The following is a 210,597-nucleotide window of genomic DNA, read 5'->3' as shown; positions in this document are numbered from 1 at the left end:
TCGGGATGACTTGTGCCTAGGGGTGAAAGGCCAATCAAATCTGGAGATAGCTGGTTCTCCGCGAAAGCTATTTAGGTAGCGCGTCAGACGAATTCTCCCGGGGGTAGAGCACTGCATGGATGATGGGGGCCCACAGCCTTACTGAGTCTAAGCAAACTCCGAATACCGGGAAGAACTATCTGGCAGACACACGGCGGGTGCTAACGTCCGTCGTGGAGAGGGAAACAACCCTGACCAACAGCTAAGGCCCCCAATTCGTGGCTAAGTGGGAAAGCATGTGAGACTTCCAAAACAACCAGGAGGTTGGCTTAGAAGCAGCCATCCTTTAAAGATAGCGTAACAGCTCACTGGTCTAGTCAAGAGGTCTTGCGGCGAAGATGTAACGGGGCTCAAGCCACGAGCCGAAGCTTTGGGTGTGCATTTATGCACGCGGTAGCGGAGCGTTCCGTGATATAACGCCATCCGACTTCAGCTTTCCCTTGGGAAAGCCTTGGTCGGACAGGCGTTTACTGTGAAGCCGGGCCGTAAGGCATCCGGTGGAGTGATCGGAAGCGAGAATGTTGACATGAGTAGCGACAAACAGGGTGAGAGACCCTGTCGCCGAAAGTCCAAGGGTTCCTGCTTAAAGCTAATCTGAGCAGGGTAAGCCGGCCCCTAAGGCGAGGCCGAAAGGCGTAGTCGATGGGAACCAGGTTAATATTCCTGGGCCAGGAGATGGTGACGGATCGCAGGTGTAGTTCCTCCTTATCGGATTGGAGGGGCTGCTGAGCGGTTCCTGGAAATAGCCCTCCACAAGACCGTACCCTAAACCGACACAGGTGGACTGGTAGAGAATACCAAGGCGCTTGAGAGAACCACATTTAAGGAACTCGGCAAAATACCTCCGTAAGTTCGCGAGAAGGAGGCCCCGTTGGCAGGCAACTGTCGGCGGGGGGCACAAACCAGGGGGTGGCGACTGTTTACTAAAAACACAGGGCTCTGCGAAGCCGTAAGGCGACGTATAGGGTCTGACGCCTGCCCGGTGCCGGAAGGTTAAAAGGAGAGGTGCAAGCCTTGAATTGAAGCCCCGGTAAACGGCGGCCGTAACTATAACGGTCCTAAGGTAGCGAAATTCCTTGTCGGGTAAGTTCCGACCTGCACGAATGGCGTAACGACTTCCCCGCTGTCTCAAATGTGGACTCAGCGAAATTGAATTGTCTGTGAAGATGCAGACTTCCCGCGGTTAGACGGAAAGACCCCATGCACCTTTACTATAGCTTCGCACTGGCATCAGGATTGCGATGTGCAGGATAGGTGGTAGGCATCGAAGCGGGGACGCCAGTTCCCGTGGAGCCATCCTTGAGATACCACCCTTCGCACTCTTGATGTCTAACCGCGGCCCGTTATCCGGGTCCGGGACCCTGCGTGGTGGGTAGTTTGACTGGGGCGGTCGCCTCCCAAAGAGTAACGGAGGCGCGCGAAGGTTGGCTCAGAGCGGTCGGAAATCGCTCGTCGAGTGCAATGGCAGAAGCCAGCCTGACTGCAAGACTGACAAGTCGAGCAGAGACGAAAGTCGGCCATAGTGATCCGGTGGTCCCGAGTGGAAGGGCCATCGCTCAACGGATAAAAGGTACGCTGGGGATAACAGGCTGATGATGCCCAAGAGTCCATATCGACGGCATCGTTTGGCACCTCGATGTCGGCTCATCTCATCCTGGGGCTGGAGCAGGTCCCAAGGGTATGGCTGTTCGCCATTTAAAGAGGTACGTGAGCTGGGTTTAGAACGTCGTGAGACAGTTCGGTCCCTATCTGCCGTGGGTGTAGGATACTTGAGAGGAGTTGCCCCTAGTACGAGAGGACCGGGGTGAACGTTCCACTGGTGGACCAGTTATCGTGCCAACGGTAGTGCTGGGTAGCTATGAACGGACAGGATAAACGCTGAAGGCATCTAAGCGTGAAGCCCCCCTCAAAACAAGGTATCCCTTGAGAGCCGTGGAAGACCACCACGTCGATAGGCCGGAGATGTAAGCGCAGCAATGCGTTCAGTTGACCGGTACTAATCGCTCGATAGGCTTGATTTGATCCGGAAGAAGACAGACCTTCTTCCAAAAGCATCCTTGGACAATGTCTTTCCAGGTTCCCAAAAGAACCGGAAAACGCCGATCTCGCTCCTTTTCCGGTCTGGTGGCCAAAGCACGAGCAAAACACCCGATCCCATCCCGAACTCGGCCGTTAAGTGCCGTCGCGCCAATGGTACTGCGTCAAAAGACGTGGGAGAGTAGGTCACCGCCAGACCTGAAAAGAAGCGAGCATCTCTCAGAACGAGAAGCACCGCAAAACCGCGATGCAAATGGCGCGGGGTAGAGCAGCCCGGTAGCTCGTCAGGCTCATAACCTGAAGGTCGTAGGTTCAAATCCTACCCCCGCAACCAAAATTATCCCGCAATATCCGATACTTACGCGCCGCCCGTTGGGGCGGCTTTTTGCGTTGCGGATTTCAACTCAACACCAACTCAACAAAAGCAACGGTGATGGGGAGGGCGGCGGCACGCGCCGCTGATCGTCGCTGTATTCATATTCAAAGCGGCAGGGGCAGGACTAGATAAAAGAAACGCCTGATGAGCAGCCAAGCGGGCGATGGAATAGCAGCTGCTGCATAAAGGGCGAAGCTCTGTTCATCGGCCGGTCTTATGGCATACTCTCCTACATAGGCCGAAGCCCAGCCAGTATCCGCGTCGACTTGCATTTTTGCTGAGGGATCGAAGGCCACGAGGGCTTCGCTGGGTGCGGTATCACCCTCTGGTGTCATCTTGCCGAATGTCCCGTCTGCGGCGTAAAGGAGAACCGTCCCGCCCGCCTCTCCGGCTGATAGCACCGGAAAGATCATCCGCCCGCGCATGACATTCGCAAGATTGATTTCATAACGCGTTCCCAGATCGAGGCCGTGGGTAAACCCCAATAGGTGATTGAGGCGAAGGACGATCTGCGCTCCGGGTGGGAGATGAACCATGAGCACCGTTGCGTTGGCATCGCCATAGATGCCGTACTCCCGGCCTTCCCCGGGATCATAGCGATAGGCGAGGAGCTTGCGGTGCCAGAACCGCCCCAACAGCACCTTCGCACCGAAGGGTAAGGCAAGCGCGCCCTGCCTAGACCGTACTAGGTCATGTTGACAAATGGCGGAGCCAGAGGCGGATCGACGTGATGTCGATGAAGCCCAGGAAGCTTTCGGCGGTCTTGTCGTAGCGGGTGGCGACGCGACGGGCATTGTTGAGCTTGTTGAAGCACCGCTCAACGAGATTGCGCAGGCGGTAGAGCCTGCGGTCAACGGCGACCCGTAGCTTCCGGGTTTTGCGCATGGGGATGACCGGCACCACGTCGCGCACCTCCATGGTCTTGCGGATGTTGTCGGAGTCGTAGCCGCGGTCTGCGAGCAGAACGCTTGGCTCGGGCAGGTTGTCAGCCATGACCAGATCGAAGCCGAGGTAGTCCGATGTCTGCCCGGCCGTGATCTCGGTTCTCATGGGCAGGCCTGCCGCATTGACCCGCAGATGGATCTTGGTCGTGAAGCCACCTCGCGAGCGGCCGAAACCTTGGCGCGGAGTCCCCCTTTTGCGCCCGCTGCCTGATGATGAGCGCGAACCACGGTGCTGTCGATCATCTGCAGCGCATCCGGCACGATCCGGCTCTCGTTCAGCGCCTCCAGGATCTGTTCCCACAGCCCCGCCAACGTCCAGCGCCGGAACTGCCGATAGACAGACGACCATTTGCCGAACTCTTCCGGCAGGTCGCGCCAGGGCGACCCCGTTCGGGCGATCCAGAAAATCCCATCCAGAACAAGCCGATGGTTCGTGGGCTTGCGGCCGTTCGGAGAACGGACAGCCAGGATGAAGCGTTCAAAGAACGCCCACTCGTCGTTCGACATCAGGTTTCGTGCCACGCTGGTCTCCATTGCAGATACCAGCTTGAATCACGATCACCGCGCCCGGTGAATCCCTTTTGTCAACACGCCCTAGGCCGCGGCAATGGAAGAGATACAGTACCTTCGGGGTGGGGAGCCGAAAGCCGTGGTGAATTCCGGTCTTTTCCTCCTGGACGGTCGTCAGCCTTTCGACCGTTGTGATGGCCGTGCCTGGGTTGCCTCCACCTATATGTGCTGCAAGGTCCTGATTGCCGACCTGGGGGTTGAAAGCGAGGCGGGCATAGATGAGCGCCAGTGCTTTCAGAAGGATGAAGACTTGGACGGCGAGGGCCAGCCATCCCGACCAACGCCAGACGAGAAAGAGACGGGCATTGCTTTTCCTTGCCTCGACGAAGACGTTTTTGAGCGGCCCGTTGATATAGTTTTCTAATTCCGCCTCTACTGAGCCAGAATAGCTTTTGCCCTGTTCTTCAAGAGCTTTCACATTGGCGTTGAATTCGTCCAGTGCCGCTCGTCGCGCTTTTTGGATCATGCCGTCCACTGGCTCCAGCATCCAGCGTTCGGCGCAATCCTTGCGCCTCGTGCTACCACCCTTGATGAGGCTCCATGTGCTGCAGCTGATACCTGTTTTGTACTGTAGGCCAAGCGCGCCGATGTTTTTGGGGATAACAGCATTCTCACCCTCCCAAAGGACATCCCGGACAGTGTTTGCAGAAGCGGTTCCCTCGTCTTGGAGTCCCTCCAGCGCTGGTTTCAGCCTAGGTCATGTTGACAAATGGCGGAGCCAGAGGCGGATCGACGTGATGTCGATGAAGCCCAGGAAGCTTTCGGCGGTCTTGTCGTAGCGGGTGGCGACGCGACGGGCATTGTTGAGCTTGTTGAAGCACCGCTCAACGAGATTGCGCAGGCGGTAGAGCCTGCGGTCAACGGCGACCCGTAGCTTCCGGGTTTTGCGCATGGGGATGACCGGCACCACGTCGCGCACCTCCATGGTCTTGCGGATGTTGTCGGAGTCGTAGCCGCGGTCTGCGAGCAGAACGCTTGGCTCGGGCAGGTTGTCAGCCATGACCAGATCGAAGCCGAGGTAGTCCGATGTCTGCCCGGCCGTGATCTCGGTTCTCATGGGCAGGCCTGCCGCATTGACCCGCAGATGGATCTTGGTCGTGAAGCCACCTCGCGAGCGGCCGAAACCTTGGCGCGGAGTCCCCCTTTTGCGCCCGCTGCCTGATGATGAGCGCGAACCACGGTGCTGTCGATCATCTGCAGCGCATCCGGCACGATCCGGCTCTCGTTCAGCGCCTCCAGGATCTGTTCCCACAGCCCCGCCAACGTCCAGCGCCGGAACTGCCGATAGACAGACGACCATTTGCCGAACTCTTCCGGCAGGTCGCGCCAGGGCGACCCCGTTCGGGCGATCCAGAAAATCCCATCCAGAACAAGCCGATGGTTCGTGGGCTTGCGGCCGTTCGGAGAACGGACAGCCAGGATGAAGCGTTCAAAGAACGCCCACTCGTCGTTCGACATCAGGTTTCGTGCCACGCTGGTCTCCATTGCAGATACCAGCTTGAATCACGATCACCGCGCCCGGTGAATCCCTTTTGTCAACACGCCCTAGTTGAATTTTCATTGGTGGTATCCACTGCTCATCGTGTGTGGGCAGAAACGATTGCTGGCAGGCTTGGAAATGGAACCCGTTACGGCAATACGGTTGTCTATAACACCTTTCCCGTCCCGCCGCTGACCGAAAAACAGAAATCCGACCTCACCGCCTGCGCCGAGGCCATCCTTCTGGCGCGCGAGGCGCATTTCCCCGCCACCATCGCCGACCTCTACGACCCCGAAAAGATGCCCGACAACCTCCGTGCCGCCCACGACCGCAACGACGAGGTGCTGGAACGCATCTACATCGGCCGCCGCTTCCGCAACGATACCGAACGGCTGGAACACCTGTTCAGGCTCTATACCAAGATGACCACCAAGACAGGCCGACAGGCATGACAAGATTTGAATGCGACCGGACCAAGGCGCGCGCGAACGCCGAAAAACACAGGATAACCTTCACCGAAGCCGGAAGGGCGATCAAGCAAAGCCTGTCATTAACCAATCGTTCGTCACAGTCGGATAACCTGAGCGAAGAGCGATTCGTCACTGTGGCTAAGAATTCGGGCGGCAGGACAGTGGTCGTCATCTGGACACCCCGCAATGGGAACATGCGGATCATCAGCGTCCGGCACGCCCGTAAGAAGGAACAGGAGGCGTTTGATGCCTATCTCCAGAAACTCCAATAAGGGCGGCGACATCCGGGATGAGGATATCGATACGTCCGATATTCCCGAACTGTCAGACAGTTTCTTTACAGGTGGGATTCTTACGCGCCCCGGAGGCGATCTGGTGAGCAATGTTCTGAATGCCCGTCGTTCTGTTCCCATGGTCTCGGTCGGTTACGCGGCAAACGGCAGCTCGACCAGGTCGAACGAGCTTGGCATGCGCCCTATGCAAGAAAAGGCGTATGAGAAACGCGGCGAGCAATACCTTCTGATCAAGTCGCCGCCGGCTTCGGGGAAAAGCCGGGCGCTGATGTTCATCGCGCTGGACAAGCTGCACAACCAAGGATTGCGCAAAGCGATCATCGTGGTGCCGGAGAAGTCGATCGGGTCCAGTTTCGCGGATGAGCCGCTGTCGAAATTCGGCTTCTGGGCCGACTGGACCGTCACGCCCAAATGGAACCTGTGCAACGCGCCCGGTGAAGATGGCGGCAAGGTCAACTCGGTTCAGGCGTTCCTCGACAGCGACGATCGGGTGCTGGTCTGCACCCATGCAACCTTCCGCTTCGCTGTCGATCGCTTCGGGATCGAGGTCTTCGACAACTGCCTGATCGCGGTGGACGAGTTCCACCATGTTTCGGCCAACCCGGACAACAAGCTGGGCGCGCACTTGGGAGCCTTCATCGCGCGCGACAAGGTGCATATCGTCGCCATGACGGGATCCTATTTCCGGGGCGATGCCGAGGCAGTGCTGATGCCCGAGGACGAGTCGAAGTTCGAACCCGTCACCTATACCTACTACGAGCAGCTGAATGGCTATCGGTATCTGAAAAAGCTGGACATCGGTTATTATTTCTACAGCGGCTCATATGCCGATGACATCATCAAGGTGCTGGACCCGGATGAGAAGACAATCATCCACATCCCCTCGGTCAATTCGCGCGAAAGCACGAAGGACAAGATCAAGGAGGTCGAGCATATCATTGAGATGCTGGGCGAATGGCAGGGCACCGATCCCGCGACCGGGTTTCAGCTGGTGAAAACCCCCGAGGGCCGCGTGCTGCGCATCGCCGATCTGGTCGATGACGAGGCCGCGAAGCGCGACAGGGTCTCGGCTGCGCTGAAAGACCCGGCGCAGAAGATGAACCGGGATCATGTCGACATCATCATCGCGCTGGGCATGGCGAAGGAAGGATTCGACTGGATCTGGTGCGAACACGCGCTGACGGTCGGTTATCGCTCCAGCCTGACCGAGATCGTGCAGATCATCGGCCGTGCCACCCGCGATGCCGAGGGAAAGACCCGCGCGCGGTTCACCAACCTGATCGCGGAACCGGATGCCTCGGAAGAGGCCGTTCGCGAGGCCGTGAACGACACGCTGAAGGCCATCGCCGCCAGCCTGCTGATGGAACAGGTGCTGACGCCGCGCTTCAATTTCACGCCGAAGGCCAAGGCGGCGGGGCCGGTCGAGGGCTTTGACTATGGCGAGGGCGGCTATGATCCGAACAAGTGCAACATCGGTTTCAATGAGGCTCAGGGGCAGTTCCAGATCGAGATCAACGGCCTGGCGCAGCCGAAAAGCAAAGAAGCCGAACGGATCGTCAGCCAGGATCTGAACGAGGTGATCACGGCCTTCGTCCAGGACAAGACCGCCATTGAGCGCGGCATGTTCGATGAGGAGGTCGTGCCGGAGGAACTGACGCAGGTTCGGCTGGGCAAGATCATCCGGGACAAATATCCGACGCTCGATGCCGAGGATCAGGAGGCAGTGCGCCAGCACGCGATCGCGGCGCTGAACCTCACCCAGCAGGCCAAGGCGGCAATCACCGAGGGGAGTGACGAGGGAAGCGGCAGCACGGCCTTTGTCGATGGAGTTCGCCGGTTCGCGATGAGCGTGACGGAACTGGACATCGACCTGATTGATCGCATCAACCCATTCGCCGAGGCTTACGCCATCCTGTCGAAGACGATGGACGAAAACAGCCTGAAGCAGGTTGCTGCGGTGATCAACGCGCGCAAGGTGCAGCTGACGCCGGAAGAGGCGCGCGATCTGGCAAGGCGGGCATTGAAGTTCAAGCAGGAACGGGGGCGGCTGCCCGACATTACCTCTGCCGACCCGTGGGAAAAGCGCATGGCGGAAGGAGTGGCTTTCCTCGCACGGATGAAGCAAGAGCAGAAGAATGGCTAAGACATTCACAGATGAAGATGATGCCCTGCTGGCCGAACTGGGGGTTGAGCCCGAGATCAAGCGCTCCGGCGGTCGGACCGCGCGTGAGGAGCGCATCATCGCCGGGTTCGAAGAAGTGCAGCGTTTCGTGGACGAGAAGGGTCATGCGCCCCGTCACAGCGAGGATGGCGATATTTTCGAGCGGCTTTATGCCGTGCGCCTCGATCGGTTGCGAGAGCAGGCGGAATGCCGGGAGCTTTGCCTTCCCCTCGATCGACAGGGTTTGCTGCAGGGTTCACTAGACCACTTGACCGCTCCTGACGAGGATCTGGACGACGACGCTCTCCTCGCCGAACTCGGCATTGAAGCCGAGGCACCGGCGATCACCGAACTGCGCCACGTTCGTTCAAATGCCGAACGGAAGGCGGCAGACGAGGTTGCCAACCGCGAGGTCTGTGCTGATTTCGAGGTGTTCAAGCCGCTGTTCGAACAGGTCCAGCGTGAACTCGACACCGGCATGCGCGAGACGCGTCCGTTTGAATTGAAGGCCGAGATAGAGAAGGGGCGCTTCTTCATCGTTGGCGGGCAGAAAGCCTATGTGGCCGAGAAAGGTGAAGTGACCTTGACGGATCAGGGTCGCACCGATGCCCGCCTGCGGGTGATTTTCGACAACGGCACCGAAAGCAACATGCTCATGCGTTCGCTCCAACGTGCGCTTAACAAGGATGAGGCCGGGCGGCGGATCACCGACCCGGCTGCAGGCCCGCTGTTTTCCGGACAGGTCGAGGAGGACGATCAGGCGAGCGGTACGATCTATATCCTGCGCAGCAAGTCCGATCATCCGATGGTCGCGGCGAACCGGGAACTGGTCCACAAGATCGGCGTGACCAGCAACGATGTGAACCAACGCATCAAGGGAGCGCGGTTGCAGACGACCTATCTTATGGCTGATGTCGAGCTTCTGGCGACCTACAAGCTCTACAATATCTCACGGTCAAAGCTGGAAGCGCTGATCCATCGCATCTTCGGATCAGTACGCTTGGATATTCAGATTCAGGACCGCTTTGGGCGACCCGTTGTTCCGGAAGAATGGTTCATGGTACCCTTCTTCGTCATCGACGAAGCTGTCGAAAAGATCAAAGACGGGACGATCACGAATTACGTCTATGATCCCAGAAAAGCCGCTTTGGTCGAACGTTGCGCGAATTGACCTCGGATTTTGACTCAACACCAACTCAACAGGTGAAAGCCCTTTGAGTAGCTTTCCCGCGCGGTGGAATCCGATGAAAGTCGGCTAATGCTGGAAACAAAATGCGCGATAACAAAAGGTTGCAGTGTAACCGTTTGATTTGGAAAGAGTCCATAATATTCAACAATATAGCCTCATAACCTGAAGGTCACAGGTTCAAATCCTGTCCCCGCAACCAAAAAATAACGCGTTATCAAACGCTTGAGCGCCGCCCTCAGGGGCGGCGTTTGCGTTTGCACCCACCGTGGAAGCACTGTGGAAGCAAGAGGGCGCGAAGTCCCTCATATCGCTTCGAAAAGCGGTTCCGCCGATCAAACGCGGCTCCTGGTGCCCTTGCTTCCCAATATTCACAGATCAAACACCTCGCGCACCTGCTGTCTGATCTTCGCCGAGTCGATCGCGCCGTCGAGGCGGTTCTCTGAAGTCACGAGGCGTTCGCCTTTCTTGTTCTCAGGCCCGTCAGGCTCGAGATCCATGACGTCTTTGTACCATTCGAGCTTCTTCTTCCACCGGTTTGCGTATGTGGGATCAGAGAGCATACCTAGATGCTCCCAGTAGACGGTCACACCAGTTGCTGGGTCTTCAGCCGTGAAGTCGGGATAGCGCTCGACACCGTCCGCCCCGCGAAGCCCTTTTTCGTAATGATAGTCGATGCCCTCAGCATGAAGTGCGTCAGCAACGACGACCTCCGAAATCGAACGGACGAGTTCGCCTCTTGCCGTACGGTGAATGAGTCGACGCTCCAAGAAAGTCCCACTCGGATCGGCAAGCATGTCCGGGGCCGCGAAGAGATTGGTGGTAAGCGCCGTCTCCGTCCCATTGGGATTTGGGGTGCGCTTGGGAGCGCGAGTTGGGTGCGTTGGGGGGCGAGTGCCGGTTAGTGAAGCTCACAATGAGCTCAGCCGGGAGTCCCGGATGTGCTCATTGTGAGGTCTTGGTCGCTGCCGCGTAGGCCCATGGCATCAAGGCGTCTATGTCCTTGTCGAGGTGGCCGGTGGCGATGCTTGTGAAGAGATCGCGCAGGTAGGCGTAAGGCTCCACGTCGTTCAGCTTGCAGGTGCCGATCAGGCTGGCGAAGCGGGCCCAGTTGCGGCCACCCTCGTCGTGGCCGGCGAAGAGCGCATTGCGGCGGTTCATGGCCGGGCTGCGGATGGCGTTCTCGACCAGGTTGGAGTCCATGTCGACATGGCCATCGTCGAGGAACAGCCGGAAGCCGTCCTGGCGGCGCAGCATGTAGTGCAGGGCCTTGCCGAGATCCGACTTGCGCGAGGTCCGGTCGGCCTGGGCGGCGAGCCAGGCGAAGAATTTATCGACCAGGGGGCGGGACTGCTCCTGCCGGATGGTGCGGCGCAGGCCGGCATCCTTGCCGCGGATGGCGGCCTCGATCCGATAGAGCGCGGCGATGCGCGCCAGCGCCTCGTCGACAATGGGCGAGCCGGCCTTCGGTCTGGCCGCGATGAGCTTCCTGCGGCCGTGCGACCAGCAGAACGCCAGCGCAAGCGGCTTGCCGCCCTTCCGGTCGGGCTTGGCCAGATGGGTGTAGCCGCCATAGGCGTCGACCTGAATCGTCCCGTCGAACCCGTCGAGGATCTCGTCGGCGTTCTCGCCGGCGCGGCCCGGGCGATAGTGGAACACCACGCCGGGCGGGGCGGGACCGCCCCAACCGCGATCGTCACGTAGCACCGCCCAGAGATATCCGGTCTTCGTCTTGCCGCGCCCTGGGTCCAGGACCGGGGCTGTGGTCTCGTCGACATAGAGGCGGGTGCCGCCGGTCTTCAGAAGCACCGTCATGCGCTCGACCACGGGCGCGATCAGCGCGCCGGTCCGGCCCATCCAGTCGGCCAGCACCGAGCGGTCGATGGGCACCCCGTGCCGGGCCATGACCAGCGACTGCCGGTTCAAGGGCATGTGTTCAGAATGCTTGGCGACCGCGATCTGCGCGAGCAGCGCCTCGGTAGGCCAGCTGCCTTCGAGCAGATGCGCCGGGGCTTTTGCCTGCACCACACCGGCCCGGCCCTTGGGGCAGGCGTATCTGGGTCGCACCGTGACGATCACCTGATACCGCGCGGGGATGCAATCCAGCCGCTTGCTGCGGTCCTCGCCGATCCGGACCATGTCGCCACAGCCACAAGGACAGGCGATGCTGTCGGGCTCGACCACCCGCTCCACATGCGGCAGGCCTTCGGGCAGCGCCCGGGCTTTGCGCGGTTTACGCCGAGCTTTCTTCTCGGGATCGAGCGTGCTGGCGGCGATCTTCTCTTCGACCGCAGCGATGCGCGCCTCGGTCTCGGCGATGGCAGTCTCGAGGTCTTCCAGTGCCAGGTCCAGCTGGGCGGGGTCCAGCTTCTCGGACTTCGGCCCGAACTTCGCGCGGCGATACTGCTGGATCTGGCCTTCCAGCGTCACCACCAGCTCCTTGAGCTCGGCGATGAACGCCTCCTTCTCGGCCACCACCGCTTGCTCGTGCTGGCGTGCCGCGCGTTCGACCGAGGCCTCGAACCGGGCGGCCTCCAGCGCCTCGTGCTGCGCTGCAAAGGCCGCCACCACCTCGGGCGGGAGGTCAGGAAAGCGGCTCAGATCGAGGGGCTGCGACATGGCCCTTTCTATCCGATCCCGGCAGGGAAGCCCAACAAAACAACGCCCGGAACGACGACCTGAGTCACCCCGCCGCAGTCGGCACCGTCACCCGCTGCGCCATCACCCGCCGCCAATCCAGGCCCTCGACCAGCGCCTCGCATTGCGCCCGTGACAGCCGCATCACCCCGTCCTGAACCTTCGGCCAGGCGAACTTGCCCTGCTCCAGGACCTTATACACCAGCACCATGCCGGTGCCGTCCCACACCAGGATCTTCAATCTGTCGCCGCGCTTCGATCGGAAGATCACCATCACCCCGGAATGCGGATCGAGCCGCAGCGTGTTCTGAACGATCAGTGCCAGCGCCTGATGACCGCAACGGAAGTCCACCGGTCGGGTCGCCACCAGGATCGGCAGCCGCTGCCCGGCGACGATCATGCCGACCTGCGCAGCGCACGCACAAGCGCCGCCGCCCGCTCCGCCGACACGTCGCCCGGCACGCGGACAATAATTCCGTCGCCAATCTCGATTCCGACGACCCCTTCGGCACCGCGCGCGGCATCAGGCGAGGCATCCACCTCGTCATCTACCGACACCGGCACGAACGCCGGCACCACGGTCGCGCCTACCGCCTCCATGGCATCCGCCGGCAGCGCCAGAAGCCCCTGTCGCGCCTGGCGCCGCCAGTCCGAGAGCTGATGCGGCGCAAGATCATGCCGCTGCGCGACATCCACAACTCGCACCCCGGGCTGGAAACTCTCCGCCACGATCCGGGCCTTCACCGCCTCAGGCCAGCGCCGATACCCCCGCGTCCGACGAACCACCTCGACACGACCAACGAACCCGTCGCCACCATCCGCCACCATCGCCCCCTTGCAGAAAACCACAAAGAGGCTCGCTCCTACGCAGCTCGCAGGAAACCCACGATATCAATGGGCTGGAGACGGCGCATACGATTGGTGAAGCGCCGAGCCACCTCCGAATACTTGGACGATGTATAAGCTCTAATGTCCGACGGTTGACCCTGTACGAACAAAACAACACGATCTACCTGGCGCGTCAGAGCTGTGTAGATCAACTCTCTGCCCAGAATGAAGCATGGTTGCGGGATCACAACGAAAACTCGGCCAAACTGGCTCCCTTGGCTCTTGTGCACGGTGAGCGCGTAAGCGAGTTCAAGAACCACCGTACCGTCGTCGCCGAAGTCGCCAGGCCAATAGACGAACGTGTTGCCGGGTTGCGTACGGAACTCAACGTCAAGGCGTTCAGGTGTCTTGCCATCCCATGCTTTGCCGAATTTCGTTTGACCGACGACGACTCCTATCTCGCCATTTGAAACCAGCTCTTTCCTTCCACCTAGCACGCCGCGCTTCTTGTTGGTGGTCGAAATGACCTTGTCGCCATAGATGATGCGTTCTGCGCCGTTCGGACGCGGCGTGCGGGGCCGACTGTGAACCGGCGTGCAAAATTGACCCCGTAACGGGGTAATCGGCTTCCAAAAATGACCCCCCTTACGCTGATGGTCATGATGCCTCCGAGGCTATCGGGGGGCACAGTGTGGGATGCTGGTTGTGGAGACGATTGCGAAGATCCGCCGGGCGTATTTCCAGGACAAGAAGTCGATCAAGCATATCTGCCGAGAGCTGCGGGTATCGCGGAACACGGTTCGGAAGGTGATCCGGTCCGGCGCAACGGAGATGACTTACGAGCGAACCGTCCAACCGCAGCCGAAGATCGGTCCCTGGAAAGGCAAGCTCGACGAGATGCTGGCGGCGAATGCGCGCAAGCCGAAGCGCGAGCGGCTGACCCGCATCCGGATTTTCGAAGAGCTCAGGGCCCTCGGATATGACGGCGGCTACGACGCGGTCCGACGCTATGCGGCTTCGTGGTCGCAGGCGGAGCAGGAAGCGTCAGCCGCCGCCTATGTGCCACTGAGCTTCGATCCGGGTGAAGCCTACCAGTTCGACTGGAGTCACGAGGTCGTTCTGATCGACGGCGTGACCACCACGGTGAAGGTGGCTCACGTCCGGCTTTGTCATAGCCGGATGCTGTTCGTCCGGGCCTACCCGCGAGAGACGCAGGAAATGGTGTTCGATGCCCATGACAAGGCCTTTGCCTTCTTCGGCGGCGCCTGTGCGCGTGGGATCTACGACAACATGAAGACGGCGGTGGACACGATCTTCGTCGGCCGCGACCGCGCGTATAATCGCCGGTTCCAGCAGATGTGCGGACACTACCTTGTCGATCCCGTCGCCTGCACCCCCGCGTCCGGCTGGGAGAAGGGACAAGTAGAGAACCAGGTTGGCGTTGTCCGGCGGCGGTTCTTCGTGCCGCGGCCGCGCTTCAAGAGCTACGCGGAACTCAACGCCTGGCTTCAGGATCGCTGTATTGCCTGGGCCAAGGCCCATCCGCACCAGGAATTGCGTGATCGGACAATCTGGGACGTGTTCCAGGATGAGCGGGCGAGCCTGGTGCCCTACGTCGGCCCTTTCGACGGATTCCATGCCGTGCCGGCCTCGGTGTCCAAGACCTGCCTCGTTAGGTTCGACAAGAACCGCTACTCGGTCGATGGTCGCGCCGTCGGCCGTCCGGTCGAGATCCGCGCCTATGCCGAGCGGGTCGAGGTCTGGCAGGACGGCAAGATCGTCGGCCGGCACGACCGCGCCTTCGGGCGCGACAAGGCCATCTATGACCCGCTGCACTACATCCCGGTGCTGGCCCGCAAGCCCGGCGCCCTTCGAAACGGCGCTCCCTTCAAGGAATGGGAACTGCCGCCGGCGATACGACGCGTCCAGCGTAAGCTGGGGCGCGTGCCGAACGGTGACCGTCAGATGGTCCAGATCCTGAGCATGATCCCAACGGATGGACTGGAAGCCGTCGAGGCTGCCTGCGTCGAGGCCCTGACCGAAGGCGCCCCGGCGGCATCGGTCGTTCTGAACATCCTGGCCCGACATCGCGAGCCACCACCTCCGTTGACCATCGCCACGCCGGACGCGTTGCGCCTGACCTGCGAGCCCGTGGCCGACTGCAAACGCTACGACAGCCTCAGGAGACCCCGCCATGGAAAGATCACAGGTGCTGGACGCGATGGGCCAGTTGAAGCTCTACGGCATGAAGGCCGCCTACGATGAGATCATCGCCACGGCGGTGAAGCGACAGCACGAACCGCAGCAAATCGTGGGCGACCTGCTGAACGCCGAGATCAGCGAGAAACAAGCTCGCTCGATCAAATACCAGATGACCATCGCCAAGCTGCCCTTGGCCAAGGAAGTCGACGAGTTCAGCTTCGAAGACACGCCCGTAAACGAAACGCTGGTGCGCGATCTGGCCTCCGGAGAGTTCCTCGAGCATCAGCGTAACGTCGTCCTCATCGGCGGCACCGGGACCGGCAAATCCCACCTTGCCGTCAGCATCGCCCGGGCCTGCATCCGCCGTGGCAAGCGCGGCCGCTTCTTCAACGTCGTGGACCTGGTGAACAAGCTGGACGCCGAAGCCCGCGCCGACCGACAGGGACGCACTGCGGATCTCCTGTGCCGCCTCGACTTCCTGATCCTCGACGAGTTGGGATATCTGCCGTTCGCCCAGACGGGTGGCCAGCTCCTGTTCCACCTCATCAGTCGCCTTTACGAACGCACCTCGATCATCGTGACGACGAACCTCGACTTCGGCGAATGGCCGACCGTCTTCGGAGACGCGAAGATGACAACGGCGCTCCTCGACCGACTGACCCATCACTGTGACATCGTCGAGACCGGCAACGAGAGCTGGCGCTTCAAGACGCGGGAATGACCGAGACGCCGCTGGCCCGATCCGGTTGCGCTGTATGGAGGCTACACCGCATCGGGCCAGCTACCCGTGCTGACCAAGCGGGGTCATTATTGGGCGCCGAAAGGGGGTCAAAGTTGCGTGCCGATTGACACTCATGCCCGCCGCGCAGGCCTGGCGAACCCTGAGATATAGTTCCACGCTGAAAATCCTCCCGCCCTCCCTGCTGTCGCAGAAAGGGAAAAGGTGGACGACTTTTACGCCGCCCGCAGCAGCTCCATGCCGCCGCTTCCGTGGCCTAATTTCTCACCGCCGTTCTCACCGTTCGATCAGCGCGGTCAACTCCCGTGCCACCCTTCGGCCTGAAATCGACGTGTCGGGGATTGCCGCCAAGCATTCCCGGGTCACGTCATCGACGATGTTCAGCACCCGGAATCTTCGCCCGCAATCGAACTGGTCATGGACGAAATCCAGCGACCAGCGTGCATTGGGCCGCGCCTCGACCAGGATCGGCGCCCGTGTCCCGATGGCTTTGCGCCGAGCCTTCCGTTTGCGCACCGTCAACCCTTCCTCGCGATACAAACGGTAGACCCGATTGATCCCGGAAGGCTCCCCCTCGCGTCGCAACAGGATGAAGAGTCGCCGATAGCCGAACCGACGGCGCTCATTGGCGAGCTCTCGCAGCCGCCCACGCAATTCCGTGTCGGGCCGGCGTTGTGACTGATAGCGGATCATCTTCCGATCCGCACCGGCGATGAGGCAGGCCCGTCGTTCCGACAGGCCGTGCTCAGCCTGCAGATATGCGACGGCTTCGCGCTTCACGGCGGGCCCTACCACTTTTTTGAAACCAGGTCCTTCATTGCCGCCAGGTCGAGCATCTGTTCGGCCAGCAGCTTCTTCAGCTTCGCGTTCTCGTCCTCGAGCGCCTTTAGCCGCTTCGCCTCCGACACGGTCATGCCGCCGAACTTGGCCTTCCAGTTGTAAAAGGTGCCTTCCGACATGCCGTGCTTGCGGCACAGATCGGCACACTTCGCACCGGCCTCATGCTCGGCCAGGATGCTGATGATCTGCTCGTCCGTAAATCGCGTTCGCTTCATTGTCCGTCCTCAAGTTGGGCCGGACTCTAATCGCATCTGGAGGAAAAATCCCGTGGCAGGTCAGACCGAGATCACGCCGGGGCAGGATTCCGACTACACCGGCTATGATATGGTGATGGCCGACAACCTGCCGCAACCAGCAGTTCTGGTCGCCGACAGGGGCTATGACTCTGATAAAATTCGGGAAGACATCGAGAGCCGCAACGCCCTGCCCATGATACCGATGCGAAGGAACCGAAGGGTGCGCAAGGCTGTCGACATGACCATCTACACCCTGCGCAACATGGTCGAGCGCTGCTTCAACAAGCTGAAAAATAGCCGCCGCCTTGCAACCCGCTACGACAAAACCGCCGAAAGCTTCCTTGGCTTCGTCGACGTCGCCTGCATCAGGCTCTGGCTCCGCCATTTGTCAACATGACCTAGGCCTGCGGCTGCGACAAGGTTTGAGGCCACCGTCAGCGCCGTGTCGCTGTCCTTTGCGCCAACACGAACCCACCAGTTGCGCGCCCGCCCCGGATTGGCATCGAGCAAAAGGGCATCGGCTTCATCATGCAGCGTTTCGGCAAGGTCTGCATCGATCCGTGCGACATTGCGGCGGTCGATGCGTTCTTTGGCGCGCTGAAACGGCTTGATGTGCTGGTCAATTGCGAGGGCTATCTGCAGCGGCCAACAGACCCTCCCGTGCCTCCCGACGCCACCCAGTCAGAAGCGAGCGGGAGATTTCGTAGTGCCGCACCGTGGCTGCCGCCCTTCGCCGTGCCGCGTAGCTCTCTTCGATTATGCGAAACTTCTCCTCCTCGGTCCAACGACGACGCCGCCCGGTATCCATGACCGAGAGGACCTCAACTTGGGACATGATGCTATGGTCTGCCATAGCTTCAGGCTCTTACAGACAGCCGGTCCGTCAGACGGCCTTCGGCGGAGTCTTGCCATATAAATTCCGAAAAAGAATTTTAATGTAAATTATTATGAACTTTTCTCACCAATCCTCGCGCGCTAGCGTCGGTACCATCGACTTTAAACTCGTGGTGAGGGCGGAATGAAGCTGCACATGGCTTTGGCTCATGGGGTATCCCGATTGGGCGCGACTCGACTCTATGGGCTTGTCGGCGACGCCAACCTTTTCATGGTCAACGCCTATATCGCTGCGGGTCTCGGCACCTATGTCGCCTGCACTCATGAAGCGAACGCGGTTCTGGCCGCCATCGGTCACGCCCAGGCAGCGGGCGAAATCGGCGTGGCAACGATCACTCACGGACCAGCACTAACCAATGTCGTGACAGCGCTTGCCGAGGGGGTGAAGGGCGGGATCCCTTTGGTGGTGCTTTGCGGCGATACCGCGCCGGGCGACATGCAGCACCTGCAGAAGATCAACCAGCGTGAGGTCGTGGCGGCATCGGGTGCATTGTTCGTAGAGATGCGCCGCCCCGACACAGCGCTGGTAGACCTCGAGCGGGCATTTCATCTGGCGGCGATCCGGCGGTTGCCAGTGGTTTTTAACATGCGCGTCGACCTGCAATGGGCAAAAGTGGATGGTCTGCCAGACCTGTCGCCCCCCGCAGTTGTTACCCTGGCCGCCGCGTCTGGGCAGGCGCTTGAAGATGCGACCGGCATCCTTGCCTCGGCGCGCAGACCGCTGATCCTTGCGGGGCGCGGCGCGATTGGCGCGCGTGACGCCCTGATCGCGTTGGCCGACCGGATCGAGGCCCCCGTCGCCACGACACTTAAGGCTCAGGGCCTGTTCCGGGGGCACCCTTTCGATCTGGGGATTTGCGGCGGGCTGAGTCATCCGACCGCCATCACCACGATCATGCAGTCCGACTGTATCCTGGCTTTCGGTGCGAGCCTCAGCAAGCACACGACCGAGGACGGCGCCTATACCAGGGGCAAGCGTGTCGTCCAGATCCTGCCAGATGGCGAGGAAACACCGCGCCTCGACCGGCCAACGATGCGGCTGATCGGCGATATTGCGGCCACCGCGCAGGCGATGATCGAGATGCTGGATATGGCCGAGATCCCGGGCTCTCGGGCAGTCGATCCCGCGCTGGCGGCGGCGCTGGCCGATGAGGCACGTGCCCGCGAAATCCTGCCCGCGCCTGCGCCCACGGCCGAGGGCACGGTGGATTTCGTGCCCGCCTTGCGTCGGTTGAACAACGCCTTGCCTGAAGATCGCGTTCTGGTCGCGGATCTGGGCCGGTTCGTCACCACCGCCTGGCGGCACCTGCCAGTCACGCGTCCACGTGATCTGGTCTATACCAGCCATTTCGGTGCCATTGGCTGTGGTCTGGGCGAGGCCATCGGCACGATGAGCGCGATCACGAACCGCCCCACTGTTCTTGTCGCAGGGGATGGCGGGTTCCTGCTCTCGGGGCTGAGCGAACTGGCCACGGTGGTTCGTGATGGTGCAGATCTGGTCATCATCCTGTGCAATGACGGCAGCTATGGCGCAGAGCATGTCCAGTTCACGAACCGCCAGCTGCCGACCGATCTCTCAATGATCGTTCATCCCGATTTTGCCGCAGTGGCCCGCGCATTGGGAATGGATGCCGTCTCTGTCCGCGACGAGACTACGCTTGAACAGGCCTGCATAGCCATCCGCCAACGAAAGGGCCCGTTGCTGATTGACCTGCATCTCGATCCAGAACGGATCGAGATGTAGCCAGCCCCTTGCGGGGCCTATTGAAAAGATCTCGCGGGTAGTCGCGAGGCAGATCCAACAGGAGAAAATGAAATGAACTTGTCCAGACGCGGTTTCATCCGTTCGACAGCGGGCCTGGTCGCGGCCAGCAGCTTCGGCGTTCCAGCTTTCGCCCAGGAAAAGCCCTTCGTCGTCAACATGTTCGGTGGACGCTGGGAGAACGACTGGCGCCAGCATGTGATGCCGAAATTTGCCGAGCAAGTCGGCCGGCCGTTCAGCCTTGATATCGGCATGGGCACATCGTGGATTGCAAACTTCCGCGCCGCAGGCCCTGAAAATCCGCCCTTCCCGGCGGTGATGCTGAACGAGAAATATACCGCAATGCTGCGCAACGACGGCTATTTTGCGACGCTGACGCCTGAAAACGTGCCGAATATGGCCAACGTGATCACTCCCGCCATTCTTAAGGGCAACACGGCCGTTACCGGCATGCTGGCGCCGCTGGTTCTGGTATATCGCACCGACCTGGTTAAAGAGCCGCCGCGCGGTTGGGCCGATCTCTGGCATCCCCGTTTCCGTGGACAGCTGGGCCTGTATCAGATCACCAACTCTGCCGCAACGATGATGGCGCTTTGGGCGGGCGAGCATTTTGGCTCGGGGCGCGATGATATCGAGACGGCCGTCGCCAAGTTCAAGGAACTCGCTCCCTTCCCGCAGCTTGGCTATTCCGCGCAGCTGACACCGCTGCTGATCCAAGGGCAGATCACCGTCGCCCCACTGGACGTCGGCGAAGTCAAGGCCATGCAGGATCAGGGCATCCCGGTGGACTATGTCGTGCCCGAGGAAGGCATGATGGTCTTTGACCACTCGTTCAGCGTGTTCGAGCACAGCGAGGACAAACAACTCGGCTTCGACTATGTCAACTTTGTCCTCAGCCCGGAAATCCAGTTGTGGATGGCCGAGAACTGGCTGATCGCGCCGGTCAACACGACGGTGCAGATGCCTGAAGCACTGAACAAATGGCCGCTCCAGCCCGAGCTTGTCTCGAAGGCGATCCGTTTCGATTGGGATGACACCCTTGCGATCACGCCGCGGCTGAACGACCTCTGGGAACGGACCATCTGAACTATGGCGACGGTTGAAGTCAGGAATCTGCGCAAGCAGTATGGAGATTTTATCGCCCTTGATGGAGTGTCCCTGACGGCAGGATCAGGTCAACTGGTCACTCTGCTGGGGCCTTCGGGCTGCGGCAAGAGCACGACGCTTCGCTGTCTTGCCGGGTTTCTGGAACCCGATGGAGGGGATATCACCATTGAGGGCGCCAGTGTTCTGGCCACCCCTGCCAACCGTCGTGGATTTGGCGTGGTGTTTCAGAACTACGCCCTGTTCCCGCATATGACCGTAGCCGAGAATATCGGCTACGGACTGAGGTTGAAGAAAGTGCAGAAGGCCGAGATCGCCACCCGCGTTGCCGAGGTGATGAGGCTGGTGCGACTCGAAGGTCTGGGTGATCGGCTTCCGCGTGCGATTTCGGGTGGGCAGCAGCAGAGGGTAGCTTTGGCCCGTGCGCTGGTCATGAAGCCGCGCCTGCTGCTGCTGGACGAGCCGCTGGCCAATCTCGACGCCAGACTGCGCGACGAGGTGCGCTGGCTGATCCGCGATGTGCAGCAGCAATCCGGCATTACAGCCTTCTATGTGACCCATGACCAATCCGAGGCGATGGCCATGTCAGATATGGTCGCGGTGATGAAGGCCGGCCGCGTCGTACAATTTGCTACCCCGCGCGAGATCTATCAATCTCCGAGCGAACGCTACGTCGCGAATTTCACTGGCGAGGCAAATTTCCTGACCTGCACGCGGTATGCGGCGATCAGGGCGGGGCACTATCGCGTCGATGTCGCCGGCGCACAGCTTGAGGTGGCGGGGATCCCCGGCATTGCCGGCACGGCCGAGTTGCTGCTGCGCCCCGAAGCATTGCGCTTTGCCGCCCCTGACGAGCCGCGGGCCTTTGTCGGAACGGTTGTGAAATCGGCCTTTCTGGGCGCGTCGCTTCACTGCGAGTTGGTCCTGTCCACGGGCGGTAACCTCAGGCTGACGGCCCCGCCGGATCATCCCGTCGCCATCGGTGCCGAGATGGGCGTGGTCGTCGATCTGGGCCATGCATGGCTGATGTCCGAGGTTGCACCATGACACGGCGGCGCATGCTTCGGCTGTCCCTTGCTATCCCGGCAGTCGCGCTGATCTTCGTCTTCATGATCCTGCCGATCACCAACATGGTCGAGATGAGTTTCCGCACCCTTGGAACCACCGGCCCTTTCGGTGACGACTATACAATGGCGCATTACGGCCGGATCCTGACCGACGGCTATTACTGGGCGATCCTGCTGCGATCCCTGATGACGGCGGGCGCGGTGACGGTGCTGTGCCTGATCGTCAGCTATCCGATCGCATGGCATCTGTCGCGAGCAACGGGGCTCAAGGCGGTGCTGCTCTATGCGCTGATCGCTTCGCCGCTGATGACGGGCGTTCTGGTCCGCAACTTCGGCTGGATGATCGTCACGGCGCTGAACGGGCCGCTGAATGAGAGCCTGATCGCCCTGGGCATCATCGACATGCCCTTGCGTCTGCTGTTCACCCAGACCCTTGTCATTCTGGCGCTGGTGCATGTCTTCGTGCCCTTCATGGTGCTGCCAATCAACAATGCGCTGCGCAATATCCCGCCGGCACTGACCGAGGCCGCCGCCTCGATGGGGGCGACACGCGCCCAGACCTTTCGCAACGTGATCCTGCCGCTCAGTTTTCCGGGGATCTATCCGGGGATGATCCTGGTCTATGTGCTGTCGGTGGCCGCCTTTGTGACCCCTGCGCTGCTTGGGGGGCAGATGGTCAGCTATATGCCGACGCTGATCGTGGCCGAACTGACGGGCACCTATCGCTGGCCGCTTGGATCGGCGCTGGCCATCACGCTGTCGGCTTCGACCCTGCTGATCGTCGCGATCTTCACCGCGCTGACCTGGAAACTGATGGAAAGGGCGCGGGCATGAGCGAGCGTTCGAGCATTTTCGGGGGGCAGGGCGTGGCGTCCTTTGGGTTCGCCCTGCTGATCGTCGCGCTGTATGTCTTTTTGATCATGCCGCTGATCACCATCATCGGCGCATCCTTTACCAGCGGGCTGATGATCGAATTCCCGCCCCAGGGGTTTTCGCTGCAATGGTATCGCGAATTCTTCAACCGGCAGGATCTTGTTGACGGGCTGCTGATGTCTTTGCGGATTGCCGCGATAACGGCACTGGTGACGACAGTCGTGGCCGTGATGGCCGCGCTGGCCGGTCAGGCCATCGGTGGCAGGCTGTCGGGCTGGTTCCAGATCGGCATGACCTTGCCGCTGCTGGTGCCGGAACTGCTGACGGCGGTTGGGCTACTGTTCTTTCTTTACAAGATCGATCTTGGCAAGACGGTCACGGGCTTGCAGATGGGGCATATCCTGATGTCCTTCCCCTATGCCTATGTGTCGGTTACAGCGGCATTGCGGCAGGTTCCGCCCTCGCTGGAAGAGGCATCCTCCAGCATGGGCGCGACGGGCTGGCAGACCTTCCGGCTGGTGATCCTGCCGCTGATCATGCCGGGCGTCGCAATGGGCGGGATCTTTGCCTTCATCAACAGCTTTGACCTTTATACGGTCTCGCTGCTGCTCAAGCCGCTTGGGGGCAATACCCTGCCGCTCGCGCTGTTCGATTTCCTGACCTACGAATTCAAGCCGACTGCCGCTGCCGCCGCGACGATCTCGATCCTGCTGTCCGTTGCGGGTGTTGCCATTGTTCAACGCCTCGTCGGGCTTCAACGCGCCTTTTGACCAATCGACCCCAACTGCGAAAGCACCCGTTATGACCGATCTGCCGGACCGTCCGTGCATTCTCTACCAGCTTGTCAGCCCGCTGCACAAAAGCGCCGGCGAGGCCGAGATTGCGCGCCGTTTGTCGATGCTGAAACTTTGGGCGCCGGGGGCGGATATCCACATCGCCTCACCCGAGAGCGGGCCGGCGGCGGTGCAATCCGCGACAGATATCGCGATGGTGTACCCGCATTTGCAGGACAGCGCCCGGGGCTGGCAGGACCGGGGGATCGATGCCGTGGTCATCGGGTGCTTCAGCGATCCCGGCGTCGAGGCGCTGGCCGAGATATCGGGCCTGCCGGTGATCGGCCCCGGCGAGGCGGGCCTCCTGGCCGCGGTGCAGATGGGCGGGCGGTTTGCCGTGCTGTCGTCGAACCCGACGCCGCCGGGCCTGCGCCGCCGGGTCCGCGCCATCGGGGCCGAGCCGATGTTCGTCACCGAGGCGCTGGTCAGCGGCTCGGTCGCCGATCTGGTGCGCGATCCCGACCCGCACCTGCCTTCGGTCATCGCCCAGGCCCGCAATTGTGTCGAGCAGGGTGCCGAGGTGCTGGTGATCGGTTGTTTCGCGATGTCCTTCGCGCCCGACCTGCCACGACAATTGTCGGCCGCAACCGGTGTTCCGGTCATCAACCCCGTCATCGCCGGTCTCAAGGCCGCCGAGGCGGCTGTTTTCTATCATTCCGGCCTCTCGCGCGGCCGCTGCGCATCGTCTTATGGGAGCGTACCGTCTTGACCATCCAGACCTCGATCACCGAACGCCATGACGCGCTGTTGAAGGCCGCCACGCTGCATCAGCACCGCCGCCAGCCGATCACCGATTTCACCTATCCCGAGGGTGTGAAGATTGCTGTCAACTTCACGCTGGATTTCGATGCCATGCTGCTACGCCGCCTGCTGAACGAGCCCTGGGGCCAGCGTGCCAAGGGAGAGTTCGGCGGGCGTGTCGGCATCTGGCGCATCCTTGACATGTTCGACGCGCAGGGGGTCAAGGTCACGCTGTTCACGCCGGGCCGGATCTGCGAGCTGTACCCAGAGGCGCTGAAGCGCGCTGTCGCTGCCGGTCATGAACTGGCCGACCATATGTGGCAACACGAGGTGCCCGAGGATCCGGCCATCGAAGACGCCCATCTGACCCGCGCCATTGCGGCACTGGAAGGCTTTGCCGGCACGCCCATCATCGGCACGCGCTCCAGTCACACCCCCCGGCTTCTGCGGGAAAAGGGCATCGTCTATAATTCGTTCACCTCGGCCGATTACCTGCCCTTCTACGAACTGGACGCGGCGGGCGAGAACCCGATCCTGCAACTGCCGTTCCACTATGCGCTGGATGACGCGATGTATTTCAGCTTTGGCTGGCTGGACACGCCGAATGATGCGCAGCGGATCATGGATGTCGATGAGGTGTTCGAGATCTGGTGGGCCGCGTTCGAACAGCAGTATCGGCGGGGCGGCTATGCCAACTTCCTGCTGCACCCGTTCGTTTCCGGCCGTGCGATGCGGGTCGATATGCTGGAACGCCTGATCCGGCGCATGAAGACCCTGCCGGACGTCTGGTTCCCGACCTGCGCCGAACTGGCCCGCCATATCCTGACTAACCATCCCTATCAGAAAGCGCCGAGGTAAGATCATGCCGTGGAAAAGCAATTATACCACCAGTGACGAGATCGGCCTGCGTGACGGACAGATCCTCTGGCCCGAAGCGCGGCAGATGGCGTTGGGGCTGACCGTGAACCTGAACCCCGCCGGCACCGGCAAGGGGGTGACCGGGAAAGACCTTGCCTATCCGACCTGGCATTTCGGCATGAGTCATGGGCTGGACGCATTTCTGAAGCTATTCAACGACTTGGGGGTCCGCGCCACCTTTGCCGTGCCGGCTATCATCGCCGTGGCCTATCCCCGCCAGATCGAAACCATTCTTGCCGAAGGTCACGAGATCGCCGCACAGGGCCTGTTCGGCGAGGACAGCCTGCAACTGTCCCCCGAGACCGAGGCCGCCCATATGGAGCGTGCGACCGAGATCCTGTCGCGGATCATCGGCGCCGCACCCAGGGGATGGTTCGCATTGTCGCGCCCCGACGACCGGGCGGCAACCGGCTGCGCGACCGATCACACCGCCGGGCTGCTGCGTGAACGCGGCTATCGCTATATCGGCAACGGGCTGGCGGACGATGCGCCCTATTGGTGGGTCAGCGACTTCGACCGGCATCAGGCGCTGCTGGCCTTGCCATACTACTATCACTTCGACGACACCTTCTTCCTGATGTTCCCGCGCGAGGGGACCGGGCTTGAACGGCCGCAGGCGCTGTTGCGAGGCTGGCGGGCCGAACTGCGCGCCCAGTATCGCCGGGGTCGTTATTTCAACATCTGCGTCTCTCCGGCACGGTCGGGATGGGGGCATCGGTTCGACAATCTGGCGACATTCCTGCGCGAGACGATGGCTCTGCCCGGTATCTGGGCTGCAACCGGGGCCGAGATCGCGGATTACTGGCATCTTCACTATCCGGCGGAAACGACGCTGAAGCTGGCGCCCTCGATCTGGCGCGACTATGCCGACAGCCTGAGTTGAGCCATGACATCGAAAAGCGAAGATATTCTTGAGGGGCTGATGGATTGGGTCCGCATCGACACGCTGACCGGCCATGTTGACGGGATCGCGCGGCTGGTTGACCTGATCGCGTCGCAACTGGCCCCGCTGGGGGCCAGCCTGCAACGGGTGCCGGGGCGGGACGGGATGGGCGACCACCTTGTTGCACGGTTCGAGGGCGGCCCGGGTCCGGGCGTTCTTGTCACCAGCCATATAGACACGGTCTGCCAGCCGGGAACGGTCGCGCTGCGCCGCGATGGCGACCGCCAGTTCGGACCGGGTATCGCCGACATGAAGGGCGGCGGCTTTCTGGCCCTATGCGCGATGCGCGATATCCGCGCCTCGGGCAGGTCTCTGCCGGGGCCGGTCACGATGATCTATAACAGCGACGAGGAAATCGGCTCTCCGACATCGCATCGGATGATTCAGGATCTGGCCCGCCAGCATGGTGCGGCGCTGATCCCCGAGCCGGCGCGGGGTGACGAGGCGATCACCTTCCGCAAGGGCCGGGCCAAGTTCTCGGTCCGCATCGAGGGGCGCGAGGCGCATGCCGGCTCGGCCTTTCGCGACGGACGCTCGGCCATATCCGAACTGGCCCGGGTGATCTGCAAACTGGATGCGATGACCGATCTGGAGGCCGGCACGACGGTCAATGTCGGTCGTGTGGTCGGCGGCACCGAGCCCAATGTCGTGGCCGGACAGGCGCGCTGCGATATCGATCTGCGCTTTACCGATGATCTGCTGGGTCAGCAGGTCGAGGACGCGATCCTTGGCCTGACGGCCGACGATCCCGACATCCGGCTCTATCCCGGCGGCGAGATCGAAAAGCCCTGCCTCCAGCGCACCGCGCAGAACATCGAGATGTTCCGAACTGCACAGGCGATCAACAAGACCCTCGGCCTCCCCCTGATCGAAACCCGGTCGGGCGGTGGCAGCGACGGCAATTTCACCAGTGCGATCGGCGTGCCAACGCTGGACGGGCTGGGCGTGATCGGAAATCACTGGCACTCGCCCAATGAACATATCCTCGTGTCGCCGCTGGAACGGCGGGCGGCGCTTCTGCGTGACCTGATCCTGACCTATGCCGGCAGGGCGCCGGAAGGACATTGACATGACCCCGAACTTTGGCGCCACGCGCTCTGACATTCGCAGCCGGCATGCGCTGCTGACCCCCGAAAGCCACGAATGGATCATCCAGCCGGGATGGGAAGGTGCAGAATTTTCCTGCCTGATCTCGCCCGACATGGGGGCGAAATTCGCGATGTTTCTGCTGCGCTTTCCGGCCGATTGCATGGCGCCACCGGCGCTGCCGGGCGTTGCGCGATTCCTTCTGTGCCTCGAGGGTGAATTTCAACTGGATGCCTCTACGACCCTGAATACAGGAGATTTCGCCTTTCTGCCGCCCGAGGATACGGCCGCATTGCGCATCACGCAGGGATCGCGGCTGGTGCTGTTCGAATGGTGCTTTCTTGCCTCGGGCCCGGTTCCTGCGGCCCTGCACGGATCTGTGGACGCGGTGACGGGGCAGCCGCTGCGCGGTAATGACTGGCTGATCGTGCAGAAACTGCTGCCCACGGATCCGGCCTTTGACGCCGAATTCAACGTCATGACCTTCCATCCCGGCGCCTCGCTGGCCTATGTGGAAACGCATTTCATGGAACATGGGCTGTTGTTTTTGGACGGCGGCGGTGTTTATCGGCTGGATGATCGCTGGTATCCCGTCGAGGCAGGTGACGCGATCTGGATGGGGCCCCATGTGCCGCAATGGTTCGGCGCCCTTGGCCGCACACCTGCGCGCTATCTGATCTACAAGAACTACAACCGTTCTCCGCTTGCCCGGCGATGAGCGGCTCAGCCGCCATATTGCGCGAACAATGTCCTGACGGCGGCGGCGAAAGCGACCGACGATGCCGTCGGCGCGCGCCCTGCCAGACGGCAGCAGGTCAGCGGTTTTTGCACGAAGGCAGGGTCGTCGATTTCGATGAAAGCAATGTTTTCGCCCTTGTTTTGAAGGAAACGCCCGATGACCACGCTGACCCCCATGCCGTTCTGCACCATCTGTCGCAGCAGGGTGAAGGAATTCGTCGTCATGACGTTTCGAACGCTGATCGAGCCCCGTTCGAGGGCATCGTGCAACATCTGGTGCAGCGCGAGCGTCGGGTCGGGGAAGATGAATTTTTCTCCCGCGATCTCGCCAAGGCGAACCTTGCGCCGCGTTGCAAGGCGATGATCCGGCGCGGTGACCAGATATACCCGGCGATACAGCGTGGACAGGGTTTCAATATCCGGCGAGGGCGGAACATTATAGCCCAGCCCGATATCTATATCGCCATCCCGCATCCAGGAAAGCAGCACCGGCGTGTTTTCGACCATGATGGTGAACTGAAGGTTCGGATGGTTGCGGTTGAAATTGCGCAGCATCCCCGGCAACAGGTCGGTGGCGACCACTTCGTTGACGCCCAGCCGCAGATGGCCCAGTTGCAGACCCTGCAACTGGTCCAGCTCCTCGCGGGCGATGTTCAGTTCATTGATGACCGAGGCGCAACGGAACAACAGCACGCGCCCAGCCTCGGTCAGTTCAAGACCGGCGCGGCCCCGTGCCCGGCTGAACAGTTCGACCCCCAGATTCTCCTCGAGGTTCTTGATCTGCTTGCTGACGGCAGAGGGTGCGACATTCAGCTTGTCGGCCGCGCCACGAAAGGATTCCTGCCGCGCCACCTCGACGAAATGGCGCAGGCCTTGAAGCCGAGCGAGGATCGCACTGGAGATCACGGGGAACCTGCACAGAAAACACTGCAAGTTCGACAGCATAGTTGAAGGGAAAGGTGATGCAAGACGACATGGGCATCGTGCTGACAGAATTGGAAGCGGCCCTTGGCACCCGCGGCATCCTGACCGGCCCGGATGCCTGCGCGGGTTACGCCGCAGACCAATCTGGGCTGGTTCTTGGAACCCCGGGGGTCGTGCTGAGGCCCGCCGATACTGCTGAGACATCTGTCGCCGTCAAGATCTGCGCTGCGCACGGCCTTCCGATCATTCCGCAGGGAGGACGAACGGGCCTGTCAGGAGGCGGTTGTGCGCTGCCGGGATCCGTGGTGCTCAACTGTGAACGCATGACTGGGATCGAAGAGATCGATCTCGGCGCAATGACCATGACCGTCCACGCAGGAACCCCGCTTCAGGTCGTGCAAGAGGCCGCCCGTGAACAGGGTCTTGATTACCCGGTCGATATCGGCGCGCGCGGCAGCGCGACCATTGGCGGAACCATCGCGACAAATGCTGGCGGGGTCAGGGTTCTCCGCCATGGGATGACCCGGCAGAATGTCCTGGGGCTGGAGGCTGTGCTGCCCGATGGCTCGATCATGTGCAGGCTGGGCAAGACCATCAAGGATAATTCCGGACTTGATCTGAAACAGCTTTTCATCGGATCTGAAGGCATATTCGGGATCATCACGCGCGCGGTTTTACAACTGCGCCCGATGACGCCGGGGTATTCCACCGCGCTGCTGGGGCTACGCAACCATGAAGCTGCACTGAAATGTCTGGCGCTGGCACGCAGCCATTTCAAAGACGCTCTCGCCGCGTTCGAGGGAATGTGGCCGGATTATTGGGACCATGTTTGCCAGCATGGTCTTGCCCGCTCGCCGTTTCACGAGCGGCACGGCTTTTATCTGCTAATCGAGGCCGCGTGCGACCAGCCTCAGGACACAGTGCAGATGGAAGGCTTTTTCGAAGCCGCGCATGAGGCCGGGCTGGTGCAGGACGGCGTACTTGCGCAATCTCTGGCTGAGGCACAGGCGCTGTGGCAGATCCGTGAAGTGGTTGGTGAGGTTGATGCGAGTTTCGGCCCGCATGTAAATTTCGACATCGGGATTGCGCCGTCCCAGCTTGGTGGGTTCTGCGATGCGGTTGATCAAAGTTTGAAGGACCTGCCTTTCCCGGCAAGTACGCTGAAGGTCGGCCACATCGGGGACGGCAACGTCCATCTTCTGGTCGCTTGTGCCGACAGGGATGAAGCGAAGGCCAGGATCGAGACGATGGTCTATGACCTGCTTCGGGGTTATTCTGGAACCATCACTGCAGAGCATGGTATCGGGCGTGTCAAAGCGCCTTGGCTGACCTACTGCCGGACTCCTGTGGAGATTGCTCTGATGCAGAGATTTAAAGAAAGTTTGGATCCAAAGCTGATCATGAACCCGGGCGCGTTGATTTTTAAATGATGGGTTGGATAGCTGCTGTGTACGGCACTTATGTGCCGCAGAAGACCCAACACATTTGCGCTTCTTCGGTATTTTCGAGGGGGCTGGACCTGTCGCGGTTTAGCAGGCCGCTGAATTAGTCGTTGCTATCCTCAGCGGCATGCGCACCGACGATCTTTCCCTGCCCGATAACATGGACCTGCTCAAGGCCATGGTCCGCGCCATGGCGGAGAAGACGGCCGTGCTGGAGGACGAGAATGCGGCCCTGAAGGCCCGCAGCCTCGATGCCGACGCGCGGATCAAGCGGCTGATGCAGATCCTGAAGGCCTATGACCGGGCCCGGTTCGGGCGACGCTCCGAGAAGCTTGGCACTGCTGGGGCTGGTGCTGACGAAGAGGCGCAGCAGGCCTTCGTCTTCGAGGAGATCGAGACCGGCATCTCGGCGCTGAAGTCGTAGACAGGTCAAGGCCGGACCTCGGGCGAGAAGCAGGCTCCGCGGCCGCGCAAGGGCTTTGCGCCCCATCTCGAGCGGGTCGAGGTGGTGATCGAACCCGAGAACCTGCCGGAACACGCGGGCCGAAAGAAAGTGCTGATCGGCGAAGACATCTCGGAGCGGCTGGATGTCATTCCGGCCAGGTTCCGTGTCATCGTGACCCGCCGCCCGAAATATGCGTTCAAGGACGCGGATGGCGTCGTCCAGGCGCTCGCCCCGGCCCACATCATCGAAAGCGGCCTGCCGACCGAGGCATTGCTGGCCCAGATCGCGGTCTCCAAATATGCCGATGGCCTGCCGCTGTTCCGGCAGGAAGGGATCTATGCCCGCGACCGGGTGGAGATCGACCGGCGTCTGATGGCGCAATGGATGGGCCGGGTCGGCTTCGAGCTGGAGATCCTCGCTGCGCATGTGCTGGGCGAAATCCTGAAGGGCCCGCGCGTCTTCGCCGATGAAACCAGCCTGCCGACCCTCGCGCCCGGCACCGGCGCGGTGAAAAAGGCCTGGCTCTGGGCCTATGCCCGCGACGACAGCACCTTCGGCGGCAGCGGGCCACCCATGGTGGCCTATCGCTTCGAGGACAGCCGATCCGGAGAATGCGTGCGCCGACATCTCGGCCGCTACGGCGGCATCCTCCAGGTGTCCGACAAAAGCGGTGCCACGTCGCGATGCGCGAGGATTGCCGCCATTACCTTGCGCGACATCTCGATCGTCAGCAGCCGGTCGCGGTTCTTGGTGAAGACCGTCGGGACCCAGACTGGATCATCGATCCCGAGGCCGACGAACCAGCGAAACAACAGGTTATACTGCATCTGTTCCATCAGTTGCCGCTCGGAGCGGATCGAGAACAGGATTTGCAGCAGACTGGCCCGGATCAGACGTTCAGGTGCGATCGAGGGGCGACCGCCCATGGCATAAATCCGATCGAACTCACCATCGAGGCTGACGAGCGCGTCATTCACCACCTGTTGGATCTTGCGCAACGGATGCCGGGCAGGGATACGCTGCTCAAGATCAACATAGCTGAAAAGCGAACCGCTCGCCTCGTCCGATCCCCGCATCCACTTTCCCTCTCGTCTTGCAGGAACCGTGAATCATGTTCTGCGTCCAGCGTCGACCCCGGCGTTTTTCAGCAACGTGTTAAACCCGCTGTCCACGAAACCGGCAGCAGCTCAGCCTACAATTTCGCACGCAGGCTGAAGACCCTCGGTGGCCTGACCCCGAGATATGGGCGAAAGTTGGTGACGCTTGATCAGGCGGCAGCTTGAATGTGGCGGACGCCGTCGCGGAACTCAACCCCGCTAATGACCTCGGGCAGGCGGTTCCGACCGTCTAGCTTTCGCCATTTCTTCTGCGCCGACATCATCAGCCGGAAGGCCATGGCGAGCCCGGTCTTTCGGCTCAGGCAGCCCTTGGTTCGCCGGGTGCGGTGCCGGACGGTGGCGAAGGTGCTCTCGATCGGGTTTGACGTCCGGTGACGATTCCGCTGTGGTGCTGCGGGAAATCGATCCTGGACTGGGTTGGCAAACGCTGTTGCGGGCATTCTTCGTGGGCAGTCAGCCAGGCTCGCAAGTTCGGCGTCGACCGGGTTCGTGCTGATCCAGTGGGTGACCGATACACTCGCTCGATCTCGAAGGCTGCCTACTTCCGGGCTGTTGGCTTTGACGGGCCCTCTTTCGCCGGCTCTGCGCGCAACCAGGAAGCCGCCCCGGAACGCTTGGGTATGTGGAAAGCGCGCGTGCCATGGCGCACACCCTCACCAACTGGCCTGGTTTTGCTCCGCCGCCATGGCCGACTTTTGCGCCGCCGTTGACAAATTACGAGGCGAGCTGGATCGGGCACTATGGGTCGTACGCCGGGACCCCGACTAGCTGAGGAGCGTCCGGGGCTCTGTCTGCCCGATTTGCTTTAACTGGCGCTGCGCTCTTGCTGCGGGGTCTGGGCGAGGAAAAGCAGGTCGAGGAATTTTGCGAACAGCGGAAACACGGCATGCCCGCTGTCAGGGCTGGCCTTGGGTGGCCAGCGGCGGGCCGTTGCCGGCGTCGGAGACGAGGGCGGGCTTGCGCCTTGTGAACAGCCGGTCGCGCGAATGGGTCAGGTGATCGCGCATCAGGTCGCGCGCGCGGGCACCGTCCTGCAGCCGGATCGCCTCGAAGATCCCCGCATGCTCGTCGAAGACCCGCGCCAGCCCGCTGGCCTCGCGCTTGACCGAGGCGCCGTGGAAGCGCATTCCGACGGCGATATGGTCCTTCAGCGCCTCCATCGCGATCGAGAAATAGCTGTTCTCGGACGCGATCGCGATGGCCAGGTGGAACTGGAAATCGGCATCCTCGCGGTGGCTCTGGCGGTTGGTGGCGTCGCGCATCAGCTCCAGCGCGGCGGCGATCCGTTCCAGCGCGGCGTCGTCGCGCCGCTCGGCCGCGCAGGCGGCGGCGGCGGGTTCCAGCGTCAGGCGGAACTCATAGCAGCTGAGCAGGTCCGAGACGTTTTCCAGCGGCCCGAAGCCGAGCGGCTGCTTCAACCCGATGGTGCGCACGAAACTGCCCGCGCCCTGGCGCGAATAGATCAGGCCGCGCTCGCGCAGCTTTTTCAGCGCATCGCGGATCACGGGGCGCGAGACCTCGAATTCGGCGGCCAGGTCATGTTCGGTCGGCAGTCTTTCGTCGGGGCGATAAGAGCCCGACTTGATCGCCCGTTCCATCCGTTCGAAGACGATCTCGCTGAGGGATTTCCGCGCCCGCTTTTCCGGCTCCGCCATCAGTTCTGCCCCCGAAACATCTCCAGCAAGGTGGCGAGGGTATCGGCCGCGCCGAAGCCCCCGGATTTGGCGATGATGCTGATTTCGCCCCCATATGCCACAGCTAACCCAGGCAGGCATTCGCCCGCAAGCCGCAGCGAGGTGATGCCCATATGCGCCAGCACCGCCTCGGCAGTCGCGCCGCCGGACAAGAGCAGCGCCTGCCGACCGGCGGTAAGCCGGGGATGGACGCTGCGGGCCAGGGCTTCGGCGACCTGCGATCCGGTTCGCGTGGCCTGCCCCGCCACTGCCTGCACCAGCAGATGCGGCGCGGTGGCGTCTGGTACCGCTTCGCCCGCGGGGGCGGGCAGGACCGCCGCCAGTCCCGAGGCCTGCACCTGTCGTGCCTGTTCCACCGTGATCGGATCGCGAGAGCCGATGACCAGCAGGCTGCGCGCGGCGCGCGGCAGGACCGGCGTGGCTGCGGGCTGCCCGGTCATGCGGATCGCCAGCGCCTCGGCCAGCCCGCGCGCGCCGACCAGCAGGTCGCCCGGTTGCGTCCTGTCCAGCGCGGCGGCCAACTCAGTGGCGCTGGTCACGTCGGGGATGACGGCGCGGCCGGCCAGCGGGCCAAGGGCTTCGGCGATGGAAAGGGGCCGGGCGACGCCGTAGCCCCCGACATGGCCGGCCTGCGTGATCCGCCCGAAATCGGGAATGGCGGGGGCGACCAGCATCCGCGCCGGGTCCAGCACCGCGAGTTCGGCGGCGACATGCCCCTTCAGCCGCGAATCGATCTTCTTCAGGACTGGCACGCCTGCGGGCAGCGCCGCCACGACCTGCGCCATCGCCTTGCGCGCCGCGTCCTTGGTGCCATCGCGCGAGCGGGTGCTGACCGCCATCACCTGCGCGCCGCTTGCCGCGACCGAGGCCACCGCCTCGGGCGACAGCGCGACCTGGACTGCCAGCCCGCGCCCGGCGAAGGGCGCGGCGCTGTCCAGCGCGCCGGTCAGGTCGTCGGCGATGATGCACAGCTTCATCGGCGCGCGCCCTAGAAAGCGGCGCGATAGATGGCCAGAACCTCCTTGGGCGTCATGTCGCGGGGGTTGTTGTCCATCAGGCGGCGGATGGCATGGGCGTCACTGGCGAAGCGGGGCAGCTGGTCCTCGGTCGCGCCATGCGCGGACAGCCGCATCTCGACCCCCAGATCCGCGCAGAAGGCATGGGCGCGGGTCAGAAGATCGCCTTCGCCAAGTCCCAGGGCGGCCACGATCTCGGCGGTCTTGGCCTGGGCCACGGGTTCGTTGAAGGCCAGCACATGCGGGAAGATGATCGCATTGGCCAGCCCGTGCGGCAGGTGCAGCAGCGTGCCAAGCGGATAGGACAGCGCATGTCCCGCCGCGGTGTTGACCGGGCCAAGGCAGATGCCGCCGTAGAAGGATGCCAGCATCATCCCCTCGCGCGCCTCGGTGTCGGAACCGTCGCGGACGGCGCGTGCAAGGTAGCGGCCGACGAGGCCGATCCCCATGCGGGCGAAGCCGTCGATCACCGGATGGGCGTTGCGGTTGGTGAAGGCCTCGACGCAATGGGCCATCGCGTCGATCCCAGTCGCGGCCGTCACCGCAGGCGGGACCGAGAAGGTCAGCTCGGGGTCCAGCACCGCCAGGTCGGCGATCAGATGCGGGCTTTCCACCGCGATCTTGTTGCCCTTGCCGGGATCGGTGATCAGCGCGCGGATGCCCGCCTCGGACCCGGTGCCCGCCGTGGTCGCGACCTGCACAAGGCCGGAGCGGCGCCCCGAGACCCGGTTCGGGCCGGCGACATCGGCCAGCGACTGCTCGCCGTCCCACATCGCCGCGACCAACTTGGCCACGTCCATGACCGAGCCGCCGCCAAGCCCGATCACCAGGTCGGGCCGGGCCTCGCGCGCGGCGGCGATGGCGGCGTCGAAGGTCGCGATGTCGGGCTCGCCCGGAATGGCGTCGAAGACCGAGACCTGGCCCGCAAGCCCCAGCCTGTCCGCGAAACCGGCGGTATGCGGGCTGGCGATGACCAGGACATTCCGCGCGTCATGCGCCCATGCGCCGGTGCGGGCCGAGGCGCCCGCACCGATTTCCAGCCGTTTCGGCTGATGCAGGGTGATGATGCGGCTCATGCTCATGCCTTGCTCTCCAATTCGTCCATGACGGCCCAGACCTTCGCGGCCTCGCCCTCGGAGAGGGGCGAGAAGGGTGGGTGCACGTTCATCCAGCCCATGTCGCCGCGGCGCCGGGCCAGCATGGTCTTGACGGTGGGAAGCTGGGTGTAGCTGTTGGTCAGGTTGCGCCACGCGACGATCACGTCCTGCGCGGCCTTCACCTCGGCGGCCTTCGCCGGGTCGTTCCAATGGTCGTAAACCACCCGCAATTCCCGCGCGACGAGGTTGGAACTGGCGGTGATGCAGCCCGCGCCGCCGCCTTGCAGGACCGGCAGCAGCAGCGGATCGGCCCCGGCCAGCACGGCGAAACCGGGGAAGCGGGCGGCCATCGCGTGCATGTTCTCGATCTTGCCGTCGCTGTCCTTGATGCCGATGACGGTATCGGGGAAGGCCTCGACCAGCATCGCGATCAATTCATGGCTGATCGGTACGCCGGTCAGCATCGGGATGTGGTAGAGGATCACCTTCAGCCGATCATCCGCGACCTTTTCGATGATCGAGGCATAGAAGCGGAACAGGCTTTCATCGCTGAAGGCAGTGTAATAGAAGGGCGGCAGCAGCACCACGCCCTTGACGCCCGCCTGCACCGCGTGGCGGGTCAGCTCGACCGCATCCGTCACCGCGCAGGACGAGGTGCCGGGCAGCATCTGGTCGGGCCGGGTGCCGCCGGCGATCGCGGCTTCCAGCAGGTCCATGCGCTCGCGCACGGAGAAGCTGTTCGCCTCGCCGGTCGAGCCCAGCATGGCGATGCCGTGGCAGCCTTCCTCGATCAGTGCCTTGGCATGGGCGCCGAACAGGGGCAGGTCGGGGGTGCCGTCGGCTTTCAGGGGCGTGGCGGCGGCGCAATAGACGCCCTCGATGGCGAAGCTCATCTCGATCCTCCGGAAACCAGTTTGCGGGCATAGGCGATGGCGGAATTCATGTTGCCGTGATCGGCGACGCCCTGGCCCGCGATGTCGAAGGCGGTGCCGTGATCGACCGAGGTGCGGTCGATGGGCAACTCGACCGAGACGTTCACCGCCGTGTCGAAAGCCACCAGCTTGATCGGGATATGGCCCTGGTCGTGATACTGCGCGACCACCAGGTCGAATGCGCCGGAATAGGCGCGGTGGAACACGGTATCGGCCGAGATCGGGCCGTAGGCGTCGATCCCCTCGGCGCGGGCGGCGGCGATGGCGGGGGCGATCTGGTCGGCGTCCTCGGTCCCGAACAGCCCGTTCTCGCCGCAATGGGGGTTGATCCCGGCGACCGCGATGCGTGGCGCACTGACGCCGATGCGCTTCAGATGGGCGTTGCCCGCGCGGATCGTGGCCAGCACCCGCTCGGTCGTGGCGCGGGCGATGGCGTCCTTCAGCGAAACATGGGTCGAGACATGGATGACCTTCAGCCGCTCGGACGCCAGCAGCATATAGGCGGCCTCGGCCCCTGTCAGGCTGCGCAACATGCCGGTATGGCCGTCATAGTGATGGCCGGCGGCGTTCAGCGCCTCCTTGTTGATGGGCGCGGTGACGATGCAGCCGATCCGGCCGGCCTGCGCGTCCTGGACGGCGCGTTCGATGAAGCGGAAGGCCGCGTCGCCCGCGACCGGGGACAGTTGCCCCCAGGGCAGGGGGGCGCCGTCATAGTCGATGTTCACCACCCGCTCGGCCAGGTCCAGCTCGATGCCTGCGACCGCCTTCGCGGCCTCCAGAGTGGCGCGGTTGCCATAGATCAGCGTCCGCGCCCGGTCCTCGGGCGACATGTCGGCCAGCGCCCTGACGCTGATCTCGGGGCCGACGCCGGCGGGGTCGCCCATGGTGATGCCGATGATGTCGCTCATGTCAGAGCCTCCGAAAGGCGGCTTTCCCAGCCAGGTTGCAGTTGCAGGTATTTGATGGCGCGGCGGTGGTAGGTATAGGCGAGGTGCAGGGTGCCGTCCGGGCCCTCCAGCAGCCAGGGATAGGACATTTCCTTGTTGCGCCCGTCGGTGGAATCGTTCGAGGTGCAGGTGCCCGGCCCGTCCTCGACCAGGTAACGCCGCGGGAAGGTTCGCCCGCCGTCGCTGGAGATGCAGATCGTCACCGGCGCGCGCGGTACGCCCCAGATCGGGGTGCAGCCGCCTGCGGGATCGGCGTCCGGGCGGTCGTCCTCCTCGCCCAGCTCGTCATACAGCGAGGCGCGGCGGTCGGGCGACATCGCGGCATTGACCGGGTTGCAGATCATCGCGATCCGCCCGTCGCGCAGGGTGATGGCGGCGATCGAGGAATTGTTGTTCGGCACGTCCGTCGCCACCGGCGCGGCCCAGCTGTGCCCGCCATCCGCGCTGTCCGAGCGGTGGACGAAATCGGACTGGCGGCGGCGATAGAAGGCGGCCATGCGCCCTTCGCCCAGATCGACCGGGCTCATATGGACCGAGCCGACAGAGTCCGGCACGTCCTCCAGCCGCCAGCTTTGCCCGCCATCCATCGAGACGCCCATCGCGGCGGTGTCGTGGCTGCCGTTCCATTTCCGGCCGGGGCGCTGAACGCAGCGGAAGATCGGCAGCAGCCAGGCGCCGTCGTCGCGCAGCCGGACCGGGGCGCGCACGAAACAGCCGCGCGGCAGGTCGAGGAAGCGCCCCTCCTCGGCGGTGATCGCCACCCCGTCGCGGTTGAGCGCCGCCATGCGGATGCGGCACTGGTCCTGATTGCCCGAGGGTTGCGAGGTGTGGAACAGCCACAGCCCGCCATCGGGTGCAGCGAAGATCACCGGGTTCTGTTCCGAGTGATCGGGATCGTGGCTGAGCCTTTGCGCGGGTCCCCACGCATCCGCGCCGGGCAGCAGCACCGAGGCATGGATCGAGATGTCCGACTTGCCCTCCAGCGTGCCGCCGAACCAGGCACAGATCAGCGCGCCGTCATCGGCCAGCGACAGGAATGCGGCATGATTCTGCACCATGGGCGAGGGCAGGAATGCCTGCTGCATCCCCTCCGCGGCGCTGGTCAGGCGCCCGTCCATGCGCTGCGCGATATCCTCTGGTCGCATATGCTCCTCCTGCGTCGAATTGACGGGAAGACAGCGCATAACGAAAGCAGTTGTCAAGTTGAAAGATTAAAAACTGAATGAATGCGTTGCGCGTTTTGTAAATTAATTAAGTAAAAACAGTTATATAAATGCGAGCATCATGAGGCCGTGATCTTCTGGGGATTTTTTATTGACAAAATTGATGGCCTGTCCGATGGTTCGGCAACCGTGCTGGAGGGGTGTCGGCGCGGGTTTTCGGAGGGGGCATGGCCTGGACGGTTGCACGAGGCGGGACAGCGATGCTGGCGGTCGGGCTGGCGGCGATGGGTGCCGCGCTTTCTGCCGTCGATGCCGCCATCGTGCGGCAGCTGGACGGCGGCGTTCATCCGATGATGATTGCCTTCACCCGCGCCCTGTTCGGCGCGCTGGCGGTTCTGCCGATGGCGGTGATGCGGCCCTCGGTGCTGGAATCGGCCTATCCGCTGCGCCAGCATCTGATCCGTGCGGCGCTGAAGCTGGTCGCACTGGTCGCATTCTTTGCCGCCTTCGCGCAGGGACCGCTGACGGATGTGACGGCCATCGCCTTCACCTCGCCGATCTTCGTGGTGCTTGGCGCATCGCTGATGCTGGGCGAAAGGCTGGGCGGGTTGAAGATCCTGGCCGTCGCCACCGGCTTTTGCGGGGCGTTCCTGGTGGCCGGACCGGCCGGTGCCGGCCTGACGCCGGCGATCGGCTTCGCGCTGATCGGGGCCGTGGTGCAGGCGGTGATCCAGCTGATGCTGAAAAGCATGTCCTCGGGCGACCGGACGGCGACGCTGGTGATCTGGAACCTGCTGCTGACCGTCCCGCTGGCCTTCCTGCTGGCGCTGCCATTCCTGACCATGCCGAGCGCCGGACAGCTGGGCCTGCTGGCATTGCAAGGCGTTCTGGGCGCAGGCTGCATGGCGCTGATGACCCATGCCTTCAGCCTGGCCGATGCGTCCATCGTCGCGCCGGTCGATTTCCTGCGGCTGCCGCTGGTCGCCGTGCTGGGCTATCTGCTGTTTTCGGAAGTGGCGAAGCCCTCGGTCTGGATCGGCGGCGTGCTGATCTGCCTTGCGGCCCTGATCGCGTCCCGCGCCTCGCGCCGCGCAAGAGCCGTCGAATGAATTGATCCGATATCCACGGGAGGAACGAATGATCAAAAGATCCTTGATATGGGGGACGCTTGCCGTCGCGACGATGCTGACCCCGGCTTTCGCGCAGGACAGCACCGTCCGCATCGTGCTGAACGAGGAGGTGGACCTGCTGGAGCCCTGCATGTCCACGCGCTCGAATATCGGGCGGGTGACGCTTCAGAACATCAACGAGACGCTGGCCTTCCTGGACCTGCGCGAGGGCGGTGGGTTGCAGCCGAAGCTGGCCGAAAGCTGGGAACAGCTGGAGGACGGTTCCTGGCGCTTCCACCTGCGGCAGGGCGTGACCTTTTCCGATGGGACGGGTTTCGACGCGCGTGACGTGAAGCATTCCTTCGACCGGGCGATGGACCCCTCGATCACCTGCGAGGTGCCGCGCTATTTCGGCGGCATGACCATCGAGGCCGAGGTGGTGGACGACCATACCATCGACTTCAAGGCCGATCCCCAGCAGCCGATCCTGCCCCTGCTGCTGACCCTGATCTCGATCGTGCCCGAGGAAACGCCGATCGAATTCGTGCGCGAGCCCATCGGCACCGGCCCCTATACCCTGACCGAATGGACGCCGGGCCAGCGCATCGTGCTGAGCCAGCGCGACGATTACTGGGGCGAGATGCCCGCGGTGACCGGGGCGACCTATCTGTTCCGGGCCGATCCTGCGGTTCGCGCGGCGATGGTGGCGACGGGCGAGGCCGACATTTCGCCCTCGATCGCGGCGCTGGACGCGACCAATCCGGCGACCGATTTTTCCTATCTGGACAGCGAGACGGTCTATGGCCGGCTGGATCACTCGGTCGCGCCCTTCGACGACCTGCGGGTGCGCAAGGCGCTGAACCTGGCCATCGACCGCGAGGCCTTCATCGGCACGCTGGTCCCCGAGGGCGCGCTGCTGGCCAGCGCCGTCTATCCGCCCCCCACGCTTGGCTGGAACGAGAGCGTCGAGGTCTGGCCCTACGACCCCGAGGAGGCCGCGCGCCTGCTGGAGGAAGCCAAGGCCGACGGCGTCGCCGTCGATACGCCGATCACTCTGATCGGCCGCACCGCGAATTTCCCCAACAACGTGGAAATCCTGGAGGCGGTCCAGCAGATGCTGCAAGAGGCGGGCTTCACCGTCGAGCTGCAATTCTACGAAGTGGCCGAGTTCGAGAAGCTTTACTCCAAGCCTTACCCGGAAGGCCGCGGGCCGATGGTGGTCGTCGCCATGCATGACAACTCGCGCGGCGATCCGTCCTTCTCGATGTATTTCAAATATGCCTCGGACGGGCGGCAGTCGGGGATCAGCGATCCCAAGGTCGACGATCTGATCAACCGCGCGCAGGCCGCGACCGGGGACGAGCGCGAGGCGCTGTGGAAGGAGCTTCACGCCTATCTGCACGACGAGGTGGTGGCCGACCTGCTGCTGTTCCACATGGTCGGCTTCAGCCGCGTGAACGAGCGCCTGGACTGGAAGCCGACGATGGCGACGAATTCGCAGCTTCCGCTGGCGGATATCGCCTTCAAGTGACCTGACAGCCGGGCGGGGGCCATCCCCGCCCAAACGACCGGAGCCTTCGGCCATGATGAGTTTCATACGCAAACGCGCCTTCGCCAGCCTGATCTCGCTGATCCTGCTGGTCGTCGCCGTTTTCTTCCTGTCGCGGCTGACGGGCGATCCGGCGGCGCTCTACCTGCCCTCGGAAGCCTCCGAGGAGATGCGCCGGCAGTTCCGCGAGATACACGGGCTGAACGATCCGCTGCTGGTGCAGTTCGGTCGCTATGTCTGGGACCTGCTGCATCTGGATTTCGGCGATTCCGTGCGCCGCGCGCGCCCGGCCTTCGAGGTGGTCAGCGAGGCCTTCCTGTGGACGCTGCAACTGGCCGTCATCACCATGACGCTGGTGACGGGGGCGGCCATCGTCGTCGGCTCTCTGGCGGCGTTCCGGGTGGGCGGGTTCTTCGACCGCATCGCCTCGCTGACCTCGCTGATCGGGGCCTCGGCGCCGGATTTCTGGGTGGCCATCGTCGCCATCGTGGTCTTTTCCGTGGGGCTGGGCTGGCTGCCGACCTCGGGGACGGGCAGCCTCTGGCACTGGATTCTGCCCATCGGGGTGCTGTTCATCCGCCCCTTCGGGCTGATCGTGCAGGTGGTGCGCGGCTCGATGATCAACGCGCTGTCCTCGGCCTATGTGAAGACCGCGCGGGCCAAGGGCGTGAGGACGCGCCCGATCATCTTCGTCCACGCGCTGCGCAACGCCATGCTGCCGGTCATCACCGTGATCGGCGATCAGGCGGCGGCGCTGCTGAACGGCGCGGTGGTGATCGAGACGATCTTCGGCTTTCCCGGCGTCGGCAAGCTGATGATCGATTCCATCCTGCAACGCGATTTCAACGTCGTGCTGGCGGCGATCATGGTCACCGCCATCGCCATCTTCATCATGAACCTGCTGATCGACCTGGCTTATGCGCTGCTCGATCCGCGCATCCGGTATTGAGCCATGACCAGCATCGACATCATTCCCGACGAGCCGAAGCCGCTGGTCCGTTTCGCCCGCATGCTCTGGGCCGACAAGTTCGCGCTGGCGGCGGTGCTGTTCCTGACGCTGGTGCTGGTCCTCGCGCTGATCGGCCCCTCGTGGCTGGGCGAGGTGGCGCAAAAGCAGAACCTGCGCGGGCGCAACGCGCCGCCCTTCGAGTGGGAACGCGGCTGGCTGTGGATCCTGGGCGCGGATGCGCTTGGCCGCCCGCTGCTGGCGCGGATCATCGTCGCGACCCAGAACACGATGATGGTGGCCGGGGGCGCGGTGTTCTTCTCGGCCCTGATCGGGACGGTGCTGGGGCTGGTCGCGGGCTATGCCGGGCCGCGCACCGGGCAGGTGATCATGCGGCTGGCCGATGTGATCATGTCGTTTCCGTCGCTGCTGCTGGCGGTGGTGGTGCTGTATATCCTGGGGCCGTCGATCCTGAACCTGGTGATCGTGCTGGCGATCACCCGCATCCCGGTCTATCTGCGCACCACCCGCGCCGAGGTGCTGGAGGTGCGCGAGCGGATGTTCGTGCAGGCCGCCAAGGTGATGGGCGCCTCGTCCCGGCGGATCGTCTTCCGCCATATCCTGCCGGTGGTGCTGCCGACGCTGATGACCATCGCCACGCTGGATTTCGCCTTCGTTATGCTGGCGGAAAGCTCTCTGTCCTTCCTCGGCATCGGCATCCAGCCGCCGGAAATCACCTGGGGGCTGATGATCAGCCAGGGGCGGCAATATCTGACGACCGCGTGGTGGCTGTCCTTCTGGCCGGGCCTTGCGATCATCCTGACCACGCTGTCGTTGAACCTGCTGTCGGGCTGGATGCGCATCGCGCTGGACCCGACCCAACGCTGGCGGCTTGAAATGAGGGGGCGCAGGAATGGCTGAGCCGATGTTGCAGGTGAAAGACCTGTCGGTCGAGTTTCACACGGCGGCCGGCACCGTCCGCGCGGTCAGGAATGTCAGCTTCGATCTGGACCGGGGCGAGACGCTGGCGATCCTGGGCGAAAGCGGCTCGGGCAAGTCCGTGTCGTCCTCGGCGATCATGGACCTGATCGACATGCCGCCGGGCAGGATCACCAGCGGCCAGATCATCTTCGAGGGCCGCGACCTGCTGAAGCTGAGCGCCTCGGAACGCCGCAAGGTCAACGGCCACAAGATCGCGATGATCTTCCAGGACCCGCTGAGCCATCTGAACCCGGTCTATACCGTCGGCTGGCAGATCGTCGAGACGATGACCACCCACGGCATGGCCCGGTCGAAGGCGCGGGCCGAGGCCTTGCAGCTGTTGGGCCGCGTCGGCATCCCGGACCCCGAGGGCTCGATGGGGAAATATCCGCATCAGTTCTCGGGCGGGCAGCGCCAGCGGCTGATGATCGCGATGGCCTTGGCGCTGAAGCCCGACCTGCTGATCGCGGACGAGCCCACCACCGCGCTGGACGTGACCGTTCAGGCCGAGGTCCTGGCCCTGTTGGAGGAATTGCAGCAGGAAACCGGCATGGGCGTGCTGATCATCACCCACGACCTTGGCGTCGTGGCCGAGATCGCCGACCGCGTCGTGGTGATGAATGCGGGCGAGGTGGTCGAGACCGGCGACACGCGGCAGGTCTATCGCAACCCCGCCCATCCCTATACCCGCAAGCTGATCGGTGCGGCGCCTGGCAAGGGCGCGATGCACGACCCGCTGCCGCCCGCCGAGCCGGTGCTGTCGGTGCGCAATGCGCGCAAGGTCTATGGCGATTTCGCCGCCGTCGAGGATGTCTCCTTCGACCTGATGGCGGGCGAGACCCTGGCCATCGTCGGCGAAAGCGGCTCGGGCAAATCGACCGTGGCCAAGATGCTGCTGCGGCTGGAGGAGCCAACTGGCGGCCAGGCCCTGTGGAAGGGCCAGGACCTGTTTTCCATGCCGGAACGCCAGCTGTTCGCGCTGCGCCGCGACTTGCAGATGGTGTTCCAGGACCCGACGCAAAGCCTCAACCCGCGCATGACCGTCTGGCAGCTGATCACCGAGGGCTGGGTCATCCATCCCGGCATCCTGCCCCGGTCGAAATGGAAGGCCCGCGTGGCCGAATTGCTGCATCAGGTCGGGCTGAAGCCCGAGATGGCCGGGCGCTATCCGCACCAGTTCTCGGGCGGGCAGCGCCAGCGCATCGCCATCGCCCGCGCGTTGGCGCTGGAGCCGGAACTGATCATCTGCGACGAGGCGGTCTCGGCGCTGGACGTGTCGGTCCAGGCGCAGGTGATCGAGCTGCTGGACGGGCTGCGCAAGTCCCTGGGCATCGCCTTCATCTTCATTGCCCATGACCTGCCGGTGGTGCGCGACTTCGCCGATCACGTCATGGTGATGCAGAAGGGCAGGGTGGTCGAGGCAGGCACCGTGCGCCAGATCTTCGACAACCCGCGCCAACCCTATACGCAGGCGCTGCTGGCGGCGGGACTGGACCCCGACCCGGATGTGCAGGCCGAACGCCGGGCCGCGCGCCTGGCGATGGCGGCAGGCTGAAAGGTCGCGCGGAACGGCTTACTCGGGCCGTTTGACCTGATCGGCATCGTCCCGATGCCCAGTGCGGATATGCTACGCGGCAAGTTTTGGCACCTGCTGTTCGACCAATCGCAAGTATCGTTGGTTGCATGCCCTGGAGCGGAACCTACGCCAGAATACGCTAAACTACGATAAGCCCCGTTGTCAGGGGATGAACCGTGCCAAGTTTGTGGTGAGGGTCAAAGATAGGCGGGATCGCTGAAGCGCCGCCCTTGGCGTCATTCCGATACCACGTCCGTCCCGGTTGAAAGCAGCCGGGCAAAATGCAATGTGGGAAGGGTCCGCCTGAAAAAGGCCTGCTCATGCCCGATTCCAAATCCAGGACGCTACTGGCCGATCAGCATTTCTTTCTGTCGCCTCAGTTGAGCGAAGGCCAGAGTTCGGACGACGATATCGATCTGAACATCATCGCCAGCACCTATCGCTCGATCATCGATGAGCATGCTTTCGATGAGATGGTGGCGAGTTGGGAAGCCAAGCTCGCATCGTCCGGCGGAGATGCCGAGCATCCCAAAGTCTCCAAGGGGCTGTTCAGCCAGTTGCTGACCTTCCGCAACACCTTGGAAAAGCTGGACGTCCCGACCGAGAACGACCCGCTGAAACTGGCGGTTTCCGAAGTGCCGGGACCGGCGACTGTGCTGTCTCCAAACGGCAATGTCGCGGTCATCAACATTGCGGGCGAACGCGCGTTCGGCAAGCGCCAGGGCGCGTTCATGGACGCTGCAGTCATCGCGCCGAATTCTCTGGAGGACTATCGTGCCCTGTTGCGTGCCGCCACCGGTCAGGGCAACGCGGCGCAAGCAATCCTGACGATCCTGCCGGCCACCGAGGGCTATGGCGAATCCTTCCTGGCCGAGGGCTACCTGATCCGCGTGCCGGGCCAGAGCGGCGCCCATATCGCCATCCGTTCCCTGGAAATCGCCTGGGGGCCGCGGATCGCCGAGCGCTTGCAACAGGCCTTCGGCCTGACGCAGGCCGAATCCGAGGTCGCGCATCTGTTCTTTCGTCTGCGCAACCTCGAATCGATCGCGATAGAGCGAGGCGTGTCGCTGCTGACGGTGCGCACCCAGATCAAGACGATCATGGCCAAGATGGGCGCCCCCTCGAATATCGACCTGATGCGCCTGCTGGCCATGATCGCCAGCCGTGAACATGTCGGGCTTCGGGGCGAAGCCCCTGTCTGGCACGATCCCCTGGGCCGCGAAAAGCTGATCGAGATGCCCGATGGCCGCAAGATCGCCTGGACCTGGATGGGCGCGAAGCGGGGCATCCCCGTGGTCATGCTGCGGGGATTGCCGATGACCTATCTGCTGCCGGGCGATGGAGAGGCCCGGCTGCGCGACGCGGGCATCTGCCTCTATGTTCCGTCGCGACCCGGTCACGGGAACAGCACCATGGACTCCTCGCTTGATGTGATGAGCGACAATCTTGTCGCATTGCGGGTCTTTCTCGACCAGGTCATCGGCCACCCTTGCCTTGGCGTCGGATTGGCCAGCGGCACCTTGCCTCTGGTCGTCGAAGCGGTGGCAAATCCCACGCGCTTCCACGGGATACTGGCAGTCGGTTTCTCGTCCGGGATCGACCCTTCGGGAGTCCAGCGCTTGCCGCAGATTCAACGCATCATGCTGCAACTCGCAGACAGTGCGCCATGGGTCGCCGAACTGATGGCCAAATCGGGACACCGGATGATGCGCCAGCACGGCCTGGACTGGTATCTGGAACGCGCCTTCCGCCATACGCCGCTGAACCAGCAAACGGTGCGCAACCCCGATTGGACGGCATTGATCCGGAACGCCTGTGAACATCTGCTGAAACAGGGCCACGCGACCTTTGTTCGGGAGTTGCAGCTTTCACGCCACCGCATGGACACCGCGCTGCGCGAGTTGCTCATACCCATGCGATATCTGGCGCCCACCGAAGATCCCGGCATCGATCTGGCTGCGTGCAGGCAGTTGGAAAGGATCAATCCCCTGATCACCGTCGAGCCCGTCACCGATGCGGCCGAGTTGGTTTTTTATCAGCGCAATGACCTCATTCTGGATCGCATCATCGCCGCGGCACACCGAAACTGAGCTGCATACACCATTCGGCGTATGACAACGCGGTTCGCCATCCTCTAGAGCGACCGCGCAGGGCGCACGGTTGGTGCGTAATAAATTGTTCAGCTTGGATATTGAGCGCCAGACCGATCTTTGGGCTGACGGCTTTGCAATGCAAGGAGGGATTGATGAGCGACGCAACCATCATGCGGCCGCCCCGCCGGGCCCCGGAATACGTGGCCAATCCAGACATGGCAGCCTTCACCATCGGGCAGATCGCCCTTGTTAGGTTGAGGGAAGATGGCGTGCTTTCCGTCGAGACGCTACACAGGCATCTGGCAAGGATCGCCTCTGGGCAAGGTGACGCTGTCGCTGCGCGGGTAACCGCCGATATGGCCCTCGGGGCGCTTCGTTACATCGAAAACTCCCTGAGGAATCAGGCTGCCTGAACAAGCCGGCAGCACCGGGTTTTCGGGCCATTTTCTCCGTCTTAGTTTTTGGAATATCGTCACTTCTTCCCATCGGCAGGGAATGCGGTTTGCAATGCATCATTCTGAGCCATGTTTCGACCCGCTTAGGGTCAGGATTCATAACCAATAGATGACGAGAGCCGCGAGGGCGATGGCTGAGAGGAAGACCTTGGGGCATCGGTCATAGCGGGTCGCGACGCGCCTCCAGTCCTTGAGCCTGCCGAACATGATCTCGATGCGGTTACGCCGCTTGTATCTCCGCTTATCGTATTTGATCGGCGTCTTGCGTTTCTTCCGGCCTGGGATGCAGGCACGTATCCCCTTGTCCTGCAACGCTTCTCTGAACCAGTCAGCGTCATAGCCACGATCCCCGAGTAGCCATTTGACGTTTGGCAGGCCACTCAGCAGGGCCCGAGCGCCGATATAATCGCTGACCTGTCCAGCGGTGACGAACAGGTCGATCGGTCGCCCCTGACTGTCGCAGATGGCGTGCAGCTTGGTGTTCATACCGCCTTTGGTTCGACCGATCAGGCGACCACGCCCCCCTTTTTGGCGGCCATGCTGGTCGCCGTTCGATGGGCCTTGAGGTATGTTGCGTCGATCATCACGGTCGTTTTCTCGCCGTGTTCCGCCGCCAGCCCGGCCATCATCCGCGCGAAGATGCCCTTTTCGCTCCAACGCTTCCACCGGCTGTAGAGCGTCTTATGTGGGCCATACGCGGCGGGCGCATCGCGCCAACGCAAGCCATTGCGATTGATGAAAATAATCCCGCTCAGCACCCGTCTGTCTTCAACCCGGGGCTTCCCGTGCGACCTGGGAAAGAAGGGAGCCAGGCGCGCCATCTGCGCGTCGGTCAGCCAGAAGAGATCGCTCATGTCACCGCTCCGTTTTCGGAGGCGTGAATCACGCAGCGCAACAGAAATCAATGCATCCTGACCCTAGCCCGTGTCTGAAGGCTGGGCAATTCCAATGGCTTTCGGACCGCCTGCTCTCCGGCCTTGCCGCTCCCGCGACGTCTCGGCCCCCGGCTCCCGGTTTTTTGGGGGGCGGTTTTCGCGGGCCTGGCTGGCGGCGGTGGCGGGCGGATCTGTTCTTCCGGTGCCGGCGCCGTCTTGATATGGGGCCGATTCCCGCCTAGCACCCGGCCGGAGCAGAAAGGCGGAACATGTCTGACAAGGATTTCGAGCCGCGGCACCTGGAGACGCTGGACCGCGATCTCGGCCGCTTCGCGCATATCGAGGCGGCCACGGCCTATATCGCCCGGCCGCTGGTGGCGCCGGGGATCGGCCTGGTCTTCGTCATCCTGGCCGGGCTGGCCGCGGCGGTGCTGCTGGGGCAGAGCGGCGAGACGCTGATCGTGGTCACGGCGGCGGTGTTCGGCGCCTATATGGCGCTCAATATCGGCGCCAATGACGTGGCCAACAACATGGGCCCGGCGGTGGGGGCCAATGCGCTCAGCATGGGCGGGGCCATCGTGATCGCGGCGGTCTTCGAAAGCGCCGGCGCGCTGATCGCCGGGGCCGACGTGGTCTCGACCGTGGCCAAGGGCATCGTCGCGCCCGAGGCGCTGGACACGTCCGCGACCTTCGTCTGGGCGATGATGGCGGCGCTGCTGGCCTCGGCGCTGTGGGTGAACCTGGCGACCTGGATCGGGGCGCCGGTCTCGACCACGCATGCCGTGGTGGGCGGGGTCATGGGCGCGGGCATGGCCGGGGCCGGCCTCGGCGCGGTCAGCTGGGAGCAGATGGCGGCGATCGCGGCCAGCTGGGTGGTCTCGCCGCTGCTGGGCGGCGTGGTGGCGGCGGGCTTTCTGTGGTTCATCAAGAGCCGCATCATCTATCGCGAGGACAAGATCGCGGCGGCCCGGATCTGGGTGCCGGTTCTGGTCGGCATCATGGCGGGCACCTTTGCCGCCTATCTGGTGATGAAGGGGCTCAGGCAGCTGGTCGATATCTCGATGGGGGCGGCGCTGCTTCTGGGCCTTCTGGTGGGGCTGGGCTGCTGGCTGGCGATGATCCCGGTGACGCGGCGGCAGTCCGCGGGGCTGGAGAACCGCAACAAGTCGCTGAAGGTGCTGTTCGGCATCCCGCTGGTCGCCTCGGCGGCGCTGCTGAGCTTTGCGCATGGCGCCAATGACGTGGCCAATGCGGTCGGCCCGCTGGCGGCCATCGTGCAGGCGGTGCAGACCGGCGATTTCAGCGGCGAGGTGACCATTCCGCTGTGGGTGATGCTGATCGGCGCCTTCGGGATCAGCTTCGGGCTGAGCCTGTTCGGGCCCAGGCTGATCCGCATGGTCGGCAGCGAGATCACCCGGCTCAACCCGATGCGGGCCTATTGCGTGGCGCTGTCGGCGGCGATCACGGTCATCCTGGCCAGCGCGCTGGGGCTGCCGGTCAGCTCGACCCATATCGCGGTGGGCGCGATCTTCGGCGTGGGCTTTTTCCGCGAATGGGATGCCGAGCGGCGGCTGAGGCAGGCCCGCATGGCCGTTCCCCGGCCCGCCGACCTGCCCGCCGCCGATCTGCCCCCCGCCGACCTGCCCCCCGACGAGCGCCGGCGCCGCAAGCTGGTGCGCCGGCTGCACGTGCTGACCATCGCCGCCGCCTGGGTCGTCACCGTCCCCGCCGCGGCAATGCTCTCGGCCATCCTCTTCCTCGTCCTGCGCCAGATCGCAGCCTGATACCCCCGACAACAAAGACCAATCAGCAGAAGAACAGAAAGGGGCAGCGCAGGGAAAGGCGGTCCGCGCAGGGCCGGCCGGCGGTCCGGTCGGCCCCGGGTTTCGGCCCGGCGATGCGTCAGGACCGCTCGCTTGCCTTCCATTCCTCCCAGCTGGGCTGGCCCTTCATGAAAGCCTCGATCTGCTGGCGGTTGGCCTCCAGCCGGGGATCGTGGCGCAGGTAGAACCGGGTCTCGCGCGCGATCAGGCCCGACAGGATCAGCAGGCCGATCAGGTTCGGAATCGCCATGAGCCCGTTCATCACGTCCGAGAAGTTCCAGACCACGCCCAGCTGCACCGTGCAGCCCAGCAGCACAACCAGCGAGAACAGGATGCGGAAGGGCAGGACGCCGCGATGGCCGACCAGCCGTTCCAGGTTGCGCTCGCCGTAATAGGCCCAGCCCAGGATGGTCGAATAGGCGAACAGCACCAGCCCGACGGTGACGATCCAGTGCCCCCATTGCCCCGGCAACCCGTGGCTGAAGGCCTCTGCCGTCATGATCGAGGCCGAGATCTGCGACCCGGTCTGCGGATCGACCTGCTTCCAGACGCCGGTGGTGATGATGACGAGCCCGGTGCAGGACACCACGATGATCGTGTCGATGAAGGTCTGGGTCATCGATACCAGCCCCTGCCGCACCGGATGCGTGGTCTGCGCCGAAGCCGCGGCGATGGCGGCCGAGCCCATGCCGGATTCGTTCGAGAAGATGCCGCGCGCGACGCCGAACTGCACCGCGATCATGATCGTCGAGCCCAGGAAGCCGCCGGTCGCGGCCGTGCCGGTGAAGGCCTGCGAAAAGATCTCGGCCAGGGCGGCGGGCAGCGCCTGGATGTTGACCAGCAGGATGTAGAGCGCGCCCAGCACGTAGAACAGGATCATCGCCGGCACCAGACCGGCGGTCACGCGGCCGATGGACTTGATGCCGCCGACCAGCACCACCAGCGTCAGGCCGGCCAGCACGATGCCGGTGATCCAGGTCGGGATCAGGAAGCTGCGCTCGAGGTTCGAGGCGATCGAATTGCCTTGGGTCATGTTGCCGATGCCGAAACAGGCGCAGACGGCAAAGATGGCAAAGCACAGCGCCAGAGCCCTGCCGAAGCCGTTCGGGATGCCGCGCTCGAGGTAGTATTGCGGGCCGCCGTTCTTCTCGCCGACCTCGTCGGTGGTGCGGAAGCGCACGCCCAGGAAGGCCTCGGCATATTTCGAGGCCATGCCCAGGATCGCCGTGACCCACATCCAGAACAGCGCGCCGGGTCCACCGGCGGCGATGGCCGTCGCCACGCCGACGATATTGCCGGTGCCGACGGTGGCGGCCATGGCGGTGGTCAGCGCCTGGAATTGCGAGATGTCGCCTTCGGCGTCGTCATCCTTGCGCTTCAGCAAGCCCAGGCGCAGGGCTGCGCCCAGCCGGACAAGCTGGATGCCCCGCAGGCGGATCGTCAGGTAAAGCCCGGTGCCCAGCAGCAGGGGGATAAGCAGATACGGCCCCCAGACGATCCCGCCGATCCTTCCCAAGACTTCTTCTATCCGTTCGAGTCCCATCAATCCCGTCTCTTGTTGTTGCAATGGCCCGCAAACGGCGGGGCCGGGCGCGAAATGTCAAGCCCGGCGACCGCAAGACGGTCCGCGGCAGGCGACCCCGAGCGGAGGCCCGCGCAAGAGGATACATCCCGCGGAACTGGCACTCCGCCCGAGGGCCGAGGCGAAAGCCCCCGCGCGTGCCGGTCGGGGATGGCAGGGCGCGGGAGGGCGCGCTTCGAAGACATTGCCGAAGGAAACCCGGCGCATGGCATGGTCCGGTGGCAAGCAAGGCCTGGGGCGGGGCGAGGGCCTTGGTGGTCTCCCTTCGGCTTGCCAAGCGCGGCGGATGCCGGATACCGCGGCCGGGGGCGTCGGAGGGCGTCGGGGGGGCAAGCATCACGAACCACCGGCGCAGGCAGCACGGGGATGGTCACGCCGGCCCGCCTGGCCACGGGCTGTGGGGGCCGGGAATGAAACATCGCAAGACCGTCCGACGCGGACGCATTCGGACGGTCGGACGGACCGCCTAGGGCGGTGCCGCATGTAGCTGAAATCTAAGGATTTTTGGCTCCGGCGGTAGGGATCGAACCTACGACCAATTGATTAACAGTCAACTGCTCTACCGCTGAGCTACGCCGGAACACGGGGCGGTGTATAGCCTCGCTCTTTGGGGTCGTCCAGAGGGGTTTGCGGATTTTTTTCATCCATCCGAAAAATTCCCGGCCGGCCTAAGCCCGGCCGGGTCAATGCGCGGCAAACACCGAATCCGAGCCGATCAGCCCAGGGGTCGAGACCGCGCCAAGCTCGGACAGCGCGATCAGATGCGCCAGCACGTTGCGCGTCGCCGCGGGAATCATTGCCGGCGGGATGCGGTAGATTCGACGCGCCAGCGCCTCGGCCGTGGCGGGACCGTCGCGCAGCGCGGCAAGGATCTGCATCGTGCGCTCGCGCCGATGCGCGGCAAGCTCGGCCAGGCGCGCGGCGGGATCGCGCACCGCATCGCCATGCGCCGGCAGCAGCAGGCGCGCGCCCGCCGAATCAAGCCGCGCCAGCGAGCGGAAGTAATCCGCCAGATCGCCGTCCGGCGGCGAGATGATGGTCGAGGACCAGCCCATCACCACGTCGCCGCAAAAGATCGTCTCGTCCTGGCGAAAGGCCAGGTGGCCGGCGAAATGGCCGGGCGTGTGCAGCGCGGTCAGGCGCCATTCCTCGGTCTCGACCACCGCGCCGTCGGCCAGGGCGATGTCAGGGACAAAGCCGCGGTCCAGCCCCTCGCCGCCGTCGATGGCGCCTTCGCGCGCCAGCCGCGCCATCACCGCCGAGCGGCCGGCTTCGGCGGGGCCGAAGCCCAGGACCGGCGCGCCGGTCGCCTGGGCCAGGGCGTGGGCGCCGCCGGAATGGTCCAGATGCGCATGGGTGACGAAGATATGGCTGATGCGGCCGGAGCCGGCCGCGGCCAGGATCGCCAGGCGATGCGCGGCCAGGTCCGGGCCGGGGTCGATCACGGCGATCCGCTCGCGTCCCAGCAGGAAGGTGTTGGTGCCCGGCCCGGTAAAGGGCGAGGGATTGTCGGCGGTGATGATCCGCAGGGCTTTCTCGGCGCTTGTCATGGCGATAACCTAGCCATGGCAGGGCCCATATTCCAAGGGCCGGGTGGGACATGAGGCAATGAATTTCGACTGGCTGAAACGGACCATGCCGCGCGGGCTTTACGGACGGGCGGCGCTGATCCTGTTCCTGCCGGTCGTGGTGGTGACCGTCGTCGTCACCATCATGTTCCTGCAGCGCCATTTCGAGGACGTGACCCGGCAGATGACCGCCGGCATGGCGCATGAGGTCGCGCTGGTCGCGGCCCGCATCGACGCGGTCCCCGATATCGCGGCGGCGCGCGATTCGGCGGGCGAGGTCGCGGGGCCTTTGGGGCTGAAGCTGCTCCTGCCCGCCCCACCGGGCGCGGACTGGCGGACCTTCTACGACCTGTCGGGGCGCATCGTCATCGCCGAGCTGCACCGGCAGGTGCCCGCCGTGCGCGCCGTCGACCTGAGTCACCGGCGCGAGGTGCGTGTGACGCTTCAGGGCCGCTGGGGGCATTACCGGCTGGTCTTTCCGCGCAGCCGGGTCAGCGCCTCGAACCCGCATCAGCTGCTGGTGCTGATGGTGGGCACCTCGCTTCTGATGACCGCCATCGCGACGATCTTCCTGCGCAACCAGCTGCGCCCGATCAAGCGGCTGGCGCGCGCGGCCGAGGAATACGGCAAGGGGCGGATCATCCCCTATCGCCCCGCCGGTGCCAGCGAGATCCGCAGCGCCGGCACCGCCTTCCTGGAGATGCGCGCCCGCATCGAGCGCCAGAACGAGCAGCGCAAGCAGATGCTCTCGGGCGTGAGCCACGACCTGCGCACGCCCCTGACCCGGCTGCGGCTGGGCCTGTCGATGCTGAGCCCCGACTATCCGCCCGAGCCCGAGGAGATCGCGGCGCTGGAAAGCGACGTGGCGGCCATGGGCACCATGGTCGATGCCTTCCTGGACCATGCCCGCGACGCGGCGCAGGACGCACCGCCCCAGCCGGTGCCGGCGCTGGATTTCGTGCGTGGCATCGTCGCCGATGCGCAGCGCGGCGGGCAGCGGGTTGTCCTGCATTCGGTGGCCGGCGACGAGGCAGGCCGCGCCACCTTTCGCCGCGACAGCCTGCGCCGCGCCGTCGAGAACCTGATCGGCAATGCCGTGCGCTATGGCGAGCGTGCCGAGGTCGAGGCGGCGCTGGGGCCGAGCTATTTCCGCATCTCGGTCGAGGATGACGGGCCCGGCATCCCGCCCGAGCGGCGCGAGGAGGCGCTGAAGCCCTTTACCCGGCTCGATCCCGCCCGCAACCAGAATCGCGGCCAGGGCGTGGGGCTGGGCCTGTCCATCGCCGCCGACATCGCCCGCGCCCATGGCGGGCAGCTGCGGCTGGGCCGGGGCGAGCGGCTGGGCGGCCTGCGGGCCGAGATCGTGATTCCGCGCTGACCGGCGCGGTTGCGGCAAGGGACGTCGCGGGCTAAGGCTGTCGCAAGGACATAAGACAGAAGGGATTCCGCGATGCGGGCATTCGTATTTCCGGGGCAGGGCGCGCAGGTCGTCGGCATGGGGCGCGAGCTGGCCGAGGCCTATCCGGCGGCGCGCGAGGTCTTTGCCGAGGTGGACGAGGCGTTGGGAGAGAGCCTGTCCGAGCTGGTCTGGAACGGCGACATCGAGACGCTGACCCTGACGCGGAACGCCCAGCCGGCGCTGATGGCGACCTCGATCGCGGCCTTCCGGGCGCTGGAGGCCGAGGGCTTCGGCATCGGGGACGCGGATTTCGTCGCCGGCCATTCCCTGGGCGAATATTCGGCGCTTTGCGCGGCCGGTGCCCTGAGCCTGGCCGATACCGCGCGGCTTCTGCGCCTGCGCGGCCAGGCCATGCAGGAGGCGGTGCCGGTCGGCCAGGGCGCCATGGCGGCGATCCTGGGCCTGGATTTCGCCGCGGTGGACCAGATCGCGCGCGACGCGGCCGAGGGCGAGGTCTGCCAGGCCGCCAATGACAACGACCCGGCGCAGGTGGTGATCTCGGGCCACAAGGCTGCCGTCGAGCGCGCCGCGACGCTGGCCAAGGAGCGCGGCGCCAAGCGGGCGCTGATGCTGCCGGTCTCGGCGCCGTTCCATTCGGCGTTGATGCAGCCGGCGGCGGCGGCGATGGCCGAGGCCCTGGCTGCGGTCGAGATCGCCGCGCCGGCGGTGCCCTTGGTGGCCAATGTCCGCGCCGAGCCGGTGGCCGAGCCCGGCGCCATCCGGCGGTTGCTGGTCGAGCAGGTGACGGGCGCCGTGCGCTGGCGCGAGTCGGTCGAATTCCTGGCGGGCGCCGGCGTCACCGAGTTCTGGGAGATCGGCGCCGGCAAGGCGCTGTCGGGCATGATCAAGCGCATCGCCAAGGATGCCGCGGTCAGGAACATAGGCGCTCCGGCGGATATCGCGGCGCTGAAGGCATGAGGGGGCTCTGCCCCCATCCCTGCGGGATTCCCCCGGGGTATTTGGAAAACGGAGAAGAGCTTGATGTTTGATCTGACAGGCAGGAATGCGCTGGTGACCGGCGCTTCGGGCGGGATCGGCGGTGCCGTGGCCGAGGCGCTCCATGCCGCCGGCGCCACGGTGGCGCTGTCGGGCACGCGCGAGGCGCCGTTGCGCGAGCTGGCCGAGAAGCTGGGCGCGCGGGCGCATGTCGTGACCGCGAACCTGGCCGATGCGGCGGCGGTCGAGGCGCTGCCCAAGGCGGCGGCCGAGGCCATGGGTTCGGTCGACATCCTGGTCAACAATGCCGGGATCACCCGCGACAACCTGTTCATGCGCATGTCCGACGAGGAATGGGCACAGGTGCTGGAGGTCAACCTGACCTCGAGCTTCCGGCTGTGCCGGGCTGTCCTGCGCGGCATGATGAAGGCGCGCTGGGGCCGGATCGTGAACATCGGCTCGATCGTGGGCGCCACCGGCAATCCGGGGCAGGGCAATTACGCCGCTGCCAAGGCCGGGCTGGTCGGCATGTCGAAGAGCCTGGCCTATGAGGTCGCCTCGCGCGGGATCACGGTGAACTGCGTCGCGCCGGGCTTCATCGAGACGGCGATGACCGACAAGCTGAACGACGAGCAGAAGGGCCGGATCCTGGCGCAGATCCCCGCCGGGCGCATGGGTTCGGCCCAGGAAATCGCCGCTGCGGTGCTGTATCTGGCCAGCCCCGAAGCGGGCTATGTCACCGGCGCCACGCTGCATGTCAACGGCGGCATGGCGATGATCTGATGATGGTTTATGCGGGTTGCAAGATCACGTTCCCGTGCTATATCCCGCAAACAAGGCCGCAGGGGAACCGCCCTGGGCTCTGACCGGCAATCGCTGGAACATCTGGGCGGATTGCCCGCGAAAACGAGGAAGAGACATGAGCGATATCGCTGATCGCGTGAAGAAAATTGTCGTCGAGCACCTGGGTGTCGATGAAGAGAAGGTCACCGAGACCGCCTCGTTCATCGACGATCTCGGCGCCGATTCGCTGGACACCGTCGAGCTGGTCATGGCTTTCGAGGAAGAGTTCGGCATCGAGATCCCGGACGATGCCGCCGAGACCATCCAGACCTTTGGCGATGCGGTGAAATTCATCCAGGGCGCGGTCTGATCCAGCTCTGAGCAGCTTTTCGGGGCGGTGCTTTCGGTGGAAGGCGCCGCCCTTTTCCTTGGCTGCGGCGGTTTGACCCAGCGTCGCGGGGAACCGCCGCGCGGCTGCCTTCGTTTCAAGGGCGAACCTGACGAAGGAGAGTTTCATGGCCGTGAATGTCAAAGGGTTGAGCGACAATGCCCGCAAGACCGCGATCGCCGAGCTGAATGCCCGCCTTGCCGATGCGCTGGCGCTGTCGGCGGCGATCAAGCAGGCGCACTGGAACGTCAAGGGCCGCAACTTCATCGCGGTGCATGAGCTGTTCGACACCGTGAAGGCGCGGCTGGACGAGCATGTGGACATGATGGCCGAGCGCGTGCAGGTGCTGGACGGAGTGGCCGTCGGCACGGTCGAGAAGGTGGCCAAGGCCAGCACGCTGAAGGAATACCCCACCGACCTGACCAAGGCCGAGGATCATATCAAGGCCGTCTGCGAGCGGATGCGCGACTATGGCGAGAAGGTGCGCGCCGCCATAGACGCGACCGACGAGGCCGGCGATGCCGATACGGCCGACCTGTTCACCGCCGCCTCGCGTACGGCGGACAAGGATCTGTGGTTCCTGGAAAGCCATCTGGAATAGGCTTTCCGCAGGGTGAACCGGGGCCAGGGCCCCGGTTTGCCGCTTGTGCCGCGGGTTATTTCGGCATCGGCGCGGTGATGCCCTCGACATAGAAATTCATCGAGGAGAGTTCCTCGTCGCTGGCCACTTGCCCCTCGGCCAGCCAGTCGCTTCCATCCTGCTTCTTCAGCGGCCCGGTGAAGGGGTGGTATTCGCCCGCAGCGATCTTGTCCTTCAGCGCCAGCGCCTCCTCCTTGACCTCGGCGGGGACGGCCTCGGTGATCTCGCCGATCTCGACCTCGCCATCGCCGATGCCCAGCCAGACCGAATGCGAGGTCCAGCTGCCGTCCAGCACCTCGCCCACGCGCTTGACGTAATAGGGCGCCCAGTTGTCGATGATCGAGGAAACCCGCGGGCTGGGCTTGAAGGCCGCCATGTCGCTGGCCTGGCCGAAGCCGATGGCGCCGGCCTCCTGCGCCTTGGCCAGCGGCGCCGTGGAATCGGTGTGCTGCAGGATCACATCCACGCCCTCGGCGATCAGCGCGGCGGCGGCGTCGGCCTCTTTCGCGGGGTCGAACCAGCTATAGGCCCAGACCACCTTCATCTCGACATCCGGGTTCACCTTCTTGGCGTGGATATACGAGCTGTTGATGCCCTGGACCACCTCGGGGATCGGGAAAGAGCCGATATAGCCGATCTTGTTCGACTTGGTCATGCGCCCGGCGATGGTGCCCATGACGGCACGGCCCTCGTAGAAGCGGGCGTCGTAGGTGGCGACGTTCTCGGCGGTCTTGTAGCCGGTGGCATGCTCGAACTTCACGTCCGGGAACTTCTTGGCGACGTTGATCGTCGCGTCCATGAAGCCGAAGCTGGTGGTGAAGATCAGCTTGTGGCCGGAGAGCGCCAGCTGGGTGATGGCGCGTTCGGCATCGGCGCCCTCGGGCACGGATTCGATATAGGTGGTCTCGACCCGGTCGCCATATTCCTTTTCGACCGCCTGCCGGGCCAGGTCGTGCTGATAGGTCCAGCCGCCGTCGCCCACCGGGCCGACATAGATGAAGCCCACCTTCAGCTTTTCCTCTTGCGCCAAGGCAGGCAGGGCCGTGCTGGCCACCAGCGCCGCGGCGCTGCCAAGAAGGGTTCTGCGTTTCATGTCATGCTCCTTGCAGGTTGTGGCTATTTTAATGCGTGGAAGGGCCGGCCCAGGCTGGCGGGGGCCGCACCCCCGCCCGAGCGGCCGAATTTCTGCCGGGCCGAGATCAGCACCAGCACGATGATCGTGGCGAGATAGGGCGCCATGGAAAGCAGTTGCACCGGCACAGCGACGCCCGCCGCCTGCAGGCGCAGCTGCAGGACGGTGACGCCGCCGAACAGCCAGGCGCCGGCCAGCGCCCCCCAGGGGTTCCATTGCGCAAAGACCACGATGGCCAGCGCGATCCAGCCGGCGCCGGCGGTCATGCCCTCGGTCCATTGCAGCACCGTGGCGATGGAAATATAGGCGCCGCCCATGCCCGCCAGCGCGCCGCCGAAGCCGATGGCCAGGATGCGCACCCGCCGCACCGGATAACCCAGGCCATGCGCGGCGTCGTGGTTCTCGCCCACCGCGCGCAGGATCAGGCCCGGCCGGGTGCGGGCCAGGAACCACCAGACCGCGGGCACCAGGACGATGCCCAGCCAGATCATCCAGTTCAGTCCCAGGGGGCCGGAGATCATCGCCGGGGCCTTCATCCCCTCATAGGGCTTGCCGAACATCGCGGTCAGGCCCAGGCCGAACAACGTCAGCGCCAGCCCCGTCGCCACCTGGTTCGACAGCAGGAATTGCGTCAGCACGGCAAAGCCCATCGACAGCGCCGCGCCGGCGAGGGCGGCGGCGGCGAAGCCAAGCGCCGGGCTGCCGCTGGCATGGGCGGCGGCGAAGCCGGCCAACGCGCCGGTGATCATCATGCCCTCGACGCCCAGGTTCAGCACGCCGGCGCGCTCGACCACCAGTTCGCCAAGCGCGGCGAACAGGATCGGCGTCGCCGCCCCGAGCAGCAGGATAAAGACGGACAGCGGGTCGATCATGCGCGCCTCCGAATGCGGTAGCGGGTGAGCAGGTCGAAGCCGAGCAGGAAGAACAAGAGCATCCCCTGGAAGACCTGCACCGTCGCCGCGGGCAGGTTCAGCATCATCTGCGCCAGCTCGCCGCCGATATAGGTCAGCGCCATCAAGAGCCCGGCGAGCAGGATGCCCAAGGGGTGCAGCCGGCCCAGGAAGGCCACGATGATCGCGGTGAAGCCGTAGCCCGAGCCGAAGCTTTCGGTGATCTGCCCGGCCGGGCCTGCGACCTCGAAAAGCCCCGCGAGGCCCGCCAGCGCGCCCGAGACGCCCAGGCACAGCGCCACCAGCCGCTCGGGGCGCACGCCGGCGAAACGGGCGGCGCGCGGCGCGGCGCCGGCGGTGCGGATGTGAAAGCCCAGGACATGCCGCGACATGACGAACCAGATCGCCGCCAGGGCCAGCACCGCCGCCACGCCGCCCCAATGCAGGCCTGAATTGGCGATCAACTCGGGGTTCGCGGCGGGGTCATATTGCTGCAGGTTGCGCGAGCCGGGGAAGTTGAAGCCCTCGGGGTTCTTCATCGGGCCGAAGGCCATCCAGGCTGCGATGCGCTGCGCGACATAGACCAGCATCAGCGAAACCAGGATCTCGGACGCGCCGAACCAGTTGCGCAGCATGGCCGGGACCATGCCCCAGGCCCAGCCGCCCGCTGCGCCGGCCAGGATCATCGCCGGGAAGATCCAGAAGGCGTCAAGCGGATAGGCGGCCAGCGCCACCGCGGCGCCGCAGATGGCACCGATGATGTATTGGCCCTCGGCGCCGATGTTCCAGATCCCGGCGCGGAACCCCAGCGCCAGGCCCGAGGCGATCAGGATCAGCGGCCCGGCCTTGACCAGCAGTTGCGGCCGCGAATAGCCGGCGGCGGGGCCGAACAGCGGATCCCAGAAGATGGTGCGGATCGCGGCCAGCGGGTCGAAGCCCATGGCGGCGAACAGCCCGCCGCCGACGATCATCGTGGCCAGCACCGCCAGGACCGGGGTCGCGACCTGCCAGACCAGCGGCGCCGAAGCGCGGGGTTCAAGCCGGAACATGCGCCACCTCCATGCCATGGGCGCCGCCCAGCATCAGCCCGATCTCCTCGACCGTCAGCCCCTCGGTCGGGCGGGGCGCGGACAGCCGCCCCTGGTTCAGGGCGCAGAAGCGGTCCGAAAGCTCCAGCAATTCGTCCAGATCCTGGCTGATGACGATCAGTCCCGCGCCCTGTGCGGCCAGGTCCAGCAGCGCCTGGCGGATGGCGGCGGCGGCGGCGGCATCGACGCCCCAGGTCGGCTGGTTGACGACCAGCACCCGCGGCCGGCCCAGCACCTCGCGGCCGATGACGAATTTCTGCAAATTGCCGCCCGACAGCGCGCCCGCCGCCGTATCCGGGCCGGGGGTGCGCACGTCGAAGGCGCGGATCACCTCTTGCGCGAAAGCGGTGGCCGCCTTGCGGTCGATCAGGCCCTTGCGGATCAGCCCCTGCCGGGCGCCCGCGGTCAGCAGCGTGTTCTCGGCCAGGCTGAATTCGGGCACGGCGGCATGGCCCAGCCGGTCCTCGGGCGCGGCCAGCAGCCCGGCGCGGCGCCGCGCCTCGGGGCCGGCGCGCGACAGGTCGCGGCCTTCCAGCGCGATGGTGCCCGGCGCGGTGGCGGTCTCGCCCGACAGCGCCGAGAGCAGTTCCTCCTGCCCGTTGCCGGCGACGCCGCCGATGCCCAGGATCTCGCCCGAGCGCAGGGACAGCGCGACATCCTTCAGCGCCATGCCCTCGCCGCCGACCGTGGACAGGCCGCGCACCTCCAGCACCGGCGCGGCGGGCTTGCGCCCCGATCGGTCCACCAGCCGCATCTCGGCCCCGACCATCATCGCCGCCAGTTCGCGCGCGGAATGGGCGCGCGGATCGACCGTGCCCACCAGCTTGCCCTGGCGCAGGATGGTGGCGCGGTCGCAATGGCTGCGGATCTCTTCCAGCTTGTGGCTGATATACAGGATCGCCGTGCCGGCCCCGGCCAATTGCCGCAGGGTGGCGAACAGGATCTCGGCCTCTTGCGGGGTCAGCACCGAGGTCGGCTCGTCCATGATCAGCAGCCGCGGGCTCTGCAACAGGCAGCGCAGGATCTCGACCCGCTGCCGCTCGCCCGCGGAAAGGCTGGCGATGCGGCGCGCGGGGTTCAGGGGCAGGCCGTAGCTCTGCGACAGTTCGGCGATGCGGCGCGAGAGTTCGGCGCGCGGCGGCGGGTTCTCCATCCCCAGCGCGATGTTCTCGGCCACGGTCAGCGCGTCGAACAGGCTGAAATGCTGGAACACCATGGCGACGCCGGCGGCACGAGCGGCGCGCGGATCATGCGGCGCGTAGGGCGCGCCCAGCAGCGCCATCCGCCCCTCGTCCGGCCGCACCAGGCCATAGATCATCTTGACCAGCGTGGATTTGCCGGCGCCGTTCTCGCCCAGCAGGGCATGGATTTCGCCGGCCTCGACCGCGAAGGACACATCGTCATTGGCGCGCACGCCGGGATAGGTCTTGCCCAGGCCCTCGGCCCGGAAAACATTGCTCACTGTTGCGCGCCTCGCTGCTTTTTGCGCAAGATTAGCGGTTTTCCGCCGAGGGGCAATTGCACAGTTGGGCAGGTCGCCCCTAGATTGGCGCCATGCCTGAAAATTCTCCCCGATTCATCCACCTGCGCACCCATTCCGAACATTCGCTGCTGGAAGGCGCGGTGCCGGTCAAGAAGCTGGCCGATCTTGCGGCGCAGAACGGCATGCCCGCCGTGGCGCTGACCGACAGCAATGCCCTGTTCGCGGCGCTGGAATTTTCGGTCAAGGCGCAGGATGCCGGCGTGCAGCCAATCATCGGCTGCCAGGTCGCGCTGGCGAGGGATGTCACCGGCCCGGTGGTGCTGCTGGCGCAGAACGAGGCGGGCTGGCTGAACCTGATGGCGCTTTCGACCTGCCTTTACCTGCGCGACGACCATGCCCTGCCGCATGTGACGGTCGAGGAGCTGGAGAGCCATGCCGAGGGGCTGATCTGCCTGACCGGCGGCGCCGGCGGCCCGCTGGGGCAATTGGTGCTGCAAGGCCGGCAGGCCGAGGCGCGCGCGCTGACGGAAAGGCTGGCCGCCGCCTTTCCGACCCGGCTTTACGTCGAATTGCAGCGCCATCACGATGCCGAGGGCCAGCCGGTCCCCGAAGAGGCGGGTTCCGAAGGCGGCATGATCGACATCGCCTATGCGCTGGACCTGCCGCTGGTCGCGACCAATGACGTCTATTTCCCGAAGCCCGAGCTTTTCGACGCCCATGACGCGCTGATCTGCATCTCGGAACGCGCCTATGTCGACCAGACCGCGCCGCGCCGCCGGCTGACCCCGCAGCATTACTTCAAGACCGCCGCCGAGATGGCGACGCTGTTCGCCGACCTGCCCGAGGCGGTCCAGAACACCGTCGAGATCGCCCGCCGCTGCGCCTTCGCGGTCAAGAAGCACAAGCCGATCCTGCCGCGCTTTGCCGATGACGAGGTCGAGGAGCTGCGCCGCCAGGCCTGGGACGGCTTGCGCGCCCGGCTGGCGGTGATCCCGCATTCCGCCCCGGTCGAGGAATACGAGGAACGCCTGCGCTTCGAGCTGGGCATCATCGAGCAGATGGGCTTTCCCGGCTATTTCCTGATCGTGGCCGATTTCATCAAATGGGCCAAGGAACACGGCATTCCCGTCGGCCCCGGCCGCGGCTCGGGCGCGGGGTCGCTGGTCGCCTATGCGCTGACGATTACCGACCTGGATCCAATCCGTTACAGCCTGCTCTTCGAGCGGTTTCTTAATCCGGAACGGGTGTCGATGCCCGACTTCGATATCGACTTCTGCATGGATCGCCGCGAGGAGGTGATCCAATACGTGCAGGAGAAATACGGCCGCGACAAGGTCGGCCAGATCATCACTTTCGGCGCGCTGCTGTCCAAGGCCGCGGTGCGCGACGTGGGCCGCGTCTTGCAACTGCCCTTCGGCCAGGTGGATCGGCTCAGCAAGATGATCCCGGTCGAGGGCGTCAAGCCCGTCAGCGTCACCAAGGCGCTGGCCGACGAGCCGCGCCTGCGCGAGGCGGCCCGCGAAGAGGTGGTCGGCCGTCTCTTGGACTATGCCGCCAAGATCGAGGGCTTGCTGCGCAATGCCTCGACCCATGCCGCGGGGGTGGTGATCGGCGACCGGCCGCTGCACCGGCTGGTGCCGCTTTACCGCGATCCGGCCTCGGACATGCCGGCGACGCAGTTCAACATGAAATGGGTCGAGCAGGCGGGGCTGGTCAAGTTCGACTTCCTCGGCCTCAAGACCCTGACGGTGATCCAGAATGCGGTCGATCTGATCAATGCCGGCGGGCGGCCGCTGCATGTCGCGGCCGACGGCCGGGTGCTCTACGAGCCGGCCAAGGGGGCCGAGAACCAGATCAACGCCATCCCGCTGGACGACAAGCCCAGCTATGACCTGTTCGCCAGCGCCCGCACCGTGGCGGTGTTCCAGGTCGAAAGCTCGGGCATGATGGACGCGCTGCGGCGCATGAAGCCGACCTGCATCGAGGATATCGTGGCTCTGGTCGCCCTATACCGCCCAGGCCCCATGGAGAACATCCCGACCTATTGCGAGGTGAAGAACGGCCTGCGACCCCTTGAATCCATTCATCCTTCCATCGATCACATCCTGGCCGAGACCCAGGGCATCATCGTCTACCAGGAACAGGTGATGCAGATCGCCCAGGTCATGGCCGGCTATTCGCTGGGCGGCGCCGATCTGCTGCGCCGCGCCATGGGCAAGAAGATCGCCGAGGAGATGGCCAAGGAACGGCCGAAATTCGTCGAGGGCTGCAAGCAGCAGGGAATCGACGCGAAGAAGGCCGGAGAGGTCTTTGACCTGCTTGAGAAATTCGCCAATTACGGTTTCAACAAGTCGCATGCGGCGGCCTATGCTGTGGTCAGCTACCAGACCGCCTGGCTCAAGGCCAATCACCCGGTCGAGTTCATGGCCGCGGTGATGAACTGCGATATCCACCTGACCGACAAGCTCGCCGTCTACAAGCGCGAGGCCGACCGGATGGGGATCGAGACCATGCCGCCTTGCGTCAACCGCTCCGAGGCCACCTTCAGCGTCAAGGACGGCAAGATCCTCTATGCGCTCGGCGCGCTCAAGGGCGTGGGCGTCGAGGCGATGAACCTGATCGTGCAGGCCCGCGGCGAGCGGCCCTTTGCCGATCTGCACGACTTTGCCCGCCGCGTGGACATGCGCCGGGTCGGCAAGCGGCCGCTGGAGATGCTGGCCCGCGCCGGCGCCTTCGACGCGCTGGAACCGAACCGGGCGCGGGTGCTGAAATCACTGGACGGGCTGGTCGCCTGGTCGGCGGCGGTGCAGGCGGCGGCGGCCTCCAGCCAGTCCTCGCTTTTCGGCGGGGGCGAGGATCTGCCGCCGCCGCGGCCGGTTGCCGCGCCGGTCTGGATGCCGGCCGAGAAGCTGGCCGAGGAACATGCGGCGGTGGGCTTCTACCTGTCCGGGCATCCGCTGGACGATTATCAGCCGGCGCTGCGCCGCAAGGGGGTGCAGACGCTTGCCGAGGTGACGCAGGCGGCGGCCGACGGGGCGCTGGTGGCGCAACTGGCCGGCACCGTGGCGCATCGGCAGGAAAAGAAATCCGCCCGCGGCACCCGTTTCGCCTTTGTCGGCCTGTCCGACCCGAGCGGGCTTTACGAGGTCACGGTGTTTTCCGACACGCTGGACGCGCATCGCCAGCACCTTGAGCCGGGCGAGAACGTCGTCCTGCAGGTCCAGGTCGAGCCTTCGGGCGACCAGGTCAAGCTGCTGGCGCGCTCGGTCATGCCGTTGGAGCAGGCGGTGGCGGATGCCGGGGCGAACCGGCTGGCGGTCGAGATCGCCGGGCTGGACGCCGTGCCCGCCGTTGCCGAGGCGCTGTCCCGCATCCTGGCCGAGTTGAACGCCCCCGCCCGCGCCCGCGGCCCCATCGCCTTGCGGCTGAAGGATGGCGCGGACCTGGTCGATATCGAGATCGCCGAGGATGCGCCGCTGACCACGCCCGCCCGCCAGGCCCTGCGCGTGATCCCCGGCGTGCTGGAGGTGCTGGAGGAATAGGGGCCGGGTGCGGTGCCCGCATTGTCCCGGCATTCCCGTCCCGGCGTTCCGCAAGCCGGGCCTGCGCGCGGGCGCGCCGGGCTTCAGCTTGCACCATTGCCGGTCGGCAGGCGATGCATCTGCCAGCAACTGTATCTGTCAGGCGACTTGAAGCCCCCATGTTTTGCGCGCTTTGCATAGAGCGTCGACGATCGTGATGAGCTTGCGGGCGACCGCAGTGATGATGACCTTGTGCGGTTTTCCGGCGTCGCGCAGTCGCTGCGCGAAGGCCTTCAGTATGGGGTTGTGATGTGCGGCGACGAGGGCGGCCTGGAACAGGATATGCCGCAGAGGGAGTGTCCTGCATTTTGTGTATCTGGCCGGTCCCATGCGGTTTCAGATACTCAAGCGGCTACGCGAGCGGCGAAGCGCTCGCCGAACGTTATGGCGAACTGGTTGCGGGCCGCAAACCATTCCCGGACGTTGCGGCCATCCTTCTCGAAGCTGCGGATCGCCAGGTAGATCAGCTTGGTCGCAGCCTTGTCCATCAGGAGCGATCCGCGTGCCTTGATGGCTTTCCGGATCACGCGGTTCAGGCTCTCAATGGCGCTGGTCGTATAAACCACCTTTCGGATTGCCGGATCGAAGGCGAAGAACGGGATCACCTCGGCCCATGCCCGGCGCCAGGCCGGGGCAATGGAGGCGTGTTTCCCGGCCCATTTTTCCTCGAAAGCATCAAGCTCGGCTGCGGCCATGTCGGCGGTCGTGGCCCGGTAGATCCGGTGCAGATCGGCTGCCACCGCCTTGCGGTCCTTCCATGAGCAGAAGTTCAGGCTATGGCGAACCAGATGCATCGAGCCATGGGAACGCCACTGGTCCGAGAGACCATGGCGAGGGCAGGTCTGGACCATGGCCTCCGGAAAGGCGGCGGTGATCGCCTCCGGAAAGCCCTTCAGCCCGTCCACCACCGCGATCAGGTGGTCCTGGAGGCCGCGGTTCTTCAATTCGTTCATCGCCGAGCGCCAGAATTTGGCGCCCTCGCTCTCGGCGATCCACAGGCCCAGAACCTCGCGCAGGCCGTCGCGGATGCCCGCGCCCGCAACATCGGCTCTGTCGCGGCGACCGGCATCGGGTTGTCTGCCGCCAGCTCCCGGACAGGGTGTTCGAACCTGCCAGGGGAGATCGCGCCGACCTTCACCCGAAGTTCCGCAGCAGCCCCGCAGGGAGAGCTCCAGAGCGATGAAGCCTTGCAGACCGGCCTTGCGGGCACCAAGCCGCGCGCGGTTCCTGCGCCGAGATCGACTTGCGATGAACGGGCCGGAACCAACCGAGATGAAGCAGGCGCGCAATGCCTTCTGTGTCCCGCCGGTCCGTCTTGACCGGCATGGCCTGCAGAGCGCCCTTCACCTGCCGGGTTTCCATCAACACGACCTCCAGTCCCGCCTCGGTCAGCCCTCGGTGCAGCCATTGCGACAAGGGCCCTGCTTCAAGGCCAATGGCGGCGATGGTGTCCTCTCATTCCCGGATCCGGCGCGTCCGCGCTTCAGGCTCGCTGGCAGCCTGCGCCTCCATCATGAACTTTCCATGTTCGCTGATCACGCAGATAGCGGTCTTTTCCAGCGATACATCCAATCCAGCAAACAACTTCATCCTGTAATCCTCCGCCTGGATCCGATACGGGAACGGCGACAGCTTGCCCCTGATCTTGCAAGCGGTAACGGGTGGCGCGCGACGCAGGCCCCGTCACCGCATCTCAGGGCTCAGGATAGGGGGCGGACCGGCTTGGCGGCCTTTTCCGCGGTGCCGGGCGGCTGGCCCGGTTCGGAGCCCATACCGTCCCAATCAATGCGGGCCAAGGCCGCCATGCGCAAGGCCAAGGCGACGCTGTTTGCAGCAGTTCGCCGCCGGCGTGCCGGCTCCTCACCCCGGGCGGAAGTTTTGCTCGACGACGGCTTCCATGGAGACATGGCTGGAGGTGTTGCTGACATGGGGCAAGGTGGAGATCTTCTCGGCCAGGATGCGCCGGAAATCGGCCATGTCGCGCGAGCGGACCTTCATCAGGTAGTCGCAGCCGCCGGCGATCATGTAGCATTCCTCGACCTCGGGGATGGCGCGGACGGCGGCGTTGAACTGCTGCAGCGCATGCTCGCGGGTGTCGTTCATGCTGACCTCGACATAGGTCACATGGGTCAGGCCCAGCTTCAGGGGCGACAGGATGGCGCGATAGCCGGTGATCAGGCCGATCTCTTCCAAGTGCTTGATGCGCTGCGCCACCGGGGTCTTGGACAGCCCGACCCGCCGCGCTAGCTCGGCGATCGGGATGCGGGCGTTCTGCGTGAGTTCCGCCAGGATCCTGCGGTCCTGCGCGTCCAAGTTCAGGTCCATTCTGAAAATCGCCTCGATTTTGTTCCAACAGCCTAGAAAGTGGCCCATTTTCAGGCGCACCGCCTAGTCGGCATCTGGTAATACTGCCCTATCGAATAAGGAGATCGGCATGATACGTGTCAACCCCACCGAGCTTTCCGGCGCGTTTTCCACCCAGGCGAAATTCGCCGACGAGGCGGAACTGCTGAACCGGCTGGTCGCGCAGGCGGCGCTGAGCCCCGCGGCCCGCGCCGCGATCACGCGCCGGGCCGCCGATCTGGTACGCCGCATCCGCGACGAGGCCAAGCCCACGATGATGGAGCATTTCCTGGCCGAATACGGGCTGTCCACGCGCGAGGGCGTGGCGCTGATGTGCCTGGCCGAGGCGATGCTGCGCGTCCCCGACCGCATGACCATCGACGCGCTGATCGAGGACAAGATCGCGCCATCGGACTGGGGCAGGCACCTGGGCGAGGCGTCGTCCTCGCTGGTCAATGCCTCGACCTGGGCGCTCATGCTGACCGGCAAGGTGCTGGACGACGACCAGGCCGGGATTGCCGGCACCCTGCGCCGCGCCGTGCGGCGGCTGGGCGAGCCGGTGATCCGCACCGCCGTCGGCCGCGCCATGAAGGAGATGGGCCGGCAATTCGTGCTGGGCCAGACCATCGAAGCCGCGCTGGAGCGCGCCAGCAAACGCGAGGCGCAGGGCTTTACCTACAGCTACGACATGCTGGGCGAGGCGGCGATGACCGGAGCGGATGCGGCGCGCTACGACCGCGCCTATTCCGACGCCATCGCGGCCATCGCGAAAGCCTGCACCAAGGGCTCGGTCGAGGAGAATCCCGGCATTTCGATCAAGCTTTCGGCCCTGCATCCCCGCTATGAGGTGGCGCAGGAGGCCCGCGTCATGACCGAGCTGGTGCCGGTGGTGCTGAAGCTGGCGCGGCAGGCCAAGGCTGCCGGCATGGGCATGAATATCGACGCCGAGGAACAGGACCGGCTGGTGCTGTCGCTGAAGGTGATCGAGGCGGTGCTGGCCGATCCCTCTCTGGCCGGCTGGGACGGGTTCGGCGTGGTGGTGCAGGCCTATGGCAAGCGCGCCGGGCAGGTGATCGACTGGCTCTACCAGACCGCCACGCGGCTGGACCGCCGCATCATGGTGCGGCTGGTCAAGGGCGCCTATTGGGATACCGAGATCAAGCGGGCGCAGGTCGAGGGCTTCCCGGGCTTTCCGCTGTTCACCAGCAAGGTCGCGACCGATGTCAGCTACATTGCCAATGCCCGCAAGCTGATCGGCTATGCCGACCGGATCTATCCGCAATTCGCCACCCATAACGCCCATACCGTCGCCGCGATCCTGGAGATGGCGGGCGAGACCCGCTTCGAGTTCCAGCGGTTGCACGGCATGGGCGAGCGGCTGCACGACATCGTGCTGCGCGACTATAACGGTCGCTGCCGCATCTATGCGCCGGTCGGCGCGCATCGCGACCTGCTGGCCTATCTGGTGCGCCGGCTGCTGGAGAACGGCGCCAATTCCAGCTTCGTACACCAGATCGTGGACGAATCCGTCTCGCCCGAGGAGGTCGCACGCGATCCCTTCGAGGCGCTGGCGGACGCCCGCCCGCCGCGCTCGCTGGTGGCGCCCGAGGCGCTGTTCGGCGCCTCGCGCCGGAACTCGACCGGCTTCGACCTGACCGACGAGGAGACCCTTGCGCGTATCTACGCTGCCCGCGACGTGGCGATCCCGGATGCGATGCCGCTGACCGTCTCGGAGCCCAGGGGCAAGATGCAGGATGTGGTCAACCCGGCGACGGGGGAAAGGATCGCCCGGGTGATGATGGTCGATGCCGAGACCGCCGCCCGCGCCATCGAGGACGCGCGCATCTGGGACGCGCCGGCGGAGGAGCGCGCCGCGGTGCTGCGCCGTGCGGCCGATCTTTACGAGGCGCATTACGGCCCGATCTTCGGCATTCTCGGCCGCGAGGCCGGCAAGTCGCTGGCCGATGCGGTGGCTGAACTGCGCGAGGCGGTGGACTTCCTGCGCTATTACGCCGCCGAGGGCGAGAATTGCTCCGATGCCCCGCGTGGCATCGTCGGCGCGATCAGCCCGTGGAACTTCCCGCTGGCGATCTTCACCGGCCAGATCGCGGCGGCGCTGATGGCCGGCAATGCCGTCATCGCCAAGCCGGCCGAGCCGACGCCCGTCATCGCCGCCTATGCCATCGGCCTGCTGCATCAGGCGGGGGTTCCGAAAACCGCGCTGCAACTGCTGCCCGGCCGCGGCAGCGTGGTCGGCACGGCGATGACCTCGGATGCGCGCGTCGCGGGGCTGGTCTTTACCGGCTCGACCGAGACCGCGCAGACCATCGCTCGCACCATGGCCGCGAACCTGGCGCCCGGCACGCCGCTGATTGCCGAGACCGGCGGGCTGAACGCGATGGTGGTGGATTCCACCGCGCTGCCGGAACAGGCGGTGCGCGACATCGTGAACTCGGCCTTCCGCTCGGCCGGCCAGCGGTGTTCTGCGCTGCGCTGCCTTTATGTGCAGGAGGACGTGGCCCCGCATCTGATCGAGATGATCAAGGGCGCCATGGACGAGCTGCGTGTCGGCGACCCCTGGGATCTGACCACCGATGTCGGCCCGGTCATCGACCCCGGCGCGCAAAAGGAAATCGCCGATTACATCGCCGCCAATGCAAACCGCGTGCTGCACAGGCTGGCCGCGCCGTCGCGGGGCTATTTCATCCCGCCGACCCTGCTGAAGGTCTCGGGCATCAATGACCTAGAACGCGAGATCTTCGGCCCGGTCCTGCATGTCGCGACCTTCAGGGGCGACCAGCTGGACCAGGTGATCGCCGAGATCAACGCCCGCGGCTTCGGCCTGACCTTCGGGCTGCACACCCGCATCGACTCGCGCGTGCAGGAGGTCTCGGATGCGATTCATGTCGGCAATATCTACGTCAACCGCAACCAGATCGGCGCCGTGGTCGGCAGCCAGCCCTTCGGCGGCGAGGGGCTGTCGGGCACCGGGCCCAAGGCCGGCGGGCCACGCTATGTGCCGCGCTTCTTTACGCCCGCCGCGCCTGCGGCCTCTGCCGGCACCTGGCAGGGCCAGGCCGACGAGGCCCGGCTGCGCGGCGCGCTGGCCGGCGCGGCCCCGAAGAAGATCGAGGAACAACTGATGCCCGGCCCCACGGGCGAGCTGAACCGCCTGACGGCGCATAGCCGCCCGCCGGTGCTGTGCCTCGGCCCCGGCCCGCAGGCCGTGGCGGCGCAGGTGGCGGCGGTCCAGGCGCTTGGCGGGCAGGCCGTCGGTGCCGATGGCGCGCTGCCCCCCGAGGCCCTGACCCGGCTGCCGCAGCTTTCCGCCGTGCTGTGGTGGGGCGACGAGGCGCAGGGTCGCGCCTATGCCCAGGCCCTGGCGGCGCGCGAGGGCGAGATCGTGCAGTTGATCACCGCGATGCCCGACCTTGCCCATGTCGCGCATGAGCGCCACCTTTGCGTCGACACCACCGCAGCAGGCGGCAACGCCGCGCTGCTGGCCGGCTGACGGTTCGCGGGGGGCCGCTGCGGCCGTTCCCTGAGCCATCGGCCCCGCCGGCGGGGCCGAGGCCGGGCCGGAAAGGACCGCCCGCCGCTTCGCCCGGCACCGGATGGCGCATGAGCGCCTCCGCTTGGCCGCGCTGCCGGGGACGAAGGGAAGGGGCGAGCCGAACATGACGCGGATCACCGACGAATACCGCCGCGCCCGCCCGCAGGGCATCAACCCAGGCCGGGGCGGCCGTGGCGATGGCCGCCGGGCAGGGCAGGGGCTTTGCTCCGCCCCGGATTGCGCGACCGCTTCCAGAGAATAAACCGCCCATGCAGCGCAGGACGCGGCGGCCCGAACTGGGGACGCGATCGCGCCGGCGGGCCTCAGCCCGGACCGGCATGGCCGAGGGGGCGGGACAGTTCATGGCCGCGCTCGGCCAGCCTTGCCGACAGAAAGCCGATCACCGCCCGCACCCATTGCATCACCCGCAGGTCGCGGTGGCAAGTCAGCCAATAGGTCCGGGTCAGGCGGACCCGGTCGGGCAGGACGATCTGCAATTCGGGATATTTCGCGGCGATGTACCAGGGCAGCACACCGATCCCCAGCCCGCCCCGCACCGCCGCCAGCTGGTTGAAGATGCTGGAGCTTTTCACCCCGGCCCGGATCGCGGGATGGATCTCGCCCAGATAGTCCAGGCCGGGGGCGAAGATCATCTCCTCGATATAGCCGACGAAGCGCAGCCGGGGCAGATCCTCGGGGCTGGCGATCGGCGGCAGGCTGCGCAGATGCTCGCGCGTGGCGTAAAGATGCAGCGTATAATCCACCAGCCGCTCGGAGCGATAGGGGCCGCTCGTCACCGGGTCCAGCGTGATCGAGATGTCCGCCTCGCGCCGCGACAGCGACAGCACCTGCGGCATGGTGATGAGTTCCAGCGAGATCAGCGGAAACTCCGCGGCAAAGGCCGGCAGCAGATGGGTGGAAAACAGGCTGCCGAAGCCCTCGGGCATGGCCAGCCGCAGCGGCCGCGTCTGGCCGGTGGCGGCGGATTGCTCCAGCGGGATCAGCCCGGCGGCTTCCTCCATCCGCTCGGCCGCCTCGATCAGGCGCTGCCCGGCCGGGGTCGGCTCGTAGCCGCGGGGATTGCGCTCGAACAGGCGGGTATTCAGCGCCTGCTCCAGCCGGTCGATGCGGCGCGAGACGGTGACATGCGAAGTGCCCAGATGCCGCGCGGCCCGCGAAAGCTGGCCTTCGCGCACAACCGCGAGAAAGAATTGCAGGTCGTCCCAGCTGAGATTGGCCATCTGTTCGAAAACGCACACACCCTGTAAGAAATTAAACCTCTCTGAACACTTGTGTCAAAGCGGAATTGTCGGCATCGTTCGATGCGAGAGGGGCAAGGCGAGAGTCGCCCCCTCGCGGGTAACAGGACAGCATTCCCACCCGGCAGGCAGAGGCGGCCGGCGGAAGGGATGCGCCTTTGGGAGGACATAATGCGAAAGATTCTGCTGTCGACCGCCGCGGTCGGCCTTATTGCCACGCCTGCCCTGGCCGAAATTTCGGACGGCAAGGTCAAGATCGGCATCCTGAACGACCAGTCGGGCGTCTATGCCGATTTCGGCGGCAAGTATTCCTATGAGGCCGCGCGGATGGCGGTCGAGGATTTCGGCGGCACGGTGCTGGACGCGCCGATCGAGGTCGTCACCGCCGACCACCAGAACAAGCCCGACATCGCCTCGAACATCGCCCGGCAATGGTATGACACCGAGCAGGTCGATGCGATCATGGAGCTGACCACCTCCTCGGTCGGCCTGGCGGTGCAGGCGCTGAGCCAGGAAAAGAAGAAGATCACCGTCAATACCGGCGCCGCCACGACGGAACTGACCGGGGTGCAATGCACCCCCTATGGCTTCCACTGGGCCTATGACACCCATGCGCTGGCCGTGGGCACCGGCGGCGCGCTGGTGAAAGAGGGCGGCGACAGCTGGTTCTTCCTGACGGCCGACTATGCCTTCGGCTATTCGCTGGAAGAGCAGACCGGCAATTTCGTCAAGTCGCAGGGCGGCACGGTCGCGGGCGCGGTGCGCCACCCGCTGGCGACGACGGATTATTCCTCGTTCCTGCTCCAGGCGCAATCCTCGGGCGCCAAGGTGATCGGCCTAGCCAATGCCGGCATGGACACGCAGAACGCCATTAAGCAGGCGGCCGAGTTCGGCATCACCGCCGGCGGCCAGCGCCTTGCGGCGCTGCTCTTCACCCTGGCCGAGGTGCATGGCATCGGGCTCGATGCCGCGCAGGGACTGACGCTGACCGAAAGCTTCTACTGGAACCGCACGCCGGAATCGCGCGAGTTCGGTGAACGCTTCAAGGAACGCACCGGCGTCATGCCGAACATGGTCCATGCCGGCACCTATTCGGCCGTCACCCAATATCTCAAGGCGATCGAGGCGGCGGGCACAGACGAGACCGAGGCCGTCGCCGCCAAGATGCACGAGATGCCGGTCGACGACGTCTTTGCCCAGGGCGGCAAGGTCGGGCCCAACGGGCGGCTGATCAAGGATGTCTACCTGATGGAGGTCAAGGCCCCCGGCGACGTGACCGAGGATTGGGACTATTACAACGTCCTGGCCACCATTCCGGGCGACGAGGCCTTCCTGGACCCCGCCGAAAGCGGCTGCCCGCTGGTCCAGTGATGGCGGCGCTTGCTATGCAATCCGAGCCGCGGGTGGTTTTGTCCGCCCGCGGCCTTGGGCGGGATTTCGCGGGTTTCACGGCGGTGAACGATGTCGACCTGGACGTGGCGCATGCGCGCATCCATGCGCTGATCGGGCCCAATGGCGCCGGCAAGACCACGGTCTTCAACCTTTTGACCAAGTTCCTGCAACCGACGCGGGGCTCGATCACGCTGCTGGGCCAGGACATCACCAATACCCGGCCCGACAAGGTGGCGCGGATGGGGCTGGTGCGCAGCTTCCAGATCTCGGCGGTGTTCCCGCACCTGACGGTGCGCGAGAACGTCAAGGTCGCCTTGCAGCGGCCCAACGGGCTCTCGACGCAGTTCTGGCTGCCGCTGTCGGCGCTCGACCGGCTGAACCCGCGCGCCGACGCGCTGATCGACCGGCTCGGCCTGGCGCCATACCGCGACCACCGCGCCGCCGACCTGTCCTATGGCCGCAAGCGCGTGCTGGAGATCGCCACCACGCTGGCGCTGGATCCCGAGGTGCTGCTTCTGGACGAGCCGATGGCCGGCATGGGCCAGGAGGACGTGGCCATGGTCGCGGGCATCATCCGCGACCTCGCCGCCGAGCGCGCGGTGCTGATGGTCGAGCACAACCTGAGCGTCGTGGCCGATATCTGCCACCACGTCACCGTGCTGCAGCGCGGCGAGATCATCGCGGCGGGCGACTATGCCACCGTCTCGGCCGATCCGCGCGTGCGCAGCGCCTATATGGGGTCCGAGGCATGAGCGCGCTGCTGCAAGTCGAGAACCTGCAGGCCTGGTATGGCGAAAGCCATGTCCTGCACGGCGTGAACCTCTCGGTCGCCGAGGGCGAGACCATCTGCATCCTGGGCCGCAACGGCATGGGCAAGACCACGACGCTGCGCACGATCATGGGCATCCTGCGCAAGCGCACGGGCCGGATCGCATTCGCCGGGCGCGACATGATGGCGCTGCCCCTGCACCAGACCGCGCGGGCGGGCCTGGGCTTCGTGCCCGAGGAGCGCGGCATCTTCGCCAGCCTCTCGGTCGAGGAGAACCTGATGCTGCCGCCCCGGGTCGCCGAGGGCGGCATGTCGGTCGAGGAGATCTACGCGCTGTTCCCGAACCTCAAGGAGCGGCGAAACAGCCAGGGCACCAAGCTGTCGGGCGGCGAGCAGCAGATGCTGGCCATGGCGCGCATCCTGCGCACCGGGGCGCGCTGCCTTTTGCTGGACGAGCCGACCGAGGGGCTGGCCCCGGTCATCATCCAGGCCATCGGCGAGGTGCTGCAGAAGCTGAAGGGCCGCGGCATGACCGTGGTGCTGGTCGAGCAGAACTTCCGCTTCGCCGCCAAGGTCGCCGACCGCTTCTACCTGATGGACCACGGCCGGATGACGGCGGAATTCCCCGTGGCCGAGCTGCCGCAGCAGATGGACATGCTGCATCGCGAACTGGGGGTGTGACATGACCATGATCTTCGGCATTCCCGTCCAGGCGCTGATGGGGCAATTGCTGGTCGGGCTCATCAACGGCTCGTTCTACGCGCTGCTGTCGCTGGGCCTGGCGGTGATCTTCGGCCTCTTGCGGGTCATCAACTTCGCCCATGGCGCGCAATACATGCTGGGCGCCTTCGCGGCGCTGCTGCTGCTGACCGTGGGCGGCATCAACTACTGGCTGGCGCTGATCCTGGCGCCGCTTTTCGTCGGCCTGTTCGCGGCGCTGGTGGAAAAGACCATGCTGTCGCGGCTCTACAAGCTCGACCCGCTCTACGGGCTTCTCTTCACCTTCGGCCTGGCCCTGGCGATCGAGGGCACCTTCCGCTATTTCTTCGGCGCCTCGGGCAAGCCCTATGCGCCGCCCGCGCAGCTGACCGGGGCGGTGAACCTGGGCTTCATGTTCCTGCCGATCTATCGCGGCTGGGTGGTCATCGCCTCGCTGGCGGTCTGCATCGCGGTCTGGCTCTTGATCGAGAAGACCAAGCTCGGCGCCTACCTGCGCGCCGCGACCGAGAACCCCACGCTGGTTCAGGCCTTCGGCGTCAATGTGCCGCTGCTCCTGACCCTGACCTATGCGCTCGGCGCGGGCCTCGCGGGTTTCGCGGGGGTGCTGGCGGCGCCGGTCTACCAGGTCTCGCCCCTGATGGGCTCGAACCTGATCATCATCGTCTTCGCGGTGGTGGTGGTCGGCGGCATGGGCTCGATCCTGGGCGCCATCGTCACCGGCTACATGCTGGGCGTGGTCGAGGGGCTGACCAAGGTCTTCTACCCCGAGGCCTCGAACATCGTGATCTTCGTCATCATGGCGATCGTCTTGATCCTGCGGCCCGCGGGCCTTTTCGGAAAGGATGCCTGAGATGGCCGCGAAATCCGGACCCATCCCCACCGACCATGTCGCCGCCCATCCGCGCGCCGGGCAGGCCCAGCTGCTGCTGGTCGCCCTGGCGCTGGCCGGGCTCGTGGTGGCGCCGATGTTTCTCTACCCGATCTTCCTGATGAAGCTGCTGGCCTTCGCGCTCTTCGCCTCGGCCTTCAACCTGCTCTTGGGCTATACCGGCCTTCTGTCCTTCGGCCATGCCACCTTCTTCGGGGGCGCGGCCTATTTCACCGCCCATGCGGTCAAGGTCTGGGGCTGGTCGCCCGAGGCCGGCATCCTGCTGGGCGTCGCCGGCGCCGCCCTGCTGGGGCTGGTGATGGGCGCCATCGCCATCCGCCGCCAGGGCATCTATTTCGCCATGATCACCCTGGCCTTGTCGCAGATGTTCTTCTTCTTCTGCCTGCAGGCGCCCTTCACCCATGGCGAGGACGGCATCCAGTCGGTGCCGCGGGGGCATCTCTTCGGGCTGATCGACCTGAACCGGCCGATGAACATGTATTACTTCGTGCTGGCGGTCTTTGTCCTGGGCCTGCTGATCATCCGGCGCTTCGTGAACTCGCCCTTCGGCATGATCCTGAAGTCGATCCGGGAAAACGAGAGCCGCGCGATCTCGCTGGGCTATTCGGTGCAGCGCTACAAGCTGGGCGCCTTCGTGATGTCGGCGGCGCTGGCCGGGCTCGCGGGCGGCGTCAAGGCGCTGATCTTCCAGTTCGCGACGCTGACCGACGTGACCTGGCAGATGTCGGGCGAGGTGATCCTGATGACGCTCTTGGGCGGCATCGGCTCGCTGCTGGGCCCCATCGTCGGCGCCGGCCTGGTGGTCAGCTTGCAGAACTACCTGGCCACATCCGACTTCCCGGTGACGATCATCACCGGCGTCGTCTTCATGGTCTGCGTCCTGCTGTTCCGCAGAGGACTCGTCGGAGAGTTCTTCGCAACCAGGCTGGGCAGAAAACTCGGGTTCCGTTCCGAATCGTGATGGTGCGGCCCCCGCGCCGGCGGGGGCCATCATGGAGTGTCCGATGGAAAGCTACGACTATATCGTGATCGGCGCGGGCAGCGCCGGCTGCGTGCTGGCCAACCGCCTCAGCGCCGATCCCGGCAACCGGGTGCTGCTGCTCGAGGCCGGGGGGCGCGACAACTACCACTGGATCCATATCCCGGTCGGCTATCTTTATTGCATCGGCAACCCGCGTACCGACTGGGGCTTTCGCACCCAGCCCGAGCCGGGGCTGAACGGCCGCGCGCTGCTTTACCCGCGCGGCCGGGTGCTGGGCGGCTGTTCCTCGATCAACGGCATGATCTACATGCGCGGGCAGGCGGCGGATTACGACCATTGGCGCCAGCTTGGCTGCACCGGCTGGGGCTGGGACGACGTGCTGCCGCTGTTCAAGGCGCAAGAGGACCATTATCGCGGCGCCGACGCCATGCATGGCGCCGGCGGCGAATTGCGGGTGGAAACCGCGCGGGTCCGCTGGGCGGTGCTCGACGCCTTCATGGCGGCGGCCGAGCAGGCCGGCATCCCGCGCACCGAGGACTTCAACCGCGGTGACAACGAGGGCGGCGGCTATTTCGACGTGACCCAGCGCCGTGGCTGGCGCTGGAGCGCGGCCAAGGCCTTTCTGCGCCCGGTGCGCCACCGCCCGAACCTGCGCATCCTGACCGGGGCCGAGGTCGAGCGGCTGGTGATCGAGGCGGGCGAGGTCGCGGGCGTGGTCTTTCACCACCAGGGCCAGCGGCGCGAGGTCCGCGCCGCGCGCGAGACGGTGCTGGCCGCGGGCGCCATCGGCTCGGTGCAGATCCTCGAACATTCCGGCATCGGCCGCGGCGATGTCCTGCAGGCCGCCGGTATCGCGCCGCAGGTCGAGGTGTCCTCGCTGGGCGAGAACCTGCAGGACCACCTGCAATTGCGGCTGGTCTACAAGGTCCGCGGCGTGCCGACGCTGAACGAAAAGGCCTCGCGGCTGATGGGCAAGGCGTCGATCGGGCTGGAATACCTGCTGAAACGCTCGGGCCCGATGTCGATGGCGCCGAGCCAGCTTGGCATCTTCACCCGCTCGGGGCCGGACAAGGCGACGCCGGACCTGGAGTTCCACGTCCAGCCGGTCAGCCTCGACAAGTTCGGCGACCCGGTGCATCCCTTCCCGGCCATGACCGCCTCGGTCTGCAACCTGCGGCCGGAAAGCCGCGGTTCGGTCCATGTTACCGGGCCGGATTTCCGCGCCCATCCGGCGATCCGGCCGAACTACCTGTCCACCGAAGCCGACCGCGAGGTTGCCATTCGCGCCATCCGCCTGACCCGCAGGATCGCCGCGCAGCCCGCCTTCAACCGCTTCGACCCCGAGGAGCATATCCCCGGCATCGCCTTCCAGAGCGATGAGGATCTGGTCAAGGCGGCCGGCAATATCGGCACCACGATCTTCCACCCGGTCGGCACCTGCCGCATGGGCGCCGACGAGGGCGCGGTGGTCGATCCCAGGCTGCGGATGCGCGCGCTCGGCCGGCTGCGCATCGCCGATGCCTCGGTCATGCCGACGATCACCAGCGGCAATACCAATGCCCCGGTGATGATGATCGCCGAAAAGGCCGCGCGGATGATGCTGGAGGATGCCAGGGGCTGAGGCGGCGGGCTGGGGCGGCCCAAGCCCGGCTTTGACTTTTCCCGCCGCCTGCCCATAGGCCCTTGCAGGGCTGGACATGCGAAAGGCAAAGCCATGCTCAGGAAGACCCGCCTGTCCCTTTCCCTGGCGCTGGCGGCACCCGCCGCCCTGGCCGGGCCGGCCGCACCACCGGCCGAGGGGCGCGTCACCGTCACCTATGTCGCGCCCGAAACCTTTCGCGACCGCGAGTTCCGCCGCGCCCGCAGCCGCGCCTCGGCGCTGGCCGAGTTCGACCGCTGGTTCGCCGAACTGGGCGCGCGCTGCCTTCTCCCCGGCCAGAGCCTTGCCATCGAGGTGCTGGACATCGACTGGCGGGCGAGTTCGAACCCAGGCGCACCGGCTTTGACGACGTGCGCATCCTGCGCGCCGCCACCCCGCCGCGCATCCACCTGCGCTACCGGCTGATGCAGGACGGCGCCACCATCCGCGCGGTTGAAGAACGGCTGACCGACATGAACTGTCTTTCGGACCCGCGCGGGCATGGCGGCAGCCGGCGCTTCGTCCGTGCGGATGGTGCAGGACTGGTTCTGCAAGGCCTTCGCCGCGCCGCAGCGACCCGCCGGCGCCTGCCTTTCCGGCTGACCGGCAAGCCCCGGCAGGCGTTCAACCCTCGATGCGCCCGCCATCGACATCCAGCCCGCCCGAGAAAACCCGGCTTGCGCGGATATCGGCCTCGGTGATGGTGGACAGGGTGCGCGCATCGACCGGCGCATCGCCGGAAAACAGCCGGTTCGCCTGGCGCAGCCGGGCCCTGTCCAGCGCATTGCGGATCGAGCGGGCATTGGCGAAATGCGGCTGGTCACGGCGCAGGCGGATATAGTCCTCCATCGCCGCCCGCCCGGCCTCGTCGAAAACATAGCCCTGGTTCTCCAGCATCGCGGCCGAGATCCGCCCCAGCTCTTCGTCAGTATAATCGGGAAATTCGATGTGATGGGCGATGCGCGAGCGGAAACCCGGATTGGCGGCGAAGAAACGGTCCATCCGGTCGGCATAGCCGGCCATGATGACCACCAGGTCGTCGCGGTTGTTCTCCATCACCTGCAGCAGGATCTCGATCGCCTCCTGGCCATAGTCGCGCTCGTTGTCGGGCTTGTAGAGGTAATAGGCCTCGTCGATGAACAGAACGCCGCCCATGGCCTTCTTCAGGACTTCCTTGGTCTTGGGCGCGGTATGGCCGATATATTGCCCGACCAGGTCGTCGCGGGTGACGCTGACCAGGTGGCCCTTGCGCACATAGCCCAGGCGATGCAGCAGCCCGGCCATCTTCAAGGCCACCGTGGTCTTGCCGGTGCCCGGATTGCCGGTAAAGCTCATGTGCAGGGTGGGGGTCTCATGGGCCAGCCCCAGGTCGCGCCGCGCCCGGTCCACCAAGAGCAGGGCCGCCGTCTCGCGGATCCTCTGCTTCACCGGCGCCAGCCCGATCAACTCGCGGTCCAGCTCGTCCAGGATCTCGCGCACGCCCGAGGTTTCATACTCGGCCTTCAGATCCACGGTCGCCAGCGTCTCGCCCATATCGCCGTCCATCAGCCTTTCTCCGTTTCGCAAATACTCTCGGGGGGTCCGGGGGGCAGACGGCCCCCCGGTCCGGCAGTGGTGTCAGCCGACCATCTCATGCGTGTAGCGGATGTGCCGGCCATCGGCCTCCATGCGCCAGGTTCTGAAGCTCGGCTCGCTTTCCGGGCGGTTGACGATAAAGGACATCATCACCGTCTCCCATCCCCGCGTGCTGTCGAAGGCGTTGATGCGGATATACTTGTCGCCATGCGCCTTGCGGCAGTCGTCCAGCTCCATCATCACGCCCTTGGCGTCTTTCAGGTCGAACATCGGGTTGCCCCACATCTCCCAATAGGTGTTGCGGGGATGCGGCTCGGAGGTCCACTCGATCCCGACCGCCCAGTCGCGCGACAGGATGTATTCCACCTGGTCGCGGATCTGCTCGTCCGTCAGATCGGGCAGGAAGGAAAAGCAGCCCTGAGTGATACGCATGTGATCTCTCCCTTAGCTGACGGACGCGGTCGGAACGAAGTCCGAGGTGTCGGTCGAGGTATAGTTGAAGGTGATGTTGCCCCAGGTATCCAGCGCCGCCTCCAGCGGCTTGCACCATTTGGCGGCCTTGCGCAGGACTTCCGGGCCTTCGTTTGCGATGTCGACGCCTTCGTTGCGCGCCAGGACCATGGCCTCCAGCGCCACGCGGTTCGCGGTCGCGCCGGCCTGGATGCCCATCGGGTGGCCGATGGTGCCGCCGCCGAATTGCAGCACCACGTCGTCGCCGAACAGGTCCAGCAGCTGGTGCATCTGCCCGGCATGGATGCCGCCCGAGGCGACCGGCATGGTCTTTTTCAGGTTGGCCCAGTCCTGCTCGAAGAAGATGCCGCGCGGCAGGTCGACCGCGTTCACCGTCTCGCGGCAGACGTTGTAATAGCCCTGCACGGTCATCGGATCGCCTTCCAGCTTGCCGACGGCGGTGCCGGTATGCAGGTGATCGACCCCGGCCATGCGCAGCCACTTGGCGATCACGCGGAAGCTGATGCCGTGGTTCTTCTGCCGGGTATAGGTGCCGTGGCCGGCGCGGTGCATGTGCAGGATCATGTCGTTCTGCCGGCACCAGTTCGAGATCGACTGGATCGCGGTCCAGCCGACGATCAGGTCCACCATGACGATGACCGAGCCCAGCTCCTTGGCCAGTTCGGCGCGGCGATACATCTCTTCCATGGTGCCGGCGGTGATGTTGAGATAGTGCCCCTTGACCTCGCCGGTGGCGGCCGTGGCCTTGTTCACCGCCTCCATGCAGTAGAGGAAGCGGTCGCGCCAATGCATGAAGGGTTGCGAGTTGATGTTCTCGTCGTCCTTCATGAAGTCGAGCCCGCCCTTCAGCCCCTCATAGACCACGCGGCCGTAGTTCTTGCCCGACAGCCCCAGCTTGGGCTTGGTGGTGGCGCCCAGCAGGGGACGGCCGAACTTGTCCAGCCGCTCGCGCTCGACCACGATGCCGGTGGGCGGGCCGGCAAAGGTCTTCATGTAGGCGACCGGGAAGCGCATGTCCTCCAGCCGGGCGGCCTTCAGCGGCTTGAAGCTGAAGACGTTGCCGATGATCGAGGCGGTGACGTTGGCGATCGAGCCTTCCTCGAACAGGATCAGGTCATAGGCGACATAGCAGAAATACTGCCCCGGCGTGCCCGGCACCGGCTCGACCTTATAGGCTTTCGCGCGATACTGGTCGCAGGCGGTCAGCCGGTCGGTCCAGACCACGGTCCAGGTCGCGGTCGAGCTTTCGCCGGCCACCGCCGCCGCTGCCTCGATCGGGTCCACGCCCTCTTGCGGGGTGATGCGGAACAGGGCCAGGATGTCAGTGTCCTTGGGCTGGTAGTCGCCGTCCCAATAGCCCATCTGGGCGTATTTCAGCACGCCGGCCGCATAGCGCTTCTTCTTGTCGGTGATTTCCGACTTGCTCATCTCGTTCATCGGGCTTCCTCCTCCTCAGGCGGCTTTCGCGCCAGTGATTGCCGGGTCCAGCGCCCCCGACGCGTAGCGTTTGGCCATCTCGTCCATCGGGATGACCCTGATCTTGCTGGCATGGCCCGCGGTGCCGAAGCGTTCGAAGCGGTCGCGGCACAGGGCCGTCAGCTCCTTCATCGCCGGGATCAGGAACTTGCGGGGGTCGAATTCATCGGGCTTGTCGCGGGCGATCTTGCGGAACTGCCCGGTCATCGCCATGCGGCAATCGGTGTCGATATTCACCTTGCGCACGCCGTGGCGGATGCCGCGCTCGATCTCCTCGACCGGGACGCCATAGGTCTGCGGCATCTGGCCGCCGGCCTCGTTGATCAGGTCTTGCAGATATTGCGGCACCGAGCTGGAGCCGTGCATGACCAGATGCGTGCCGGGCAGGCGCTCGTGGATCGCCTCGATCACATGCATGGCCAGGATGTCGCCATCGGGCTTGCGGCTGAACTTGTAGGCGCCATGGCTGGTGCCGCAGGCGATGGCCAGCGCGTCGCAATGGGTGCGGGCGACGAAATCCACCGCCTGATCGGGGTCGGTCAGAAGCTGGCTGTGGTCCAGCTTGCCCTCGGCGCCCGAGCCGTCCTCGGCCGCGGCTTCGCCGGTCTCCAGGCTGCCCAGCACGCCCAGCTCGCCCTCGACCGAGGCGCCGACGGCATGGGCGGCCTCGGAGACCTTGGCCGTCACCGCGACGTTATAGTCGTAATCGGCGGGCGTCTTCATGTCCTCATGCAGCGAGCCGTCCATCATCACGCTGGTGAATCCGTGCCGGATCGCCGACATGCAGGTGGCCAGGTTGTTGCCGTGGTCCTGGTGCAGGCAGATCGGGATGGTCGGGTTCATCTCGGCCAGCGCCTCGACCATGCGCCGCAGCATGATGTCGCCGGCATAGGAACGGGCGCCGCGGCTGGCCTGCAGGATCACCGGCGCATCGACCTCGGCCGCCGCCTTCACGATGGCCAGCCCCTGTTCCATGTTGTTGATGTTGAAGGCGGGCACGCCGTAGCCATGCTCGGCGGCGTGGTCCAGAAGCTGTCGCAGCGTGATGAGGGCCATCACTTTCCTCCCTGGATAAGCTGGTTGGCAAGGTCGGCGGCACGTTCGGCGGTGATGCCGAAATGCCGGTAAAGCGCGGGGGCGGGGGCCGAGGCGCCAAAGCCGGCCATGCCGATGAAACCGTCGCCGGGGCGCAGGAAAAGCCCGTCCCAGCCCTGGCGGATCAGCGCCTCGATGCCGATGCGCGGGGCGCGGCCCAGCACCGCTTCGCGTTCGGCCTGCGGGCGCTGGGCGAACAGCTCGAAGCAGGGGGCCGAGACGACGGCGGCGCGCACGCCCTGCGCGGCCAGCAGATCGGCGGCCTCCAGCGCGATCTCGACCTCCGAGCCGGTGGCGATCAGCGTCGCGTCGCGCGCGCCCTCGGTCTCGCGCAGGACATAGGCGCCCTGGCGGCTCAGGTTCTCGTCATCGGCCTTAAGCCGCACGGCGGGCAGGTTCTGGCGCGACAGGCACAGGACCGAGGGGCTGGCGGGCGCGGTCAGCGCGATCTCCCAGGCCTCGGCGGTCTCGACCGCATCGGCGGGGCGGAAGACCATCAGGTTCGGGATCGCCCGCAGCGCCGCGACATGCTCGACCGGCTGGTGGGTCGGCCCGTCCTCGCCCAGGCCGATGCTGTCATGGGTCATGACATGGACGACCGGCACCCCCATCAGCGCGCCCAGCCGGATCGCCGGGCGGGAATAGTCGGAAAAGGCCAGGAAGGTGCCGCCATAGGGGACAAAGCCCCCGTGCAGCGCCAGGCCGTTCATGATCGCGGCCATGCCGTGTTCGCGGATGCCGTAATGGACATAGCGGCCCAGCCGCTCGGCCGGCGTCACCGAGACCATGCCCTTGCTGCGGGTGTTGTTCGAGCCGGTCAGGTCGGCCGAGCCGCCCACCGTGTTCGGCAGCGTGGCGTTCACCACCTCCAGCGCCATTTCCGAGGCCTTGCGGGTCGCCACCTTGGGCCGGTCGGCGGCCAGCTTTGCCGTATAGTCGCGGATGGCGCTACGCAGCGCCGCCGCATCGGGCGCGGCCAGCATGGCGTTGAAACGGCCCTGATCTGGGGACGTTTCCAGCCGCTTCTGCCATGCTGACCGCGCCTCGGCCCCTCGCGCGGAGACACAGCGCCAGGAGTCCAGGATGTCTTGGGGTATTTCGAAGGGCGAATGGTTCCAGCCCAGATGCGCGCGCGCCGCCGCGATCTCGTCGGCGCCCAGCGGCGCGCCATGCACGTCGTGGCTGCCCTGCTTGTTGGGCGCGCCATAGCCGATCACCGTCTTGCAGGCGATGAGCGAGGGGCGCTCATCCGCCCGCGCGGCCTCGATCGCGGCGGCCACCGCCTCGCGGTCATGGCCGTCCACCGCCTGCACATGCCAGCTCGCGGCGGCAAAGCGCGCCATCTGGTCGGTCGAGGTGGACAGGTCGGTATGGCCGTCGATGGTGATGCCGTTGTCATCCCACATCAGGATCAGCCGGCCCAGCCGCTGGTGGCCGGCAAAGTCGATGGCCTCGTGGCTGATGCCCTCCATCAGGCAGCCGTCGCCCGAGATGACATAGGTCCAGTGATCGACCAGCCCGTCGCCGAAGCGGGCGTTCATCATCCGCTCGGCCAGCGCCATGCCGACGGCGGTGGCTAGCCCCTGGCCCAGCGGGCCGGTGGTGGTCTCGATCCCCTTGGCATGGCCGTATTCGGGATGGCCGGCGGTGCGCGCGCCCAGCTGGCGGAAATTCCGCAGTTGGTCCATGTCCATGTCGTCATAGCCCAGCATGTGGTTGATCGCATAGACCAGCATCGAGCCATGGCCCGCCGACATCACGAAGCGGTCGCGGTCGGGCCAGGCGGCATCCGCCGGGTCGATCTTCATGAAGCGGTTGAACAGCACCGCGGCCACGTCGGCCATGCCCATGGGCGCGCCCGGATGGCCGGATTTCGCGGCCTCGACCGCATCCATCGCCAGCGCGCGGATGGCATTGGCCATCTGCGCCTCCATACCGGTGTCGATCCTTGCCATCTGGTTCATCCTCTTTCCCTCCCTTCAGGCCCGTTTCGATTCGTTGACCAGACGCAGGATCATCGGCGTCAGGATCAGCTGCATGGCGAGGTCCAGCTTCGGCCCCGGAATGACGATGGAATTGGCGCGGCTCATCCACGAGCCCTGGATCATCGAGGTCAGATAGGGAAAATCGATGCCGCGCGGGTTCTTGAAGCGGATCACCACCAGGCTTTCGTCCGCCGTGGGGATCCAGCGCGCGATGAACGGGTCCGAGGTATCGACCACCGGGACGCGCTGGAAGTTGATGTCGGTTTCGGTGAACTGCGGGCAGATCACATGCACATAGGCATGCATGCGGCGCAGGATCACGTCGGTCACGGCCTCGGTCGAATAGCCGCGGCTGGCCTTGTCGCGGTGGATCTTCTGGATCCATTCCAGGTTGATGACCGGCACCACGCCGATCTTCAGGTCGGCCTGGCCGGCGATGTCGATGCCGTCCGAGCGGACCGCGCCATGCAGCCCCTCGTAGAACAGCAGGTCCGAGCCGGGGGCGAAATCCTCCCATGCCGTGAACTGGCCGGGGGGCGTGCCGTATTTCTCGGCCTCGCGGTCGTCGTGGACGTAATGCCGGGTCTGGCCGGTGCCGGTCTGGCCGTAATGGCGAAACACCTGTTCCAGGCGCTCCAGCTCGTTGGCCTCGATGCTGAAATGGCTGAAGGTGTGGTCGCCCGCCTCGGTCCGGCGCGCCAGTTCGGCCTTCATCGCCGCGCGGTCGAAGCGGTGGAAGGCGTCGCCCTCGATGCTGACGGCGGTGATCTTCTCGCGGCGGAAGATCTGGTCGAAGGTGTTCTTGATCGTGGTGGTGCCCGCGCCCGACGAGCCGGTGACGGAAATGATCGGGTGTTTCTTGCTCATGGTGTCCCTTCTTTTTCCAGATCAGGCCCGGAACAGGCCGCGATGGCCGAACAGCGCCGAGACCTCGGTCTGGGGCAGTTCGTGATAGGCGGCGATGCGGGCGACCTTCTCGGCCGAGCCGAAGACGAAGGGCGTGCGCTGGTGCAGGCGCGCCGCGCCCTGGTCGAGGATCGGGACCAGCCCGTCGGTGGCGCGACCGCCGGCCTGTTCGACCAGCAAGGCGATGGGCGCGCATTCGTAAAGCATGCGCAGCCGGCCCGAGCCGTAGCCCTCGCGCGCGTCGCCGGGATACAGGAACACGCCGCCCCGGATCAGGATGCGGTGGGTTTCCGCCACCAGCGAGGCGATCCAGCGCATGTTGAAGTTCTGTTCGCGCGGGCCGTCGCTGCCGGCCAGGCAATCGTCGATATAGGCGCGGATCGGCTGCGGCCAGTGCCGGTAGTTCGAGGCGTTGATGGCGAATTCCAGGGCGCTTTCGGGCATCTCCTGCCGGGCCGTCACCAGCCGGAAGCCGTCGCTGTCGGGGTCCAGCGCGTAATGCTGCACGCCGTCGCCGAACGTGACCATCATGGCGCAGCGCGGGCCGTAGATGATGTAGCCCCCGCCGATCTGCTGGCGCGCCGGGCGCAGGAAGCTGGCCTCGGCCGTCGCCTCGGCGGGATAGATCGAAAAGATCGTGCCGATCGAGACATTGGTGTCGATGTTCGAGGAGCCGTCCAGCGGGTCGATGGCGACGGCCAGCCGGCCCGCGGGGTCCAGCGCCACGGCCTCGTCCTGTTCCTCCGAGGCGAGCCAGCGCACCCCCGCGCCGGCCAGCGCCTGGCGGAACAGGTCGTCCGCCATCACGTCCAGCGCCTTCTGCCCGTCGCCATCCGCATTGGTCCCGACCGGCGAGGCAAGGTCGCCACCCCGGCGGATGATCGCGGCAAGCCGGGCCCCGGCCTCGGCCATCGCCCGCATCACGGGGCGCAACTCCTCGGGAATGCGGTCGGTCTGGATTGTCTCGGCGGTCATCTGCCCCTCCTCTGGCGCGTCCCGTCTTCTTGTTGACATGTCCAGATTTTAAGGAACATTTAATAATACAAAAATGTATTTCGGAAATTCTGAATGAAGCGGATCAGTGCCATAACCCTGCGCCAGCTGCGCGTGCTGCGCGCCGTCATCGACAGCGGCTCGCTGACCGGGGCGGCGGGGCTGCTGAGCCTCAGCCCGCCCGCGATCCACAGCCAGCTGCGTGCGCTGGAGGATCTGCTCGGCGCCCCCATGGTGATCCGGGGCGAGCATGGCGCCTTCCTTGCCACCGAAGAGGGGCGGGCGGTGCTGGAAGCCGAGGCGCAGATCGCCATCGCGCTTGAAACCTGCGCGCGGCGGGTGGCGGCGCTGCAAAGCGGCCATACCGGCAATGTCTCGCTGGGGGTGGTCTCGACCGGCAAGTATTTCGCGCCGCGCCTCGTCGCCGACCTGCGCCGCGCGTTGCCCGAGGTCGAGGTGACGCTGCGCATCGGCAACCGCGACGCGGTAATCCAGTGGCTGACCTCGCGGGCGCTGGACCTGGCGATCATGGGCCGGCCGCCGCGCAGCCCGGCGGTGGTGGCCGAGCCCATCGGCCCGCATCCCCATATCATCGTGGCGCCCCCCGATCACCCGCTGGCCGCCGCCGATCCGGCGACGCCGCGCGATCTCCTGGCCGAGACCTATCTGGCGCGCGAGCCCGGCTCGGGCACGCGCATCCTGATGACGCGCTTCCTGGACCGGATCGGCGACGGCACGCCCTGGCGCATGGTCGAGATGGGCACGAACGAGACCATCAAGCAGGCGGTGATCGCGGGCTTGGGCATCGCGCTGATCTCGCAGCACACGGTGACCGAGGAATTGCGCGCCGGCCGGCTGGTGGCGCTGAAGGCCGAGGGGCTGCCGATCCAGCGCAACTGGTTCCTGATCCGGCGCGAGGACATGGCGCTGTCGCCGGCGGGACGGCGCGTGCATGATCATGTCCTGGGGCTGAAGGGCGGCTTCCTGCCCACGGTCGAATCGTAAGCGCCGGCCGCGGCGGATCGCCTGCGGCCGGCGCTTGCCTTGCGGGGTCAGTCCTCCAGCGGCTTGCCGGCGGTCTCGCGCGCCATCAGCATGGCGACCAGCGCCAGACCGGCGGCGCCGACCAGATACCAGGCCGGGGCCAGCTTGCTGCCGGTCACGCTGATCAGCCAGGTCGCGACGAAGGGCGCGGTGCCGCCAAACAGCGCATTCGCGGTGTTGAAGCTGAAGGCGAAGCCGGAATAGCGCACGCGGGTCGGAAAGATCTCGGACAGGAAGCAGGGCAGGGTGCCGTCGTTAATGGTCAGCAGTGCGCCGAAGGCGATCTGGATCAGCACGATGGTGGCGAAGCTCGCGCCGTCGAGCATGCTGAACAGCGGCACGGTCAGGCCCATGAACAGCACCGAGGCGGTGATCAGCGCCGTTTTGCGCCCCAGCCGGTCCGACAGCATGCCCATCAGGAAGATCAGGAAGATGTAGCTGGCCAGCGAGATGCTGGTGGCCAGAAAGGCCTGGGCCTTGCCCATGCCCATCTCGGTCGAGAGATAGGTGGGCATGTAGCTGAGGATCAGGTAGAAGCCCACGGCGTTGAGGCAGGTGACGCCGAAGGCGATGGCGATCTGCCGGCGATGGTTGCGAAACAGCTCGCGCACCGGGGTGGCCTCGACGTGATGGGTCTTTTCCAGCTCGCGGAATTTCGGCGTGTCCTCCAGCCGCAGCCGAATATAAAGGCCGATGAAGCCCAGAGGCAGCGCCAGCAGGAAGGGGATGCGCCAGCCGAAGCTTTGCATCTGCGCCTCGTCCAGGAAGGCGAAGAGCCCCGCCGACATCAGCGAACCGGCCAGCAGCCCCGCTGCGGTCGAGGCCGGTACGATGCTGGTGTAAAGGCCGCGGCGATGGGTCGGGGAATATTCGGCGATGAACGAGGTGGCGCCGGCATATTCGCCCGCCGCCGAAAAGCCCTGCACCATGCGCACCAGCAGCAGAAGCACCGGCGCCAGCAGGCCGATCTGGTGATAGGACGGCAAGAGCGCGATGACGGTGGTGGCGCCCGACATGATCAGGATCGACCAGGACAGCGCGGTGCGCCGGCCGACCCGGTCGCCGATCGCGCCCCAGATGATGCCGCCGACCGGGCGGATGATGAACGAGATGGCAAAGACCGCGAAGGTCGCCAGCAGCGCGCTGGTCGGCGCGATCTCGGGGAAGAAGGCATGGGCGATGACGGTGGCGAAATAGCCGTATGAGGCATAGTCGAACCATTCGACGAAATTGCCGACGAAGCTGGCGCCCAGCACCTTCTTCACCACGTCGGGCGAAACCTCGGTGTCTTGCGCCGCATCCTGCGGCATGTCGGCCGCCGCGGCGAGCGTTGGATTGGACATTGTTACCCTCCCTTGGGTGTTCCTGCCGGCCTCCTCTGCCGGCAATGGCCTTTCGGCCCGGCCCGCGGGGGATGCGGGCCGGTGGCGGCGGTCGCAACCGCCGTTACGCGATCCGCCCGCCGGATGGTCCGGCGGGCGGCGGGGGATCAGGCGGCCTTGGCCTTGCCCCTGACGATCAGATGCTCGGGTCCATAGGGGAAGCCGGTGATGTTGCGGTTCCCGCCTTCCTCGATCACCAGGATGTCGTGTTCGCGATAGCCGCCGGCGCCGGGCATGCCCTCGGGGATGGTGATCATCGGCTCCATCGAGACGACCATGCCGGGCTCCAGCACCGTGTCGCAATCCTCGCGCAGCTCCAGCCCCGCCTCGCGGCCGTAATAGTGGCACAGCACCCCGAAGCTGTGGCCATAGCCGAAGCTGCGGTATTGCAGCAGGTTCTCGGCCGCATACATCTCGTTCAGCTCGGCCGCGATCTCCGAGCATTTCTTGCCCGGCACCAGCAATTCCTTGCCGCGGTCATGGACCTTGCAGTTGAACTCCCACAGCCGGACATGTTCGTCGCTGGCCTGCTCGGCGAAGAGCGTGCGCTCCAGCGCGACGTAATAGCCCGCGACCATGGGGAAGCAGTTCAGCGACAGGATGTCGCCGCGCTGGATCTTGCGGCTCGTCACCGGGTTGTGGGCGCCGTCGGTGTTCACGCCGGACTGGAACCAGGTCCAGCTGTCCAGCAGTTCGGCATGGGGCCAGGTTTTCGCGATCTCGCGCACCATGGCGGCGGTGGAATGCAGCGCCACCTCATGCTCGGGCACGCCCACGGCCACCGCCTCGACGCAGGCCGCGCCGCCCAGATCGGCGATACGGGCCATCTCGGTGATATGGGCGATCTCCTCGGCCGATTTGATCATGCGCAGCCGCATGGCAGGCGCTGCGATATCGACGAACGCGACGCCGGGAAACTCCGCCTTCAGCAGGTCGAGCAGGTCGATGTTGACATGGTCGAACTCGATGCCGATGCGTCGGGCCTGGCCGGCCAGTTGGCGCAGCGCATGAAAATAATTGTCCTTCTGCCAGTCGGTATAGGTGACGTTTCCGCCGAAGCTGCGCCGCCAGGGCTGGCCGCCGTCGATGCCGGCGCTGATGGTGGTCGCCTTGTCATGGTCGATCACCAGCCCGTAGCGGCGGCCGAACTGGCAATAGAGGAAATCGGCGTAATAATTGATGTTGTGATACGAGGTGAACAGCGCCGCATCGATGCCTGCCTGCGCCATATGCGCCCGGATTGCATCCTGGCGGCGCTGCATTTCCGTGGCCGAGAAGGTCGGGACCGCCTTCTCGCCATTGCCGACGAAACTCTGGAGCCTGTCGCGTTGCATGGGATGTCCTTTTGTCTTTTGGGGGTTCGGATGGCGGCAGGATCGGTTCCGCAAGGCCGCTTGTCAAAAGACGGTTTCTCATGCTTCACTTGAGAAAATCTCAAACAGTTTTGGAACGCCGATGTCGCTTCTGCCGCTGAACGCCCTGCGCGCCTTCGAGGCGGTGGCCCGGCTGAAAAGCTTCAAGGAGGCGGCGAAGGCGCTGTTCGTCACCCAGTCGGCGGTCAGCCATCAGGTCCGCCACCTTGAGGAATTCCTGGGGGTCGCGCTGTTCGACCGCTCGGGGCCGCGGCCGCGCATCCTGCCCCGCGGGCAGGAACTGGCGCGGACGCTGAGCCTGTCGCTGGCCGAGATCGAGGCTGCCTGCAAGCGGGTGCGCATGGCCGGCGGCACGCAGCCGCTGGTGATCGCCGCCATCCCCTCGGTGGCGATCTGCTGGCTGATCCCGCGGCTCTCGCGCTTTCGGCAGGCGCATCCCGAGGTGGCGCTGCGGGTGGTCTATGCCATGCACGGTCAGGAGATCGACTTTCGCAGCACGCATTTCGCCTTCGTCTTCTCGGATGGCCCGCCGGCCGTGCCGGGGGTGCGGGTGCTGGGCTTCCTGCCGGGGGCAAGCGCGCCGGTCTGCAACCCCGCGCTGCTGCCCGCTTTCGGCAAGGCGCCGCCCCCGGCCGCCGCGATCAAGGCGGCGGGGCTTTTGCACGATACCGACACCTCGGCCTGGCGCGCCTGGCTTTCGCGGGCGGGCGAGGGCATCGACCCGGACGAGGCCGGGCCGGTCTTCGAGGATTTCAACCTGCTGCGCGCTGCCGCGCTGGCCGGGCAGGGCGTGGCGCTGTGCCCGCTGGCGATGATCCGCGACGACCTCGACAGCGGCCGGCTGGTGCAGCTGTCGCCGGTGACGGTGCAGGAAAACTATGGCTACTACCTGCTGGCCAACGATCCGCAGCCTGCCGACCTGGCCGAGAACGCCCAGGCCTTCCAGGACTGGGCGTTCCACGAAAGGGATGCCGGGCCGGGCGGCTGATCCGGGTCAGGACCGCGCCGGCTCGCGCGGCGCCACCGGGTGCAGCAGATGCGAGAAATCCGGCCGCCGCGCCAGCACATCGGCCAGGCTGTAGCCGTCCAGAACCGCCATGAAGCCCGCCATCGCCTCGTCCAGCACCGAGGTCAGCCCGCAGGCCGGCGCGATGATGCAGCTGGTGCAGCCGACCAGGTCGAAATCGTCCTCGGTATGGCGCACCAGCGCGCCGATATTGATCTCGGCCGGCGGCCGCGCCAGCCGGATGCCGCCGTTGCGGCCGCGCAGGCTGGCCAGAAAGCCCGCATGCACCAGGTCGTTGATGACCTTCATCAGGTGGTTCTGCGAGATGCCATAGGCTTGCGCGATCTCGCCGATCGAGCACAGCCGTTCGGGCTCGCGGCCCAGATACAAGAGCACGCGCATGGCGTAATCGGTATAGCGCGTCAGGCGCATCGCGGCCTCCGATAAAACATGTATCCTGATTGCATGTTTCTGGCGGCAAAGATACATGTATCCGCAATACATGTTTTGAGTCGCGGCCGACCCCCGCCGCGCAACCTAGCAGGAGAAGCCCGATGCCGCAGCCGCTGAGCGCGCAGACCATCGCCCTGGTCAAAGCCACTGTCCCTGGGCTCGAGGCGCATGGCCTTGACATCGTGCGCGAAATGTATGCGCGCATGTTCCAGAACCCCGAGATCCGCGACCTGTTCAACCAGTCGCACCAGGGCGGTTCGGAAGCGCAGCCGCGCGCGCTGACCGGGGCGATCCTGGCCTATGCCAACAATATCGACAACGTCACGGCGCTGGTCCCCGCGGTCGAGCGCATCGCCCAGAAACACGTGGGCCTGCAGATCCTGCCCGAGCATTACCCCCATGTCGCCGAGGCGCTCTTGGGCGCCATCCAGGCGGTGCTGGGCGATGCGGCCACCGACGAGGTGCTGGATGCCTGGGGCGAGGCCTATTGGTTCCTTGCCAATATCCTGATCGCGCGCGAGCGGCGGATCTATGACGAGCAGCTGGCGGTCGCGGGCGGCTGGAACGGCTGGCGCGAGTTCCGCATCGACGAGGTGATCCGCGAAAGCAGCACCATCGCCTCGTTTATCCTGCGCCCGGTCGATGGCGGGCCGGTGATGGCGCACAAGCCGGGCCAGTACCTGACCTTCTGGCTGGAGATCCCCGGCCATGCCCCGGCCAAGCGCAACTATTCGATCTCGGCTGCGCCGAACGGCCAGACCTATCGCATCTCGGTCAAGCGCGAGCCGCAGGGGCTGGTCTCGGGCTGGCTGCACCAGCAAAGGCCGGGCACGGTGCTGAAGGTGGCCGCGCCCGCGGGCGAGTTCTTCCTGCCCGAACGGCCCAAGCGGCCGGTGGTGCTGCTGTCGGGCGGTGTGGGCCTGACGCCGATGGTCGCCATGCTGGAGGCGCTGGTGCAATCGGACGCGCCGGTGCCGGTGCATTACATCCACGGCACCCATGACCGCGAGACCCATGCGATGCGCGCCCATGTCCGCGCGCTGGCCAAGGGACGGGGGCAGATCACCGTCACCGATTTCCACCAGACGCCGCTGGCGGATGAGGTCGCCGGCCGCGACTACGACCATGCCGGGCTGATCACCGAGGAATGGCTGCTGGCCAACACCCCTTCGGGCGATGCGGATTACTATATCTGCGGCCCGCGCCCCTTCCTGCGGGCGGCGGTGGCCGCCCTGTCGCTGGCCGGCGTGCCCTCGGACCGCATCCATTACGAGTTCTTCGGCCCGGCCGACGAATTGCTGGTTGCCTGAGGCGGGGTCCGGACGCCGATGGCCCGGCCGCTTGCCAAGGGGCTTGGCAGCGCGCCGTGGCTTGTGGCAATGCGGAACGGACGCCCGGTCCTCCGGCCGGGCGCAGCATTCGGGAAACCATGGTGCCGCAATCTGCTGCTGACGACAGGGAACGCTATATCGCGCGGGGCATTGCCCATGTGAAGCTTTCGACGCCGGCCCGGGCGCCGATCACCGTGTCCTTCGTGCTGATGCCGCGCTTTACCATGCTGGCCTTCACCTCGGCGATCGAGCCCTTGCGGGTGGCCAACCAGCTGACCGAGCAGGTGCTGTTCAAATGGCGCATCCACAGCGAGACGGGCGCGCCGATCGCCTGCTCGAACGGGGTGCCGCTTCTGCCCGACGCGCCGCTGTCCGAGGCCCTGGCCTCGGATTACGTGCTGGTCTGCGGCGGGGTCGAGCCGGATGCGGGATGCAGCGCCGAACTGACCGACTGGCTGCGCAAGCAATGGCGCCACGGCGGCACGGTGGGCGGGCTTTGCACCGGCGCCTATGCGCTGGCCCGCGCCGGCATCCTCAACGGCCGCCGCTTTACCCTGCATTGGGAAAACATTCCGAACTTCACCGAGAAATATCCGGACCTGGCGCCCGAGCGGCGCATCTTCTGCATCGACGACCGCATCGTCACCTGCGCCGGCGGCGTCGCTTCGGCCGAGCTGGCACTGAAGCTGATCGAGGATTACTACGGCGCCGAACTGGGCCAGGCGGTGATGAACATGTGCCTGCTGGGCCAGATCCGCCGCGGCGAGGACGAACAGCTGAGCTCGCTTTCCGTCCGCCTGGGCACGCGAAACGACCACCTGATCCGCGCCGTGGCCTATATCGAGGCCCATGTCGAGGACGAGATCGACCTGGGCGAATGCGCCAGCCACCTGGGCATCTCGCGCCGCCAGCTGGAGCGATTGTTCCAGCGCTACCTGGACACGACGCCGCTGCAATATCTCAACAAGGTGCGGCTGCAACATGCCCGCTCGCTGCTGACCGAGACCAATCTCAGCGTCATGCAGGTGGCGGTGGCCTGCGGTTTCGGCTCGTCCTCGTATTTCTCCAAGGTGTTCCGGGGGCAATACGGCATCTCGCCCCACAAGTTCTCGCTGACGCGCAAGCGGCCGGGTTAGGGCGCGGCCCGCGCCCTGCGCTATGATCGGCCGAATCGCCAGCGCAGGAGGGTATCGGATGGACAAGGGCAGGGTGGCGGCGGGACGCATCCGCATCGGCATCGGCGGCTGGACCTACGAGCCCTGGCGCGGCAGCTTCTATCCCGCGGGGCTGGCGCAGCGGCGCGAGCTGGAACATGCCAGCCGCCGGCTGACCTCGATCGAGATCAACGGCACCTATTACGGCGCGCAAAAGCCCGAGAGCTTTCGCAAATGGCATGACGAGACGCCCGAGGATTTCGTCTTTTCGCTGAAGGCGCCGCGCTATGCCACCAATCGCAAGGTGCTGGCCGAGGCGGGCGAAACCATCGCGCGGTTCCTGTCGGGCGGGGTCATGCTCTTGGGCGACAAGCTGGGACCGATCAACTGGCAGTTCATGGCGACGAAGACATTCGAGCCCGACGATTTCCGGGCCTTCCTGAAGCTGTTGCCGGCCGCGGCCGCGGCCGGGGGCAGGGCGCTGCGCCACGTGGTCGAGGTGCGCCACCAGAGCTTCCGCACGCCCGTCTTCACCGAGATGCTGCGCGAGCATGGCGTGGCGGCGGTGGTCGCGGCGGATGGCAAATATCCGCAGATCGCCGATCCGACCGCGCCCTTCGTCTATGTGCGCATCATGGGCACCAGCGCCGAGAAGGCCCTGGGCTATGCGCCGGCGGCGCTGGATCTTTGGGCGGAAAGGGTGCGGATCTGGGCGGCGGGCGGACTGCCCGAGGGGCTGGAGCATGTCGGGCCGAACCCGGTCTCGGGGCCGCGCGACGTCTATCTTTACGTCATCGGCGGCCACAAGGCGCATAATCCGCAAGCCGCCATGGCGCTGATCGAGCGGCTGGGCTGAAGCCGCCGCGATCCCGTTCCGCTTTCGGCGCGGCCAAGGGGCTTGCCCGTGCGATCCGCCCCTGCCAAGCTGCAAGGCAGGGAGAACGCGCATGGACGGACAGCAGAACGGCCGCAAGCCGCTGGACACGGCGGAAATCGGCGCGCTTGCGCATCTTTACCGGGCCGAAATCTATCGCTCGACCATCTGGCGCACGCGGCTCGACACCACGACGAACTGGTCGGTGGTGACGCTGGGGGTGGCGCTGTCGATCACCTTTTCCTCGCCCCAGGCATCGCCCCTGCCGCTGGTGCTGGTCGGCATCCTCATCATCTTCTTCCTGATGCTCGAGGCCCGGCGCTATCGCTATTTCAACGTCTGGCGCGCGCGCTGCCGCTGGATGGAGCTGAACTTCATGGCGCCGATGCTGCGCGACGGCGACCTGCGGCTGGACACAGGCTGGCAGGACCGGCTGGCCGAGGATTATCGCCGCCCCGCCTATCACGTCAGCCTGCGCACCGCCATCGGCCGGCGCATCCGGCGCAACTATTTCTGGATCCTGTTGATCCAGACCGTGGCCTATCTGGGCAAGCTGGGGGTGCATCCGACCCCGCTGCAATCGGCGGCCGAATTGCTGGAGCGCGCCGCCATCGGCCCGATTCCGGGCTGGCTGGTGCTGGGCATCGGGCTGGCCTATTGCCTGTCCTGGGGCGCCATTGCGCTGTGGAGCCTGGGCGAGGACCGCAAGCGCGCCCGCTGGCGCCAGGATCCGCTGGGCATGGGGTGAACCCGGCGGGCTGATGCAAGGCCACACGGGTTTGGTCACGCATCCCCTCGCCGGAATGCAGGACGAAGCGCCCGAAATCGAGGAGATGGCCAAGGCCGCCACCATCCATGTCCCGACCGTGCGGCCGGCTGCCGGATGGATCTGCTGCGCCGCTGGCCTTCGGGGGGCGCTGCCCCCCGCGTTTCCTGCGCCCCTCGACGGGGCGCAGGAAACGTCCCCCCGGGATATTTGGGCAAGAAAGAAGGGCAGGCGCCATGGGGCTGGATCCCGAGAGGCGCCACCCGGCACAATGTCAATCCACCGGCTCCGAGGCGCCGAAGGATATGGCGCATCCTGCCCGGCCCGGCTAGGTTGGCGGAATGCTGGTCGATCCCGAACACCCGTTCTTCCGCCCGCTCTGGGTCCGTGTCCTCTGCGTCCTGCTGCCCCTGCTTTGGGCGGGGTTCGAGGCAACCAGTGGCGCGTTCTTCTGGGCCTTCCTGTTCGGTGCGGCAGGGATCTATCTTTTCGCGGCGCTTTTCTTGAAACGCAGCGACGACGGGTGATGTCCCGGCGCCGGCGCGGACCTGCCCCTCGTGTCTTGCCGATCCGCGAATGGTGCGCCGAGAATCATCCCGTCCCCGTCCCGATACGGCGGGGCGGCAATGCCTGAACAGTCCGGTTCTGTCTGTTTTCACGTCCGGGGCCGGCCCCTCCTGCCCGGTGCCTGGCCGGCTGAACGCCAAGATTTGCCCGATGCTTTCGGCGTTTCGCAGCGTCATCGCGGCAAAACGACGATCATGCCCGGCAAAGCACTTGACCTGTCAGGCAGATTCGTTTGCATCAGGATCAGGGAATATCTCTAGACATGGGAGGCATTATGTCACTCTTCTCCACCCGGATGCTTGCGGCATCGGCTTTTGCCCTGATGGCTGCGGCGCCGCTGCATGCCAAGACCTTCGTCTATTGCTCGGAGGGCTCGCCGGAGGGTTTCGACGCCGCGCCCTATACCTCGGGCACCACCTTCGATGCCTCGGGCCATGCGATCTACAACCGCCTCGTGCAGTTCAAGCCGGGCACCACCGAGATCGAGCCGGCCCTGGCCGAAAGCTGGGACGTGTCCGAGGACGGGCTGGAATACACCTTCCACCTGCGCCAGGGGGTGAAGTTCCATTCCAACGACAAGTTCACGCCCTCGCGCGATTTCAACGCCGACGACGTGATCTTCACCTTCGAGCGCCAGGCCAGCGCCGACCATCCCTGGCACGAATACATCCCCGGCATCACCTACGAGTATTATTCCTCGATGGAGATGGACAAGCTGATCAAGTCCATCGAGAAGGTCGATGACCACACGGTGAAATTCACCCTGAACCAGCCCGAGGCGCCGTTCCTGGCCAATGTGGCGATGCCCTTCGTCTCGATCGTCTCCAAGGAATATGCCGACGCGCTGGACGCCGCCGGCACCCGCGAAGACCTGAACAACGCCCCGATCGGCACCGGCCCCTTCCGCTTCGTCGCCTATCAGAAGGACGCGGTGATCCGTTACCAGAAGAACGCCGATTACTGGGGCGAGGCACCCAAGATCGACGACCTGGTCTTTGCCATCACCCCCGACGCCTCGGTGCGGCTGCAAAAGCTCAAGGCCGGCGAATGCCACCTGATGCCCTATCCGGCGCCCGCCGACCTGGACGAGATCCGCGCCGACCCGAACCTCAAGCTGGACGAGCAGCCCGGCCTGAACGTGGGCTATCTGGCCTATAACACCACCGTCGCGCCCTTCGACAACCCGCAGGTCCGCAAGGCGCTGAACATGGCGATGGACAAGCAGGCCCTGATCGACGCCGTCTATCAAGGCAATGCCGAGGTCGCCAAGAACCCGATCCCGCCGACCATGTGGTCCTATAACGACGCCATCGAGGACGACAAATACGACCCCGAGGCCGCCAAGGCGATGCTGGAGGAAGCCGGCGTCAAGGATCTGACCATGGAAGTCTGGGCCATGCCGGTGCAGCGCCCCTACATGCCCAATGCCCGCCGCACCGCCGAGCTGATCCAGAGCGATTTCGCCAAGGTCGGCGTCAAGGTCGAGATCGTGAGCTACGAATGGGGCGAGTACCTGAAGAAGTCGATGGAGGAAGGCCGCAAGGGCGCCGTCATCCTGGGCTGGACCGGCGACAACGGCGACCCCGACAACTTCCTGTCGGTGCTGCTCAGCTGCGCCGCGGCCAATCCGGGCGGCGCGAACCGCGCCTTCTGGTGCAACCAGGAGTTCTCGGACCTGCTGGCCAAGGCCAAGGCGACCTCGGACCATGACGAGCGGGTCAAGCTTTACGAAGAGGCGCAGGTCATCTTCAAGCGCGAGGCGCCCTGGGCCACGCTGGCACATTCGACGCAATATGTGCCGATGGCCAAGAACGTGACCGGCTTCGTGCAATCGCCGCTGGGCGACTATGCCTTCGACACCGTGGACCTGACCGAATAAGGTCGCGCCCGGATTGAAACTCTCGCGGCCGTGCAGGGAAACCTCCTTGCACGGCCCTTAGGTTAGGGTTCGATGCTCAGATTCATCCTCAAGAAACTGCTTTACCTGGTTCCGACGATGATCGGGATCACGCTGGTGGCCTTTGGCTTCATCCGGCTGCTGCCCGGCGACCCGGTGCTGTTGATGGCCGGCGAGCGCGGCGTCTCGCCCGAGCGTTACGCCCAGATCGCGGCGCAGCTTGGCTATGACAAGCCGGTCTGGCAGCAATATCTGCATTATCTCGGCAACCTGCTCCAGGGCGACCTGGGCAATTCGCTGGTGACGAAAAAGCCGGTGCTGACCGAGTTCCTGGCGCTGTTTCCGGCCACGGTCGAGCTGGCGCTGGTGGCCATCATCATCGCCACGGTGATCGGCGTGCCGGTGGGCGTGATCGCGGCGATCAAGCGCGGCAGCTGGTTCGACCAGATATCGATGACCGCGGCGCTGGTCGGGTTTTCGATGCCGATCTTCTGGTGGGGGCTTTTGCTCATCATCCTGTTTTCGGGCGTGCTGGGCTGGACTCCGGTCTCGGGCCGCATCTCGCTGATGTATTTCTTTCCGCAGGTGACGGGCTTCATGCTGGTCGACAGCCTGCTCTCGGGGCAGAAGGGCGCCTTCGCCTCGGCGCTGAGCCACCTGATCCTGCCCTCGATCGTGCTGGCGACCATCCCGCTGGCGGTGATCGCGCGCCAGACCCGATCCGCCATGCTGGAGGTGATGGGCGAGGATTACGTGCGCACCGCCCGCGCCAAGGGCCTGTCGTCGCGCCGGGTGATCGGCGTCCATGCGCTGCGCAATGCCATGATCCCGGTCATCACCACCATCGGCTTGCAGGTCGGCGTGCTGATGGCCGGCGCCATTCTGACCGAGACGATCTTTTCCTGGCCGGGCATCGGCAAGTGGATGATCGATTCCATCAGCCGCCGCGACTATCCGGTGGTGCAGTCGGGCCTGCTCCTGATCGCCGCCATCGTGATGATCGTGAACCTGATCGTTGACCTGACCTATGGTCTCATCAACCCGAGGATCCGGCACAAATGACCGATACCACCGTCAAGATTTCGGACGCGGCCATCCGCCGCCGGATGCTGCGCGAGTTCTGGTTCTATTTCAGCCAGAACCGCGGCGCGGTGATCGGGCTCGTGGTCTTTATCCTGCTGGTGCTGACGGCGATCTTCGCACCGCTGATCGCGCCGCATGACCCGACGCAGCAATATCGCGACGCGCTCTTGGTGCCTCCGATCTGGCAGGATGGCGGGCGCGCGGGCTTCCTCTTGGGCACCGATGCGGTGGGCCGGGACATGCTGTCGCGGCTGATCCACGGCGCGCAATATTCGCTGTTCATCGGCATTGTCGTCGTCGCCATCGCGCTCACCGGCGGCATCATCATCGGGCTGGTCGCCGGCTTTTTCGGCGGCTGGGTGGACACCGTCATCATGCGGGTCATGGACGTGGTGCTGGCCTTTCCCTCGCTGCTGCTGGCGCTGGTGCTGGTCGCGGTGCTGGGGCCGGGGCTGACCAATGCGATGATCGCCATCGCCATCGTCTACCAGCCGCATTTCGCCCGCCTGACCCGCGCCGCGGTGATGGGGGAAAAGGCACGCGAATATGTCACCGCCGCCAAGGTGGCGGGCGCGGGCAACCTGCGGCTGATGTTCAAGACCATCCTGCCCAATTGCCTGGCGCCCCTGATCGTGCAGGCAACGCTGAGCTTCTCCTCGGCGGTGCTCGACTCCGCCGCGCTCGGCTTCCTCGGCATGGGGGCGCAGCCGCCGGCCTCGGAATGGGGCACCATGCTGGCCGAGGCGCGCGAGTTCATCCTGCGCGCCTGGTGGGTGGTCACCTTCCCCGGCCTCGCCATCCTGGTCTCGGTGCTGGCGATCAACCTGATGGGCGACGGGCTGCGCGACGCGCTCGACCCGAAACTGAAGCGGAGCTGAGCCATGGCCTTGCTGACAATCCGCAACCTGACCGTGCGCTTTGCTACCTCGACCGGCAGCTTCACCGCCGTGGACGGCATCGACGTGACCGTGGACAAGGGCGAGGTGCTGGCCATCGTCGGGGAATCGGGCTCGGGCAAGTCGGTGTCGATGCTGGCGGCGATGGGGCTTTTGCCCGATACCGCCACCGTCACCGCCGACGAGATGAGCTTCGACGGGCAAGACCTGCTGCGCATGACCCCGCGCCAGCGCCGCCGCATCATCGGGCGCGAGATCACCATGATCTTCCAGGAACCCATCGCCTCGCTGAACCCCAGCTTCACCACCGGCTACCAGATCGAGGAAGTGCTGCGCTTCAACGCGGGGTTGTCGAAACGCGCGGCGCGGGCCAGGGCACTGGAACTGTTCCGCCAGGTCGGCATCCCCGAGCCCGAGGAAAAGCTGCGCAGCTATCCGCACCAGATGTCGGGCGGCCAGTGCCAGCGGGTGATGATCGCCATGGCCATCGCCACCGGGCCGCGCCTCTTGATCGCGGACGAGCCGACGACGGCGCTGGACGTGACCATCCAGAAGCAGATCCTGGATCTGCTGATGCAGTTGCAGGAACAGACGGGCATGGCGCTGATCCTGATCACCCACGACATGGGCGTGGTGGCCGAGACAGCCGACCGCGTCCAGGTGCAATACAAGGGCAAGAAGATGGAAGAGGCCGAGGTGCTGACGCTGTTCGAGGCGCCTTCGCATCCCTATACCCGCGCGCTGCTCTCGGCCCTGCCCGAGAATGCGACGGGCGACCGGCTGCCCACCGTCGGCAGCTTCCTTGAGGAGGCCCCGCAATGAGTGTCGTCGAAGGCCGCAACCTGATCCGCGACTATCACGTTCCCGGATCGTTGACCCGCGCCGCCAAGACGGTGCGCGCGGTCAAGGGCATCAGCTTTTCGGTCGATCGCGGCAAGACGCTGGCCATCGTCGGCGAATCCGGCTCGGGCAAGTCGACGCTGGCGCGGATCATCGCGCTGATCGATCCGGCCTCGGGCGGCGAGCTCATGATCGACGGCAAGCCCGTGGACATCGGCAAGGCGCGGCTGACGCGCGAGATGCGCTCTAAGGTGCAGATGGTGTTCCAGAACCCCTATGGCAGCCTGAACCCGCGCCAGAAGATCGGCGACGTGCTGATGGAGCCCCTGCTTCTGAACACCGATACCCCCGCCGCCGGGCGCCGCCGCCGCGCCGAGGAGATGCTGGCCAAGGTCGGCCTGCCGCCCGAAGTGTTCAACCGCTATCCGCACATGTTCTCGGGCGGGCAGCGCCAGCGCATCGCCATTGCCCGCGCCTTGATGCTGAACCCGACGCTGCTGGTGCTGGACGAGCCGGTCTCGGCGCTGGACCTGTCGGTGCAGGCGCAGGTGCTGAACCTGCTGGCCGACTTGCAGGAGGAGTTCAACCTGGCCTATGTGTTCATCAGCCACGACCTGTCGGTGGTGCGCTACATCGCCGACGACGTGCTGGTGATGCACAAGGGCGAGGCGGTCGAGCAGGGCAGCCGCGACGAGGTCTTCGCAGATCCCAGGCACCCCTATACGCGCGAACTCTTTGCCGCGACCCCGGTCACCGATATCGAGGCGATCCGCGAGCGCGTGGCGCGTCGCAAGGCGCTGCGCGCTGCGCATGCCTGAGGCGACTGGGCCGGGGTGCGCGCAGGCCATGCGCGCACCCCGGCCAATGCCTTGTCCCTAGGCCGACAGGCTGGGGCCGGCGCAGCCCTTCGGGTGCATGTTGCGGAAGTTTTCCCATGCCTCGTTCAGCGCGCGGGTGCGGGCCTCGGCCAGGCGGATCGCCTCGGGCGGCAGGCCGCGGGCCAGGGCGCGGTCGGGATGGCTTTCGCGCACCAGTTCGCGCCAGCGCCGGCGCACCTCGGGCAAGGGCGTGTCGGGGGTCACGCCCAGAACCTCGCATGAGGGGCAGCCCTGCCGGCGGTCGTGGCGGGCGCGGATCGCCGCCACCTGCGCGGCGGGCAGGCCGAAGATGCGCGCCACCTCGTCGATGAAGACGATCTCGGCCTCATGCAGGTCGCTGTCGGCGACGGCGATGATGAACAGCCCCTCGATCACATCGGCCAGGACCGGGTCGCCCGGCGGGAACATGCGGGCGATGCGCCGGGCCCAGGCGTCGAAGCCGGCGACATCCTGGCGCGCCAGGTCGAAGACGCGGGCGGCGTTCTTTTCCTCGGATCGCGGGATGATGAAGACGCGGCGAAAGGCCGCCACCTCGGAGCGGGCCACGGCGCCGTCGGCCTTGGCGAGCTTGGCCCCCAGCGCGATCACGGCGATGGTGAAGGCCACCGATCTCTCGGGCGGGGTGGCCGGGCGGCGCGCGCCGACGATCGCCGCCAGCCGGTCGGCGATGCGCTGCCAGAAGCTGCGGGGCTTCGGCAGTTCGGGGCAGGGTTGTTTCTGGTCCTTGATCGCGGCGTCCATGGGCTGCAGCCTAGGCGGGCTGGCGGGTCAAGTCCACTGACATTCCCGCCAGTTACGGGCTGTCATCTGCGGCTTTCCAGCGCCGCCTTGACGACCAGCACCACCAGCGCGATGACGGTCAGGGTCGAGGCGGCGGCAAAGGCGCCGGTGGTGTTGAGGTCGTTGAACATCAGCTCGATCTGCAGGGGCAGGGTGTTGGTCTGGCCGCGGATCGAGCCGGAAACGACCGAGACGCCGCCGAACTCGCCCACCGCGCGGGCCGTGCACAGCACGGCGCCGTAAAGCAGCGCCCAGCGGATATTGGGCAGGGTGACGCGGGAAAACACCTGCCAGCCGCGTGCGCCCAGCGTGACCGCCGCCTGTTCCTGTTCCGAGCCTTGCGCCTGCATCAGCGGCAGCACCTCGCGCACCACGAAGGGGGCGGTGACGAACATGGTGACCAGCACGATGCCGGGCAGGGCGAACATCACCTTCAGGTCATGCGCGGCCAGCCAGGGGCCCAAGAGGCCCTGCCGGCCGTAAAGCAGCAGGTAGCAGATGCCGGCGATGATCGGCGAGATCGAGAAGGGGATCTCGATCAGCACCATCAACAGCTTGCGCCCCGGAAAGCGGAAGCGGGCGATGGCCCAGGCGGCGGCGATGCCAAAGGCGATGTTGACCGGAACCACGATCACCGCGACCAGCGCCGTCAGCCAGATCGCATGCAGGACCAGCGGGTCGGCGATGTTTGCCAGATAGACCGCCCAGCCCTCGGCGAAGGCGCGCCAGAAGATAAAGGCCAGGGGCGCCACGACGAAGATCGCGGTCAGCGCGAAGGCGAGGGCGATCAGCAGCCGCGGCACCGCGCGGCTCTGGCCGGGAGCGTGGGTCAGCGCGACGGTGGTCATCACCGGGCCTCCAGGTGGCGGGCGGCGCGGAACTGGATCAGGTTCGAGACCGCCAGCAGGACCAGCGCGAACATCAGCAGCACCAGCGCGATGGCGGCGGCGCCCTGGTAGTCGTATTCCTCCAGCCGGATGAAGGCCAGCAGCGCCGCGATCTCGGTCTTGAAGGGCAGGTTGCCGGCGATGAACACCACCGCGCCGAACTCGCCCAGGGATCGGGCGAAGGCCACGGTCGAGCCTGCCAGCCACGCGGGCAGGATCGCCGGCAGCACCACGCGGCGGAAGATGGCAAAGGGCCGGGCGCCCAGCGTCATCGCCGCCTGTTCCAGCGCCGGGTCCAGATCCTCCAGCACCGGCTGGATGGCGCGCACCACGAAGGGGATCGAGGTGAAGGTCATCGCCAGGATCACGCCGCCCAGCGTATAGACCAACTCGATGCCGGCGCCGGTCAGCGGCGCGCCGAACCAGCCGTTCGCCGAATAGAGCGCGGTCAGCGAGATGCCTGCGACCGCGGTCGGCAGGGCGAAGGGGATGTCCATCAATGCATCCAGGATGCGCTTGCCGGGAAAGTCGTAGCGCGTCAGCACCCAGGCCATCAGCAGGCCGTAGAAGGCGTTGAAGACGGTGGCCGCGGCGGCGGCGGTCAGCGTCACCCGCAGCGCCGCCAGCGTGCGCGGCGCGGTGACGATGGCCCAGAACCGCGCCGGCCCGATCTCGGCCCCCTTCAGCACCAGCGCCACCACCGGGATCAGGATCACCAGCGCGACGTAAAGCAGCGTCGTGCCGAGGCTCAGCGAGAACCCCGGCAAGACGCGTTTCGCGCGGATGGGCGCGGCGGCGGCGCTCATTGGTTGACGAAGACCTTGTCGAGGATGCCGCCCTCGGCCAGGTGCTCTTCCTGCACCTTCTGCCAGCCGCCAAAGACCTCGTCCACGGTCAAGAGCTTCACCTCGGGGAACTCGCCGGCGTATTTCGCCGTCACCGCCTCGTCGGTGGTGCGATAGTGGTTCTCGGCCAGCGTCTCCTGCGCCTCGGGCGAGTAGAGCCAGTTGAGATATTCCGTCGCGACCTCGGCCGAGCCGTTCTTTTCGGCGTTCTCGGCCACCACGGCGACCGGGAAGGCGGCGAAAAGGCTGGTCGCCGGGGTCACGGCCTCGAGGCCCTGGGGCTCGTATTGCTTGGCGATGCCCTTGGTCTCGGCCTCGAAGGTGATCAGCACGTCGCCGATGTTGCGCTCGGCGAAGGTCTGGGTGGCGGCGCGGCCGCCGGTGTCGAAGACCGGCACATTGGCAAAGATCTTGCCCACGAATTCCTGCGCCTTTTCGGGCGTGCCGCCCTCTTGCGTCAGGGCATAGGCATAGGCGGCCAGATAGGTATAGCGTCCGTTGCCGCTGGTCTTGGGATTGGGGAACACCGCCTGCACGTCGTCGCGCGCCAGGTCCGACCAGTCCTTGATGCCCTTGGGATTGCCCTCGCGCACCAGGAAGGCGGGCAGCGAGAAATAGGGCGAGGCGCCGTTCGGCAGCGCCTCGCGCCAGTTCTCGGCCACCAGGCCGTTCTGCGCCAGTACGTCCACGTCGGTTTCCTGGTTGAAGGTGACGACATCGGCCGGCAGCCCCTCGAGGATGGCGCGCGCCTGTTTCGACGAGCCGCCATGGCTTTGGTCGATGGTCACATCGCGGCCGGTCTTGTCCTTCCAATGCGCCTGGAATTCGGGGTTCAGCGCCTCGAACAGCTCGCGGGCGATGTCATAGCTGACATTCAGGATCTTGTCCTGGGCCAGCGCCGGGGTGGTGCCCAGCAAAAGCGCCAGCGCGGCGACATGAAGCTTGCGGATCGTCATAGGCTTTTCTCCTTGCGGGGGAATGCGGTGGCGGCCGCCTGGGGAGCCAGGGCGCGCGGGCCGGGAAAGATCGTGCCCGCCTCGGGGCGCAGGTTGACGCGGGTGCCGGCGATCAGCCCCTGCGCCTCGGGCGCGCGGCGGGGCAGGTCGATGCCGAACTGGCCGGTGCCGTCGGTCAGCTCCAGCCGCAGCAGGGCGCCGTTGCTGGTGCGATGCGTGATCTGCCAGCGCCCGGCGGGATCGGCCAGGGGCGTCACGTCGGCTGGGCGCAGGAACAGCGTGGCCGGCCCATCGGGCAGGGCGCGGCGCGGCAGGCGGCTGCTATCCAGCCCCTGCGCCTCGGCCCGGCCGGCCTGCAGCACCACCGGCAATTCGATGGTCGCGCCCATGAAGCGGGCGACGAAGGGGCTGGCGGGGTGGTCGTGGATCTGGTCGGCATTGCCGATCTGCTCGATCCGGCCCTCGCCCATCACCACCACGCGGTCGGCCAGTTCGAAGGCTTCCTCCTGGTCATGGGTGACGAAGATCGTGGTCGAGCCGGTCTCGTCATGCACCTGGCGCAGCCAGGCGCGCAGGTCGCGGCGCACGGCGGCGTCCAGCGCGCCGAAGGGCTCGTCCAGCAGCAGCACCGTGGGCTCGATGGCCAGCGCGCGCCCCAGCGCCACCCGCTGCCGCTGCCCGCCCGAAAGCTGCGCCGGGTAGCGGTCGCCCAGATGCGCGATCTGCAGGAACTCCAGCAGCTGATCCACCTTGGCCGCGATCACCGCCTTGCCCGGCCGCTGCGCGCGCGGCCGCACGGTCAGGCCGAAGGCGATGTTGTCGCGCACGCTCATATGCGGAAACAGCGCGTAATGCTGAAAGACGAAGCCGATGCGGCGGTCCTGCGCCGCCAGGTGCAGCCAGTCCGCGCCATGCACCACCAGCCCGCCCGAATTCGGCCATTCCAGCCCGGCGATGATCTTCAGCAGCGTGGTCTTGCCCGAGCCCGAAGGGCCGAGCAGCGCCACCAGCTCGCCCGATTCGATGGTCAGGTCGATGCCGCGCAGCACCGCGGTGCCGTCGAAGCTCTTGGTCATGTGCTCGATGACGATGGACATGGGCGCCTCCGTTTCCGCGCCAGAGGTAGCGGGCGGGCCGGGGCCGGGCAAGCCGGGCGGGCCCCGGCCGCCCCGGCGGGCGGCGAATGTTTTCCCAAGGCTGGCCGGGCGGCGGACCGCTGTTCCCCTGCCGCCGGCCCGGCGCGGAAAGCGTCCGGGCCGCAAGGGGCTGGCGCGCGTATTCTTCCTTATTTTTCATGCCGCCGGGCCGCGCGGGGCTTCGCAATCGCGCCGGCCGCTGCTAGGGTCCGGTGCGCAGCAGCAAAGGGATGGCGCGATGGATGGCGGGGATCTGGTGATCGGGCGGGAAAGCCCCCTGGGCGAGGATCTGGCGCTGCTGTTTCAGCGCCACACCGCCGACATGCATGCCGACACGCCGCCGGAATCGATCCACATGCTGCCGCGTGCGGCGCTGGAGGGCCCCGAGATCGCCTTTTTCGTGCTGCGCGAGAGCGGCGTGGCCCTGGCCATGGGCGCGGTCAAGCTCATCGCCCCGGATCATGGCGAGATCAAGTCGATGCATGTGCTGGCCGAGGCGCGCGGCCGCGGCCATTCGCACCGCATGCTTCAGGCGCTGGTCGACCATGCCCGGTCCGAGGGCATGGCGCGGCTGAGCCTGGAAACCGGGGTGCAGCCCACCTTCATCGCTGCACGCGGGCTTTATGCGCGGGCGGGTTTCGTGGAATGCCCGCCCTTTGGCGAATACCGGCCCGATCCGAACAGCGTCTTCATGACGATTGACCTGCGTGGTACGGATTGAGCGGTTGATTCAGCCGCCATCCTGCGCCATGACTGCCGCCATGCGGCCCCGTAGCTCAACTGGATAGAGCAAGCGCCTTCTAAGCGCTAGGTTCCGGGTTCAAGTCCTGGCGGGGTCGCCATCGCCTCATTTTGGCGTTGATAACTCACATTATTTTCTTCCTTTTTTGAACCTGATCTCGGAAGTTGGAACTTTCCGTTCCCCATCCGTCCGCGACAGCGCACGCCGCTTGTCGTATTTATCGGCGTAGTGCTGGAGCATCCGGGGGTCTTTACGGCCGGTCCATGTCTGTGCTTGGGCCATGGTCGCACCGTTCTCGAACAGGGCTTCGGCCCGGCTTTTCCGTAGCCCGTGAGCGGTGCGATCCTCGATGCCTGCCTTGCGTGCCTTGGCGGCAAACCATTGCGAAATGGACTTGGACGAGCGGGACGCACCTCGCCGGGCGTGAAGATAGGTGATGCGCCGCTTGTTGCGGGCGCTGATCGATGAGTGAAGCAAAGCCAGATCGCCAGCCGTCGGTTCCGCGAACTCGGGCAGTTTTCTGTTGAACGGGATGACCGCATCCCGGCCGGTCTTGCCCTGGGAAAAGAAAAGCCAGCCGTCGTTGTCTATATTGCGTGATTGCGCGGCCCCAGCCGGATCGCGTCCGACACGCGGACACCGGTCCAGTAGATCAACTCAAAGGCCAGCCGCTTCATGGTGCCGACGGCCCGGTATTCCCGGAATTTCGCGATCTGATCTTCATCCCAAGGGATATGACCGTCGCTTTTAGCCTCTTGATCCCGTCGTTGGGATTATGAGCCATCCGCCGAGAATCGGCCAGTGAGGCAAGCTGCGATCCGCCGTCTTCTGGTCTCCAGGGACGAGGGGATCGGACGATGCCGAAAGGCAGGAACCATGACGCGGGCTTCAAGGCTCGGGTGGCGCCGGAAGCCGTGAAGGGCGGGCGCATCGTGCCGGAGCTGGCCGCGGAATACCGCGTGCGCCCGACGATGATCCATCAATGGAAGAAGGCGCTGCTCGAAGGGGCGTCGGACATCTTCGAACGCGGCGGGAAGAAGGCCGAGATCGATGAGGCCACGATGCGGTCGCTGCACGCCCGGATCGGGGAGCCGGCCGGCGCCAACGCTTCCTGTCCGGAAAGCCCAGGCCCTGGACCGGCCAGTGACGAGGGATCGAAGCCGCCACCGGTTCAAGGCCGATCCCGAACGCGATGATTGAACGCTCCCGTCCCGCGCTGTCGCTCGGGGCGCCATGCCGCCTGCTGTCGATCCCGCGGTCCTCGATTTCGCGGTCCGCGTCCTGTTGCGCAGCAAGGGACGAGACCGGGATGAACCTCGCCCCTATGCGGCTGATCGACCGGCAATTTCCGGAAACGCCCTGCTACGGCGTGCAGCAGATGCCGGCGTGCAGCAGATGACCCGGCCCCTGCACAACGAAGGCCATGCCGTGAACGTCACGCGCAGCCGGCGGCTGATGCGGCTCATGACCGCCTGCACCGCCTTCGCCGTCGCATCGCGGTTCAGCACCCCGTTCGTCACTTCCCCAAGCAGCAGAACAGCCATCAGATCACCCCCGCTTCTTTCAGCTTGCCCAGCAGCTCGTCCACCGAGCCGACCTTGATGCCGGCCTTGCGGCCCTCGGGCTCGCGCACCGAGACCACCTCGAGACGCGGCGCGACGTCGACGCCGTAATCGCCGGCGGTCTTTTCCTCCAAGGGCTTCTTCTTGGCCTTCATGATGTTCGGCAGGCTCGCATAGCGCGGCTCGTTCAGCCGCAGGTCGGCGGTGACCACCGCCGGCAGCGCCACCGCGATGGTCTGGAGGCCGCCGTCGACCTCGCGCGTCACCTTGGCCTTGCCGCCCTCGATCTCGACTTTCGAGGCGAAGGTGGCCTGCGCCCAGCCCAGGATCGCCGCCAGCATCTGGCCGGTGGCGTTCATGTCGTTGTCGATGGCCTGCTTGCCGGCGATGACGAGCTCGGTGCCCTCGGCTTCGGCGACCTTGGCCAGGATCTTCGCCACCGCCAAGGGCTCGATGTCCTGATGCACGTCATCGGCGGCGGTGACGAGAATGGCCCGGTCGGCGCCCATCGCCAGCGCGGTGCGCAGCGTCTCGGCCGCCTGCTTCACGCCGATGCTGACGGCGATGATCTCCTCGGCCTGGCCGGCCTCCTTCAGACGGATCGCCTTCTCCACCGCGATCTCGTCGAACGGGTTCATCGACATCTTCACATTCGCCAGATCGACACCCGTGCCATCCGCGCGAACCCGCGCCTTCACGTTGTAGTCGATCACCCGCTTCACGGGGACAAGTATTTTCATGATCCTCTTTCCGATTCAAAGAATTAGAGCAGGCCGGTTTCCAGCTCGGCGGTCTGCCGCAAACCGGATTCGGTGAAGCGTTGCATGGAGAAAGGCTGCGCATAGTCTGGCAAGGCCGCCCCAGTGAGCCAGGAGGCGAGCAGTTCTCCGGTGGCGCAGGCCGCCATCGTGCCGTGACCCGAAAGACCGCAGGCCATGAAAGCGCCTTCCGGTCCCATCGGGCCGATCAGCGGCCAGTTGTCCCGGGTGCGGGTATACCAGCCGCCATAATGCGACATCTGGCGCGGCAGCTTACCGTAATAGGCCTTGAGGCCGGGGTTCAGGCGCGCAGCACCGCGCAGCACGATTTCAGGGAAGCGCGGGTCCAGCGGGATCGTCCAATCCGCGGGTTGCGCCGTCTCGTTATAGGCCCAGCCCAGCTTGAGCCAGTTGCTGTTCATGCCGCCTTCGGGACGGCAATGGATCGCGCCGGGCATCTCCAGGGCAAGATGCGCGGTCGAGGGATCCTCGGCCAGAATTGCGCGGTCTTCCGGATCCCAGTCGATCGACTGCCGATCCATGTCGATGGTGAAGGGCAGGTCGCGGGGAATTGCCCCTTCTGTATCGGGAAAAGCGATCTTCTGCTGCATCACGTTGTAGAGTGGCAGCGAGACGCCCAGCATCTCGGCGATTTCGCCCGCAAAGGGGCCAGCCGCGTTGACGATGCGCTCGGCGCGAATGGACGTGGCTTCGCCTTCCGCGTTCAACTGGATCACGAAGCCTTTGTCCTGGCCGATTCCGGCGACCATGCCGGCGACCCGTCGGACACCGGCCCGCTGCAACTGCTCCAGCATGACCTGGCCGAGTTGCTGGCCCGAGATATCGCCGCCGCGCCTGACGTGCAGGATCGTCTTCACATCGCTGTCCAGCGACGGAAAGCAGCCCCGGATCAGGGCCGGATCGCTGAGCAAGTCGAAGCCGTCCGGCGCTTCCCGCCAGTCTGCACTGACGGGCGGAAAATAGCTTCTGCTGTTGCGGTCGTGATACCGGATCTGCGAATCGGACTTGTCGCCCAGGCAGGCGGTGAGTTGATCCAGGATGGGTTGCATGCCCGGCTGCCTTGTCGCCAGGATGTAACCCCGCCTGGTCATGGCGAAGCGGTTGTCGGTCTCATCCGCAAGCTGCTCCATCAGGTCGATGGAGCGATCGGTGAAGTTCATCATCAGGGTCGAGGGCCACCAGTTGCGATAGTTGTCGCCCGACTGAGCCGAGGTGAAACCCAACGGCTGCCCCTGATCGATCAGGACGATGTCCTGAATGCCGTGATTTTTCCACAGGTAATAGGCTGAGGCGATTCCGATGATGCCTGTTCCGACGATTGCGACAGATGATTCGGTTGCAGTCATGTGGTCTCCGGAATATTATTCGTCTTGACTTTATCGTATACGATCAGGATTACTATGCAAGACGAAATCACAGGAGCGGATGTAATTATGCAAACCGAGATTCGCTCTGCTGCGGAACCGATCTATCAGGCCCTGAAGACCGGGATCCTTTCCGGCGAACTGGCGCCGGGCCAGCCTTTGCGGCAGGACGAGATCGCGCGACTGCATGGCGTGTCGAAGATCCCGGTCCGGGAGGCGCTGTTGCGGCTGGAGATCGATGGTTATGTGCTGCTGAGAAAGAATCGCGGCGCGACGGTGCGGGGTCTGTCGGCCCCCGAAATCCTCAACATCATGGACATCCGCGTCGCCCTGGAGTGTCTGGCGCTGGGGCTGGCGATTCCGCAGATGGGGCCCTCGGATCTGGCCGAGGCGCGCCGCGTGCTCGACCAGTATGCGCAAGCTACGGATGTTGTGCGGCTGAGTGCTCTGAACCTGGCGTTTCATCAGGCGCTTTACGCGCCCTCGGACAATGCCGAGCTGCTGCGCATGATCTCGGACCTGCAGCACCGTATCGGGCCGTATATCCAGCACGAGATGACCCGTGCCACCGGCCATGTGCGGCCTCAGGACGAGCATCTCGAGATCCTTCTGGCCTGCGAGGCGCAGGACGCCGATCGCGCCGTATCCCTGCTGCGCCGGCATATCGAGACAACGAAACGGGAAATGGCCGCCCGGCTGCGCCGCCGCGGCTTCGGCGCCATCCCCCTGCAAGGAGATACAAAATGACTAACGCACCCACGCTTCTGTTCATCGGCTGTGGCAATATGGGGGCGTCGATCATCGGCGGCGCCGTCACCCATGTGCCGCAGGCCCGTCTGGTGGCGCTGGACCCGGATCTGGAGCGCGCTCGCAGCCTGCTGCCCGCAGGGGCGCCGGTCGCGTTGCACGCAACTGCCGATGAGATCGCGGAGCTGAAACCGGATCTGGTCATTCTTGGGGTAAAGCCTCAGGTCTTCGGCGCGCTCGATCCGGCGCTGATGCGGATCATGGCGCAAAGCGATGTGGTTTCGATCATGGCGGGCATCCCCCTGGAACGACTCGTCTCGGTAATCGGGCACGAGCGGATCGCGCGGACCATGCCCAACTTGCCCGCCATGCTTGCTGCCGGCGCCACCCTTGGCTGTGTCAGGCCGGAAAGCGTCAGTCCGGCGACACGCAAACTTGTCGAAGACCTGTTCGGCGCGCTTGGTCTGTTCGACTGGGTAGAGGACGAGGCAAGCTTCGAATTGGCCAATCCCGTATTCGCCTGCGGGCCGGGTTTCATCTTTGCCTTTGCAGAGCAAATGATCCTTGCTGCAGAGCGGTCCGGGGTCGATCCGCAGCTGGCCGACCGGCTGGTGCGCCAGACGTTCCTGGGCGCGGCCCGGATGTTGTCGGAGGATGATCGCGACGCCGCTGCGCTCAAGCGCGCCGTCACCAGCCCCAATGACACTACACAGGCCGGTCTGACCGCGCTGGAGGATCCCTCCGCCTTGCCCGCGGTCGTTCCCGAAACCCTGCGCCGGGCGCATGCGCGCGCCCTGGAGCTGGCAGCGGAAGCATGACGGGGAGGGAGGTGGAATTATATTTCCGATGATAGTATACAATCTTGACAGAACAGATAATATTATGCGAGTCTTTTCAGAAGAATCTGTTGAAAGTGCACGCCGGGGCTAGCGAGGCTGCGGACCAAATGATGATGCCCAGGATCAGAGGGAAAAGTGGACACGGCTGATTACATCATCGTTGGGGCAGGGGCCGCGGGCTGCGTTCTCGCTTCTCGGCTGACCGAGGACGCGGGCACCGAGGTGCTGCTTCTCGAGGCAGGCGGTTCGGATCGCGGTCTGCTGATCGCGATGCCTGCCGCCATTCCCTTCGTCTACCAGAACAAGGCGCTGAACTGGGGCGAGCAGGCCGGGCCCGAGCCCTGGCTGGACGGGCTGATGATCGACGAGAAGCGCGGCCGGGTGGTGGGTGGATCGACCTCGATCAATGCGATGATCTTCAACCGCGGCAACCCGCGCGACTTCGACGGCTGGCGCGACCAGGGCCTGCCGGGCTGGGGCTGGGGCGATGTCCTGCCTTATTTCCGCAAGATGGAAACCTTCGCCGAGGGCGCCAATGAGACGCGCGGCGGCGACGGGCCGCTGCAGATCAGCCGGGCACCGGCCCGGCATCCGCTGTTCGACGTCTACATGCGCTCGGGCGAACAGGCGGGCTATCCGCGCCCGGCCGATCACAATTCGGGCGAGCAGGAAGGCATGCATATCGCGCAGGTGCTGATCGGCAAGGGCCGCCGCTGCAGCGCCAGCGATGCCTATCTGAAGCCCGCGCAGAACCGGCGCAACCTGCACCTGCGCACCGGCGCCCATGTCGCGCGCATCCTGTTTCGCGGCGACCGCGCCGTCGGCGTCGAGCTGACGAATGGCGAGACGCTGATGGCCGGCAAGGAGGTCATCGTTGCGGCCAGCACCGTGGGCGCGGCCAAGCTGCTGCTGCTGTCGGGCGTGGGTCCGGCGGACGAGCTGCGCCAGCTTGGACTGCCGGTGGTGCTGGATCAGCCCAATGTCGGGCGCAATCTGGAAAACCATCCCGGCGTGAACCTGCAATATGCGGCCCGGCGCGAGGACACGCTGGTCGCCGAACTGGGGCTGATCGGCCAGGCGCGGCTGGGGCTGGAATGGCTGCTGTTCCGGCGCGGGCTGGGGGCCTCGAACTTCTTCGAGGCGGGCGCCTTCCTCAAGACCCATGACGGGGCAGATTACGCCAATCTCCAGCTGGAATTCCTGCCATTGGCGCGGCGCGTGGTGAACGGCAAGGTCAAGGTCTTTCCCGGCTTCCAGTTGTGGATGGACCTGTCCCGTCCGACTTCGCGCGGCTATGTCCGGCTGCGCTCGGCCGATCCGCACGCCGCGCCCGAGATCGTCTTCAACCACATGCAGACCGAGGCGGACCGCAAGGATCTGATCCGCTCGGTCAGGCTGGCGCGCGATCTGTTCTCGCAACCCGCCTGGGAGGGAATCCGCGGCGAGGAGGTCAGTCCCGGCGCCTCGGCCCAAACCGATGCCGAGATCCTCGATTGGGCGAAGCGCGCCATCGGCACCAGCTATCATCCCTCGGGCACATGCCGCATGAGCGCATCGCCTGCGGACGGCGTGGTCGATGCCTGCGGGCTGGTTCACGGACTGTCCGGCCTGCGCATCGTCTGCACCGCGATCATGCCGCGGGTGACGACGGGCAATCTCAGCGCCCCCACCTACATGATCGCCGAGAAGCTCGCCGATGCGATTCGCGGCCGGGCCCCGTTTCAATCCCAAGGCCGCCCGGCGGCAAAGGAGCAGTGATGACAGTCGAAACCATCCCCATGCTGATCGGTGGCGAATGGGTCGAGGGCGCCACCGGCGCGACCATTCCTGTGATCAATCCGGCGACGGAAGAGGTCATCGCGAACCTGGCCCATGCGGCGCCTGCCGATCTGGACCGGGCGCTGGATGCCGCCGACCGCGCCTGGCGCTCGTGGAAGGATACCACTGCCGCCCATCGCGCCGAAGTCCTGGCCCGCGCCGCGCAACTGATCCGGGAGCGGCAGGACGAGATCGCCCGCATCCTGACCGCCGAGAACGGCAAGAGCCTGGCGGAAGCGGCGGGAGAGGTCGGCTTCTGCGCCGATGCGGTGCTATGGTATGCCGAAGAGGCCAAGCGCGCCTATGGCCGCGTGGTTCCGGCGCGGGCGACCGATGTGCGCCAGCTGGTGCTGCGCGAGCCGGTGGGTGTCGCGCTCGGCTTTGCGGCCTGGAACTTCCCCGGCGGCAATGTGGCGCTGAAGATGGCGGCGGCGCTGGCGGCCGGCTGCAGCATCATCGTCAAGCCCTCGGACGAAACCCCGGCCACGGCCATCGCCATCGGCCGCTGCTTCGTCGATGCGGGTGTGCCGGCGGGGGCGCTGAATATCGTGCATGGCGTGCCGTCCGAGGTCTCTGAACACCTGATCGCCTCGCCCATCCCCCGCAAGGTCTCGCTGACCGGCTCGACCCCGGTGGGCAAGCTGCTGCAGCGCATGGCGGCGGATACGATGAAACGCTGCACGATGGAGCTTGGCGGTCATGCCCCGGTCCTGGTCTTTGCCGATGCCGATCTCGACAATGCGGTCGAGCGGCTGGTGGCGGCGAAATTCCGCAATGCCGGGCAGGTCTGCACCTCGCCCACCCGCTTCTTCGTGCATCGCGACATCTTCGACCGCTTTGTTGACGCGTTTGTTGAGCGCAGCAGGCAGGTCACCGTCGGCAATGGCGCCGAGGGGGCGCAGATGGGGCCGATGATCACCGAAAAGCGCCGCGAGGCGATCGCCTCGCTGGTGGCCGATGCCGTCGAACGCGGCGCTGAACTGCGTCTGGGTGGCGAGGCCCTCGAGGGGCCGGGGTATTTCTATGCGCCGACGGTGCTGGCCAACGTGCCCGATGACGCGCGGCTGATGCATGAGGAGCCGTTCGGCCCGGTGGCGGCCTTCGTGCCCTTCGACGACGTCGACGCCGTGATCGCGCGCGCGAATGCGCTGCCTTATGGGTTGGCCGCCTATGTGTTCTCGCAATCGCCCGGCACCATCGCGCGCGCCTCGGCGGCACTGGAGGCCGGGGCCGTGGGGATCAACCACACCTCGGTCCACGAGGCGGAAACGCCCTTCGGCGGCATCAAGGAATCCGGCTACGGCGCCGAAAGCGGCATGGAAGGCCTCGACGCCTATCTGCGCACCAAGATGGTTTCGGAAAAATTTCTCTAAGGACCGACAAGATGAAAACGGATGTGGCAATCATTGGTGGCGGCGCCATGGGCTCGGCAGTCGCCTATTACATCAGGACGATGGACCCGAGCGTTCGCGTCACGGTGATCGAACGCGACCCGACCTACGAGATCGCCTCGACGCCGCGTGCCTCGGGCGGGGTTCGGCGGCTGTTCTCTCTTCCTGAAAATATAGAGTTGTCAAACTATTCCATTCCCTTCTTCGAGAATTTCTCGCAGACCATGGCGATCGATGGGCAACCCGCCGAGATCGGTTTCAAGAAGGGCGGCTATATCTTCATCGTCCCCCGTCGGCGACCGATATGCTGAAGGAGAATTACGATACCGAGCAGAGCCTCGGCTGCAACGTGATCTGGCTGGAGCCGGACGAGATCAAGCACCGTTTCCCGTCCATGTATGTCGGCGACCTTGGCGCCGCCGTACTTTCGCCCGATGACGGATGGCTGGACCCGCATTCCGTGCTGATGGGCTTTCGCAAGAAGGCCCAATCGCTCGGCGCCGAGTTTCTGGCCGAGGAAGTGACGGGGCTGGAACGGCAGGGGGCGCAGGTCACCGCGATCACCTGCGCATCCGGCCTGCGGATCGAGGCCGGGCATGTCGTGAACGCCGCCGGTGCCTGGGCCAAGGAACCTTGTGCCATGCTGGGCTTCAGCGTGCCGATCGAGCCGCTGCGCCGCTTCGAGCATTATTTCGAATCCGAAGACCCCATCGAGCCGCTGCCTTATCTCAAGGATCCCGAACGGCTGGCCTTCCGCCCAGAGGGCAAGGGCTATTCCGGCGGCGTGCCGACCCTGCTGGAGCCGCGCGGCTACAATATGGAGCCCGATCACGACTATTTCGAGAACGTGGTCTGGCCGGCGCTCGCCCACCGTTTCCCGCAATTCGAGAAGACGAAATGCAAGGCGACGTTGCCGGGCCTGTATGACCAGAACGATTTCGACGGCAATGTCATCATCGGTCCCGGTGCCGACGGATTGGGCAACTTTCACATGCTGGCCGGGTTCTCCGGTCACGGGCTGATGCATGCTCCGGGCTGTGGCCGGGCGATGGCCGAACTGATCCTGAAGGGGCGATACGAGACCATCGACCTGTCCCGTCTGGGCTGGCAGCGACTGCTCGACAACAAGCCTCTGCTGGAACGCGGCATCATCTGATCGCACACTTGCGCGAATGCACATCCCGGATGGCCTTGGACCCATCCGGGATGTTGTTTATTTCGGCAGAACGCATCATATTTGGAGAAATATTATACGTTCATAGGTAGGAGCGATTGGATGTCAGGCAACAAGGCGACGCAGGTGACGGCAGAGCCCATTTACGACGCGCTCAAATCCGCGATCATGGCAGGGGATCTGCTGCCGGGAGAACCTTTGCGCCAGGATGAGATTGCCCGCAACCACGGAGTCAGCAAGATCCCGGTGCGCGAGGCGCTGCTGCGCCTGGAGGTCGATGGTTTCGTGACCTTTCGCAAGAACAAGGGGGCGACGGTGCGGGAATTGACGCCGCACGAAATCCTCAACCTGCTGGACATCCGTGTGGCGCTGGAATGCAAGGCGCTGGAACTCGCCATCCCGCACATGGTCCATTCGGATTTCGACAAGGCGGACAGGATCCTTGCCGAATATGGGGAAAGCACGGATATCTCGACCTGGAGCGATCTGAATGTCCGCTTTCATCAGGCGCTTTACGACCCCTGCGACAACCCGCTGCTGCTTCAGATGATCGACGATCTGCGCGCCCGTATCGGCCCCGTGACCCGCCTGCTGGTTACCGAGACCTCTGGTCTAGAAAGGCCGCATCAGGAACATCACCGGATTCTGGATGCCTGCAAGGCCGGCGAGGTCGAGAAAGCCGTCGATCTGATGCGCCAGCATATCGAGACGACGAAGAAGGAAACCGCCGCGCGATTGCGCCGCAGGTGAACTTCTGCCCGCTTTTCCGGCGCTATTCCGCGCCGTAATCCTCTCCGAAGAACTGGCGCATGAAGGCGGGGCCGTCTGTTGTGACGAAGTCGCGGAACTCGCGCGCGGCCGGGCCGAGCGTCTTGCGGCGCGGATAGACCACGAACCAGTCGCGCAGCTGCGGCATGCCGTCGACGCTCAAGACGCTCAGCTTGCCGGCCTGCCGCTCCAGCGCGATGGTGTGGGCGGAGAGGAAGGCCAGCCCCATGTTCGCCATCACCGCCTGCTTGATGTTGGCGTTGCTGTCCATCTCCTGCGCCGGCGGCAGCGGCAGGCCGGCCTCGCGGAAGAAATGCTCATGCACCATGCGGGTGCCCGAGCCGCTTTCGCGCACCAGGAAGCGGTGCATGACCAGATCGGCGCGGCGGATGCGGCGAAAGCGGGTCAGCGGATGCTCGGGATTGCTGATCAGCACGTAAGGGTGCTTGGCGAATTGGTGGGCCGTGACCTCGATCCGCCGCGGCGGGCGGCCCATCAGCGCCAGGTCGGCCCGGTCCTCCTGCAACTGGGCGATCACGCCGTCGCGGTTGGCGATGCTGATCTCGACCTGCGCCGCGGGGCGCTGGCGCAGGAATTGCTGCACCAGCTGCGGGCCGAAGTTCCGCGCCGTCGAGACCATCGCCACCCGCACCTGGTTGTCCAGCCGGCCCTGCATCTGCTCGACGACATGCACCGCCTCGCGCAGGGTCTCGGCCAGCCGCTCGGCATAGGGAACCAGGGCGGTGGCGGTCTGGGTCGGCTGCACCGAGCGGCCGTCCTTGACGAACAGCGTGGCGCCAAGCGCCTCGGCCAGCCGGCTCATCTGCATCGAGACCGCGGGAGGCGACAGCGACAGCTTTTCGGCCGCGCGGTTGAAGCTGCGGCTTTCGACGGCGGCCAGGAAGATCTGCATCTGCCGCAAGGTGATCTTTTCGCCGGCCTCGTCCAATCCGCATCCCCGTATTGCCCCGGTTGAACTGGTGGCGCGTCAGCCGGGCGCGGTCAAGTCCGGCTTGCGGGTAAAGAAGTCGTTGCCCTTGTCGTCGGTGACGACGAAGGCGGGGAAATCCTCGACCCGGATGCGCCAGACCGCCTCCATGCCGAACTCGGCAAAATCGAGCACCTCCACGCTTTTGATCACGTCGCGGCCCAGCACCGCCGCGGCGCCGCCGACCGATCCCAGGTAGAAGCCGCCATGCCGCTTGCAGCTGGCCACCACCTCGGGGGCGCGGTTGCCCTTGGCGATCATCACCCTTGACGCGCCCTGCGCCTGAAGCTCGGGCACATAGGGGTCCATGCGCGCCGCCGTGGTCGGCCCGAAGGAACCCGAGGCATGGCCCTGCGGCGTCCGGGCCGGGCCGGCGTAATAGACCGGATGGTCGCGCAGATAGCCGGGCAATGGCTTGCCCTCGCGCATCAATCGCGCCAGTTCGGCATGGACCAGGTCGCGGGCCACGATCATCGTGCCCGACATCAGCACCGGCGTGCCGACCGTGAGCTGCGACAGCGCCGCGCAGATCGCATCCATCGGCTGGTCAAGGTCGATGCGCGCGGGCGCCGCCCCGCCCGTGCCGCCCTCGGGCAGGAAGCGGGCCGGGTCGCGCTCCAGCGCCTCCAGCCAGAGCCCGTCGCGGTCGATGCGGCCGCGGATCTGCCGGTCGGCCGAGCAGCTGACCCCCATGCCGACCGGCAGGCTGCCGCCATGGCGGGGCAGGCGGATCACCCGCACGTCATGGCAGAAATACTTGCCGCCGAATTGTGCGCCCAGCCCCATGGCGCGGGTCAGGCCGAGGATCTGGCCCTCCAGTTCCAGGTCGCGGAAGGCGCGGCCGTCCGGGCTGCCGGTCGTCGGCAGGCCGTCGAGTTCGCGCGCCGAGGCCAGCTTGACGGTCTTGAGGCATTGCTCGGCCGACAGCCCGCCGATGACGATGGCCAGGTGATAGGGCGGGCAGGCCGTGGTCCCCAGTGTGCGGATCCTTTCGTCGAAAAAGGCCAGCAGCCGCTCGGGCTCCAGCAGGCGGCGGGTCTGCTGGAACAGGAAGGTCTTGTTGGCCGAGCCGCCGCCCTTGGCCATGAACAGCAGTTCCAGCGCGTCCCCGCCCACGGCCTCGATGTCGATCTGCGCGGGCAGGTTGGTGCCGGTGTTCTTCTCCTCATACATGGTCAGCGGCGCCATCTGCGAAAACCGCAGGTTGCGGCTGGCCCAGGTGTCGCGGATGCCGTCGCTGAGCGCCTGGTGCAAGTCGCCCCGGACCAGCAGGTTCTGACCCTTCTTGCCGGTGACGATGGCGGTGCCGGTGTCCTGGCAGCTGGGAAATTCCCGCCCGGCCGCGATCACCGCGTTCTTGATCAGCTCCAGCGCCACGTAGCGGTCGTTCTGCGACGCCTCGGGATCGTCGAGGATGGCGCACAGCTGCGCCAGGTGGCCGGGGCGCAGCAGGTGCGAGACATCGCCGAAGGCGGCGACGGTCAGCCGGCGGATCGCCTCGGCCGAGACGCGCAGGAAGCACTCGTCGCCGACCCGCATCTCCGTCAGCCCGTCGGTGCCGAGGTGGCGGAAGGGTGTCTCGGCAAGCTGGACCATCCGGGTCATGCCGTCTCTCCGATCCGGGCGAATTCGGCGCGGATGGCGGCGCTGTGCTCGCCCAAGCCCGGGACGCGGCCCAGATGCGGGGTCTCGGGCTCGAAGCTGTGGCGGACGGGCGGGGCGACCAGATGCGCCTCGGCCCCGTCCTCCAGCGTGACCGGGGCGCGGCGCAGTTGCGGATGCTGGGCGAAGCGCTCCACCGAATTGACCGCGCCATAGGCGATGGCGGCTTCGCGCAGCAGGGATTCCAGCTCGGCCCGGCTGCGGGCGGCGAAGAATCCGGCGACGATGGCGTCCAGCGCGGCGCGGTTCGCGACCCGCCGCGCGGCGTCGCAGAAACGCGGGTCGCGGGCCAGCTCGGGCCGGCCGAAGACGCCCTCGCAGAGGCTGGCCCATTCGCGCTCGTTCTGGACCGAGATCGCCAGCACCTCGCCATCGGCGGTGCGAAAGCCGCCATAGGGCGCGATCGAGGGATGGTGCAGCCCGGCCGGCTGCGGCGCCTTGCCAGCATAGACCGCATGCATCAGCGGCACGGTCATCCAGTCGGCGGCGGTGTCGAAGAGCGACAGCTTCACCGCGCTGCCCTCGCCGGTGATGCTGCGGGCGTAAAGCGCCTTCTGGATGCCGATGACCGCGTTCATGCCGGCGCCGATGTCGCAGACCGAGACGCCGATGCGGCCGGGATGGCCCGGCGCGCCGTTGACCGCCACCAGCCCGCTTTCGCATTGCACCAGGAAGTCATAGGCCTTCATGTCGCGGTATGCGCCGTCCTCGCCATAGCCGCTGATGTCGCAGATGATCAGCCGCGGATTGCGCCGGCGCAGCGCCTCGGATCCGAAGCCCGCGCGGGCGACGGCGCCGGGGGCGAGGTTCTGGATGAACACATCCGCCCGGTCGAGGATGTCGTGCAGCAGCGCCGCGTCCCGCGTGTCCTTGATGTCCAGGCACAGGCTTTCCTTGCCGTGGTTGGCCCAGGCGAAATAAGAGGCCGTGCCCTTGACCGCGCTGTCGTATTGGCGGGCGAAATCGCCGGTCTCGCGCTCGATCTTGATGACCCGCGCGCCGCCCCGGGCGAAATGGCACGAGGCCAGCGGTGCCGCCACCGCCTGTTCCAGCGAGACGACCAGCAGGCCGGCATAGGGTTGCAGAGGTGTGGCCGTCATCAGCTTGCGCGCCTCGTTTCCAGCACCGCGAGGACGCGGTTCATCTCGTTGGCGACGATGGTCATGCCTTCGTCGAAGCCCATGCCGGGCTTGACCAGCACCCGGTCGGGCCGGGTGGCGAGCGCGGCATGCAGGCAGGCGCGGGCCGAGATGTCGGTCTCGTTGCAGGTGCCGCCCTGATAGGCTTCGACGCCGCGGGCCTTGCAATAAAGCACCGCATCGATGGTGTTGTGGATGCCGCCCAGGTCGGGGGTCTTGATCTGCACCATGTCGCAGCAGCCGGAATCGACGAAATCGACCACATCCTGATAGGTGTTGCACCATTCGTCGGCGACGATCCTGACATTGCTTCGCCGCGCCGCCAGCGCCTTGCGGATCGCGGCGAGCAGCGCGATCTGCCCCGGCTTCGAGCCCGCATCCGCCGGCCCCTCGATATAAAGCCGGAAGGGTGCGGCGCGCTTTTCCAGCGAGGCCAGATAATCCGCGATGCGTTCGGCGTCGTTCTGGAAGATCAGCCCGACGGTGCCATAGACATCGATATGCAGCACCGGGTTGTAGGAGGCGTCAGAGCGCAGGCTGCGGATGCGCTGCGACAGCCAGCCGACATATTCGGCGAGCTTGGCGCCGGTCTCGCCCAGTTTCTTTTCCACGTTGTTGATCAGCCCGTGCGGCAGCGCATCGACGCGCTTCAGGATCATCTTGTCCACCGCCGCATAGCGGTCGTCGCCGCTTTGCCCGAACAGCGACAGCGGCGCCGCCACCACCGGCAGATCCCATTCGTCGCAGATGACCTGGAACTTCATCCGTCCCGTGGCCCTGGCGGTCGCGTCCAGCAGCGCCTGCGACAGGCCGTAGCGGATCGCGGTATGCAGCGGCCGGCCCTCGACCTCGAGTGCATCGAAGAAGGCGGCATTGTCGCGAAAGCTGCCGACCGCGCGCCCTTCCAGCAGCGGCGCCAGATGCCGGCGCAGCAGCGGGATGAAGCGGGCGGCGGTGAACAGCGGATCGCGTCCGCCGGCGCCGGAATATTGCACGGCGGCGCAATCGCCCTCGGCGATCTGGCCGTTCTCCAGCTCCAGCAGGATCGAGATGCTTTCGCCGCGCTGGCGGATGCCGTCGAAGCCGCCGGTCAGCGGCGCGCCGCTATAGACGAACCCGTCCATGGGCGCGCCGGCCTTGATGGCCGCCTGGTCGTCGAAATAGAACGAGGCGAAGCCCGGCGCGAAATGGACTTTCCTGATGTGCATGTGATGTCTCTCGGCTTGTCTGGAGTGTCAGGCGGCGGGGCGGCCGACCAGCTTGCTGGCAGAGATGGCGCGGACATCGTCCACCACCATGTTGAACGAGGCCTCGCGGCCCTCGGCGCGGGCGCGTTCGGCGATCTTGTCGCGGTGCCAGGCCAGCACGTCGCGGGGCAGGGGCACGTTGCCCGCGTCATAGATGCGGATGGCGCCGTGATTGTCGCGCACCGGCGTCAGCTTGCCCAGATTGGCGGCGGCGGGCGCGAAGGGGATGTCCATGACGCCCACGCGGAAGGCCTCGACCGCGCCGCGGGCGATGTCGCCGCGACCCAGCTTCAGGATCTGGCGCATGACGGCATGGACCTCGGCCTCGATGATCTCGACCTCGGCATTGATCTCGGGGCCATCGACGCGGTTCTGGTCGGCGATCATGTTGACCATCTGCCGCGTCGCCTTCAGCCCGGCCTGGTTGGCCTCCATGGTCGGCACGCCGCTGGCTTCGTGCGGGGTCTTGACGATGATCTTGGTGGCGCGGGCCTGCTTGGCGACCAGCGCCCCCAGGCAGATCACCGCCGTCGCCTGCGCCTCGTCCTCGGGGAAACCGCCCATCCATTGGTGGAAGACGGTGGTCAGCTGGTAATCGCCATAGCCCGCGTTCAGGAAGTAGTGATGCGCCAGCTTGCGCAAGGACCGCAGCGCGGCGATGTCCTGCACCAGGTTGCCGGCCTGGCCGTACCCCAGCGTCAGGCACCTGACCCCCTGTTCCAGCGCCAGAAGTCCTTCGAGGATCGCCACCACATGCGAGACGAAGGGCGGCACCAAGGTACCGGTCAGCGGGCCGAAGGGCTCGCGGTTGATGCGGATGCCGGCCTCTTCGTAGCGGCCGACCAGCCGGTCGCAATATTGCCAGTGCCGGATCGAGCGTTCCAGCGGCACGCGCTTGGCATAGGGGATGTTGTAGGAGATCCCGCCGCCCTCATAGCTGGAAAACCCGGCGCAAAGCGTGATCTCGGCCAGCAGCCGGGCATCGGGCGTGCCGTGCCGGACCTGCACCGGCTTTTCCACCGCCTCGACCAGCCGCCGGCAGCCGTCGACGCCATGGTTGACCGCCGGAAAGCCGTTCAGCAGCGAGGTGCCTGCCGCGCGCGAGCGGTCGATGCCTTCCTGCGCCTCGGCATAGCGGTTGTGGCGGGTATAGGCGTCGATGGTCGTCGGCAGCACGTCGCAATGGGGGGCAAGCCCGTTCAGCAGCACGATATGTTCGCGCAGCAGGGCCACCCCGGCGCGGGGTTGCAGCAGGGTGCGGTTCTCGGCATCGGCGCGGCTGAGCGCCAGCGGGAAGCGCTTGGCCTCGGGCAGCGCCTCCTGCAGGCGCACGCCGGCGTCGAAATCGACATCGGGGCCGGTGGACCAGGTCTGCAGCACCTCGCGGCGCTCGGCGTCGAATGTGGCGTCGTCCAGGCGGGTATTGGTGATCTCGGTCATGGGTTCGGAAATGCTGGATCAGGCCGACAGGCGTTCGGTGATGCCGAAGGCGGCGGAGTTGTGGCCATAGGCCAGCGGGCGGCGGCTCTGGATGTCGGTCTTGAGCAGCTCGACCACATCCTCGAGCCGCACGGTCGGCGGAAACACCCGGTCGAAGCCCATCTCGAGGAAACGCTGCTCGACCTCGGCGAAGGCGCGCTTGCCGATCACCAGGTTGCCGCCGACATAAAGCAGGATCTCGCCCAGCCCGCGCTCCTCGCAGCGATCGCGCAAGCCCTGGCAGTCGATCTCGCCATGGCCATAGATCGACGAGACGAGGATGGCATCGGCCCTTTCCTCGATGGCAGCCTGGATGAACTCGTCCTGGCTGACCATGACGCCCAGGTTCACCACCTCGATACCGTTCCGGCTCAGCACGGCGGTGATGATCTTGTTGCCGACCGCATGGCAATCGGCGCCGATGACCCCCAGGATGACCCGGTATTCCGAGACCGCCTCCAGCATGGTTCCTCCCCTTCGCAATGAACCTGCGCCGAGGGGTAGGGGAATCACCCCCGTTGGGTCAAGTTTTGTGAATGAACATTATTGACAGGTAATAAATATTTATCTTTTTCGTGCCGGCCGCTTATGCAGGCCTGCATCGCAGGCATGGGACCGATCCGTGAAATGCTGGCCATTTCCATCCACCGACATGATGTTGCCGGTGATCGCCGGGCTGGCAGGCGGCCTCGGGCAGCTGTTCGAGCTTTTCGGCCAGCATGCTCGACATCGGCGCCGGCATCGATCAACAGCCTGACGGTGCGCGCAGCACGAAGCCCTATCACTGCACTCTGTCACAGAACCCTGTCGGCTATCCAGATGACTTGCCTTATGATGGCAAGGACCGCTACCATCCTTGCCAGCCACAGATCTGTTGTTGCTCGCTTCTTGCCCATGATGTGCTCCTGCTTCGCTGCAGGGCCATCATGGGATGCGATTCGGCGTTGATATATGTTGGCCTTCCACAGGCCCAGAACGAAGAAGCCCCGCCGGAGCGGGGCGGTGTCGTTACCGCATGTTCAACTGCGTTCCTAGAAGGCCCCCAGAATCGTTGCAATCCATAGTGCCAATCACTATGTTGATGGCAAGGATTGGGCTTTTCCCGGTCGACTAGGGGGCTCCGGCATGTCTGGGGCCTCCTCGTTCATGGGAATGTCTTCCGATTCCTGATTTTCGGGGCGATGATATCGAAAGCCCTGTTGGCTTGCTGAGGGCGCAGCACATTTATCGCTATAGGTCTGGCCGTCAGGTCTGCGAGTTGCAAGCCAACTGAGTTCTCTGATTTCTTTGAGAAAATTGGTTGAAAATCAACATCTCCAAAGTTTCGATTGACCCTGACCTGCCACGGGATTTTTCCTCCAGATGCGATTAGAGTCCGGCCCAACTTGAGGACGGACAATGAAGCGAACGCGATTTACGGACGAGCAGATCATCAGCATCCTGGCCGAGCATGAGGCCGGTGCGAAGTGTGCCGATCTGTGCCGCAAGCACGGCATGTCGGAAGGCACCTTTTACAACTGGAAGGCCAAGTTCGGCGGCATGACCGTGTCGGAGGCGAAGCGGCTAAAGGCGCTCGAGGACGAGAACGCGAAGCTGAAGAAGCTGCTGGCCGAACAGATGCTCGACCTGGCGGCAATGAAGGACCTGGTTTCAAAAAAGTGGTAGGGCCCGCCGTGAAGCGCGAAGCCGTCGCATATCTGCAGGCTGAGCACGGCCTGTCGGAACGACGGGCCTGCCTCATCGCCGGTGCGGATCGGAAGATGATCCGCTATCAGTCACAACGCCGGCCCGACACGGAATTGCGTGGGCGGCTGCGAGAGCTCGCCAATGAGCGCCGTCGGTTCGGCTATCGGCGACTCTTCATCCTGTTGCGACGCGAGGGGGAGCCTTCCGGGATCAATCGGGTCTACCGTTTGTATCGCGAGGAAGGGTTGACGGTGCGCAAACGGAAGGCTCGGCGCAAAGCCATCGGGACACGGGCGCCGATCCTGGTCGAGGCGCGGCCCAATGCACGCTGGTCGCTGGATTTCGTCCATGACCAGTTCGATTGCGGGCGAAGATTCCGGGTGCTGAACATCGTCGATGACGTGACCCGGGAATGCTTGGCGGCAATCCCCGACACGTCGATTTCAGGCCGAAGGGTGGCACGGGAGTTGACCGCGCTGATCGAACGGCGTGGTCGACCCGGCATGATCGTATCCGACAACGGAACAGAGCTGACCTCGAATGCCATTCTGAAGTGGTGCGCCGAGCACGAGATCGAGTGGCATTACATCGCGCCGGGCAAACCTATGCAGAATGGCTTCGTGGAAAGTTTCAATGGGCGGATGCGGGACGAGTTGCTCAATGAGACCATGTTCCGCAATCTGGCTCACGCTCGCGTCGTAATCGCGGCTTGGGTGACCGACTACAACACCGATCGCCCGCATTCGGCCTTGGGTTACCAGACCCCAGTCGACTATGCGCGCACCCTGACCACCGCAATCGCCCGCCCCGCTGCGCGAGATGAAAGCTCCGCGCGTCGGGCGATTGCTCAATCCGCGCCGATTGGCGTAAATAGCAACCGGGCTCCAGTTGCCGCTGGATGAAAGTTCAGGGGCAGGTCAACCCAACCCCAGTCTCGTTCTCCGGCGACAACCCTGCGGAACTCCAGTTCCAGATCCCGATCTTCGGACGGGCCCCTGCACTCGAATACCACGTGCGTTGTCTTGTTGGTCTGCTGAACCTCCCTACAAAACAGCAAGAGCCGCTCAAGGCAGAATTGTAAGGCGAGCCTATATGGGCTCCACGGTCGAGGATACCGCGCCACAAGCCCGTGCTTGTCGATCACCGATGCGATGATCTGGAATGGGGCATCGGCCATGATCTGGGACAGATCAGACATAAAGGCCGCTCTGACGTTTGGATCCGTGCGCAGAAAAGCGAAGTCGCCCTTAGTTTTCCGAATTTCGTGCTCGTGAAGAACGATGGAGTCGTGGCCCCAATACTTGAATTTGAGCCCCTGAACCGCTGGGATGATTTTCTCGCAATAGTCCTTCTTCTTGATTACACAAAATGCCAGCGAGAAGGCCGGGAACTCCGGGTCGATGGAGGTGAGGCTGTGGTCGCCGCTCTCGTCAACAAATACAATGTAATCAGAATATTCCACGACTATGCGCCCCTCACCTTCTCCGCCGCCTCCCTGAACACCGCGGCCACGGCAGGGTGCGCTCGCTCGGCTTGGTCCAGCATCGACCGTGCCGCCTCGGCCCGCCCTTCCGGCGTCGTCAGCAGCACCTTTCCCATGTTCACCAGCACGTCCAGCAGCGCAGCGCGCAGGGCGTCCTCGATCTGTTCAGCGTCCTCGGTGCTCAACTCGGGCATTACTGCTGGCACCGCCCCTTGCCAATGCTGAGGGTGTGGCGGGTCGGTCCCGGATGGTCAGGCACGCTGGATGTGACCCTGACCTGCACCGTGCAATCCCGGCTGCTGACCTCGTATCCCTCGGCTGTCTTTTCGATGCGCTCGATGGGCTGCTGCTTGAGGGCGTCGGCCAGCCGGTTGTCGCCCAGCACCGCATGCAGGATTTTCGAACTGTCCCAGTAGCCGCTCAGTGCAGCGGACGCTGGAAGGGCTGGCGCCATCAGCGCCGACGCGATGATCAAGCTTGTCGTGAAACGCATGTTCTGTTCCTCTCGGCCGGGGGAGCGGCGGGCCCTCTGATGGGGTTGCTGGCCGTTCCTACGCCTCAAACTCATCCTCAAGCCGGATGGCCGTGCCGTCAACGATTGCCTTGATTTGCTCGACGGACCATCGCTGATGAGTCCCTATCTTGCAGGGACCGGGCAAAGACCCATGATTAACAAGGTCGGCGAACTCCTTTGGCGTCATATCAAGGAGCTTTGCAGCAGTTTCGAGCCGCACGAATATCGGCTGAACATTGCCTCGTCTCGCCATTTTCTCGCTCTGACTGCCCTAGCTCCCACAATCTGAGCGATGGCCAGATGACCGTCAAGCCTACAGGGCGGGGCGGCGGCTTATGCCTCACCCTACCTGTGTCCAAGATGAGCGCGCTGGATGGCGACCTTGGCTTCGCTATAATGACGCCCCGCGCATCTCTGAATGGGCGTTCTCGGGCGCTCAGCCCCCAGATGCAGAAATCCTTGCGGAAAGGGCCGCAAATGTCCGAACGAATCCTGATCGCTGTCGATCCCGACGCGCTTGCCGAGATAAAGGCCGAACTGGTTGCACTTCGCAACGAGATCCGCGCCGTGCGCATGTCGCCCATGCCTGAATGGGTGACGGCCCACGAATATGCCGAGCAAGTGGGCGTGACGCGCCGCACGGTGATGAACTGGATCGCCGCCGGGCAGATCGAAAGCAGCCGCCACGGGGCAACCGTCCTGGTGCGCTCACGGCCCAGCGACAGATCGCGCGGGCGGGGAAGAGGCTAGCCCCAATCCATCCCAAGGCGTGGCCCATCCGCATCACTCACGACCGCAATCGGTAGCAGCCAACCGCAAATATAAAGGCGGGCTTTATGGCGGGTATATCGCCTGAATGGCAATTTTTCTTATAAATATCAACTGGAAATGGCGGAAGCGGTGGGATTCGAACCCACGGTGGGGTCTCCCCCACGCTGGTTTTCAAGACCAGAGCCTTAAACCACTCGGCCACGCTTCCAGGCCGCGCCGGGATAGGCTGGTGCAAGGGGCGAGGCAAGCGGAATCTAGCCGCGCCGCGCCGTCGGAGCGACAGCCGCCGGCAGCCGCAACCCCGCACACAATCCCCCCAGCGCCGAGCGATCCAGCATCAGCGCGCCGCCATGCAGCGCCGCCAGGTCGGCGACGATGGCCAGGCCAAGGCCGGTGCCGGGCGGGCCGGCCTCGTCCAACCGGGCGCCGCGGGTCAGCGCCAGGGCATGATCCTGATCAGACATGCCGGGGCCGTCGTCCTCGATCAGGATGTGCAGCTGGTCGCCGTCGACCCGCGCGGTGATGCGGATCGCCGAGGAGGCCCATTTCACCGCGTTTTCGACCAGGTTGCCGATCATCTCCTCGAGATCCTGCCGCTCGCCGGCGAAGCCGGCATCGGCATCGGCGCAGATATCGACCCGCAGGCCGGCCTCGCGGATCGGGCCGCCCAGCACCAGCAGGATGTCCTGGATGACCGGTGCGGCCGGGGTGCGCTGGCCCAGCAGCCGCGGCGCGGCCGAGCTGCGCGCGCGCCGCAGGTGCCAGCCGATCTGGCGGTCCATGCGCGCGATCAACGCGTGGCCGGGATGGTCGGGCGGCAGCGCATTGTCCAGCGCCGCCAGCGGCGTCTTCAGCGAATGCGCCAGGTTGCCGACATGCTCGCGCGCGCGGGCGAGGACGGCGCGGTTCTGCTCAAGCAGCGCGTTGATCTCGGCGGCGACGGGGCGCAATTCGGCCACGGCGGGCAGGGGCAGCGCCTCGGCCTGGCCGGCGCGAATGCGGCGCAGGTCGCGGCCGAGCCGGTCCAGGCTGCGCAGCCCCGCAGCCACTTGCAGCAGGCTTGCCGCGGCCAGCGCCAGCCCCAGCACGGCCAGCGAGATCGCCAGCGGCCGGCGCAGCCGTGCCATGGCGGCATCAATCTCGGCCCGCGGCGCGGTCACGGTCACGGCCAGGACCGAGGCCGAGCCGGGCAGGGTGAAGACATGGCGCGCGACCCGCAAGGGCTCGCCGGCCGGGCCAAGGCCGGGGCCGCCCTGGAAATCCGCCTCGGGCGGGTTCAGCACGTTGTCGAAGAGCGAGGGCGATTTCGCCGCCACCTGGCCGTCCTGCGTCAATTGCCAGAACCAGCCCGACAGCGGCATCTGGAAACGCGGATCGGTCGGGGCGGGGCCGGCAACCAGCCGGCCGTCCGCGTCGATCCCGGCGCCGGCGATCAAGGCATCGGCCACCGCCCCGGTCTCGGCGTCGAAGCGGCCGGTGATGAAATCCTCGAGGATCGCGGCGATGGCAAGATAGCCCGCGACCAGCGCCACCCCGGTCAGCAGCGCCGCCAGCCCGATCAGCCGGGCGCGGATCGAATCGCGCGGCAGGATCAAGCGGCGGTCCTCAGCACATAGCCCTCGCCGCGCCGGGTCTCGATCAGGCCCTCGCCGATCTTCCTGCGCAACCGGCCAATCACCACCTCGATGGACTTGAAGTCGCGGTCGGCGGCGGAATCGTAAAGGTGGTCGGACAATTCGCTGCGGCTGACCACGCGGTTCTGGTGATGGATCAGATAGGCGAGGATGCGGGTCTCGAACGCCGTCAGCTTCAACGCCAGCCCGTTGCGGGTGATGACGCCCAGCTGGGTGTCAAGCCGCAACGGCCCGGCCTTGATCACCGCCTGGGCATGGCCGGCGGCACGGCGCACCAGGGTCTGGGCGCGGATCACCACCTCTTCCAGCCGGAAGGGCTTCACCGCGTAATCGTCCGCGCCGGCGCGGAACCCCGCCACCTTGTCGGTCCAGTCGCCGCGCGCGGTCAGGATCAGCACCGGCATGGTCACGCCGCCCTCGCGCCAGCGGGTCAGCACCTCGATCCCCGGCAGGCCGGGCAGGCCCAGGTCCAGGATCGCCAGGTCGTAGGTCTCGGTCGAGCCCAGGAACTCGCCCTGGGTGCCGTCGGCGGCGATGTCGCAGGCAAAGCCGCCGTCGCGCATGGCGGCTGCCAGCTGCGAGGACAGCGTCGGGTCATCCTCGACGATCAGGCATTTCATGGCTTCGTCCCCTTTCGCCGGGCATCGGTCAGGCCCGCGCCCGCGACCTCCAGGAAATCGCCGCCATGCGCGTCCAGCCGGATCAGCAGCACGTCCCGTTTCGGCGTCAGCAGGCGCAGCTCATGCACCAGGATCACGCCCTTCGCCCGCTCGTCGGGGGTGGGCGGCACGATGCGCGCCGCGATCAGCCGGCCGCGGAACCGTTCCGCGACGATTTCGGCGGCGCGGTTGAGCGGCAGGATGCGGGAATCGTGGCGCTGGAGGCTTTCGAACTCGGGCGCCCAATCCTCGGGCCAGGGCGGGCCGCGGTCGTGGCCGCGATCCTCGGCCAGCGCGTTCAGCGCCAGCGCCAGCGCGACGGGCAACGACAGGGATATGATGCGCATGCGGTTCATCGGCCCTATGTAATGGGGGAAATCCAAACGAAAGCCAAACGGGTCGTTGGTCTTTGGTTGGCGCGACTGGGGCTATCACCCGATTCGTCCGGGGCCGATCAGGATGCCCCGATAAGGAAGGAACCAGAGATGAGCAGAAAACTCTCGACCTCGATCGCGCTTTCGGCCCTGCTGGCGGCGTTCTCGGCCCCCGTGCTGGCGCAAGAGACGCCCGCCGCGCCCCCGCCCGCGGCCGAAGCCCAGGCCCAGGCGCCGGTCGCGCTGCCGCGGGCCTTGCAGGATGCCGGGCTGACCGACGTGACCAGCAAGCGCGGCCCGCGCGGCGCCACCCGGCTGGAGGGCAAGCTGCCCGACGGCACGCAGATCGACGCCATGCTGGACGACAAGGGCCAGCTGCGCGGCCTGCGCGCCAAGGGCGAGGGCGTGCTGCCGCAGGCACTGGTCGATCAGCTGGTGCCGCAGCCCGTGCGCGACAGCGCGGTTTTCGGCGAGCTGGGCGGCCTGAAGGCGGTGTTTTCGGGCGAGCGCGGGGTGATGCTGGCCGGGCAGGGCGACGGCAAGCTGGGGGCGCGGGCGGCCTTTACCCAGGACGGCACGCTGATGCGCTTTGGCCGCGGCGATGCCGAGCGCGGCAAGGGCTGGCACGGCAAGCGCGACCATGACCGCGCAGACAAGCGCCGCGGCCATCACCGCGGCGACGGCCCGCGGGGCTGGGATCATGGGCCGCGCGGGGATCGCGGGGCCGAGCGCGGCTGGGATCGCGGGCCGGGGCGCGACATGCCGCCGCCGCCCGCCGGCGCCGCGCCCCAGGCACCCGAGGCGCCCGCGCCGCAGCGCCAGGGGGCGCTGGCGCCGGTCCAGCTTGACCGGGGCGAGGTGCGCATGGCGCTGACCTCGGCCGGCTACAGCCGCATCGGCGAGATCATGCAGGACGGGCCGCGCGTCGTGGCCCAGGCGGTCAACCCCGAGGGCGAGCCGGTCGCGGTCGAACTGAACCCCAAGGGGCAGGTCACGCGGGAAATCAACCGCTGAGGCAGGTTGCAGGCGCATCGGGCCGCGCGGGCTTTCCAGCCGGCGCGGCCCTTTGGCGCGGCGATTCCGATCAACTCTCGGCAAGACCCTGCCTTTCGGCGCGAAAAGGCTTGCCTGATGCGCGCGGCAATGCGAAATCCCCCCGGAATTTCCGGGCTTTCCTGCCCGAAACATTGGGGTCGGTCGATGCGTCGTCGTGAATTTGTCCTTTCTGCCGGTGCGGCCATGACGGCTGTCAGCGCGCTTTCTGCCTCGCTGGGGGCGGCCCTGGCGCAGGAAGGCCCCGAAGCCCAGCCGGAAGCCGCCGCCGCGCCGGCCGAGGAGGCCGCGCCCCAGCCCTTCGGCTTCGAGGATGTCGCCGCGATGGCCAGGGAACTGGCCGCCAAACCCTACGAATACCGCGATGCCGAACTGGTCGGCAGCTTCGCCAACCTGACCTATGACCAGTATCGCGGCATCCGGTTCCGCCGCGATCGCGATCCCTGGGCCGGCAGCCGCGATTTCGCGCTGGACCTGCTGCCGCCCGGCGCGATCTTCCACGAGCCGGTGGACATCGCGCTGGTCGAGGAGGGGGTGGTGATCCCGGTCCGCTTCGATCCGCACATGTTCGACTTCGACCCGGCGCAATTCCCCGACGGGGTCGATTACGAGACGCTGGGCGACATGGGCTGGTCGGGGTTTCGCATCCGCGCGCCGCTGAACCGGCCCGATGTCATGGACGAGATCGCCGTGTTCCAGGGCGCCAGCTATTTCCGCGCCGTGTCGCGGGGCACCCTTTACGGCCTGTCGGCACGCGGTCTGGCCATCGGCACCGGCAGCGCCGAGGGCGAGGAATTCCCGCTGTTCCGCGGCTTCTGGATCCACAAGCCCGGACCCCAGGACCGTTCCGTGCTGGTTCATGCGCTGCTGGACAGCCGCTCGGTCTCGGGCGCTTTCGAGTTCCGCATCACGCCCGGCGCCGAGACCGTCTTCGACACCCGCGTCGCGCTGTTCCCGCGCCAGGACATGCGCAACGCCGGCATCGCGCCGCTGACCTCGATGTACTGGTTCGGGCCGGCCGACCGCTCGCGCGTGGACGATTATCGACCCGCCGTGCATGACAGCGACGGCTTGCAGATGCTGACCGGGGGCGAGCAGCGGCTCTGGCGGGTGTTGTCGGGACACAGGACATTGCAGGTCTCGGCCTTCATGGACAATGATCCGCTGGGCTTCGGCCTGGCACAGCGGGCGCGGGACTTCGAATCCTACAAGGATGCCGAGGCGCGCTATGAAAAACGGCCATCGGCCTGGATCGCGCCGCAGGACAACTGGGGCAAGGGCACCGTCACCCTGATCGAGATCCCGGTCGAGAACGAGTTCAACGACAATATCGTCTCGTTCTGGCAGCCGGCCGACACGCTGCGCAAGGGCAATCGCTACGACTTCAACTACATTTTGACATTTGCAGCGGAAGTCCCTGACAGCGCACCGATTTCCCGCGTTGTCGAAACCATGTCCGGCAAGGCGATCAACAATCCCAACGGCCGCACCTATATCGTCGATTTCGACCTGGGGCTGTTCGGCTCGGACGATCCGGTGCCGCAGCTGCGCGCCTCGGCCGGGCGGATCGGGCACAGCTATCTGCTGCGCCTGCCCGAGCAGGGCCGGATGCGGCTGGCCTTCGAATACCTGCCCGAAGGCGCCAAGCTGGCCGATCTTTCGGCGGTGCTGAACGGCCCCGAAGGCCCGCTCAGCGAGACCTGGATCGCCCGCTGGACGCGCGAGTGAGCGACATGGGCGCGCCCCACAGTAAGCCGGACCGGTATCCGGCCAGCCGGACCCGGTCCCTGCCTCTGTCCGCGGATGACGGCTGGGAGGCGCTGGACCTGCCGCAATTCCAAGGCCCGGCGACGCCGCCCGAGGCGCCGCTGGACATGCCCGAGCAGGATTTCCGCGGCCGCCCGCCTTTGGGACCGGACAGCCGCTGGCCCTCGCCTGGTGCCATTGCGGCGCGGCTGACGGCCTTTGGCGGCGCGGCGGCGATCGCCTGGCTGGGCTGGCGGCAGATGATGCTGACCTTCGGCGCGAACATGACCTGGCTGCAATCGGTGCTGCTGGTGCTGTTCGCGCTGACCTTCACCTGGGTCGGGTTTTCCTTTACCTCGATGGTCTCGGGCATCTTCGCGCGGCGGCTGCGCACCCCGGAGGGGCCGAACCAGGCGCGCCTCGCCGTGGTCATGCCGGTCTATCACGAGAATGCGGCGGCGACGGCGGGCCTGCTGGCGGCGCTGGCGCGCGACCTCCATCGCGAGGGGCTGGGCGATCGGGCCGAGATCTTCGTGCTGTCGGACAGCTACGAGCCACGGGCCGTCTTCGAGGAGATGGCGGCGATCAGCCGGCTGCGCGACATCTCGCCGGTGCCGGTCTGGTATCGCCGCCGCCGTTCGAACAAGGGGCGCAAGGCCGGCAATGTCGGCGATTTCGTGCGCCGCTGGGGCGGGCGCTACGACCAGATGGTGGTGCTGGACGCCGACAGCGTGGTCGGGGCCGCGACGATCAGGGCGCTGTCGGCGCGGATGAATGCCGATCCGGCGGTCGGGTTGATCCAGACCATGCCGATGCTGGTCGGCGGCCAGACCATCTTCGCCCGGCTGACGCAATTCGCCGGCCGCATCTATGGGCCCGCCATTGCCCGCGGCGTCGCCGCCTGGTCGGGCGACAGCGGCAATTTCTGGGGCCATAACGCCATCATCCGCGTCGAGGCCTTCGCGCAATGCTGCGGGCTGCCGGAACTGCCGGGCAGGCCGCCCTTTGGCGGCACCATCCTGAGCCACGACTTCGTCGAGGCCGCGCTGCTGCGGCGCGCCGGCTGGAAGGTGCGGCTGGACCACGACCTGCGCCAGAGCTTCGAAGGCTGCCCGCCGACGCTGCTGGACATGGCCGTGCGCGAGCGCCGCTGGGCGCAGGGCAACCTGCAGCATGCGCGGCTGATCTTTTCGCGCGGCTTCGCCTGGATCAGCCGGGTGCATTTCGTCATCGGCATCCTGGGCTTCCTGATGTCGCCGATCTGGCTGATGATGATCCTGGTCGGGTTGGCGCTGTCGGCCAATGTGCTGCTGTCGCGGCCGGATTATTTCCCGCAGACCTACCAGCTGTTCCCGACCTGGCCGACCTTCGACCCGGTGCGGATGCTGTGGCTGTTCGTCGCCGCCATGTCCTTCCTGCTGGTGCCCAAGTTCATCGCCATCTTCCGCGCCTGGCTGCGGCCTTTGGCCAAGGATTCGGGCGGCAATGTGCGGCTTCTGGCCTCGGCCATGTTCGAGATCGTGCTTTCGGCGCTGATCGCGCCGGTGCAGATGCTGATCCAGACCCGGCAGATCATCGAGATCCTGCGCGGCCGCGATTCCGGCTGGGAGGCGCAGGTCCGCGCCGGGCAGATGCCGCCTTGGCATGTCGTGCTGCGCCGCCATGCGCTGCATGTCGCGCTGGGGATCGCAACGCTGGTGGTGCTGGCCTTTCTGTCGCCCTGGCAACTGGTCTGGCTGTCGCCGATCCTGGCCGGGCTGATCCTGTCGCCGCTGACCTCGCGCTGGTCGGCCAGCCCGGTCTTCGGCCGCTGGGCACGCCGGCAGGGCCTGCTTGTCACCCCCGAGGAGCGCGAGCCGCCCGAGCTGCTGACCGCCGCAAACATGCTGGATTTCCGCATTGCCGGCGGGCTGCCGCGCGACGGCCTGGGGGCGCTGGGGCGGGATGCGGCGCTGCGCGCGCACATCCTGGCGCTTTTGCCCGAAGCCCCGCGCGTCCCGGTCGAGGAGCGGCTGGATGCCATCTCGGCCGAGGCCAAGATCGGCCATGCCGCCTCGCAGGCGCAGGCGCTGCGCTTCCTCGGCCCGGCCGAGCAGCTGGCGCTGATCGAGAACCGCGCACTGATCGAAGCCTTCGCGAAGTTGCCACAATGAACCGTATCGTCGCCCTGGACATGCTGCGCGGCTATGCGCTGGTCTGCATCATGCTGGACCACATGCCGATCGGCGTGCTGCGCAAGCTGACGCTGACCAATTTCGCCGTCTTCGACGCGGCCGAGCTGTTCGTGCTGCTGTCGGGATTCCTGGTCGGCATGGTCTGGGTCAAGGTCGAGGCGCGCGAGGGACGCCGGGCCGCGCAGATCCGCTTCCTGCGCCGCGCCGCGCAGGTCTGGCTGGCGCTGATCGCCGGGGCGATCCTGCTGGCGCTGTTCTCGGCGCTGCTGTTCAAGCTGCAGATGAACCATACCGCGGTCTGGTTCCAATATGCGCGCTGGATCGTCGAGCATCCCATCGGCTATGTCGCCACCGTGGCGCTGATGTGGATGCAGCCCAACCTGCTCGACGTGCTGGCGCTTTACGTGCTGCTGATCGCCACCGTGCCGGTGACGGTGCCCTTCATGCTGCGCTGGCCCTGGCTTGCCATGGCGGTTTCGGTGGTGGTCTGGATCTTTGCCTTGCCGCTGAACGCGCTGATCCCCAACCAGCGGCCGGGGCCGGGGCTGCTGTTCAACCCCTTCGGCTGGCAGATGCTGTTCTTTGCCGGCGTCGCCATGGGCGCGTTTCGCGAGCGGATCATGCCGGTCCTGCGGCGCCACTCGGCATTGCTGACCTGGGTGTCGGTCGGCGTGCTGCTGTTCGGTCTGACCATCGTGATCGCCTGGAAGATCGGCGCGCCGGCCAAGCCCGTCAGCCAGTTCCTGCGCCAGATCACCGGCGGCATCGACAAATGGTCGTTGGATTTCATGCGTTTCACCGCCATTCTTGCGGCAAGCTGGATCGTCGCGGTGCCCCTGGCGCGGCCCTTTGCCTGGATGGCCGCCACCGCGCCGGGCGAGGCGCTGGCCGAGATCGGGCGCGGCGGGCTTTTCTCGTTTATCGCCTGCGTGATGCTGTCGATCTGGGGCGATGCGCTGGACATGTCGGCGCCGGCGGGGCCGCTGAACTTCTGGCTGCGGCTGGCCATCGACCTCTGGCTGGTCGTGGCCTTCTGGACCATATCGGCGGTCTGGATGCGGCGGGAAACCTGGCTGCCGCCGTTGCGGGCAAGGCTCGGGCTGGGCTAGGGCGTGCCGCGCGGCTTGCCTTGGCCGCCCCCAACCGCTCAACTGTCCGCCGCAGACCGAGGAGGAATGAGGAATCATGAAATCGGACATCCAGATCGCCCGCGAGGCGCAGAAGCTGCCCATCGCGCAGGTCGCCGGCCGGCTGGGCCTGACCGAGGCCGATTTCCTGCCCTATGGCCACGACAAGGCCAAGATCGCGCATGAGACCATCGCCGCGCTGGCCGGGCGGCCTCAGGGCCGGCTGATCCTGGTGACCGCCATCAACCCGACCCCGGCGGGCGAGGGCAAGACCACGACCACCGTGGGCCTGGGCGACGCGCTGAACCGCATCGGCAAGCGGGCCACGGTCTGCATCCGCGAGGCCTCGCTGGGGCCGAATTTCGGCATGAAGGGCGGGGCCGCGGGTGGCGGTCATGCGCAGGTCGTGCCGATGGAAGACATGAACCTGCATTTCACCGGCGACTTTCACGCCGTCACCAGCGCGCATAACCTGCTGGCGGCGATGATCGACAACCATATCCACTGGGGCAACGCGCTGCGCATCGATCCGCGCCGCGTGACCTGGCGGCGGGTCATGGACATGAACGACCGGGTGCTGCGGCAGGTGGTGGTCGCGCTTGGCGGGCCGGCCAACGGCGTGCCGCGCGAATGCGGTTTCGACATCACCGTCGCCTCCGAGGTGATGGCGATCCTGTGCCTGGCCTCGGATCTGGCCGACCTGCAGGCGCGGCTGGGCCGCATCGTCATCGGCCAGACCTTCGACCGCAGGCCGGTGACGGCGCGCGACCTGGGCGCCGAGGGCGCCATGACCGTGCTCTTGCGCGACGCCCTGCAGCCGAACCTGGTGCAGACGCTGGAGAACAATCCCGCCTTCGTCCATGGTGGGCCCTTCGCCAATATCGCGCATGGCTGCAACTCGGTCATGGCGACGCGCACGGCGCTGGCGCTGTCGGATTATGTCGTGACCGAGGCCGGTTTCGGCGCCGACCTGGGGGCCGAGAAGTTTCTCAACATCAAGTGCCGGCTGGCCGGGCTGCAACCTGACGCGGCGGTGCTGGTGGCGACTGTGCGGGCGCTGAAGATGAACGGCGGCGTGGCCCGCGCCGACCTGGGGGCCGAGAATGTCGCGGCGCTGCGGGCAGGCTGCGCCAACCTGGGCCGCCATATCGAGAACCTGCGCCGCTTTGGCCTGCCGGTGGTGGTGGCGATCAACCATTTCTCGGGCGATACCGAGGCCGAAATCGCGGCGCTGACCGATTATTGCCGCGCGCATGGCGTGCAGGCGGTGCTGTGCCGGCACTGGGCCGAGGGTGGTCGGGGTGCCGAGGATCTGGCCCGCGCCGTGGTCGAACTGGCCGAGGGCGGCGCGGATTTCGCGCCGCTCTATCCCGACGAGATGCCGCTGGCCGAAAAGATCGAGACCATCTGCAAGCGCATCTATCGCGCTGCCGAAGTCGAGTTCCTGCCCCATATCGTCGAGCGGCTGGAGGAATGGCAGCGGGCGGGCCATGGCCATCTGCCGGTCTGCATGGCCAAGACGCAATATTCCTTTTCCGCCGACCCGGCGGCGCTTGGCGCGCCCGAGGGCTTTGCCATCCCGGTGCGCGAGGTGCGGCTGTCGGCCGGCGCGGGATTCGTGGTGGCGATCTGCGGCGACATCATGACCATGCCCGGCCTGCCGCGCGAGCCCTCGGCGCTGCGCGTGGGGCTGGACGGCGACGGCCATGTGCAGGGCCTGTTCTAGGGTATGCGGGCGGGATTTCCCATCGCGCGGCCCGGCATGACCGTGGGTCTGCTGGGCGGCTCTTTCGATCCGGCGCATGAAGGCCATGTGCATATCACCGATGAGGCGCTGCGCCGCTTCGGCCTCGACCGGATCTGGTGGCTGGTCAGCCCCGGCAATCCGCTGAAGCCCCACGGCCCGGCGCCGCTGGACCAGCGCATCGCGCGGGCGCGGCGGATCATGCGCGACCCCAGGGTCGCGATCACCGGCATCGAGGCGAAACTGGGTACCCGCATGACCCGCGACACCATCGCCGCCCTGCAACGGCTTTACCCCGGCGTGCGCTTCGTCTGGCTGATGGGGGCCGACAACCTGGTGCAGTTCGACCGCTGGGACCGCTGGCAGGACATTGCGGTGCGGGTGCCGATCGGCGTCATCGCGCGGCCGGGCTGGCGGATGCCGGCGCGGTTCTCGCGCGCGGCGCGGCTGCTGTGGCGCGCGCGGCTGCCCGAGTCGCGCGCCCGTGAACTCGCCCGCGCTAGGCCGCCGGCCTGGGCGATGATAAACCTGCCGCTGAACAAGCTGAGTTCCAGCGCGATCCGCGCGCTGGGGCCGAAAGGACGCGCATGAACGGATGGACGCGACGTGGCTTCGTGGCGGGGCTGGGGCTGCTGGCCCTGGCACCCCGCATGGCGTCGGCGCAGCAAAGGCCGGCGATGCGGCCCAGGGGGTTTGACCCCGAGGCGCTGATCGCCGCCGCGGGGCTGGGCGGCGCGGTGGCCTATGCGGTGGTCGACCCGGTCTCGGGGCAGGTGCTGGCCCAGCGTCAGGCCGATCAGCCCATGGCGCCCGCCAGCACGCTCAAGGCGGTGACGGCGCTTTACGCGCTGGACCGGCTGGGCGAGGGGCATCGCTTTGCGACCCGCGTCATCCGGGCCGGCAACATGCTGATCCTGGCCGGGGGCGGCGATCCGGTGCTGGATACCGATGCGCTGGACGAGTTGGCCGCCGCAACCGTCGCCGATGAAAAGGCCGCCGGCCGGCCGGCGCCGACCGCATTCGCCGTCTGGGGCGGCGCGCTGCCGCGGATCGGCCGGCTGGACCCGGCGCAGGACGAGCATCTGCCCTACAACCCCTCGATCTCGGGGATGATCCTGAACTTCAACCGCGTGCACCTGGACTGGCGGCAGGGCGAACAGGGCTATCGGCTGTCCCTGCAGGCGCGGGGCCGCAAGCTGTCGCCCAGGGCCTATACGGCCGCGATCGCGGCGGTGGACCGCGGGCTGCCGCTGTTCACCTATGAGGCGGGCAAGCTGGAAAGCTGGACCATCGCGCGCCGCAGCCTGGGCAAGTCCGGCAGCCGCTGGTTGCCTGTCCGCCGCCCCGAGCTTTACGCGGGCGACGTGTTCCAGACGCTGTGCCGCGCGCGCGGGCTGGCGCTGCCCAATCCCGAGGTGATCGAGATCCTGCCCGAGGGGGCCGAGACCGCTCGCCATGACAGCCCGCCCCTGCGCCAGATCGTGCAGGGTATGCTGGAATATTCCACCAACCTGACCGCCGAGGCCATCGGCCTTGCCGCCAGCCGGGCGGACGACCCGGCCGCCTCGGCCGCGGCCATGGCGGAATGGTTGCGCGGGCAGGGGATCGGCGGCGATTTCGCCTTTCACGACCATTCGGGCCTGTCGCCCTTGAATCGGGTCGATGCGCGGATGCTGGCCGCGCTGATGGCGGGGCCGGGGCAGAGGCGCAACCTGCGCGGGCTGATGAAGCCGATCCCGCTGCGCGATGCGCGCGGCAAGCGCAAGGACAGCGACATCGCCATCGAGGCCAAGACCGGGACGCTGAACTTCGTCTCGAACCTGGCGGGCTATGCGCAGAGGCCCGGGAGGCGGGAACTGGCCTTCGCCATCCTGACCGGTGACGAGCCGCGCCGCGCCGCCAGCGAAGGCCAGGAACTGCCCGAGGGCGTCACGGGCTGGACCAAACGCTCCAAGGCGCTGCAACAGGCGCTGATCGAGGGCTGGCTGGGCGAGTTCGCCGCGCAGCCCCCCGTCGCCTCGGCGCAGGGGGCGACGCTTTAAAGCAGGCCGCTTTAAAGCAGGCGGTGGCGTGCGCGGGCGGCCAGTTCGATGGCGGCGGCGTGCAGGCGCTCGATGTCCAGCTGGTCGCGGATCTCGGCCAGCATCTCGGCCTCGATCTCGCCCAGCCGGCCGTCGGAGGCGGCGACGTCGCAGGCCAGGACATAGGCGGTGTCATAGAGCTTTTCCGGCAGCGCCGCGCGCACCAGGCCGAAAAGCGCGTCCAGCCCGTCCTCCTCCTCGAACAGCGTCACCACGGTCTGCGACACTGCACGGATGCGGTCGATGTCGTAATCGGCGAAGACGGGCGTGTGGTTCACCGCGCGCTCGATGGCGACCAGCTCGGCCGTGCGCGGGTTCTGGTCCGAGGCCGAGACCGCCACCATGACCGCGACCAGCGCGTCGCAGGGCGAGAACGAGGGCAGGCTGTCGGTCATGGCATTTCTCCTTGCGTTTCCGGGGGTAATTATTGACCATCCGGCGGCGTTTCAATACGGGGAAGTTCCGAGCCAATGGAGACCCGAAAATGACCGCCCTGCGTGACGCCGCGATGAAATCCAAGGCCTGGCCCTTCGAGGAGGCCCGCCGCGTGCTGAAACGCTATGAGAAGAAGGATCCCGAAAAGGGCTATGTGCTGTTCGAGACCGGCTATGGCCCCTCGGGCCTGCCGCATATCGGCACCTTCGGCGAGGTGGCGCGCACGACCATGATCCGCCGCGCCTTCGAGATCATCTCGGACATCCCGACGCGGCTGTTCTGCTTTTCCGACGACATGGACGGCATGCGCAAGGTGCCCGACAACGTGCCCCAGCAGGAGATGCTGCGCCAGCACCTGCAAGAGCCGCTGACCACGGTGCCCGACCCGTTCGGCGAATATGACAGCTTCGGCGGGCATAACAACGCCATGCTGCGCCGGTTCCTGGACACTTTCGGCTTCGAATACGAATTCATCAGCGCGACCGAGTTCTACAAGGCGGGCCGGTTCGACGAGACGCTGCTGAAGGCGGCCGAGAAATACGACGCCATCATGGAGGTCATGCTGGCGTCCTTGCGCGAGGAACGCCAGCAGACCTATTCCTGCTTCCTGCCGATCAGCCCCAGGACCGGCAAGGTGCTTTACGTGCCGATCAAGCATGTCGATGCGAAAGCCGGCACCATCACCTTCGACGACGAGGACGGCGAGGAGCTGACCCTGCCGGTCACTGGCGGCCATGTGAAGCTGCAATGGAAGCCGGATTTCGGCGCCCGCTGGGCGGCGCTGGATGTCGATTTCGAGATGTATGGCAAGGATCACTCCACCAACACCCCGATCTATGACGGCATCTGCAAGATCCTGGGCGGGCGGCCGCCCGAGCATTTCACCTATGAGCTGTTCCTGGATCAGCACGGCCAGAAGATCAGCAAGTCCAAGGGCAATGGCCTGTCCATCGACGAGTGGCTGACCTATGCGGCGACCGAGAGCCTGAGCTATTTCATGTTCCAGAAGCCAAAGACCGCGAAGCGGATGTATTTCGACGTCATCCCCAAGGCGGTGGACGAATACCACCAGCAGCTGCGCGCCTATCCCGACCAGACGGTCGAGCAGCAGCTGGCCAACCCGGTCTGGCACATCCATGGCGGGAAGGTGCCGGAATCGGACATGGTGGTGCCGTTCCAGATGCTGCTCAACCTCGCCTCGGTGGCCGGCGCCAAGGACAAGGAGGGGCTCTGGGGCTTCATCCGCCGCTATGCGCCCGAGGCCAGCCCCGAGACCAACCCGACGCTGGACCAGGCGGCCGCATTCGCGGTGCGCTATTTCAACGATTTCGTGGCGCCGACGCGGACTTACCGCGCGCCCACCGAGGTCGAGCGGCGGGCGCTGGAGGATCTGGCCGGGCGGCTGGCGGCATGGAACCAGCCCGCCGATGCCGAGACCTTGCAGACCATGGTCTTTGCCATCGGCCGCGAACATGGCTTCGAGCCGATGAAGGACTGGTTCCAGGCGCTTTACCAGGTGCTGCTGGGTGCCGACCAGGGACCGCGCTTCGGCGGCTTCATCGCGCTTTACGGCGTGGATGAAACCCGCGCCCTGATCGAGCGGGCCCTGGCCGGCGAGCTGGCGGCAGAGCCAACCGCCTGAACCGGCGCGGGAATTTCATGTTGCGCGCGGCCTCGTTGCCGCGCGCGCATGGTTAACGACCGGTTAACGCGAGATTGCCAAATTCCTGACGGACCGCGCGGGCAACCGCCTTGCACGTTCTGGATTAGGGGAGAATTGGCATGACCATTGCGATTATCGGCAACCAGTCGTTGATGCCGCGCGCCTTCCGGCTGGGCCTGGATCAGTGGTCCCGGACGGATGGCAGGGCGGGATCACCGACCTGGGCGGGGGCGGCGAACGCGGCCATCGTGCCGGCGGACGAGGATTTCGGCAGCTGCCTGGAAATCCTCAAGCAAGAGGCGGTGACGCAGGTTCGCTACATGCAGCGCACGCCGATCAATCCCGGCAGCTATCTGCGCATCTCGGCGCGCGTCAAGGCCGTCGCGGGCAACCTGCCCCAGGTCCGCATCGCCGCCTTCGCCGGCAATGCCGCCGGCAACAACGTGGCGGGCGTGCCGCAGACCGGCCCTTCGGTCACGCTGCCGGGCTATGGGCAGGTGGTCGAGGTCTCGGCCATCGTCGGCACCGGCCGGCGCGAGGGCGTGGACATGGCCTGGGGACGCGCCGCCACCTTCGGCCATTTCGGCCTGGACCTGACCGGCGACAACAACGGCTCGATCCGCATCGAGAGCGTGATGATCGAGGACGTGACGGCGGCTTTCGTGCCGGGAATGCTGGACTGGGTCGACGTGCGCGATTTCGGCGCCATGGGCGACGGGACCACCGACGACCGCGCCGCCTTCATCGCCGCCGACCAGGCCGCGGCCGGGCGGCAGGTGCTGGTGCCCGAGGGCAGCTATCGCATCGGCTCGGACCTGAGCCTGTCTTCGCCAGTCCGATTCGTCGGCACGCTGAGCATGCCGCGCACGGCGCGGCTGGCATTGATGCGCAGCTTCGACTTTCCGACCTATGCCGCCGCCTTCGGCGACGAGACCGAGGGGATGAAGCGCGCGCTTCAGGCGCTGCTGGGCTTTACCGACCATGCGGTGCTGGACCTCTGCGGCCGCAACGTGCACCTGTCCGAGCCGATCACCATCGCCGATGCGGTGCCGGGCATGACCAGCTTTGCCAACCGCCGCGTCATCGCCAACGGCCAGGTCAGCATCTTGGCCGGCCCGGCCTGGGATACGCGGGTGGTGACATCGGCCGCGACCTATAATCCGGCACAGCCGCAGGTGCTTTCGGCGGTCGCCAATATCGCCAATATCGAGGTCGGCGCCCGCGTCAGCGGCAACGGCGTCGGGCGTGAAGTCTATGTCCTGGCCCGGAACGTCGCCGCCGGGACGCTGACGCTGTCGCTGCCGCTTTACGGCGGGGCGGGGACGCGCAGCTATAGCTTCAGCCGCTATCGCTATGCCTTCGATTTCTCGGGGATGGAGCATCTGAGCCGCTTCAACTTCGACGACATCGAATTCCTGCTGGAGGGCAATGCCAGCGGCGTGATGCTGGCCAAGACCGGCAACATGAACTGCTTCCGCGATTGCTATTTCACCCGGCCCAGGGATCGCGGCATCACCTCGATCGGCTCGGCCTGCCAGGGCATGCTGGTGGACCGCTGCGAGTTCCTGTCAAACGAGATGGGCGACCTGGCGCAGAACCGCACCACCGTCGCGCTGAACGTCAACAACAACGATGCCAAGATCCGCCACAGCCGCTTCATCCGCTTCGCGCATTTCGCGGTGATGAACGGCGGTGGCCACATGATCGAGGGCAACCATTGGTTCCAGGGCGACAATGCCCAGAACGGCGTGCGTTTCGGCGGGCTGGTGCTGACCCAGACCAATGTGCAGACGACCGTGACCGGGAACTATATCGACAATTGCTCGATCGAGTGGACGAACGAACACGACGCCTATCCGAATTTCGACGGCGGCGAGTATTCCTTTGGCGGGCTGACGATCACCGGCAACACCTTCCTGGCCTCGAACACGACGCTGGGATTCAACTGGCTGGTGGTCAAGCCCTATGGCAGTGGCCATTTCATCCATGGGCTGGCGGTGATGGGCAATGTGTTCAAGTCGCTGTTCAACAAGATCGCCCGGATCGAGAAGGTGGACACCACATTCTCCGACCTGAACTATCAGCGCATGCGCAACATCCAGTTCCAGGGCAACATGTTCAACGGCGTGAACAGCTATGTCGCCAATCCGGTCGACGTGGCGCACAACCAGGCCAGCGCCTCGAACCGCTGGCTGGTGACGGTGGACCAGGCGCTGCCCTTCAATGGCTGGGTGCGCAACGTCCAGTCGATCATTGCCACCAGCCAGATCACCAATGCCGCCAATGCCCGCGTGGCCGAGATGCCCTGGGTGCAGACCGCGCAGGGAACGACGCGGCAACAGGTGGCGCTGAACTGGGGCGCGGCGGTGCGCGGCTCGGTCAGCCTGCGGCTGCGCATGGACAACCCGGACTAGGCGCGCGCCCAGAACGCAAGCCCTTGGCCCCCGGCGGATCATTCTGCCGGGGGTTTCGGCATGTCCGGTTCCAGCAGGTCGGCAGGTCGCAGCCGGAACGCCTGGCCGAAGCCCGCGTTCAACAGGGCCGAGACCGGCTCGATCCGCCAGAAGCGGAAGTCCGGCAGGTCCAGATAGACCTTGGCCTTGGGATCGCGCGCCAGCCAGCGGGCGCGGCGCGCCTCGTCCGGCGCGACCGGCGCGGCACGGCCCAGGATCGACAGCCGCGCATGGGTCATGGCGTCGCCCTTGGCGGTCTCGGCGGCGATCAGCAGCCCGGCGCGCGGATCGGCCGCCAGCGCGCGCGTATGCGCGGCAAGCCCCGAAAGCAGCGCGAGCGGCGCGCCATCCGCATCGGTTTGCAGCGCAATGCGCGTGACCAGCGGCCCGCCCGTTTCGGGGTCGAGCGTGCCCAGGCTGGCATGGCGCGCACACCCCAGCAATTGCCGGGCAAGGGCGCGGGCCTCGTCGGTGGTTTCTCGAATCGGGTCGATCTTCATGGCGGCATGCTGCGCCGGCCGCGGCCCGCCAGGCAACCGCAACCTGCAAGGCAATGCGGCGTTTTGGCGGCGCTTTCCGGCTTTCGCAGCGCCCGGCCTTGTGAAACAACGGCGTCATGAGCAAGCACCCGCGCATCACTCTGGTCACCGGCGGCGCCCGCTCGGGCAAGTCCGCCCTGGCCGAAAGCCTTGCCGCCGCGCATGAGGGCACGCGCATCTACATCGCCACGGCCGAGGCCTGGGACGACGAGATGACGCAGCGCATCGGCCTGCATCGCGACCGGCGCGGCAGCGGCTGGCAGACGGTCGAGGAGCCGCGCGACCTGGCCGGCGCGCTGGCGCGAACGGACGGGCAGGGGGTGCGGCTGGTCGATTGCCTGACGCTGTGGCTGTCCAATCTCATGGCCGAGGGCCAGCCCGACCCGCATATCCGCGCCCTGTGCCGGGCGCTGGACGCCCAGCAGGACCCGGTGGTGCTGGTGACGAACGAGCTGGGGCTGGGCATCGTGCCCGAAAACGCGCTTGCCCGCCGCTTCCGCGACGAGCATGGCTGGATGAACCAGGCCGTGGTCGCGATCGCCGACGAGGTCTGGATGGCCGTCAGCGGCCTGCCGCTGCGCCTTAAACCGCAAAGAGGGACATCGTGAAAGAGTTCGACCAAACCGCCGCCCAAGCTGCCCGCGACCGCCAGGACCAGCTGACCAAGCCCCCCGGCTCTCTGGGCCGGCTCGAGGAGTTGGCGGTGTTCATGGCCGGCTGGCAGGGGCGCGAGCGGCCAAAGATCGAGCGCGCGCAGGCGTTGGTCTTTGCCGGCAATCACGGCGTCACCCGGCAGGGCGTGAACCCGTTCCCGGTCGAAGTCACCGCCCAGATGGTCGAGAATTTCCGTCAGGGCGGCGCGGCGATCAACCAGCTGTGCCGGCTGGCCGGCGCCGGGTTGCAGGTGATCGCGCTGGACCTGGACCGGCCGACCGGGGATTTCACCGAAGGCATGGCGATGGAGGTCGACGAGTTGGTCGCCGCCATCCAGACCGGCAAGAACGCCGTCGACCCCGAGGCCGACGTGATCCTGCTGGGCGAGATGGGGATCGGCAATTCCACAGTCGCGGCGGCGCTGGCGGCGGCGACCTTCGGCGGCAGCGCCGAGGATTGGGTCGGGCGCGGCACCGGCGCTGATGACGAGGTTCTGGCCAACAAGCTGCGTGCCGTCGAGGCCGGGCTCAGGCGCCACAAGGGCGCGGCGACGGCGGCCTCGATCCTGGGCAGCTATGGCGGGCGCGAGCAGGCGGCGATTTGCGGCGCGGTGATCCGCGCGCGCGAGTTGGGGATCCCGGTGATCCTGGACGGCTTCATCTGCTCGGCGGCGGCGGGCGTGCTTCTGGTCAACGACCGCAATGCGCTGGACCATTGCCTGATCGGCCATGAAAGCGCCGAACCGGGCCATCGCCGGCTGATCGCGGTGATGCAGAAAAAGCCGGTGGTGACGCTGGACATGCGCCTGGGCGAGGGCACGGGCGCGGCGGTGGCGTTGATGATCCTGCGCGCGGCGCTGGAATGCCACAACGGCATGGCCACTTTTGCCGAGGCCGGGATTGGCTAGGCTGCTGGCCGAGGCGGCGCTGGCACTGGTCTGGCTGACCCGGCTGCCGGTGGGGCGGCTTCTGCCCGCCTCGCCGCCGACGCTGGCGCGGGCCGCCTGGGCCTTTCCGCTGGTGGGGCTGGCGGTCGGGCTGGTCGGTGCCGCCGTGCTGGGGCTGGCGTCCTTCGCCGGGCTGCCGGGGATGGTCGCGGCGCTGCTGGCGGTCGGCGCCATGATCCTGGCCACCGGCGGGCTGCACGAGGACGGGCTGGCCGATTGCGCCGATGGCAGCGGCGGTGCGACCCGCGAGCGGCGGCTGGAGATCATGCGCGATTCCCGCATCGGCAGCTATGGCGTGCTGGCGCTGGTCCTGGTCACGGGGCTGCGGGTGGCGGCGATTGCGGCGCTGCTGGGCGATCCCTGGCTGGCGGCGACGGCCCTGGCCGGGCTGGCGGCGGCCTCGCGCGCGGGAATGGCGCTTGGGCTGGGGCTGATGCCGCCCGCGCGGCGCGACGGGCTGGGCCATGCGGCCGGGCGGCCGACGCGCGGCGCGATGCTCGCCGCCCTGGTGCTGGGGGCCGCCGCGTTGCTGCCGCCGGCGCTTTGCCTGCCGCATCCGGCGGCGGGCTGGCTGGTGCCAGCCGCGGCGGTGGCGGCGGCGCAGTTCTGGCTGGCGCGCCGGGCCATGCGGGCGCTTGGCGGGCAGACCGGAGACGTGCTGGGGGCCATGCAGCAGGCGGGCGAGGCGGCCGGGCTGGTGGCCATGACCGCCCTGGCCTAAGCGCCGTTACGTCGCGTCGCCTTTTTCTTGACGGGTTTTCGCACTTCACTCATACCAAACGGCTACATGAAAGGTCGGGATTATCCGCCGCCCGCCACGGCAAGAGGCGGCCATAGTTTTGGGGGAGGTTTTTCATATGGGTGCCCTGCTGGGGCTTTCTCGCGGCATCGACCGCGTCAATTCGGCCATCGGCCGCAGCGCAAGCTGGCTGATCCTGGTCGCCGTGCTGGTCAGCGCCGGGAATGCAGTCATCCGCAAGGTGCTGAACACCTCGTCCAATGCCTGGCTGGAGTTGCAATGGTATCTCTATGGCGCCGCCTTCCTGGGCGCCGCGGCCTATACGCTGAAGGAGAACGAGCATATCCGCATCGACATCATCTACGGCCTCTGGCGGCGGCGCCGGCAGCACTGGATTGACCTGATCGGGCATGTGTTCTTCCTGATGCCCTTCGTCACGCTGATGATCTGGTATCTCTACCCCTGGGCGATGCGCTCCTATTACCGGGGCGAGGTCTCGACCAATGCCGGGGGGCTGGTGCTGTGGCCGGCCAAGATGCTGTTGCTGGCCGGCTTCATCATGCTGTTCTTCCAGGGCATTTCCGAGATCATCAAGAAGATCGCCGTCATGCGCGGCCTGATCGAGGATCCCACCCCCTTCGTCTCGGCCCATGAGGCCGCCGCCATGGAGGGCGACATCATGGTGCGCGAGATGCAGGCGGCGATCGAGGACGAGAAACCGGGCGAGGAGACTCGCAAATGATGGTCTTCATCGCGCAGAACATGGCGCCGATCATGTTTGCCTCGCTGGTGATCTTCCTGCTCTTCGGCTATCCGGTGGCCTTCGCGCTGGCGGCGAACGGGCTGTTGTTCTTCGTCATCGGCGTCGAACTGGCGCCGCTGTCGGGCGGCAACATCAACCTCAGCTGGCCCTTGCTGAACGCCATGCCCGAGCGGTTATGGGGGGTGATGTCGAACGAGACATTGCTGGCCATCCCCTTCTTCACCTTCATGGGCATCGTGCTGGAGAAATCCGGCATGGCCGAGGATCTGCTGGACACGGTGGGCCAGCTTTTCGGCCCGATCCGCGGCGGCCTGGCCTATGCGGTGATCATCGTCGGCGCGCTCCTGGCGGCGACGACCGGCGTGGTCGCGGCCTCGGTCATCGCCATGGGGCTGATCTCGCTGCCGATCATGCTGCGCTATGGCTATGACCGGCGCATCGCCTCGGGCACCATCGCCGCTTCGGGGACGCTGGCGCAGATCATCCCGCCCTCGCTGGTGCTGATCGTGCTGGCCGACCAGCTCGGCCGGTCGGTGGGCGACATGTACAAGGGCGCGCTGATCCCCGGCCTGGTGCTGACCGGGATCTACCTGTCCTACATCTTCGTGATGTCGCTGATCCGCCCGAGCAGCCTGCCGGCCCTGCCGAAAGAGGCGCGGACGCTGGGCTCGGGCGTGACCTCGCTTTTCGTGGCGCTGGCACTGACCGTCGGCGGGGCCTGGCTGGCCTTCCGCTGGCTCTACCCGACGCATGGGCGCGATGCCGACATCCTGGCGCCGGCGCTGGCAGTGATCGTGATCTATGTGCTGGCGCTGCTGGACCGGGCGCTGAGGATCAACCTGATGTCGCGGCTGGCGCAGCAGGTCATCATCGTGCTGATCCCGCCGCTGGCGCTGATCTTCCTGGTGCTGGGCACGATCTTCCTGGGCATCGCCACGCCGACCGAGGGCGGGGCCATGGGCGCGGTCGGCGCGCTGCTGCTGGCAGGGGTCAAGAACCGGCTCAGCTATGACGTGATCCGCCAGGCGCTGCTGGCGACCACGCGGCTGTCGGCCTTTGTCATGTTCATCCTGATCGGGGCGCGGGTGTTCTCGCTGACCTTCTACGGCGTGAACGGGCATATCTGGGTCGAACATCTGCTGACCTCGCTGCCCGGCGGCGAATACGGCTTCCTGATCGCGGTGTCGGTGCTGGTCTTTTTGCTGGCCTTCTTCCTCGACTTCTTCGAGCTCGCGTTCATCATCGTGCCGCTGCTGGCCCCGGCGGCGCAGGCGATGGGCATCGACCTGATCTGGTTCGGCGTACTGCTGGGGGTGAACATGCAGACCAGCTTCATGCACCCGCCCTTCGGCTTCTCGCTGTTCTTCCTGCGCTCGGTGGCGCCGAAATCGCCCTATCGCGACAAGGTCACCGGGCAGATGATGCAGCCGGTGACCACCGGGCAGATCTATTGGGGCGCGGTGCCCTATGTCTGCATCCAGCTGGTCATGGTCGCCGTCGTCATGGCCTTCCCCGGGCTGGTCATGCATTACAAGGGCGCGGTGGTCGACACTTCGAATGTCCGCATCGAGATCCCCTCGGGCGGCGGCGGGCTTGGGGGCCTGGGCGGGCTTGGCGGTCTGGGCGATCCCTTCGGCCAGCCGGCCGCGCCCGGAGGCCCTGCGCCGGGCGGCATTCCCGCCCCGGGCGGGCTAGACAGTCCGCCGGATTTCGGCACGCCCGCAACCCCGGCTCCGGCTACGCCCGCCCCGGCGGATGGCGCCACGGCGCCAGCCCCCGCCGCGCCCGACCTGGGTGGGCTGGGCGGCCTTTCCGGTCCGCCGCCGGGTCTGACGGCCCCGCAGCAACCGGCAGGAAACTGACAGGGGAAAGGCGGCCTTGGGGCCGCCTTTTTCCTTTGTCGCTGCCTGAAACGAAAAGGGCCGCCGCGATTTCTCGCGGCGGCCCGATTGCAACCCGGCACCGGTTCAGAGCGTGCCGTTGCGCTGCTGGATCATCATGAAGGTGTCATAGGTATATTCGGACGTCTGGTTGTAGAGATACCAGTCGCCCCGCGCCACCTTGATCGAATCCCAGATCTTCTTGAAGGGCGCGTTCGAGGCCTCCAGCTCGGCATAGACCTCGTTCGCGGCCTTGTAGCAGGCATCCAGGATCTCGGCGCTGAACGGGCGCAGCTGCGCACCCGAGGCCACCAGTTCCTTCAGCGCCGTGGGGTTCAGGTGGTCGTATTTCTGCAGCATGTCGGCATCGACCGCCCGGCAGGCGGTATGCAGCAGCGACTTGTAGTTCTCGGGCAGCGATTCGTATTTCTCCTTGGCAAAGAAGAAATGCACCGTCGGGCCGCCTTCCCACCAGCCGGGGTAATAGTAATAGGGCGCCACCTTGAAGAAGCCCAGCTTCAGGTCGTCATAGGGGCCGACCCATTCCGAGGCGTCGATGGTGCCCTTTTCCAGCGCCGGATAGATGTCGCCGCCGGCGATCTGCTGCGGCACGGCGCCCAGGCGCTCCAGCACCCGGCCGGCAAAGCCGCCGACGCGGATCTTCAGGCCCTGAAGATCGCTCACGGCGTTGATTTCCTTGCGGAACCAGCCGCCCATCTGCACGCCGGTATTGCCGCCCGGCAGGCCGAAAATATTATGGTTGGCCAGGAACTCGTTGTAAAGATCGATGCCGCCGCCGTGATACTGCCAGGCGTTCATGGCGCGGGCCGACAGGGCGAAGGGCACGGCCGAACCCAGCGCAAAGGTCGGATCCTTGCCCCAGCTGTAATAGCCGACGGTGTGGCAGGCCTCGACCGTGCCGTCGGTGACGGCGTCCTGGGCCTGCAGGCCGGGCACGATCTCGCCGCCGGCAAAGACCTGGAGCTGGAACTTGCCGCCCGTGGCCTCGGACAGGTATCTCGACAGCACCTCGGCCCCGCCATAGATCGTGTCCAGCGACTTGGGGAAGGCCGAGGTCAGGCGCCATTTCACCTCGGGCATCTCCTGCGCGATGGCGGGCGCGGCAAGCGCAGCCCCGGCCGCTGCAGTCGCGCCGCCAACCGTGGCGCGGGTCAGAAAGGCGCGCCGGCCGAACTGGTTGGTTGTCTTCATGGGTTCCTCCGCGTTGATCGGCCCTCTCCTGGCGGCCGATATCGCGGCGAATGTTGCATGCGACCGAACAGCCTGTCGAGACGCCAGTGCCGGGTTTTTGCCGCTTCTGCACCGCGCTTGCGCAATTGCCGCAGCGTCAGGCCGGCGGGTGCGTGGCATCGCCGATCTTGTGGGACGTTCAACGCACTACCCAAGCGGTTTGGGCTTGCCTATACTGGCAGGGGTCCGGGGCTTTGGGGGAACAAGGGATGCGCTGTCCTTTCTGTGGAAATGTCGATACGCAGGTCAAGGATTCGCGTCCGGCCGAAGACAATGTGGCGATCCGCCGGCGCCGCTTCTGCCCGGCCTGCGGCGGCCGCTTCACCACCTATGAGCGGGTGCAGCTGCGCGATCTGGTCGTGGTCAAGTCCAACGGCAGGCGCGAGGATTTCGACCGCGCCAAGCTGGAACGCTCGATCCGCATCGCCATGCAGAAGCGCCCGATCGAACCCGAGCGCATCGACCAGATGATCTCGGGCATCGTGCGCCGGCTGGAAAGCATGGGCGACACCGACATCCCCTCGAAGGTCATCGGCGAGATCGTGATGGAGACGCTGGCCCGGATCGACACGGTTTCCTATGTGCGCTTTGCCAGCGTCTACAAGAACTTCCAGGCGGCGGACGATTTCGACAAGTTCGTCTCGGAACTGCGCCCGCAAACGGCCGAGGAGTGATCGACCGGCGCCACATGCGGCACGCGCTGGCCTTGGCCCGGCGCGGCCTGGGCAATGTCTGGCCCAACCCGGCCGTGGGCTGCGTGCTGGTGCGGGGCGGCGTGGTGGTCGGGCGCGGCTGGACCCAGCCCGGCGGGCGTCCGCATGCCGAGGCAATGGCGCTGGCCCAGGCCGGCGAGGCGGCGCAAGGCGCCACTGCCTATGTCACGCTGGAGCCCTGTGCCCATCACGGCAAGACCCCGCCCTGCGCCGAGGCGCTGCTGCGTTCGGGTGTCGCCCGCGTCGTCACCGCGCTGACCGATCCCGACCCGCGCGTGGCCGGCCGCGGCCATGCCATCCTGCGCGCCGCCGGGATCGAGGTGAGCGAAGGGGTCTGCGAGGCCGAGGCGCGCGCGGTGCAGCAGGGCTTCCTGAGCCGCATCCAGCGCGGCCGGCCGATGCTGACGCTGAAGCTCGCCGCCAGTTTCGACGGCCGCATCGCCACCGCAGCGGGCGAAAGCCAATGGATCACCGGGGCAGAGGCCCGCCGCCATGTCCACGCCCTGCGCCTGGCCCATGACGCGGTGATGGTCGGCGGCGAGACGGCGCGCGCCGATCGGCCGGGGCTGAACGTGCGCGGCTTCGGCCCGGTGCGGCAGCCGGTGCGGATCGTGCTCTCGTCGCGCCCCTTGCCCGATCTGCCGGCCGAGGGGCTGCGGCATGGCCCGCTCTGGCAACTCGCCGGCCGGCCCGAGGATGTCATGGCCGAACTCGGCGCCCGCGGCCTGACCCGCGTGCTGTGCGAAGGCGGCGGGGTGCTGGCGGCCGCCTTGCTGCGCGCGGGGCTGGTGGACCAGCTGATCGGCTACAGCGCCGGGCTGGTGCTGGGCGGCGACGGCCGCGCCGGCATCGGCGTGCTGGGGCTGGAGCGCCTGGCCGACGCGCCGCGCTTCCGGCTGGCCGAGACGCGCCGGATCGGGCTCGATGTCATGCATCGCTGGCTGCGCGATGAAGCGGTGGGCTGTTGATCAATTGATCACGGCCTAGCGCCGCCAGATCCAGGCATGGCCGGCCAGCACGCCCTGCGCCTTGGCAAGCAGCCGCAGCGTCGGGCCGCCTGCACCGAATGCCGGGTCGCGCAGCCGGTCCAGCGCCACCTCGGGCGGGCAGGGCAGGCGGCTGACCGGGTCGTAATAGCGCGGATAGGCGATCAGCGCGGCATGGGCCAGCCTGGCCAGATCGGCCCGCACCTGCCGGCGCGCCGGCACCGGCCCCAGGTCGCGGGTCAGCCCCCAGCCGGCATAGAAGGGCGCGCCCAAGGTGGTGACGGGCAGGCCGCGCAGAAGCGCCTCGAACCCCAGGGTCGAGGTCATGGTCCAGACCTCGTCGACCTGGCCCATCAGCGCGTCGGCGGCGCTGTTGCGGGCGACGACATCGGCCAGCCGGCGCAATTCGGCCTCGGGGACCAGGCCGGGACGCAGCCCGGCCTCGACATCGGGATGCGGCTTGTAGACCAGCACCGCGTTGGGATTCTCGGCCCGGGTGCGTTCCAGCAGGGCCAGGTTGCTGCGCTCGCGCCCCGCGCCCAGGCGGATCGAGGCATCGTCCTCGACCTGGCCCGGCACCAGGATGCGGCGGCCGGGCGGCAGGTCGGGCGGCTCGCCGGACAGGTTGTATTTGGTGATCCCGGCCTCGACCAGCAGCCGGGCCAGGTGCAGCGCCCGCTCGCCCCCGCCAGGGGGGCAGGGGCTCGGCCATCAGCCGCTCGAACCGGCTTTCGCGGCCGGGGTCGTAATAGATGCCCAGGTCGTCGGCGACCAGCGACAGCGGCGGGACCAGCGCCGCCCCCAGCCCGCGCGAGCGCAGGAAGCCGTCCTCGATGCGCAGCGCGCCGGGCACCTGGTCAGCCCGCCCCGCCCAGGCCATCGTCACCCCCGGCCCCGGTTTGGCGGCAAAGCGCACCCCACGGCCGCTGCCAAAGAACCGTGCCATGAAGGGCCGTTTCCACAGCCGGATGCCATGGGCCAGGTGTCCGGCATGGTCCTGGCGCCAGGCGCGGGCCTCGGCCTCGATCTGCGCCAGCGCGCCCTCGAAATCCGTCAGCCGGTCCCGGCAGGGATCATACCAGACCGGGGCAAGCAGGTGGCTGGCGGCAAAAAGCTGCTCGATGCTGGCGGGGCGGCGGCGCGGAATCGGGTGCTGGTCATCCGTCAGGCCCCAGCCGGCATAGAAGGGGCGGCCGAAGATGCGCGGCCGGTGGCCGGCCAGCATCGCCTCGTAGCCCAGCTGCGAGGAATAGGCATAGACCCGCGCCGCGCCCCGAAGCAGCGCCCAGGGCGAGACGGCGCTGTCGCAAAGGATCTCGCCGGGGCGCAGGTCGGCGGGGCTGAAATGGCCGGGACGCAGGCCGCGCGCGGTCTCGGGGTGGCTGCGAACCACCAGCGGCAGGCCGGGATTCTCGTCGCGCGCGGCCTCCAGCATGGCCCGGAAATCCGCCTGGCCGGCCCCGCGCAGCGAGGCGTCGCCGCGGGTCTGGTCGATGACCAGCGCGTAGCCGCCGGCGGGCGGTGCGACCTGGGGCAGATGCGCGTTGTATTTCGACAGGTCGGCGGCGATGAGCCGCGCGATTCCCTGTCGCGCGCGGTCCAGTTGCGCCTGTGTGGCGGGCGCATGCACCAGGGTTTCGATCAGCGAAGGGGTATCGGGGTCGAAATGCAGTCCCGAGGGGTCGATCAGCAACCCGATGGGCCCGCGCCCCGCCACCGGGCCGCGCGCCCGCCCCGGCAGGACCGAGCGCAGGAAGGCATCCTCGATCCGCACCAGCCGGGCGCCGCGGCGGGCGGCCAGGGCCTTGCCGCGCCAGGCAGTCGGGCTGTCGCCCCAGATGCCGACATGATCGCCGGGGCCGGGCAGGCCGATGCGCAGCGACCAGCCGGCCAGCTGCAGGATGCGGCGCAGGCGCGGCCGGGTTAGGAAACCGCCGTTGCATATGAAAAGCCGCCGGGAATCCCCGGCGGCATGGTCATTCTGCTCCACGCCCTTACTCGAAGGCGCTGTCCACCGCGCTGACCTCGGTGGCGGTGCCCAGGATCGACTGCAGCGTCTTGCGCCATTGCACGAAGGGCGCCTCGGTCACATAGACGGTGTCGCCGTCGCGGATGACGAAATCGCGTGCCAGGAACATGCCGTCGGGCTTGGTCAGGTCCAGCACATAGGCGACGCGCTGGCTGCCCTGGATGTCGCCGCGGCCCAGCACGGCGCGGGCCACCGCCGGCGGCTCATCGCGCAGCACGAAGACGCCCTTTGGATCGGCCAGCGAGGTGCTGAGCCCGCCGACCATCGCCACCGCCTCGATGGCGTTGATCTGTTCATTGCCCAGCGGCACCTTGGTCTGGCCGCCAAGCGCGCCGAGCGCGGTGAAGCTGCGCTCGTCCTCCTCGACCAGGATCACGTCGCCGGGGCGCAGCGCGATGTCGTTGCGAGCGTTGGAATACAGGTCGCGCAGCCAGACCTTGCCGCTAGAATTGCCGCGCTTGACCGTGACCACGGCGATCTCGGGCTCGATCGAGACCCCGCCCGAGCGCGACAGCATGGCCGAAAGCGTGCGGGTCGGGCGCTCGATCGGATAGACGCCCTGCGCCGTGACCTTGCCCATGACCGAGACGGTGGCGCCGTCGCCGGCGACGCGCGTGACCATGACCTGCGGATCGGGGGTCTGGGTTTCCAGCTTCTGGGTGATGATGCGGCGCAGCTGCTCGGGGCTGTTGCCGGCGGCCAGCACCCGGCCGGCATAGGGCACGAAGATATAGCCCTCGCTGTCCACCTGCAATTCGGTCAGCTGGGTCGAGCTTGTCCCCATCGAGGCCAGCAGCCCGTCATCGACGTTTTCCCAGATCGACAGCCCCAGCACGTCGCCGGGCCGGATGTCGTCGGCGGCGACCGTGCCGGCATTGCGGAAATCGGCCGAGAAGCCATAGGCGGGGGTATAGTTCGCCGCCCGGTTCACCCGGTCGTCGACATGCACGATATGCGTGCTGCCGCCCTTTTCCACCGCGCCGGACATGATCTGGCCCTTTGTCGGGCCCGAGCGCGGCAGGCCGCAAGCCGAGACGAGAAGCATCCCCCCCAGGATAGCCGCCCGTGCCAGGCGCGAGCCAAGGTTGCGGCGCATGCGGACCGGCGCCGCGCCGGACCGAAGAGGCGAAAAAATGGCTTGCGTCAAACTGTTGCTCCTGTCCTCTCGTGCGATTCCCGGATCGCAGGTCGTATTTTGCCGCACGTTAACCCAGCAACCGGGGGTTTTCCATATTTTTACCCGGCTCAATCGTCCTTGCCGTCCATCTGTTGCCGATATTTGCCGCGCCCGGCGAAAAGCGCCTGATAGGGATCCTCGGGCGCCAGGATCATGTCCACCACGATGCGCAGCGCGTGGGCGCGGGACCGCGCGGCGTAAAAGCCGCCCGGAACCTGGCTGCTTTCCAACAGGAAGTCGCGATAGCGGCGATAGGCCAGCGCATGGGGTGGGCGCGGATCGTACAGGAATTCGTCGAGGCTCTGGTCCGAAACCAGGCCGGGCTTGTCAAAGACCGCATTGCCCATGGCCTTGACCGGCAACCCGCGCCACAGCGCCTGCTGCGCGGCGGTGGAGTTCACCGTCACCGCCGCATGGGCCTGGTTCAGAAGCCGCGCCAGTTTGCCGCCGCGCACGAAATGGACCCGGTCCTCGATCCCCAGGTCGCGGGCCCTGGTCAGGATGGCGTGGCGGATGCCGCCGCGCCCGTCCTCCAGTGGATGCGCCTTGAAGACGATGCGGTGATGGCGCGGCGCCGAACGGGCGAAGGCGGTCAGCACCTCGTCGGTGAATTCGGACATGCGGCGATAGGGGGAATGGGCGACGAAGTTGGAATCATGTTCCAGCTGCATCAGCACCAGCACATAGGGAAAGCCGCCGCGCCGCACCGCGCCCGCCTCGCGCATGCGGGCCAGGGCATGAAAGGGCGTCAGCAGGAAGCGGCGCAGGTTCAGCCGGAACTCCTGGAACACGCCGATCTGGCGGTGGGTGCGGTAGCCGGGATAGCGGCGGTTCGCCACCAGCACCAGGAAATGATAGAGCGCGCCATAGAACTTGTGCTGGCGCATGTCGCCCCAGCGCGCCGGCGGTCGGTGCATCTCGGCCACGCGGTTGCGCAGCGCGTTGCGCATCTCGCGCAGGGGGATGCGCATCAGCGCGGAATGCCCGTTCGAGCCGCCGCGCTCATAGGTGATCCAGAAAGGGCGCAGATAGCCTTCCTCGAAGACATGCAGCACCAGGTCGTGGCGCCGCGCCGCCTCGCGCGCGGCGCCATGGACCGGGCGGACGTCGCCGTAAAGCACGATGTCGGTCACGCCTTTTTCGGTGATGATGCGGTCCAGGTGGTCGGGCCAGTCCTCGGGCCCGCTGCCGTGGCGGATGAACCGGGGCGCGTCGGACCAGAAGAATTCGTCGCCGGCGTTGAAGCCGACGCGCCAGACCTGGGCGCCGGCATCGCGCAACAGCCGGCCGACGCGGTCGAAGAACGGGCCGTGCGGCCCCTGCAACATCAGGAAGACGCGCTTGCCGGCGGGCAAGGCGGCGGTCGCCGCCACCGGGACCAGCTTGCGCTGCTGCTGCGGCGGCGGATCGGGCGGGGCAAGCGGGCGCGGGGAAGCCGCGGGCGCCGGGGCGGCGCGCAGATCGCGGAAATGGCGAGGGGCGGTCATGGAATTCAGCATATGAGCCTGGTGTTGTTTTTTTCAGGAATTCGGGCTTTTCGCTGCAGGCGGGGCCCAGCCACCGAGGTCATATGCCCCCTGATTGCACCAAAATCCCGCCGCTGTCACGGCCTTTCCTGATTTTGCTTAACCGACGTGGCGCCGCGGCTGCGGCTTTGCTTGAAGATCATGCGCCAAGGCTCTAGTTCTCTGGCAGCCACAGGAAGGGAGCGTTCATGTTTACCGGCATCATCACCGATATCGGCGAGGTTTCCCGCGTCGAGATGCGCGGCGACATGCGGGCGCGGATTTCCTGCCATTACGAGATGGCGGGGGTCGATCTGGGCGCCTCGATCGCCTGCGACGGCATCTGCCTGACCGTGGTCGAGAAGGGGGCGGACTGGTTCGACGTGGACATCTCGGCCGAGACCATCTCGAAGACCAATATCGGTGCGAACGGCTGGGCGCCCGGCAAGCGGCTGAACCTGGAACGCGCGCTGCGCGTCGGCGACGAGCTGGGCGGTCATATCGTCTCGGGCCATGTCGACGGCGTCGCGCTGATCGAGGAGATGCGCGACGAGGGCGACAGCACCCGTATCACCCTGCGCGCGCCCAGGGCGCTGGCGCGCTTCATCGCGCCCAAGGGCTCGGTGGCGCTGAACGGCACCTCGCTGACGGTGAACGAGGTCGAGGGCGAGCGTTTCGGCGTGAACGTCATCCCCCACACCCAGGCCGTGACCACCTGGGGCGCGGCGCGGCCGGGCGACGCGGTGAACCTGGAAATCGACACGCTGGCGCGCTATGTCGCGCGGCTGGCCGAGGCGGGGTGATGGCCGGGATCGGCCATAACCGCGGCCCGGCGCTGTCCCCCGAGGCGGGGCGCGGCTTTCGTGCCCATGCCTGGTCCGTGGCGCGGCGCGAGTTGCTGGGCGCGCGGTTGCCGGTCGAGGTGGTGCGCCTGCGCCTGCAGCTGCGCCGGGCCAAGGCGCTGGGCCTGGACTACAAGACCTATGCCGGGGTGCGGGCGACGACCGGGCGCGACCTGGTGGCCTTTCTCTATTCGACGAATGCGCTGGGGGTGTTCCGCGACGGGCAGCCCGTCGGCGCGGCCGAGCGCCGGCGCATCGCTGAAAGCGCGGCCGTGCCGCATCTGGGCTGCGCGCCGGGGCTTGCGCCGGATGCGATCGCGGTGCAGATCGGGGCGGTCTCGGCCGAACGGCTGCCGCCCTTCGGCGACAGCTGGTCGGCGGTCCGGGACAGGATGAAAAGCTGGCTGCGGGCGCAGGGCCTGCCCGGCGATGCGGTGCTGATGATCGGCGAGACCGAACATGAGCGGGAAATGATGGTGGCGGGCGGTCTGGCGGGTTTCGTCACCGGTCGGAAGTTCTTTGCAGGAGCGGCGGATGCAATATGAAAAGCCGGGACCGGTCGAGCGCGACTGGTCCGACGCGATCTCTCCCATCGAGGAGATCATCAACGAGGCCCGCAACGGCCGCATGTTCATCCTGGTCGATCACGAGGACCGCGAGAACGAGGGCGACCTGGTCATCCCCGCGCAGATGGCCACGCCCGAGGCGATCAATTTCATGGCCACGCATGGCCGCGGGCTGATCTGCCTGTCGCTGCCCGGCGCGCGCATCGACGCGCTCGGCCTGCAGCTGATGAGCCCCAAGAACTCCAGCCGGCACGAAACCGCCTTCACCATGTCCATCGAGGCGCGCGAGGGCGTGACCACCGGCATCTCGGCCCATGACCGCGCCCATACCGTCGCGGTGGCCATCGACCCCAGCAAGGGCGCGGCCGACATCGCCACGCCCGGCCACGTGTTTCCGCTACGCGCCCGCGAGGGCGGCGTGCTGGTGCGCGCCGGCCATACCGAGGCGGCCGTCGACGTGGCGCGGCTGGCGGGGCTGAATCCCTCGGGCGTGATCTGCGAGATCATGAACGAGGACGGCACCATGGCGCGGTTGCCGGACCTGGTGGCATTCGCGCAAAAGCACGGGCTGAAGATCGGCACCATCAGCGACCTGATCGCCTATCGCCGCCGCCACGACAACCTGATCGCCGAGCGTGGCCAGCGCGCCGTGCATTCGATCCATGGCGGCGACTGGATGATGCGCATCTTCGCCGACGAGACCTCGGGGGCCGAGCATATCGTGCTGACCAAGGGCGACCTGACCGCGCCCGGCCCGGTGCCGGTGCGCATGCATGTGCTGGACCCGCTGCACGACGTCCTGGGGATCGGGCGCGAGAATGCCGGCACCCTGGACGCCGCCATGCGCATCATCGCCGAAGAGGGCCGGGGCGTGGTGGTGCTGTTCCGCGACCTCGAGCCGCGCCTGCCGCGCCAGGACGAGGTCTCCTCGCATGTGCTGCGCCAATACGGGCTGGGGGCGCAGATCCTCTCGGCGCTGGGGCTGTCGGAGCTGGTGGTGCTGACCAATTCGGCGCCGGTGAAGGTGGTCGGGCTTGACGCCTACGGGCTTTCGATCCATTCCACCCGTTCGATTCCCAAAGAGTGACGCCATGGCCGCCAGCATCGAACATGACCAATTGCCGCTGCCCCGGATCGAGGGCGGCGCGCGCCTGCTGATCGTGGTCGCGCCCTATTACCGCCAGATCGCCGACGGGCTGATCGCCGGCGCGCGCGCCGTGGCCGAATCCGCCGGCGCCACCGTCGATCTGGTCGAGGTGCCCGGCGCGCTGGAAATTCCCACGGCCATCGCCCTGGCGGGCGGGCGCAATCTCTATGACGGCTATGTCGCGCTTGGCTGCGTGATCCGGGGCGAGACGACGCATTACGACACCGTATGCAACGACAGCTCGCGCGGGCTGATGCTGCTGGGCCTGCAGGGCCATTGCATCGGCAACGGCATCCTGACGGTCGAGAACACCGCCCAGGCCGAGGTCCGCGCCGATCCGCAGGGCCAGAACAAGGGCGGCGGCGCGGCGGCGGCGGCGTTGCATCTGATCGCGCTCAAGCGCGGCTGGGCCGGGCAATCGCCGCGCGGCGATGCCTCGGTGCCGCGCGACGTGATCCGGCTGGCCGGCGAGATCGACGGGCCGGGCAACGCATGAGCGGGCCGGGCGACAAGACGCGCCGCGACGGCGACCGGCAGGCGCGGCAGGCCCGCGCCGCGGCCGCGCGGCTTTATGCGGTGCAGGCGCTGTTCCAGATGGAGGCGGGCGGCCAGTCCGCCGACCGGGTGCAGCGCGAGTTCCTGAACTGGCGCATCGGCCGCGAGGACGAGGACGACGACATCGTCTCGGCCGAGGCGGATCAGGCGCTGTTCACCCGAATCGTCGACGATGCCGTCACCTGGCAGTCCAGGATCGACCAGATGACCGACCGCGCACTGGTGGCAAAATGGCCCATCGACCGCATCGACCCGGTGCTGCGCTCGGTCTTTCGTGCCGCGGGCGCCGAACTGGTGACGCCCAAGACCCCGCCCAAGGTGGTCATCGCCGAATATGTCCGCCTGGCGCAGGCCTTCTTCGCCGAGGGGCGCGAGTCGAAATTCGTCAATGCCGTGCTGGACCATATGGCGCGCGAAGCCCGGCCCGAGGCATTCTGACGCGGGGCGCGCGGGATTTTCTTCTCGGGCTCTGCCGCGATCCGCGCTAGAATGGCCAGGCTTGTCTGTTCCGGGAAAGAAGATGCCGCAACTCGTCCGGCTTTACATCGTCAGCATCGCCATCGGCTTCGCGCTGGCGCTGGTGTTCACCGCGCTGCTTCTGGCGCTGGATGTCGGCACGCTGCGGCACCTGGTGACGGCCACGCGCGGCGGCTGGATGGCGGTGCTGATGCTGGTCGTCTTTCACACCATCCTGTTTTCGGGGGTGCAGTTCGGCATCCGGATCATGCTGATGGCCCGCAAGGAAGGCCGCGGCGGCGGCCTGCGGCAGCGGATTCGGCGGCGTCCGGCGCCGGCCTCGGTCCCCGCCGCAGGCCCGCGCTGATCGCCGCGGCGGCTCGGAAGCGGCGCTGCATTTTTGCCTTGCCACTGTGGACCTTTCGCAACAATTCCATCTCGGAAAGGCGCCTATCGGGCGCCTTTTTTTTGTGCAATCCGAGCCGGCTGCCGCAACGTGGAAGATTGTCATATTTCGTGAGCCATGTGGTGTCCTGTTACCCGGCTGAGACCGGGGCAAAAATTGCCGTGCAACCTGCGGGCGAAAAGGTTTCATCACGATTTCGCATGATCCGTTTTCCGCCGATGGGCAGGTTCCCGCCGAATTTCACGTTTTTGCGAGGTTCGGCGCAGTTTTCCGGACCTCTTTATCGTCGGGCATGACGGTTCTACCTCTGAGCCAGCAGAGATGCTCGTGGTTCCGCAAGGGCGGCGCCACGGACACGAAACGGTTCGGAAAAGGACTGATACAATGAAGACGCTTGCTTACCTCGCCGGTGCCACGGCCCTGGCCGCCGCATTTTCGGCCCCCGCCTTCGCGCAATCCGAAATCGCCACGGGCGCCGACGCCGCCGGGATCACGGAAGTCAACGAACAGATGCGCGATGTCGAGGATGCGGTGCGCGACGATTTCGAGCGCTCGTCCGACGCCTATCGCTTCGGCAATCCCGAGCGCCGCGAAGGCACCTTCGGCTCGGTCGCGCTGACCTATGCCGGCCGCACCGGCAACAACGAGAACCAGGACTTCAGCCTGGCCGGCCGCCTGTCGCACAACCAGGGCGCGTTCTCGCAATCGGTCGGCATCCTGCTGGAATATGGCGAGGATGACGACGGCGATACCGATACCGAAAAGACCTATGTCATCTATGACGGTCTCTACAACATCAACGACCGCTTCTATGCCTTTGCCCTGGGTCGCGTGGCGACCGACGGGCTGGCCGGCGATTTCGACGGGCTGACCGCCGAAGAGATCGCAGACCAGGAGGGCCGGCTGAAGCGCGACGCCTTCCTCGGCGTGGGTCCGGGCTATCGGATCATCAACAGCGACACCACCGCCTGGCGCGTGCAGGCCGGTGTCGGCGTGCGCTACACCAAGAAGGTCGACCTGGATGAACCCGCCGACGATCCCTTCGTTTCCGACACCGAAGTCGGCTACATCCTGTCGTCGCGGTTCTATCACCGCATCAACGAGAATTTCTTCCTGACCAACGACACCGACTATCTGACCTCGGACAGCAACGACACGGCTACCAACGAGCTGGGGCTGAACTTCAAGATGTCGGATGCCCTGGCGACCCGCGTGTCCTACAAGACCGAATATGTCTCGGACCGCGCGATCCGCACCGACAACACGCTGGGCGTGTCGCTGGTCTACGGTTTCTGACCAGGCAGAAGAAGATCCCTCCTCTCTCCGGGGCGGCCTTCGGGTCGCCCTTTTTTTATTGGCGACGCAGGGAAAGGCGGTGGCGGGAACCGCAGCGACCGTGGCGGCGCAGGTTTCCCCGAAAGCCTGGATATCCAGGTGGGCGCCGGATAACGGGACCAGGGCCCCGACAGAGCCAGCCCCCTCGGTGAAGTTATAGGCCAGTGAGAAAGATGGCCGCACACGAGAAGAGCAGAAACCCGCCAGCCCCATAGATAGGACGGCGGCCGACACGCCGCAAGGCCGGGGTGGGCTTGCGCAATGTTTCCCTTTCGTTCATGGTGGGTGCATGACCAGCCTTGCCGATCCGACCGCCGATGTCCTGCCCGCCCTGCCGGGTCAGCGGCTGGCGCGCGGGGTGACGCGGATGCTGGCCGGGCTGGGCCATGCCGCGCTGCCGGAATTCGTGCCCGCGGGCGGGCTGCGGGTCGATGTGATCTCGGTCACGCCCAAGGGCGAGATCTGGGTCGTCGAATGCAAGAGCTGCCGGGCCGATTTCATCTCGGACCGCAAATGGCAGGGCTACCTGGAGTTCTGCGATCGCTTCTTTTGGGCGGTGGATGCCGATTTCCCCGAAGACCTGCTGCCCGAGGGTTCGGGCCTGATCCGCGCCGACAGCTGGGGGGCCGAGCTGGTTCGCATGGCCCCCGAATCGCGGCTGGCCGGGGCGCGGCGCAGCCGGCTTTTGCGCGATATCGCCCGCGTCTCGACCGCGCGGCTGCTGGCGCTGACCGATCCGATGGGAATCAGCGGCGCGGCTTCCTGACGTCCTTGCCGGGTTTCGAGGGGCCGCCGATGCTGCGCGCGGCCTCGGCGGCGGCCAGCAGCTCCTCGGCGATTTCCTCGGCCTCGTCGGGGTCGAAGTCCAGCGGCAGGTCGACATTCTCGGCCTCGACATAGATCCTGACCATGCCGCGGTCGGTGGGGCCGATCTGAAGATTGGCGGCGATGTCGCTTTGGCTGTTGATGCTCATGCTGTCTCTCCTGGCGCCCGGCCTCGTGGATCCGGGGATTTTCCTTAACCCGCATGCGAATTTCCGGCAAGACGGGCTTGCGCAGCCCGGTGGCTGGCGCTAGATACCCGCCTGTGCCGCCTTAGCTCAGTTGGTTAGAGCACCAGATTGTGGATCTGGGGGTCCCCCGTTCGAGCCGGGGAGGCGGTACCATCGCAACCAGGCACCAAGCAGAAGAAGCCGGACGGATCGCAAACCCTGCCGGGGACGACCCGCCCGAATGCAGTACGGCTTGCGCCCGCGTGATTCCCGCTCCAGGAGGGCAGGGCCCCGTTCGGTTGCTTGGGGCAGGCGGCCTGCGGTGCCGCCGCAAGGATGGCCTGTTCCCGGCATTCGTTTTATGGGCGCGGAAACGTCGGGCGCGGTTTGAAAACCCCGGCGCAGGCATGGCATGCAAATGCGCGTGTCATAAAAATATCACATCGCGCCTCTCCGCTTCCTTGCCGCTTTTCCGGGCACGGCTTTGCCAGTATGCGTCGCCGGCGAGCATTCGCATGACTTACGGAGATATGAAGTTTAAAACTGCATTCTATGCCGCCTTGGCCAGCCTTATTGCGGGCGCCTCCTTTGCCGGGGGATATGTCGCTCCTGTCGTTGAGCAGCCGGTTGCCGTCGCTCAAACCCGTGCCGATGTCGATTGGACCGGGTTCTATGCCGGTCTTCAATACGGGCAGGGCAGCCTCGACGCCTCGGTCCCCGGCGTTACGGTCGATGCGGGCGATTTCGACGCGCTTGGCCTGCATGCTGGTTATCTGCACGATTTCGGCCAGTTCGTCCTGGGCGGCGAACTGGACTACAACAATGTCGAGCATGACGATTTCGACGGCAGCGCGGACCTGTGGCGCCTGCGCGCCCGTGCCGGCTACGACATGGGCAAGTTCCAGCCCTATGTGACCCTGGGTGCCGCGCGTCTTTCGGACGAGGATGCCAAGGAAACCGGCCTGACCTATGGCATTGGCGCCGATTTCCTTTTGACCGACAGTTTCTCGGCCGGCCTGGAGTACAGCCATGCCGATTTCTCGGATATCGACGGCACCAACATCGACCTTGATGCGGATATGGTCCAGATCCGGGCGTCGTATCGGTTCTGACAAAACCCGGCCGGCCGTTTATGACCGGCCAAGAGTTGTCGCGACAATCAAAGCCGCCCGGATGGGCGGCTTTTCAATATGCAGGAAGCCTTCTTGATGATTTCGGCGGCCGCATCCCCAAGGTGGCGCAGCCGGTGCCGGTGCGGTATAGACGGCGATGCCGTCCCAGGAACGGCGCTCGGGTGATGGTTCCCTGGGATTTGCCATGGGCCCTGCGTTCCTGGCAGGCGCAGGCGGGAACGAGACGGGATCAAGCGGCGCAGCAAGTGCTAAAAATGGCTGAAACGGAAGATTTCATCAACAGAAACAACAGCGCAAGGCTTTCCGTCGCGCCGATGATGGACTGGACTGACAGCCTGTGCCGGCGCATCCACCGGCTGCTGTCGCGCCGCGCGCTGCTTTATACCGAGATGGTGACCGCCCCGGCGCTGGTTTACGGCGACCGGGCGAAACTGCTGGATTTCGACGCGGCCGAGCATCCGGTGGCGCTGCAACTGGGCGGCTCGGACCCGGCGCAGCTGGCCGAGGCGGCGCGGATCGGCGCCGATTGGGGCTATGACGAGATCAACCTGAACGTCGGCTGCCCCAGCGACCGGGTGCAGTCGGGCTGTTTCGGCGCCGTGCTGATGACCCGGCCGGACCTGGTCGCCGAATGCGTCGCGGCGATGGTTGCAGCGAGCCCGGTCGAGGTCACGGTGAAATGCCGTATCGGCGTGGACGATCAGCTGCCCGAGGCGGTGCTGCCCGATTTCATCGCCCGCATGCGTGACGTGGGCGTGCGCCGCATGACCATCCATGCCCGCAAGGCCTGGCTCCAGGGCCTGTCCCCGCGCGAGAATCGCGAGATCCCGCCGCTGGACTATCCGCTGGTGCATCGCATGAAACAGGCGTTTCCCGACCTGCACCTGTCGATCAATGGCGGCATCGCCTCGCTCGACGCGGTGCGCGATCACCTGCGGGCGATGGATGGGGTGATGGTCGGGCGCGCGGCCTATCACCAGCCATGGGACATGCTGGGCGAGGCTGACCGGCTCTGGGGCGAGAAGCCGCGCTTTGCCGATCCGCTGGAGGCGGCGCGGGCGCTGCGCGAGCTGGTCGACGCGCATCTGGCCTCGGGCGGGCGGCTGCATCAGGCGACGCGGCACATGCTGGGCCTGTTCCATGGCCGGCCCGGCGCGCGCGGCTGGCGGCGGCAATTGTCCGAAGGCGCATCGCGGGCCCGCGACCGGGCCGAGGCGCTGGCGGTCTATGACGCGGCGCTGGCCGAGGTCATGGCGCCGGCGTGACCTCGGCCTTGGCCCAGGCCCGCATTGCCCGGACCAGGGCCCGGCGCCGCAACCGCTGCCGGGCGCTGTCGAGGTAATAGGCCAGCATCACCTCCCCGATCAGGAAGCGCAGGATCGGCGCCTGGTCCGGTGCCAGCAGGCCGGGCACGCCGGTCAGGGCCTGCCAGTCGGGCAGGGCGATGCCGTCCCGCACCAGTGCCGGCGGCTGCTCGCGCCGGCTTTCCAGCCAGGCCAGCAGCCGCGCCATGTCGCGGGCCAGCGCCATCTCGGTCGCGCCTTGCATGTCGATGGCGGTCAGCCGCAGCGCACCGGGCCGGGGCTCGTCCACGAATAGGTTGTCGGGCGTCAGGTCGCCATGGCAAAGCCCGCGTTCGACCGCGGCGCCGCGCAGCCGGGCGGCCTCGGCCCGCATCCGCTGCATATGGCCTGCCACCAGGTCGCGGTCGATCCAGTCGCCCGAAGCGGCGGCGATCCGGGCCTCCAGCCCATTGAGCCAGAAGCGCGGCCCGAACGTGCCGCGGTTGCGCGTCGCGCTGGCCAGGCGGCGCAGCCATGACCCCATGCGGGCGATCAGCGCGGCGCGCTCTGCCGGGCCGGCCTCGGCCAGCAGATGCGCGACGGGCCGGCCCGGTGCCGGGGCGGTGATCAGGATGCCTTGTTCGGGCAGCGCCAGCAGGGGCGGGGCGACGGCGTCGAGATCCTGGCCCAGCACCTCGGCCGCCTGGCGCAGCCGCGCCTGCGCCCGTGCCACGCCGGCGGGCGGATCGGCGCCGCGGAACTGCCTGAGCCAAGCCGGCCGGCCGTCCAGCCGGATCTGCACCACCAGCCGGTCGGGCCGGTTGCGGACCACGCGCAGCGGCTCGATCCCGGCCAGCGGCGGCAGGGCGGCCGAGGGATCAGGCGCGTTCGGCAGCCTTGGCCTCGTTCCACAGCGCGTCCATCTCGGCCAGGTCGCTGTCCTCGGGGCGGCGGCCCTGGGCGGCCAGCGCGGCCTCGATGGCGCGGAAGCGGCGGGTGAACTTGGCATTGGCCAGCCGCAGCGCCTCCTCGGGGTCGATCTCCAGATGCCGGGCCAGATTCGCCATCACGAACATCAGGTCGCCGAATTCCTCGGTCAAATGGGCGTGATCGGAGCCGCCCCTGGCCTCGACCAGCTCGCGGCTTTCCTCGGTGATCTTGTCCAGCACCTCGGCGGGGCCCGGCCAGTCGAAGCCGACGCGGGCGGCGCGGTTCTGCAGCTTGACCGCGCGGGTCAGCGCCGGCAGGCCAAGCGCCACACCGTCCAGCACGCCGCGTTCCGCCTTGGCCGCGCGTTCGCGGGCCTTGATCGCCTCCCAATCCCTGATCTGCTGGGCGGCCGACTTGTCGCGGGATTCGTTGCCGAAGATATGCGGGTGGCGGTCGATCATCTTGTCCGAGATCTTCTCGACCACATCGGCAAAGTCGAACATGCCCGCCTCGGCCGCCATCTGCGCGTGGAAAACCACCTGGAGCAGCAGGTCGCCCAGCTCGCCGGGCAATTCGTCCCAGGCTTCACGCGCGATGGCGTCGGCGACCTCATGCGCCTCTTCGATGGTATAGGGCGCGATCGAGGCGAAATCCTGTTCGATGTCCCAGGGACAGCCGGTCTGCGGATCGCGCAGCGCGGCCATGATCGCCAGCAGCCGGCGGATTCCGGTGCGGTCCGTCGCATCGCGCGCCAGTGCGGGATGGTCCGGCGCGGGGTGGGGCGCCTTGTCCTCGGCCATCGTGATCTCCCTTGGTCGGCTCGTCGCATTGACCTGCCACATGCGCGGCCCCATGTCCACGGCGCGCCCAGGTCGCACCCGCCCCGCGCCAAGGTCCGGGCTTTCTTGCCATCGGTCCGAGCCGCGGATAGGGTGCGCGCCAATTCCGCCGGGGGATCTCCCGGAGAACGTCAGCACAGGGATAGACTGAATGCTCGTGACCCCCGCCTATGCCCAGGCCGCCGGAGGCGCTTCCGGCGCTGCAGGACTCGCCTCGTTCCTGCCGCTCATCCTGATCTTCGTCATCATGTATTTCCTGATGATCCGCCCGCAGCAGAAGCGCGTGAAGGAACATCGCGCCATGGTCGAGGCGCTGAAAAAGGGCGACGAGATCGTCACCCAGGGCGGGATGATCGGCAAGGTGACCTCGGTGCGCGACAACGAGCTTGAGGTCGAGATCGCTCCCGGCGTCAAGGTCCGCGTCATCCGCTCGACCGTGACCGGGCTGGTGAACCGCACCCAACCCGCCGCCGCCAACAGCTGAAGAACCGCATCCCGCCATGCTGGACATCCCATTCTGGAAGCGTCTGCTGATCCTGGGGCTCGTCGCCCTGGGTCTGCTCTATGCCATGCCGAACCTGTTCTATACCAAGGTCGAGCAGCATAACGACGCCGTCACCGCCGCCGAACGCAACGGGTTCGAATCCCAGGAAGACGCCGCCGCCCGCGCCGGTTGGCCGGACTGGCTGCCCTCGGGGCTGGTCAATCTGGGCCTCGACCTGCGCGGCGGCGCCCATCTTCTGGGCGAGGTGCATGTCCAGGATGTCTACAAGGCGCGGATGGATGCGCTTTGGCCGGAACTGCGCGACGCGCTGGCGGCGCAGCGCGACGTGGTCGGCGCCGTCCGCCGCGTCCAAGCGCCCGAGGGCCAGCTGGCGGTCGAGATCGGCAACCCCGATCAGATGGCGAAGGCGGTCGAGATCGCCCGCGGCCTGGCCGTGCCCGTCACCTCGCTGACCGGGGCGGGGCAGAGCGACCTGGCGATCTCGGCCTCGGGCAACCGGCTGACGGTGCAGCTTTCGGACGCGGAAAAGGCCGCGACCGACGACCGCACCGTGCAGCAGTCGCTGGAGATCATCCGCCGCCGCATCGACGAGGTCGGCACGCGCGAGCCGACGATCATGCGCCAGGGCAAGGACCGCATCCTGATCCAGGTGCCCGGCATCGGCTCGGCCGAGGAACTCAAGCAGTTGATCGGAACCACCGCGAAGCTGACCTTCAACCCGGTGGTCAGCCGCACCGCCGACGCCAATGCGCGTCCCGGCACCGGCAACGTGCTGCTGCCCTCGATGGACGAGCCCGGCGTCTATTATGTCATCGAGGAAAACCCGGTCGTCACCGGCGAGGAACTGACCGACGCCCGGCCCAGTTTCGACCAGAACGGCCAGCCGGCGGTGGATTTCCGCTTCGGCCCGTCGGGCGCCAAGCGATTCGGGGCCTATACTTCGGCCAATATCGGCCAGCCCTTCGCCATCGTGCTGGACAACCAGGTGATCTCGGCGCCGGTGATCCGGCAGGCGATCACCACCGGCTCGGGCCAGATCTCGGGCGCGATGAACGTGGACGAATCGACCCGGCTGGCCGTGCTGCTGCGCGCGGGCGCCCTGCCGGCGCAGATGACCTTCCTGGAGGAACGCACCATCGGCCCGGAACTGGGGCAGGATTCGATCGACGCCGGCCGGCTCAGCTCGATCATCGCCACGGTCGCCGTGGTGGCCTATATGGTCGCAAGCTACGGGTTGTTCGGCGTCTTCGCCTCGATCGCGGTGATCGTCAACGTCATCCTGATCCTGTCGGTCATGTCGATGATGGGGGCGACGCTGACCCTGCCGGGCATCGCCGGCATCGTGCTGACCGTCGGCACGGCGGTCGATGCCAACGTCATCATCTACGAACGCATCCGCGAGGAATTGCGCGCCGGCAAGCGCATCGTCAAGGCCATCGACGACGGCTTCGGCGAGGCGATGTCGGCGATCATCGACGCCAACGTCACCAGCTTCATCGCGGCCGCGGTGATGTTCTTCCTGGGCTCGGGTCCGGTCAAGGGCTTTGCGGTCACGCTGACCATCGGCCTTGTCACCTCGGTCTTCACCGCCATCTACCTGACGCGGTTGATGATCGTGTTCTGGCTGGAATGGCGCAAGCCCAAAGAACTGATCTTGTAAGGGAGCAGGACCATGGCATTTCGTCTGAAACTCGTTCCCGACAATACCAGCTTCAACTTCTTCCGCTGGCAATGGCTGACCTTCGGCGTCTCGGCCGCGGCCATGGTCGGCTCGGTCCTGCTGCTGCTGGTGATGGGGCTGAACTTCGGCATCGACTTCAAGGGCGGCACCACCATCCGCACCGAAAGCCCGACGGCCTTCGATGTCGGCGATTACCGGCAGGCGCTCAATGACCTGGACCTGGGCGACGTCTCGATCACCGAGGTCTTCGACCCGGCCTTCGGCACCACCAAGCATGTGGCGATGATCCGCATCGGCACCACGGACGAGACCGGATCGGTCACGCCCGAGCAGCTGAACGAGATCGAGGCGGCGCTGCACACCGTCGATCCGCAGGTGGTCTTTGCCGCGGTGGAATCGGTCGGGCCCAAGGTTTCGGGCGAGCTGATCAAGACTGCGCTCTATGCCGTGGGCGCGGCGACCATCGGCATCATGTTCTATATCTGGCTGCGCTTCGAATGGCAGTTCGCGCTGGGGGCGGTGATCTCGCTGATCCATGACGTGCTGCTGACGGTCGGGCTGTTCTCGCTGTTCCAGCTGCGCTTCGACCTGACCACCATCGCGGCGCTGCTGACGACGCTGGGCTTTTCGTGCAACGATACGGTCGTGGTCTTCGACCGGCTGCGCGAGAACCTGATCAAGTACAAGACGCGGCCGCTGCTCGACCTGATGAACCTGACCTGCAACGAGACGCTGTCGCGCACCATCATGACCGCCGTCACCACCGCCATCGCGCTGACCGCGATGCTGATCTTCGGCGGCGACGTGATCCGCGACTTCGTCATCGCCATGCTCTGGGGCGTGATCGTGGGCTGCTATTCGACGATCTATGTCGCCAAGAACATCGTGCTGTGGCTGGGCGTCAAGCGCGACTGGTCCAAGCCCGGTCCCAGCGAAAAGGCGCCGGGCGAGGACATTCCCGCCGCCTTCCGGGATGCGCCCTGATGCCCATGATGGTGCCGACGGAATTTTCCGGGGCCGTGCCGGTGGACGGCTACGGCCCCGGCTTCTTTCGCGTCGGCGGCGTGGCGCATCACGGCGCGGTGATCGTCACCGCCCAGGGCGTGCAGCCCTGGGGCGGGCTGGATGACCGTGCCGCCCTGCTGGCGCTGGCCGGGCGGGTGGACGTGCTTTTCCTGGGCATGGGGGCCGAGATCGCCTTTCCGCCGCCCGAGCTGGCCGCCGCGCTGGAAGCGGCCGGGATCATGGCCGAGCCGATGAGCTCGCCCTCGGCCGCGCGCAGCTACAACGTCACGCTGTCCGAGGGCCGGCGCGTGGCCTGCGCGCTGGTCCCGCTATGAGCCTGCTTGCGGTCCGCGACCTGGCGGTGGCGCGCGGCGGGCTGCGTGCCGTCGAGGGCGTCAGCTTCGACCTTGCCGCCGGCGGGGCACTGGTGCTGCGCGGGCCGAACGGCATCGGCAAGACCACGCTGCTGCGCAGCCTGGCGGGGCTTCAGCCGGCGGTGGCGGGAGTGATCGAGGCCGCACCCGACGCCATTGCCTATGCCGGCCATTCCGACGGGCTGAAGCCGGCGCTGAGTGCGGCCGAGAACCTGCGCTTCTGGGCCGAGATCTTTGGCGGCGAGGATATTGCCGGGGCGCTCGACGCGATGAACCTGCGCGAATTGGCCGACCGCCCGGCCCATGCGCTGTCCGCCGGGCAGAAGCGGCGGCTGGGGCTGGCGCGGCTGATGGTGACGGGCCGCCCGGTCTGGCTGCTCGACGAGCCGACGGTGTCGCTGGACCGCGATTCGGTGTCGCTGTTCGCCGCCATGCTGCGCGCCCATCTGGGCCGGGGCGGGGCGGCGGTGATTGCCACCCATATCGAACTGGGCCTGCCCGAGGCCGAGATCCTGGAGCTTGGCCCCTATCGCGCCAGCCAGGCCCGCCGCGAAGCCAGGCCGGCCGGCTTCAACGAAGCATTCGGATAAGGAGCGGGCGGGTGGAGGATCGGCGGATGAGCAATGGCCGGACGGGGGCGGGCGGATGAAGGCGCTGCTGATCCGCGACCTGCGGCTGGCCACGCGCGCCGGCGGCGGCTTCGGCCTGGCGCTGGCATTCTTCCTGATCGTCTGCACGCTGGTTCCCTTCGGCGTCGGCCCCGAGGGCGGCCAGCTTTCCCGCATCGCGCCGGGCATCCTGTGGGTGGGGGCGCTGCTGTCCTGCCTGCTGTCTCTGGACCGCATCTTCGCCCTGGATTTCGAGGATGGCAGCCTGGACCTGCTGGCCACCGCGCCCCTGCCGCTGGAGGGGACGGTGGCGATCAAGGCCGTCGCGCATTGGCTGGTGACGGGCCTGCCGCTGGCGCTGTCGGCGCCGGTCTTCGGGCTGCTGCTGCATCTGCCGGGGCCGGCCTATCCCTGGCTGGTCGCCTCGCTGATGCTGGGCACGCCGGCGCTGTCGATGCTGGGCGCCTTCGGTGCGGCGGTAACGGTGGGGCTGCGCCGCGGCGGGCTGCTCATGTCGCTCCTGGTGCTGCCGCTTTACGTGCCGACGCTGATCTTCGGGGCCGAGGCGGTGCGGCGAGGTGCCGCAGGGGCCGATCCGGTGACGCCTTTGGTCTTCCTGGCGGCGATCACGCTGGCCACATTGGCCCTGGCACCCTTTGCCGCAGCCGCTGCGCTGCGTGTCAATCTGCGGTGAACGCGACCACTGGCCACTTGAGCGGGCGCCGCGCCCGATTTAGGAAGCGAACATGTCAATCTGGGAATATGCCAACCCCGTCAAGTTCATGCGCACCTCGGGCGCCGTGCTACCCTGGGTGGTGGCGGCTGCTGCGGTCTGCACCGTGGCGGGGCTGGTCTGGGGCTTCCTGACGCCCCAGGACTACAAGCAGGGATCGACGGTCAAGATCATCTTCCTGCACGTGCCCGCGGCGCTGATGGCGATCAACATCTGGCTGATGATGCTGGTGACTTCGCTGATCTGGCTGGTGCGGCGCCACCATGTCAGCGCGCTGGCCGCCAAGGCGGCTGCGCCCGTCGGCGCGGTGATGACGCTGATCGCGCTGATCACCGGGGCGATCTGGGGCCAGCCGATGTGGGGCACCTGGTGGGAATGGGATCCGCGGCTGACCTCGTTCCTGATCCTGTTCCTGTTCTATCTGGGCTACATGGCGCTGTGGGGGGCGGTCGAGAATCCCGACAGCGCCGCCGACCTGACCGGGGTGCTGTGCCTGGTCGGCTCGGTCTTTGCGCTCTTGTCGCGCTATGCGGTGAACTTCTGGAACCAGGGCCTGCATCAGGGCGCCTCGCTGTCCATGGCGCCGGGCGAGCGGATGTCGGCGGTCTATCGCTATCCGCTCTACCTGACCATGGCGGGGTTTTTCCTGCTGTTCCTGGCGCTGCTGCTGGTCCGCACCCGGACCGAGATCCGCCGCCGCCGCCTGGCGGCCCTGCTGGCAAGGGAGAACCGCGCATGACAGAACTTGGCAAATATGCCGGGACCGTCCTGGCCGCCTATGGCGCCAGCCTGGTGCTGCTGGTCGGCATCGTCGTCCAGACCGTGCTGGCCAATGCCCGCGCCCGCCGCGAATTGCAGGAGCATGAACGCCGTGGCTAGGATATCGCCGATGATGCTGCTGCCGGTGGCGGTCTTTGCCGGTTTCGCCGCTCTTGCCGGCTGGGCGCTGTTGCGCGACGATCCCGACGCGCTGCCCTCGGCCATGATCGGGCGCGAGGCGCCCGCGGTCGGCGAGACCACGCTGCCGGGCAAGGTGCAGCTGACCGACGAGATGCTGCGCCAGCCGGGGGTGAAGCTGGTCAACTTCTGGGCCAGCTGGTGCCCGCCCTGCCGCGCCGAGCATCCGACGCTGACCGAGCTTTCGGCCCGGCTGCCGGTCTATGGTGTCGACCTGAAGGATCCCGAGGGCGCCGCGCTGGGGTTCCTGTCCGAACATGGCGATCCCTATCACGCGCTGGCCACCGATCCGCGCGGCCGGGTGGCGATCGATTGGGGCGTGACCGCGCCGCCCGAAACCTTCATCATCGACGGCTCGGGACGCATCCTTTACCGCCATGCCGGGCCGCTGGTGCGCGAGGATTACACGAACCGATTCCTGCCCGAGCTGGAAAAGGCGCTGGCGGCCGAGTGACGGCGGCGCCGGCTTGGCTGCGGCCTTGCTGGGGTATTTTCGGAACGAAGAAGCCTGGGGCGCGCGCGGCGCCGTCGGCGCAGCCTGCGCACTGTCGCGGAAGTATTTGGAAAACGGTGAAGGCCACGGGCCGACAAGGCTTTCCAAGCCTTTCTTCGGGCGCTAAGACGGCCGGGCTTGCAAGAGGGCCGCCATGTCGCAAAACCAGACGACCATCGCTCCGCAACCCGGCATCATGGAGATCTCGCTTTACGAAGGCGGGGCCTCGAAGGTGGCCGGGGTCGAGAATGTCGTGAAGCTTTCCTCGAACGAGAACCCCTTCGGGCCGTCGGACAAGGCGCGCGAGGCGGTGATCCGCGCCGCCCATGCGCTGCATCGCTATCCCAATACCGACCATGCCGGGCTGCGCGCCGCCATCGGCGAGGTGCATGGGCTGGACCCGGACCGTATCATCTGCGGCGTGGGTTCGGACGAGATCATCCATTTCCTGTGCCAGGCCTATGCCGGGCCGGGGACCGAGGTGCTGTTCACCGAGCACGGCTTCCTGATGTACCGCATCTCGGCCCATGCCGCCGGCGCGACCCCGGTGCAGGTGGCCGAGCGCGACCGCGTCACCGATATCGACGCGCTGATCGCGGGCGCTACCGAGCGCACGCGGCTGGTCTTCGTCGCCAATCCGAACAACCCGACCGGCACCATGATCGGCCTGCCGGAACTGGAGCGGCTGGCCCGCGCCGTGCCGCAGGCGATCCTGGTGGTCGATGCCGCCTATGCCGAATATGTCGAGGATTACGATGGCGGCGCCGAATTGGCGAGCCGGCTGCCCAACGTGTTCATGACCCGGACCTTTTCCAAGATCTACGGGCTTGGGGGCTTGCGCGTCGGCTGGGGTTATGGCCCGCGCGAGATCGTCGATGTGCTGAACCGCATCCGCGGCCCCTTCAACCTGTCCAATGTCGCGCTGGAGGGCGCCGAAGCCGCCATGCGCGACCGCGAGCATATCGCCCGCTGCCAGGTCGAGAACGCCCGCTTGCGCGCCTGGCTGGCCGAGGCCTTGGCCGAGAAGGGGGTGCCCTCGGATACGTCCTGCGCGAATTTCGTCCTGGCGCGCTTTGCCGATGCGGGGACGGCCGAGGCCTGCGACGACTATCTCAAGGCTCAGGGGCTGATCGTGCGCCGCGTCGCCGGCTACGGCCTGCCGCATTGCCTGCGTATCACCGTGGGCGACGAGGCCTCGTGCCGGCGCGTGGCCCATGTCATCGGGCAGTTCATGGCCGAGCGGGCGGGAAGCCATTGATGGCCGTGATCTATGATCGCGTGGCGCTGATCGGGCTGGGGCTGATCGCCGGCTCGATGTCGCTTGCCATGCGCGAGGCGGGGCTGGCCGGTGAGGTGGTAGGCCATGCCCGCAGCCCCGAGACCCGTGCCGTCGCGGCCGAGATCGGGCTGGTCGACCGCGTGGCCGAAAGCGCCGCCGAGGCGGTGCAAGGTGCCGATCTGGTGGTGCTGGCGGTGCCGGTCGGCGCCATGGGCGCGGTCGCGGCCGAGATCGCGCCGCATCTGAAGCCGGGCGCGACCGTGACCGATGTAGGCTCGGTCAAGCAGGCGGTGATCGAGGCGGTGGCGCCGCATATCCCCGCGGGCGCACATTTCATCCCCGGCCATCCGCTGGCCGGGACCGAGCATTCCGGGCCACGCTCGGGCTTCGCCTCGCTGTTTCGCAACCGCTGGTGGCTGCTGACCCCGGTCGAGGGCAGCGATCCGGCGGCGGTCGAGCGGCTGTCGGCGCTGATCCGTGCCATGGGCGCCAATGTCGAGGCGATGGATGCCGCCCATCACGACCTGGTGCTGGCGGTGACCAGCCATACGCCGCACCTGATCGCCTATACCATGGTGGGGGTGGCCGATCACCTCAAGCGCGTCACCGAAAGCGAGGTCATCAAGTATTCCGCCGCGGGCTTTCGGGATTTCACCCGCATCGCCGCCTCGGACCCGACCATGTGGCGCGACGTGTTCCTGCAGAACAAGGAGGCGGTGCTGGACATCCTGGGCCGCTTCACCGAGGAGCTTTTCGTGCTGCAGCGGGCGATCCGCATGGGCGACGGCCAGCACCTGCACGACTACTTCACCCGCACGCGGGCGATCCGGCGCGGCATCATCGAGGCCGGGCAGGATACCGCGGCGCCCGATTTCGGCCGCAGCCTGGCCGCGGGCGAGGCGCCGAAACCCTAGCGGCGGGGGCCCTAGCGCCGCGGGAAGGTCGGGGCCGGGCCCAGCACCATCGGGCCAAGGCTCATCCTGCCATCGGCGAAGTTCAGCGGCAGGCGCAGTTCGCCCTTGGCCGCGGGGGGGAAGCGCAGGCCGGCATCCTCGGGGAGCGGCAGGTCCGAGATGTTCTTCAGCATGGTGCCGGCCAGCACCACCACCCTGGGCGGGATGAGCCCGGCCGTGGCGGCGGCCTGCAACAGCGACTCGGCATCGCTGGTATAGACCACGAGCCGGCCCCGGGCGCGGCCCTGGGCATCCGCCTCGATCCGGCCCAGGATACGTGCCTGCACCGCGCCCAGGCGCAGTTCGGCATCGTCGAGCCGCAAGCCCACAGGCAGCGGCGACCGGTCGGGGTCCAACGTCGCCGGACGGGGCAGGGCATCCAGCCAGACCCGCCCGGTGGCGGCCAGGCTGAGCCGGCCGGGCAGGGGCAGGGTCGCGAACAGGCCGGGCTCCAGATCGTCGAGGCTGATATCCAGGTCATAGGCCGCCGCGGCACCCGCCGGCGCATCCGCATCGAGATCGCGCCGCACCGCGTCGGCACGCAGCCGCGTGGCAAGCGCCGCGCCCTCGACCGTCAGGGGGCCGGCCTCGATCCGGGCCGAGGCCATGGCCAGCCCGTTCAGCGGCTGCACGCGCAGCCGGGCGGCGGCATCGCCGAGGCCCAGATCCAGCGGACCCGAACCGGGATCGAGCACCGCGCGGGGCGGCAGCGCCAGCCGCAATTCGCTGGGCCGCAGCGGGCTGAGCCAAAGCTCGGCCTGCGACAGTTCGACGCGGCCGAGATCGGTCTGCATCTCCACCGCCAGGGCCCGCACCCCGAGCCGCCGCGGGTCGCGCAATTCCTGCACCGTCTCCAGCTTCGCCGCGGGCTGCCCGGCCGCAATCCGGCGCAATTGCTGCGCCGCCAGGCTTTCTGCACTCAGCCACAGGCCGCCCAGGACCAGGGCCAGAACGATCAGGGGGGCTAGCAATCGGCGCATCCTGTCCTCGCGCATGTCATGGCGTCTTGGAACGCCGATCCCGCTGTCCTAAGTTTTTCCTGACCGAATTATCTAGGGTGCCGGGGTAAAGAATGGGTGAACGGCCGGAGCATTGGGTCTTTGCCTATGGCTCGCTGATGTGGGATCCGGGCTTTCCCGTGGCCGAGATGGTGCCGGCAAGGCTGGACGGCTATGCCCGCAGCTTCTGCCTGCGCTCGATCGTCTATCGCGGCACAAGCGAGCGGCCGGGCCTGGTGCTGGGCCTGGATGCCGATCCGGGGGCGCATTGCCGGGGCCTGGCCCTGCGCGTGGCCGAGCCGGACTGGGACGAGACGCTGGCCGGGCTGCGCGCGCGCGAACTGACCACCAACGCCTATGCCGAGCTTTTCCTGCCGCTGGTCCTGGAGGACGGCCGCGGCGTCGAGGCGATCACCTATGTGATCCGGCGCGACCATGACCAATATGCCGGCCCGCTGGAACTGAACGAACAGGCTCGCATCATCGCCCTGGCGCAGGGCGGGCGGGGGCCGAACGCGGATTACCTGTTCAATACCGCCCGGCATCTGGCGCAGATGGGCATCGAGGACCGGGCCATGGCCGAACTGGTGCGGCAGGTCCGCGGGCTGTTGCAGCCCGGCGGGAAATAGACAGGCGCGAGGGCGCTTGGCAGGCGCGGGTCCGGCCTCTACAGTCGGCCCGGAAAACAGCAAGGGGGTGGAACTTGTCCCGAACTGACGCCGAACCGCCCGAGGGGCCGCCCGCCGCGTCGGAAGGCCGCCGCTCTCGCGCCGCCCGGCTGGCGGCGACGCGCGACGGGGGCGCGGGCGGGGCCGGCCCGGCGCCACCGCAATTCTCGCAGCCGGTCCGGCAGATCGTGCTGATGCTGATCGTGCTGGTGCTGGTCGTGGCCGGGGCATGGTTCGCCTATGGCCGGATCGTCTCGATCTTTCATTCGAACGAATATCTGAACGGGCTGATCCTGGCGGTCTTCGTCATGGGCGTGCTGGGCTGCTTCTGGCAGGTGGCCGAGCTGGTGAAATCTGTCAGCTGGATCGAGCGTTTCGCCGCCCGGCGCCGCGCCGCCGCCGAACGCGGGGTCAGCGCGGCCGAGCCGGCCGGGCCGGATGACGCACCGCGGCTGCTGGCGCCCCTGGCCGCGCTTCTGGGGCAGCGCGGGCCGGTGGGGGGCGCGATCTCGACCGAATCCTCGCGCTCGATCCTGGAATCGGTGGCGACGCGAATCGACGAGGCGCGCGACATCACCCGCTACCTGGCGAACCTGCTGATCTTCCTGGGCCTGCTGGGCACGTTCTACGGGCTTGCGACCACGGTGCCGGCGGTGGTGGACACGATCCGCGCGCTGGCGCCGCAGGAAGGCGAATCCGGGCTCGAGGTGTTCAACAAGCTGATGACCGGGCTGGAATCGCAGCTGGGCGGCATGGCCACGGCCTTTTCCAGCTCGCTGCTGGGCCTGGCGGGCTCGCTGGTGGTCGGGCTGCTGGAGCTGTTCGTCGCCCATGGCCAGAACCGCTTCTATCGCGAGCTCGAGGAATGGATGTCGGGTTTCACCCGCATCGGCCTGGGCGGCGCGGAGGGGCAAGGGCTGGGCGAGGCGGCTCTGGCCGGTTTCATCGAGCGGGTCGAGGCGCAGATGGCCGGCTTGCAGGCGTTCTATGCCAGCCGCGACGAGTTGCGCGACCAGGAAGCCGCCGCCGCCGACCAGCGCTCGCTGGCCCTGGCCGAGGGGGTGGAGCGGCTGGCCGCGCTGCTGGGCACGGACCGGGATCGGCTGGGCGAGACGCTGGCCGCCGAGCGCGAGGCGACGGCCCAGGCCCTGTCCGGGGTCGAGCGGGCCATCGGCGGGCTGGCCGAGCCGCGCCGCGATCCGGATCTGGTCGCCTTGCTGGAGCGGCTGGCCGAAGGGCAGGACCGGCTTGCCGCCGAGCCGCGCCATGATCCGGCGCTGCCCGCGATGCTGGAGCGGTTGGCCGAGGGGCAGGAGCGGCTGGCGGCGCTTGCCTCGGGATCGTCGCCCGAGGATGCCCGGCTCGCGCGCGCGCTGGAGCGGCTGGCCGAGGGACAGGAGCGGCTGTTGGAACTCGGCGCACAAAAGCCGGCCGCCGCCTCGGGCGACGATCCCGAGGCGCGGATGCGGCTGCGGTCCATCGACGTGCAACTGGGCCGGCTGGTCGAGGAAAGCGCCAGCGGCCGCGACGGCCTGATCGCCGAATTGCGCAGCGACCTTGCGGCGCTGACCCGCGCGATCCGCAACCTGGAGCGCGGCGATGGGGCTTAGCCGGGGCGGCGGCAACCGTTTCTCTGCGACGATCTGGCCGGGATTCGTCGATGCGATGACGGCGCTCCTGATGGTCATGATGTTCGTGCTGACCATCTTTTTGCTGGTGCAATCGGTGCTGCGCGACCAGATCACCACCCAGGACAGCGAGCTGGACCAGCTTGGCCGGCAGGTGGCCGAGCTTTCGGATGCGCTGTCTACCTCGCAGGCGCGGGCGGCCTCGCTGGACCGCGACCTGGCGGCCGAGCGCGACCGGCTGCGGCGCTCGGAACAGGCCGTGGCCGCGGCGCGGGCCGAGATCGACGCCCAGGCCGAGGCGGCGCGGCTGGCCGCCGCCCGGCGCGAGGCGCTGGAGGCGCTGATCGGCGATCTGCGGCGGCGGAATGCCGAAACGCAGCAGCAGCTGGACGAGACCGAGACCGCGCGGCTGGCCGATGCGGCCGCCGCCGAGGCGCTGCGCGAGCGGCTGGCCAGGTCGGATGCGGAACTCGATGCCGCCACCCTGGAACTGGAGGCGGCGCGCAAGGAGGCCGAGGAAACCCTGACCCTGCTGGCCGCCGCCGAGGCTGCCAAGAGGCAGCTGGGCGAGCAGGCCGAGGCCCAGGCCAGCGAGGCCGAGAAGCAGGCCGCCCTGCTGGCCCTGGCCCGGCAGGAACTGTCCGAACAAGAGGCGCTGTCGGCCGAGGACCAGCGCCGGCTGGCCGCGCTGAACCAGCAGGTCGCGCGGCTCAACGACCAGCTGGGCAGCCTGCGCGCGGTGCTGGATGCGGCGGGCGATGAGCGCCGCGAGGCCGATCTGCGCGCCGAGGATCTGGGCCGGCAGCTGAACGTCGCCCTGCTGCGCGCCGCCGAGGAGGAACGCAAGCGCCGCGCGCTGGAAGAGGAGGCGCGCAGCAGGGCCGAGGCCGAGGCCAGGGATCTGGCCCGCTATCGCTCGGAGTTCTTCGGGCGGCTGTCGCAGATCCTTGCCGGACGCGAGGGCGTGCAGGTCGTGGGCGACCGCTTCGTCTTTTCCTCGGAAGTGCTGTTCGCGCCGGGCGAGGCGACGCTGTCGCCCGAAGGCCAGGCGCAGATCGCGCGGGTGGCGGAGATGCTGGGGCAGATCTCGGCCGAGATCCCGCCCGAGATCGACTGGATGATCCGCGTGGACGGCCATACCGACGACGTACCGCTTTCGGGGCTGGGGCGCTATCGCGACAACTGGGAACTCAGCCAGGCCCGCGCGCTGGCGGTGGTGCGCTACATGGTGGAGGAACTGGGCTTTCCGGTGACCCGCCTGGCGCCGGCCGGTTTCGCCGACACCCGCCCGGTGGCGCAGGGTGACACGCCCGAGGCCCGCGCCCGCAACCGCCGCATCGAACTGAAGCTGACCGAACGCTAGGCGCGTGGCAGGCCGCTGTCAGGCGTCGATGGTGCAGGCCCCGTGGCGGGTCAGCTTTCCTGCGGGGCGGCTTCGCGCGGCGGGCGGCCGATGATGTCGCGCAGCGCGTCCAGCTCGATGAAATTGTCGGCCTGGCGGCGCAATTCGTCGGCGATCATCGGCGGCTGGCTGCGCATGGTCGAGACCACCGAGACCCGCACGCCTTGGCGCTGCAGCGCCTCGACCAGCGGCCGGAAGTCGCCGTCGCCGGAAAACAGCACCGCATGATCCAGCCGCGGCGCCAGTTCCATGGCGTTGATAACCAATTCGACATCCATGTTGCCCTTGACCTTGCGGCGCCCCAGCGCGTCGGTATATTCGCGCGCGGGTTTCGTCACCATGGAATAGCCGTTGTAATGCAGCCAATCGACCAGCGGACGGATCGGTGAGTAGTCCTCGTTCTCCAGCAATGCCGTATAATAATAGGCGCGGACCAGCTTGCCGCGCCGTTCGAATTCCTGCCGCAGCAGCTTGTAGTCGATATCGAAGCCCAGCGACTTTGCCGCAGCATAAAGATTCGACCCGTCAATGAACAACGCCAGCCGGTCGTCCTTGTAAAACACGTTTCCCCCGAGATGTCTCGAAACCCAAGTCAGAAAGCGAACTTAGCCTTGGTTGCCCTGGGTGCAAACCTGCCTAGTTCGGCAGGTTCGCCGCCGGAAAGCCTGCGTTTTGCGCTGAAAAAGTTGTCGCAATTACCGCAGGTTGTGCCGGTTGCCTTCAGCCGCTTCTGGTTTACGCCCGCGTTTCCTGCAGGTTCCGGTCCCGAATATGTGAATGCGGCGGCGTCTTTCCGCTGCACCCTTCCGCCCGAACAACTGCTGCGCGAGTTGCACGAAATCGAGGCCGAGCTGGGCCGCCGCCGCGACGGCGGGCGCTGGCAGTCGCGGGGGCTGGACCTGGACCTGCTGGCCCATGGCGATCTGGTGCTGCCCGATGCGGCCGTGCAGGACCATTGGCGCCGCCTGCCGCCGCAGGATCAGGCGCTGCGTGCCCCGCCGCACCTGATCCTGCCCCATCCCCGGATGCAGGACCGCGGCTTCGTCCTGGCCCCCCTGGCCGAGATCGCGCCGAACTGGGTGCATCCCCGCCTTGGGCTCAGCGTGGCGCAGATGCTGGCGGCGCTTCCGCCCCAGGCTTTGGCGGGGATGCGGCCGGCAAGTGCTTGACATTTCCGTCGCGGGCGCCCAAATAACCGGCCTCGCCCCCTGCACCCCGATTCCAGCTGATAAGGTTGACCGATGGCCCGCGTTACAGTCGAAGATTGCGTCGATAAGGTTCCGAACCGTTTTGACCTGGTGATGCTGGCGTCCCATCGCGCGCGCGAAATCGCGGCCGGCAGCCCGCTGACCGTCGATCGCGACAACGACAAGAATCCCGTCGTCGCCCTGCGCGAGATCGCCGACGAAACCCAGCCCGTGGACGATCTGCGCGAGCGCATGATCGAGGCGCACCAGACCCAGATCGAGGTCGACGAGCCCGAGGAGGACGCGATGGCGCTTCTGCTGGGCGCCGAGATGGATCGTCCCAAGCCCGCCGACGAGGAATCGGAAGAGCGCATGCTGCGCATGATGCTGGAAGCGCAAGGCAGGAACTGAATCCAAAGGTCTTCGGCCCATCATGATCGACGTCGAAGACCTCATCGCGCTGATCCGCAATTACAACCCGCGCACCAATGCAGAACTGATCCGCGACGCCTATGAATACGGGCGCCGCATGCATGAAGGCCAGTTCCGCCATTCGGGCGAACCCTATTTCACCCATCCCGTCGCCGTCGCCGCCATCCTGACCGAGATGCGGCTGGACGATGCCACCATCGTCACCGCGCTCTTGCACGACACGATCGAGGACACGCGCTCGACCTGGGCCGAGGTGGCGCAGATCTTCGGACGCGAGATCGCCGACCTGGTCGATGGCGTCACCAAGCTGACCAACCTGCAGCTGTCCGGGGCGCATTCCAAGCAAGCCGAGAATTTCCGCAAGCTTTTCATGGCGATGTCGCGCGATCTTCGCGTGATCCTGGTCAAGCTGGCCGACCGTCTGCACAATATGCGGACGATCAAGTCCATGCGTCCCGAAAAGCAGCAGCAAAAGGCGCGCGAGACCATGGACATCTATGCGCCGCTGGCCGGCCGCATGGGCATGCAATGGATGCGCGAGGAGTTGGAAGACCTGGCCTTCAAGGTCATCAACCCCGAGGCGCGCAATTCGATCATCCGCCGCTTCGTCAGCCTGCAACGCGAATCCGGCGACGTGATCCCCAAGATCACCGCCGACATCCGCGCCGAGCTGGAACGCGAGGGGATCGAGGCCGATGTCTATGGCCGCGCCAAGCGCCCCTTCAGCATCTGGCGCAAAATGCAGGAAAAGCAGCTGTCCTTCTCGCGCCTGTCGGATATCTACGGCTTTCGTATCATCACCCGCACGGAACCCGACTGCTATCGCACCCTGGGCGTGATCCATCACCGCTGGCGCGCGGTGCCGGGCCGGTTCAAGGATTACATCAGCCAGCCCAAGGCGAACGGCTATCGCTCGATCCACACCACCGTCTCGGGGCGCGACGGCAAGCGGGTCGAGGTGCAGATCCGCACCCGCCAGATGCACGAGGTGGCCGAGGCGGGGGTGGCCGCGCATTGGGCCTATCGCGACGGGGTGCGCACCGCGAACCCCTTTGCCGTCGATCCGGGCGAATGGATCGCCAGCCTGACTGAACGCTTCGGCGAAGAGGATCACGACGAGTTCCTGGAACACGTCAAGCTGGAAATGTATTCCGACCAGGTGTTCTGCTTTACCCCCAAGGGCGACGTGATCCCGCTGCCCAAGGGGGCGACGCCCTTGGATTTCGCCTATGCGATCCATACCCGGCTGGGCTCGTCCTGCGTCGGCGCCAAGGTGGACGGGATCCGGGTGCCGCTGTGGACGCGGCTCAAGAACGGGCAGTCGGTCGAGATCATCGCCGCCTCGGGCCAGCGCCCGCAGGCGACCTGGCTCGATATCGTCGTCACCGGCCGTGCCAAGGCGGCGATCCGCCGTTCGCTGCGCCAGGAGGACCGGACGCGCTTCATCCGCCTGGGCTCCGAACTGGTGCGGGTGGCCTTCGAGCATGTCGGGCGCAAGGTCAGCGACAAGGCGCTGCGCACCGCGGCCAAGACCATGGCGCTGCCCGATACCGACGAATTGCTGGCCCGCATCGGCAGCGCCGAGATCTCGGCCCATGACGTGCTGACCACGCTTTACCCGGAACTGGCCGAAAAGCGCAGCGAGATCGACGCCCGGCGCGCGGTGGCGGGGCTGGCGGCCGACCAGGAATTCACCCGCGCGCCCTGCTGCAATCCGCTGCCGGGCGAGCGCATCGTCGGCATCACCTATCGCGGCAAGGGCGTGGTCATCCATGCCATCGACTGCCCGGTCCTGGCCGAGTTCGAGGAAAGCCCCGACCGCTGGGTCGACCTGCACTGGCGCGAGGGCCAGCACCCGGCGGCCTATTCGACCATGCTGTCGCTGACCATCCGCCACGATGCCGGCGTCCTGGGCCGGATCTGCACGCTGATCGGCGCGCAGGGGGCGAATATCTCGGACCTGGAGTTCATCGACCGCAAGCCGGACTTCTATCGCCTGCGCGTCGAGATCGAGCTGCGCGACCGCGAGCATCTGCACACGCTGCTGACCGCGCTGGAAACCGAAAGCGACGTGGCCCAGGTCTCGCGCATCCGCGATCCCTCCGCCCATATGAACTGAGGCCCGGCCGACATGTTCAAGAGACGCAAGCCGCTGAGCTACGCTCAGATGTGGACCGAGATGTTCTATCCGCGCTCGGGCTGGAAGCGGGCGTCGAAATACGTGCTGCACCGGCTGCGCCGCCTGCCGGACCAGCCGCATCGGGTGGCGCGGGGCTGGGCCTGCGGCATCTTCATTTCCTTCACGCCGTTCTTCGGTTTCCATTTCATGGGTGCGGCGGCGCTGGCCTGGCTGATCCGCGGCAATATCCTGGCGGCTCTGCTGGGCACTTTCGTCGGCAATCCGCTGACCACGCCCTTCATCGCGCTGACCTCGGTCGGGCTGGGGCGCTGGATGCTGGGGGTCGAGGGCAAGTTCACCCCGCATCTGATTTTCGACGAGTTCACCCGCGCCGGCAGCGAGCTGTGGAACAACCTGCTCGCGCCGCTCAGCGCCGAGCGCACGGCGCATTGGGACCAGTTGCTGCAATTCAACGAGCAGATCTTCCTGCCCTATGCGGTGGGGGGCGTGCTGCCCGGAATCGCGGTCTCGGTCGCGGCACATTACCTGACCGTGCCGCTGATCAAGGCCTATCACCGCCACCGCGAAAAGCAGATGGCCGAGCGCATCGCCCGCGCCAAGGCCCGGCGCGAACGCGAACTGGTGGAAAAGGGCTAGAAGCCCAGCCGGTCGCGCAGCGAATACCAGCCCATGCCGGCGACCAGCAGCGGCCAGCGCAGCGCAGCGCCGCCGGGAAAGGCGGGCGAGGGCAGGGCGGCCATGGTGTCGAAGCCTTCGCTCTGCCCCTGCACGGCCTGCGCCATCAGCTTGCCGGCAAGATTGGCCAGCGCCAGCCCATGGCCGGAATAGCCGCTGGCCGACAGGCAGTTGGGCGCCGGCCGGGCAAAGCAGGGCATCCGGTTCATGGTGATCGCCAGCGTGCCGCCCCAGGCATGGGTCAGCTTCACATCGACAAGGCCGGGATAGATCTCCAGCAGCGGCTTGCGCACCTTGGCGGCGATGTCGGCGGGAAAGCGATAGCTGACATTCTCGCCGCCGCCGAAGATCAGCCGCCCGTCGGGATCGAGCCGCCAGTAATTCACCACGAATTTGGTGTCATGCACGCCGATATCGCGGGTCAGCACCTCGGCCGCCCGCGCGCCCAGGGGCTCGGTCGCGACGATGAAATTGTTGATCGGCATGACACGGGCGGCGACATGGGTGTCGAGATTGCCCAGATAGCCATTGGCCGCCAGGATGACATGGTCGCAGATCACCCGGCCCTTGCCGGTCTGGACCACGCTCTTTTCGCCGGCGCGGCGGGCGTGGCGGATATGGTGGACATGGCTCAGCTCGCGGATCCTCGCGCCTGCGGCATCCGCCAGCCGCGCCATGCCGATCGCCAGGTTCAGCGGATGCAGATGCCCCGCGCCATGGTCCAGCTCGCCGGCGACATAGGCCTGCGAGGGCACCAGCGCGCGAAAGGCGTCGCGCTCCAGCGCCTCGATCCGATCATAGCCGTAGTCGCGCGCCAGCCTGTCGATCATGGCGCGGGCATGGTCCAGCTCGGCGGACTTGCGAAAGGCATGGGCGATGCCGTCGGCCACCTGAACGCCGCAGCGCGCGGCCAGTTCGCGGGTCAGGCGCTTGGCCTCCTCGGCCATGTCCCACAGGCGATGGGCGGCCTCGCGACCCGCCATCCGCTCCAGTTCATCGACCTCCAGCCGCTGCCCCGAGCCGAGCTGGCCGCCATTGCGCCCCGAGGCGCCGAAGCCCACGCGATGCGCCTCCAGCACCACGACGTCGCGCCCCGCCTCGGCCAGATGCAGCGCCGCGGCAAGCCCGGTATAGCCGGCGCCGACCACCACGACATCGGCGCGCTCCTCGCCGCGCTGCTCGGGGAAAGGCGGCAGCGGGTCGCGGGTCGCGGCATAGAGGCTGGGCGGATATTCCCCCCGCCGGTCGTTGGAAAACAGCAGGTTCATGCTTCGGCTTTCACCGTTTCTCAAATACCCATCCCGACGGCGCCCCAAGGCCAGGCCGTGCCCGGCTCTACACGTTCAGCAGCAGATGCTCGCGTTCCCAAGGGCTGATGACCTGCAGGAACTCCTTGTATTCGTTGCGCTTGACCGCCTGGTAGACGTCGATGAACTCCGGGCCCAGCACCTCGCGCATCGCCGTGTTCTCGTCCATCAGGTCCAGCGCGTCGCCCAGGTTATAGGGCAACTCGTCCTCGGACATATAGGCGTCGCCCAGGCATTCGGCGCGCGGATTCTCGCCCTCGACCAGGCCCAGATAGCCGCAGGCCAGGCTGGCGGCGAGGCCCAGATAGGGGTTGCAATCCATGCCCGCCAGCCGGTTCTCGACCCGCCGCGCCTCGGGCTTCGAGATCGGCACGCGCAGCCCGGTGGTGCGGTTGTCGCGCCCCCATTCCAGGTTGATCGGCGCCGCGAAATCCGGGACATAGCGGCGATAGCTGTTGACATAGGGCGCCAGCAAGGCGACCGCCGCCGGCAGGTGCTTCTGCATGCCGGCGATGAAATGCATGAAGGCCGGCGTCTCGCGGCCCTGCGCGTCGGAAAAGATGTTGCGCCCGTCTCCGATCCCGACGACCGAGTGGTGGATATGCATGGCGCTGCCAGGCTCGCCCTCGATGGGCTTGGCCATGAAGGTGGCGAAACAGTCGTGGCGCAGCGCCGCCTCGCGGATCAGCCGCTTGAAATAGAAGATCTGGTCGGCCAGGGCGACCGGGTCGCCGTGGTTCAGGTTGATCTCGACCTGGCCGGCGCCGCCTTCCTGCAGGATGCCGTCGATCTCGAAGCCCTGTGCCTCGGCGAAGTCGTAGATGTCGTCGATCACCTTGCCGTATTCGTCCACCGCCGACATGGAATAGGCCTGCTTGGCGGCGGCGCGGCGGCCGGTACGGCCCATGGGCGGCATGATCGGCTGGTTCGGGTCGATGTTGCGCGCGACCAGGAAGAACTCCATCTCGGGCGCGACGATGGGGCGCCAGCCCTTCTGCCGGTAAAGATCGACCACCCGTTTCAGCACGTTGCGCGGCGCGATCGGCACCGGATTGCCCGACTGGTCCGAGACGTCGTGGATCACCTGCAGGGTCACGTCCGCCGTCCAGGGCGCCGCCGTCGCGGTCGAGAAATCCGGCGTCAGGATCATGTCCGGCTCGGTGAAGGCGCCCGAGGGATTGTCGGCCCAGTCGCCGGTGATGGTCTGCAGGAAGATCGAATTCGGCAGGTAGAACCGTTCCTGATGCGCGAATTTCGAGGCCGGCATGGCCTTGCCGCGCGCCACCCCGGCGATGTCGGCGACGATGCACTCCACCTCGTCCAGGCGGCGCCCGGCGACATAGTCCTGCGCAGCCTGCGGGGTTTCCTCGATCCAATGCGGCTTCATGCGGCCCCCTGCCGGTCTTCTGCGCTGAAGGCGCGGGGCGCCTTGAAGAAAGCCTCGATCCGGTCGGCGATGCCGGGCGATTGCCGCGGGGTGCCCATGCGGGCGCTGGCCTGGTCCAGGAGCGGCTTGGGCACCGCGCCGCGGCCGCGATGTTCGATCAGCCCCTGGATGAAGGCATCGTCGAACTCGGGATGAGCCTGGACGGTAAAGGCGCGGTCCTCATAGACCAGCGCCGCGTTTTCGCAGAACTCGTTCCGGGCGACGACCTCGGCATCCTCGGGCACGGCGACGACCTGGTCCTGGTGCCAGACGTTCAGCGTGACCTTTTCTCCGCCGAAATCGTAGTCATGCGCGCCGACCGCCCAGCCGCCGGGATGCTTTGCCACCGTGCCGCCAAGTGCCTGGGCGATGATCTGGTGGCCAAAGCAGATGCCGACCAGCGGCACATGTTCGGCATAGGCCCTGCGGATGAAATCCTGAAGCGGCGGGATGAAGGCATGGTCTTCGTAGACGCCATGGCGCGAGCCGGTCAGAAGCCAGCCCTGGGCGTCGTGGACGCCCTGCGGGAACTCCATGTTCTCAACGTGATAGCTGGTGAATTCGAAACCCCGCCCGGCAAGAAGCCGCTCGAACATCGTGTCATAGTCGCCGAGATCGCCGCGAAGTTCCTCGGGCGACTGGCCGCATTTGAGAATGCCGATACGCATGGTGACTGGCCTGTCGGTTGTTCCCCCTGAAGCTAGTCGGGCGCGGCGCGGCCGGCAAGGGGCTGCGGTTCCGGTCGGGGCTGGCCGCGGCCGCAACGCCGCGCTAGGCTGCCGGCAAAACCAGCAGAAAGGATTGGCCATGCCCGGATTGCGCCCCGATGTGGACCCCGAGGGATTGCAGGAGTTCTCGGTCGTCTTCACCGACCGCTCGCTCAACCACATGTCGCAGAAATTCCAGGGCGCGATGCGCGACATCTCGGCCACGCTGCGCGAGGTCTATGGCGCGGATGCCGTGGCCCTGGTCCCCGGCGGCGGCACCTGCGCCATGGAGGCGGTGGCGCGCCAGTTCGGCCGCGATGCCCATGCGCTGATCGTCAGGAACGGCTTTTTCAGCTATCGCTGGAGCCAGATCTTCGAAGCGGGCGGCTTTGCCCGCCAGACCACGGTGATGATGGCGCGGCCGCAGGGCAACGAGCCCCGCGCCCCCTTCGCTCCCGCCGCGATCGAGGAGGTGGTGGAAAAGATCCGCGACACCCGCCCCGATGCCGTCTTCGCCCCGCATGTCGAGACCGCGGCAGGCATGATCCTGCCCGACGATTACATCAAGGCGCTGGCCGATGCCGCGCATGAGGTGGGCGCCATCATGGTGCTGGACTGCATCGCCTCGGGCGCGATCTGGGTCGACATGCGCGAGACCGGCGTGGACGTGCTGATCTCGGCGCCGCAAAAGGGCTGGTCGGCCTCGCCCTCGGCCGGGATGGTGATGCTGTCGCCGCGCGGCATCGAGCGGCTGGAGACGACGGTCAGCGACAGCTTCGCGCTGGACCTGAAGAAATGGCGCGCGATCATGAAGGCCTATGAGGACGGCGGCCATGCCTATCACGCCACCCTGCCGACCGATGCGCTGCTGGGCCTGCACGACGCGATGGAGGAGACGCGCGCCTTCGGCTTCGAGGCGGCGCGCGAGGCGCAATGGCGGCTGGGCGACGCGGTGCGCTCGGAACTGGCGCGGCGCGGGCTGCGCTCGGTCGCGGCCGAGGGCTTTGCCGCGCCGGGGGTGGTGGTCTGCCATACCGACGACCCCGAGGTGCAAAGCGGGCGCAAGTTCCTGGCCGCCGGCTACCAGATCGCTGCGGGCGTGCCCCTGCAGCTCGGCGAGGGCGAGGGATTCCGCAGCTTCCGCATTGGGCTTTTCGGGCTCGACAAGCTCAAGGATGTCGACGGCACGATGGCGCGGCTGGTTTCCGCCTTCGATGCGGCGCTTTGACGCTGCGGGCAGGAAATCGGGGCCGGTCCGGGAACGATCTGCGGGTTTCCGGGTTGGCTCTCCGAAACCGTTGCAGCCTTGCGAAAGGACAAGATCATGGCGAACCACGAAGCCACCGCCGACGAACTGAAGGCCAAGGCGCGCGCGGCCGCTGACGATGTAGGCCGTCATGCCAGCCGCGCCGCCGACGAGGCCAGCGCCGCCTATGAGACTGCCCGCGAGAAGGGCGCCGAACTTTACGAGACCGCGCGCGAAAAAGGCGCCGAATTCGTCGAGGACGCCAAGCGCCGCGGCGCCGAATATGCCGAGACGGTCCGCGAGCGGGGCCATGATTATGCCGAGCGCGCCCGTGACGAGGCCCGCCGGCTTTACCGGCAGGGCGAGCGCCAGGCGCATGAGGTCGCGGCCCATGCCGAGGAATATTACGACGAGGTCTCGAACATGGTGCGGCGCAACCCGGCGCAGGCGCTGGGGATCGCGGCCGGGGTCGGCTTCCTTCTGGGTCTGATCATCGCGCGGCGCTGAGTCTCGGCGGATGTTCGACTATACCAGGAAACTCCAGCTCGCCCTGACCGACAGGCTGCGCCGCACCGGCCTGTCCGCCGGGGCAGGCGTGGCCCTGCTGATCGGGGCGGGTTTCCTGCTTGCGGCGCTGTGGACCTGGCTGGCCGATCACCTGGGTTGGGGGGCGCTTGGCGCCTCGCTGGCGATCGGTCTGGGCTTTCTGCTGATCGGGCTGGTGGTGATGCTGATGGCGCGCAAGGAACGCCATCCCGTCCCCGGCACCGACGAGCTGAAGGCCGAGGTCGAGGAGCGGCTGATGCTGGCCGCCGATATGGCCGTCGAAAAGGCCACCGGCGCGGCGGATGCGGCGCTGGAGCGCGCCTCGCAAAAGGCCGGCCAACTGATCGACCGGGCCGAGCAGCGGGTGCATGCGCTGACCGACAGCCTGGCCTACAAGGCGGATCGGCTGGCCGACCGCGCCGAGGCCAGCGTCTATGGCGTCGCGCGCCGGGCCGGTGAAAGCGCCGTCGGCACCCTGGGCTTGCCGCCCGATACGCTGCGCCGCGCCGCCGGGACGGTGCAGGGCGCCTCGCAGTCCCGCGCGGCGGCCATCGCGCCGCTGATCGGCGCCTTTGCCGTGGGGATGACGCTCGCCTCGCGCTTGCGGCAAGGGCGCCACCGCGACGAGCCGGACTGGGAAGACGCCGAGGACCGGACCGAAGATCCTTATTGAGGATCGTCCCGCAACCCCTTGACAGAAAAAGACCCCGCCGGCGGCGGGGTCTGTCTTTCCTGTCGCGGCTGGCACGCCCGCGGTCAGGCGTTCGCCTCGCGGATCTTGTTGGCGGCATCCTTGTCATAGGTGACGCCGGCCTTGTCGAACAACTGGTCCAGTTCGCCCGACAACGTCATCTCGGTGACGATGTCGCAGCCGCCCACGAACTCGCCCTTGACGTAAAGCTGCGGGATGGTGGGCCAGTCCGAGAAATCCTTGATGCCCTGGCGGATCGCCTCGTCGGCCAGTACGTTCACGTCGCGATACTGGACGTTCATATAGTTCAGAACCCCGGCCACGCGGCTTGAAAAGCCGCATTGGGGCATCTCCTTGGTGCCTTTCATGAACAGGACGACATCGTCTGCGTCGATCGTCTCCTGGATTTGCTGGCGTGCATCGGTCATTTCGTCCGGTCCTTGCTGAAGCGCCGCCTGGCTGCGACTACTTGCGGTTGCTCTTAATCGGGTGCCTTGGTGGTCAGCGCAAGGGCATGCAGCGCGCCGTTGGGGCCGTCCATATGGCCCTGCAGCGCCGCATAGACGGCACGTTGCTGCTGAACGCGGTTCTGGCCGCGGAAGCTTTCGTCGATCACCTCGGCGGCATAGTGGTTTCCATCCCCGGCAAGGTCGGTGATCGTGATCTTGGCATGCGGAAATGCAGCGCGGATCAGGGCTTCTATATCCTGGGCTTCCATCGCCATGGCGGATCCTTTCTTTGTTCTGCAAGATGTAGGGGAAGCCCGCGCGACCCGCAAGATCGCCCGGCCCGCGCAATCGCTTCGCCCCCGCAAGGCGGGGCAGAACCACCCGCCGTCTTGCGGGTCGCGGATCCGTCTCGGCCGCGGGCGGGCGCCGCCGCCCGCAGCCCCCGTGCGGCGGCGCGAGATGAAGAACGGGCCGGCCGGCCCGGCCCAGGTGCCTTGCGGTTGCCCGGCGCCTATTGCACCAGGAACTTGCGATGCTGGGCGTGACGCACGGCCAGCTTGCGCCCCATTCGGCCCGAGGCCAGGATACGCGCCCCTGGCGGCACATCATCCTCGGGCCGGTCGCGCAGTTCGGGGAAAAGCGCAAAGATCTCGGCCTGGGCCTGGCGGCCGACGGATTTCAGCGCCTCGGGCCCGGTATAGAGCGATTCGGTCTCGGCCCCCTCGGACAGCACGATCTCGTGCTGGTCGAACAGGAAGTGGAAATATTCGACCGCCGGCATGTCGTCGGCGATGTCGATGCCGTTGATCTGCAAAAGCTGCTTGGCGGCGACCAGGACCTCGGGCGTGCCGAACATCTTCAGCGCGATCTTCGAGCGCACCAGGATCCGGTGCTGGGGCGAGACGATCAGGTCGCGCAGGGGCAGCCCCTTGCCAAGCGCGCCGGCGGCAATGCGGATCGGGCGCAGGTTCGGGCTGGTGTCCAGCGTCTTGCTGCACAGCACGCGCGAGCCGATCCAGCGCACCGGCTGCAAGCCGTTGTCGCGGGTCACGACCAGCATGCCGGGCGCCAGTTCCTCGACCGGCAGCGGCCCTTGTCCGGTTTCGATCAGCGTCCCGCGGGCAAAACAGGGAAAGCAATGCCGATCGGTGAAGATGCCGTTGTAATCCAGGTCATAATTGCTCGACCCGTCGGGAAACGAGACCGAGGTGATGGGGCGGGTGGTCAATGCCTCGACCTCCTGCAGCGACGCGCCCCTGGGCGGCGGCATCAGGAAGGTATTGCCGGCGGTGTCCTGCATGATGCGGACTGGCAGGATCAGCGTCTCGTGGCTGCCGTCGGGATTGGCGAAGGTGACGGCGGTGTTCCTGACGACGAAGGTCGAATCGACCTTGTGGCTGGCGATGGTGCCGTCGCCATCGGCGTCGTGGCGGATGGGCTCGGCAAGAAAGCCGGAGGGGCTGTCGGTATGGATGATACCGTCCCGGTCGATGTCCAGGGCACTGACCTCGACCAGCTGGCGCGACAGCGGAGCCGCCTGCGAGCCGAAGCTGGCGCCGCCCAATATGGCGCTGGCCTTGCCTGCGCCGGGAACGAGTTCCCAGGGATCCATATCGGGCAGTTTTCCCAGGAAGATCATCTTTTCGCAGTCGGGTCCGGCTGGACCGCAGTGATTTTCGAGACCGGCATAATTGAAAGACATTTTAACACTCACCATCAGATACGAGCCCTTGCGGGGGACCGCGTAATCGTTTGCCCTGCGTGACCGATTCAGGCAGACAGAGCCATTCACCGAAAATGGCGGTTCCAGCACCAAGGCCGGACGAATCCGTCAGGAGCCGCGACGCGCAGTATCGGGCCAACAGGGCGCCGACCGGTTTTGTCTAAAAGATATAAGCATCTTGACAAGCGAAAAAACTGAACTGTTCTGTTAAAAATTAAGCGATTCTATCTGGTTAAGCCGTCTTGCGGCCGATGGCGCGCCCGGGGCGGGTTGCCGGACGCATGGTCCTGCATCTGCCCGGTTGAACCCTCGCGGGATGGCCCCGGGATCGCGGCAAGGAAGCCGTGGGCGGCGGCGCGGGCAGGGCGGGTCATGCCCTGTGCCATCCTGTTTCTCTCAGCCTGCGCCCTCGCCGCGACCGTCATCTATTGGTTGCCAGTCCTGGCCGTAGCGGAGCATCGCCAATACAGACCTGCGCGAAGGGGTCGATCGGTCGCTCTGCTTCATCGTCAGCACCACGTTTTGCCCGCCATTTATAGATGAGGGGTCGCGCAACCCGACCTTCCTGCTCGACCTGCTGAACAGTCAGCTCGCCCGCATTCAGTTTGTTGATGACGAACTTCTTGAAACTGGACGGCCAGATGCGCCGTCCCGTCGAGCTGATGGGGATCGTAAAGCCGGATGGCTGGAAGGGGGGGTGTCTTTGGTCATGCTGTCCTTCGGGTTCGAGACAGCATTACACCGGCACAGGCTGGCGTTCAGAGCCTGCGAGCGGGGTCAGGTGCAACGCTTACAGGGAATCGGGGGGCCGGCACCGCGCAGGCCGCGTCCGCGATCAGGGTCGGCACGCCATGCGCACGCCGTGCGACGCGGCAGCAGGCCGAGTTTGCAGAGCAAACGGAAGCCCGGCGATGCTGCAGTCGATGAAGCGTCGCCGCCCTGGCGCGGCACCTTGACCGAAACCCGCTCGAACCGGCAGCCTCTCCATATCGCTGCCGGGGCGCTGTTACGGTGGCGGCTTGGCGGCGGTTTTCACCCGGGCGTTGAAGCGGGCGATCTCGCGCGGCTCGGCGCTCTGCCCGGTATAGATCTCGACATAGGTCGGGATGCGCGCGAGCCGGGTTTCCAGCTCCTCCTGCACCCGCATCGAGATATAGCCGATCTGCGTCAGATAGATGGTGCGCGCCCGCACGTCGGCCTCCTGCTCGCCATGCCCCCAGCGCACCAGCATCTCGCGCAGCGCCGAAAGCCGCGTCTCGTCCGCAGCCGCGACGCGCACGGCCACCGTGTCGTCCTGCAAGGCCCAGCTGCGCACCGCGAATTCCAGCTTGCTGTCGAAGACCCCCGACAGAAAGCAGGCCAGCACGTTCAGCATCGCCTCCGCCCGGCTCTCGGCATATTCTTGCGCCGCCTTGACCAGGGGATCGGTCGTCCGCTCCTCCCAGCCGTCGATCAGCGCGGTCAGCAGCGCCTCGCGATCCTCGAAGAACCAGTAGAAGCTGGTGCGCGACAGGTTCAGATGCCGGGCCAGGGGCTGGATCTTCACCGCGTCGATGCCGCCGTCGATCAGCGCCTGGTAGCCGGCCTCCAGCCAGCCCTCACGCGACCCACGCCATCCGGTTTCAGCGGTTGCTGCACGATTTCTCATGCCCTTGCAGTAGCCCGGTATTCGATTCGCCGCAAGAAAAAATGTCCTGTCATGATCCCGTTGTGTGCATGATTGATTTTTTAATTGACACATATGAACATTGCCCCGATCCTGAGCGGCGACTCCCCACCCCGCACAGGCAGAGCCGATGTCGAACGATCCCCTTCTGCAGCCCTATCAGCTGAAGCACCTGGTGCTGCGCAACCGCATCATGATCACCAGCCACGAGCCGGCCTATCCCGAGGACGGCATGCCCAAGGACCGCTACCGCGCCTATCATGTCGAGCGCGCCAAGGCCGGGGTGGCGCTGACCATGACCGCCGGCTCGGCCTCGGTCTCGCGCGACAGCCCGCCGGTGTTCAACAATATCCTGGCCTGGAAGGACGAGGTGGTCGGCTGGATGAAGAAGCTGACCGACGAATGCCACGACCACGGCTGCGCGGTGATGATCCAGCTCACCCATCTGGGCCGGCGCACCCGCTGGGACAAGGCCGACTGGCTGCCCGTCGTCTCGCCCAGCTTTGAGCGCGAGGCGGCGCATCGCTCGTTCCCGAAGAAGATGGAGGACTGGGACATCGAGCGCATCATCGGCGACTATGTCGATGCGGCCGAGCGCATGAAGGCCGCGGGGCTCGACGGGCTTGAGATACAGGCCTACGGCCATCTGATGGACCAGTTCTGGTCGCCGCTGACCAACGACCTCGATGGCCCCTATGGCGGCAGCCTCGACAACCGGCTGCGCTTCACCTTCGACGTGCTGCGCGGCATCCGCGCACGCTGCGGCGAGGATTTCATCCTGGGCGTGCGCTATACCGGCGACGAGGACCTGCCGGGCGGGCTGACCGCCGAGGACGGGCTGGCGATCTCGCAAAAGCTCAAGGACAGCGGGCTGGTCGACTTCCTGAACGTGGTCAAGGGCCATATCGACACCGATGCCGGGCTGACCGACGTGATCCCGGTGCAGGGCATGCGCAACGCCCCGCATCTGGACTTCGCCGGGCAGATCCGCAAGGCCACCGGCTTCCCGACCTTCCACGCCGCCAAGATCCCGGACGTGCCGACCGCCCGCCACGCCATCGCCGCGGGGCTTCTCGACATGGTCGGCATGACGCGGGCGCATATGGCCGACCCGCATCTGGTCCGCAAGGTGACCCTAGGCCGCGAGGACGACATCCGCCCCTGCGTCGGCGCCAATTACTGTCTCGACCGCATCTACCAGGGCGGCATGGCCTTCTGCCTGCACAATGCCGCCACCGGGCGCGAGCAGACCATGCCGCACACCATCCCGCCCGCCCCGGCGAAGAAGCGCATCACCGTGGTCGGCGCCGGTCCCGCCGGCATGGAGGCCGCCCGCGTCGCGGCCGAGCGCGGCCATGCCGTCACCGTCTTCGAGGCCGCCGACCAGCCCGGCGGCCAGATCCGCCTGACCGCGCTGGACGAGCGCCGCCGCGAGATGATCTCGATCATCGCCTGGCGCATGGCGCAATGCGAGAAGCATGGCGTGAAGTTCCGCTTCAACACCTTCGCCGATGCGGCCGAGGTGCTGGCCACCGAGCCCGACGAGGTGATCGTCGCCACCGGCGGGCTGCCGCATGTCGAGGTGCTGGAGGCGGGCAACGAGCTGGTCTCATCCGCCTGGGACATCCTGTCGGGCGACGTGAAGCCGGGCCAGAACGTGCTGATCTTCGACGATGCCGGCGACCATGCGGCGCTGCAGGCCGCCGACCTGATCTCGGCCAGCGGCGCCGCGGTCGAGATCGTGACCCCGGACCGCAGCTTCTCGCCCGAGGTGATGGCGATGAACCTGGTGCCCTATATGCGCAACCTGCAAAAGCGCGACACCACCTTCACCGTCACCTGGCGGCTCCGCTCGGTGACGCGCGAGGGCAACCGGCTGCGCGCGCGCCTGGGCAGCGATTACGGCGCCTTCACCCGCGAGCGCATCGTCGACCAGGTGGTGGTCAACCACGGCACCCGGCCGCTGGACGAGCTCTATTTCGAGTTGAAGCCGCTCTCCTCGAACCTGGGCGAGGTCGATTACGAGGCGCTGACCACCGGCGGGTTGCAGGAGGTGCGCAAGAACCCCGGGGGCCGCTTCCGCCTCTACCGCATCGGCGATGCCGTCGCCGCCCGCAACACCCATGCCGCGATCTACGACGCGCTGCGGCTGCTCAAGGATCTGTGAGGCACCAGGGGAGCGGGGAGGCACGCCGACGCCATGCTGCATCCGGGAGGTGAACCGAAATGCCGAGACACCAGGCTTGGCAAGGCTTTCTCGATGTCGCCTTGCCCGCCATGCGGGCACGCGCCCGTGACGGCAATTCGCCGGCCTCGCTTCAGGGCATTTCCGAGGCAATCCTCTCGGTTGGGGACCAAGGGGCGGCACCGGCCGGCCTGCCGGTGGTCGAGGCTTGGCTCGACACAGCCCTGGCCGTCCCATGGAACACCAGGACTTGCCGATCTTTTGCAGGCGGTGCAGCGGCTGGCGCCGCTCATGTGCTGGCGCAGGCGGACCGGCGATGCCGCCGCCAGCGCGAATGTGCCGAAAGCCATGCCAATGCCATGCTGCTCGGCCCCGCCGGCATCCAGGAGCGCCGCGACCCCAGGGCCTGGACCGGGTTATTTTCCGCGATCCTCCAGCCATTTCCGCATCATGGCGATTTCGGCCTCCTGGGCCTTGATGACCTCCTCGGCCAGCTTGCGCACCTCGGGGTCCGAGCCGTGCTCAAGCACCACCCTGGCCATGTCGATGGCACCCTGGTGATGCGGGATCATGCCGCGCATGAAATCGACATCGGCATCGCCGGTATGCTCGATCATCATATCGGCATGCATCCTGTCCATCGCCGCGACATAGGCCTGGGTCGAGGGGCTGTCGGCATGGCCCGCGTCCATGTGATGGCCGTGCCCGTCGCCATCGCCGCTTTGCGCAAGGGCAAACCCGGCCGAGATCGCGACCGCGCCGGCAAAAAGGATCGGTGTCAGCCTGTTCATCCGAACCTCCTCGGGATCGAGGGGCGCGCGGGGCTCGTCCGGAGAACGGCCAAGCCGGCCGGGCACGCGCAGGCGCCGCGGGGAATGTCGGGGATGTGGAGCTTCACGGGAAAACCCTCCTCAGTTGGATACGGGTCGAAAGAATAGGGCTTCTTGCCCCAGAAAGGTCAAGGGCCCGGCTGGGGCGGGCCGGGCTGTCACCTTTCGGTCAGACTGGCCGGTTATGGAACGCCGGGCAGCCCCGGCTTCTTGCGGGGCCGCGCCATCAGCCAGGAGCGTCCCATGACCGAGCAACACCCTTCCCGCCATGTCTTCCGCACCAGCCAGCTGGAGGAGGCCGACGGACCGGGCCACAACCCGACCGACAACCGCACCATGGGCGAGATCATCGCCGCCCGCTTCTCGCGCCGCGGCTTCCTCAAGGGATCCATGGCCGCGACCGCCATCTCGGCCACCGTCAGCCCCTTCGCCCTGCTGGCCGCCGACGAGGCCAGGGCGCAAGGCGCGCCGGAAGGTTCGGCCTTCGATTTCCCCGAGGTAACGGCCGGCGTCGATGCCGACCATCACGTCGCCCAGGGCTATGACGCCGACATCCTGCTGCGCTGGGGCGACAAGGTCTTTGCCGATGCGCCGGACTTCGACCCGCTGAACCAGTCCGAAGCCGCGCAGGAACGCCAGTTCGGCTATAACAACGATTTCGTGGGCTTCATCCCGCTGAACGGCGCCGATGACCGCGGCCTGCTGGTGGTCAATCACGAATATACCAACGAACACCTGATGTTCCCCGGCATCGTCACCGTCGAGAACGGCAAGATCGCCGTCGCCGAGGCGACCGAGGCGCGCGTGGACATCGAGATGGCCGCCCATGGCGGCACGGTGATCGAGATCCGCAAGGTGGACGGCAAATGGCAGCCGGTGCTGGACGGGGCGCTGAACCGCCGCATCACCGCCAAGACGCCGATGGAGATCCGCGGCCCGGCCGCCGGGCATGCGCGCATGCAGACTGCGGCGGATCCGACCGGCACGAATGTGCTGGGCACGATCAACAACTGCGCTGGCGGCGTCACGCCCTGGGGCACCTACATCATGGCCGAGGAGAACATCCACGGCTATTTCACCGGCGCGCTGCCCAAAGGCCACCCCGAGGCCGAGAACTACAAGCGCATGGGCATCCCCGAGGACAGCTATGCCTGGGGCAAGTTCCACGACCGCTTCGACATCGGCAAGGAACCGAACGAGCCCAACCGCTTCGGCTGGATCGTCGAGGTCGATGTCATGGACCCGAACTCGACCCCGAAGAAGCGCACTGCGCTTGGCCGCTTCAAGCATGAGGGGGCGGCGAGCGCGCTGGCCAAGGACGGGCGCGTCGTCTTCTATCTGGGCGACGACGAGCGTTTCGATTATGTCTACAAGTTCGTGACCGCCGGCCGCTATGATCCCGAGGACCGGGCCGCGAACCTGGACCTGCTGGACGAAGGCACGCTTTACGTCGCGCGCTTCGACGAGGATGGCAGCTTCGTCTGGCTGCCGCTGGTGCACGGGCAGGGGCCGCTGACTGCCGAGAACGGCTTCGAGAGCCAGGCCGACGTGCTGATCGAGACCCGCCGCGCCGCCGACCTGCTGGGTGCGACGCCGATGGACCGGCCCGAGGATATCGAGCCCAATGCCGAGACCGGCCGGGCCTATGTCATGCTGACCAACAACACCAAGCGCGAAGAGGCGAATGCCGCCAACCCGCGCGTGGACAATGCCTTCGGCCATATCATCGAGATTCTCGAGGACGGGGGCGATCTGGCGGCGACCAAGGGCAGCTGGGAGATCCTGCTGCAATGCGGCGATCCCTCCATCGCCGAGGTGGGCGCGACCTTCTCGACCGCAACCACGGCGAATGGCTGGTTCGGCATGCCCGACAATTGCGCCATCGACAGCGACGGGCGGCTCTGGGTCTCGACCGACGGCAATTCGCCTTCGGATACCGGGCGCACGGATGGTCTTTGGGCGGTGGATGTCGAGGGCGCGGCGCGCGGCACCTCGCGGCTGTTCTATCGCGTGCCCGTGGGGGCCGAGATGTGCGGCCCCTGTCCGACGCCGGACCTGACCACCTTCTTCGTGGCGGTGCAGCATCCGGGCGACGGCGGCGAGGATTGGGAGGGCCACGGCCGGCCGTCCTATTACGAGGACCTGTCGACCCGCTGGCCGGATTTCCGCGACGACATGCCGGTGCGCCCGGCGGTGGTGGCGATCACGAAACAGGGCGGCGGCCGGATCGGCTGAAGGGCCGCGGGCAGGCTTGGGGCAGGGGGCGGGAAACCGCCCCCTTTTTCCGCAATCCGCGTCGCGGTCAATGCGTCAGGCCGCTGCCGCCGGTCACGGCGATGGTGTAGGGCGCGCCTCCGACCGGCACGGTGCCGCGTTCCGTCAGATCCTCGGCCGAGAGGCGGCGGACAAGGCCGGCATTCGGATCGGTCACAAGGATTTCCCCCCCGGCCATGGCGATGCGTGGGCGCGGGTCGTTCCAATGCCCGTCCATCGAATAGGGCTCGGTCACCTTGGCGCCGGCGGCGATCTCGGCCTTCAGCAGGTCGATGCGGCGCAGGCTGCCATCCTCGGTCAGCACGTAGCCGGTCGAGGGCTTGGCGGGGTCCAGCGCGAAATCCACCCTGCGGAAGGGCAGCTTGATGTAGCGGTAATGCGGCTCGTCCACCGGGTCGATGACCACCAGCCCGTCGGGGCCGTAATTGCCCAGGAACACCTGGATGCCGGTCGAGCCCAGCAGCGTGCCGGTGGTCACGCCCTGCGGCAGCTCGGCGGGATAGGGCAGCAGCCTGTATTCCGGCCCGCTCGCCCCGGCCCTGACGGTCAGCACGCCCTCCTTGCAGCCGGCGGCCAGATAGGCGCCCGAGAAGGCCTCGCCATGGATCGCGGTGCAGGTGGCCAGCTCGCCCGCCGACCTGCCCTCGGCATCGAAGGCTTGCAGGCCGAGGCGCGGCACCGAGGCGTCGCCCTCGACCTTCTCGTCCGAGGCGACGGTGGAGAGCCAGTTGCCCCCCAAGGGCGCGACGAAGCCGTGATGGGCGCGGGCCTGCGGGAACTTGACCGGCTCGACCTTGCCCTCGGCCAGCGCGGCCCCGTCGAGGATCTCGGCATAGCCGCCATTGTCGTAGTTCAGCACCACCTTGCCGTCGTGATCGACCAGGTGGAAGGGCCGCGGGCCGGTCAGGCTGGCGTCGATGGCCGCGGGATCGACAACCTCGATGTCGCGGTGGTCGCCGTGGTCATGGAGCGAGATGCCGCTCTGGATGAACTGCACCGTATCGGCATCGGACTGCACCGCGGCGACCACCGCGCCGCCCGCCACGGAATACAGCTTGGCCTGGCCGGTGGTCGGGAAGGTCCAGCGATGGTCGGGTGCGGACAGGTCGAACGCCGTGACCTGGCCCTTTTCATGGTCGCCGACGAAGACACGGTAAAGCGTCACATCCTCGTGGTCGTGATCGTGGTCCTGCGCGGCGGCCGCGCCGGCCAGGATCAGCAGCAGCGCGCTGGCGCCCGCGAGATGTCTGAACATGGTTTCTCCTTCATGGGGTTCGGGATGAATCGGCGGCTCGCAGCGGCTGGCCGGCCGTGCAGGGGCTCATTTCCTGGCAATTCCTGGTATCGCGGGATGACGGATTCGAATTTTCGTGATGTTATTACATTACCAAACCGGGGAGGCAAGGCATGTCGTTCACGGTTTCCCTTGCCGCGCCGGAAATCCGACAAGGGGCGAGGGCCAAGCAGGGGTGAAAGCCGCGACGCATCGGCAAGGGGCGTCCGAACGCCGGTTTTGTGATTTGCCTCGGCCGATCCCCGCGGCATAAGGCATGCCTCATGCGCTGCCTCCGGCCTGTCCTGCTGTCCCTGCTGTCGATCCTTGCCCTTGCAAGGGCCGAGGCGCATCCGCATGTCTTCATCGACACTGGGCTGACCTTCCGCTTCGACGGCGAGGGCAGGCTGGGCGCCGTCAGCGTGGTCTGGGCCTTCGACGACTTCTCCTCGATGCTGATGGTCGAGGATATGGAAATGGACCAGGACGGCGACGGCGTGCTGACGGATGACGAGATCGCCCGCCTGACCGCCATGTTCAGCGACTGGCCCGAGGATTTCGCCGGCGATCTCTACCTGACCCGCGACGGCAATCCTGTCGCGCTGTCGGGACCGCAGGAGGTCGCGGTGCGCTATCAGCAGGGCAGGATCGTCGTGACCCATATCCGCGCGCTCCTGGACCGGATCCGGCCCGAGGATGGGCGGATCGAACTGCAGGTCTATGACCCGACCTATTACACCTTCTACGATCTGGTCGGGGCGCTTGAAATCAGCGGCCGGGACGACTGCCGCGTCGAGATCGAAAAGGCCGATATCGCCGCCGCGCAGCGCAAATATGGCGACGAACTGGCCAAGCTGACCAATGACGAGATCATGGACCAGGGCAAATACCCCGATGTGGGCGGCGATTTCGCCGACGACATGAGGCTGGAATGCGCAAGGCCGTCCTGATCGCCCTGCTTGCGCTGGCCGTGGCCGCCGGCCTGGTTCTCTGGACCGGGCTGGATGATCGCGTCGCCCGCATGGCGGTGGGCTGGCAGCGCGACTATCAGAATGCGCTGGCGCGGGCCTTGCGGGCCTTGCGGGGCGGTGAAACCGGCGCGGTCACGGCATTCCTGGGCATTTGCTTTGCCTATGGTTTCCTGCACGCGCTGGGGCCGGGGCACGGCAAGGCGCTGATCGGCGCCTATGGCCTTGCCACCGACGTGCCGATGAGGCGCATGGTCAGCCTGGCCGCGATCACCAGCCTTGCGCAGGCGACGGTGGCGGTGGCCGTGGTCTATGCGGGCGTCTGGATCTTCGGCGGCGCGCGCGATCGCGTCGAGGGCGCCTCGGCCAGCCTCGAGCCGTTCTCGGCAGCGGCCATCGCGGCGCTGGGTATCATCCTGTGCTGGCGGGGGTTTCGCAGGCTGGCCGCCGGCCGGCACCGGCACGGCCATGCGCATTCCGAAACATGCGGCTGCGGCCATGCCCATGTCCCGGATGCCCAGGACGTCCTGGCAGCCCGTTCCTGGCGCGAAGCGGCCGCACTGGTCGCCGGGGTGGCCCTGCGTCCCTGCACCGGGGCGCTGTTCCTGCTGATCCTGACCTGGCGCTTCGACCTGGACGTAATCGGGATCGCCGGCGCCTATGTCATGGGGATCGGCACCATGATGGTGACGGGGCTTGCCGCGGTCGCCGCGGTCGCCCTGCGCCGCGGGGTGCATGTCTCGCTTCCGGCCCTTGGCCGCGCCTCGGTCATCGCCAGCCTGGTCGAGATCGCCTTCGGTGGCCTCGTGGCGATCTTCGCCATCGCAACGGCGTTCCGCCTGGTCCAGGCGCCGTTCTGAACCGCACCGAATACCGCACCGCATGAACCCACCGTGCCAGGCAGGCTTGCGCCCGCCTTGCCCTGGCAAAAGGCAGCGCGGCTGTTCGGCGGGCGGTGGAGGGGGCAAGAACAGGGGCATTGCAGAACCCGGCGATCCCGGCTATATAAGTAATGTAATAACATTACATATAGGAATACCATGCCAGCCAGCACCCGCGCCAAAGATCGCCGCCTGCCCGTCACCGTCCTGTCCGGTTTTCTGGGCGCGGGCAAGACGACGCTGCTGAACCATGTCCTGAACAACCGCGAGGGCCGGCGCGTCGCGGTGATCGTCAACGACATGTCCGAGGTGAACATCGACGCCGATCTGGTGCGCGACGGGGCAGAACTGTCGCGATCCGAGGAAAAGCTGGTCGAAATGACCAATGGCTGCATCTGCTGCACCTTGCGCGACGACCTGCTGGTCGAGGTCCGCCGGCTGGCCGAGGAGGGGCGCTTCGACTATCTCCTGATCGAATCGACCGGCATCGCCGAGCCCTTGCCGGTGGCGGCGACCTTCGATTTCCGCGATCCGAACGGCGCCAGCCTGTCGGACGTCGCCCGGCTCGACACCATGGTCACGGTGGTGGATGCGGTCAACCTGACCAGGGATTTCTCCAGCCACGACTTCATCGCCGACCGCGGCGAGAGCCTGGGCGACCAGGATGACCGCACGCTGGTCGATCTGCTGACCGACCAGATGGAATTCGCCGATGTGGTGGTGCTGAACAAGGTCAGCGCGGCGGGGCCGGTCCGGCTGGACCAGGCCCGCAAGATCGTCCGCGCCCTGAACCCCGACGCCCGGCTGGTCGAGACCGATTTCGGCCGCGTCGCGCCGGGGGCGATCTTCGATACCGGGCTTTTCGACTTCGACAGGGCGCATATGCATCCGATGTGGGCCAAGGAGCTTTACGGCTTCGACGCGCATGTGCCCGAGACCGAGGAATACGGCGTCTCGTCCTTCGTCTATCGCGCCCGGCAGCCCTTCCATCCGAAGAAGGTCCATGACTTGCTGAATGGCGACCTGCCCGGCGTGATCCGCGCCAAGGGGCATTTCTGGATCGCCTCGCGCCCCGGCTGGGCGGTCGAGTTCAGCCTTGCCGGGGCGATGTCCAGCGTGACGCCGCTGGGGGGCTGGTGGGCTTCGGTGCCGCGGGATCGCTGGCCCACCCACCCGGATTCCCTCCAAGACATCGGGAAGGTCTGGCAGGAACCCTGGGGCGACCGCCGGCAGGAACTGGTCTTCATCGGCTCGGGCATGGACCCTGCGGCAATCACCAAGGCTCTGGACGACGCCCTGGTCGAGGCTCGGGACTTCACGCCCGAAGCCTGGGCCGGGCTGCCCGATCCTTTCCCGCAATGGGGCCAGCGCCGCGTCGCCTGAGCAGGGCGCCGACCGCAAGGGCAGGGGTAGGGGCGCAGAATGCCCCCCGCCGCAAACGGGGCGACACAGCCAGGAGGGAAAACCCGGACGCATGGCAAAGACCGATACCGCAATCCCGCAAATGCCGCACCCCGGCGCCGCCAAGGCGCGGGGGATCCTCGAATCCTCCAGCGGGCTCGTACTGGAACAGATAACCCGGCCGGGGGTCGGGGCGGCGATCTGGCGGCGAAATCGCTCGCCCGGCTTTGCCGAATGGATCGAGAGCATTCCCCCCGGACAGTTGCCCGCGTTGCGTGCCGTGGCCGATTTCCGGACGATCGAGCGCGGCGTCCACGCCGCCTGCGACCTGTCCGGCCTGCCCGCCGGGACGATGCGCGACCTGCTGGCCAGCGACATCGGGGCGCTGGCGCTGATGCTTGCCCGGATCATGCGCAACCCGCTGATGCATATCCGCTTCGAGGCGGTGACGACGGATGCCTGCCGCCGGTTCCATGTCGATCAGTTGCCCGCGCGGCTGCTTTGCACCTATCGGGGGCCGGAAACGCAATTCGGGCTGGAGGATGAAAACGGCCGGATCGTGCGGGCCGGCGCGATGCGCAGCGGCGAAGTCGCGGTCCTGCGCGGCGCCTCGTGGCCGGGCATGGAGGTCACGGGGCTGTTGCACCGTTCCCCGCCCATCGCCGGAACCGGCAAGGTGCGGCTGTTCCTGGCGCTTGACCCCATGGTGGAGCCGGCCGAGGCCCGGAGGCTCCATTGATGCGCGGCAACCTCGCCACCTCGCTGCGCCGCCGCCGCAGGCGCTGCCCGATCGCGCAATACGACCGGCTGCCCCCGGAATTGCGCCGCTGGCTTGCGCAGGCGGCGCTGCCTTGGAGCCCGGTTTCCGCCTTGCGCCTGTGGCACAAGCTTCTGGACGAAACCGCGGGCAATATCGAAGCCGCGCGCCAGCGCCTCGACCTGATCGAGGCGCGGATGCTGATGCGGGACGCGCCGCGGATATGGGGCGTCCCGCCAACCGTGCCGCCGAGGCAGCCTTCGCCGGCCGGGTGACGCATTCCGGCGCCGCAGGCCGCGGGCCTCTGCTTCCGGTCCGGGGCTGCTCCTCACGGCCTCAGGGCGGTAGCGGATCATGCAACATTCTGGAAAGACGAGGCTTGTGGCCTTGCGGGCATGGCGCGCCTTCCGCTTGCGGCGCCGCTCCGGCAGAAAGCGGCCCAGTTCCTGGAACTGGCCTTCAGATGAACAGACATAGCGGTAGATTGTCTCGCGGCACATCCGCTCGCAGTGGCCTTCATGGCGCAGCCGACCGGCGATTTGCTCGGGCGGCCATCCCGCGCGCAGCCGGTCGATCACCGGCAGCCGCAGCGCATCATGCCGGACCAGCTTGCGCTGCTGACAGCTGACAGCGCCGAGACGCCGCGAGTTGCTGCGCGTTCATATGCCACTAGCCATTGGCGATCGGCACATCGGGATCGTGCCAGAAATTGCGCCGGATCGCGCGATGAATGGTCGAACGGTGCCGGCCGAGCTGCGCGGCAATCTGCGCAACGCTGAGCTTGCGTTGCAGCATGGCCGCGATGATGCGGCGCTCATCGAAGCTGAGATGCGAGGCCAAAAGGGGTTCTCCGTGAATTGCAACTGCCTGAAAACCATGGCTTGTCGCGATTTAGAATAGAATCCACCCCTAGGGTCGAATTTCTTCGATAATTATGATTATGTAAACAAAAACTCCGCCTGAAGAATGCGCATCCCAAGACGAAGCGCATGGAACGACCGGGCGGATCGGGTCAAGGAAACCGCGCCCGGCCAAGGTTTTCAGATCATGTTCAAGGCTTGCTTGTAGATCTCCAGCACAGCCTCTTCCTCGGCGACCTGATCCTTGTCCTTCTTTCTTAGCGAAATGATGGCCCTGAGCGCCTTGGTGTCGTAGCCGCGCCCCTTGCTCTCGGCATAGACTTCCTTGATCTGCTCGGAGATATCCTTCTTTTCCTGCTCGAGATGCTCGATCCGTTCCACGAACTGACGCAGTTCGTCCGCAGTCACCTGATACGAATCCATTTGCTGCTCCATTTGCTGCTGCGGGCCCGTGATGCGCACGGCGCAAGGCCGGCGGCACCCCATCCCGCGTGTTTTCCGCCGCGGGTCTAGGCGGTCTTGCGGCCGGGCGCAATCGCCGCTAGGCCGTCGCTGGCAGACGGAGGCGGAACATGACGATCTGGGACGGGCTGATCTGGGGCGGAACCGGGTTGACGGTGATCGGGCTGGTCGCGCTGGCATGGTGCATCGTCACCGCGGCGCGCGCCAAGGCACGGATCGCCGATGACGAGCAGATGCGCGCCGCCATGCGCAAGGTCGTCGCGGTGAACATGGCGGCGCTCGCGGCCTCGGTCCTGGGGCTGATGCTGGTTGTCCTTGGCATCATGCTGGGCGGCTGACATGCGGGCGCTGGTCCAGC

General features: G+C 66.4%; 194 protein-coding genes, 5 tRNA genes, 2 rRNA genes and 12 pseudogenes (2 of these 213 cut by a window edge). 125 read left to right on the top strand and 88 right to left on the bottom strand.

The annotated features are described in order from the left end of the window. The 3 genes from ACNKFW_RS07595 to ACNKFW_RS07585 all read left to right on the top strand — a co-directional run. Positions 1–2,060: ribosomal RNA gene (locus ACNKFW_RS07595) — 23S ribosomal RNA — on the top strand; it begins 777 nt to the left of the window's first position. Positions 2,061–2,159: 99 nt separating this feature from the next. Beyond that, positions 2,160–2,274, top strand: a 5S ribosomal RNA gene (rrf, locus tag ACNKFW_RS07590). 59 nt (positions 2,275–2,333) lie between these two features. Beyond that, positions 2,334–2,410, top strand: a tRNA-Met gene (locus tag ACNKFW_RS07585). Between the two features lie 146 nt (positions 2,411–2,556). Here ACNKFW_RS07585 and ACNKFW_RS07580 read toward each other — a convergent pair. From ACNKFW_RS07580 to ACNKFW_RS07565, 4 genes and pseudogenes are all read right to left on the bottom strand, one after another. Beyond that, positions 2,557–3,087: a hypothetical protein gene (locus tag ACNKFW_RS07580; protein WP_418024108.1), complete on the bottom strand. Its 531-nt coding sequence runs from the start codon at positions 3,085–3,087 to the stop codon at positions 2,557–2,559. A 55-nt stretch (positions 3,088–3,142) separates the two neighbouring features. Beyond that, positions 3,143–3,903: pseudogene (locus tag ACNKFW_RS07575) on the bottom strand (IS5 family transposase). Then, positions 3,875–4,453, bottom strand: coding sequence for a hypothetical protein (locus tag ACNKFW_RS07570; protein ID WP_418024107.1), 579 nt, complete (start codon positions 4,451–4,453; stop codon positions 3,875–3,877). The pseudogene ACNKFW_RS07575 and the gene ACNKFW_RS07570 overlap by 29 nt, the downstream one beginning before the upstream one ends. Positions 4,454–4,663: 210 nt before the next feature. Continuing rightward, a pseudogene (locus ACNKFW_RS07565) lies at positions 4,664–5,424 on the bottom strand (IS5 family transposase). A gap of 117 nt (positions 5,425–5,541) precedes the next feature. On the opposite strand from ACNKFW_RS07565, the pseudogene ACNKFW_RS07560 reads away from it, so the two are divergent. From ACNKFW_RS07560 to ACNKFW_RS07545, 4 genes and pseudogenes are all read left to right on the top strand, one after another. After that, positions 5,542–5,898: pseudogene (locus ACNKFW_RS07560) on the top strand (type IIL restriction-modification enzyme MmeI); the annotation flags it as partial. After that, positions 5,895–6,188, top strand: a complete 294-nt coding sequence (locus tag ACNKFW_RS07555) for a BrnT family toxin (RefSeq protein ID WP_418024106.1) — start codon at positions 5,895–5,897, stop codon at positions 6,186–6,188. The pseudogene ACNKFW_RS07560 and the gene ACNKFW_RS07555, both read left to right, overlap by 4 nt. 139 nt (positions 6,189–6,327) lie before the next feature. Further along, positions 6,328–8,352, top strand: coding sequence for a DEAD/DEAH box helicase (locus ACNKFW_RS07550; RefSeq protein WP_418024833.1), 2,025 nt, complete (start codon positions 6,328–6,330; stop codon positions 8,350–8,352). Next, the gene (locus ACNKFW_RS07545) at positions 8,345–9,541 is read left to right on the top strand and encodes a GIY-YIG nuclease family protein (RefSeq protein ID WP_418024105.1); all 1,197 of its coding nucleotides are present in this window, start codon (positions 8,345–8,347) and stop codon (positions 9,539–9,541) included. The genes ACNKFW_RS07550 and ACNKFW_RS07545 overlap by 8 nt, the downstream gene beginning before the upstream one ends. Positions 9,542–9,927: 386 nt before the next feature. On the opposite strand, the gene ACNKFW_RS07540 is transcribed toward ACNKFW_RS07545, so the two are convergent. The 5 genes from ACNKFW_RS07540 to ACNKFW_RS07520 all read right to left on the bottom strand — a co-directional run bounded on the left by ACNKFW_RS07540 (position 9,928) and on the right by ACNKFW_RS07520 (position 13,269). Beyond that, positions 9,928–10,353, bottom strand: a complete 426-nt coding sequence (locus ACNKFW_RS07540) for a hypothetical protein (protein WP_418024104.1) — start codon at positions 10,351–10,353, stop codon at positions 9,928–9,930. Between the two features lie 148 nt (positions 10,354–10,501). Continuing rightward, positions 10,502–12,175 carry an IS66-like element ISPpa7 family transposase gene (locus ACNKFW_RS07535; RefSeq protein ID WP_024844429.1) on the bottom strand — a complete coding sequence of 558 codons (1,674 nt, stop codon included), beginning with the start codon at positions 12,173–12,175 and terminating at the stop codon, positions 10,502–10,504. A gap of 64 nt (positions 12,176–12,239) precedes the next feature. Next, entirely contained in the window at positions 12,240–12,593 is a 354-nt protein-coding gene (tnpB, locus tag ACNKFW_RS07530) for an IS66 family insertion sequence element accessory protein TnpB (protein ID WP_028710877.1), read from the bottom strand. After that, positions 12,590–13,021 (bottom strand): IS66-like element accessory protein TnpA, encoded by a 432-nt coding sequence (gene tnpA, locus ACNKFW_RS07525; RefSeq protein ID WP_143091340.1) that lies wholly within the window; start codon positions 13,019–13,021, stop codon positions 12,590–12,592. Before tnpA ends, tnpB begins: the two co-directional genes overlap by 4 nt. A gap of 35 nt (positions 13,022–13,056) precedes the next feature. Beyond that, complete coding sequence (locus ACNKFW_RS07520) at positions 13,057–13,269, bottom strand: hypothetical protein (RefSeq protein WP_418024831.1); 213 nt, start codon at positions 13,267–13,269, stop codon at positions 13,057–13,059. On the opposite strand from ACNKFW_RS07520, the gene ACNKFW_RS07515 reads away from it, so the two are divergent. The 3 genes from ACNKFW_RS07515 to istB all read left to right on the top strand — a co-directional run bounded on the left by ACNKFW_RS07515 (position 13,174) and on the right by istB (position 15,944). After that, positions 13,174–13,491: a hypothetical protein gene (locus tag ACNKFW_RS07515; protein ID WP_418024845.1), complete on the top strand. Its 318-nt coding sequence runs from the start codon at positions 13,174–13,176 to the stop codon at positions 13,489–13,491. The two genes, ACNKFW_RS07520 and ACNKFW_RS07515, sit on opposite strands and share 96 nt — an antisense overlap. A 226-nt stretch (positions 13,492–13,717) precedes the next feature. Further along, on the top strand, positions 13,718–15,286 hold the full coding sequence (istA, locus tag ACNKFW_RS07510) for an IS21 family transposase (RefSeq protein WP_028717560.1): 1,569 nt from the start codon (positions 13,718–13,720) through the stop codon (positions 15,284–15,286). Next, the gene (istB, locus tag ACNKFW_RS07505) at positions 15,216–15,944 is read left to right on the top strand and encodes an IS21-like element ISPkr1 family helper ATPase IstB (protein ID WP_024843951.1); all 729 of its coding nucleotides are present in this window, start codon (positions 15,216–15,218) and stop codon (positions 15,942–15,944) included. Before istA ends, istB begins: the two co-directional genes overlap by 71 nt. Before the next feature lie 297 nt (positions 15,945–16,241). Here the strand turns inward: istB and ACNKFW_RS07500 are convergent. Next, a pseudogene (locus tag ACNKFW_RS07500) lies at positions 16,242–17,017 on the bottom strand (IS3 family transposase); the annotation flags it as partial. 61 nt (positions 17,018–17,078) lie between these two features. Here ACNKFW_RS07500 and ACNKFW_RS07495 point away from each other — a divergent pair. Then, positions 17,079–17,435: pseudogene (locus ACNKFW_RS07495) on the top strand (IS5 family transposase); the annotation flags it as partial. A 222-nt stretch (positions 17,436–17,657) separates the two neighbouring features. On the opposite strand, the gene ACNKFW_RS07490 reads toward ACNKFW_RS07495, so the two are convergent. Beyond that, the gene (locus ACNKFW_RS07490; RefSeq protein WP_407672834.1) at positions 17,658–17,846 is read right to left on the bottom strand and encodes a transposase; all 189 of its coding nucleotides are present in this window, start codon (positions 17,844–17,846) and stop codon (positions 17,658–17,660) included. 210 nt (positions 17,847–18,056) lie between these two features. Here ACNKFW_RS07490 and ACNKFW_RS07485 point away from each other — a divergent pair, with 210 nt between their 5' ends. The 10 genes from ACNKFW_RS07485 to allE all read left to right on the top strand — a co-directional run bounded on the left by ACNKFW_RS07485 (position 18,057) and on the right by allE (position 27,977). After that, on the top strand, positions 18,057–19,676 hold the full coding sequence (locus tag ACNKFW_RS07485) for a thiamine pyrophosphate-binding protein (protein WP_147427930.1): 1,620 nt from the start codon (positions 18,057–18,059) through the stop codon (positions 19,674–19,676). Positions 19,677–19,748: 72 nt separating this feature from the next. Next, entirely contained in the window at positions 19,749–20,780 is a 1,032-nt protein-coding gene (locus tag ACNKFW_RS07480) for an extracellular solute-binding protein (RefSeq protein ID WP_147427931.1), read from the top strand. A 3-nt stretch (positions 20,781–20,783) separates the two neighbouring features. After that, positions 20,784–21,845: an ABC transporter ATP-binding protein gene (locus ACNKFW_RS07475; protein WP_147427932.1), complete on the top strand. Its 1,062-nt coding sequence runs from the start codon at positions 20,784–20,786 to the stop codon at positions 21,843–21,845. Beyond that, positions 21,842–22,699, top strand: a complete 858-nt coding sequence (locus tag ACNKFW_RS07470) for an ABC transporter permease (protein WP_249038337.1) — start codon at positions 21,842–21,844, stop codon at positions 22,697–22,699. Before ACNKFW_RS07475 ends, ACNKFW_RS07470 begins: the two co-directional genes overlap by 4 nt. Beyond that, positions 22,696–23,508 carry an ABC transporter permease gene (locus tag ACNKFW_RS07465; protein ID WP_147427934.1) on the top strand — a complete coding sequence of 271 codons (813 nt, stop codon included), beginning with the start codon at positions 22,696–22,698 and terminating at the stop codon, positions 23,506–23,508. Before ACNKFW_RS07470 ends, ACNKFW_RS07465 begins: the two co-directional genes overlap by 4 nt. Continuing rightward, positions 23,471–24,280: an aspartate/glutamate racemase family protein gene (locus tag ACNKFW_RS07460; RefSeq protein ID WP_244314595.1), complete on the top strand. Its 810-nt coding sequence runs from the start codon at positions 23,471–23,473 to the stop codon at positions 24,278–24,280. The genes ACNKFW_RS07465 and ACNKFW_RS07460 overlap by 38 nt, the downstream gene beginning before the upstream one ends. Further along, complete coding sequence (locus ACNKFW_RS07455; RefSeq protein WP_147427935.1) at positions 24,277–25,170, top strand: polysaccharide deacetylase family protein; 894 nt, start codon at positions 24,277–24,279, stop codon at positions 25,168–25,170. Before ACNKFW_RS07460 ends, ACNKFW_RS07455 begins: the two co-directional genes overlap by 4 nt. 4 nt (positions 25,171–25,174) lie before the next feature. Beyond that, a complete protein-coding gene (locus ACNKFW_RS07450) occupies positions 25,175–26,113 on the top strand; it encodes a polysaccharide deacetylase family protein (RefSeq protein ID WP_147427936.1) in 939 nt (312 codons plus the stop codon). A gap of 3 nt (positions 26,114–26,116) precedes the next feature. After that, positions 26,117–27,241 carry a M20 family metallopeptidase gene (locus ACNKFW_RS07445; protein ID WP_147427937.1) on the top strand — a complete coding sequence of 375 codons (1,125 nt, stop codon included), beginning with the start codon at positions 26,117–26,119 and terminating at the stop codon, positions 27,239–27,241. Further along, the gene (allE, locus tag ACNKFW_RS07440) at positions 27,213–27,977 is read left to right on the top strand and encodes a (S)-ureidoglycine aminohydrolase (protein ID WP_322789443.1); all 765 of its coding nucleotides are present in this window, start codon (positions 27,213–27,215) and stop codon (positions 27,975–27,977) included. The genes ACNKFW_RS07445 and allE overlap by 29 nt, the downstream gene beginning before the upstream one ends. A gap of 5 nt (positions 27,978–27,982) precedes the next feature. Here allE and ACNKFW_RS07435 read toward each other — a convergent pair whose 3' ends face one another. After that, positions 27,983–28,903 (bottom strand): LysR family transcriptional regulator, encoded by a 921-nt coding sequence (locus ACNKFW_RS07435; RefSeq protein ID WP_147427938.1) that lies wholly within the window; start codon positions 28,901–28,903, stop codon positions 27,983–27,985. Between the two features lie 56 nt (positions 28,904–28,959). Between ACNKFW_RS07435 and ACNKFW_RS07430 the strand changes: the two genes are divergently transcribed. Both ACNKFW_RS07430 and tnpC read left to right on the top strand, forming a co-directional pair. Beyond that, complete coding sequence (locus ACNKFW_RS07430) at positions 28,960–30,351, top strand: FAD-binding oxidoreductase (protein ID WP_147427939.1); 1,392 nt, start codon at positions 28,960–28,962, stop codon at positions 30,349–30,351. A gap of 139 nt (positions 30,352–30,490) precedes the next feature. After that, positions 30,491–31,501: pseudogene (gene tnpC / locus ACNKFW_RS07425) on the top strand (IS66 family transposase); the annotation flags it as partial. Here the strand turns inward: tnpC and ACNKFW_RS07420 are convergent. The 8 genes and pseudogenes from ACNKFW_RS07420 to ACNKFW_RS07385 form a co-directional block, all read right to left on the bottom strand. Then, a pseudogene (locus ACNKFW_RS07420) lies at positions 31,465–31,884 on the bottom strand (transposase); the annotation flags it as partial. The pseudogenes tnpC and ACNKFW_RS07420 sit on opposite strands and share 37 nt — an antisense overlap. 191 nt (positions 31,885–32,075) lie before the next feature. Next, a pseudogene (locus ACNKFW_RS07415) lies at positions 32,076–32,327 on the bottom strand (IS256 family transposase); the annotation flags it as partial. A 495-nt stretch (positions 32,328–32,822) separates the two neighbouring features. After that, positions 32,823–33,581 carry a FadR/GntR family transcriptional regulator gene (locus ACNKFW_RS07410; RefSeq protein ID WP_010397930.1) on the bottom strand — a complete coding sequence of 253 codons (759 nt, stop codon included), beginning with the start codon at positions 33,579–33,581 and terminating at the stop codon, positions 32,823–32,825. Beyond that, entirely contained in the window at positions 33,581–34,597 is a 1,017-nt protein-coding gene (locus ACNKFW_RS07405) for a four-carbon acid sugar kinase family protein (protein WP_028714566.1), read from the bottom strand. Before ACNKFW_RS07405 ends, ACNKFW_RS07410 begins: the two co-directional genes overlap by 1 nt. A gap of 11 nt (positions 34,598–34,608) precedes the next feature. Continuing rightward, entirely contained in the window at positions 34,609–35,718 is a 1,110-nt protein-coding gene (locus ACNKFW_RS07400) for an iron-containing alcohol dehydrogenase (protein ID WP_176224566.1), read from the bottom strand. Further along, positions 35,715–36,626 (bottom strand): dihydrodipicolinate synthase family protein, encoded by a 912-nt coding sequence (locus ACNKFW_RS07395; RefSeq protein ID WP_028714568.1) that lies wholly within the window; start codon positions 36,624–36,626, stop codon positions 35,715–35,717. Before ACNKFW_RS07395 ends, ACNKFW_RS07400 begins: the two co-directional genes overlap by 4 nt. Next, entirely contained in the window at positions 36,623–37,573 is a 951-nt protein-coding gene (gene pdxA / locus ACNKFW_RS07390; RefSeq protein ID WP_028714569.1) for a 4-hydroxythreonine-4-phosphate dehydrogenase PdxA, read from the bottom strand. The genes ACNKFW_RS07395 and pdxA overlap by 4 nt, the downstream gene beginning before the upstream one ends. Beyond that, positions 37,570–38,757 (bottom strand): sialidase family protein, encoded by a 1,188-nt coding sequence (locus tag ACNKFW_RS07385; RefSeq protein WP_028714570.1) that lies wholly within the window; start codon positions 38,755–38,757, stop codon positions 37,570–37,572. The genes pdxA and ACNKFW_RS07385 overlap by 4 nt, the downstream gene beginning before the upstream one ends. 245 nt (positions 38,758–39,002) lie before the next feature. On the opposite strand from ACNKFW_RS07385, the gene ACNKFW_RS07380 reads away from it, so the two are divergent. From ACNKFW_RS07380 to ACNKFW_RS07350, 7 genes are all read left to right on the top strand, one after another. Continuing rightward, on the top strand, positions 39,003–39,884 hold the full coding sequence (locus ACNKFW_RS07380; protein WP_230376507.1) for a DMT family transporter: 882 nt from the start codon (positions 39,003–39,005) through the stop codon (positions 39,882–39,884). A gap of 28 nt (positions 39,885–39,912) precedes the next feature. Next, positions 39,913–41,415: an ABC transporter substrate-binding protein gene (locus ACNKFW_RS07375; RefSeq protein WP_147427940.1), complete on the top strand. Its 1,503-nt coding sequence runs from the start codon at positions 39,913–39,915 to the stop codon at positions 41,413–41,415. 52 nt (positions 41,416–41,467) lie between these two features. Continuing rightward, on the top strand, positions 41,468–42,382 hold the full coding sequence (locus tag ACNKFW_RS07370; RefSeq protein ID WP_028714573.1) for an ABC transporter permease: 915 nt from the start codon (positions 41,468–41,470) through the stop codon (positions 42,380–42,382). 3 nt (positions 42,383–42,385) lie between these two features. Continuing rightward, on the top strand, positions 42,386–43,300 hold the full coding sequence (locus ACNKFW_RS07365) for an ABC transporter permease (RefSeq protein WP_028714574.1): 915 nt from the start codon (positions 42,386–42,388) through the stop codon (positions 43,298–43,300). Next, on the top strand, positions 43,293–44,915 hold the full coding sequence (locus ACNKFW_RS07360; protein WP_147427941.1) for an ABC transporter ATP-binding protein: 1,623 nt from the start codon (positions 43,293–43,295) through the stop codon (positions 44,913–44,915). The genes ACNKFW_RS07365 and ACNKFW_RS07360 overlap by 8 nt, the downstream gene beginning before the upstream one ends. 341 nt (positions 44,916–45,256) lie before the next feature. Beyond that, a complete protein-coding gene (locus ACNKFW_RS07355; RefSeq protein WP_418024103.1) occupies positions 45,257–47,026 on the top strand; it encodes an alpha/beta fold hydrolase in 1,770 nt (589 codons plus the stop codon). 155 nt (positions 47,027–47,181) lie between these two features. Continuing rightward, complete coding sequence (locus tag ACNKFW_RS07350; protein WP_036714651.1) at positions 47,182–47,442, top strand: hypothetical protein; 261 nt, start codon at positions 47,182–47,184, stop codon at positions 47,440–47,442. A 138-nt stretch (positions 47,443–47,580) separates the two neighbouring features. On the opposite strand, the gene ACNKFW_RS07345 is transcribed toward ACNKFW_RS07350, so the two are convergent. Then, positions 47,581–48,338 (bottom strand): IS5-like element ISPso2 family transposase gene (locus ACNKFW_RS07345; RefSeq protein WP_147427942.1). Its coding sequence is split into 2 segments (ribosomal slippage): positions 47,581–48,014 and positions 48,014–48,338, totalling 759 coding nucleotides; the frame shifts between segments, so codons are not numbered across the junction. A 290-nt stretch (positions 48,339–48,628) separates the two neighbouring features. Between ACNKFW_RS07345 and ACNKFW_RS07340 the strand changes: the two genes are divergently transcribed. After that, a complete protein-coding gene (locus ACNKFW_RS07340; RefSeq protein ID WP_147428382.1) occupies positions 48,629–50,143 on the top strand; it encodes an inorganic phosphate transporter in 1,515 nt (504 codons plus the stop codon). Positions 50,144–50,261: 118 nt separating this feature from the next. Here the strand turns inward: ACNKFW_RS07340 and ACNKFW_RS07335 are convergent, their stop codons facing one another. The 3 genes from ACNKFW_RS07335 to ACNKFW_RS07325 all read right to left on the bottom strand — a co-directional run bounded on the left by ACNKFW_RS07335 (position 50,262) and on the right by ACNKFW_RS07325 (position 53,314). Continuing rightward, the gene (locus tag ACNKFW_RS07335; protein ID WP_231486722.1) at positions 50,262–51,698 is read right to left on the bottom strand and encodes an alanine/glycine:cation symporter family protein; all 1,437 of its coding nucleotides are present in this window, start codon (positions 51,696–51,698) and stop codon (positions 50,262–50,264) included. Positions 51,699–52,269: 571 nt separating this feature from the next. Next, a tRNA-Asn gene (locus tag ACNKFW_RS07330) sits at positions 52,270–52,344 on the bottom strand. Positions 52,345–52,447: 103 nt separating this feature from the next. After that, positions 52,448–53,314 carry an MBL fold metallo-hydrolase gene (locus ACNKFW_RS07325; protein ID WP_147427961.1) on the bottom strand — a complete coding sequence of 289 codons (867 nt, stop codon included), beginning with the start codon at positions 53,312–53,314 and terminating at the stop codon, positions 52,448–52,450. 58 nt (positions 53,315–53,372) lie between these two features. Here ACNKFW_RS07325 and ACNKFW_RS07320 point away from each other — a divergent pair, with 58 nt between their 5' ends. From ACNKFW_RS07320 to dps, 5 genes are all read left to right on the top strand, one after another. Beyond that, entirely contained in the window at positions 53,373–54,710 is a 1,338-nt protein-coding gene (locus tag ACNKFW_RS07320; protein ID WP_024844368.1) for an ATP-binding protein, read from the top strand. Positions 54,711–54,782: 72 nt separating this feature from the next. Next, a complete protein-coding gene (gene fabD, locus ACNKFW_RS07315) occupies positions 54,783–55,709 on the top strand; it encodes an ACP S-malonyltransferase (RefSeq protein ID WP_024844369.1) in 927 nt (308 codons plus the stop codon). A gap of 63 nt (positions 55,710–55,772) precedes the next feature. After that, a complete protein-coding gene (gene fabG, locus ACNKFW_RS07310) occupies positions 55,773–56,510 on the top strand; it encodes a 3-oxoacyl-ACP reductase FabG (protein ID WP_024844370.1) in 738 nt (245 codons plus the stop codon). Positions 56,511–56,646: 136 nt separating this feature from the next. Continuing rightward, entirely contained in the window at positions 56,647–56,880 is a 234-nt protein-coding gene (locus tag ACNKFW_RS07305) for an acyl carrier protein (protein WP_011748063.1), read from the top strand. 145 nt (positions 56,881–57,025) lie between these two features. After that, positions 57,026–57,499, top strand: a complete 474-nt coding sequence (gene dps / locus ACNKFW_RS07300) for a DNA starvation/stationary phase protection protein Dps (protein ID WP_024844371.1) — start codon at positions 57,026–57,028, stop codon at positions 57,497–57,499. A gap of 55 nt (positions 57,500–57,554) precedes the next feature. Here the strand turns inward: dps and ACNKFW_RS07295 are convergent, their stop codons facing one another. From ACNKFW_RS07295 to ACNKFW_RS07280, 4 genes are read right to left on the bottom strand one after another with little or no spacing between them, the layout of a single operon-like run. Further along, complete coding sequence (locus ACNKFW_RS07295; protein WP_024844372.1) at positions 57,555–58,631, bottom strand: BMP family ABC transporter substrate-binding protein; 1,077 nt, start codon at positions 58,629–58,631, stop codon at positions 57,555–57,557. Positions 58,632–58,654: 23 nt separating this feature from the next. Beyond that, a complete protein-coding gene (locus tag ACNKFW_RS07290) occupies positions 58,655–59,542 on the bottom strand; it encodes an ABC transporter permease (RefSeq protein ID WP_024844373.1) in 888 nt (295 codons plus the stop codon). Next, positions 59,539–60,609 (bottom strand): ABC transporter permease, encoded by a 1,071-nt coding sequence (locus tag ACNKFW_RS07285; protein WP_147427962.1) that lies wholly within the window; start codon positions 60,607–60,609, stop codon positions 59,539–59,541. The genes ACNKFW_RS07290 and ACNKFW_RS07285 overlap by 4 nt, the downstream gene beginning before the upstream one ends. After that, positions 60,596–62,110, bottom strand: coding sequence for an ABC transporter ATP-binding protein (locus ACNKFW_RS07280; protein ID WP_147427963.1), 1,515 nt, complete (start codon positions 62,108–62,110; stop codon positions 60,596–60,598). The genes ACNKFW_RS07285 and ACNKFW_RS07280 overlap by 14 nt, the downstream gene beginning before the upstream one ends. A 92-nt stretch (positions 62,111–62,202) precedes the next feature. On the opposite strand from ACNKFW_RS07280, the gene dnaE reads away from it, so the two are divergent. Next, positions 62,203–65,673, top strand: coding sequence for a DNA polymerase III subunit alpha (gene dnaE, locus ACNKFW_RS07275; protein WP_147427964.1), 3,471 nt, complete (start codon positions 62,203–62,205; stop codon positions 65,671–65,673). 138 nt (positions 65,674–65,811) lie between these two features. Here dnaE and ACNKFW_RS07270 read toward each other — a convergent pair whose 3' ends face one another. The 4 genes and pseudogenes from ACNKFW_RS07270 to ACNKFW_RS07255 all read right to left on the bottom strand — a co-directional run bounded on the left by ACNKFW_RS07270 (position 65,812) and on the right by ACNKFW_RS07255 (position 68,037). After that, a complete protein-coding gene (locus tag ACNKFW_RS07270) occupies positions 65,812–66,042 on the bottom strand; it encodes a hypothetical protein (protein ID WP_036765689.1) in 231 nt (76 codons plus the stop codon). A gap of 14 nt (positions 66,043–66,056) precedes the next feature. Continuing rightward, positions 66,057–66,743, bottom strand: a pseudogene (locus ACNKFW_RS07265) (IS256 family transposase); the annotation flags it as partial. A 424-nt stretch (positions 66,744–67,167) separates the two neighbouring features. Further along, positions 67,168–67,302, bottom strand: coding sequence for a hypothetical protein (locus ACNKFW_RS07260; RefSeq protein WP_256233568.1), 135 nt, complete (start codon positions 67,300–67,302; stop codon positions 67,168–67,170). Positions 67,303–67,572: 270 nt separating this feature from the next. Next, positions 67,573–68,037: an Lrp/AsnC family transcriptional regulator gene (locus ACNKFW_RS07255; RefSeq protein ID WP_024844378.1), complete on the bottom strand. Its 465-nt coding sequence runs from the start codon at positions 68,035–68,037 to the stop codon at positions 67,573–67,575. Between the two features lie 109 nt (positions 68,038–68,146). Between ACNKFW_RS07255 and putA the strand changes: the two genes are divergently transcribed. Continuing rightward, positions 68,147–71,566 (top strand): bifunctional proline dehydrogenase/L-glutamate gamma-semialdehyde dehydrogenase PutA, encoded by a 3,420-nt coding sequence (gene putA, locus ACNKFW_RS07250; protein WP_024844379.1) that lies wholly within the window; start codon positions 68,147–68,149, stop codon positions 71,564–71,566. Positions 71,567–71,931: 365 nt separating this feature from the next. On the opposite strand, the gene ACNKFW_RS07245 is transcribed toward putA, so the two are convergent. Beyond that, positions 71,932–72,849, bottom strand: a complete 918-nt coding sequence (locus ACNKFW_RS07245) for a LysR family transcriptional regulator (RefSeq protein WP_418024102.1) — start codon at positions 72,847–72,849, stop codon at positions 71,932–71,934. A gap of 189 nt (positions 72,850–73,038) precedes the next feature. Between ACNKFW_RS07245 and ACNKFW_RS07240 the strand changes: the two genes are divergently transcribed. From ACNKFW_RS07240 to ACNKFW_RS07210, 7 genes and pseudogenes are all read left to right on the top strand, one after another. Continuing rightward, entirely contained in the window at positions 73,039–74,238 is a 1,200-nt protein-coding gene (locus ACNKFW_RS07240; RefSeq protein ID WP_147427966.1) for an ABC transporter substrate-binding protein, read from the top strand. After that, complete coding sequence (locus ACNKFW_RS07235; RefSeq protein ID WP_024844382.1) at positions 74,238–75,011, top strand: ABC transporter ATP-binding protein; 774 nt, start codon at positions 74,238–74,240, stop codon at positions 75,009–75,011. Before ACNKFW_RS07240 ends, ACNKFW_RS07235 begins: the two co-directional genes overlap by 1 nt. After that, positions 75,008–75,709 carry an ABC transporter ATP-binding protein gene (locus ACNKFW_RS07230; protein WP_024844383.1) on the top strand — a complete coding sequence of 234 codons (702 nt, stop codon included), beginning with the start codon at positions 75,008–75,010 and terminating at the stop codon, positions 75,707–75,709. The genes ACNKFW_RS07235 and ACNKFW_RS07230 overlap by 4 nt, the downstream gene beginning before the upstream one ends. A 1-nt stretch (position 75,710) precedes the next feature. Beyond that, entirely contained in the window at positions 75,711–76,598 is an 888-nt protein-coding gene (locus ACNKFW_RS07225; RefSeq protein ID WP_024844384.1) for a branched-chain amino acid ABC transporter permease, read from the top strand. 1 nt (position 76,599) lies between these two features. Beyond that, positions 76,600–77,598, top strand: coding sequence for a branched-chain amino acid ABC transporter permease (locus tag ACNKFW_RS07220; RefSeq protein ID WP_147427967.1), 999 nt, complete (start codon positions 76,600–76,602; stop codon positions 77,596–77,598). Between the two features lie 43 nt (positions 77,599–77,641). After that, the gene (locus ACNKFW_RS07215) at positions 77,642–79,240 is read left to right on the top strand and encodes a GMC family oxidoreductase (protein ID WP_147427968.1); all 1,599 of its coding nucleotides are present in this window, start codon (positions 77,642–77,644) and stop codon (positions 79,238–79,240) included. Positions 79,241–79,333: 93 nt separating this feature from the next. Then, positions 79,334–79,959: pseudogene (locus ACNKFW_RS07210) on the top strand (DUF3016 domain-containing protein). Here the strand turns inward: ACNKFW_RS07210 and cbbX are convergent. The 7 genes from cbbX to ACNKFW_RS07175 all read right to left on the bottom strand — a co-directional run bounded on the left by cbbX (position 79,883) and on the right by ACNKFW_RS07175 (position 87,741). Continuing rightward, positions 79,883–80,803: a CbbX protein gene (gene cbbX / locus ACNKFW_RS07205; protein WP_167521775.1), complete on the bottom strand. Its 921-nt coding sequence runs from the start codon at positions 80,801–80,803 to the stop codon at positions 79,883–79,885. The pseudogene ACNKFW_RS07210 and the gene cbbX sit on opposite strands and share 77 nt — an antisense overlap. A 72-nt stretch (positions 80,804–80,875) precedes the next feature. Then, positions 80,876–81,265: a ribulose bisphosphate carboxylase small subunit gene (locus ACNKFW_RS07200; protein WP_024844388.1), complete on the bottom strand. Its 390-nt coding sequence runs from the start codon at positions 81,263–81,265 to the stop codon at positions 80,876–80,878. Between the two features lie 12 nt (positions 81,266–81,277). Beyond that, a complete protein-coding gene (locus tag ACNKFW_RS07195; RefSeq protein WP_024844389.1) occupies positions 81,278–82,741 on the bottom strand; it encodes a form I ribulose bisphosphate carboxylase large subunit in 1,464 nt (487 codons plus the stop codon). A 15-nt stretch (positions 82,742–82,756) separates the two neighbouring features. Next, positions 82,757–83,836, bottom strand: coding sequence for a class II fructose-bisphosphate aldolase (gene fba / locus ACNKFW_RS07190; RefSeq protein WP_024844390.1), 1,080 nt, complete (start codon positions 83,834–83,836; stop codon positions 82,757–82,759). Beyond that, positions 83,836–85,839, bottom strand: a complete 2,004-nt coding sequence (tkt, locus tag ACNKFW_RS07185) for a transketolase (protein ID WP_147427969.1) — start codon at positions 85,837–85,839, stop codon at positions 83,836–83,838. Before tkt ends, fba begins: the two co-directional genes overlap by 1 nt. Before the next feature lie 15 nt (positions 85,840–85,854). Continuing rightward, the gene (locus ACNKFW_RS07180) at positions 85,855–86,727 is read right to left on the bottom strand and encodes a phosphoribulokinase (protein ID WP_024844392.1); all 873 of its coding nucleotides are present in this window, start codon (positions 86,725–86,727) and stop codon (positions 85,855–85,857) included. 21 nt (positions 86,728–86,748) lie between these two features. Further along, a complete protein-coding gene (locus ACNKFW_RS07175; protein WP_024844393.1) occupies positions 86,749–87,741 on the bottom strand; it encodes a class 1 fructose-bisphosphatase in 993 nt (330 codons plus the stop codon). 93 nt (positions 87,742–87,834) lie between these two features. Between ACNKFW_RS07175 and cbbR the strand changes: the two genes are divergently transcribed. After that, positions 87,835–88,764 carry a LysR family regulator CbbR gene (cbbR, locus tag ACNKFW_RS07170; protein ID WP_024844394.1) on the top strand — a complete coding sequence of 310 codons (930 nt, stop codon included), beginning with the start codon at positions 87,835–87,837 and terminating at the stop codon, positions 88,762–88,764. 47 nt (positions 88,765–88,811) lie between these two features. Here cbbR and ACNKFW_RS07165 read toward each other — a convergent pair whose 3' ends face one another. Beyond that, positions 88,812–90,146: an MFS transporter gene (locus ACNKFW_RS07165; protein ID WP_147427970.1), complete on the bottom strand. Its 1,335-nt coding sequence runs from the start codon at positions 90,144–90,146 to the stop codon at positions 88,812–88,814. A gap of 146 nt (positions 90,147–90,292) precedes the next feature. After that, the gene (locus ACNKFW_RS07160; RefSeq protein WP_147427971.1) at positions 90,293–91,519 is read right to left on the bottom strand and encodes an aminopeptidase P family protein; all 1,227 of its coding nucleotides are present in this window, start codon (positions 91,517–91,519) and stop codon (positions 90,293–90,295) included. Positions 91,520–91,640: 121 nt separating this feature from the next. Here ACNKFW_RS07160 and ACNKFW_RS07155 point away from each other — a divergent pair, with 121 nt between their 5' ends. After that, complete coding sequence (locus ACNKFW_RS07155; RefSeq protein WP_147427972.1) at positions 91,641–92,546, top strand: LysR substrate-binding domain-containing protein; 906 nt, start codon at positions 91,641–91,643, stop codon at positions 92,544–92,546. A gap of 6 nt (positions 92,547–92,552) precedes the next feature. Here the strand turns inward: ACNKFW_RS07155 and ACNKFW_RS07150 are convergent, their stop codons facing one another. Beyond that, entirely contained in the window at positions 92,553–92,996 is a 444-nt protein-coding gene (locus ACNKFW_RS07150; RefSeq protein ID WP_024844398.1) for an Rrf2 family transcriptional regulator, read from the bottom strand. A 122-nt stretch (positions 92,997–93,118) separates the two neighbouring features. Between ACNKFW_RS07150 and hmpA the strand changes: the two genes are divergently transcribed. From hmpA to ACNKFW_RS07100, 10 genes are all read left to right on the top strand, one after another. Then, the gene (gene hmpA / locus ACNKFW_RS07145) at positions 93,119–94,327 is read left to right on the top strand and encodes an NO-inducible flavohemoprotein (RefSeq protein ID WP_024844399.1); all 1,209 of its coding nucleotides are present in this window, start codon (positions 93,119–93,121) and stop codon (positions 94,325–94,327) included. A 119-nt stretch (positions 94,328–94,446) separates the two neighbouring features. Beyond that, on the top strand, positions 94,447–95,484 hold the full coding sequence (locus tag ACNKFW_RS07140; RefSeq protein ID WP_024844400.1) for a GlxA family transcriptional regulator: 1,038 nt from the start codon (positions 94,447–94,449) through the stop codon (positions 95,482–95,484). A gap of 58 nt (positions 95,485–95,542) precedes the next feature. Continuing rightward, positions 95,543–96,358, top strand: a complete 816-nt coding sequence (locus ACNKFW_RS07135; RefSeq protein ID WP_147427973.1) for a DUF72 domain-containing protein — start codon at positions 95,543–95,545, stop codon at positions 96,356–96,358. Between the two features lie 91 nt (positions 96,359–96,449). Continuing rightward, on the top strand, positions 96,450–97,124 hold the full coding sequence (locus ACNKFW_RS07130) for a DUF2270 domain-containing protein (protein ID WP_028710610.1): 675 nt from the start codon (positions 96,450–96,452) through the stop codon (positions 97,122–97,124). A 359-nt stretch (positions 97,125–97,483) separates the two neighbouring features. Next, positions 97,484–97,669: a hypothetical protein gene (locus ACNKFW_RS07125; RefSeq protein ID WP_024844403.1), complete on the top strand. Its 186-nt coding sequence runs from the start codon at positions 97,484–97,486 to the stop codon at positions 97,667–97,669. Between the two features lie 314 nt (positions 97,670–97,983). Beyond that, a complete protein-coding gene (locus tag ACNKFW_RS07120; RefSeq protein ID WP_024844404.1) occupies positions 97,984–99,588 on the top strand; it encodes an ABC transporter substrate-binding protein in 1,605 nt (534 codons plus the stop codon). Between the two features lie 72 nt (positions 99,589–99,660). Continuing rightward, complete coding sequence (locus tag ACNKFW_RS07115) at positions 99,661–100,668, top strand: ABC transporter permease subunit (protein WP_028710609.1); 1,008 nt, start codon at positions 99,661–99,663, stop codon at positions 100,666–100,668. After that, the gene (locus tag ACNKFW_RS07110; RefSeq protein WP_147427974.1) at positions 100,665–101,567 is read left to right on the top strand and encodes an ABC transporter permease subunit; all 903 of its coding nucleotides are present in this window, start codon (positions 100,665–100,667) and stop codon (positions 101,565–101,567) included. Before ACNKFW_RS07115 ends, ACNKFW_RS07110 begins: the two co-directional genes overlap by 4 nt. A gap of 3 nt (positions 101,568–101,570) precedes the next feature. After that, positions 101,571–102,407: an ABC transporter ATP-binding protein gene (locus ACNKFW_RS07105; RefSeq protein WP_024844407.1), complete on the top strand. Its 837-nt coding sequence runs from the start codon at positions 101,571–101,573 to the stop codon at positions 102,405–102,407. Then, positions 102,404–103,243: an ATP-binding cassette domain-containing protein gene (locus ACNKFW_RS07100; RefSeq protein ID WP_418024101.1), complete on the top strand. Its 840-nt coding sequence runs from the start codon at positions 102,404–102,406 to the stop codon at positions 103,241–103,243. Before ACNKFW_RS07105 ends, ACNKFW_RS07100 begins: the two co-directional genes overlap by 4 nt. Before the next feature lie 57 nt (positions 103,244–103,300). Here ACNKFW_RS07100 and ACNKFW_RS07095 read toward each other — a convergent pair whose 3' ends face one another. The 5 genes from ACNKFW_RS07095 to ACNKFW_RS07075 all read right to left on the bottom strand — a co-directional run bounded on the left by ACNKFW_RS07095 (position 103,301) and on the right by ACNKFW_RS07075 (position 107,868). Beyond that, entirely contained in the window at positions 103,301–104,044 is a 744-nt protein-coding gene (locus ACNKFW_RS07095) for a molecular chaperone DjiA (protein ID WP_024844409.1), read from the bottom strand. Positions 104,045–104,106: 62 nt separating this feature from the next. After that, the gene (cysW, locus tag ACNKFW_RS07090; protein ID WP_024844410.1) at positions 104,107–104,931 is read right to left on the bottom strand and encodes a sulfate ABC transporter permease subunit CysW; all 825 of its coding nucleotides are present in this window, start codon (positions 104,929–104,931) and stop codon (positions 104,107–104,109) included. Continuing rightward, positions 104,931–105,776, bottom strand: a complete 846-nt coding sequence (gene cysT / locus ACNKFW_RS07085; protein ID WP_024844411.1) for a sulfate ABC transporter permease subunit CysT — start codon at positions 105,774–105,776, stop codon at positions 104,931–104,933. Before cysT ends, cysW begins: the two co-directional genes overlap by 1 nt. After that, positions 105,773–106,771, bottom strand: a complete 999-nt coding sequence (locus ACNKFW_RS07080; RefSeq protein WP_147427975.1) for a sulfate ABC transporter substrate-binding protein — start codon at positions 106,769–106,771, stop codon at positions 105,773–105,775. Before ACNKFW_RS07080 ends, cysT begins: the two co-directional genes overlap by 4 nt. Continuing rightward, positions 106,768–107,868 (bottom strand): sulfate/molybdate ABC transporter ATP-binding protein, encoded by a 1,101-nt coding sequence (locus ACNKFW_RS07075; RefSeq protein ID WP_147427976.1) that lies wholly within the window; start codon positions 107,866–107,868, stop codon positions 106,768–106,770. The genes ACNKFW_RS07080 and ACNKFW_RS07075 overlap by 4 nt, the downstream gene beginning before the upstream one ends. Before the next feature lie 277 nt (positions 107,869–108,145). Between ACNKFW_RS07075 and ACNKFW_RS07070 the strand changes: the two genes are divergently transcribed. Beyond that, on the top strand, positions 108,146–108,628 hold the full coding sequence (locus ACNKFW_RS07070; RefSeq protein WP_024844414.1) for a GNAT family N-acetyltransferase: 483 nt from the start codon (positions 108,146–108,148) through the stop codon (positions 108,626–108,628). A 44-nt stretch (positions 108,629–108,672) separates the two neighbouring features. After that, positions 108,673–108,749: transfer RNA gene (locus ACNKFW_RS07065), tRNA-Arg, on the top strand. Between the two features lie 29 nt (positions 108,750–108,778). On the opposite strand, the gene ACNKFW_RS07060 is transcribed toward ACNKFW_RS07065, so the two are convergent. After that, positions 108,779–109,183 carry a tyrosine-type recombinase/integrase gene (locus ACNKFW_RS07060; RefSeq protein WP_407672833.1) on the bottom strand — a complete coding sequence of 135 codons (405 nt, stop codon included), beginning with the start codon at positions 109,181–109,183 and terminating at the stop codon, positions 108,779–108,781. Between the two features lie 323 nt (positions 109,184–109,506). On the opposite strand from ACNKFW_RS07060, the gene ACNKFW_RS07055 reads away from it, so the two are divergent. Continuing rightward, positions 109,507–109,845: a transposase gene (locus tag ACNKFW_RS07055; protein WP_147427978.1), complete on the top strand. Its 339-nt coding sequence runs from the start codon at positions 109,507–109,509 to the stop codon at positions 109,843–109,845. A gap of 126 nt (positions 109,846–109,971) precedes the next feature. Here the strand turns inward: ACNKFW_RS07055 and ACNKFW_RS07050 are convergent, their stop codons facing one another. Genes ACNKFW_RS07050 through ACNKFW_RS07040 form a run of 3 tightly spaced genes read right to left on the bottom strand, consistent with a single transcriptional unit; the run spans position 109,972 to position 112,336 of the window. Further along, complete coding sequence (locus ACNKFW_RS07050; RefSeq protein WP_147427979.1) at positions 109,972–110,193, bottom strand: hypothetical protein; 222 nt, start codon at positions 110,191–110,193, stop codon at positions 109,972–109,974. Beyond that, positions 110,193–110,951, bottom strand: a complete 759-nt coding sequence (locus ACNKFW_RS07045) for an electron transfer flavoprotein subunit beta/FixA family protein (protein WP_147427980.1) — start codon at positions 110,949–110,951, stop codon at positions 110,193–110,195. The genes ACNKFW_RS07050 and ACNKFW_RS07045 overlap by 1 nt, the downstream gene beginning before the upstream one ends. A 23-nt stretch (positions 110,952–110,974) precedes the next feature. Beyond that, positions 110,975–112,336, bottom strand: coding sequence for an NAD(P)/FAD-dependent oxidoreductase (locus tag ACNKFW_RS07040; RefSeq protein ID WP_074991211.1), 1,362 nt, complete (start codon positions 112,334–112,336; stop codon positions 110,975–110,977). Between the two features lie 87 nt (positions 112,337–112,423). Between ACNKFW_RS07040 and ACNKFW_RS07035 the strand changes: the two genes are divergently transcribed. The 6 genes and pseudogenes from ACNKFW_RS07035 to ACNKFW_RS07010 all read left to right on the top strand — a co-directional run bounded on the left by ACNKFW_RS07035 (position 112,424) and on the right by ACNKFW_RS07010 (position 119,073). Further along, positions 112,424–113,101, top strand: a complete 678-nt coding sequence (locus tag ACNKFW_RS07035; RefSeq protein WP_123130334.1) for a GntR family transcriptional regulator — start codon at positions 112,424–112,426, stop codon at positions 113,099–113,101. Next, entirely contained in the window at positions 113,098–113,919 is an 822-nt protein-coding gene (locus ACNKFW_RS07030; RefSeq protein ID WP_418024100.1) for a pyrroline-5-carboxylate reductase family protein, read from the top strand. Before ACNKFW_RS07035 ends, ACNKFW_RS07030 begins: the two co-directional genes overlap by 4 nt. A 156-nt stretch (positions 113,920–114,075) precedes the next feature. Next, positions 114,076–115,698, top strand: a complete 1,623-nt coding sequence (locus ACNKFW_RS07025) for a GMC family oxidoreductase (RefSeq protein ID WP_147427982.1) — start codon at positions 114,076–114,078, stop codon at positions 115,696–115,698. Beyond that, positions 115,698–117,131 carry an NAD-dependent succinate-semialdehyde dehydrogenase gene (locus ACNKFW_RS07020; protein WP_147427983.1) on the top strand — a complete coding sequence of 478 codons (1,434 nt, stop codon included), beginning with the start codon at positions 115,698–115,700 and terminating at the stop codon, positions 117,129–117,131. The genes ACNKFW_RS07025 and ACNKFW_RS07020 overlap by 1 nt, the downstream gene beginning before the upstream one ends. Positions 117,132–117,142: 11 nt before the next feature. Continuing rightward, a pseudogene (locus ACNKFW_RS07015) lies at positions 117,143–118,305 on the top strand (NAD(P)/FAD-dependent oxidoreductase). Between the two features lie 81 nt (positions 118,306–118,386). Further along, the gene (locus ACNKFW_RS07010) at positions 118,387–119,073 is read left to right on the top strand and encodes a GntR family transcriptional regulator (protein WP_244314590.1); all 687 of its coding nucleotides are present in this window, start codon (positions 118,387–118,389) and stop codon (positions 119,071–119,073) included. Positions 119,074–119,095: 22 nt separating this feature from the next. On the opposite strand, the gene ACNKFW_RS07005 is transcribed toward ACNKFW_RS07010, so the two are convergent. The 7 genes from ACNKFW_RS07005 to ACNKFW_RS06975 form a co-directional block, all read right to left on the bottom strand. Then, positions 119,096–120,040: a LysR family transcriptional regulator gene (locus ACNKFW_RS07005; protein ID WP_051419838.1), complete on the bottom strand. Its 945-nt coding sequence runs from the start codon at positions 120,038–120,040 to the stop codon at positions 119,096–119,098. 39 nt (positions 120,041–120,079) lie between these two features. After that, entirely contained in the window at positions 120,080–121,684 is a 1,605-nt protein-coding gene (locus ACNKFW_RS07000) for a FumA C-terminus/TtdB family hydratase beta subunit (protein WP_167521773.1), read from the bottom strand. Further along, complete coding sequence (locus ACNKFW_RS06995) at positions 121,681–122,841, bottom strand: CaiB/BaiF CoA transferase family protein (protein ID WP_167521772.1); 1,161 nt, start codon at positions 122,839–122,841, stop codon at positions 121,681–121,683. The genes ACNKFW_RS07000 and ACNKFW_RS06995 overlap by 4 nt, the downstream gene beginning before the upstream one ends. Beyond that, positions 122,841–124,088, bottom strand: a complete 1,248-nt coding sequence (locus ACNKFW_RS06990) for a methylaspartate ammonia-lyase (RefSeq protein ID WP_147427985.1) — start codon at positions 124,086–124,088, stop codon at positions 122,841–122,843. Before ACNKFW_RS06990 ends, ACNKFW_RS06995 begins: the two co-directional genes overlap by 1 nt. A gap of 27 nt (positions 124,089–124,115) precedes the next feature. Further along, a complete protein-coding gene (locus ACNKFW_RS06985) occupies positions 124,116–125,567 on the bottom strand; it encodes a methylaspartate mutase subunit E (protein WP_147427986.1) in 1,452 nt (483 codons plus the stop codon). 18 nt (positions 125,568–125,585) lie between these two features. Then, positions 125,586–126,071 (bottom strand): methylaspartate mutase subunit S, encoded by a 486-nt coding sequence (gene glmS, locus ACNKFW_RS06980; RefSeq protein ID WP_051419836.1) that lies wholly within the window; start codon positions 126,069–126,071, stop codon positions 125,586–125,588. Between the two features lie 679 nt (positions 126,072–126,750). Further along, complete coding sequence (locus ACNKFW_RS06975) at positions 126,751–126,990, bottom strand: DUF3800 domain-containing protein (protein WP_418024829.1); 240 nt, start codon at positions 126,988–126,990, stop codon at positions 126,751–126,753. Between the two features lie 14 nt (positions 126,991–127,004). Here ACNKFW_RS06975 and ACNKFW_RS06970 point away from each other — a divergent pair. Next, a protein-coding gene (locus ACNKFW_RS06970) for an IS3 family transposase (protein ID WP_418024099.1) occupies positions 127,005–128,194 on the top strand; the annotation gives its coding sequence in 2 pieces (ribosomal slippage) (positions 127,005–127,257 and positions 127,257–128,194; 1,191 coding nt in all). Here ACNKFW_RS06970 and ACNKFW_RS06965 read toward each other — a convergent pair. The 3 genes from ACNKFW_RS06965 to ACNKFW_RS06955 are packed head-to-tail and all read right to left on the bottom strand — an operon-like array spanning position 128,140 to position 129,268. Then, the gene (locus ACNKFW_RS06965; protein ID WP_418024098.1) at positions 128,140–128,754 is read right to left on the bottom strand and encodes a DUF3800 domain-containing protein; all 615 of its coding nucleotides are present in this window, start codon (positions 128,752–128,754) and stop codon (positions 128,140–128,142) included. The genes ACNKFW_RS06970 and ACNKFW_RS06965 overlap by 55 nt on opposite strands. Positions 128,755–128,756: 2 nt before the next feature. After that, positions 128,757–128,960, bottom strand: a complete 204-nt coding sequence (locus ACNKFW_RS06960) for a hypothetical protein (protein WP_143091255.1) — start codon at positions 128,958–128,960, stop codon at positions 128,757–128,759. 8 nt (positions 128,961–128,968) lie between these two features. Next, positions 128,969–129,268, bottom strand: a complete 300-nt coding sequence (locus ACNKFW_RS06955) for a hypothetical protein (RefSeq protein WP_036765112.1) — start codon at positions 129,266–129,268, stop codon at positions 128,969–128,971. A 498-nt stretch (positions 129,269–129,766) separates the two neighbouring features. Here ACNKFW_RS06955 and ACNKFW_RS06950 point away from each other — a divergent pair, with 498 nt between their 5' ends. Then, positions 129,767–130,039, top strand: a complete 273-nt coding sequence (locus ACNKFW_RS06950) for a helix-turn-helix domain-containing protein (RefSeq protein WP_036747541.1) — start codon at positions 129,767–129,769, stop codon at positions 130,037–130,039. 139 nt (positions 130,040–130,178) lie between these two features. Here the strand turns inward: ACNKFW_RS06950 and ACNKFW_RS06945 are convergent. The 4 genes from ACNKFW_RS06945 to ACNKFW_RS06930 form a co-directional block, all read right to left on the bottom strand. After that, positions 130,179–130,268, bottom strand: a tRNA-Ser gene (locus ACNKFW_RS06945). Between the two features lie 46 nt (positions 130,269–130,314). Next, a complete protein-coding gene (locus ACNKFW_RS06940) occupies positions 130,315–131,655 on the bottom strand; it encodes an ATP-binding protein (protein ID WP_147427988.1) in 1,341 nt (446 codons plus the stop codon). Further along, entirely contained in the window at positions 131,652–132,314 is a 663-nt protein-coding gene (locus ACNKFW_RS06935; RefSeq protein ID WP_147427989.1) for a response regulator transcription factor, read from the bottom strand. The genes ACNKFW_RS06940 and ACNKFW_RS06935 overlap by 4 nt, the downstream gene beginning before the upstream one ends. Further along, positions 132,311–132,700: a hypothetical protein gene (locus tag ACNKFW_RS06930; RefSeq protein ID WP_231486740.1), complete on the bottom strand. Its 390-nt coding sequence runs from the start codon at positions 132,698–132,700 to the stop codon at positions 132,311–132,313. Before ACNKFW_RS06930 ends, ACNKFW_RS06935 begins: the two co-directional genes overlap by 4 nt. Positions 132,701–132,838: 138 nt before the next feature. On the opposite strand from ACNKFW_RS06930, the gene ACNKFW_RS06925 reads away from it, so the two are divergent. The 7 genes from ACNKFW_RS06925 (at position 132,839) to ACNKFW_RS06895 (ending at position 142,613) form a co-directional block, all read left to right on the top strand. After that, complete coding sequence (locus ACNKFW_RS06925; RefSeq protein WP_024844505.1) at positions 132,839–133,741, top strand: hypothetical protein; 903 nt, start codon at positions 132,839–132,841, stop codon at positions 133,739–133,741. Positions 133,742–133,966: 225 nt separating this feature from the next. Then, positions 133,967–135,508, top strand: coding sequence for a glucan biosynthesis protein G (locus ACNKFW_RS06920; protein WP_244314589.1), 1,542 nt, complete (start codon positions 133,967–133,969; stop codon positions 135,506–135,508). Positions 135,509–135,513: 5 nt separating this feature from the next. Continuing rightward, the gene (gene mdoH, locus ACNKFW_RS06915; protein ID WP_231486747.1) at positions 135,514–137,679 is read left to right on the top strand and encodes a glucans biosynthesis glucosyltransferase MdoH; all 2,166 of its coding nucleotides are present in this window, start codon (positions 135,514–135,516) and stop codon (positions 137,677–137,679) included. Continuing rightward, positions 137,676–138,809 carry an OpgC domain-containing protein gene (locus tag ACNKFW_RS06910; protein ID WP_024844508.1) on the top strand — a complete coding sequence of 378 codons (1,134 nt, stop codon included), beginning with the start codon at positions 137,676–137,678 and terminating at the stop codon, positions 138,807–138,809. Before mdoH ends, ACNKFW_RS06910 begins: the two co-directional genes overlap by 4 nt. Before the next feature lie 76 nt (positions 138,810–138,885). Next, the gene (locus ACNKFW_RS06905) at positions 138,886–140,553 is read left to right on the top strand and encodes a formate--tetrahydrofolate ligase (protein ID WP_147427991.1); all 1,668 of its coding nucleotides are present in this window, start codon (positions 138,886–138,888) and stop codon (positions 140,551–140,553) included. A 3-nt stretch (positions 140,554–140,556) separates the two neighbouring features. Further along, the gene (locus ACNKFW_RS06900) at positions 140,557–141,162 is read left to right on the top strand and encodes a nicotinate-nucleotide adenylyltransferase (protein WP_024844510.1); all 606 of its coding nucleotides are present in this window, start codon (positions 140,557–140,559) and stop codon (positions 141,160–141,162) included. Continuing rightward, positions 141,159–142,613 carry a D-alanyl-D-alanine carboxypeptidase gene (locus tag ACNKFW_RS06895; RefSeq protein WP_024844511.1) on the top strand — a complete coding sequence of 485 codons (1,455 nt, stop codon included), beginning with the start codon at positions 141,159–141,161 and terminating at the stop codon, positions 142,611–142,613. The genes ACNKFW_RS06900 and ACNKFW_RS06895 overlap by 4 nt, the downstream gene beginning before the upstream one ends. Positions 142,614–142,624: 11 nt before the next feature. On the opposite strand, the gene ACNKFW_RS06890 is transcribed toward ACNKFW_RS06895, so the two are convergent. Continuing rightward, entirely contained in the window at positions 142,625–143,047 is a 423-nt protein-coding gene (locus ACNKFW_RS06890; protein WP_024844512.1) for a tellurite resistance TerB family protein, read from the bottom strand. 89 nt (positions 143,048–143,136) lie between these two features. On the opposite strand from ACNKFW_RS06890, the gene ACNKFW_RS06885 reads away from it, so the two are divergent. Next, entirely contained in the window at positions 143,137–144,729 is a 1,593-nt protein-coding gene (locus tag ACNKFW_RS06885; RefSeq protein ID WP_024844513.1) for a lysine--tRNA ligase, read from the top strand. A 140-nt stretch (positions 144,730–144,869) separates the two neighbouring features. Next, on the top strand, positions 144,870–147,164 hold the full coding sequence (locus ACNKFW_RS06880; RefSeq protein ID WP_074990638.1) for a glycosyl hydrolase family 28-related protein: 2,295 nt from the start codon (positions 144,870–144,872) through the stop codon (positions 147,162–147,164). 38 nt (positions 147,165–147,202) lie between these two features. Here ACNKFW_RS06880 and ACNKFW_RS06875 read toward each other — a convergent pair whose 3' ends face one another. Then, positions 147,203–147,703, bottom strand: coding sequence for a HugZ family protein (locus ACNKFW_RS06875; protein ID WP_024844515.1), 501 nt, complete (start codon positions 147,701–147,703; stop codon positions 147,203–147,205). A 116-nt stretch (positions 147,704–147,819) separates the two neighbouring features. Here ACNKFW_RS06875 and cobU point away from each other — a divergent pair, with 116 nt between their 5' ends. From cobU to ACNKFW_RS06850, 5 genes are all read left to right on the top strand, one after another. Further along, positions 147,820–148,350: a bifunctional adenosylcobinamide kinase/adenosylcobinamide-phosphate guanylyltransferase gene (gene cobU / locus ACNKFW_RS06870; protein WP_147427992.1), complete on the top strand. Its 531-nt coding sequence runs from the start codon at positions 147,820–147,822 to the stop codon at positions 148,348–148,350. Continuing rightward, entirely contained in the window at positions 148,347–149,303 is a 957-nt protein-coding gene (cobT, locus tag ACNKFW_RS06865) for a nicotinate-nucleotide--dimethylbenzimidazole phosphoribosyltransferase (RefSeq protein WP_074990641.1), read from the top strand. Before cobU ends, cobT begins: the two co-directional genes overlap by 4 nt. Then, positions 149,296–150,063, top strand: coding sequence for an adenosylcobinamide-GDP ribazoletransferase (gene cobS / locus ACNKFW_RS06860; RefSeq protein ID WP_024844518.1), 768 nt, complete (start codon positions 149,296–149,298; stop codon positions 150,061–150,063). The genes cobT and cobS overlap by 8 nt, the downstream gene beginning before the upstream one ends. 136 nt (positions 150,064–150,199) lie before the next feature. Then, the gene (locus tag ACNKFW_RS06855) at positions 150,200–150,823 is read left to right on the top strand and encodes a TRAP transporter small permease subunit (RefSeq protein WP_024844519.1); all 624 of its coding nucleotides are present in this window, start codon (positions 150,200–150,202) and stop codon (positions 150,821–150,823) included. After that, positions 150,820–152,706 (top strand): TRAP transporter large permease, encoded by a 1,887-nt coding sequence (locus ACNKFW_RS06850; protein WP_147427993.1) that lies wholly within the window; start codon positions 150,820–150,822, stop codon positions 152,704–152,706. The genes ACNKFW_RS06855 and ACNKFW_RS06850 overlap by 4 nt, the downstream gene beginning before the upstream one ends. A gap of 105 nt (positions 152,707–152,811) precedes the next feature. Here the strand turns inward: ACNKFW_RS06850 and ACNKFW_RS06845 are convergent, their stop codons facing one another. Next, the gene (locus ACNKFW_RS06845) at positions 152,812–153,936 is read right to left on the bottom strand and encodes a TRAP transporter substrate-binding protein (RefSeq protein WP_024844521.1); all 1,125 of its coding nucleotides are present in this window, start codon (positions 153,934–153,936) and stop codon (positions 152,812–152,814) included. A 248-nt stretch (positions 153,937–154,184) separates the two neighbouring features. Here ACNKFW_RS06845 and nrdR point away from each other — a divergent pair, with 248 nt between their 5' ends. Beyond that, positions 154,185–154,649, top strand: coding sequence for a transcriptional regulator NrdR (gene nrdR / locus ACNKFW_RS06840; protein WP_024844522.1), 465 nt, complete (start codon positions 154,185–154,187; stop codon positions 154,647–154,649). 14 nt (positions 154,650–154,663) lie between these two features. Beyond that, entirely contained in the window at positions 154,664–155,656 is a 993-nt protein-coding gene (gene ribD / locus ACNKFW_RS06835) for a bifunctional diaminohydroxyphosphoribosylaminopyrimidine deaminase/5-amino-6-(5-phosphoribosylamino)uracil reductase RibD (protein ID WP_147428309.1), read from the top strand. A 15-nt stretch (positions 155,657–155,671) separates the two neighbouring features. Here ribD and ACNKFW_RS06830 read toward each other — a convergent pair. The 3 genes and pseudogenes from ACNKFW_RS06830 to ACNKFW_RS06820 form a co-directional block, all read right to left on the bottom strand. Further along, positions 155,672–157,664, bottom strand: a pseudogene (locus tag ACNKFW_RS06830) (capsular polysaccharide biosynthesis protein). Positions 157,665–157,668: 4 nt separating this feature from the next. Further along, entirely contained in the window at positions 157,669–158,799 is a 1,131-nt protein-coding gene (locus ACNKFW_RS06825; protein WP_177209328.1) for a polysaccharide biosynthesis/export family protein, read from the bottom strand. A 149-nt stretch (positions 158,800–158,948) separates the two neighbouring features. Further along, on the bottom strand, positions 158,949–160,367 hold the full coding sequence (locus ACNKFW_RS06820; RefSeq protein ID WP_407672830.1) for a capsule biosynthesis protein: 1,419 nt from the start codon (positions 160,365–160,367) through the stop codon (positions 158,949–158,951). Between the two features lie 227 nt (positions 160,368–160,594). Here ACNKFW_RS06820 and ACNKFW_RS06815 point away from each other — a divergent pair, with 227 nt between their 5' ends. The 8 genes from ACNKFW_RS06815 (at position 160,595) to ACNKFW_RS06780 (ending at position 166,458) form a co-directional block, all read left to right on the top strand. Beyond that, the gene (locus ACNKFW_RS06815) at positions 160,595–161,188 is read left to right on the top strand and encodes a riboflavin synthase (RefSeq protein WP_024844527.1); all 594 of its coding nucleotides are present in this window, start codon (positions 160,595–160,597) and stop codon (positions 161,186–161,188) included. Next, on the top strand, positions 161,188–161,772 hold the full coding sequence (locus tag ACNKFW_RS06810; protein WP_147427995.1) for a hypothetical protein: 585 nt from the start codon (positions 161,188–161,190) through the stop codon (positions 161,770–161,772). The genes ACNKFW_RS06815 and ACNKFW_RS06810 overlap by 1 nt, the downstream gene beginning before the upstream one ends. Further along, entirely contained in the window at positions 161,762–162,880 is a 1,119-nt protein-coding gene (gene ribB / locus ACNKFW_RS06805) for a 3,4-dihydroxy-2-butanone-4-phosphate synthase (protein WP_024844529.1), read from the top strand. Before ACNKFW_RS06810 ends, ribB begins: the two co-directional genes overlap by 11 nt. 4 nt (positions 162,881–162,884) lie before the next feature. Continuing rightward, the gene (locus ACNKFW_RS06800) at positions 162,885–163,436 is read left to right on the top strand and encodes a 6,7-dimethyl-8-ribityllumazine synthase (protein WP_024844530.1); all 552 of its coding nucleotides are present in this window, start codon (positions 162,885–162,887) and stop codon (positions 163,434–163,436) included. Then, positions 163,433–163,933, top strand: a complete 501-nt coding sequence (nusB, locus tag ACNKFW_RS06795) for a transcription antitermination factor NusB (protein ID WP_024844531.1) — start codon at positions 163,433–163,435, stop codon at positions 163,931–163,933. Before ACNKFW_RS06800 ends, nusB begins: the two co-directional genes overlap by 4 nt. An 82-nt stretch (positions 163,934–164,015) precedes the next feature. Then, a complete protein-coding gene (locus ACNKFW_RS06790; protein WP_147427996.1) occupies positions 164,016–164,318 on the top strand; it encodes a hypothetical protein in 303 nt (100 codons plus the stop codon). Positions 164,319–164,741: 423 nt separating this feature from the next. Continuing rightward, positions 164,742–165,653, top strand: a complete 912-nt coding sequence (locus ACNKFW_RS06785; protein WP_024844533.1) for a DUF481 domain-containing protein — start codon at positions 164,742–164,744, stop codon at positions 165,651–165,653. 328 nt (positions 165,654–165,981) lie between these two features. Continuing rightward, positions 165,982–166,458, top strand: coding sequence for an MmcB family DNA repair protein (locus tag ACNKFW_RS06780; protein WP_024844534.1), 477 nt, complete (start codon positions 165,982–165,984; stop codon positions 166,456–166,458). On the opposite strand, the gene ACNKFW_RS06775 is transcribed toward ACNKFW_RS06780, so the two are convergent. Continuing rightward, positions 166,439–166,666, bottom strand: coding sequence for a DUF6324 family protein (locus ACNKFW_RS06775; protein ID WP_024844535.1), 228 nt, complete (start codon positions 166,664–166,666; stop codon positions 166,439–166,441). The two genes, ACNKFW_RS06780 and ACNKFW_RS06775, sit on opposite strands and share 20 nt — an antisense overlap. A gap of 115 nt (positions 166,667–166,781) precedes the next feature. Between ACNKFW_RS06775 and ACNKFW_RS06770 the strand changes: the two genes are divergently transcribed. From ACNKFW_RS06770 to dusA, 3 genes are all read left to right on the top strand, one after another. Continuing rightward, positions 166,782–166,858: transfer RNA gene (locus tag ACNKFW_RS06770), tRNA-His, on the top strand. 233 nt (positions 166,859–167,091) lie between these two features. Beyond that, positions 167,092–167,796 (top strand): outer membrane protein, encoded by a 705-nt coding sequence (locus ACNKFW_RS06765; protein ID WP_418024097.1) that lies wholly within the window; start codon positions 167,092–167,094, stop codon positions 167,794–167,796. Between the two features lie 275 nt (positions 167,797–168,071). After that, positions 168,072–169,082 carry a tRNA dihydrouridine(20/20a) synthase DusA gene (dusA, locus tag ACNKFW_RS06760; RefSeq protein WP_074990643.1) on the top strand — a complete coding sequence of 337 codons (1,011 nt, stop codon included), beginning with the start codon at positions 168,072–168,074 and terminating at the stop codon, positions 169,080–169,082. Here the strand turns inward: dusA and ACNKFW_RS06755 are convergent. Together ACNKFW_RS06755 and mazG are read right to left on the bottom strand one after the other, a co-directional pair. After that, positions 169,066–169,932 (bottom strand): phosphotransferase family protein, encoded by an 867-nt coding sequence (locus ACNKFW_RS06755; protein WP_231486744.1) that lies wholly within the window; start codon positions 169,930–169,932, stop codon positions 169,066–169,068. The two genes, dusA and ACNKFW_RS06755, sit on opposite strands and share 17 nt — an antisense overlap. Positions 169,933–169,978: 46 nt before the next feature. Continuing rightward, positions 169,979–170,734, bottom strand: coding sequence for a nucleoside triphosphate pyrophosphohydrolase (gene mazG, locus ACNKFW_RS06750; protein WP_051419631.1), 756 nt, complete (start codon positions 170,732–170,734; stop codon positions 169,979–169,981). A 286-nt stretch (positions 170,735–171,020) separates the two neighbouring features. Between mazG and yajC the strand changes: the two genes are divergently transcribed. The 11 genes from yajC to ACNKFW_RS06695 all read left to right on the top strand — a co-directional run bounded on the left by yajC (position 171,021) and on the right by ACNKFW_RS06695 (position 179,418). Continuing rightward, positions 171,021–171,353 (top strand): preprotein translocase subunit YajC, encoded by a 333-nt coding sequence (yajC, locus tag ACNKFW_RS06745; protein WP_024844539.1) that lies wholly within the window; start codon positions 171,021–171,023, stop codon positions 171,351–171,353. Positions 171,354–171,369: 16 nt separating this feature from the next. After that, a complete protein-coding gene (gene secD, locus ACNKFW_RS06740; protein ID WP_028710318.1) occupies positions 171,370–173,034 on the top strand; it encodes a protein translocase subunit SecD in 1,665 nt (554 codons plus the stop codon). Positions 173,035–173,046: 12 nt separating this feature from the next. Then, positions 173,047–174,039 (top strand): protein translocase subunit SecF, encoded by a 993-nt coding sequence (gene secF / locus ACNKFW_RS06735; protein WP_147427998.1) that lies wholly within the window; start codon positions 173,047–173,049, stop codon positions 174,037–174,039. Continuing rightward, positions 174,039–174,395 (top strand): Mth938-like domain-containing protein, encoded by a 357-nt coding sequence (locus tag ACNKFW_RS06730; protein WP_024844542.1) that lies wholly within the window; start codon positions 174,039–174,041, stop codon positions 174,393–174,395. The genes secF and ACNKFW_RS06730 overlap by 1 nt, the downstream gene beginning before the upstream one ends. Continuing rightward, the gene (gene ccmA / locus ACNKFW_RS06725; protein ID WP_147427999.1) at positions 174,392–175,024 is read left to right on the top strand and encodes a heme ABC exporter ATP-binding protein CcmA; all 633 of its coding nucleotides are present in this window, start codon (positions 174,392–174,394) and stop codon (positions 175,022–175,024) included. The genes ACNKFW_RS06730 and ccmA overlap by 4 nt, the downstream gene beginning before the upstream one ends. A 55-nt stretch (positions 175,025–175,079) precedes the next feature. Continuing rightward, a complete protein-coding gene (ccmB, locus tag ACNKFW_RS06720) occupies positions 175,080–175,736 on the top strand; it encodes a heme exporter protein CcmB (RefSeq protein WP_024844544.1) in 657 nt (218 codons plus the stop codon). Positions 175,737–175,788: 52 nt separating this feature from the next. Further along, positions 175,789–176,514, top strand: coding sequence for a heme ABC transporter permease (locus ACNKFW_RS06715; protein ID WP_024844545.1), 726 nt, complete (start codon positions 175,789–175,791; stop codon positions 176,512–176,514). Further along, complete coding sequence (gene ccmD / locus ACNKFW_RS06710; protein ID WP_024844546.1) at positions 176,511–176,654, top strand: heme exporter protein CcmD; 144 nt, start codon at positions 176,511–176,513, stop codon at positions 176,652–176,654. The genes ACNKFW_RS06715 and ccmD overlap by 4 nt, the downstream gene beginning before the upstream one ends. Positions 176,655–176,667: 13 nt before the next feature. Continuing rightward, complete coding sequence (locus ACNKFW_RS06705) at positions 176,668–177,186, top strand: DsbE family thiol:disulfide interchange protein (RefSeq protein WP_024844547.1); 519 nt, start codon at positions 176,668–176,670, stop codon at positions 177,184–177,186. Between the two features lie 193 nt (positions 177,187–177,379). Further along, positions 177,380–178,483 (top strand): histidinol-phosphate transaminase, encoded by a 1,104-nt coding sequence (gene hisC, locus ACNKFW_RS06700; RefSeq protein ID WP_024844548.1) that lies wholly within the window; start codon positions 177,380–177,382, stop codon positions 178,481–178,483. After that, positions 178,483–179,418, top strand: coding sequence for a prephenate/arogenate dehydrogenase family protein (locus tag ACNKFW_RS06695; RefSeq protein ID WP_147428000.1), 936 nt, complete (start codon positions 178,483–178,485; stop codon positions 179,416–179,418). The genes hisC and ACNKFW_RS06695 overlap by 1 nt, the downstream gene beginning before the upstream one ends. Positions 179,419–179,429: 11 nt before the next feature. On the opposite strand, the gene ACNKFW_RS06690 is transcribed toward ACNKFW_RS06695, so the two are convergent. Further along, positions 179,430–180,437 (bottom strand): DUF2125 domain-containing protein, encoded by a 1,008-nt coding sequence (locus tag ACNKFW_RS06690; RefSeq protein ID WP_418024096.1) that lies wholly within the window; start codon positions 180,435–180,437, stop codon positions 179,430–179,432. Positions 180,438–180,529: 92 nt separating this feature from the next. Between ACNKFW_RS06690 and ACNKFW_RS06685 the strand changes: the two genes are divergently transcribed. The 3 genes from ACNKFW_RS06685 (at position 180,530) to ACNKFW_RS06675 (ending at position 184,114) form a co-directional block, all read left to right on the top strand. Continuing rightward, positions 180,530–181,084: a gamma-glutamylcyclotransferase gene (locus ACNKFW_RS06685; protein ID WP_024844551.1), complete on the top strand. Its 555-nt coding sequence runs from the start codon at positions 180,530–180,532 to the stop codon at positions 181,082–181,084. 74 nt (positions 181,085–181,158) lie between these two features. After that, positions 181,159–182,733, top strand: coding sequence for a hypothetical protein (locus ACNKFW_RS06680; RefSeq protein ID WP_024844552.1), 1,575 nt, complete (start codon positions 181,159–181,161; stop codon positions 182,731–182,733). Beyond that, positions 182,723–184,114 (top strand): peptidoglycan -binding protein, encoded by a 1,392-nt coding sequence (locus tag ACNKFW_RS06675; RefSeq protein ID WP_147428002.1) that lies wholly within the window; start codon positions 182,723–182,725, stop codon positions 184,112–184,114. The genes ACNKFW_RS06680 and ACNKFW_RS06675 overlap by 11 nt, the downstream gene beginning before the upstream one ends. A 50-nt stretch (positions 184,115–184,164) precedes the next feature. On the opposite strand, the gene ACNKFW_RS06670 is transcribed toward ACNKFW_RS06675, so the two are convergent. Next, a complete protein-coding gene (locus ACNKFW_RS06670; protein ID WP_024844554.1) occupies positions 184,165–184,716 on the bottom strand; it encodes an NYN domain-containing protein in 552 nt (183 codons plus the stop codon). A 48-nt stretch (positions 184,717–184,764) separates the two neighbouring features. Here ACNKFW_RS06670 and folK point away from each other — a divergent pair, with 48 nt between their 5' ends. The 4 genes from folK to ACNKFW_RS06650 all read left to right on the top strand — a co-directional run bounded on the left by folK (position 184,765) and on the right by ACNKFW_RS06650 (position 188,548). Continuing rightward, positions 184,765–185,322, top strand: a complete 558-nt coding sequence (folK, locus tag ACNKFW_RS06665; protein WP_257154276.1) for a 2-amino-4-hydroxy-6-hydroxymethyldihydropteridine diphosphokinase — start codon at positions 184,765–184,767, stop codon at positions 185,320–185,322. A gap of 72 nt (positions 185,323–185,394) precedes the next feature. Further along, entirely contained in the window at positions 185,395–185,751 is a 357-nt protein-coding gene (gene rpoZ, locus ACNKFW_RS06660) for a DNA-directed RNA polymerase subunit omega (RefSeq protein ID WP_024844556.1), read from the top strand. A 22-nt stretch (positions 185,752–185,773) separates the two neighbouring features. Further along, complete coding sequence (locus tag ACNKFW_RS06655) at positions 185,774–187,891, top strand: RelA/SpoT family protein (protein ID WP_024844557.1); 2,118 nt, start codon at positions 185,774–185,776, stop codon at positions 187,889–187,891. A gap of 12 nt (positions 187,892–187,903) precedes the next feature. Next, positions 187,904–188,548, top strand: a complete 645-nt coding sequence (locus ACNKFW_RS06650; protein ID WP_147428003.1) for a DUF2062 domain-containing protein — start codon at positions 187,904–187,906, stop codon at positions 188,546–188,548. On the opposite strand, the gene ACNKFW_RS06645 is transcribed toward ACNKFW_RS06650, so the two are convergent. The 3 genes from ACNKFW_RS06645 to ACNKFW_RS06635 form a co-directional block, all read right to left on the bottom strand. Further along, positions 188,545–189,855, bottom strand: a complete 1,311-nt coding sequence (locus ACNKFW_RS06645; protein ID WP_147428004.1) for an NAD(P)/FAD-dependent oxidoreductase — start codon at positions 189,853–189,855, stop codon at positions 188,545–188,547. The two genes, ACNKFW_RS06650 and ACNKFW_RS06645, sit on opposite strands and share 4 nt — an antisense overlap. Positions 189,856–189,922: 67 nt before the next feature. Continuing rightward, positions 189,923–191,281, bottom strand: a complete 1,359-nt coding sequence (locus ACNKFW_RS06640) for a glutamine synthetase family protein (RefSeq protein ID WP_024844560.1) — start codon at positions 191,279–191,281, stop codon at positions 189,923–189,925. Next, a complete protein-coding gene (locus tag ACNKFW_RS06635; protein ID WP_147428005.1) occupies positions 191,278–191,988 on the bottom strand; it encodes a type 1 glutamine amidotransferase in 711 nt (236 codons plus the stop codon). Before ACNKFW_RS06635 ends, ACNKFW_RS06640 begins: the two co-directional genes overlap by 4 nt. A 139-nt stretch (positions 191,989–192,127) precedes the next feature. On the opposite strand from ACNKFW_RS06635, the gene ACNKFW_RS06630 reads away from it, so the two are divergent. The 3 genes from ACNKFW_RS06630 (at position 192,128) to ACNKFW_RS06620 (ending at position 194,492) form a co-directional block, all read left to right on the top strand. After that, positions 192,128–193,255, top strand: a complete 1,128-nt coding sequence (locus tag ACNKFW_RS06630; RefSeq protein ID WP_147428006.1) for an aminotransferase class V-fold PLP-dependent enzyme — start codon at positions 192,128–192,130, stop codon at positions 193,253–193,255. Between the two features lie 96 nt (positions 193,256–193,351). After that, positions 193,352–193,780 (top strand): DUF883 family protein, encoded by a 429-nt coding sequence (locus tag ACNKFW_RS06625; protein WP_024844563.1) that lies wholly within the window; start codon positions 193,352–193,354, stop codon positions 193,778–193,780. Positions 193,781–193,790: 10 nt separating this feature from the next. Next, positions 193,791–194,492 carry a phage holin family protein gene (locus ACNKFW_RS06620; RefSeq protein ID WP_024844564.1) on the top strand — a complete coding sequence of 234 codons (702 nt, stop codon included), beginning with the start codon at positions 193,791–193,793 and terminating at the stop codon, positions 194,490–194,492. An 83-nt stretch (positions 194,493–194,575) separates the two neighbouring features. Here ACNKFW_RS06620 and grxD read toward each other — a convergent pair whose 3' ends face one another. The 4 genes from grxD to ACNKFW_RS06600 form a co-directional block, all read right to left on the bottom strand. Continuing rightward, a complete protein-coding gene (gene grxD / locus ACNKFW_RS06615) occupies positions 194,576–194,938 on the bottom strand; it encodes a Grx4 family monothiol glutaredoxin (RefSeq protein ID WP_024844565.1) in 363 nt (120 codons plus the stop codon). A 53-nt stretch (positions 194,939–194,991) separates the two neighbouring features. Further along, positions 194,992–195,234: a BolA/IbaG family iron-sulfur metabolism protein gene (locus ACNKFW_RS06610; protein WP_024844566.1), complete on the bottom strand. Its 243-nt coding sequence runs from the start codon at positions 195,232–195,234 to the stop codon at positions 194,992–194,994. Positions 195,235–195,470: 236 nt separating this feature from the next. Continuing rightward, positions 195,471–196,598: a Hint domain-containing protein gene (locus ACNKFW_RS06605; protein ID WP_244314587.1), complete on the bottom strand. Its 1,128-nt coding sequence runs from the start codon at positions 196,596–196,598 to the stop codon at positions 195,471–195,473. Between the two features lie 1,090 nt (positions 196,599–197,688). After that, positions 197,689–198,330, bottom strand: coding sequence for a TetR/AcrR family transcriptional regulator (locus ACNKFW_RS06600; RefSeq protein WP_024844568.1), 642 nt, complete (start codon positions 198,328–198,330; stop codon positions 197,689–197,691). Positions 198,331–198,478: 148 nt separating this feature from the next. Here ACNKFW_RS06600 and hpbA point away from each other — a divergent pair, with 148 nt between their 5' ends. Continuing rightward, positions 198,479–200,515, top strand: coding sequence for an N-methyl-L-proline N-demethylase HpbA (gene hpbA, locus ACNKFW_RS06595; RefSeq protein WP_418024095.1), 2,037 nt, complete (start codon positions 198,479–198,481; stop codon positions 200,513–200,515). Positions 200,516–200,949: 434 nt separating this feature from the next. Here the strand turns inward: hpbA and ACNKFW_RS06590 are convergent, their stop codons facing one another. Continuing rightward, entirely contained in the window at positions 200,950–201,324 is a 375-nt protein-coding gene (locus ACNKFW_RS06590; RefSeq protein WP_024845392.1) for a DUF305 domain-containing protein, read from the bottom strand. 282 nt (positions 201,325–201,606) lie between these two features. On the opposite strand from ACNKFW_RS06590, the gene ACNKFW_RS06585 reads away from it, so the two are divergent. Beyond that, positions 201,607–203,598, top strand: a complete 1,992-nt coding sequence (locus ACNKFW_RS06585; RefSeq protein ID WP_147428007.1) for a PhoX family protein — start codon at positions 201,607–201,609, stop codon at positions 203,596–203,598. Positions 203,599–203,665: 67 nt separating this feature from the next. Here the strand turns inward: ACNKFW_RS06585 and ACNKFW_RS06580 are convergent, their stop codons facing one another. Then, positions 203,666–204,892, bottom strand: coding sequence for a metallochaperone AztD (locus tag ACNKFW_RS06580; protein WP_147428008.1), 1,227 nt, complete (start codon positions 204,890–204,892; stop codon positions 203,666–203,668). A gap of 302 nt (positions 204,893–205,194) precedes the next feature. Here ACNKFW_RS06580 and ACNKFW_RS06575 point away from each other — a divergent pair, with 302 nt between their 5' ends. The 5 genes from ACNKFW_RS06575 (at position 205,195) to ACNKFW_RS06555 (ending at position 209,192) form a co-directional block, all read left to right on the top strand. Then, the gene (locus ACNKFW_RS06575; protein ID WP_147428009.1) at positions 205,195–205,860 is read left to right on the top strand and encodes a DUF1007 family protein; all 666 of its coding nucleotides are present in this window, start codon (positions 205,195–205,197) and stop codon (positions 205,858–205,860) included. After that, complete coding sequence (locus ACNKFW_RS06570; protein ID WP_147428010.1) at positions 205,842–206,738, top strand: nickel/cobalt transporter; 897 nt, start codon at positions 205,842–205,844, stop codon at positions 206,736–206,738. Before ACNKFW_RS06575 ends, ACNKFW_RS06570 begins: the two co-directional genes overlap by 19 nt. A gap of 180 nt (positions 206,739–206,918) precedes the next feature. Continuing rightward, on the top strand, positions 206,919–208,142 hold the full coding sequence (locus ACNKFW_RS06565) for a GTP-binding protein (RefSeq protein ID WP_147428011.1): 1,224 nt from the start codon (positions 206,919–206,921) through the stop codon (positions 208,140–208,142). A 91-nt stretch (positions 208,143–208,233) separates the two neighbouring features. Beyond that, positions 208,234–208,899: a DUF1826 domain-containing protein gene (locus ACNKFW_RS06560; protein ID WP_147428012.1), complete on the top strand. Its 666-nt coding sequence runs from the start codon at positions 208,234–208,236 to the stop codon at positions 208,897–208,899. Next, positions 208,899–209,192, top strand: coding sequence for a DUF6525 family protein (locus ACNKFW_RS06555; protein ID WP_024845399.1), 294 nt, complete (start codon positions 208,899–208,901; stop codon positions 209,190–209,192). The genes ACNKFW_RS06560 and ACNKFW_RS06555 overlap by 1 nt, the downstream gene beginning before the upstream one ends. Before the next feature lie 394 nt (positions 209,193–209,586). Here the strand turns inward: ACNKFW_RS06555 and ACNKFW_RS06550 are convergent, their stop codons facing one another. Both ACNKFW_RS06550 and ACNKFW_RS06545 read right to left on the bottom strand, forming a co-directional pair. Then, positions 209,587–209,757, bottom strand: coding sequence for a helix-turn-helix domain-containing protein (locus ACNKFW_RS06550; protein ID WP_081750566.1), 171 nt, complete (start codon positions 209,755–209,757; stop codon positions 209,587–209,589). 200 nt (positions 209,758–209,957) lie between these two features. Further along, a complete protein-coding gene (locus ACNKFW_RS06545) occupies positions 209,958–210,200 on the bottom strand; it encodes a DUF2312 domain-containing protein (protein ID WP_028710656.1) in 243 nt (80 codons plus the stop codon). A gap of 149 nt (positions 210,201–210,349) precedes the next feature. Here ACNKFW_RS06545 and ACNKFW_RS06540 point away from each other — a divergent pair, with 149 nt between their 5' ends. Next, positions 210,350–210,577, top strand: coding sequence for a hypothetical protein (locus ACNKFW_RS06540; protein ID WP_024845401.1), 228 nt, complete (start codon positions 210,350–210,352; stop codon positions 210,575–210,577). A 1-nt stretch (position 210,578) separates the two neighbouring features. Next, positions 210,579–210,597: the 5' portion of a D-aminoacyl-tRNA deacylase gene (gene dtd, locus ACNKFW_RS06535; protein ID WP_024845402.1), read on the top strand. Its footprint extends 431 nt past the window's final position; the window shows 19 of its 450 coding nt (coding positions 1–19); the start codon lies at positions 210,579–210,581; the stop codon falls past the right edge of the window.

It is taken from the genome of Paracoccus sp. TD-10 (assembly GCF_048270675.1).
GTDB lineage: Bacteria > Pseudomonadota > Alphaproteobacteria > Rhodobacterales > Rhodobacteraceae > Paracoccus > Paracoccus pantotrophus.
Note: the sequence above shows the minus strand (reverse complement) of the source record. Positions and strands in the feature narration are given on the sequence as shown.

What these genes read in the sequence shown, in the direction of transcription:
- ACNKFW_RS07570 (WP_418024107.1), bottom strand. Translation starts at nt 4,453, where the DNA reads ATGCTGGAGCCAGTGGACGGCATGATCCAAAAAGCGCGACGAGCGGCA.
- ACNKFW_RS07555 (WP_418024106.1), top strand. Translation starts at nt 5,895, where the DNA reads ATGACAAGATTTGAATGCGACCGGACCAAGGCGCGCGCGAACGCCGAA.
- ACNKFW_RS07550 (WP_418024833.1), top strand. Translation starts at nt 6,328, where the DNA reads ATGGTCTCGGTCGGTTACGCGGCAAACGGCAGCTCGACCAGGTCGAAC.
- ACNKFW_RS07545 (WP_418024105.1), top strand. Translation starts at nt 8,345, where the DNA reads ATGGCTAAGACATTCACAGATGAAGATGATGCCCTGCTGGCCGAACTG.
- ACNKFW_RS07540 (WP_418024104.1), bottom strand. Translation starts at nt 10,353, where the DNA reads ATGCTTGCCGATCCGAGTGGGACTTTCTTGGAGCGTCGACTCATTCAC.
- ACNKFW_RS07535 (WP_024844429.1), bottom strand. Translation starts at nt 12,175, where the DNA reads ATGTCGCAGCCCCTCGATCTGAGCCGCTTTCCTGACCTCCCGCCCGAG.
- tnpB (WP_028710877.1), bottom strand. Translation starts at nt 12,593, where the DNA reads ATGATCGTCGCCGGGCAGCGGCTGCCGATCCTGGTGGCGACCCGACCG.
- tnpA (WP_143091340.1), bottom strand. Translation starts at nt 13,021, where the DNA reads ATGGTGGCGGATGGTGGCGACGGGTTCGTTGGTCGTGTCGAGGTGGTT.
- istA (WP_028717560.1), top strand. Translation starts at nt 13,718, where the DNA reads ATGCTGGTTGTGGAGACGATTGCGAAGATCCGCCGGGCGTATTTCCAG.
- istB (WP_024843951.1), top strand. Translation starts at nt 15,216, where the DNA reads ATGGAAAGATCACAGGTGCTGGACGCGATGGGCCAGTTGAAGCTCTAC.
- ACNKFW_RS07490 (WP_407672834.1), bottom strand. Translation starts at nt 17,846, where the DNA reads ATGGATACCGGGCGGCGTCGTCGTTGGACCGAGGAGGAGAAGTTTCGC.
- ACNKFW_RS07485 (WP_147427930.1), top strand. Translation starts at nt 18,057, where the DNA reads ATGAAGCTGCACATGGCTTTGGCTCATGGGGTATCCCGATTGGGCGCG.
- ACNKFW_RS07480 (WP_147427931.1), top strand. Translation starts at nt 19,749, where the DNA reads ATGAACTTGTCCAGACGCGGTTTCATCCGTTCGACAGCGGGCCTGGTC.
- ACNKFW_RS07475 (WP_147427932.1), top strand. Translation starts at nt 20,784, where the DNA reads ATGGCGACGGTTGAAGTCAGGAATCTGCGCAAGCAGTATGGAGATTTT.
- ACNKFW_RS07470 (WP_249038337.1), top strand. Translation starts at nt 21,842, where the DNA reads ATGACACGGCGGCGCATGCTTCGGCTGTCCCTTGCTATCCCGGCAGTC.
- ACNKFW_RS07465 (WP_147427934.1), top strand. Translation starts at nt 22,696, where the DNA reads ATGAGCGAGCGTTCGAGCATTTTCGGGGGGCAGGGCGTGGCGTCCTTT.
- ACNKFW_RS07450 (WP_147427936.1), top strand. Translation starts at nt 25,175, where the DNA reads ATGCCGTGGAAAAGCAATTATACCACCAGTGACGAGATCGGCCTGCGT.
- ACNKFW_RS07445 (WP_147427937.1), top strand. Translation starts at nt 26,117, where the DNA reads ATGACATCGAAAAGCGAAGATATTCTTGAGGGGCTGATGGATTGGGTC.
- allE (WP_322789443.1), top strand. Translation starts at nt 27,213, where the DNA reads ATGCCGGCAGGGCGCCGGAAGGACATTGACATGACCCCGAACTTTGGC.
- ACNKFW_RS07430 (WP_147427939.1), top strand. Translation starts at nt 28,960, where the DNA reads ATGCAAGACGACATGGGCATCGTGCTGACAGAATTGGAAGCGGCCCTT.
- ACNKFW_RS07410 (WP_010397930.1), bottom strand. Translation starts at nt 33,581, where the DNA reads ATGGCGGAGCCGGAAAAGCGGGCGCGGAAATCCCTCAGCGAGATCGTC.
- ACNKFW_RS07405 (WP_028714566.1), bottom strand. Translation starts at nt 34,597, where the DNA reads ATGAAGCTGTGCATCATCGCCGACGACCTGACCGGCGCGCTGGACAGC.
- ACNKFW_RS07400 (WP_176224566.1), bottom strand. Translation starts at nt 35,718, where the DNA reads ATGAGCATGAGCCGCATCATCACCCTGCATCAGCCGAAACGGCTGGAA.
- ACNKFW_RS07395 (WP_028714568.1), bottom strand. Translation starts at nt 36,626, where the DNA reads ATGAGCTTCGCCATCGAGGGCGTCTATTGCGCCGCCGCCACGCCCCTG.
- pdxA (WP_028714569.1), bottom strand. Translation starts at nt 37,573, where the DNA reads ATGAGCGACATCATCGGCATCACCATGGGCGACCCCGCCGGCGTCGGC.
- ACNKFW_RS07385 (WP_028714570.1), bottom strand. Translation starts at nt 38,757, where the DNA reads ATGCGACCAGAGGATATCGCGCAGCGCATGGACGGGCGCCTGACCAGC.
- ACNKFW_RS07380 (WP_230376507.1), top strand. Translation starts at nt 39,003, where the DNA reads ATGGCCTGGACGGTTGCACGAGGCGGGACAGCGATGCTGGCGGTCGGG.
- ACNKFW_RS07375 (WP_147427940.1), top strand. Translation starts at nt 39,913, where the DNA reads ATGATCAAAAGATCCTTGATATGGGGGACGCTTGCCGTCGCGACGATG.
- ACNKFW_RS07370 (WP_028714573.1), top strand. Translation starts at nt 41,468, where the DNA reads ATGATGAGTTTCATACGCAAACGCGCCTTCGCCAGCCTGATCTCGCTG.
- ACNKFW_RS07365 (WP_028714574.1), top strand. Translation starts at nt 42,386, where the DNA reads ATGACCAGCATCGACATCATTCCCGACGAGCCGAAGCCGCTGGTCCGT.
- ACNKFW_RS07360 (WP_147427941.1), top strand. Translation starts at nt 43,293, where the DNA reads ATGGCTGAGCCGATGTTGCAGGTGAAAGACCTGTCGGTCGAGTTTCAC.
- ACNKFW_RS07355 (WP_418024103.1), top strand. Translation starts at nt 45,257, where the DNA reads ATGCCCGATTCCAAATCCAGGACGCTACTGGCCGATCAGCATTTCTTT.
- ACNKFW_RS07350 (WP_036714651.1), top strand. Translation starts at nt 47,182, where the DNA reads ATGAGCGACGCAACCATCATGCGGCCGCCCCGCCGGGCCCCGGAATAC.
- ACNKFW_RS07340 (WP_147428382.1), top strand. Translation starts at nt 48,629, where the DNA reads ATGTCTGACAAGGATTTCGAGCCGCGGCACCTGGAGACGCTGGACCGC.
- ACNKFW_RS07325 (WP_147427961.1), bottom strand. Translation starts at nt 53,314, where the DNA reads ATGACAAGCGCCGAGAAAGCCCTGCGGATCATCACCGCCGACAATCCC.
- ACNKFW_RS07320 (WP_024844368.1), top strand. Translation starts at nt 53,373, where the DNA reads ATGAATTTCGACTGGCTGAAACGGACCATGCCGCGCGGGCTTTACGGA.
- fabD (WP_024844369.1), top strand. Translation starts at nt 54,783, where the DNA reads ATGCGGGCATTCGTATTTCCGGGGCAGGGCGCGCAGGTCGTCGGCATG.
- fabG (WP_024844370.1), top strand. Translation starts at nt 55,773, where the DNA reads ATGTTTGATCTGACAGGCAGGAATGCGCTGGTGACCGGCGCTTCGGGC.
- ACNKFW_RS07305 (WP_011748063.1), top strand. Translation starts at nt 56,647, where the DNA reads ATGAGCGATATCGCTGATCGCGTGAAGAAAATTGTCGTCGAGCACCTG.
- dps (WP_024844371.1), top strand. Translation starts at nt 57,026, where the DNA reads ATGGCCGTGAATGTCAAAGGGTTGAGCGACAATGCCCGCAAGACCGCG.
- ACNKFW_RS07295 (WP_024844372.1), bottom strand. Translation starts at nt 58,631, where the DNA reads ATGAAACGCAGAACCCTTCTTGGCAGCGCCGCGGCGCTGGTGGCCAGC.
- ACNKFW_RS07290 (WP_024844373.1), bottom strand. Translation starts at nt 59,542, where the DNA reads ATGATCGACCCGCTGTCCGTCTTTATCCTGCTGCTCGGGGCGGCGACG.
- ACNKFW_RS07285 (WP_147427962.1), bottom strand. Translation starts at nt 60,609, where the DNA reads ATGTTCCGGCTTGAACCCCGCGCTTCGGCGCCGCTGGTCTGGCAGGTC.
- dnaE (WP_147427964.1), top strand. Translation starts at nt 62,203, where the DNA reads ATGCCTGAAAATTCTCCCCGATTCATCCACCTGCGCACCCATTCCGAA.
- ACNKFW_RS07270 (WP_036765689.1), bottom strand. Translation starts at nt 66,042, where the DNA reads ATGGGACCGGCCAGATACACAAAATGCAGGACACTCCCTCTGCGGCAT.
- ACNKFW_RS07260 (WP_256233568.1), bottom strand. Translation starts at nt 67,302, where the DNA reads ATGAAGTTGTTTGCTGGATTGGATGTATCGCTGGAAAAGACCGCTATC.
- ACNKFW_RS07255 (WP_024844378.1), bottom strand. Translation starts at nt 68,037, where the DNA reads ATGGACCTGAACTTGGACGCGCAGGACCGCAGGATCCTGGCGGAACTC.
- putA (WP_024844379.1), top strand. Translation starts at nt 68,147, where the DNA reads ATGATACGTGTCAACCCCACCGAGCTTTCCGGCGCGTTTTCCACCCAG.
- ACNKFW_RS07245 (WP_418024102.1), bottom strand. Translation starts at nt 72,849, where the DNA reads ATGGCCAATCTCAGCTGGGACGACCTGCAATTCTTTCTCGCGGTTGTG.
- ACNKFW_RS07240 (WP_147427966.1), top strand. Translation starts at nt 73,039, where the DNA reads ATGCGAAAGATTCTGCTGTCGACCGCCGCGGTCGGCCTTATTGCCACG.
- ACNKFW_RS07235 (WP_024844382.1), top strand. Translation starts at nt 74,238, where the DNA reads ATGGCGGCGCTTGCTATGCAATCCGAGCCGCGGGTGGTTTTGTCCGCC.
- ACNKFW_RS07230 (WP_024844383.1), top strand. Translation starts at nt 75,008, where the DNA reads ATGAGCGCGCTGCTGCAAGTCGAGAACCTGCAGGCCTGGTATGGCGAA.
- ACNKFW_RS07225 (WP_024844384.1), top strand. Translation starts at nt 75,711, where the DNA reads ATGACCATGATCTTCGGCATTCCCGTCCAGGCGCTGATGGGGCAATTG.
- ACNKFW_RS07220 (WP_147427967.1), top strand. Translation starts at nt 76,600, where the DNA reads ATGGCCGCGAAATCCGGACCCATCCCCACCGACCATGTCGCCGCCCAT.
- ACNKFW_RS07215 (WP_147427968.1), top strand. Translation starts at nt 77,642, where the DNA reads ATGGAAAGCTACGACTATATCGTGATCGGCGCGGGCAGCGCCGGCTGC.
- cbbX (WP_167521775.1), bottom strand. Translation starts at nt 80,803, where the DNA reads ATGGACGGCGATATGGGCGAGACGCTGGCGACCGTGGATCTGAAGGCC.
- ACNKFW_RS07200 (WP_024844388.1), bottom strand. Translation starts at nt 81,265, where the DNA reads ATGCGTATCACTCAGGGCTGCTTTTCCTTCCTGCCCGATCTGACGGAC.
- ACNKFW_RS07195 (WP_024844389.1), bottom strand. Translation starts at nt 82,741, where the DNA reads ATGAACGAGATGAGCAAGTCGGAAATCACCGACAAGAAGAAGCGCTAT.
- fba (WP_024844390.1), bottom strand. Translation starts at nt 83,836, where the DNA reads ATGGCCCTCATCACGCTGCGACAGCTTCTGGACCACGCCGCCGAGCAT.
- tkt (WP_147427969.1), bottom strand. Translation starts at nt 85,839, where the DNA reads ATGAACCAGATGGCAAGGATCGACACCGGTATGGAGGCGCAGATGGCC.
- ACNKFW_RS07180 (WP_024844392.1), bottom strand. Translation starts at nt 86,727, where the DNA reads ATGAGCAAGAAACACCCGATCATTTCCGTCACCGGCTCGTCGGGCGCG.
- ACNKFW_RS07175 (WP_024844393.1), bottom strand. Translation starts at nt 87,741, where the DNA reads ATGACCGCCGAGACAATCCAGACCGACCGCATTCCCGAGGAGTTGCGC.
- cbbR (WP_024844394.1), top strand. Translation starts at nt 87,835, where the DNA reads ATGAAGCGGATCAGTGCCATAACCCTGCGCCAGCTGCGCGTGCTGCGC.
- ACNKFW_RS07165 (WP_147427970.1), bottom strand. Translation starts at nt 90,146, where the DNA reads ATGTCCAATCCAACGCTCGCCGCGGCGGCCGACATGCCGCAGGATGCG.
- ACNKFW_RS07160 (WP_147427971.1), bottom strand. Translation starts at nt 91,519, where the DNA reads ATGCAACGCGACAGGCTCCAGAGTTTCGTCGGCAATGGCGAGAAGGCG.
- ACNKFW_RS07155 (WP_147427972.1), top strand. Translation starts at nt 91,641, where the DNA reads ATGTCGCTTCTGCCGCTGAACGCCCTGCGCGCCTTCGAGGCGGTGGCC.
- ACNKFW_RS07150 (WP_024844398.1), bottom strand. Translation starts at nt 92,996, where the DNA reads ATGCGCCTGACGCGCTATACCGATTACGCCATGCGCGTGCTCTTGTAT.
- hmpA (WP_024844399.1), top strand. Translation starts at nt 93,119, where the DNA reads ATGCCGCAGCCGCTGAGCGCGCAGACCATCGCCCTGGTCAAAGCCACT.
- ACNKFW_RS07140 (WP_024844400.1), top strand. Translation starts at nt 94,447, where the DNA reads ATGGTGCCGCAATCTGCTGCTGACGACAGGGAACGCTATATCGCGCGG.
- ACNKFW_RS07135 (WP_147427973.1), top strand. Translation starts at nt 95,543, where the DNA reads ATGGACAAGGGCAGGGTGGCGGCGGGACGCATCCGCATCGGCATCGGC.
- ACNKFW_RS07130 (WP_028710610.1), top strand. Translation starts at nt 96,450, where the DNA reads ATGGACGGACAGCAGAACGGCCGCAAGCCGCTGGACACGGCGGAAATC.
- ACNKFW_RS07125 (WP_024844403.1), top strand. Translation starts at nt 97,484, where the DNA reads ATGCTGGTCGATCCCGAACACCCGTTCTTCCGCCCGCTCTGGGTCCGT.
- ACNKFW_RS07120 (WP_024844404.1), top strand. Translation starts at nt 97,984, where the DNA reads ATGTCACTCTTCTCCACCCGGATGCTTGCGGCATCGGCTTTTGCCCTG.
- ACNKFW_RS07115 (WP_028710609.1), top strand. Translation starts at nt 99,661, where the DNA reads ATGCTCAGATTCATCCTCAAGAAACTGCTTTACCTGGTTCCGACGATG.
- ACNKFW_RS07110 (WP_147427974.1), top strand. Translation starts at nt 100,665, where the DNA reads ATGACCGATACCACCGTCAAGATTTCGGACGCGGCCATCCGCCGCCGG.
- ACNKFW_RS07105 (WP_024844407.1), top strand. Translation starts at nt 101,571, where the DNA reads ATGGCCTTGCTGACAATCCGCAACCTGACCGTGCGCTTTGCTACCTCG.
- ACNKFW_RS07100 (WP_418024101.1), top strand. Translation starts at nt 102,404, where the DNA reads ATGAGTGTCGTCGAAGGCCGCAACCTGATCCGCGACTATCACGTTCCC.
- ACNKFW_RS07095 (WP_024844409.1), bottom strand. Translation starts at nt 104,044, where the DNA reads ATGGACGCCGCGATCAAGGACCAGAAACAACCCTGCCCCGAACTGCCG.
- cysW (WP_024844410.1), bottom strand. Translation starts at nt 104,931, where the DNA reads ATGACCACCGTCGCGCTGACCCACGCTCCCGGCCAGAGCCGCGCGGTG.
- cysT (WP_024844411.1), bottom strand. Translation starts at nt 105,776, where the DNA reads ATGAGCGCCGCCGCCGCGCCCATCCGCGCGAAACGCGTCTTGCCGGGG.
- ACNKFW_RS07080 (WP_147427975.1), bottom strand. Translation starts at nt 106,771, where the DNA reads ATGACGATCCGCAAGCTTCATGTCGCCGCGCTGGCGCTTTTGCTGGGC.
- ACNKFW_RS07075 (WP_147427976.1), bottom strand. Translation starts at nt 107,868, where the DNA reads ATGTCCATCGTCATCGAGCACATGACCAAGAGCTTCGACGGCACCGCG.
- ACNKFW_RS07070 (WP_024844414.1), top strand. Translation starts at nt 108,146, where the DNA reads ATGGATGGCGGGGATCTGGTGATCGGGCGGGAAAGCCCCCTGGGCGAG.
- ACNKFW_RS07055 (WP_147427978.1), top strand. Translation starts at nt 109,507, where the DNA reads ATGCCGAAAGGCAGGAACCATGACGCGGGCTTCAAGGCTCGGGTGGCG.
- ACNKFW_RS07050 (WP_147427979.1), bottom strand. Translation starts at nt 110,193, where the DNA reads ATGGCTGTTCTGCTGCTTGGGGAAGTGACGAACGGGGTGCTGAACCGC.
- ACNKFW_RS07045 (WP_147427980.1), bottom strand. Translation starts at nt 110,951, where the DNA reads ATGAAAATACTTGTCCCCGTGAAGCGGGTGATCGACTACAACGTGAAG.
- ACNKFW_RS07040 (WP_074991211.1), bottom strand. Translation starts at nt 112,336, where the DNA reads ATGACTGCAACCGAATCATCTGTCGCAATCGTCGGAACAGGCATCATC.
- ACNKFW_RS07035 (WP_123130334.1), top strand. Translation starts at nt 112,424, where the DNA reads ATGCAAACCGAGATTCGCTCTGCTGCGGAACCGATCTATCAGGCCCTG.
- ACNKFW_RS07030 (WP_418024100.1), top strand. Translation starts at nt 113,098, where the DNA reads ATGACTAACGCACCCACGCTTCTGTTCATCGGCTGTGGCAATATGGGG.
- ACNKFW_RS07020 (WP_147427983.1), top strand. Translation starts at nt 115,698, where the DNA reads ATGACAGTCGAAACCATCCCCATGCTGATCGGTGGCGAATGGGTCGAG.
- ACNKFW_RS07000 (WP_167521773.1), bottom strand. Translation starts at nt 121,684, where the DNA reads ATGACCCGGATGGTCCAGCTTGCCGAGACACCCTTCCGCCACCTCGGC.
- ACNKFW_RS06995 (WP_167521772.1), bottom strand. Translation starts at nt 122,841, where the DNA reads ATGACGGCCACACCTCTGCAACCCTATGCCGGCCTGCTGGTCGTCTCG.
- ACNKFW_RS06990 (WP_147427985.1), bottom strand. Translation starts at nt 124,088, where the DNA reads ATGCACATCAGGAAAGTCCATTTCGCGCCGGGCTTCGCCTCGTTCTAT.
- ACNKFW_RS06985 (WP_147427986.1), bottom strand. Translation starts at nt 125,567, where the DNA reads ATGACCGAGATCACCAATACCCGCCTGGACGACGCCACATTCGACGCC.
- glmS (WP_051419836.1), bottom strand. Translation starts at nt 126,071, where the DNA reads ATGCTGGAGGCGGTCTCGGAATACCGGGTCATCCTGGGGGTCATCGGC.
- ACNKFW_RS06955 (WP_036765112.1), bottom strand. Translation starts at nt 129,268, where the DNA reads ATGCGTTTCACGACAAGCTTGATCATCGCGTCGGCGCTGATGGCGCCA.
- ACNKFW_RS06950 (WP_036747541.1), top strand. Translation starts at nt 129,767, where the DNA reads ATGTCCGAACGAATCCTGATCGCTGTCGATCCCGACGCGCTTGCCGAG.
- ACNKFW_RS06935 (WP_147427989.1), bottom strand. Translation starts at nt 132,314, where the DNA reads ATGAAATGCCTGATCGTCGAGGATGACCCGACGCTGTCCTCGCAGCTG.
- ACNKFW_RS06930 (WP_231486740.1), bottom strand. Translation starts at nt 132,700, where the DNA reads ATGCGCATCATATCCCTGTCGTTGCCCGTCGCGCTGGCGCTGGCGCTG.
- ACNKFW_RS06925 (WP_024844505.1), top strand. Translation starts at nt 132,839, where the DNA reads ATGAGCAGAAAACTCTCGACCTCGATCGCGCTTTCGGCCCTGCTGGCG.
- ACNKFW_RS06920 (WP_244314589.1), top strand. Translation starts at nt 133,967, where the DNA reads ATGACGGCTGTCAGCGCGCTTTCTGCCTCGCTGGGGGCGGCCCTGGCG.
- mdoH (WP_231486747.1), top strand. Translation starts at nt 135,514, where the DNA reads ATGGGCGCGCCCCACAGTAAGCCGGACCGGTATCCGGCCAGCCGGACC.
- ACNKFW_RS06910 (WP_024844508.1), top strand. Translation starts at nt 137,676, where the DNA reads ATGAACCGTATCGTCGCCCTGGACATGCTGCGCGGCTATGCGCTGGTC.
- ACNKFW_RS06905 (WP_147427991.1), top strand. Translation starts at nt 138,886, where the DNA reads ATGAAATCGGACATCCAGATCGCCCGCGAGGCGCAGAAGCTGCCCATC.
- ACNKFW_RS06900 (WP_024844510.1), top strand. Translation starts at nt 140,557, where the DNA reads ATGCGGGCGGGATTTCCCATCGCGCGGCCCGGCATGACCGTGGGTCTG.
- ACNKFW_RS06895 (WP_024844511.1), top strand. Translation starts at nt 141,159, where the DNA reads ATGAACGGATGGACGCGACGTGGCTTCGTGGCGGGGCTGGGGCTGCTG.
- ACNKFW_RS06890 (WP_024844512.1), bottom strand. Translation starts at nt 143,047, where the DNA reads ATGACCGACAGCCTGCCCTCGTTCTCGCCCTGCGACGCGCTGGTCGCG.
- ACNKFW_RS06885 (WP_024844513.1), top strand. Translation starts at nt 143,137, where the DNA reads ATGACCGCCCTGCGTGACGCCGCGATGAAATCCAAGGCCTGGCCCTTC.
- ACNKFW_RS06880 (WP_074990638.1), top strand. Translation starts at nt 144,870, where the DNA reads ATGACCATTGCGATTATCGGCAACCAGTCGTTGATGCCGCGCGCCTTC.
- ACNKFW_RS06875 (WP_024844515.1), bottom strand. Translation starts at nt 147,703, where the DNA reads ATGAAGATCGACCCGATTCGAGAAACCACCGACGAGGCCCGCGCCCTT.
- cobU (WP_147427992.1), top strand. Translation starts at nt 147,820, where the DNA reads ATGAGCAAGCACCCGCGCATCACTCTGGTCACCGGCGGCGCCCGCTCG.
- ACNKFW_RS06855 (WP_024844519.1), top strand. Translation starts at nt 150,200, where the DNA reads ATGGGTGCCCTGCTGGGGCTTTCTCGCGGCATCGACCGCGTCAATTCG.
- ACNKFW_RS06850 (WP_147427993.1), top strand. Translation starts at nt 150,820, where the DNA reads ATGATGGTCTTCATCGCGCAGAACATGGCGCCGATCATGTTTGCCTCG.
- ACNKFW_RS06845 (WP_024844521.1), bottom strand. Translation starts at nt 153,936, where the DNA reads ATGAAGACAACCAACCAGTTCGGCCGGCGCGCCTTTCTGACCCGCGCC.
- nrdR (WP_024844522.1), top strand. Translation starts at nt 154,185, where the DNA reads ATGCGCTGTCCTTTCTGTGGAAATGTCGATACGCAGGTCAAGGATTCG.
- ribD (WP_147428309.1), top strand. Translation starts at nt 154,664, where the DNA reads ATGCGGCACGCGCTGGCCTTGGCCCGGCGCGGCCTGGGCAATGTCTGG.
- ACNKFW_RS06825 (WP_177209328.1), bottom strand. Translation starts at nt 158,799, where the DNA reads ATGCGCCGCAACCTTGGCTCGCGCCTGGCACGGGCGGCTATCCTGGGG.
- ACNKFW_RS06820 (WP_407672830.1), bottom strand. Translation starts at nt 160,367, where the DNA reads ATGACCGCCCCTCGCCATTTCCGCGATCTGCGCGCCGCCCCGGCGCCC.
- ACNKFW_RS06815 (WP_024844527.1), top strand. Translation starts at nt 160,595, where the DNA reads ATGTTTACCGGCATCATCACCGATATCGGCGAGGTTTCCCGCGTCGAG.
- ACNKFW_RS06810 (WP_147427995.1), top strand. Translation starts at nt 161,188, where the DNA reads ATGGCCGGGATCGGCCATAACCGCGGCCCGGCGCTGTCCCCCGAGGCG.
- ribB (WP_024844529.1), top strand. Translation starts at nt 161,762, where the DNA reads ATGCAATATGAAAAGCCGGGACCGGTCGAGCGCGACTGGTCCGACGCG.
- ACNKFW_RS06800 (WP_024844530.1), top strand. Translation starts at nt 162,885, where the DNA reads ATGGCCGCCAGCATCGAACATGACCAATTGCCGCTGCCCCGGATCGAG.
- nusB (WP_024844531.1), top strand. Translation starts at nt 163,433, where the DNA reads ATGAGCGGGCCGGGCGACAAGACGCGCCGCGACGGCGACCGGCAGGCG.
- ACNKFW_RS06790 (WP_147427996.1), top strand. Translation starts at nt 164,016, where the DNA reads ATGCCGCAACTCGTCCGGCTTTACATCGTCAGCATCGCCATCGGCTTC.
- ACNKFW_RS06785 (WP_024844533.1), top strand. Translation starts at nt 164,742, where the DNA reads ATGAAGACGCTTGCTTACCTCGCCGGTGCCACGGCCCTGGCCGCCGCA.
- ACNKFW_RS06780 (WP_024844534.1), top strand. Translation starts at nt 165,982, where the DNA reads ATGACCAGCCTTGCCGATCCGACCGCCGATGTCCTGCCCGCCCTGCCG.
- ACNKFW_RS06775 (WP_024844535.1), bottom strand. Translation starts at nt 166,666, where the DNA reads ATGAGCATCAACAGCCAAAGCGACATCGCCGCCAATCTTCAGATCGGC.
- ACNKFW_RS06765 (WP_418024097.1), top strand. Translation starts at nt 167,092, where the DNA reads ATGGCATGCAAATGCGCGTGTCATAAAAATATCACATCGCGCCTCTCC.
- dusA (WP_074990643.1), top strand. Translation starts at nt 168,072, where the DNA reads ATGGCTGAAACGGAAGATTTCATCAACAGAAACAACAGCGCAAGGCTT.
- mazG (WP_051419631.1), bottom strand. Translation starts at nt 170,734, where the DNA reads ATGGCCGCGCTGCGCGATCCGCAGACCGGCTGTCCCTGGGACATCGAA.
- yajC (WP_024844539.1), top strand. Translation starts at nt 171,021, where the DNA reads ATGCTCGTGACCCCCGCCTATGCCCAGGCCGCCGGAGGCGCTTCCGGC.
- secD (WP_028710318.1), top strand. Translation starts at nt 171,370, where the DNA reads ATGCTGGACATCCCATTCTGGAAGCGTCTGCTGATCCTGGGGCTCGTC.
- secF (WP_147427998.1), top strand. Translation starts at nt 173,047, where the DNA reads ATGGCATTTCGTCTGAAACTCGTTCCCGACAATACCAGCTTCAACTTC.
- ACNKFW_RS06730 (WP_024844542.1), top strand. Translation starts at nt 174,039, where the DNA reads ATGCCCATGATGGTGCCGACGGAATTTTCCGGGGCCGTGCCGGTGGAC.
- ccmA (WP_147427999.1), top strand. Translation starts at nt 174,392, where the DNA reads ATGAGCCTGCTTGCGGTCCGCGACCTGGCGGTGGCGCGCGGCGGGCTG.
- ccmB (WP_024844544.1), top strand. Translation starts at nt 175,080, where the DNA reads ATGAAGGCGCTGCTGATCCGCGACCTGCGGCTGGCCACGCGCGCCGGC.
- ACNKFW_RS06715 (WP_024844545.1), top strand. Translation starts at nt 175,789, where the DNA reads ATGTCAATCTGGGAATATGCCAACCCCGTCAAGTTCATGCGCACCTCG.
- ccmD (WP_024844546.1), top strand. Translation starts at nt 176,511, where the DNA reads ATGACAGAACTTGGCAAATATGCCGGGACCGTCCTGGCCGCCTATGGC.
- ACNKFW_RS06705 (WP_024844547.1), top strand. Translation starts at nt 176,668, where the DNA reads ATGCTGCTGCCGGTGGCGGTCTTTGCCGGTTTCGCCGCTCTTGCCGGC.
- hisC (WP_024844548.1), top strand. Translation starts at nt 177,380, where the DNA reads ATGTCGCAAAACCAGACGACCATCGCTCCGCAACCCGGCATCATGGAG.
- ACNKFW_RS06695 (WP_147428000.1), top strand. Translation starts at nt 178,483, where the DNA reads ATGGCCGTGATCTATGATCGCGTGGCGCTGATCGGGCTGGGGCTGATC.
- ACNKFW_RS06690 (WP_418024096.1), bottom strand. Translation starts at nt 180,437, where the DNA reads ATGCGCCGATTGCTAGCCCCCCTGATCGTTCTGGCCCTGGTCCTGGGC.
- ACNKFW_RS06685 (WP_024844551.1), top strand. Translation starts at nt 180,530, where the DNA reads ATGGGTGAACGGCCGGAGCATTGGGTCTTTGCCTATGGCTCGCTGATG.
- ACNKFW_RS06675 (WP_147428002.1), top strand. Translation starts at nt 182,723, where the DNA reads ATGGGGCTTAGCCGGGGCGGCGGCAACCGTTTCTCTGCGACGATCTGG.
- rpoZ (WP_024844556.1), top strand. Translation starts at nt 185,395, where the DNA reads ATGGCCCGCGTTACAGTCGAAGATTGCGTCGATAAGGTTCCGAACCGT.
- ACNKFW_RS06655 (WP_024844557.1), top strand. Translation starts at nt 185,774, where the DNA reads ATGATCGACGTCGAAGACCTCATCGCGCTGATCCGCAATTACAACCCG.
- ACNKFW_RS06650 (WP_147428003.1), top strand. Translation starts at nt 187,904, where the DNA reads ATGTTCAAGAGACGCAAGCCGCTGAGCTACGCTCAGATGTGGACCGAG.
- ACNKFW_RS06645 (WP_147428004.1), bottom strand. Translation starts at nt 189,855, where the DNA reads ATGAACCTGCTGTTTTCCAACGACCGGCGGGGGGAATATCCGCCCAGC.
- ACNKFW_RS06640 (WP_024844560.1), bottom strand. Translation starts at nt 191,281, where the DNA reads ATGAAGCCGCATTGGATCGAGGAAACCCCGCAGGCTGCGCAGGACTAT.
- ACNKFW_RS06635 (WP_147428005.1), bottom strand. Translation starts at nt 191,988, where the DNA reads ATGCGTATCGGCATTCTCAAATGCGGCCAGTCGCCCGAGGAACTTCGC.
- ACNKFW_RS06630 (WP_147428006.1), top strand. Translation starts at nt 192,128, where the DNA reads ATGCCCGGATTGCGCCCCGATGTGGACCCCGAGGGATTGCAGGAGTTC.
- ACNKFW_RS06625 (WP_024844563.1), top strand. Translation starts at nt 193,352, where the DNA reads ATGGCGAACCACGAAGCCACCGCCGACGAACTGAAGGCCAAGGCGCGC.
- ACNKFW_RS06620 (WP_024844564.1), top strand. Translation starts at nt 193,791, where the DNA reads ATGTTCGACTATACCAGGAAACTCCAGCTCGCCCTGACCGACAGGCTG.
- grxD (WP_024844565.1), bottom strand. Translation starts at nt 194,938, where the DNA reads ATGACCGATGCACGCCAGCAAATCCAGGAGACGATCGACGCAGACGAT.
- ACNKFW_RS06610 (WP_024844566.1), bottom strand. Translation starts at nt 195,234, where the DNA reads ATGGCGATGGAAGCCCAGGATATAGAAGCCCTGATCCGCGCTGCATTT.
- ACNKFW_RS06605 (WP_244314587.1), bottom strand. Translation starts at nt 196,598, where the DNA reads ATGATCTTCCTGGGAAAACTGCCCGATATGGATCCCTGGGAACTCGTT.
- ACNKFW_RS06600 (WP_024844568.1), bottom strand. Translation starts at nt 198,330, where the DNA reads ATGAGAAATCGTGCAGCAACCGCTGAAACCGGATGGCGTGGGTCGCGT.
- hpbA (WP_418024095.1), top strand. Translation starts at nt 198,479, where the DNA reads ATGTCGAACGATCCCCTTCTGCAGCCCTATCAGCTGAAGCACCTGGTG.
- ACNKFW_RS06590 (WP_024845392.1), bottom strand. Translation starts at nt 201,324, where the DNA reads ATGAACAGGCTGACACCGATCCTTTTTGCCGGCGCGGTCGCGATCTCG.
- ACNKFW_RS06585 (WP_147428007.1), top strand. Translation starts at nt 201,607, where the DNA reads ATGACCGAGCAACACCCTTCCCGCCATGTCTTCCGCACCAGCCAGCTG.
- ACNKFW_RS06580 (WP_147428008.1), bottom strand. Translation starts at nt 204,892, where the DNA reads ATGTTCAGACATCTCGCGGGCGCCAGCGCGCTGCTGCTGATCCTGGCC.
- ACNKFW_RS06575 (WP_147428009.1), top strand. Translation starts at nt 205,195, where the DNA reads ATGCGCTGCCTCCGGCCTGTCCTGCTGTCCCTGCTGTCGATCCTTGCC.
- ACNKFW_RS06570 (WP_147428010.1), top strand. Translation starts at nt 205,842, where the DNA reads ATGCGCAAGGCCGTCCTGATCGCCCTGCTTGCGCTGGCCGTGGCCGCC.
- ACNKFW_RS06565 (WP_147428011.1), top strand. Translation starts at nt 206,919, where the DNA reads ATGCCAGCCAGCACCCGCGCCAAAGATCGCCGCCTGCCCGTCACCGTC.
- ACNKFW_RS06560 (WP_147428012.1), top strand. Translation starts at nt 208,234, where the DNA reads ATGGCAAAGACCGATACCGCAATCCCGCAAATGCCGCACCCCGGCGCC.
- ACNKFW_RS06555 (WP_024845399.1), top strand. Translation starts at nt 208,899, where the DNA reads ATGCGCGGCAACCTCGCCACCTCGCTGCGCCGCCGCCGCAGGCGCTGC.
- ACNKFW_RS06545 (WP_028710656.1), bottom strand. Translation starts at nt 210,200, where the DNA reads ATGGATTCGTATCAGGTGACTGCGGACGAACTGCGTCAGTTCGTGGAA.
- ACNKFW_RS06540 (WP_024845401.1), top strand. Translation starts at nt 210,350, where the DNA reads ATGACGATCTGGGACGGGCTGATCTGGGGCGGAACCGGGTTGACGGTG.